Here is a 230,686-nt window from a genome sequence, read left to right as displayed (position 1 = left end):
GATCAGGTTGAAGCCCGAGGCATCGAACGAGTCTTGAATATCCAGCCAGTTGAGGATGATTGGCCCTTGCTGCCAGCTCTGCCCGGACTGCACCATACGCTGGTTGTGCACCAGCCCGATGTCATCCTCCCACTCATCATCGACGATGAACGGCGCCGGGTAGATCAGCACTTCGTGGAAGCCATCCAGCCATTCGATACCCAGCTCCAGCACCGGCAAGCAGAAGAGCAGGGCGATGCGCGAATTTTTAAGCGGATCCAGTTCGAAGCCCTGTAGCGGTACCAGCCGTTTTTGCTGTAAAAAACGCTCGGCCAGCTGAATCAGCTTTGATTGCTCTTCAGGCAAGAGATTCGCCAGCACGGGGATCGCCAGAGCCTCATCCCAGGGGAGCGCCATATTTCGACCAGCGTCGTTCGTTTTCCAGGGCCACTTAATCATCGCTTTGCTCGTTACTCGCACGTGAACAAAATGGAAAGGTCAGGGGCTGTTAGCATGCCAACATACTCTTTTAAGCAGTATGACACTCCTCATCGGCTGCATGCAGAGTGGCGGCCTGTTTAAGAGGAATCCAGCCCGCATAAACTATCACTATGTGCCGTCAGGTTGATAGCGCTTTAGGGGTATCCCCTTCATTTTGTGAAGTATGTCGTGCGCGGCTATGATAAATCTCTTCTTACCCTACCGTGCTTAAGGATCCCGTCAGTATGCCCGTCAATTTTGACCTCAACGATCTCTATGCCTTCCGCGCTTTACTGGAATACGGCAATTTCCGTCTTGCGGCAGAATCTATCTGCCTTTCCCAGTCGGCGTTGAGTCGCAGAATTGAAAAGCTGGAGGCGGCACTGGGGACAAAACTGTTCGACAGAACCACCCGGCGCGTCACGCTGACCCTGTATGGACAGACCTTTGCCGACCGGTGCGGGCAACTGCTTGCTGACGTGGAGTCCATGCTTTCGGATATCGATAAGGCCAGCGAAGAGCGCACGGGGCTGATCACCGTGGCGACGGTGCCGTCAGCCGCCTGTTACTTTATGCCGGATGTGATCCGCCGCTTTCAGTCCCGTTACCCCCGCGTGCGCATAAAACTGATCGACAGCAGCGCCGGAAATGTTATCGAGGCCGTCACCCGCGGACAGGCGGATTTTGGTATCTGCTTTGCCCGGAGTTTGCAGCCCGACATCGAGTTTGTCCCGCTGGTGGAGGATGTCTACGTGGCCGCCTGCCGACGCGACAGCCCGCTTGCAAAAAGAAAAAGCCTGACGTGGCAGGCTTTTTATCAGCAGGATTATATCGGTCTGGATAAGACCTCCGGCAACCGCAATCTTCTCGACCAGCGGGTCGGGCATATTCGGCCTGAGCGCCCCAGCATCTGCGAAACGCGGCACGTGACGACCATGCTGGGGATGGTTGAAGCCGGGATCGGCATTGCGGCCGTTCCCGCCATGTCAATGCCCCGCGCAGAGCATTCGCTGCTGACGTCGGTACCTTTAACCGAGCCTGAAGTCAGGCGAACCGTGGGGCTGATCCGCCGCCGCGGTCGGATCCAGTCCTATATTGCTGCCGAACTCGAAACGCTGATTACCGAGCAGTATCGCGAGGTGCACTGACGGGCGTTAAGCCCGTTGCCGTAATGACGCTGGCGGCCTGTGGCGAGGCGAGAAAAGTCAGCAGCGCTTTTCCCTGTTCAGGATGGTCGGCCTTCTGCGTTACGGCTCCGGCGAAACGGGTAATGTACTGCATGTCGTCAGGCAACTTACCGACAAACGTCACCCCCGGGACCGGCAGAAGCTCGCTCACCTGCTGAAAGCCGAGGTCGTATTTCCCTTTTGCCACTTCAGACGCCACCGGGATACGCTCAACCCGGTGCGCTTTATCGTGGACCTGGCCGTCTATGCCCAGCTTACGGAACAGCTGGCTCTCAACATACCGGCCGCTGGCGCTGTCGGAATAAGCCATGGAATGCGCCTTCAGCAGCGTTTGCCGCAGGGCAGGCACCGTACTGATATCCGGCACCGGCGCGCCCGCTTTGACGACCATCCCGACGGGCGAATCCGCCAGCTCAACGCGGGAGCCCGCCGCCGTCCTGCAATTCTGTTCCAGTTTCGCCAGCGCATCGCCCACCATAATCACCACGTCCGCTTTTTCGCCCCGGGCGAGCCGGGCCGGAATGGCCTGCGGCGTTTTGCCCATCGACGGGCCGGAGATCACAATGATCCTGTCGCCGCTTTGCGCTTCGTACTGCGGCGTCAGCTTCTCCAGCGCCGCTTTGAAGCCGCCAGAAATCATCACCGTCACATCCTGCGCAAGCGCGCCCGCGCTGAGGGTGGCGAAGGTCAGGGCGGCAATCACCGTTCTGAATGTAAGCATGAGGGATCACTCCTTAACGGCAGTTTGCAGGAATAACGTGCGACGACGATAGAGATAGAACGTTGCCAGCAGGGCGCAAACGGCGGCAAAGCTCATCCAGTAGCCCGGGGAAGCTTTGTCGCCGGTGTACTCAATTAAGGCGGTCGAAATCACCGGCGTGAAACCGCCAAAGACCGCCGTTGCCAGGCTGTAAGCCAGCGAGAAGCCCGCCACGCGCACCTCTGCTGGCATGATCTCAGTCAGGGCCGGGATCATCGCGCCGTTATACAGACCGTAGAGGAAAGAGAGCCACAGCAGCACGGTCAGCATCATTGAGAAGCTCGGAGCTGCCGCCAGCATCGTCAGCGCCGGATAGCTGGTTGCCAGCGCCAGCAGCGTCATGGCGATCAGCACCGGTTTACGCCCGAAGCGATCCGACAGCGCGCCGCCCACCGGCAGCCAGATGAAGTTGGACACCGCCACCAGCAGCGTGACCAGAAGACTGTCCGACGCGCTGAGCATCAGGACTTTTTTACCGAAGGTCGGCGCGTAAACGGTGATCAGGTAAAACGCGGTGGTGGTCATCGCCACCATCAGCATGCCCGCGACGACGACCGGCCAGTTGGCGAGCAGCGTTGTGAAGACCTGACGCATCGCCAGATGGTGGCGACGGGCGCTGAATTCCTCGGTCTCTTCGAGCTTGCGGCGCAGGAAAAAGATGAACGGCACAATCAGACAGCCAAACAGGAACGGAATACGCCACCCCCATTCGCGAATGGCACTCTCTTCCAGCACCACATTCAGCGCGAAGCCCATCGCCGCCGCGATCATTATGGCGACCTGCTGGCTACCTGACTGCCAGCTGGTGTAGAAACCCTTGCGGCCCGGCGTGGCGATCTCCGCCAGATAAACCGAAACCCCGCCCAGCTCGGCGCCTGCCGAAAAACCCTGCAACAGGCGGCCGGTCAGCACCAGCAGCGGTGCCCACAGGCCAATGCTCTGATAAGAAGGGATCAGCACAATAAGAAAGGTTCCGGCGGCCATAATCGACAGGGTGACGATCAGCCCTTTACGGCGGCCCACTTTATCAATGTAAGCCCCCAGCACAATGGCCCCGATCGGACGCATCAGGAAGCCCGCGCCAAAGACGGCGAAGGTCATCATCAGTGACGCAAATTCACTGCTTGCCGGGAAAAAAGTATGGGCGATGTAGGTGGCATAAAAGCCGAACAGAAAGAAGTCGAATTGCTCAAGAAAGTTGCCCGACGTGACGCGGAAAATCGCGCCCGCTTTCGCACGAACCGTTGCAGGTGAGGTTGAGGAAACCATGATTATCTCCAGTTTTATAGCGACGTTATGCTCGTCTGTTTCTGAAAACTGGATCAGGAAGTGGAAATTAATAAGCGCAAATAGCGCATAAACCGATGCGTGTGGTGCATTAATGACAATGCGTTGACCAGTATTTACATATTCAACAATAACTTAACATTTCGATGATCTTTTATTTACCACGTTTCGCTAAGTCGCTGATATATCAGTTTTGTGACACCGCGCAGATGAGAAGCCAGGCGGGGCCTGGCTTGGGATTATCAGCGCAGCGCGTTCGCAATCGCGCTAAACATCAGCGACGCTTCCAGCGGCTGGGAGCTGAATGACGGCTCTGCCTGCGGCCAGGTGGACCACTGGACGATAACCAGATTTTCTTTCTGATTAACCATGATCATCTGCCCAAAAATACCCAGCGCCCACAGGGAATCCTTCAGCGAATTTTCGACTTTCGGCTCCACATTTGTGGCGATGGCTGGCACTTCGTTGTTCCACCACTGGTAGCCGTACAACCCCTTCGGATGCGCCTCGGACACCGATCCTTTGGCCTGTGTCCAGGCTGAGGACTGTTTCACCCAGCCCTCGGGGAGGATCTGCTTTTCGTCCGGCAGGGTACCGTTATGCAGGATAAACTCCCCGAAACGCCCCCAGTCTTCCAGCGTGGCGTTGAACCCATGCGCACCCACGTCGTGCTGGCCTTTGCTGTAGGCATGCCACACGCCGTCGCTCGCCATACCGTACGGCTGCCAGATGCTTTTCTCAAGATACGCCGCGAGCGTCATGCCGGTGGCGCGCTCAAGCACATCGCCTAACAGCCAGGCACCACCCGAGGAATAGGACCAGTTTTCGCCCGCCGGGTGTTCACGGTGTAACCCCTTCACCAGGGTGCGCACACAGTCGTAGGTGCCCGGTTTCGCTTCGCATTCGGTAAGCCGGGCGAAGTCAGACTGCCCGTTGGTGTAATCTTCAGTCCACGCCACGCCCGAGGTGTGGGTGATGAGCTGTTTCAGCGTTACGCCCTCCCAGGCGGTGCCTTTTAAATCCGGTTCGTATTGGGTGACAAGGTCGTCCAGGGAGCGGATTTTCCCTTCTTTAATCGCAACACCCACCAGCGCGGAGACCACGGATTTGCCCACGGAACGCGACGTCCAGAGCGTAGAGTCGGTATTGCCTTCTCCCAGATATTTATAGGCCACTTTGCCATTTTTCAGCACCAGCATGCCGCTGACGTTCTGGCGTTTCAGGTAATCCTGAAGATTGTAAATCTTACCCTTCACCTGATAGCGGGCATCGGTGAGCGGTTTTTCTGCGGGCAGCAGTGGCGTAGCGTTGCCGTGGCGGAACACATCGCCCGCGTAGTTGCGGTAGTCATTGCGAAAGCCCACCACGCGATCGGCCTGGCTCCAGGTGAGCATGGTATGTGCGTCCGGGAGTCTGGCATCGAAAGGCGCCGGACAGGTCGTGAGTTCGGTACCGTTGCAGGCCGCCATGACGGCGGGCGAGAGCAGGCTGCTGATAACCAGCGCCGCGAGCAGTGTGCGGTTTGTTTTGATTTTCATATTTATCTCGTTTGGCTCAGGAAGGACTTCAGTTTAAGAACCTGAGGCCTATAATAAAAAACGCGTTATGGGGGAAAATCCCCCGGAAAATCGCGTGGAGAATGACGTGGCATCACTGATCTATTCTTTTGCCCAGCTTGAGGCGTTCACCGCCGTCGCTGAGCATGGCAGCCTGATGAAGGCGGCCAGTAAACTCGGCAAAGATCGTACAACCCTGCGGGATCTGATCGATTTCCTTGAGGATGGGCTGGGCTACGCGCTGTTCCTGCGGGAGGGGCGTAGCCTGCGCCTGACGCCGGAGGGGGAGCAGCTTCAGCGGCAGGCGCACCTGCTGATGCGGCAGGTCAAAGCGTTTGAGGCGTTTGCCCGTACGGTGCCGGACAGCGCGACGCAGGACATTGCCCTCGTTTACGATCCGTTCACCCCCAGAGCCTTTTTGCAGGCGCTGATCGCTACGCTGGCGACGAAAAAGATCCGCCTGAGCCTGACCAGCGCATCGCGCGATGAGGCGGAAGCCATGCTGGCGAACGGTCAGGCCGATCTGGGCATCTGCCAGGCGCGCAACCGCAGCGTGGGCAATGAGATGGAGTGGCGGGCGCTGGGGGCGATCGAAATGGATTTTTACGCCGCAACGGCGCTTTTTGCGGAGGTTGCGTCGCCGGTGTCGCTGCTCGATCTCTCTCTGGTTCCACAGGTGGTTATGCATGCCGCGTCAGACGAGCCGGTTGCCCGTCGCCTGCAAATTTCAGGGCACACGCTTTTCACTAACGAACTGGAGATGCTGCGCGGCCTGCTGGAGCAGGGCTGCGGCTGGGGATTTTTGCCGACCCATCTTCACGCAACGCAGTGGAAAAACGTAAAAAGGCTGCCCACCGAAGTGGGCAGCCAGGGGATAAGCCAGACGATGGTCACCATCTGGAAGCCGGGCAGCGACAAGCGCGGGTTGATCAACGATACGCTCTCGCAGCTTCCGGCGTTATGGAAACGCTCAGCGCTGTGAGCACCCTTTGCACTGTTTATTCTGGATCTGCTGAAAGAAGTCGTTGCCTTTGTCATCCACCAGGATAAACGCCGGGAAGTTCTCCACTTCAATTTTCCAGATGGCTTCCATTCCCAGTTCAGGATAGGCCACGCACTCCAGACTCTTGATGCTGTTTTGCGCCAGTACCGCCGCCGGGCCGCCAATGCTGCCGAGGTAGAAGCCGCCGTGCTTATGGCAGGCGTCGGTGACCTGCTGGCTGCGGTTACCTTTGGCCAGCATGATCATGCTCGCACCGTTGGATTGCAGTAAGTCTACATAGGAGTCCATACGCCCGGCGGTGGTCGGGCCTAAGGAGCCAGACGCGTAACCTTCTGGCGTTTTCGCCGGGCCAGCATAGTAAATCGGGTGATCTTTAACGTACTGCGGCAGTTCTTCCCCGTTGTCGAGCAGCTCTTTCAGCTTCGCATGGGCGATGTCGCGCGCCACAATAATGGTGCCGTTCAGCGACAGGCGGGTGGAGACAGGGTGCGCGGAAAGCTGCGCCAGAATGTCGGGCATCGGCTTGTTCAGATCAATGCTTACCACGTCGCCTTCTCCCTGCTGGCGCAGGGATTCAGGAATATACTGGCCCGGATTGTGCTCCAGCTTCTCAATCCAGATCCCCTCGCGGTTAATCTTCGCCTTGATGTTGCGGTCAGCGGAGCAGGAGACGCCCATGCCGATCGGGCAGGAGGCGCCGTGGCGCGGCAGACGGATTACGCGAATATCGTGCGCGAAGTATTTCCCGCCAAACTGCGCGCCCAGGCCGAGGTTTTGCGCTTCCTGAAGCAGTTCCTGCTCGAGCTGGACGTCGCGGAACGCCTGGCCGTGCGCGTTGCCTTCGGTTGGCAGGCCATCGTAGTAGCGCGCAGAGGCGAGCTTGACGGTTTTCAGCGTGGCTTCCGCAGAGGTGCCGCCGATAACGAAGGCGATATGGTAAGGCGGGCAGGCCGCGGTGCCCAGGGTCCACATCTTCTCAACCAGATAATTTTTCAGCTTCGCCGGGGTGATCAGCGCTTTGGTTTCCTGATACAGATAAGTTTTGTTGGCGGAACCGCCGCCTTTCGCCATGCACAGGAATTTATACTCGTCACCATCAACGCTGTAGAGGTCGATCTGCGCGGGCAGGTTGGTGCCGGTATTCACCTCTTTATACATATCCAGCGCCGCGTTCTGCGAGTAGCGCAGGTTGTCTTCAATATAGGTGTTATACACGCCCTGACTCAGCGCCGCTTCGTCGCCGCCGCCGGTCCAGACGCGCTGGCCTTTCTTACCCATAATGATTGCCGTACCGGTATCCTGACAGGTGGGCAGCACGCCTTTCGCCGCAATTTCGGAGTTGCGCAGGAATTGCAGGGCAACGTACTTATCGTTCTGGCTGGCTTCCGGATCGTTAAGAATGGCGGCAACCTGCTTCTGATGAGACGGACGCAGCATAAACGCGGCGTCGTGGAAAGCCTGCTGCGCCAGCAGGGTCAGGGCTTCCGGCTCCACTTTCAGCACTTCCTGACCGTCGAACTCGGCAACGGAGACATGCTCTTTGGTCAGCAGATAGTATTCGGTGTCGTCATGCGCGAGAGGGAAGGGGTTCTGGTAAATAAAGGGTTTGTTTGACATAGCTTGCTCCACAAAAATAAAACCGCCGGAGGATATGTCCGGCGGTCAGGAATCAGAACATCATGGACATCCACGGGTAACCAATCAGCAGCAGGGCCGCCAGGAAGATGGCACCGAAGATGGTGCCGAGGCGCCAGTAGTCTTTGGTTGGCAGGTAACCGCTACCGTAGTAAATCGGGCTTGGACCCGTACCGTAGGGGGTGATGATCCCCATCACGCCCAGTGAGGTCACCATCAGCAGGACGAACACTTCCATATTCATGCCCGGAATGGTGGAGGCGATAGTCAGCATCGCAGGCAGCAGCGCCGTGGTGTGCGCGGTGGTGCTGGCAAACAGATAGTGCAGCAGGTAGAACGCCAGCAGCAGCACAATGGTGGCGACACCCGGAGAAATACCGCTCATCAGCAGGCCGCCTTCTTTACCCAGCCAGCTGATAAAACCGGTGGAGGAGAGGCCATCCGCCAGCGCCACCAGGGTGGCGAACCAGACGAAGGTGTTCCAGGCGGCTTTGTTGCCGGTGATGTCGTTCCACTCCAGCACGCCGGTCCACAGCATCAGGCCGACGATGAGCAGGGCAGCCATCGCGGGCTCAATCCATGCGGCGGCGAAGATCCACATCAGCAGCGCACAGCACACGAACACCAGCAGCAGGATCTCATTGCGCGACAGTTTGCCCAGTTTTTCCAGTTCACGGGTCGCCCATAACGGTACTTCGTTGTTTACCTTCACTTCCGGCGGGTAGAACCAGTAAGCCAGCAGCGGCATGGTCAGGATCAGCAGAATACCCAGCGGCAGGAAGGCGAGGAACCAGGTCCCCCATGAGATATCAATTCCGACCGTGCTTTTTACCAGCGCCAGCGCCAGCAGGTTAGGCGCCAGAGCGGAAAGGAACATCGAGCTGGTGATACAGGCCGCGGTAATTGCCACCCACATCAGATACGAACCGATTTTGCGCGCGCTTGGGTCGTTGGGTTTTGAACCGTACAGCGGCGGCAGGTTGGCGATGATCGGGTAGATGGTCCCACCGCTGCGCGCGGTATTGGACGGGGTAAACGGGGCCAGCAGCAGGTCTGCGAAGGTAATGGCGTAACCGAGCGTCAGGCTGCGACGGCCCAGATATTTCACCAGTATCAGCGCCAGGCGGCGGCCGAAGCGGGTTTTGTCGTAGCCCGCAGCAAACATAAAGGCACCGAAGATCAGCCACACGGTGGAGTTACCAAACCCGCTGACCGCCCATTTAAAGGAGGCGCCCGCCAGCTTGAATTTTGGGTCAGCCAGCTGTTCCGGGCTAAAGAGCACCCACTGGCTGCACAGCGCAATCGCCACCACGCCGGTAAGACCGATCACGGCGCCCGGCAGCGGTTCGAAAATTAACCCGACGATGACGCCAACAAAGATGGCGAAGTAGTGCCACGCATAAGGCGGCAGCCCGTCCGGAACGGGAACAAACAACAGCAGGACGGCAACAATGACGGGCAAAGCCATCATCAGCAGTCGTTTTGCTGTTCCATTTGATGCCAGATTCGCCGCAGGAGGCGTTACAGCAGTTTTTGTTTTCATAGTTTCACGTCTTAAGTTGTCAAAAATTCGTCGTACAGCGAAAACACAAATTCGATTGCTTTATTCGTTTTGCTTTTTTTAGTTATTTAAGGTGCGTTTTTGTGTTTTCAGTAATAGCGATTTAACGCATTTTTGTTTGCGCTAAATAAAAAATGATGATGTTTTTATATTGCTCTTTTGAATGCCATAACTATTGATCACGATCAAAAAAACGGAACTGAATGGCTATTTTTATATTTTTTATAATAACCACTCTGAGTAGTGTGGTTATTCGCTGATTTTACGCATTTTATGTATCAAAACTATAACATTTAAATTTTGGTGCTTTTTCTTGTTGTTGTTTTATTTGGTTTTTTGGTAGTTGTGGTGTATTGGTTTGACCTTTTGTGATTTAACTTTTTTTAAATTATTGTGAACGAGTGAAACATTCGCGCTAACACCAATGTGTTATTAATGTTATCGAAGGGATTAAATAGTTTATTAACTAAAGTAATGGCTTTATAAACTAAAAAAAGCTTTATATTACTATCATGACATCGGCAAAAAACACGAAATAAAAAAATCATCCCGATAACGAATTCTTAATTTTTAAAGTTTGGAGTTTCTATTATGAGCACTAACGAACGTATTTTAAGCCCCTTCACATTACCGAATGGTACTGAACTGAAAAACCGTTTGTTAATGGCCCCGATGACAACCTGTACCGGTTATTACGATGGCACCGTGACCAGCGAGCTGGTGGAGTACTACCGCGCCCGCGCGGGCAGCATCGGCACCATCATCGTTGAGTGCTGTTTTGTTGACGATCTCGGCCTGGCGTTCCCGGGCGCAATTGGCATTGATAACGACGAGAAAATCGCCGGGCTGGCAAAAATCGCTGACGCCATCAAGTCAAAAGGCTCCAAAGCCCTGCTGCAAATCTACCACGGCGGCCGTATGGTCGACCCAAAACTGATCGGCGGTCGCACGCCGGTTGGCCCAAGCGCCGTTGCCGCGCCGCGTGACGGTGCCGCCACGCCGGTTGCCCTGACCGCGGAAGAGGTGGAAGGCATGATCGGCAAGTTTGGCGAAGCCGTGCGCCGCGCAATTCAGGCCGGGTTCGACGGCGTCGAAATCCACGGGGCGAATACCTATCTGATCCAGCAGTTCTTCTCCCCGAACTCCAACCAGCGCGACGACGAGTGGGGCGGCAGCCGCGAAAACCGCGCGAAATTCCCGCTGGCGGTGCTGGACATTACCCACAAGATGGTGCGCCAGTACGCGGACGACGCGTTTATCATTGGCTACCGTTTCTCTCCGGAAGAGCTGGAAGTCCCGGGCATTCGCTTCGAAGATACCCTGTATCTGCTGGAAAAACTGGCCGCGCGCGGGGTGGATTATCTCCACTTTTCCCTTGGCGCCGCCCTGCGTCCTTCTATCGTCGATACTCAGGACCCGACGCCACTTATCGAAAAATACTGCGCCATGCGCTCAGACACGCTGGCTCAGGTACCGGTGATGGGCGTTGGCGGCGTGGTGAATGCCACGGATGTGAATGAAGCGCTGGATCACGGTTACGACCTGATTGCCGTTGGTCGTGCCACCATCGCCTATCCGGACTGGACCGATCGCATCGCGGCGGGCGAAAGCCTGGAGCTGTTTATGGACAGTACCCGACGCGAAGAACTTAGCATCCCGGAACCGCTGTGGCGCTTCTCGCTGGTGGAAGCGATGATCCGCGACATGAGCATGGGCGAATCTAAATTCAAACCGGGCACCTTTATTGAAAAAGTGCAGGACGATGCTAACGAACTGGTAATTAACGTCAGCCTCGAAACCGACCGCATCGCCGATATCGAACTGGCCTCCGGCCCGAGTGAAGACGTCGAATTTGTCACCAGCTTCGAAGAGATCCGCTCCCGTATTCTGGATGCCAACACCCCGCACGTGGATGCTATCACCGGCGCAACCAGCCAGAGCGAGGCGGTGAAAAAAGCGGTCTCGAAGGCGATGCTGAAATCCAGCAAAGCGCTGGCGGCAGAAGAGGGCGCTGACCCGAATGAGACTAAAAGCGTGGACGTGGTGGTGGTCGGCAGCGGCGGCGCCGGTCTGGCGGCGGCGATTCAGGCTCACGACGAAGGCGCGAGCGTGCTGATCGTTGAGAAAATGCCGACTATTGGCGGGAACACCATTAAAGCCTCTGCCGGGATGAACGCGGCGGAGACCCGCTTCCAGCGCGTGAAGGGCATTCAGGACAGCAAAGAGCTGTTCTACCAGGAAAGCCTGAAAGGCGGTGGCAATAAGAACAACCCTGAACTGTTGCGTCGCTTTGTCGAGAACGCGCCGCAGGCCATCGAATGGCTGGCAACGCGCGGCATTATGCTGAACGACATCACCACCACCGGCGGGATGAGCATCGACCGTACGCACCGTCCGAAAGACGGTTCCGCAGTGGGCGGGTATCTGATCAGCGGCCTGGTGCGTAACGTCAACAAGCGCAACATCGAGGTGATGCTGGATACCTCCGTGAGCGACATCATCTTCGAAAACGGCGAAGTGACCGGCGTGCGTCTGACCACCGAAGAGAACGAAACCCTCACCGTGGCAACCAAAAGCGTGATTGTCGCAACGGGCGGCTTCAGCGCCAACAGCCAGATGGTGGTGAAATACCGTCCGGATCTGGCAGGGTTCGTTACCACTAACCACAAAGGGGCGACCGGGGGCGGTATCGCGCTGCTGGAGCGTATCGGTGCGGGCACAGTGGATATGGGCGAAATTCAGATCCACCCAACCGTTGAGCAGAAAACGTCGTATCTGATTTCCGAATCCATCCGCGGCGGCGGGGCGATTCTGGTAAACCAGCAGGGCAACCGATTCTTTAACGAAATGGAGACCCGCGATAAAGTCTCGGCGTCAATCATCGCGCTGCCGGAGAAATACGCTTACATCGTCTTTGACGAGCATGTTCGCGTCAAAAATAAAGCCGCGGATGAGTACATCGCGAAAGGGTTTGTTACCAGCGCCAGTTCGCCAAAAGCCCTGGCGGAAGCGCTGGGGATGGATCACCACCAGTTCCTGGCAACGCTGGAACGCTACAACGGCTTTGTGGAGAAACAGCACGATGACGACTTTGGACGTACCACCGCGCTGCGTGCGCCAATCAACGAAGGGCCGTTCTACGCCATTCAGATTGCACCAGGGGTTCACCACACCATGGGCGGCGTGACCATCAATACCGATACCTGCGTGCTGGACAGCAACCATAACGTATTGCCGGGAGCGTTTGCTGCGGGTGAGGTTGTTGGTGGCATCCACGGCGGTAACCGCATCGGCGGTAATGCGGTGGCAGATATCATTATTTTTGGTACGCTTGCAGGACATCAGGCGGCTATGCGTTCGAAAACACGGTAAGGCTCCTGTTTCCCCGGCGGCGCGGTGCCTGCCGGGGCTACACCTGAGGACTCATGCAATGCCTGATAGCCATCGCGTTTACAGCTACTCCGCCGTTCTGATGGGCTCGCCCATACTCCTGAAACTCTTTTCCCATGACGAAGCGCTTGCCTCCCGCGTGTTTCGCCTGATCAAACAGTACGAAGATCTGCTCACCGTTAACCGTGCGCACTCCCAGGTAATGGACATCAACCATGCGGCTGGTCAGCATCCGGTTGCCGTCAGTCGTCCGGTGTTTGAGCTGATCCGCTGCGCGAAAGCGGCAAGCCTGCTTAAAGACAGCGCCTTTAACCTGGCGATCGGCCCGCTGGTGAAATGCTGGAAAATTGGCTTTAAGGGGGACGCTGTACCGCCCGCGGACGAGATCGCCGCCTTGATGGGCATCACGGATCCTGCGGACGTGGTGCTGGATGAAGCCAATAGCAGCGTGTTTCTTACTCGCCAGGGAATGGAGATCGATCTGGGTGCTATTGCTAAAGGCTATATCGCCGACAGGGTGCGGGATCACCTGCATAAAGAGGGCGTTGAACTTGGGCTGATCAACCTTGGCGGCAACGTCCAGACGTTAGGTTCGCCGGAGGGCGGCTGGCGCGTCGGCCTGAAAAAACCGTTCGCCGGTGACGCGCTGATTGGCGCTATGACGGTAGAGAACCGGTCGGTGGTGACGTCAGGCACCTATGAGCGCTATTTCGAGCAGAACGGCAAACGTTATCACCACATACTTGACCCGCGCACCGGCTACCCGCTGGATAACGAACTGGACAGCGTGACGATTATTTCGCAAGACTCCCTCGACGGCGATATCTGGACCACGCTGATCTACGGCATGGGTGTGGAAAAGGGCTGCGCCGCGCTGCGTTCGCGCCCCGATATTGAAGCCATTTTTGTCACCAAAACAAAAGAAGTGGTGATCTCCTCGATGCACCACTTCCGTTTTACCCTTCTGGACGACAGCTACCGAATTACTGGCAGTACTGTTTGAGCAGTCCGACCTGTTCCGGCTGCAAACGGTATCGATATACCGGTCGGCCGGTAGCGCCGTAATGAATGCTGGTGAACAGGATATTAATTTGCGCCAGCCAGATCAGGTATTTGCGGCAGGAGACGCGGGAAATGTTGACCGCATTCGCCAGATCGTCGGTGGAAAATTCTATCTCCGGATGGCTGTCGATCCACTGGCAAATGGTGCGCAGCGTCTGCGGCGTTAGGCCTTTCGGTAATTTTTTGCTGTCAGCCAGCTCCGGCGCGCCGCCGTGGATCAGCCTGTCGACGTCGGCCTGTTCATAATACTGATGCGATCCCATCAGGCTGCGCTTTGCCTTCCAGCCGTTCAGCGCCTCTTCAAAACGCGGGAACTGGAACGGTTTAATCAGGTAATCCACCACGCCATAGTGCATGGACGTCTGGATTGTTGCGGCGTCGGAGGCCGACGAGATCATGATGACGTCAATCGGGCGGCCCGACGCGCGAATGATGGGCAGCAGATCCAGCCCGTTATCCTGCTGCATATAGACATCCAGCAGCACCAGATCGATCGGCTGGCCTGGGTTGGCGATCAACGCCTCGGCCTGGTTGAGCGTGGAAGCGACGCCGCAGCAGCTAAAACCCTCAACGCGGTTAACATACAGACGGTTGAGGTCGGCTACCATGGCGTCATCATCGACAATTAACACATTTATCACGCGATATTCCTCTCGCTATCCCAGGGGATCTGAACAAAAAATTGGGTAAATACGCCAGGTTCAGACTCGACGGTAATATCTCCGCCCAGATTCTGGATCTGCTGACGCGCAAGGAACAGCCCAACGCCGCGGTTTTCACCTTTTGTTGAGTAGCCCTTTGTAAAAATAGCCTCCAGCCGCTCGGGATCAATACCGGGACCGTCATCGCTGACCTCACCGCTCAGCCAGCCGTTCTGATAATGCAGCAGCAGGCCGATCTCGCCTTCCGGCTGGCCTTCCATCGCATCCAGGGCATTTTCGATTAAATTGCCCAGCACGGTGATCAGCACCGCAACCTGCTCTTCATTGGCGGTGTCAGGAAGCTGACTCTCCTCCGCCAGCGTCAGGGTCACTCCGGCCTCTTTGGCGCGGTTAATTTTACCCAGCAGGAAACCCGCAATGACCGGCGATTTAACTTTGCGCTGTATCGCGCCGATATCCGTCTGATAATTCTGCGCGGTCTGGATGATGTACTCCTCCAGCTTATCGTAGCGCTTCATGTGCAGCAGGCCGAGGATCACGTGCAGCTTGTTCATAAACTCATGCGTATGGGAGCGCAGGGCATCAACATAGTTGACCATGCCATCGATACGCTGCATTAACTGGCTGATTTCGGTCTTATCGCGGAAGGTGCTGATTGCCCCGATCACCTGATTCTGGCTTTTCACGGGGACCATGTTGCACAGCAGTAGCCGTCCGTTACAGCCGATCTCCTGATCTTGGCGAGCAATGCCGGTTTTCGCCACTTCCCGCAGGCTGGCCAGCAGTGGTTCGCCGCTGCTCTCGGAGTGCTCACCCGAGCTCAGGAGCAAAATCTCTCTGGCGGTGTGGTTAATCATCGTCACGCGCCCGTGCATATCCACGGCCATCACGCCTTCGCGCAGGGACTGCAACATGGCCTGGCGCTGCTCAAAGAGGGCTGAGATCTCGTAAGGCTCCAGCCCAAAGAGGATACGTTTCAGAACCCGGACCAGACCCCAGATCGCCACCGAGCTCATCAGAACGCTGAATAAGATGGTCCACACGGCGTTGAGCCGCCCGCGGGCAATCTGATCTTCAACTTTATTCAGCGAAATACCCACCACCACCACGCCGATCTGGTCGTGCTGGTCGTCATACACGGGCGTAAAGACGCGCAGCGCTTCCGCGAGCGCACCGCGGTTAACGGAGACGTTCTCTTTCCCTTCCAGGGCGGGCGTCAGATCGTCGCCAATAAAATGCAAACCTAACAGCGCTTCGTTTGGATGGGAATAGCGGATCCCACGCAGGTCGGTGACCACTGTAAACAGCAAGTCGTTGCGCTTCGTCACCGCCTCGGCTATCGGCTGGATGATGCCAGCCTGCGGCGATTCCATCAGGCCACGCTTGATCTCCGGGCTGTCGGCCAGCGTCCGGGCGATACCCAGCGCGGTATCTTTCACGTCATCGCGCGTGGCGCGGGTGATCTGCACAGAGTAGAGCGCGAAGACCACCAGCAGCACCGAGCCGATAATCGCGCACACCATCAGCGTAACCAGCGTATTCAGCTTCATAGGGCGCTTGCGCGTCGGGGGGAAGGGCTGCAAATCGCTCATTAACACTCCGCGATGAAAAAGAAAGGGCTAATTATCGCTGATGACGGGCGTTTCATAAAGCCATGTAAAGAGAGGCGTTTCGTGAGCCTCCTCTCAGGTGACCTATATAAAACACTTTATAGTGTGTGGGTACTCATAATAAGGAGGCAGTTTATGAGCATTATGCTTACCGGTACGGCCAGGGAAAGACGGCACGCCAGCACGATGAACATCGACAGATTATCGACGCTGGATATGCTTAACGTCATACACCAGGATGACGCGCAAATCTCTTCTGCACTTACCCCACACTTAAGTATGCTGGCCCGCGTGGTGGATAACGCGGCGGCGACGCTTAGCCACGGCGGACGTCTGGTGCTGACCGGCGCGGGCGCGTCCGGACGCATGGCTGAGCAGGCGGCAGAAGCGTTTGCGCCGGGCAAACACCCCGTCATTGCGTTAACAGCAGGTGATAACGCCGGAAGCTACGCGCGCGGCGTTGCCGACCTTCAGACGATAGAATTTGGCGAGCATGACATGATGCTGGCGCTGTCCGTCAGCGGCAAAACGCCATGGGTTTGGGGCGCGATGCGTCATGCGTGGTCTCTGGGCTCAACGGTTGCGCTCATTACGGAGGATGCGCAAAGTGAAGCGGCGCAGCTGGCGAGTATGGTCATTGCTCCCGATCTGGGCGCGGATGTGGTGGCCGGGTATACCAACGCTAAAGCAGGCATTGCGCAAAGCATGATCCTGCATATGATCACCACCGGTCTGGCGGTACGGACAGGACGGGTGTACAGCAACCTGCGCGTTGATCTGGAGGCAAGCAACACCAGATGGGCCGAACGACAAATTGCCATTGTGATGGAAGCGGGGGGATGTAGCCGGGCGCAGGCGAAGGCCGCGCTGGAAAGCTGTAACCACCAGTGCAAAACGGCGGTACTGATGGTGCTGACGGGTCTGAATGCCTGGAAAGCGCATGAATTGCTGGCGCAGAATAACGGGTTTGTTCGCCTGGCCTTGCAGGAAGCGCCATAACATTTCAGCGTCAAATAAAAAAGCCCGCGTTGCGGGCTTTGCTATTTATGGGGATCAGAACTGGTAGATCATACCGATGCCAACGATGTCATCGGTAGCAATACCGTTGTCATTGTAGAAGGCATCATCTTCGTCCAGCAGGTTGATTTTATAATCAACGTAGGTGGAGAAGTTCTTGTTGAAGCTGTAGGTCATGCCCACGTCGATATAGTTAACCAGATCCTGGTCTACATAGTCATAACCATTGCCTGGATGATAATCGTTACCACCCAAATCGATGCCTTTAGAATAGACCCACGCCAGGGATGGACGCAGACCGAAGTCAAACTGGTACTGTGCTACGGCTTCAAAGTTCTGGGTTTTGTTGGCGATGCCATCGTTGCCGTACGGAGTCATGTTACGGGTTTCCGCATACATCATGGCCAGGTAGACATCATTAGCATCGTATTTAGCGCCGATTGTCCACGCTTCCGCACGTTCACCGCCAGCATATTTGCTGAAGCGGTTATAGGTGCCAGCGCCGTAAGCGACCTGGTCGTTAGTACGGTCAGAGGAAGAATAAGCCGCACCCAGCGTCAGGCCGAAATCGAAGTCATAGGTGGTAGACATACCGAAGCCGTCGCCGTTCTGGAAACGAACATCATCATGACCGTTTTTGGTGCCTTCCTGATTTTCGTTTGCGTTAGCACCTTCGTTAGCACCCTGGTATTGCAGCGCAAAGTTCAGGCCGTCGACCAGACCGAAGAAGTCATTATTACGGTAGGTCGCCACACCGTTAGTACGGCCAACCATATAGTTGTCGGTCCAGGTATAGGAGTCGCCACCAAATACCGGCAGCATATCTGTCCAGGCTTCAACGTCATACACGACGCCGTAATTACGGCCATAATCGAATGAGCCATATTCGCCGTATTTCAGGCCAGCAAAGGCCAGACGGTTAAAAGAGGTGTCGCCTGCGCCTTCGGTATCGTTAGCGTAGGTTTTATATTCCCACTGGCCGTAACCTGTCAGGTCGTTCGTGATCTGCGTTTCGCCTTTGAAACCCACCTGTACATAGGTTTCATCGCCGTCGTCGCCTGGGTTGTCGGAGAAGGTATGACGCGCATCAACCTTACCGTACAGGTCAACTTTGTTGCCGTTTTTGTTATACATTTCCGCTGCATTTGCTGCGCCAGCCATTAATAACGCGGGTACAAGAATTGCCAGAACTTTTCTTTTCATTATATATTCCCTTTAAATATAAATTGTCTGAATATATGTAATTACCCTCCGTAACTACATGGCTGATACTATTCTATGGATTATTATTTAGGTTCAAAAATAAATGTAATTAAACTGGTAAAAATATTACAAAATATTTCTTTTTATCTCTTTATTTTTCATGTGAATTAATTAATTGAAAATATAGCGGGTAATTATTATTAAGTATTTCGTAATTCTATTTATTAAAGATTTTGATTCGGATGTATTATAATTCACTCTCTTTTGAGCAACAGGATGGGATGATGGAACTTGCGCAGTGGCAGCACCGTTATGAGCGCTGGCTAGACGAAAATCATTTTACTGATGATGCGGCGCACGATATCGCCCATTTTCGCCGCGTCTGGATGACGGCGCAGGGTATTATGGCTGACGAGGATAGCGATCCGCTGGTTGTGTTGACCGCATGCTACTTCCATGACATTGTCAGCCTGCCGAAAAATCACCCGGAACGTAGCCACTCCTCGCGGCTGGCAGCGCGAAAAACGCGCGAGATCCTCAGTCGCGACTTTCCTGATTTTCCGCCGGATCGTTATGCAGCCGTTGAGCATGCTATTGAAGCGCACAGCTTCAGTGCCGGTATCGCGCCGCAAAGCCTGGAGGCCAAAATTGTGCAGGATGCCGACCGGCTGGAGGCGTTAGGCGCTATCGGCCTGGCGCGCGTCTTTGCCGTCTCCGGTGCGCTGGGCGCCGCGCTGTTTGATGCCGACGACCCGTTCGCCGGAACACGAGCGCTGGATGATAAAGCCTTCGCGCTCGACCACTTTCAGACCAAACTCCTGCGTCTGCCGGACACTATGCAAACCGCGCGGGGGCGCAAACTTGCGCGTCACAATGCCGATTTTCTGATCCAGTTTATGGCGAAGCTGAGTGCCGAATTACAGGGCGATTACCTCGGAACCGACAGCCAGATATTGACCCATTTCCGTCGCAGTGTGCGATCCTGAACTGTGGTACTCTGTTTTCTGTCTTTATTGTCCGGTTAAGAGAATGCAGGAAAATCGATCAGTGACTGTGCCCGCGCCTGAGCGGGTTGAGAAATCAACGGCAGCCGTGCAGGCACTCCTGCGTCAGCTGCTGGAAATGTATGATGCTAAAACGCTGGCAAACCAGCTGGTGGCCCATGGCGAGAGTCACTGGAGCCCGGCGATACTCAAGCGGTTGCTGATAAGCGACAGGGCAGGGCACCGCCTGAGCGACGGCGAGTTCCTTTATCTGCGCAACCTGCTGCCGCGTCCTCCTGCTGCGCATCCGAATTATGCCTTTCGATTTATCGATCTCTTTGCCGGTATCGGCGGCATTCGCCATGGCTTTGAAGCTATTGGCGGGCAGTGTGTGTTCACCAGTGAATGGAATAAACATGCCGTCCGTACCTATAAAGCCAACTGGTATTGCGACCCCGACGCGCACCAGTTCAACGCGGATATTCGTGATGTCACGCTGAGCCACAAAACTGGCGTCAGCGATGAAGAGGCCGCCGAACACATTCGCAATACCATTCCGGCGCACGATGTGCTGCTGGCAGGCTTTCCGTGTCAGCCGTTCTCGCTGGCTGGCGTGTCGAAAAAGAACGCGCTGGGACGCGCACACGGCTTTGCCTGTGATACGCAGGGCACACTGTTTTTTGACGTTGCCCGGATTATTGATGCCCGCCGCCCGGCAATTTTTGTTCTGGAGAACGTCAAGAATTTAAAGAGTCATGACGGCGGCAAAACCTTCCGCATTATCATGCAAACGCTGGATGAACTGGGTTACGACGTGGCGGATGCAGAGGATATGGGGCCGGACGATCCGAAAATTATCGACGGCAAACACTTCCTGCCACAGCACCGCGAACGTATTGTGCTGGTGGGCTTCCGCCGCGATCTCAACCTGAAAGGCGATTTTACGCTGCGTGATTTGCCTTCGCTGTATCCGGCGCGCCGCCCGACGGTGGCCGATCTGCTGGAGCCGGCCGTCGATGCGAAATTCATTCTGACCCCGGTGCTGTGGAAATACCTCTATCGCTATGCCAAAAAGCATCAGGCCAAAGGCAATGGCTTTGGGTTTGGCATGGTCAATCCGCTTAATCCTGACAGCGTGACGCGTACGCTGTCGGCGCGCTATTACAAAGATGGCGCGGAAATTCTTATCGATCGGGGCTGGGATAAGGCGCTGGGCGAAAAAGATTTCGACGATCCACAGAACCAACAGCACCGACCGCGGCGCTTAACGCCGCGCGAGTGCGCTCGCTTAATGGGCTTTGAGACGCCGCAGGGCTACAGTTTTCGCATCCCCGTGTCGGACACCCAGGCCTATCGTCAGTTTGGCAACTCGGTGGTAGTGCCCGCCTTTGCCGCCGTAGCTAAACTGCTGGCCTCACGTATCAGCAAGGCCGTTCAGCTTCGTCAGAGTGAGGCCGTCAATGGCGGACGTTCACAATAAGGCCACGCGCAGTAAAAACATGCGTGCCATCGGCACGCGTGATACCGCGATCGAAAAACGGATCGCGGGCCTCCTGACCGCCGTCGGGTTTGAATTCAGGGTTCAGGATGCCACGCTTGCCGGGCGTCCTGATTTCGTCATCGACGCGTACCAGTGCATCATCTTTACCCACGGCTGTTTCTGGCATCATCATGACTGCTATCTGTTTAAAGTCCCGGCGACACGCACCGACTTCTGGCTGGACAAAATTGGCAGGAACGTCGAGCGTGATAAACGCGATGTTTCGCAGCTTTACGCTCAGGGCTGGCGGGTGCTGATTGTCTGGGAGTGCGCGCTGCGCGGAAGAATGAAGCTGAATGACGTGGAACTGACGGAGCGGCTGGAAGAGTGGATCTGCGGCGGCGGTCAGGCCGCGCAGATCGATACCCAGGGCATTCACCCGATCACGGTTTCTCCACCTCACACGCCTTGACAAGGGGTTTCGCGGGCAGCAAATATTTACCCAGCGTGACCAGCACCACGGCAAAGACAATCACGCCCAGCGCCAGCCATTCAATCGTCGACAGCACTTCGCCCGCAAAACCGGTACCCAGCAGCACGGCCACCACCGGGTTAACGTAGGCGTAGCTGGTGGCAACCGCCGGTGAGACGTTGCGGATCAGGTACATATAGGCGTTAATGGCGATAATGGAGCCAAACAGCGCCAGATACCCGACGGCCAGGAAACCTGAAAGGTCTGGCATCGCCGTCAGTTTTTCACCCGTCAACGCGGAGGCCATCAGCAGCACAATGCCTGCCGCGAGCATCTCAATGGCACCCGCCATCATCCCGGAAGGCAGCTCGATGCGGGAACCGTATACCGAGCCGAAGGCCCAGCTCATGGAGCCGATCATGATCAGAACGGCAGCCCAGGGGTTCCCGCTCAGGTTACCGCCGCTGTTCAGCAGGATGATACCCACAAGCCCAATCGCGATGCCCAGCCATTCGAGCTTACGGGTGCGGATCCCGAAGAGACGACTAAAGCAGAGCGTAAACAGCGGCACGGTCGCGACGACCACGGCGGCGATGCCCGACGGTACGTTCTGGTGCTCGGCGACGGTTACCGCGCCATTGCCCACCGCCAGCAGCAGCAGGCCAATCAGGGCGGCGTTAAGCAAGGGACGCAGCGGCGGTAGCCTGTGGCCGCGCAGCAATAAAAATGCCATCAGCAGCACGCCGGCCGTAAGGAAACGAATACCGGCCATCATCAGCGGGGGCCAGCTTTCCACGCCTATACGAATGACAAAATAGGTGGATCCCCAGATGATATAAAGAGAAAAGAGTGCTCCAATGAGCGGTAATAAATGCCGAAAACGCATAGTCCCTCACGACGAAATAAAAAGTTCGCTCATAGTTAACGCCAAAACTATCGGGCTGGCGAGTGCTTTAATTGTGTAGTTAATGTGAAATTTTTGTTGACGTGAGGTGCCTGTTTCCGGGCGGTGAGTTTTGTTCCATACTATTCACTTAATTAGCAAAAAAAGAAGGATAGAGATTTTGGCAGGAAGTAGCTTATTAACATTGCTGGATGATATCGCCACCTTGCTGGATGACATTTCGGTTATGGGAAAACTGGCGGCGAAAAAAACCGCCGGGGTACTGGGAGATGATTTGTCGTTGAACGCGCAGCAGGTCAGCGGCGTGCGGGCGAACCGTGAGTTGCCGGTGGTGTGGGGCGTAGCGAAAGGATCCTTTATTAACAAGGTGATCCTCGTTCCGCTGGCGTTGCTGATTAGCGCCTTTATACCCTGGGCCATTACGCCCCTGCTGATGATTGGCGGGGCGTTCCTGTGCTTCGAGGGTGCCGAAAAAGTGTTGCATATGTTCGCTGCACGCAAAGAGAAAGACACCCCGGAAATGCGCCAGCAGCGTCTGGAAGCGCTGGCCGCGCAGGATCCAAAAACGTTCGAGCGCGATAAGGTCAAAGGCGCGATCCGTACTGACTTCATCCTCTCGGCCGAAATTGTGGCGATTACGCTGGGGATCGTCTCAGAAGCCCCTCTGATGAACCAGGTGCTGATCCTGTCCGGCATTGCGATCCTCGTGACGATAGGGGTTTATGGTCTGGTCGGGCTGATCGTCAAGCTGGACGATATCGGATTCTGGCTGGAAAAAAAATCCAGCGCAATTGCGCGCGGCATCGGGAAAAGCCTGCTGGTGGTAGCGCCGTGGCTGATGAAAACCTTATCCGTGGTGGGAACCCTGGCAATGTTCCTGGTCGGCGGCGGAATTATCGTGCACGGTGTTGCTTCGCTGCATCACATGATTGAACATTTTGCGTCAGGCCAGGGAGCGGTAGTCGCTGCGATCCTGCCCACACTGCTTAACCTCGTGCTGGGCTTTATCGTCGGTCTGATTGTGGTAGCCGTTGTTAAGCTGGTTGAAAAAGTACGCGGGAAATCGCATTAATTATTGCTGACCCCGGGTGCAAAAAGACTATTCCTCGTCTAAATTGAAAACGTTTCACCCTGATACAGGAGGCAGGTATGGTCTTTTTGATCAGTGATGAAGTTAAGCCTAAAAATGGTGGTCCAGGCATGATCGTCACCGGGTATTCCAGCGGAATGGTGGAGTGTCGGTGGCATGATGGATACGGCATTAAGCGGGAGGCTTTTCGTGAAGACGAGCTTCAGCCTGCTAATAAAAGGCAAAAACGCGACAAGGCTTAATCACACAACGCCCGGCCTTGCCGGGCGTTTTTACTGGCAGAAGACTTATCATATCGGATGGTGAGCGACAATCAGGGAGTGTGTGTGCAGCACGATACCTTTGTTGTAAAACAATCTTTTTTGCAGTGGCTGCATAAGCGTAGCAATCCCAGTTTGATTGTTAACCTCTGTTTTATCGTTGTCCTGATTTTTTCCACTCTCCTGACCTGGCGCGAAGTTGTGGTACTGGAAGATGCTTATATCTCCAGCCAGCGTAACCATCTGGAAACGGTTGCCAGTGCGCTGGACAGACAGCTTCAGTTCAGCGTCGATAAAATGCTGTTTTTTCGCCACAGCATGCATGATGCGCTGGAAACGCCGCTGGCGTTTGGCGCGCTGCATGATGCGGTAAAGCGTTTTGCGCAGTTGCGCACGTCTCCCACCTGGCAAATTGCGGTTGATAAACGGCGCACATTACCGATCAACGGTGTTTCGGATGCCTTCGTTGAAAAGACCACTCTTCTGAACCGTGATGATGAGTACCTTGATAATGAATTGTCCGCGGCGCTTGAAGTGGGGTATTTACTGCGTCTGGCATCCAGCCCTTCCCGCAACGAAGAGCGCGTGATTTATGTCTCTCGCGCCGGATTCTTTCTGGAAACGGATACGCCGGGAAATTCCAGCGATATCGTGCAGCGCTATTATCATCTGGTCACTCAGCCCTGGTTTACCCAACAGTCCGAGCGTGAAAACCGTGCGCGTGCCGTGCGCTGGTTTATCTCGCCGCCTTCCTCTTTTGTGGGCAAAAAGCCGCTGATTACCGCCAGCGTGCCGGTTTATTACCATCACGTCTGGTATGGCGTGGTGGCGATGGATTTCACCTTTGCCACCCTGCGTCGCCTGCTGGTGGAAGCCGTGGGCGATAACCCGGAAGGGGAATACCAGCTGTATGACAGCCGGCTTACCCTGCTTGCGACATCTGAGTCACCTGCTGTGGACGTTAATCATTTTGACGCGCGCGAATTAGCCCAGTTAGCGCACGCGATAGAATCGGATTCCGAAGGCGGCATTCGTCTGGGGAGTCGTTTTGTCAGCTGGGAGCGTCTTGACCATTTTGATGGCGTCATCCTGCGCGTGCACACCCTGGATGAAGGGGTGCGCGGCGATTTCGGTAGCATCAGCATTGTGCTGGCATTGCTTTGGGCGCTGTTCACCGCGATGCTGCTCATCTCATGGCTGGTGATCCGGCGCATGGTCAGTAATATGTATTCGATGCAGAACTCGCTGCAATGGCAGGCCTGGCATGACCCTCTGACCCGGCTGAATAATCGTGGATCGCTGTTTGATCAGGCGAAAATACTGGCGAAGCAGTGTGAACAGCAGTCGCTGCCTTTCTCGGTCATTCAGATCGATCTTGACTGTTTCAAGAGTATCAATGATCGGTTCGGGCATCAGGCGGGTGATAAGGTGTTGTCCCATGCCGCGGGGCTGATTGCCAGCACCCTCCGTGATAAAGATATTGCCGGACGTGTCGGGGGGGAAGAGTTCTGTGTGGTGCTGCCCGGCATGACGCTTGAAGAGGCGGCGGAAGTCGCAGAGCAGATCCGCGAGCGTATCGACAGCAAAGAGATCCTGATTAAGAAAAGTACCACCCTGCGCGTGAGTGCGTCGTTTGGCGTCTCTGGTGCGCAGGAGAAGGGCAATTATCACTTCGAAAATCTGCAATCCACCGCCGATGCGCGTCTGTATGAGGCGAAACAGCGCGGGCGTAACCGGGTCATCTGGCAAGATCACCTCAAAAAGTAATCAAGTCCCTCGCACCAGCCGGTCGGCCCGGTGTGCTGAGTGTGATAAACCCGGGCTGGATCGTTGTTTATAAGGCTGATACCCTCCCGGTTGAAGCCTTTCACCACCACGGCGAAGCCTACGCTGTCCAGCAGCGGGGCATCATTGGGGCCGTCGCCCAGGCCCAGCGTCGTCGGTTCGTAGCCCTCGTGCAGGCGATACTGGTCCACAAGCCAGTGAACCGCCACGTCTTTGCCGCAGCAGGTGTCCAGAATATGCCAGAAGCGTGCACCCTGGACGATCTTCAGCCGCTGCCGGGCGAGTTCGGCGGCAAAGTATCTCATTTGTTCATCACTGTCACGCCAGATCAGCGTCACGGAAGCCTCGTGCTTGCGCGCAAGCACCGAACGGGGACGGCTCAGCCCGGTCCATTCGGCGACTACGTGCTCGTCCACATCATCGAAGGTGGTGAATTTCAGATGCATCTCCTGGCGTACCCGGGCAATACACTGCCGGATATCGTCATGCTTCTTTTCTGAGATGAACCGTGCGGCCTTTTCCCACCGTACGTCAGGCTGGATCACCGCGCCGTTTTCCGCAATGTAGGGCAGCCCGCCAAGCCCCAGTTCCTGCTGGATGTCATCCATCTCGGACGCGGTTTTGCTGCTGCACAGAATGACCGGTATCTGTTCATCCATTAATTTTTCCAGCCACGGGGCCGCAGGCTGCCAGTCAAGGGTGTGAAAATCCAACAGCGTGCCGTCGAGGTCGGTAAAGACAAGAAGAGTCTCCTCAAGCGAAGGCATAATGTCTCCCGGATGATGATTTTCCCTAAGAAAAATCTTAAAAAAAATAGGCATTGAAGCGCCGTTTAAGTGGAAACGATCCCGACAAACCCACACGCGGCGCAGGTTTATACTCATAACCAAAATTCACATGTATAAAATATAATATTCGCTAAGAGAATATATGCTTGTAAGACAATTCTGTTGGGGATAATGTCTTACCTGCATCAGATTTCCTGGTGTAACGAATTTACAAGTGCTTCTTGCATAAGCAAGTTTGATCCCGGTCATCCCCTTGACCGTGTTTTTTTTCGTCTTAGCGGTTCGTCTCCGAGACGCTAAAGTCATGGATATCCAGCTCGAATGCTTCAGCCAGTTCACGGTAGGTATGGTAATCCCGACCATTGACCACGACACGGTCTGAATTATCCTCCGCGCGATGAACTTCGGACTCACTAATTTCATTGATGGCGGCAAGCAGGGCATCGACATCCACTTCAACCTCACGCTTAATGGTGTCGCTGTACTCTTTGTCAGTCTTCATGGCGGGCTCCTCATTTAACCGTCTCAACAGCTAAGTATAGACCGCACACAAAAACGCCATTCGCGCCAGGCGGCGATGCCAGGCAATGTAATTTGTTCTACACTGGCTCAAAACCACAGGAGGAATGTATGAAGGTCAACGATCGGGTAACCGTCAAAACGGACGGTGGGCCGCGCCGCCCGGGCGTGGTTCTGGCAATAGAAGAGTTTAATGAAGGCACAATGTATCTGGTGTCGCTGGAAGATTACCCGCTCGGCATCTGGTTCTTCAACGAACTGGGGCACCCGGATGGGATCTTTGTGGAAACGGCGGAATAGGGCGGCGTCGGGGGCGTCTTCTCCCCGGCTCCGGCTGCTTAAAAGCAAAATCTCTGGCCAGGCCAGAGATCAAGGTAGGGTACAACATGGCCGTGCAAATTAGCGCATATTAACGAAAATCCCATTCGTCACATTATCTGTCAGGCGTACGACATGGTATATCACTTGCTTATTATGCGTTTTAATTTTCCTTTTAATATTTCCTTTGTGTGACGATACTGTTTTTGCCTTGATATTCATCTGGTCTGAGATCTGAATTGTCCCTTGTCCAGCCATCCACATTCTTAGCATACTTGATTCAGTTCTGCTTAATGATAGGGTGGGTAAGTTAATCGCCCCTACATTCTTAACTTCTTTATTCAAATAATCGCCCAGAATGTCATCAAGTGACTCTGGTTTAATCGATTTCGAGCTGATTAATAAGTTTTTACGCACCAACAAATACTCATCGAAATGAATATTGGCGATCGCCATAAAAACAATGAACAGGGTCTTAGGATGCTGATTAATGATCTGCTTAATGTGCTGACTGTTAGCGGGGTCGTGAATGAAACAGTCCTCATTAATAAACACCACGCCGGGCTTGTGGGCGTCACAAGCGGCTGCGAGTTCTTCAACGGTGTGTGCATCGTTGATGTCTCTCTTTCTAACCCCTCTGCTTGCTAAGTACCCGGTTAACCCTAGCCGGGTGTAGCTGCATAAATCCATAATGATCGTTGACATGGCATACCCTCACTCAATGCGTAACGATAATTCACCACCTGCCTGAGAGCTCATAAACAGCCATACGGGATGGAAAAAAATCTAATAAAACCTGTGAGCATGACAAAGACTTTCAGGCGAACTCACTATCCCGTAAAGTTACGTATAATTTGCCAGGAATCATCTTAAAGTAAAGTAAATATTAAGTATTGTGAGGTGGTTAGAAACATTTAAACCGCGTCAGATATATCCTGGTAGATGTTTTTCGAGATTATTTTTAGGAATATCCTCAGGAAGACATTGCAAACACTGCGGGTTATTATTTGCGTGGAAGTTCGCTAACAATATCCGCTAACAGATTGAATATCTCACTGAATAAATGTTCGCAGAAGGGGGCGATAAGTGGCATCAATAATGACATTAATAAAAGGCCAACCGTCAACGTCACCGGAAAGCCGATGACGAATACCGACAGCTGCGGAGCCATTCGGTTGAGTAAACCTAATGCGAGGTTAACGGTGAGCAGCAGGGTAATGATCGGCAGCGCCAGCATCAGCCCGTTGAGGAAGATCAGCCCGGCAGCCCTCACCAGCGCCAGAAACGCGTTGCTGTTTACCGGGTTGTCGCCAATCGGCAGCGTGTGGAAGGTGTCCACCAGCATCGAGATGAGCCACAGGTGGCCGTTGAACGAGAGAAACAACAGCATCGCCAGCAGGTCGATAATACGCGCCAGCACGGGCATATTCAGGTGGCTGCCCGGGTCAACGAACGTCGCGAAAGACAGGCCCATTTGCAAACCGATAAGTTCACCCGCCGTTCGTACCGCGGCGAAGGCGAGCTGCATCGTGAACCCGACCGCCACGCCAATCATCACCTGTTGCAGGGCAATCCAGACGGCGTTCGGGGAAAAAATCGGAATATCCACCGCCGGCAGGGAAGGGGCAACGATAATCGTGATAACCATGCCCAGCCCAATTTTGACGCGTTTAGGCACCGACTTTTCACTGAGTATGGGGGCGGTGGAGATCAGCGCCATGATGCGCAGCATCGGCCAGAAATAGATCCCGAGCCACTGAACAAACTGATCGCTGGTGAAATGCAGCATCGTCCGTCAGCCGATGATGTAAGGCAGATTGGTGAACAGGTTGCGCATATAGTCCAGCAGCAAATTGAGCATCCATGGCCCGGCAACGATAATCGCCACGAAGACGGCAATGATCTTCGGGATGAACGACAGGGTCATTTCGTTAATCTGCGTGGCGGCCTGGAGAATACTGATAATCAGACCGGTGACTAGCGCAACCAGCAGCAGGGGCGCGGCGACGGCAATCGCGACTTTCATCGCCTCCGTGCCCATCATCATGACCGACTCAGGCGTCATTGCGCGCTCCTCAACTGTAGAAACTCTGCGCCAGCGAGCTGACCAGCAGCTGCCAGCCGTCGACCAGCACGAACAGCATGATCTTAAAGGGCAGGGCAATGGTCGCGGGCGGAACCATCATCATCCCGAGCGCCATCAGGACGCTGGCGATCACCAGGTCAATAATCAGGAACGGAATGAAAATGGTGAAGCCAATCTGGAACGCGGTTTTCAGCTCGCTGGTGACATACGCTGGCAGCAGGATGCGCATCGGCACCGCTTCCGGTCCCTGTAACTCGCCCGTGTTAGCGAGACGGGCAAACAGGGCCAAATCCGCTTCGCGCGTCTGGCGAAGCATAAATTCACGTAATGGCTGAGCCCCCTTTTCCAGGGCAACCTGCATGGAAATTTTATCTTCGCTGAACGGCTGGTACGCCTCGGTGTAAATCTTGTCGATAACCGGCGACATAATGAAAAAGGTCAGGAACAGGGCTAAACCCAGCAGCACCTGATTGGGCGGTGCGGACGGTGTGCCGAGCGCATTTCGCAGCAGACCAAACACAATGATGATGCGGGTGAAGCTGGTCATCATCAGCAGGATCGCCGGGATAAAGGTCAGCGAGGTGATGAACACCAGCGTCTGCACGGACAGGGACCAGCTTTGTCCCCCGTTCGCCAGCGGCGTGGAAACCAGCCCCGGCAGTTGCGCATACACAGAGGGCGCGAACAGGCCCAGGCCTGCCAGCGTAAGGAATAACAAACGGCGCATCAGGATCTCCCGGGACGCTTGAGCAAACTCTTCATAACGGACTGGAAATCCGCAGGGGCCTGGGCGTTAGCCTCCACCGTGGCAGGCGCAGGGGGCAGCGTGTGAAGAACGTTAATGCTGGAGGCGGTCACGCCCAGCACCAGTCGCGCATCTTCCACCTCCACAATGACCACGCGTTCGCGCGGTCCTAGCGGGGTGCTGGCGCTGACCTTCAACCCGCGGGTACCGGCCGTTTTCCCCGCCAGACCGAAACGCTTTGCCAGCCAGGCGGCGATAAGGATAAAGGCAATAATACCGAACAGCGCGCCGCTCACCTGGAGCAGCGGTGAGCCGGGTACGGCGGAAGGCGCGGACAGTGTTGCCTGGGTTTTCATACTTAACGGCTCAGACGACGCATACGTTCGGAAGGGGTAATGATGTCGGTGATACGTACGCCGTATTTATCGGCCACCACCACCACTTCGCCTTGTGCAATCAGGTAGCCGTTGATCAGAATATCCAGCGGCTCACCCGCTAAACCGTCAAGCGCCACCACGGAACCCTGCGTCAGGCGCAGCAGCTCTTTAATGGTCATGCGGGTGCGACCCAGCTCAACGGTGAGCTTGACCGGAATGTCCATAATCAGGTCGATGTCCTGCAACGTGCCGCTGACGTCGCCGCCGCCTAACTGCTGAAAGACCGCGTCTGCCGCGCTTTTCGTCGGCGTCGTTTTCTGCTCGTTTAACGCGTCAGCCCACAGATCGTCCAGTGCTCCGCTGTTTTCATCGGACGGATTGTTCATGTCACTCATTTGGGCTGTTCCTCATTCAGCGAATTCAAAATCGGGTTGATCAAGTGCTCAACGCGTAACGCATACTGGCCGTTAATCGTGCCGTACTGGCTTGTCAGCACGGGTACGCCATCCACATGGGCAATAATGCGGTCGGGTTTATCTATCGGCAAAACGTCGCCGGGTTGTAATTTCAGGATCTGCGATAACCGCATGGAGATGTCGGCAAAGTTGGCTACCAGCTCCAGCTGCGAGTGCTGCACCTGACGCACCAGGTTCTCACGCCAGTTCTGATCTTCGTGACGTGAGTTCTCCAGCGGCGGGTTCACCAGCAGTTCGCGCAGCGGTTCAATCATGCTGAACGGCAGGCAGATGTTGAACTCGCCCGTCAGGTTGCCGATCTCGACGTGGAACGGGGTATTCACGACGATGTCATTCGGGGAGGTGGTGATGTTGGTAAATTTCACCTGCATCTCGGAACGCACGTACTCCACTTCCAGCGGGTTAATCGCTTTCCACGCGTCGCTGTAGGATTCCAGCGCCAGCTTCAGCATGCGGTTAATCACGCGCTGTTCGGTATGGGTAAACTCGCGGCCTTCCACTTTGGTCGGGAAACGACCATCGCCACCGAACAGGTTGTCCACTGCGATGAACACCAGGCTTGGCGAGAACACCACCAGGCCGGTACCGCGCAGCGGTTTCAGATGGATCAGGTTAAGGTTGGTTGGCACCGGCAGGTTGCGGGCAAACTCATGATACGGCTGAATGCGGATGGCACCGACGGTGATATCCGGGCTACGACGCAGCAGGTTAAACAGCCCCATACGGAACTGACGTGCGAAACGTTCGTTGATGATCTCCAGCGCCTGTAAACGCTCGCGCACCACGCGACGCTGGGTATTGGGATCGTAGGGACGAATATTATCGTCGCCGGTCAGACCCGGTTTCGGTTCGTCACTCTTATCGCTGTCGCCGTTGAGCAGCGCATCGATTTCTGCCTGAGAAAGAATACTGTCGCCCATGTCGTTACCGCAGAATGAAGGCTGTATACAGAACGTCAGTGACTTCCTGCTTAGGTTGGCCGTTTACCAGCGGGGTCGCCAGCGTCTGTTTGATGGCATCGACCAGCTTTTGCTTGCCCACATCGGTGGCGAGCGCGGAGGCATCCTGACGAGAAAACAGCAGCAGCAGACGGCTACGCACTTCTGGCAGGTAGTCGTTCAGACGTGCACGGGTCGCTTCATCTTTCAGACGCAGCGTAATACCCACGTAAAGCACGCGATCCGCATCGCCCAGGTTCACGGTGAACGTATCCAGCGGGTAGAAGACCGGCGCCGGTGGAGGCGGCGCTTCAGCTTTGGCGGCCGCGCTGGAGGGTTCCTGCTGCATACGCCAGTAACTGTAGCCTGCGGTGGCGCAGGCCGCGAGGGTAATCAACACCAGCAGCGGGATCCAGATGGAACGCTTGCTTTTTTTGGTGATAGCGGAGTCTGTCATCTGATACGAGCTTCCTGTTTCGGTACAGCTTAATACGGTGATTATCCCGTGTCCGGCTTAGGTCAAAGCGTGGAAAAGACGGGGATAATCACGTTACCTCTGGCGTTTAGGCAAAGATGTCTACGGCACGGCTGCCGCGCGCGGCGGATTGCAGGGCGGCAGGGGCAGGCAATAACTCTTCACTCTCATCGTTAAACCCGCCATGCTGGCCGGAACGCGAAGCGTGCTGTTGCTGCCCGGATGAGGACTGCTGCTGCCCGGCAAAGCCCTCGCTGCTGACGCTGCTTTGGGAAAGCTGAATGCCGTTTTCCGCAAGCTGCGTGCGCAAGATAGGCAGGGCCGCTTCCAGCGCCGCGCGGACGTGGCTGTGGGGCGAAACCATCTGCAACTGCGCCTGGTTGTCGTCCAGCTTAAGCGAAATTTGCACCTGACCCAGATCCTCCGGGTGCAGACGCAGCTCTGCGGTCTGCTGTCCCTGTCTGGTGAACAGGGTGATGTGCTGGCTCAGATTCTGCTGCCATTCGTGCGTGCCCAGCGGCTGGCTTAACACCGGCGCTGTCGCAACGGTAGCGGCAGGCTGTGAAGGCGCCAGGTGACTGACGATCGGGGCAAGCGTCGCGGTTGGGCTGGCGGCAGGCGACGCCGCGCTCGCTACGTCCTGCTTCTCCGCGACGGCGGCGACGGCTGGCGTAACGGCTGCCGTGGCGGGCAGCGAGGTGTCGCTGTCCTGAACCGGCATTTTTTCCTGACCCGTTAACGCATGGCTAAGCGGCTGATGCTGGCCGTTATCCGTCTGGGCTAGCGCAGAGGGGAGGGCGGCACGGGGGGCGATCTCCCCGGTGCTCGCAGGCTGCGTCGCTACCGGGGTGGTGGTCTGCTGGTGCGGTAACATCGCCATCAGCGCGCTTAACCCGGCCAGCTCCTCTTCTTCAGTCGTGGTCTCGCCGTTTGTTTTCGCCTCCGGCTGGGTTAGCACCTTCAGCGCATCCGTATTCGCGGCGGGTTTTAGGCCGGAGACGAGGCTTTGCAGGGAGACGGCGGTATCTTCATCAGTTAGAGTCTCCTGACGGGAGAGCAGTTCGGCGATTTTGGCCTGGAGCGTGGTTTCACCGTTTTTTTCCTGTGCCGCTGTCGACAGCTTGCTGCCCGCCGCTTTCAGATCCGCCAGCGTCAGCGGGGCATCTTTGCCTTTGCCAGTGGTCTCGGTCAGCGCGCCCGCCAGCAGAGAGAGAAAATCTTGCGCGCCCTCAGCGCCTTTCCCGGCAAGCGTGCCGCCGGACGGGTCGCTGTCGGTCATCAGCAGTTGTTGCAGTGTGATCATTCAGGTTTCCTCATTGATGCGCGCTGGGCAAACTCATCCATTTTTTTCTGATCCAGACGGTTTTCCGCCAGGGTCGAGGCTGCAATCTGCCGGTCCTGTAGGGTTTGCCAGGCCTGCAACCGCTGTTTTTTCTCGCGCCAGAAATTCAGCGCGGTATCGACTTTTTGCGTCCACTGGTTAAGCTGCTGGCGATGCTGCTCAATCGCCTTTTCCAGCGTCTGGATAAACTGCTGATAGTTAATCCAGCGCTGGCTACCAATGCCCTGCGTCATGTCGGTGTTAAGGTTGGTGCGATATTCATGCTGATAGTCGATTAACATCTTCAACTGTTCTTCAGCCTGCTGGCACCCGCGTCGCATTGCGCCAAGCTGCAATGCGGCATCATCAACTTCTTTTTCAGCCAGATCTTTCAGCGTTGATAACGCGCTGTTCTGCGCCATGACCTTCGCCCTCCACCTGTGTTACACCTGCGGGAAAATCAGCTCCAGTGCCTGGAGGGAATCTTCCCAGTCGGCGCGTTCAAAAATACCCTGTTGCAGAAATGCCTCCAGCTGCGGCCAGAGGGCAATCGCTTTATCGAGCATCGGGTCGCTGCCTTTGGCGTACGCCCCGACGCTTACCAGATCGCGGTTGCGCTGGAAGCTGGAGAGCAGTTGTTTGAAGTTACGCACGCGGGCGTAGTGTTGCTCGGTGATCAGGGCCGTCATCGCACGGCTGATCGACGCTTCAATATCAATCGCCGGGTAGTGCCCGGCTTCGGCCAGACGGCGCGACAGCACGATATGGCCGTCGAGGATCGCGCGCGCGGAGTCGGCAATCGGGTCCTGCTGGTCATCACCTTCGGTCAGTACCGTATAGAACGCGGTGATGGAGCCGCCGCCGCTGATGCCGTTCCCCGCGCGCTCAACCAACGCCGGGAGCTTGGCGAAGACCGACGGCGGGTAGCCTTTGGTCGCGGGCGGCTCGCCGATGGCCAGCGCAATCTCACGCTGCGCCATCGCGTAGCGGGTCAGGGAGTCCATAATCAGCAGAACGTGCTGGCCCCGGTCGCGGAAATCTTCCGCAATACGCGTGGCGTAGGCGGCACCCTGCATACGCAGCAGCGGCGACACGTCCGCAGGCGCGGCGATCACCACCGAGCGGGCGCGGCCCTCCGTACCCAGAATGTTTTCGATGAAATCTTTGACTTCGCGACCACGCTCACCAATCAGCCCCACGACGATCACGTCCGCCTGGGTATAACGCGCCATCATGCCGAGCAGGACCGATTTACCCACGCCGGAGCCGGCAAACAGTCCCATACGCTGGCCGCGTCCCACCGTGAGCAGGGCGTTAATCGGCCGCACGCCGGTATCCAGTACGTGCTCGATTGGCGTGCGTTGCAGCGGGTTGAAGGGTTGGGTGATCAGCGCGCCGGTTTCGGTGGTATCAGGGGAGGGCAGGCCATCAAGCGGTTTGCCGCTTCCGTCCAGGACGCGGCCCAGCAGCGCCGGACCGAGCGGCAGCTGTTTGCTGCTTTGCAGGCCGTCACCGCTAATGTTTTTCGCGTAGACGCGGGCGCCGGGCAAAATCCCTTCCACTTCTTCAAGGGGCATCAGAAACAGGCGCTGACCGTTGAACCCGACCACTTCGCTTTCCACTTCACGCGTCTCCCCCCCGTCCTGCCGCTCAATCACGCAGGTGGCGCCGAGCGGAAGTTGCAGCCCCGTGGCTTCCAGAACCAGACCGGTGGCGCGCGTCAGGCGTCCATAACGACGAACGGATGGCAGCTGCGCCATCTTCGTTTCAAAATTATCAAGCGTGTTAAGCCAGCGCGTAAGGCGAGCGGTCATCAGACGACTCCCGGTGCCGCCAGGCGGCACAGTTCCTGCCAGCGGGTCGCGACGCTGGCATCCAGATCGCCCTCATCCGCCGAGACCTTACAGCCTCCATGATGAAGTGACGGATCGCCGCGCAGCCGCCAGCCGTGCAGGCTCAGCGTCGCGCCGAGGCTCTCTTCCACGCGCTGCAAATCATCAGGATGAACGCGCAGCTGCGGTTTGCCGCTGAACAGCGGCTCCTGCTGGAGCAGCCCCTGGATCTGCTTAATCAGCGCGGCGTTATCCACTACCGGCGTCTGGCCGATTACCTGACGGGCCGCCTCCAGCGCCATCTGCATCAGGCGCGAGGCAATCACGCTGTCGAGCGCATCCAGCGTGTGCTGAAACTCGCTCACCAGCTGCTGCATGCGGGCATGTAGCGGCGCCTGCTGCTGGCGCGCCTGCTCGATGCCCTGCTCTAAACCTTTCGCCAGCCCTTCCTGATAACCCTGTGCGTGCCCGGTCTGACGGCCTTCGTTCATCCCTGCATTGAAGCCCTGTTCGTGCGCCTGCATTTGCATCTGGGCCAGCAACTGGGCGCGCTGTTCCTCTTCACTCAGCTCGGGTTCGCCCGCCCCGGCGTCGCCCTCGTCGGACGACACAACGGCAGGGGTGAACTCTGCGCTGGGAGGGGAGAGGTCGTCAGGCGTCCAGCGCTTCCACGACAGTTCATCAGACATAGGTGTCGTCTCCGCTGCCAATCACCATCTCGCCGGTTTCGGCCAGTCGACGAACAATAAGCAGGATCGCTTTCTGTTCGTTTTCCACCTGAGACAGACGCACCGGGCCACGGTTGGCCAGGTCGTCGCGCAGGATATCGGCCGCACGCTGGGACATGTTGCGCAGGAACTTCTCGCGCAGCGGCTGCTCGGCGCCTTTGAGGGCGATAAGCAGCGATTCGGAGTCCACCTCCTGGAGCAGGCGCTGGATGCTGCGGTCGTCCACTTCGACCAGGTTTTCGAACAGGAACATCTCGTCGATAATTTTCTGCGCCAGCTCGCCGTCGAACTCGCGTACCGCCGTAATAACCGCCTCTTCCTGCTGCGTTTTCATCAGGTTGATGATTTCCGCTGCCGTTCTCACGCCGCCCATTTTGCTGCGCTTGAGGTTCTGGCCGTCGAGCAGGTTGTTCAGCACTTCGGTCAGCTCCGCCAGCGCGGCTGGCTGGACGCCGCCGAAGGTGGCGATACGCAGCATCACGTCGTGGCGCAGGCGCTCGTCGAACAGCGCCAGAATATCGGCCGCCTGGCCCCGTTTGAGGTGGACCAGAATGGTGGCGATAATCTGCGGGTGCTCGTCGCGAATAAGATCGGCGGCGCTTTGCGGCTCCATAAAGTTGAGCGTTTCGATCCCACTGGCGGTGTCGCGCGTTTCGAGAATATCTTCCAGCAGGCTGGCGGCGCGCTCTTCGCCCAACGCCTTAACCAGCACGGAGCGCAGGTATTCGTTGGCGTTGACGTTGAGTGCCGCAAACTGTTCTGCTTCCTGCTCAAACTCCGCCAGCACTTCGGTCAGCTGCTTGTTAGAGATCTGGCGCACGTTGGCCATCGCCGCACTGAGGATCTGCACTTCTCTCTGGGAGAGATGTTTAAACACCTCCGCCGCGCGGTCTTCGCCAATGGTCATCAGCAGGATGACGCTCTTATCGGTGCCTGTAAGCGTATTACTCATGTTCGTTACCCATCCAACCGCGGATGACCAGCGCGACGACGCGCGGATCGTTATCTGACATTTCGCGAATGCGCTGGCTCATCACCTCTGCGCCCATGCGCTGGTTAGCACGACGCTGCTGCATCTGTTCATCTTTGCTGAGACGAACTTCAACCGCTTCTTCCTCGTCCGGACGCGCGTTCTTCTGTTCCAGCGCGGCTTTCTCGGCTTCAGCACGACGCTGTAGCTGAGGACGAACGCCCTTACGCCACAGCAGCCACGCGACAATCAGCACCAGCAGCCAGCGGCCTGCGGACATCAGCTGATCGAAGAACGCCTGCTGTTGCCAGAACGGCAGTTCGCCACCGGTCTCATCCACCGGGTTGAACGGTGAGTTCACAACGTTGAGGGTATCGCCACGTTTTTCAGAGAAGCCCATCGCTTCGCGGGTCAAATCTTCGATCTGCTTCATCTGCTCCGCCGTGAGCGGCAGCGGTTTACCATCCGGCAGCGTTTTGTAGTTCACCACCACGGCAACAGAGAGACGCTGAATATCGCCCGTGTTCAGTTTGGTATGGCGGATGGTCCGGTCGACTTCGTAGTTGGTCGTTTCGTTACGGCTGCTGTTACGCGGGCCGGTACTGTTCGCGGTCGAGGTCGTCTGCTGATTCGTTTGCTGACCGTTCTGCGGGTTTGCCGGCGGGGTGGAGATTGGCGCGGCGTTGGCAGGTGCAGGCTGGTTAGAGAGCGCACCCGGCACACCGCCAGGATATTGGCCGCCGACCTGTTCCGTCTCATTGATCTGACGCGAGCGTAACACGGCGCGGGAGGCATCCCCGTTCGGAGCGTACTGCTCTTCGGTCTGTTCTTTATTCGAGAAATCAATCTGCGCGGTGACCTGCGCGTGCACATTGCTGCTGCCGACCACCGGGCCCAGAATCGCTTCAATGCGACGCTGAAGACGGCCTTCCACGTCGGCGGCGTATTTCAGCTGGGCGTCGTTGAGATCGCGCCCGGCGGTGTTGGACTGCGTCAGCAGATGACCACTCTGATCCACCAGCGTGACGTTACCTGGCGGCAGACCGGCCACCGCGCTGGAGACCAGGTGCGTGACGGCGCTGATCTGCCCTTCATCCAGCGCACGGCCAGGTTCGAGGTTAACGGTCACAGAGGCAGAAGGGGACTTTTGTTCGCGGACAAACAGGGACGGCTTAGGCATCGCCAGGTGCACACGGGCACTTTTCACCGGGCCTAAGGTTTCAATCGTACGGGCCAGCTCACCTTCCAGCGCGCGCTGGTAGTTAACCTGCTCGCTGAACTGGCTGATGCCGAATTTTTCCTGATCCAGCAGCTCAAACCCAACCGCGCCGCCTTTCGGCAGCCCCTGCTGGGCGAGACGCAGGCGAAGCTCGTGCACTTTATCTGCCGGTACTTCAAGCGCACCACCGTTATCGGCAAAGCGATACGGGATGTTCATCTGGGTTAACTGGGTGACGATGGCACCGCCATCCTGGTCGGAAAGGTTGCTGTAGAGCGTGCGGTAATCCGGGCTTTTTGCCCATAAGACCATCGCGACAACGATCGCAATGGCGGCAGCGCCTGCCACAATCAACGGGATCTTAGGGTTGGCGCGAAGGCGGTTCATCCACTCGAGTGATTTATTCTGTGGCGCTGTCGATGCTGCTGTCGCACTCATTGCGCACCTCTTAAATCCTGGTGGTTTACGTTATTCGTGTAGAGAAACAAAACTGACTCCCGGGTCGGCAAACACGACAAAAGTTCCATACTGATGGCCCTGCCATTATTTGATGATTCGGGATTTTCTATGCGTCAAATAACCTGGTTTTTTAACGCTATTTACCGCCATTATCTTATTGACAAGCTGTTAGTCTTGACCTCGTAAAAAACCATCCAGGGGAGAGTCATGGCTATACAGGGCATTGAAGGGGTACTCAGTCAGTTACAGGCAACGGCGATGACCGCCCGTAATCAGAGCGTGGCTGACCAGCCGCCGGGCGTCAGTTTCGCCGGTCAACTGCATGCGGCGCTGGACCGGATCAGCGACAAGCAAAACGCGGCCCGTACCCAGGCTGAGAGATTTACCCTTGGCGAATCCGGCGTGGCGCTCAACGATGTGATGGCCGATCTGCAAAAAGCGTCGGTGTCATTGCAGATGGGGTTGCAGGTGCGTAACAAGCTGGTGTCGGCATACCAGGAAGTGATGGGCATGCAAGTTTAGGTTATCTAACCTAATGATATTTATAATTAATATCCATCCAATATTAACGCCAAGATTATAGAGGACGGGATTATCCAGGCAGCTAGGGTCATTCAGGTGCCGGGCATCTAAGATAGCAATCAGCAACAGGGTTGCATTACCGGTAGAGCAGGGAATGATGTTGATACCAGCGAGCCGATCGCGTTTACCGGTTCGATGCATGTACTGGTGACCTACAGCCTGGGTTATCCGACACTACTCTATCTGGTGAAGGCTCGAACCGATACGCAAATACGACTTCACCGCAGCAATTCTTATCACAATTAAATGCCACGTTGGATAAAGTATTGAACATTCTGGTTCATTACCTGATTATGCCAAGGTTGTGTTTAATGACATGAGGTTGCTTTCAAACTTTCCGAAGGAAGCGTTTTCTGACCAACCACATCGCTTGGTATAACTAGCTGTTATTATCAAAGCAAAAGTCTTTTGGATATGTTTAAGTCAGGTGTAAGCACACTTATTTCAGGCAAGTATTTTTAGGAATACACTATAAGAAAATTTATTACGTAATAGAAATTATTACCTAGCAAACCAGACCACATCCGCTACCAGTTTAAGGTTGGAGAGTCATGCTTTTGCAACCAGCGGCACAATCAATTCAGCAGGTCGCTGTCTTATACAGTAGAATTTACCGATTGGCTCAAACAGCCATGTAGCGGGTTGTAAGATGTGCGGTACACTCCTCGATTCCGGAGAAGGCGTAATCGACTATTTACGCCTCGTCCTTGCTCAATATAAGAATATTCATCAATGACATTTTCCATCAAGATTAGAAAAGGATTTGGTTGTTATTTTTTTTTGAAGTTACTTATTTAACGATTTTAACATGTTATGGAAGCTCGTAGGATGCCAGGTGAATATTTTAATTATTAGATGGTTGCGTATTTATTTCATCGGTTTTTTCGATGTTAATACAGATATTACAGGAGGCAATACCACTCAAGAGTAACTTCAAGAGCCATAACCATATTCCGGGGGACTATGGTTATGGACGCAGAAAATGACCACTTGGACCTGTTCTTCAAAAATTAGGATGGGCCAGTGTATCTGGCCCATAAATATTACAGAAATAATTCAGGATGTGCACTCTTTAGCATTGAACCAAAGTTTATCGACCCGTTAAGAGTGAAGTGTCCTGCGTCAAAGTAATAAAATGATTTATTATGTTCACTTAGAAGTTTGCAATCATAGTTATTACCGCACTGAATATCCATTGCAGAGATATACGTCACTCTACTTGCATACTCCTTATGTTCAGAGAAAAATGTTTTTAAGTCTTTGTCAATTTTAATTTTTGGTTTGGAATAATAGTTTTTAGAGTATTCGTTCACCATTTCAACTGTGGTTTTTTTCTCATCCATTGAGTTAGCTACTATATCAATGGCGCTTTTAGTATATGTCATTTTTGGTCCAATAACATATATGTGAGCTTTAGTTTTTGAAAGATATTCATTCAGTGATTTACTCAGATTGAGCAGATCTTCTTTAGCCCAATCGTCGTGCATAAATACAACATCAGCATCATTTAATGCTTTATTATTGACTGCTTTATGGAAAACTGGAGGGCATTTATCTTTATATTGCGGATAATTTGGAGTAAATCCAAAGTTTGAGCAATAAGACGTTGTTCTAAGATAAGTGATATCACCCTTCAGCCCATTTTCGGTTAGCGCATAAGTTAGATCAACACCGTGCGAGTTTCCGATAATGACTATTTTTCTTGGTCCGTTCGCGGGCACTGGTTTTTCCTTATCACCGTCAACCCAATATCTAGCTCTCTCTTTAGCAATATCCTCAGACGTAAGAAGTGCGTAAGGGAATCTTGATGCAAATCCACCATTTTGACTTGAAAATGCGGAAACGCCGAAAGGAATCAATAAGATTAATATAATAGCTATGATTTCTTTATATGTTTGCTGACGGTATTGATTTAATACTCTCTTTGTCTGATTTTCAATTAGATTATAAGAAATAGCGCCAAGGATAAATGATAATATAATTCCAGCGAATCTCATTGATGAATCCGTTAAACCGAAATAATTCAACGCTACTACCACAGGCCAGTGGAATAGATAAACAGAGTAGGATATTTTTCCAATGAATTGCGCAACTGGATTACTTGATATCCATGAATCATGTCCTGAAGCGATAAAAACGGCCGCAGCAGAAACAGGTATCAATGCGAGCAACCCAGGCCACTGATCGTTTTTATCAAGACAGACTATAGCTGCAACCATAGTAAAGATAGATATATAATGTAATATAGCCAGGTAACGCCTGTTGATTTTTATCTGATTCAAATACACCAACCCGCCAATAACCATCTCCCAAGCTCTAGCTGGTAAAAGATAAAAAGCTTCAGATGCTTTATTTGATTCAACGAAATAAACTGATAGTGTTAGGCTTACTATAAAAACAAATTGTAGAACACTATTTATTGCCTTCCTATTAATTTTGTACACAATGAACATTAACAGTGGTAATAACATATAAAATTGCCACTCTACTGATAATGACCATGTATGCAGGAGCCACTTTTGACTAGCCGAAGCATCAAAATAGTTTATCTCTTTGAAGTATATTATATTCGATATAAACAATAAGCTTGAATAAATGTGTCGACCAAGCGTCTCGAAATCTGTTGGCGTTAAGAAGAACCAACATGATATAAATACTAGCAAACAGGTGCAAGATAACGCTGGTATGATTCTTTTAGCGCGATCTAGATAAAATTTAATGAATGAAAAGTTATTTGCTTCTAGCCTTGATTGGATTATACCAGTCATCAAGAATCCAGAAATCACGAAGAATATATCTACGCCAGAGAATCCTCCCGAGAAAAAAGGGGTGTCAAAATGATAAAGTACAACTGATATTACTGCTAGCGCTCTCAATCCGTTAATATCTTTTCTAAAAGTAATCATTGTTATGTCTTGTTGTTAAGTTAGTAAAAATCAGTATTTTCTTATTATAACATCAAAGAAAGTCTGGATCGACAGGCTAGTTTTGACGTGCTGTTTTAATACACAGTGGTTTTTTTGAGGGTTATGGTGCGCGCAGTAGACGTACAAGCCGTCTTCATCGACCTCACAGAACCATACCGCCCTTCCTGTGCAAACGCAGGAGGCTTTCATGTTTTCAATACTGAAGCGCTAAATGAGTGTGGTGACAAATTGCTCATTTGGTTTGTTGGGCGTCAATAGTCTGAAGATTTGGCCGATAACGCATCAATCCTTGAATGATGGCGAGGCTACATAAGGAGAGAAATTTGATGACGTGCGTTTTGTTGCGGTCGCTACACATTGCATTCTCCAGGTCTGGGTGGCCATTCTTTAAGCAAAATGAACTTTTCCGGCGCGCTGATGTTGTTTGCTTCAGTAGTATCTTCGAGCTATCCACTTCTATGTCGAGCCGGATAATGACCATCCTGGAAGAAATGAGCTGTTGTGAAAAATTTACAGTATAGACGAAGCTTCTTTTGCCCAGACTGGCTTAAGCAACTGCCCTGACCTGACTAATATTTGGGAAAGAGATACGCACGCTGGTGTTAAAGCGGACGTATATTACAGTTGGTATTGGCATAGCACAGACAAAGACTCTGGCGAATCTTGTAAACCATGCAGTGAGCAAAGGGCTAGCTGCTTGACCTCATAAACGTCGTCCGTCAGCGAAGCCTGGTGACGCTTATGCATGTAGAAGATGGATTGCATGTTGGACTTCTATTAGTTAGAAGCTAAGCGCGATGGATAGTTAAACTGCGTTGGATATATCAGAACAGAGCACATGGATAATCCGCAAGTACTTTAATTTAGTGCTCGAGCGAACCTTTCGCGAGCGGCCTGGCAATTCATGTGTCGACCTGGAAGAATTCGCGTCAGTGAAGCAGGAACAGCATTCAGCCGATCGTTTGGTGAACGTATTAACGAATACGAACAGATGCGGCAGGCCATTTGCAATAAAGCGGTCCGTGGCGCTAAGAAAATTCGCGGAGGGCACCAGTACTGCCGGTTTATCTCGACCTCAGTAAAGACATCCTCTTTTGTTCTTCAGGAGTGATATTACAGCGACAGCGCATCTCAACAGGTAGCGAAAAGTTAAAGAAGATTATGGCTAAGGACGGGAAGGGCACGCTTTATTTTGCAGGAAAGGGAATACAACATTCTTTGCAGACGAAGCGTGAAATACTTTCGACGCGCTACACTATCGGCTTTTCTGACCTGCCAAAGGTCCGATAATGAACTGGTGCACAGCTGTTAAATCCTACGAACATATTGGTGGTAATTATGATGAGAGGATCAACAGGAGTGGATGTGACATAAAACAGCACTCGTTCTAAGGCGAACTTAGACGACTGATGTTTTCGACGACTATAACCATCTGTTATTTGGTGCGCTCTTGGACGATCTTTGTCGATTATGAAAAATGTATGCTCATATGATGGGGATGCAGGTGTAAACCTTCCAATCTTACGCTGGCAGCCTGATGGCTTTAATGCCACAATATTTTTTTCTTCGCATGCAGGAAAGATGATGAAAAAAGTAGCAATTGTGGCTGCGATGCTGACGTTAGCGGGATGTGTTCAGGTTGATAACTATCAGGAAGTGATTAAGCACCCGGTACCTTCGCAACTGGCAGGTTACTGGCAGTCGAAAGGGCCGCAGAGCGCGATGGTGAGCCCGGAAGCGATCGCCACGCTGGTGGTGACGCCAGAGGGGGATACGCTGGATTGCCGTCAGTGGCAGCGCGTTATCGCGGTGCCGGGTAAGATCATGCTGCGTTCAGATGATTATTATAACGTGACGCGTAAGCTGGATGTCTATCCGCTGGAGCGTGATGGGGCGGCGCTGGAGTATGACGGTATGGAACTGTACAAGGTTGACCGTCCAACGGTGGAATGCGCAGATTACCTGAGCAAGAATCCGCTGGAGAGTAAGCTTCCGTAACCGTTTTGGAGTTTGCGCCCTCTACCCGTGGTCTGAGAGATCTCCACAAAATAATGCCTTCACCGTCGGCCCCCTCTCCCTGGAGGGAGAGGGCTGGAGTGAGGGGGAACATACGGCTCTGGTGGTCATTCCGTTCACTTTATGTTCCTTGCTACTCTGTAGCGACATGTGCGGTGAACGTGCCAGGGTGGCTCAGTCGCCACCACCCTGGCGACCCGGGCTCCCGGCGGAAACTCGCCGCTTCGCGGTACCCTCAGCTTTTTCCTTCAGGCTATCGGGTCGGGCATGAGCCTGCATCCATGCAGGCCACGCCCTCTCGGCGCTTCCCTGCGCCTCGCCCCGGCCTTACGGAAACGCTTCGGCGATTTACAGCCGGACCAGGGCATCGCTGAAAGTCCTCAGTTATTATGAAGGCAACGTTATTGCTTCTGCTTTCAAATTACTGGGGATATCTCTCCCTGTGGGAAAGGGTCGGGGTGAGGGCATCAGACCACACTGTTCCAGCACTACAGCGCGTCCTCAATCACCCAGACGCTGACGCTTCCCCCGTTACAGAAGAACGTCCCTTCGCCATCCGCCGCCGTGGTCACGGTTTCCTCGCGGTTGCCTAAAAAATCACGCCAGGTCTTATTGCCGTAATTTTCCCCGAGGCAGATCGTCTTCTCGCCGTCATCCCCATTCGACAGCACCACCACACAGCCCGGGTGCTCCTCAGTCCCGCTGCGGCTGAACGCAATACAGTTTGGATGATCGAAAAACAGCGTCTGCACGCCGTGGGCAAAACGCTGCCGGGCGAGGATCAGCTCGTGGAGCTGTTCAATCACCGGCATATCGATGTGATACGTCTCGCCATCCCCGCCGGTGTCGTCATAGCTGGCGCCAAAAAGATCCGGGTAGAACACGCTCGGCACGCCGTTTTCACGCAGCAGGATGAGCGCGTAGGCCAGCGGTTTGAACCAGGCTTCAACCGGGGCTTCCAGCGCCTGCAAGGGTTGGGTATCGTGGTTGGCTACCAGGGTCACGGCATGGAACGGATCGGCTTCCACTAGCGTACCGGTGAAAATCTGGCTCATATCGTAGTCGCGTCCCTGGCGTGACGCTTCGTGAAATTTCATTTGCAGCGGCGCATCAAACAGCATCGTTTTGCCGTCCACCTGATTGATGTAGTGCTGCAATTTATCCACTTCGTGAGACCAGTATTCCGCCACAATAAACAGCGGCTGCGGGGCCACCTCCTGGACGTGCTCAATCCACTCTTTATAGAACCAGGCTGGAATGTGTTTTACCGCGTCCAGGCGGAAGCCGTCGCAGTGGGTTTGCTCCATCACCCAGCGCGCCCAGTATTTGATCTCCTCCGTCACCGCATGGTTGCGAAAATCAATATTTTCACCCATCAGGTAATCGAAATTGCCCATCTCGTCGTCGACCTGATCGTTCCAGCCTTCGCCGGTGTAGTCGTTCACGATTTTGAAGATACCGTCCTCATTGGGGTTTTCAATGTGGTCGATACCGCTAAAGCATTTGTAATCCCAGATGAACTGCGAATACTGGCCGGCCCGAACGGGAAAGGTGTAGCGCGTCCAGGCTTCGCATTCGATGATCTCATCGCTGATTTGGGTGCGATCCTGCGCATCCACGCGCTGCACGCGGACGGGTTCCTTCTCATCGGCCCCCATTTTGTGGTTGACCACCACGTCCAGAAGCACCGCAATCTGGTTACTTTTTAAGGCGTTGATGGCCTCCAGCAACTGGGCTTTATCGCCGTATTTGGTGGCGACGCTGCCTTTCTGGTCAAACTCACCGAGGTCGAAAAGGTCATAAGAGTCATACCCGACGGAATAGCCGCCGGATGCCCCTTTGTAGGCCGGCGGTAACCAGACCATATTGATGCCGATTTCGTTCAGATTGGGGGCTAATGCCGTGACTTCTCGCCACAGTTCACCGCCGGTGGGGTAGTACCAGTGAAAACATTGTAAAAGTGTTGGGTTGCGCATGCACCATCTCCATGAGGTCGCGAAACTCAAGTATGGAGCAGGTTTGGCAGAAATGCCTGGCGAACGAAACGGTTAACGTTTGCCCGCCAGTTAAATGGCTAATTGATATCGCTATTACTTTGCGGAACCAGGACATGACCGCCCTGGTTACCGTAGGTGGAGAGAACGGTTTTCTGGATGGAAGATTGCCCGACCAGCTTCGCCAGCTCATCCATTCTGGCTTGCAGCAACGTTTTTACCTGGCCTTCGTTGTCCAGGATCACCCGCAGCGTCGGGCGAAGCTGCTCCTGAATCTGCGTCGAAGGTTCACTTTCCTGAGTGAGACGAGCCAGTGAGTGCACCGCATTAACATAGTCGGTTTCACAGATGATCAGATCATCCCATAGTCCCTGCCGGGCCAGTCGCAACATCAACTGGCTCTGCTCAAGGAGTTGCTGATAAAGGGCATAAAGTTGCGGTGCGTTACTCATTAGACGGCGTCCTGGACAAGAGTTGGTATACCTGCTGCCTCCTTCCAGCCATCCGCAATATTGCGCAGTAAATTTTCCACCTCTTCGATGGCACTGGCATCATTGCGAAGGTTGGCCTGAAGCAGGCGACGAACCATATAGGCATAGAGAGCGATCAGGTTTTGTGTTAACTCGTCTTTACTCTCTTCATCCAATCCGACCTTCAGGCCATTTTCGATGATATTAATCGCTTTGGAGAGCGCCAGCCCTTTTGCCTGGATATTACCGTCTGCAAGGAACAGACGTGCCCGTACCAGTGCGCTGAGGGCTCCATCAAATAGCATGATAACCAGCTGCTGCTGGCTGGCGCTCATCACCGCGCTTTCAACTTCTATCTTTGCGTAGGCTTGCGTGCCTTTTGCGCCGTACATGTTATCCCCCTAGGGTCTGATTAGCGTTTACTACTTGTTGCTGGACGTATTTTCGAACTGCTGCGTCAGGTAACTGCTGGTAGAGTTCAGCGAGTTCATCATGACGTCTAATTGCGTAAACTGTTCTTTATAACGCGCTACCATGGTGTCGATACGCTCGCTGGCCGCGTTATATTGCTTAGTTAAATTGTTCAGGGTTTTACTGACGCCATCTTTGGCAGCCTGAATGATGCCGGTGCTGGAGAGCCAACCTGTAAGGTTTGTTCCAACGGTGGTGGTGATACCGGATGTTTTCCCGTCACCGATCAGCAGGTCTTTGATACCAGCCGCGCTGTTTTTCATTGCCGCGCTAAGCTTGTCATCATCCACTTCCAGTTTACCGGTGCTTGGGTCGGTAGTGATGCCAGCTTGAGCAAGGGTCTTGATATTGGAACTGGTGTGAGGGTTATTCAGCACGCTTCTCAACTGAGTCTGAATAGTGCGTAGCGTACTGTCGCCTAATAACGCGCCGTTGCTGGTATTCTGAGCGTCTGAACCCGCGTCCACAGCAGTATATTTTGTGAGGCTGCTGAAAGTATCTTGCAGGGAGTTATACGCCGTCACCCAGTCGTTTATCGCTTTGGTCGCTTTAGTGTTATCGGTAGTGATCGTTAAGGTCTGATTACCGGTTGTCACGTCGTTCAGGTTGAGAGTGATATCTTCCAGCGCATCACTGATTGTATTGCTGCTGTTTTCAATATCAACGTTATTAACTTTCAATAGCGCATTTTGGGCCGTAACGCTTTCCATCATGCCGTTAGCGGTATCTGCGCTATTACCGTTGTAGCCCATGAAGGACTGAAGTGCCGTATCGCCGCTGACACTAATAGTCATGGCATTGTCTTTACCGGTATCTTTCGACGTAATGGACAGACGATACTCACCATTACCGACGTTAATAATACTGGCACTTACGCCAGCATCCGCTTTGTTGATCGCATCTCGGATACCACTCAGAGATGAGTTTTCCGCACTGATATTAATAGTGACAGGTTTCTTGTCACCACCTTGCTGAATGGTGATGGTGCTGTCCGCTGTCGCAATCGCCGTTTTATTATCACTTTGCGTTTTAGCTGTTGTCAGGGTTTGCGCCTGCGCAAGCTGCGATACGTTAATGGTGTATTTACCCGCAATCGCGCTGCCGCTGGTTGTGGCACTGAAGGCTGTGCTGCTGCTGGCGGTGGTAGTCGCTGTAAACAGATCGGCTTTGCTAAGTGCAGTATTTGCCGTCTGGAAGGATTCCAATGCACTTTTCAGCGTGCCGTAGGCACTAAGTTTTGCTGTATAGGAAGTTTGCTGCTTAGAGATCGGCGTCAGCTGTGCTTTTTGTGCAGCGGTCAGACTGTCCAGAATGTCGCCTAACTGCAAACCTGATCCGACTCCCAACGTAGAAATACTTGCCATATTTATTCCTTAATGTAACGACACGTAGAACGAATAGTGGGGTTATCGGCCTCAACTCAGGAAAGTTTACGGTTAGATTCTTTTTTTTAATGGCGAGAATAGCGCTAATAGAGAAGAGTATTTCTGTGGCTAAAAAAATGATGCGATCCTGAAAAAAAATCTAAAGGTTGTTTTGGACCAGACGATAACACCTTTGACGGCGATGAAGCCGAAGGGTGGAAACCCAAATCTAATCCACAGATTTGATGAACAACAGGAAACGAAATCATGGCACAAGTCATTAATACCAACAGCCTCTCGCTGATCACTCAGAACAACATCAACAAGAACCAGTCTTCAATGTCTACTGCCATTGAGCGTCTGTCATCCGGTCTGCGTATCAACAGCGCAAAAGATGACGCAGCAGGCCAGGCGATTGCTAACCGCTTCACCTCCAACATCAAAGGTCTGACTCAGGCTGCACGTAACGCTAACGACGGCATCTCTGTTGCACAGACTACTGAAGGCGCACTGTCTGAAATCAACAACAACTTACAGCGTATTCGTGAGCTGACCGTTCAGTCTTCTACTGGTACTAACTCTAAGTCTGATCTGGACTCAATTCAGGATGAAATCAAATCCCGTCTGGACGAAATTGACCGCGTGTCTGGTCAGACTCAGTTTAACGGTGTTAATGTGCTGGCTAAAGACGGTTCCATGAAAATTCAGGTTGGAGCGAACGATGGCCAGACCATCACTATCGACCTGAAACAAATCGACTCTAAAACTCTTGGTCTGACCGGTTTTAACGTTAATGGTCAGGGCTCTGTGGCAAACACTGCTGCTACCAAGGATGAACTGGCAGCGGCAGCAGCTACAGCAGGTACAACACCATCCACCGATGCTGCCGGTGTAACCAAATACACTGTAGACGCAGGTCTGAATAAAGCCACTGCTGCAAACGTATTTGCAAATCTGTCTGATGGTGCAATTGTCGATGCCACAATTTCTAATGGTTTTGGGACAGCGACAGCGACTAACTATACCTACAACAAAGCAACAAATGATTTCAGCTTCGGGGCGACCATCGCTGCTGGTGCGGCAGCTGGTGACAGCAATAGCGCTGCACTGCAATCCTTCCTGACGCCGAAAGCAGGGGATACTGCTAACCTGAGCGTTAAGATTGGTGGTACTTCTGTTGATGTTGTGCTGGCGAGTGATGGTAAAATTACTGCTAAAGATGGTTCAGCACTGTTTATCGATTCAACAGGTAACTTGACTCAAAACAGCGCCGGTACAGTTGCCGCGGCAACGCTTGATGGTCTGACTAAAAACCATGACGCTACAGGTGCAGTGGGTGTTTCAATTACTACGGCTGATGGCGCAACTATCGCTCTGGCGGGTTCTGCTGACGCAGCAACAGGTTCTCAATCAGGTACAATTACACTGAGCAACGTTCGTATCAGCGCTGATGCTCTGCAATCCGCTGCTAAAGGTACTGCTCTCAATGTAGATAATGACGCTGATGGTACTGACGATATTTCTATTAGCGCAACTGGCGTTGTTACCACTGGGGGCGCGGCTACTTATACAGCGACTGATGGTACTCTGACTACTACCAATACCGTTGATTACTTCCTGCAAACTGATGGCAGCGTGACCAATGGTTCTGGAAAAGCTGTTTACACTGACGCAGCAGGTAAATTCACTACCGACGCAGCGACTAAAGCTGCTACTACTACCGATCCACTGAAAGCATTGGACGATGCTATCAGCTCCATCGATAAGTTCCGTTCTTCTTTAGGTGCCATCCAAAACCGCCTGGGTTCTGCTGTCACCAACCTGAACAACACCACCACCAACCTGTCTGAAGCGCAGTCCCGTATTCAGGACGCCGACTATGCGACCGAAGTGTCAAATATGTCTAAAGCGCAGATCATCCAGCAGGCCGGTAACTCCGTGTTGGCCAAGGCTAACCAGGTTCCTCAGCAGGTTCTGTCTCTGCTGCAAGGTTAATCGCCTGATTACGCTTAAACCCCGCTTCGGCGGGGTTTTTTCTATCCACGCACAAGCGTAACCCCCCAAATAACCCCTCATTTCACCCACTATTCACCCGATTAAAACCCCTCCAGAATCGGATAATCATGCCGATAACTCAACTAACGCAGGGCTGTTTATCGTGAATTCACTCTATACCGCTGAAGGTGTAATGGATAAACACTCGCTGTGGCAGCGTTATGTTCCGCTGGTGCGTCACGAAGCATTGCGCCTCCAGGTGCGTTTGCCGGCGAGCGTGGAACTGGACGATCTGCTACAGGCGGGCGGTATCGGGTTATTGAATGCAGTTGACCGGTACGACGCTCTGCAAGGAACGGCATTTACGACTTACGCAGTGCAGCGTATTCGTGGTGCGATGCTGGACGAGCTGCGCAGCCGCGACTGGGTGCCGCGCAGCGTTCGCCGCAACGCGCGCGAAGTGGCGCATGCGATGGGGCAGCTGGAACAGGAGCTGGGGCGCAACGCGACGGAAACCGAAGTAGCGGAGCGTCTGGGCATTCCTGTTGAAGAGTATCGCCAGATGTTGCTCGATACCAATAACAGCCAACTCTTCTCTTATGATGAGTGGCGCGAAGAGCATGGCGATAGCATCGAGCTGGTGACCGATGAACACCAGCAAGAGAACCCGTTACACCATTTACTGGAAGGGAATTTACGCCAGCGCGTGATGGAAGCGATTGAAGCTTTACCGGAACGTGAGCAACTGGTGTTAACCCTCTATTACCAGGAAGAGCTCAATCTCAAAGAGATTGGCGCCGTGCTGGAGGTGGGCGAGTCACGGGTGAGCCAGCTGCACAGCCAGGCCATTAAACGCCTGCGCACAAAACTGGGTAAGTTATAGGTGAGTCATTCGCCTTGGAAATGCCGCACAACGTATTGACAACCAGGAGTTATCATGACGGTGCAGCAATCTAAAAGACGGCCTTTAAGCCGCTACCTGAAAGACTTTAAACACAGCCAGACGCATTGCGCCCACTGTAAAAAATTACTCGACCGCATCACGCTGGTTCGTCGCGGTGAAATCGTGAATAAGATTGCGATTTCCCGCCTCGATACGCTGATGGATGAAGCCGCCTGGCTTGAAGAGCAAAAAGAGTGGGTAGCGCTTTGCCGTTTCTGTGGCGATCTCCATTGCAAAGAGCAAAGCGACTTCTTCGATATTATCGGCTTCAAGCAATTCCTGTTTGAACAAACGGAGATGAGTCACGGCACCGTGCGTGAATACGTGGTTCGCCTGCGCCGCCTGGGTCAGCATTTGACCATGCAAAATATCTCCCGCGATCTGCTGACAACCGGATACCTGGATGAAAATCTGGAGCCCTGGCTGCCCGCCACCAGTACCAACAATTACCGCATCGCGCTGCGAAAGTACGCACAATATAAAGTCCAGATGCCGGGCGTCATAAAGCAGAAAGTCCGCGCCGGAACAACTTCTGATATATATTAAAAAAGAATAAGATGTAGCGCAGCCGCCTTTGACGTTGCAGGCGATTTCTCTACACTACTCAAAAATTCCACTGTATCGGAGTACTTATGAAATTAGCACTTCTGGGTCGTCAGGCGCTGATGGGGATGATGGCCGTTGCGCTGGTCGCGGGGATGAGCGTGAAAACGTTCGCGGCAGAGAATCTGCTCAACAAAGTTAAAGAGCGCGGCACGCTGCTGGTTGGGCTGGAAGGAACCTATCCTCCGTTCAGCTTCCAGGGTGACGACGGTAAACTGACCGGTTTTGAAGTGGAGTTTGCGCAGGAGCTGGCAAAACACCTCGGCGTTAAAGCCTCCCTGAAACCCACCAAATGGGATGGGATGCTGGCGTCACTGGATTCCAAACGTATTGACGTGGTGATTAACCAGGTAACCATTTCTGACGAACGTAAGAAGAAGTATGACTTCTCCACGCCGTACACCGTGTCCGGTATTCAGGCGCTGGTGAAGAAAGGTAACGAAGGCAGCATCAAGTCCGCAGCGGATCTGAAAGGTAAGAAAGTCGGCGTCGGTCTGGGCACCAACTACGAAGAGTGGCTGCGCCAGAACGTGCAGGGCGTGGACATCCGTACCTACGATGATGACCCGACGAAATACCAGGATCTGCGCGTAGGCCGTATTGACGCCATTCTGGTTGACCGCCTGGCAGCGCTGGATCTGGTGAAGAAAACCAACAATACCCTGGCTGTCGCGGGTGATGCGTTCTCCCGTCAGGAGTCCGGCGTGGCGGTGCGTAAGGGTAACGAGGATCTGCTGAAAGCCATCGATGGCGCCATTGCTGAGATGCAGAAAGACGGTAGCCTGAAGGCGCTTTCTGAGAAGTGGTTCGGCGCAGACGTGACGAAATAAGTCTCAGACTGACAAAAAAAGGCGCTTTTAAAAGCGCCTTTTTTATTTCTCGCGCGTCTGCGTGCATAATGAAATAACAATTGTTTGCGTGACCGGAGGAACCATGTCACTACAGAATTTAACGCGCTTTCCCCGTCTGGAATTTATCGGCGCACCCACGCCGCTGGAGTATCTGCCGCGATTTTCTGACTATCTGGGGCGCGATATATTCATTAAGCGTGACGATGTGACGCCCATGGCGATGGGCGGAAATAAGCTGCGCAAGCTGGAATTTCTCGCCGCCGATGCCCTGCGCGAGGGGGCGGATACGCTGATCACCGCCGGGGCAATTCAGTCTAACCACGTTCGCCAGACGGCGGCAGTGGCGGCGAAGCTGGGACTCCACTGCGTAGCCCTGCTGGAGAACCCGATCGGGACGCAGGCAGAGAATTACCTGACTAACGGTAACCGTCTGCTGCTGGATCTGTTCAACGTGCAGGTTGAAATGGTCGACGCGTTGACCGACCCGACAGCACAGCTCGACGAGCTGGCGACGCGTCTGGAAGCGCAGGGTTTTCGTCCGTACGTGATCCCGGTTGGCGGCTCGAATGCGTTGGGTGCCCTCGGCTATGTTGAGAGCGCGCTGGAAATCGCTCAGCAGTGCGAAGGCGCGGTAAGTTTATCCTCGGTGGTGGTGGCGTCCGGCAGTGCGGGGACCCATGCCGGTTTAGCGGTCGGGCTTGAGCAGCTGATGCCGGAGGTCGAGCTGATTGGCGTGACGGTTTCCAGAAGCGTTGCGGACCAAAAGCCGAAAGTCGTCACCCTGCAACAGGCGGTGGCTGAACAGCTTGCGCTTCAGGCGAAGGCGGAAATATTGCTGTGGGATGACTATTTCGCGCCGGGCTATGGCACCCCCAATGATGAAGGGATGGAGGCCGTTAAGCTGCTGGCCCGTCTCGAAGGTATTCTGCTTGACCCGGTCTATACCGGTAAGGCAATGGCGGGCCTGATCGACGGCATCGCCCGGAAGCGCTTTAAGGATGAAGGACCTATTTTGTTTGTTCATACTGGCGGAGCGCCTGCGCTGTTTGCCTATCATCCTCATGTCTAAAAATCAGGTAGAAAAATAATAATGCAAGAAAGTATTCAACTGGTTATTGATTCGCTGCCGTTCTTGCTTAAAGGCGCGGTGTTTACTTTACAGCTAAGTATCGGCGGGATGTTCTTCGGGCTGGTGCTCGGGTTTGTGCTGGCACTGATGCGCATGTCCAACATCTGGCCGGTGCGATGGCTGGCGCGGTTTTACATCTCCGTGTTCCGCGGAACGCCGCTTATCGCCCAGCTGTTTATGATTTACTACGGGCTGCCACAGTTCGGTATCGAGCTGGATCCGATCCCGGCGGCGATGATTGGCCTGTCGCTGAATACAGCGGCGTACACCTCTGAAACGCTGCGTGCGGCGATCTCCTCCATCGATAAAGGGCAGTGGGAAGCGGCGGCCAGTATCGGGATGACCCCGTGGCAGACGCTGCGCCGGGCGATCCTGCCCCAGGCGGCGCGCGTGGCGCTGCCGCCGCTGAGCAACAGCTTTATCAGCCTGGTGAAAGACACCTCCCTTGCGGCGACCATTCAGGTGCCGGAGCTGTTCCGTCAGGCGCAGCTGATCACCTCGCGTACGCTGGAAGTGTTTACTATGTATCTGGCGGCCTCGCTGATTTACTGGGTGATGGCGACGGTGCTGTCCGCTCTGCAAAACTATTTTGAAAACCAGCTTAACCGCCAGGAGCGTGATCCAAAATGAGTGCAATTGACGTCAAAAACCTGGTGAAAAAATTCCACGGGCAAACGGTGCTGCATGGCATTGATCTTGAGGTTGAGCAGGGCGAAGTGGTGGCAATTATCGGCCCGAGCGGGTCAGGCAAAACCACGCTGCTGCGCAGCATCAATTTACTGGAGCAGCCCGAAGGCGGGACGATCCGCGTGGGTGATATCACCATTGATACCGGGAAACCCATCAGCCAGCAAAAAGGGCTGATTCGCCGCCTGCGCCAGCATGTCGGCTTCGTGTTCCAGAGCTTTAATCTCTTCCCGCACCGCACGGTGCTGGAAAACATTATTGAAGGGCCGGTCATCGTCAAGGGGGAACCTAAGGAAGACGCCACGGTCCGCGCCCGCGAGCTGCTTGCGAAGGTTGGCCTGGCAGGGAAGGAGACGAGCTATCCGCGTCGCTTATCTGGCGGGCAGCAGCAGCGTGTCGCTATTGCACGCGCGCTGGCGATGCGCCCGGATGTGATCCTGTTTGACGAACCCACATCCGCGCTCGATCCTGAGCTGGTCGGGGAAGTGCTGAACACCATCCGACAGCTGGCGCAGGAGAAACGCACGATGGTGATTGTGACGCATGAAATGAGCTTCGCCCGCGACGTTGCCGATCGGGCTATTTTCATGGATCAGGGGAGAATAGTTGAGCAGGGGCCAGCTAAAGCGCTGTTTGCCAATCCGCAGCAGCCCCGTACCCGTCAGTTCCTTGAAAAATTCTTAATGCAGTAGCATTTTAGCGTTCAATTTGCTCCAGATGCCGCTTCTGGAGCAAATAATCCTCCCTTAAACTCCGTTCTGTTGCTTTTTTATTCCGCCTGAAGTGGATAAGCCATCGCCAAATTAAAGATAATCTGCCTGTGGCCGATATTTTATATAAATAATCATGCTAAATGTGTTAGGTTATATTCACCATAATAATGATTATCTTTATCAGAGGCTTCATTCGGCAAGTATGAGGGATATAGACTTTTTCACCTGGCGACGGGAATGCGTCCTCCGGTTTCAGCAAATGACCTGTGCTGACGAGGTATATCAGGAACTTCAGCGACAAACGCAGGCGCTTGAATTCGATTATTATGCGCTTTGTGTTCGACACCCTGTGCCATTTACCCGCCCGCGAACATCCGTCCATTCCAGTTATCCGCAACAATGGATGGCGCAATATCAATCCGAAAATTATTTCGCCATTGACCCGGTACTGAAGCCGGAGAATTTCATTCAGGGACATTTGCCCTGGACGGATGAATTATTCACGGATGCCCAGCAATTATGGGACGGCGCGCGGGATCACGGTTTACGCAAGGGAATAACGCAGTGTCTGATGATGCCAAATCATGCGCTCGGTTTCCTTTCCGTGTCATGTACCAGCTTACAGGCACACTCGATATCCAGTGAAGAAGTTGAGCTGCGTTTACAAATGCTGGTCCAGATGGCGCTCACTACGCTGTTGCGCTTTGAACATGAGACGGTGATGCCGCCTGAAATGAAATTCAGCAAGCGTGAACGGGAAATTCTGAAGTGGACCGCAGAAGGGAAGACGTCGGCAGAAATCGCCATCATTCTTTCCATCTCGGAAAATACCGTCAATTTCCACCAGAAGAATATGCAGAAGAAATTCAACGCACCGAATAAGATCCAGATAGCGTGTTATGCCGCGGCGACGGGGCTTATCTGACTGATATCACGTTCTGCGTGTCAGACGAGAAAACGGCTGAATGCTTTGCATCCAGCCGTTTTTGTTACTGGCGGTAGGCTTGTTTAATTTGCTTAACCGTATTGGCAAAAACAGCGGATTCCGCCTGGTCTTCCATCTGCGCGATCTGTTTTTCCATTTTAATGATCACACGACCAGCATCAGCCTGGCCCATCGCCTGTAGCATAAGCGTCAGCAGCGACTTCAGGCAGTTTACTTCCTGTGCCAGTTCCTGGTTATTCTCGGCAGTGGCAAATTCAGGTGTGCTCATTTATTTTCCTCATTATAAAACAGCGCATGAGCGCGACGATGAAAGTTAAGGCGGCGGAGTATACCACAAGCTATGGCAAAAAATGCAGTGGTTGTTTTTTATACTTGTCGCGCCGCGATTATTGGTCGACGCGGATTATGAAGGTACTCTGTCCAATATGTTAGCGGCAATTAAATGTTTATCCCCGGTTCGTCATTCGTTAATTGTTGTTACAAAAAATCGCGCGCACTTTTTCGTTTGAGTTAACAACTGTTTTAGTAACTTTTTGAATATCGATGCTAGAAAATAGCGGTAAAAGCCCAGCGGACAAGGGTTTTCTTTCCACTTGCTGTACAGCCTAATTTCCAAAAACGAGACCAGAATCGTATAGCCGATTTTTTAGCGTTTTAATCTTGCATGGAAAACCGTTAATATAAACCCAATTAGCAGTCAGTAGCGTTATCCCTATTCTGGAGACATTTCCTTTGATCAACGTCCTTCTTGTTGATGACCACGAACTGGTGCGCGCAGGGATACGACGCATTCTTGAAGATATAAAGGGTATTAAAGTTGCCGGCGAGGCGTGCTGTGGCGAAGATGCCGTCAAATGGTGTCGCGCTAACTCCGCAGACGTGGTGCTGATGGATATGAACATGCCCGGTATTGGCGGGCTTGAAGCCACGCGCAAAATCGCGCGCATGTTCGTTGATACCAAAGTTATCATGCTGACCGTCCATACCGAAAATCCGCTGCCTGCCAGGGTTATGCAGGCGGGTGCTGCCGGGTATCTCAGTAAAGGCGCCGCGCCGCAGGAAGTTGTCAATGCGATTCGCACCGTATACGCCGGGCAGCGTTACATCGCTTCTGATATTGCTCAACAGATGGCTCTGAGTCAGATTGAACCGGAAAAAACGGAATCTCCGTTTGCCAGTTTGTCTGAGCGCGAATTGCAGATTATGCTGATGATCACTAAAGGTCAGAAGGTGAATGAGATCTCAGAGCAGTTGAATCTCAGCCCGAAAACGGTCAACAGCTATCGCTATCGGATGTTCAGTAAATTGAACATTCACGGTGATGTCGAACTGACTCACCTGGCCATTCGCCATGGTTTGTGCAATGCGGAGTCGTTAATAAGTCAGTGAGTGAAGCGTTCGATTCAAAAGCATTTCTGAAAACCGTCACCAGCCAGCCGGGCGTCTACCGAATGTACGACGCTGGCGGTACGGTTATCTATGTCGGTAAGGCAAAAGATCTGAAAAAACGCCTTTCCAGCTATTTCCGCAGCAATCTTGCCTCTCGTAAAACCGAAGCACTGGTCGCACTTATACACAACATTGATGTCACCGTAACGCATACGGAAACGGAAGCGCTGCTGCTTGAGCACAACTATATCAAGCTGTATCAGCCGCGCTACAACGTCCTGCTGCGCGATGATAAGTCCTACCCGTTTATCTTCCTGAGCGGTGATACCCATCCTCGCCTGGCGATGCATCGTGGGGCTAAGCATGCGAAAGGTGAATACTTTGGCCCTTTCCCGAACGGTTATGCCGTACGCGAAACGCTGGCGCTGTTGCAAAAAATCTTCCCCGTTCGCCAGTGTGAAAACAGCGTCTACCGCAACCGTTCCCGGCCGTGCCTGCAATATCAGATTGGCCGCTGCCTGGGGCCGTGCGTTGAAGGGCTGGTAAGCGAAGAAGAGTACGCGCAGCAGGTGGAATATGTCCGCCTGTTTTTAGCCGGGAAAGACGATCAGGTGCTGACGCAACTGATTACTCGTATGGAAAAAGCCAGCGCGGCGCTGGAATTTGAAGAGGCCGCACGCATCCGCGACCAGATCCAGGCGGTGCGCAGGGTGACCGAGAAGCAGTTTGTTTCTAATACGGGCGACGACCTCGATGTTATCGGCGTAGCCTTTGACGCCGGTCTGGCCTGTGTTCACGTGCTGTTTATTCGTCAGGGCAAAGTGCTCGGCAGCCGCAGCTACTTCCCGAAAGTGCCGGGCGGCACTGAGCTGGGTGAAGTGGTGGAGACTTTTGTCGGCCAGTTTTATTTGCAGGGCAGCCAGATGCGTACGCTGCCCTCGGAGATCCTTCTAGACTTCACGCTCGACGATAAAACCCTGCTGGCGGAGTCGCTTTCAGAGCTGGCAGGCCGCCGGGTGAATGTCCAGACGAAACCGCGGGGCGATCGCGCGCGTTATCTGAAACTGGCGCGAACCAATGCCGCCACGGCGCTGACCACCAAACTGTCCCAGCAGTCGACCGTCAGCCAGCGTTTAACCGCCCTTGCTACGCTGCTTAAGCTGCCGGAAGTGAAACGCATGGAATGCTTCGACATCAGCCATACGATGGGTGAGCAGACCGTGGCGTCGTGTGTGGTCTTTGATGCGAATGGCCCCCTGCGGGCAGAGTATCGTCGCTATAACATCACCGGCATTACGCCCGGTGACGATTATGCCGCCATGAACCAGGTGCTGCGCCGTCGCTATGGTAAAGCGATTGAAGAGAGCAAAATCCCGGACGTTATCCTTATCGACGGCGGGAAAGGGCAGTTGGGGCAGGCGAAGGCGGTATTCGAATCGCTCGACGTAGAGTGGGACAAGAACCATCCGCTGCTGCTAGGGGTAGCGAAGGGGGCAGATCGTAAGGCTGGCCTGGAAACGCTGTTCTTTGAACCGGAAGGCGAGGGCTTTAGCCTGCCGCCGGATTCCCCTGCGCTGCACGTGATCCAGCATATCCGCGATGAGTCGCACGATCATGCCATCAGCGGGCACCGTAAAAAACGGGCGAAAGTGAAAAATACCAGTACCCTTGAGACGATTGAAGGCGTCGGGCCAAAACGTCGCCAGATGCTGTTGAAGTATATGGGCGGATTGCAAGGATTACTCAACGCCAGTATGGAAGAAATTGCAAAAGTGCCGGGTATTTCGCAAGGGCTGGCAGAAAAGATCTACTACTCGTTGAAACATTGAGGGCTCTGTAGCAACATAGAGCTAAATTTTACTGACAACAGACAGTTACCGTCATCATGCGATTTAATATCCCTACGTTGCTCACTATCTTTCGCGTTGTGCTCATTCCGTTCTTCGTCCTGGCATTTTACCTGCCGGTCGTCTGGGCGCCTTTTGCCTGTGCGCTTATTTTCCTGATCGCTGCCGTGACGGACTGGTTTGACGGTTATCTGGCGCGTCGCTGGAACCAGAGCACCCGCTTTGGCGCGTTCCTCGATCCGGTTGCGGATAAGGTGATGGTAGCAATCGCGATGGTGCTGGTGGCGGAACATTATCATACCTGGTGGGTGACGCTGCCTGCCGCGACCATGATTGGACGTGAGATTATTATCTCTGCCCTGCGCGAGTGGATGGCGGAGCTGGGTAAACGCAGCAGCGTGGCGGTGTCCTGGATCGGTAAAGTTAAAACCACTGCGCAGATGGCGGCGCTGGTGTGGATGCTGTGGCGTCCGAATGCCTGGGTAGAGTGGGCTGGCATTGGTCTGCTGTGGGTTGCGGCGGTGCTGACGCTGTGGTCAATGCTGCAATATTTGAACGCTGCGCGCGGTGATTTGCTTGAACAGTGATCGTTTCGGCTTAATTTTCAGCAAACGATCCTGAGATGCAAAAAATAACGTTGACTCATAACGTCATATCAGTAGAATGCAACGCATCGAACGGCGGCACAGTTAGCCGGACGATAATGAAATCAAGTGGTTAGGAAGTCGTTAAATAGTTACTTGATGACATGCGGGAATAGCTCAGTTGGTAGAGCACGACCTTGCCAAGGTCGGGGTCGCGAGTTCGAGTCTCGTTTCCCGCTCCAGATTAAAGCATCGGCAGTTTGCGGGTGCAGGTCGAAAGACAACAGATTTAAGGCGCGTTAGCAAAGCGGTTATGTAGCGGATTGCAAATCCGTCTAGTCCGGTTCGACTCCGGAACGCGCCTCCACTTTCTTCCCTGGCCGGATGGTGGAATCGGTAGACACAAGGGATTTAAAATCCCTCGGCGTTCGCGCTGTGTGGGTTCAAGTCCCACTCCGGCTACCATGGGAAAACGCAGAATAATCAAAGCAATAAGCAGTGTCGTGAAACCACCGAAAGGTGGTTTTTTTGTGCCTGCAATTCCCCCTTCCTGACAACAAATCTTATTTTTCGTGCCTGACCCATGCACAACCATAATTTTTCGATCATTATGCGTCGAGGGCGTTTCCTTATCGCGTAAATTCTTATATCTCCGTTTCATCGATTGCCCTGCGGCAGCTTCGCAGATAACTTCATTTGGATTTTCCTTAGTAAAAGTGGAAGAGCTTGCAAATAGGCTGGGCAAGGGTATCAACAAATGATCAAAACATTGTTCTCCGGCGACAAGCTCTCGAACGTACAGGATATGAACTACGGCTGGCAAGAGGCATCTAAAACCGCAATGGCGCTGGATTTGACCACTGGGAGCATTACGGGATGGCAGATGTACCAGATATCTAATGAGAATTGATTATGTCACAAGAATTAGAATTTTCGCTTCATCCACCCGTTTGGCCTGCCATCGTCTATTTTGTTGTATCTGTTGCAATTTTTTTCTTGCTTTATCTCGGGAAACTAAAAGTTAACAGGCTGCATAAATACCCGCTATTTATCGCATATCTGGTGTTTGTAATTGCTGTTGCAGCCGTTCAGATAAACATCTTTGCTAATGGCTACGAGTTTGTCCGCAGCTTTTTGCATATCGATTTTGACCCCTATCGATATGACTCGGTATATTGGGGATCATTGTTTTTCTCCATAATTTACTTGCTGGCGTTGCCCCGGAACAAGTTTTAGCATAATGAAATTTTCATTTAAGGGACGTTATGTCTTTACCGCCATTGTATGCACTGCGTGCGTTTGAAGTTGCTGCGCGGTTGAACTCCTTCAGTAAAGCCGCTGAAACGCTCAATATTACGCCGGGTGCGGTCAGCAGACATGTTCGTACCCTTGAACTGTGGTTCGACTGCGAGCTTTTCAAAAGGCAAGGTCCTCGCGTGGAGGTCACTGAAGCCGGGCGAGTGCTTGCCGGACAGCTGAACGAGAGCTTCACGAGCATTGAATGGGCCTGCCGGGCATTTCGCAGTGAAAACCACCTGCTGCGGTTAAAAGCACCCAGCACCCTGACCATGAGATGGCTTCTCGACGTGCTGCGATCTTTTCGCAACAACCATGCAAAACCACAGGTTGAGATTGCCAGCGTCTGGATGGACATTGATACCGTTGATTTCAATCTTGAGCCCTACGACTGCGCCATCCTTCTTGGTAATGGCCGTTTTGGTGACACAACGGAAAGTCAGCTGCTTTTTCATGAATGGCTTATCCCGGTTTGTACTCCATCACTTATCGAACCGGCCCGGCAACGGCTTCCGCAATGTGATTTGATCCATCCTTCACCCGACAGACGTGACTGGCGGCGCTGGCTGCGAAGAACAGGATTGTTCCCGGGGCTCGATATGAGCAGCGGTATGGTGTTCGATACCCTTGAACAGGGAAGTATTGCCGCGATGAACGGGCACGGCATCGCTATCGCCGACCTGCATCTCACGCTTGATGCCCTGAAAAGCGGCCTGCTGGGCCTGCCGTTCAGGGAAGCTATTGCGACAGGGGATGGCTACTACCTCGTCTGGCCAAAAAATTCACTCAAAAGAGAGAGCATTCAGCATCTTCTGGCCTGGCTGCAAAACCATACCCCGGTCGTTCCGGCGCTGGATATCGATTATCTGGAATACGATGACAGTCGGGTTTATTAATACCGTTATGAATAAGATATGTTTGCCATCTTTTTATAACGTTCTGGCAAAGCGCTGTTCAGGCTGAGTACCTTATCCAGAATATAAAATGCTGGCGTGTTTTTCTGTTGCTCAGCGTCAATGATTGCCGCGCGTAATAGCGTGGCGGCAGACGAAATTCTGTGAAAATATTCTTCAGTCTCGGGCGTCTGTAATTCACCCGACGTGGCGTAACGCACGTCCGGCCAGCCGGAGAAGTCGAGCAGCGGAAGGGGCTTTCCTGCTTCAGGATGACAGGCTGAAATCAGCGCAGCCGCTTGCTTAGGGTCGCGATGGGCAACGGATAGCATGTATACGCGCTGCGCAAACGGTGACAGAGCCTCAGAGTGATGTTTCGTCGCCATAAGCATGGCCATAAAATCCTGTAAATCATCGGCTGAATCGGTGTCAGGTGGTAATACAGTTTTCAATAACTGATATAACGCATCAAGTGTCATATTTGCCCCGGATCCTCTTATCATTATTATTCAGTTTGCGGCTGAACGTTTTATCGACCCGCGCAAAGGCGGGTCGTGAAGATGATATTTGAATGCGGTCGCATCAGAAAAACGATTAATAATGGCAATCACTGTGAGTTTTTCTCACTATAGCCTTTTCGTTTCACACTCCACCCAGGTACGCCTTCCTCACCTCCGGATCCTTCAGCAACGCCTCGCCGCTGCCGCTTAACCGAATCTGGCCGTTAACCATCACATAGCCGCGGTCGGACAACTTCAGCGCGTGGTGCGCATTCTGCTCGACCAGAAAAATCGTCATTCCGTTACGGGCCAGTTCGCGCAGCGTCTGGAAGATCTGTTTAACCACGATTGGCGCGAGGCCGAGGCTGGGTTCATCCAGCAGCAGAAGTTTAGGACGGCTCATCAGCGCGCGGGCGATAGCCAGCATTTGCTGTTCACCGCCTGAAAGCGTCATCGCCCGCTGGTTACGTCGCTCTTTGAGGCGAGGGAAGAGGTCGAACATGCTTTGCATATCTTCCGCTGCATGCTGATTGCCGACGGGGATTGTCCCCATCAGCAGGTTCTCTTCTACAGACATATCCGGGAAAATGCGTCGTCCCTCAGGTGCCTGCGCGATGCCGCCGGTGGCAACATAGTGGGTAGATTTGTGGCTGATATCCTCGCCGCAGAAGAGGATCTGCCCGTTGCGGATCCGGGGCTGACCAAAGACAGACATCAGTAATGTTGACTTCCCCGCGCCGTTAGCGCCAATCAGGGCCACGGTTTCCCCTTTGTTAACCTCAAGCGAAACCTGCTTCAACGCCTGGATCACCCCGTAGAAAACATCCACATCCTGAAACTGAAGCATCGGTTCGCTCACAGATTTACCTCGCTTTCGTCGGTGCCCAGATACGCGGCAATCACTTTTTCATTGTGCTGGATCTCAGCCGGTTTACCTCTGGCAATCACATCGCCATGATCGAGCACAATGATGTCATCTGAAATGCCCATCACCATCCCCATATCATGCTCGATCAGCAAAACCGTGATGTCATGGTGGTCGCGCAGGAACCGGATGATCTCACTCAGCTTGTGCGTCTCCACCGGGTTCAGGCCGGCAGCAGGTTCATCGAGACAAATCATCTCCGGGCCGGTACACATGGCGCGGGCGATTTCGAGGCGTCGTTGCTGACCATAGGACATTTCCCCGGCCAGACGGTTCGCGCAATCCACCAGATCCACCACCTCCAGCCAGTAAAACGCCCGGTCCAGCGCATCGTTTTCTGCCCGACGATACGCAGGGGTGTTCAGCACCCCCGCCAGCAGATTGCGGTTGACGCGCATGTGCTGTGCCACCAGCAGGTTTTCCACAACGGACATCTCGCGGAACAGGCGGATGTTCTGAAACGTGCGCGCAAGACCCGCGCGGTTCACCAGATGCGTGCCGCCAAACATTTTATAGAACAGGCGTTGACCAAGCTGCGCCGGGTTGAGCCAGTCGCCCGGCTGGAATTTCTGGCCGAGCACCTGAATGACATTGGTGGTTTTATTTCGTGCATTGAACAGAATGTTGCCGCCGGAGGCCCTGTAGAAACCGGTCAGGCAGTTAAAGACGGTCGTTTTTCCTGCGCCGTTAGGCCCAATGAGTGCGGTAATGGAGCCGCGCAGCACCTCAAGATTGACGTCGTTTAAGGCCTTGATCCCGCCGAAGTGCATCATCAGATGTTCTACACGTAAAATCGTTGCGTTCATGGCGCCACTCCTTTACGCACGGTAAATCCGCTGCGGTTGATGCGGATCAGACCGCGAGGACGCCAGATCATCATCACCACCATCAGCATGCCAAACAGCAGCACCCGGTATTCCGCAAAGCTGCGCAGCAGTTCCGGCGTGACGGTCAGCACAAAGGCGGCCAGTACGACGCCGACGGTGGAGCCCATCCCGCCCAGGACCACAATGGCGAGGATCAGGGCCGATTCAAAAAAGGTGAAAGAGGTCGGGTTAACAAACCCCTGGTAGGTGGCAAAAAACACTCCGGCGATACCTGCCGTCGATGCGCCCAGGGTGAAGGCCGAGAGTTTGACCAGAACGTGATTCAGCCCCATGGAACGGCAGGCAATCTCATCCTCACGGAGCGCTTCCCACGCCCGTCCAATGGGCATTCGGGTCAGCCGGTGTTTAATGTACAGCACCAGCATGACTACCAGGAACAGCACCGCATAGATGAAGATAAACTTCAAGTTGGGGTTATAGGTCAGGCCGAAGAACTCGTGGAAGGGGACGCCGCCTTCTTTGGCGCGTCGGCCAAACTCAAGGCCAAAAAAGGTCGGGGCAGGGGCTGAAACGCCGTTAGGCCCGCCGGTGAAGGTGAGCCAGTTGTTCAGCACCAGGCGGATGATCTCGCCAAACCCGAGCGTGACGATGGCGAGATAATCCCCGTGCATGCGCAACACCGGAAAGCCAAGCAGGGCGCCTGCGCCCGCGGCCATTAGCGCCGCCAGCGGCAGCATGCTCCAGAACCCAAGCCCCAGATACTGATACCCGAGCGCCAGCCCGTAAGCGCCGATGGCATAGAAGGCGACATAACCCAGATCCAGCAGCCCTGCCAGGCCAACAACAATGTTCAGCCCAAGACCGAGCAGGACGTAGATCAGTCCGAGAATGGCAACCGTCAGAAGGTATTTCGTTGCTACAAACGGGAAGCAGATCGCCAGCGTGACAATCAGCGGAATGATCCAGCGCATGCGGCTTTTATACGCCGGCGGCCGGACATACACGCCCGCATTGTCGGATTCAAACCGCGTCTGTAAACGTCTTCCGGCCGCCGTAGCTGAAAAGGCGCTCAGCAAAAAACGTCCCACCATCACCGTGCCAACAATCCATGCCAGCCGCTGGCCGTCAAAGGTAAAGCTGTAACCATCCAGTATCACACCCGCAATCGGGCCGAAAATAATCAGGGCGATCATTCCGGAAAAAATTGCGTCCAGAATGCAGCGCTTCAGGGAAAAACCGTCAGAGGTCATCGCGTTGTTCCTTACACTTTAGCCACGACAGGGCGGCCCAGCAGCCCCTGAGGACGGAAGATCAGAATTAAGACCAGCAATCCAAACGAGAACACGTCTTTATAATCCGAGTTCACCATCCCGGAGAATTGCGCTTCTGCAACGCCCAGAATCAGCCCGCCAAGCATCGCACCGGGCAAAGAGCCGATGCCGCCCAGCACCGCCGCCGTAAAGGCCTTGATGCCGATAACAAACCCGACGTAAAAATCAAAGGTGCCGTAATTCATGGTGATCAGCACGCCCGCCAGCCCGGCCATGGCTGCGCCGATAACAAACACCAGCGAAATTATTCTGTCGGTGTTGATACCCAGGATGGAGGCCATCTTACGATCCTGCTGTACCGCACGGCACATGCGTCCTAAGCGGGTACGGTTGATAATCCAGGTCAGCACCAGCATGCCCGCGAACGAGGCGATGAGGATAAAGACTTTGGTATAGGTTATCTGGACAAACCCTTCGCCAAGGTGAAAACGCAGCACGCCATCAAGCATGGTGGGCACGCCCTGCTGGCGCGGGCCCTGGCTGAGCTGGACGTAGTTTTGCAGTATCAACGACATCCCGATGGCCGAAATCAGCGGCGCCAGACGCGTCGAGTTGCGTAGCGGCTTATAGGCGATGCGCTCAATCGTCCAGCCATAAACGCCAGTGACCACGATGGTGAAAACCAGCGTCCCCAGGATCAGCAGCGGAAAGGAGTGGAGTCCAAAAAACGCCAGCAGGGCCAGGCCAATGGCCGAGAGATAGGCGGAGATCATATACACTTCGCCGTGGGCGAAATTGATCATACCGATGATGCCGTACACCATGGTGTAGCCGATGGCGATAAGACCGTAGACCGACCCCAGCGTTAAGCCATTAATTAATTGTTGCAGAAAGAATGTACTCATGGTCGCGCACCTGAATAAGGGTTACGCCGACAGTCAGACCTGCCGGCGCTGAGCAGATTCCGTCCCGTTATGGCACTTCTTTATATTTGCCTTTGTCATCCCACTGGTAGACCACGTAGTCAGAGACTTTGAGGTCACCTTTGCTGTCCCAGGCTTTTTTACCCATCACCGTGTCGACAGGGTTGGTCTTCAGCCACTCGCTGGCTTTTGCGGAATCCGTCCCTTTCGTGGCCTTGAATGCCGCCGCGATAGCCTGCACAGACGCGTAGGCGTAGAGGGTGTACCCTTCAGGTTCAAATTTACCGGTGCGGAATTTCTCGATGACGGCTTTTCCGTCCGGGATCAGGCGCGGATCTTTACCGAAGGTCATGTAAATACCGTTGGTGTACTGTGCCCCACCGGCGGCGGTGACCATCTCTTCATTGACGATACAGTCTCCCGAGAAGAACTTCGCCTGCACGCCCTGTTCACGCATCTGGCGAACCAGCGGGCCCGCTTCCGGGTGACAGCCCCCGAAGAACACCACGTCCGGTTTTTGTGCGCCGATTTTGGTCACCAGCGCGTTAAAGTCTTTCTCCCCGCGGGACAACCCTTCGTACATCACCTCCTTAACGCCGCGTTTCGCAAGCGCCGCTTTAGTGGCATCCGCCAGCCCCTGACCGTAGGTGTCTTTATCGTGGATGATGACCACCCGTTTGGCTTTCAGCTTATCAAGAATAAAATCGCTGGCGACCTGGCCCTGCTGGTCGTCACGTCCGCACATGCGAAATATGTCGCTCATGCCACGTTCGGTAATCAGTGGGTTCGTTGAGCCGGGAGTGATGGAGAGGATCCCGGCATCGCTATAGACCTCGGAGGCGGGCATGGTCGACGAAGAGCAGAAGTGGCCGACGACCGCTTTCACCTTATCCTGATCGACTAAGCGGTTGGCAACGGCGACGGCCTGTTTGGGCTCGCAGGCGTCGTCGCCCTGAACCAGTTTGATTTTCTCAACGTTGATCCCGCCGGCGGCGTTAATGTCTTCCGCCGCCTGCGTAGCGCCATGCCAGTATTGATCGCCGTAGGTTGCGTTCGGGCCTGTGAACGGCCCGGCCACGCCGATGACGATATCGGCCTGCGCGGAAAAGGCCGTCACCAGACAACCGGCCAGCACCAGGGAGAGGGGAGTTTTGGTAAATTTCAGCGACATTATTATGTTCCTTAGCAAAGAGGTTTTTGCACCAGGTATAAACCCGAACGCCTGATGGCATCGTAAATCCAAAAACAAGAGCGAGAACAAAATGCACTTTAGAAGCAATCTCATGCTTAATACGGCGAGGATCCCACGCACCGCGAAGCGCGCAGAACATTAAGCAAAAAGGTTGCCAGAATGGTTAATCCCTTGACCGGGTCACAACACGTTGAGTATAGAGCGCCGTTTTATGCGCCTTTGCGGGATGATATGAATTTACAGCGGAGATCACATCTCCTTAACAACAAAGCCCATAAGTTGTGCAACGGTCACGATTTGCACGTTTTTGCAGCAATAAAGACCTAAACTTCAGATAGGCACGCGCGGCGATATATGTCAGGATCGTTTTTTTTATCAGGAGTATCAGCAATGGCTGAAGGCCCATTAAATGAAAGCGAGATGGCGTGGCTGGAAGAGACATTAATCTCTTACGGTCACGACGATGCATCCGTGATTGACGTGTCCGAACTGGACGGCATGCTTACCGCAGTACTTTCCGGTCCCGTTGTGGTGGAGCCCGACACCTGGCTGGTGGCGGTCTGGGGTGGTGAGAAATATATTCCTCGCTGGAAAAACGATCGTGAGATGAACCGTTTTATCGATCTCTGCTTTAAGCACATGAACGATATTGCCGAGCGTTTGAGCGAATACCCGGATCAGTTTGAACCGCTGTTTGGCTATAACGACGTTGACGGTCAGAGCTATACCGTGGTGGAAGAGTGGTGCTATGGCTACATGCGCGGCGTGGCGCTGACGGACTGGTCATCCCTGCCGGAAGCGCTGGAAGCGGACCTGGCGGTGATTGCCCTGCACGGGACGGAAGAGAACAGCGAGAAGCTGGATGCGCTGACCGAAGAGGAGTATATGGCCAGCATCGAGAGCATTCAGCCTGCGGCGCTGCGCTTGTATAACTACTGGGTGGCTAACCCGCAGCAGCCGGAAGCGAAAAAGCCGATCGTGAACGGGTCGAAGGTGGGGCGTAACGACCCGTGCCCGTGCGGGAGTGGGAAGAAGTTTAAAAGCTGCTGCCTTCACTGAAAAAAGGGGCTATTCATAGCCCCTTTTTTTACCCCACTTCCGGCAGCATCCCCGCTGCAATCAAAATCTGCACCAGAATAATCGCCACGCCGCACCCAAACACCACGCACAGCATTGGCGTACCGCCCGCCACGCGATACCCCTGCTGCGGATGTTGCTGGCGGCTCTTCCACGCCAGCAGGGAAGGCAGCAGCAGGGCCAGTACCGATAACGCCACGCCGGCATACCCCAGCGCCATCACAAACCCGCGCGGGTAAAAGAGCGCGAAGGCCAGCGGCGGCAGGAAGGTCATCGCCCCCGTCTGTAAGCGTCCCGCAACGGTATTGCGCCGCTGGAACAGATCCGCCATATAGTCAAACAGGCCAAGCGCCACGCCGAGGAAGGAGGTTGCCAGCGCCAGGTCTGCAAACAGATGTACCGCCAGCTCCACGTGTGAAGAGGCCACCACGTTACGCAGGGCAACCAGGAATCCATTCAGACCAGAATGCTCTGCCATCAGGCCGATAAAAGTATTGGAATCAATACTGCCCAGCGTTACCAGCTGCCAGAACAGGTAAGCAATCAACGGAATGGCGCTGCCGATAACAAAGACGCGGCGTAGCTTGCGAATATCACCGTTCATATAGCTCACGATGCTCGGTACGCTGCCGTGAAAACCGAAGGAGGTGAAAATAACCGGGATGGCCGAAAGCGCCAGACCTTTCTCCAGCGGGAGGGAGAGCAGGTTAATCTTGTGAACATGCGGTGCCAGCAGCACCAGCATCACAACAAGGAAAAGAATTTTGGCGCTGAACAAAAAACGGTTAAACAGATCGACCAGCGATGTGCCCGCGCAAACCACGCCGCCACCGATCAGCGTAAAGACAATGGCGCCTGTTTCCGGTGAAAGCGACGTACCGAAGCCGTCATTGATACTTGACGCAATCAGCTCCCCGGCGCCGCTGATGTAAGCGGCAGTCAGGGCGTACATCAGGAACATCATGCTGAAACCGGTGATCCACTGCCCGTAGCGTCCAAGATAGCGTGCAGCCAGGGAGCCTAAGCCAGTATCGGCAGGGACATGCTGATAAACCTCCAGCAATAATAGCGCGGTGTAACACATCAGGGCCCACAGACCGCCCAGCAGCACTACGGTAACCCCAAACCCGACGCCAGCGGCAGCCAACGGCATGGCCAACATTCCTGCGCCAATTGTCGTTCCGGCGACGATAAAAATACTTCCCAGAGTTCTGTTCTTCACGCTTTCCTCTACAACGCTTCCATACCGCGACTCATTCTGCGGCGCAGAGTAAGGGAAAAGCCCGGTCTCGTCAAATCACCGTTACATAGGGTGTAAAAATTAATTTACAAAAAGAAAAGGGTAACCTGAGCCAGCGCAAAGCGTGCCGTGGAGGGAGCGTTTAGTCTGCTTTTTATTTACGAGAGGTAACCATGTCAATTCACGGACACGACGTGCTGAATATGATGATTGAGTCAGGTGAGCGGTATACGGAGGAGAGTCTGGTTGAGGCGATACATGCCCGCTTTGGCGAAGCGGCGCGTTTCCATACCTGTTCAGCTTCAGAGATGACGGCCGCGGAGCTGGTGGCGTTTCTGGCGGCGCGCGGAAAATTCATTCCGGCAGCAGACGGATTTTCCACTCACGAAAGTAAAATTTGTCGTCATTAAATAAAGCGGTGCTGAAAACTCAGCACCGCTTTTCTGTTAATTCTGCGTGTCGAGCGTCGACAGCTCTTTATCAATGAAGTACAGACCTTCCCCGGATTTACCTGCCAGAGATAATTTATCCAGCACGGATTTAAACAGCTTCTCTTCTTCGTGCTGTTCAGCCACATACCACTGAAGAAAATTAAAGGTTGGATAATCCTGGCTGGTCATGGCGGCATGAGCCAGTTCATTAATTTTCTGGGTGATCAGCTGTTCGTGCTCATAGGTGGCGCGGAACAGTTCATCAAGAGAGCCGTATTCGGCAAAAGGGGATGCCACGTTATCAATACGCGGCAGGCTGCCGGTGTCCGTCAGGTAATCAAACAGACGCTGCATGTGCGTCATCTCTTCCTGGGCATGACGACGCAGGAAGGCGGCCGCTCCTTCAAAGCTGTGATAGCTGCACCAGGCGCTCATCTGCTGATAAAGCAGGGAAGAAAAAAGCTCAAGATTCATTTGCGCATTGAGCTTGTCGATCATTTCAGTTTTTAACATGGTGCAGCTCCGGTTTATTAATTCTGGTTCACGATGAGCGACACTATAATTTGTTATTTAATTATTTGCAAAAAGTAAAATAAATATTTCTTTATTAAAAATACGAATGGGAATAAAACGCATTGCCGATATTTATATTTATTAATGAGAATTGTTTTAGTTCTTATTAAATAAACTGCCAGCGTGACTGGCAGTAGCGGTTAATACCACGGATTCTGGCTGGAAGAGGTAACAGCATATCCCTGACATTTATACTGAATGGTCACACTTTCGTTCAGACAGAGTGAACCGCTGATCAGGGTGCAGGTTTTAATTGGCTGCCCGTAGGCTGACGCGGTGGCGTAGCCCATATGTTGACAGGCTTTGGTTGCCGTACCGTTATTAACATACTCATCAGACCAGGCGTTTTGCAGCATGGCCTGGCCATAGTCGAGGCGCACAATTCCGTTTGGGGCATCCGTACTGCTGATTTCTGCCTGACGGTTGATACTGCACCCAGCGAGCAACAGGATCGTTCCGGCTATGATTATACGTTTCATGGTTCACTCTGCGTGACGGGAAATACGCCATTGTAACCAACGCGATGTGACGCAATGGCCGGAATAGCCGGAGGATCTGCCCTCTCACTGTGCAACGAGCCGGGCCACCGCGCGAAATTGTGAGCGCATCTTTGTTTTTTAAAACAAGTTTTCACTTAATTTGAAAGTGTGTTTGTTTGATAGTAAGGTTAAGTGGAAAAAGTATCCACAGCGGGATCGCCCGCCATGCATTCAGGAGAGACAAGATGAAAATTGCACTGATGATGGAAAACAGCCAGGCCGCTAAAAATCCCATCATCTTAATGAGCTGAAAGCCGTTGCTGATGAGAAAGGTTTCCCGGTCTATAACGTCGGTATGAGTGATGAGAACGATCATCATCTCACCTATATTCACCTGGGCATCATGGCGAGCATTCTGCTTAACGCTAAAGCTGTCGATTTTGTTGTCACCGGCTGCGGTACCGGGCAGGGCGCGTTGATGTCCCTGAACATCCATCCGGGTGTGATTTGCGGTTACTGCATCGATCCTGCGGATGCCTTCCTGTTTGCGCAAATCAACAACGGTAACGCGCTTTCTCTGCCTTTTGCAAAGGGCTTCGGCTGGGGGGCAGAACTGAACGTACGCTTTATCTTTGAGAAAGCGTTTACCGGACGCAATGGCGAAGGTTATCCACCAGAGCGTAAAGAGCCGCAGGTGCGTAACGCCGGGATCCTGAACCAGGTGAAAGCGGCGGTGGTGAAAGAAAACTATCTGGATACCCTGCGAGCAATCGATCCTGAGCTGGTTAAAACCGCCGTCTCAGGCCAGCGCTTCCAGCAGTGCTTCTTCGAGAACTGCCAGGACAAAGAGATCGAAGCCTTCGTGCGCGGTATTGTTGGCTGATTCCGTTTTGCCGGGCGGTGCGTTGCCTGCCCGGCAGATAGCGTTACTTTTTCGATGAGACCGCGCTGCCTGCATCTTTGGTCAGACGCAGCGTGTCAACCATTCCCACCAGGCAGATTAGTGCGATCGCCACAAATGCCAGCCGGAAGCTCATTCCCGGCATGCCGGCAATCCCCATCGCCTCACTGACTTTTTCCCCGATACGAATACCAATCGCCCCGAGCGTGATCCCAAGCCCCACGGCAAGCTGCGTTGCGGTTGAAAACAGAGTATTGGCATAGCTCATCTGCACCGATGGCACATCCGCAAAAGCCAGCGTACTGATGGCTGTAAACTGAATCGAACGGAAAACGCCGCCCAGATAGAGGATCAGCATGACGAGCCACGCGGGCGTCTGCGGCGTCAGAAACGCGCAGGCCAGCAACGCCAGGACATTCAACGCACCGTTAATCAGCAACAGCCGCTTAAACCCCAGGCTGCGGATAAGCGGCGTCGTCGCCGGTTTAATGGTGAGATTGCCAACGAAAACCGCCAGCACCAGCAGGCCCGAATGGAACGCGTCCATGCCAAAGCCGACCTGGAACATCAGCGGTAACAGGAACGGAACCGCGCTGATGGAGGCGCGAAACAGCGATCCGCCATACAGGGTGACGCGAAACGTCGGCACCTGCATCGCATCGAGTCTGATCATCGGCCAGGTTGTCCGCTTAAAGTGACGCAGTGCCAGACTTAACGCGACGATACCGACGATAAACAGCGTGGCGGTTAATCCTGTTCGCAGAGGCTCTGCGCCCATCAACTCCATCGCATAAACCAGGCTCACCATGGCAAGGGTGGTGACAACAAAACCCGGTAAATCAAACGGTCGGCGCGTATCTTCATGCAGGTCTGGAATGATGCGCAGTGCCAGCAAAATGGCGATTATCCCCAGCGGCACGTTAATAAAGAAGATCCAGCGCCAGTCGGCATAGCTGGTAATGAACCCACCCAGCGGCGGGCCGATGATCGGCGCGACCAGCGCAGGCCACGTCAGGGTGGCGATTGCCGTGATGAGCTGATGTTTTGGCGTGGTGCGTAGCACGGCCAGGCGACCCACGGGCACCATCAGCGCGCCACCCATGCCCTGAAGGACGCGCATCGCGACGAACTGATCGAGCGTGGTGGACAGGCCGCACAATACCGAGGCCAGCGTGAAGATCGCCAGCGCGAGGGCAAACACTTTTCGCGCGCCGAAGCGGTCGGCGATCCAGCCGCTGGCGGGGATCAGCACGGCCAGGGTGATCAGGTAGGCGCTGATGCCGATATTCAGATCCACGGCCTGTACACCGAAGCTTTTTGCCATGTCCGGCAGCGCGGTGGCAATCACCGTCCCGTCCAGAAATTCCATAAAGAAAGCACCGGCTACCAGCAGCGCCGCAGGCGATAATCCACGGCTCTCTTTGCCGGATACGTTTTCACTCATTCTCTTCCTGCCAGCTCAAAAAATTTTATAAACATTTACTGGAATTTATAAGACTGTAACGTGCAGATTTATCATGGCTTTTTTTAACAAACCAGCAGCACTGAGGGTTTAATAACCGTGATGTAGATCACAAAATGGTTGATTTTTGTGATGGTGGTCATATTATAAGCGTATTGACAATAACACCTGCATAACACGTTACTGGAGCAACATAATGAAACTGCGCAAAATCCTGAAAAGCATGTGGGCAAACTACTGCACAACGTTTAAAGACGTCCCACCGGGTGCGATGTTCTGATAAAAAAACCTGCTTCGGCAGGTTTTTTTATGTCTGCGGACGACGAGAGGGAGATGGAAGGGCGTCTGTTTTGCTACTATGGCGGCCTTTGAATAAGGAGAACCCCATGTCACAAAACCTGAGCGCCGATCAGGAACTGGTATCTGACGTCGTCGCCTGCCAGCTGGTTATCAAACAAATCCTTGATGTGATTGACGTTATCGCGCCGGTTGAGGTACGCGAAAAGATGTCGACCCAACTGAAAAACATCGATTTCACCAACCATCCTGCTGCGGCGGACCCGGTTACGCTCCGCGCGATCCAGAAAGCGATTGCGCTGATTGAACTCCGCTTCACACCGCAGGGTGAGTCACACTAAAATAAACCGATGTTTTAAAATTAGAAACCCTTTTCTGCTTTTACGTCGAAGGGCGACAAAGCCTGTCGCCCGCAGAAGGATCAGAAGAACGTCTGCACCAGCAGATAGCTCACCACGCAGGCACAGCTGACGCCAATCAGCCCCGGCAGAATAAAGCTGTGGTTGATGATGAATTTACCGATGCGGGTGGTACCGGAGCGATCGAATCCGATACAGGCCAGATCGCTCGGATAGGTCGGCAGCACAAAGTAGCCGTAGGATGCCGGGAAGAAGGCCACCAGCATTTTCGGCTCGATGCCCAGCATCAACCCCATCGGGGCGACCGCGGTCAAGGCCGCAGCCTGGCTGTTGACCAGTTTTGATACCAGGAACAGCACGATGGCATACGTCCAGGGATGACTCTTCACCACCCCCTCCAGCGCCATTTTTAGCTCGTCGAGATGCGCCTGAAAAAAGGTATCGCTCATCCACGCCACGCCAAACACCGAGAAAATCGCGACCATCCCCGCCTTAAATACCGCCCCGTTTGAAATGGCCGACGCATTTACCTTGCAGGTCATCAGCATGATGGCCCCGGCGATCAGCATCATCATTTGAATGACAAGGTTCATCGACAGGGCTGTCATTTTGCCTTTGATCTCAAACGCCGGACGCAGCTCGGGCAGCGCACCCAGCAGGACCACAACGGCAATCCCGGCGAAGAAGATCCACGTTGACCAGTAGGCCTGTTTCGGGAAACGCTGATCCATCAACGTCTCCGTTCCTCCATAGATAAACTCCCGCTGTTTCGGATCTTTCAGCTTTTCCTGAAATTCAGTATCGTCTGCGAGGTTTTTCCCCCGGCGCAGGCTCCACAGTGCCGCAATGGCAACGCCAGACAGTGAGGCCGGTACGGAAACGGCGAGGATTTCGAGGATCCCCCACGCGTGACCGATGCCGTGCTGCGCACCCAGAATCGAGACCAGCGAAACGACGGCCACGGAAACGGGGGAGGCGGTGATCGCCATCTGAGAGGCCACCGAGGCCACCGCCATCGGCCGTTCCGGGCGAATGCCTTTTTTCAGGGCGATATCCGCGATAATGGGAAACATGGTGTAGACGACGTGACCGGTCCCGCAGAGGAAGGTCAACATCCAGGTGGTAAACGGTGCGAGAAGGGTGATGTGCTGGGGATGTTTACGCAGCAGGCGCTCTGCGAATTGCATCATTACATTCAGGCCACCGGCCGTCTGTAGCGTGGCCGCACAGCCGATGACGGCGAGGATTGTGAGCATCACGTCAACCGGTGGTTTACCGGGTTGCAGACCAAAGACAAAACTTAAAATAAACAGGCCGATACCGCTTATCAGCCCCAGGCCCATCCCGCCGAAGCGGGTGCCTATCAGCAGGCAGAGGATAATGACAATAAACTCAATGGTGATCATGATGCTCCCTCGTCAATGAATGTAATTAAACAAATCATTACACGATGTGTGGTTATTCATTGGGAGCAAGATCTGATTTGTTAAATGTCAGCAAAAGCAGGGAGTTGGTATCCACCCCCTGACGGGAGCGGGTGAAGGGACTTAGTGGTGTTGCACGGTAGCTATGTCGAGAAGATGGCGGTCCGTCTGCTCCAGACAAATCCCCGCACGTTTCGCGTTGCGGATTTCATCTGCGAGCGTCTTCAGCAGCATGCCATCCTGCTGCTGCTCTCTGTCTATATCGCGTAAAAACGTGAGGGTAATGATGTCCCGTTGCGCTTTGGCTTCATCAGCCAGTTTGCTCAGCTTCGCACAGCGTTGCTCGTACTCTTCGAGCGTTTTCTGGAACAGTTCTTCCAGAGAAGTGTAATTATCTTCAATCGTTTCAAGCTCTTTGACGGTAGGGTTTGCCCCGACAGCTTTCAAAAAGTTAAAGACACGCATCATGTGCGTGACGTTACTTTGCGCCTGAGTACGAAAGAAGGTGGCAGTGCCGTTGAGGCTTTTTCTGGAACACCACGCGCTCAAATGCAGATGCAGATTTGAAGCATAAAACTCCAGGTTCATCTGGGCATTCAGTTTTTGCATCATCGTTTGGGTAGTCATTCTCATATCCTTATTGACTGTGGGACTTGATGTCCGCTACTTAACCTGACCCGGCAGGTATTGACGATTGAATGGCAGAAATAGATTTCTGCAAGGTAAAAACTCGAAAATTCACTTCCTGTGTTCGATTTAAATAAGCATACGCTTCTCTTCGACTTAAGAAAACTCTTAATTAGGCTGTGTTTACCATAGATTACAAATTTAAATATAGCCCAGAATAGAAAGAAGGTTACGAGATTGATAATTATATAACATGTTGATTTAAAAGGGTGTGAAATCAATTTTGCTCATTTTTATCGTTTCAGGAAACGTTCTTTGGCGGGAAATTCTGTAAAAGTGATAAATCAGAAATAATATTTGCAAATATATCCTGTCGTAGCAAATTTGAGCTAAATCAATTTTCACTCAATATACGGTTCTGTGATCGCGGCGCAAGATTGTGATCTGATAACGCGAGAAAATGAAACGATGTTTTACATTGTTTCATTATTTGAGGTTTATGATGGCTAACGTTGCGGTGCTGCTGGCACCTGGTTTTGAAGAAGCAGAAGCAATTATCACTATTGATATTCTGCGGCGTTTACAGATTGAGGTGGAGACGCTGGCCTGCGCGGAGTCCCGTGCGGTAGTGAGTTACCATAATATCCCCATGGTGGCTGACAGTACGTTAACGGAGCGCATTAATAGGCTGTATGACGCGGTCGTGTTGCCCGGTGGGCCGCAGGGGAGCGTCAATCTTGCTGCTAACCAGGAGGTGATCCGCTTTGTTTCCGCGCATGACGAGCACGGCAAACTTATCTGCCCGATCTGCTCTGCGGCCGCGCGGGTGCTGGGCGGTAACGGGCTACTGAAGGGGCGCCGCTACGTCTGTTCCGGCGATCTGTGGCAGAGCGTTGATGATGGAGTATATGTAGATGCGCCGGTCGTGGAGGATAATAACCTCATCAGCGGCAAGGGGCTGGGGCACGCTTTTGACTTTGCGCTGACGCTCTCTGCTCGTTTGTTGGGTGTCGACGCCCCCGTGCGCGATCATGCTGAACACATCTATTACCGCTGGTAAATTTTCTGCCGGACGCTAAGGCGTCCGGCTTACAGGGATTTCTTAGCTGATCTTATGGATAATCCTGCTTAACTCCTTTCCATTTGTAGGACAATTACGTCCTTTTTTATGTCATTTTTCGCTGAATTTATGTACGCAATTACTGTAATTCTGCGGTGTGATGTCGCTCTCTTATGGATGATTAATTTCCCGCTAAAACTATCTCCAGCAATAACGCTTATAACAAGGTAAGCGCTAATGCCTTGTTTTAAGTCTGATTAAATAAGTTGTTCGCCATTATTCCCTACAGATAAGAATGCTTAAGCTGGAGTTTACCATGCACAAATTTACTAAAGCGCTGGCGGCCATCGGCCTGGCTGCCGTTATGTCACAATCCGCTATCGCTGAAAATTTAAAGCTCGGTTTTCTGGTTAAACAGCCTGAAGAACCGTGGTTCCAGACCGAATGGAAATTTGCTGATAAAGCCGGAAAAGATTTGGGATTTGAGGTAATTAAAATCGCCGTACCTGACGGTGAGAAAACGTTGAACGCCATTGATAGCCTGGCGGCCAGCGGTGCGAAAGGTTTCGTTATCTGTACGCCGGATCCAAAACTGGGGTCAGCGATTGCCGCGAAAGCGCGCGGTTACGACATGAAAGTGATTGCGGTGGACGATCAGTTCGTGAATGCCAAAGGCAAACCGATGGATACCGTTCCGCTGGTAATGATGGCGGCCACTAAAATCGGTGAGCGTCAGGGCCAGGAGCTCTATAAAGAGATGCAAAAACGCGGCTGGGATGTCAAAGAGACTGCCGTGATGGCGATTACCGCAGACGAGCTGGACACCGCCCGTCGTCGTACCACCGGGTCCATGGACGCCCTGAAAGCGGCTGGCTTCCCGGAAAAACAGATCTACAAAGTCCCGACCAAATCCAACGATATTCCGGGCGCCTTTGATGCGGCAAACTCCATGCTCGTCCAGCATCCGGAAGTGAAGCACTGGCTGGTGGTGGGGATGAACGACAACACCGTACTGGGCGGCGTGCGTGCAACGGAAGGCCAGGGCTTTAAAGCACCGGACGTGATCGGGATCGGCATTAACGGCGTTGACGCCGTGAGCGAACTGTCTAAAGCGCAGGCGACCGGCTTCTATGGCTCACTGCTGCCAAGCCCGGATGTCCACGGCTATAAATCCAGCGAAATGCTCTACAACTGGGTGACCAAAGGGGCTGAACCGCCGAAATTCACTGAAGTGACCGATGTGGTGCTGATCACCCGCGATAACTTCAAAGAGGAGCTGGCGAAAAAAGGACTGGGCGGTAAGTAATACGCTGTGATTGCGCCCCTCCCTCACCGTGAGGGGCCAGACGTACACACTACAGGAATCACGGAGTCGTTATGCAACAGTCTGATCCGTATCTCTCTTTCCGCGGCATCGGTAAAACGTTCCCCGGTGTAAACGCGCTGACCGATATCAGCTTCGACTGCTATGCCGGCCAGGTTCACGCCCTGATGGGGGAGAATGGCGCGGGAAAATCCACGCTGCTAAAAATTCTCAGCGGCAACTACACGCCCACCACCGGCACGCTGGCTATTCGCGGCGAAGAGGTGGCCTTTGCCGACACCACGGCAGCGTTAAATGCGGGCGTCGCCATCATCTATCAGGAGCTGCATCTCATTCCTGAAATGACCGTGGCGGAGAACATCTATCTGGGCCAGCTTCCGCATAAAAGCGGCGTGGTCAACCGCTCGCTGCTCAATTATGAAGCGGGCTTGCAGCTCAAGCACCTTGGGCTGGATGTCGATCCGCAAACGCCCCTTAAGTATCTCTCCATCGGCCAGTGGCAGATGGTGGAAATTGCCAAAGCGCTGGCGCGTAACGCCAAAATTATCGCCTTCGATGAGCCAACCAGCTCGCTCTCGGCGCGTGAAATAGAAAATCTCTTTCGCGTGATCCGCGAGCTGCGCAAAGAGGGCCGCATCATTCTGTACGTTTCTCACCGTATGGAAGAGATTTTTGCCTTAAGCGATGCCATCACCGTGTTTAAAGATGGACGCTACGTGCGCACCTTCACCGATATGCAGCAGGTTAATCACGATCAGCTGGTGCAGGCGATGGTCGGACGCGATCTGGGGGACATTTACCACTGGAAACCGCGCGAGTATGGCCCGGAGCGTCTGCGTCTGGATAACGTCAAAGCCCCAGGCGTGCGCACGCCCATTTCACTCTCGGTGCGCAGCGGCGAAATCGTCGGGCTGTTTGGCCTTGTGGGGGCAGGGCGCAGCGAGCTGATGAAAGGGCTGTTTGGCGGGACGCGCATAACCCAGGGCCAGGTTTTCGTCGACGGGAAAAAGGTCGATATTCAGAAGCCTGCGCAGGCGATTAACGCGGGGATTATGCTCTGCCCGGAGGATCGAAAGGCAGAGGGCATTATTCCGGTGCACTCGGTGCGCGACAACATCAACATCTCTGCCCGGCGCAAGTTTATCCGCGCGGGATGTCTGATTAACGACGGCTGGGAGGCGAGCAACGCGGATCACCATATCCGTTCGCTGAACATTAAAACCCCCGGCGCTGAACAGCTGATCATGAACCTGTCCGGCGGTAACCAGCAAAAAGCCATTCTGGGGCGCTGGCTATCGGAAGATATGAAGGTCATTTTGCTGGATGAACCAACGCGCGGTATTGACGTGGGGGCGAAACACGAAATCTATAACGTCATCTATGAACTGGCAAAACGTGGTGTGGCGGTCCTGTTCGCCTCCAGCGATCTGCCCGAGGTGCTGGGCGTCGCCGACCGCATTGTAGTGATGCGTGAAGGCGAAATTGCCGGTGAATTGCTGCATGAACAGGCGAATGAACAACAGGCGTTGAGTCTCGCCATGCCTAAAGTTAGCCAGGCTGTCGCCTGAGTAAGGAGTCAATGATGTCCTCTGTTACTACATCCGGAGCGCCGAAGTCGGCTTTCAGTTTTGGCCGCATCTGGGACCAGTACGGCATGCTGGTGGTCTTTGCTGCCCTCTTCGTCGCCTGCGCGATTTTTGTGCCGAACTTCGCCACGTTCATCAATATGAAGGGGCTGGGGCTGGCTATCTCCATGTCCGGCATGGTGGCCTGCGGAATGCTGTTCTGCCTGGCCTCCGGTGATTTTGACCTGTCGGTCGCCTCGGTGATTGCCTGTGCAGGCGTCACCACTGCCGTGGTGATCAACATGACCGAAAGCCTGTGGATCGGCGTGCTGGCCGGGCTGCTGCTCGGCGTGTTGAGCGGCCTGGTGAACGGGTTTGTCATTGCGCGCCTGAAGATTAACGCCCTGATTACGACGCTGGCGACCATGCAAATCGTGCGCGGTCTGGCCTATATCATCTCCGACGGCAAAGCGGTCGGGATCGAAGACGAGCGTTTCTTCACTCTGGGCTATGCCAACTGGCTGGGGCTGCCTGCGCCAATCTGGCTGACGGTAGGCTGTTTGATCCTGTTCGGTTTCCTGCTCAACCGCACCACCTTTGGCCGAAATACCCTGGCGATTGGCGGCAATGAAGAGGCGGCGCGTCTGGCGGGTGTCCCGGTCGTACGGACCAAGATCATTATCTTCGTGCTTTCCGGGCTGGTATCGGCGGCGGCGGGGATTATTCTGGCGTCGCGCATGACCAGCGGCCAGCCTATGACCTCCATTGGTTATGAGCTGATCGTTATCTCAGCCTGCGTTTTGGGGGGCGTTTCCCTCAAGGGCGGCATCGGAAAAATCTCATATGTGGTGGCGGGGATCCTGATTCTGGGGACCGTAGAGAACGCCATGAACCTGCTCAATATTTCTCCGTTCTCTCAGTACGTCGTACGCGGCCTGATCCTGCTGGCAGCGGTGATCTTCGACCGTTACAAGCAAAAAGCGAAGCGTACCGTCTGATTTATTTTTAGCCACTAACCTGCTCAACTATTAACCATAGTTGACCCCCTGACCGGCCCGCCAGTTTTGTTGACGGGCCGGTTGCTAAATGGCGAGCACCGTCACACTGTCTATACTTACATGGCTGTTTTGTTCACTGTAAGGAGGATTAGGGTGGCTGACTTGTTAACCGCACCGCCTGTATTGCCCGGAAAATTTGCTTTCTTTTTTGACCTCGACGGGACGCTCGCCGGGATTGAACCGCATCCGGATGACGTTGTTGTACCGGACACGGTGTTAGAGAATTTGCAGCAGCTCTCCCGACAGAACGAGGGGGCACTGGCATTGATTTCAGGGCGCTCAATGGCCGAGCTGGACGTGCTCGCCAGTCCTTATCACTTTCCGCTGGCCGGTGTGCACGGAGCGGAGCGCCGCGATATCCATGATCAACTGCATATAGTTTCACTCCCCGACACGCTGATTCAGACGCTGCATGCGCAACTCTCTTCGGCTCTGGAAATGCTTCCCGGTACGGAACTGGAAGCCAAAGGCATGGCTTTTGCGCTGCACTACCGTCAGGCGCCCCATCATGAGGCGGCGATATTTTCGATAGCAAGAAGCGTGGCCGAAGCCCATCCGGAGCTGGCGTTACAGCCGGGTAAATGTGTGGTCGAGATTAAACCGGCAGGAATTAACAAAGGCGCTGCCATTGCAGCGTTTATGGCGGAAGCGCCGTTCAAAGGGCGTACGCCAGTCTTTTTTGGGGATGACCTGACCGACGAGGCCGGGTTCAGGGTGGTAAACCAGGCCCAGGGCATGTCTGTCAAGGTTGGATCTGGTGAAACCATTGCCGGATGGCGGCTGGAAAATGTCGCCAGCGTCTGGCAGTGGATATCTGACGTCGCTAACCAGCAACAACAACAAATAGCGCAAAACAACGGGAGAAATCATTATGGGTCGCTTAGTCGTCGTCTCTAATCGCATCGCACCGCCGGATGATAAAAAAGCCAGTGCCGGTGGCCTGGCGGTCGGGGTATTAGGTGCCCTCAAAGCCGCGGGGGGTCTCTGGTTTGGCTGGAGCGGGGAAATCAGTAATGAAGAGAAACCGCTAAAAAAGGTGTCACGGGGCAATATCACGTGGGCCTCCTTCGCCCTTAGCGAGAAGGACTATGATGAATATTATTCCGAGTTCTCAAACGCCGTGCTGTGGCCAGCGTTTCACTATCGTCTGGATCTGGTGAAATTCCAGCGTGAATCCTATGAAGGCTACATGCGCGTCAACGCGCTGCTGGCAGATAAACTACTGCCGCTGATCGAAGAAGACGATATCTTATGGATCCACGATTATCATCTGCTGCCCTTCGCCAGGGAGTTGCGGAAACGGGGTGTGAATAACCGAATCGGTTTCTTCCTGCATATACCGTTCCCGACCCCGGAGATCTTTACGGCGCTGCCGCAGCACGAGGAGATCCTGGAGGCGCTGTCAGATTACGACCTGCTCGGTTTCCAGACGGAAAATGACAAGCTGGCCTTCCTCGACAGCGTGTCGGGCAAAACCCGGCTGGTCACTCACGGCGGTAAATCTCATACCGCGTGGGGACGAAATTTCCATACCGAAGTCTACCCGATCGGTATTGAGCCAGACGAAATTGCCGAGCAGGCCTCCGGTCCGCTGCCGCCGAAGCTTGCCCAGCTCAAGGACGAACTCAAGCACGTTAAGAATATCTTTTCGGTTGAACGACTGGATTATTCCAAAGGGTTGCCGGAGCGATTCCTCGCCTATGAAACCCTGCTGGATAAATTCCCGCAGCATCATGGCAAGATCCGCTACACCCAGATAGCGCCGACCTCGCGCGGTGAGGTTCAGGCCTACCAGGATATTCGTCACCAGCTTGAGACCGAAGCAGGGCGCATCAACGGGCGCTATGGCCAGCTCGGCTGGACTCCACTTTTCTATCTGAATCAGCATTTTGAGCGCAAAATCCTGATGAAAGTGTTCCGCTATGCGGACGTCGGGCTGGTCACGCCGCTGCGCGACGGGATGAATCTGGTGGCAAAAGAGTATGTCGCAGCACAAGATCCTGCTGACCCGGGCGTGCTGGTGCTGTCCCAATTTGCCGGTGCGGCAAACGAGTTAACCTCAGCGCTGGTTGTGAACCCTTACGATCGCGATGACGTGGCAAATGCCCTGAATCGCGCGTTAACAATGCCGCTTGCGGAACGCATTTCACGTCATTCGGAAATGATGGAGACCATCGTCAAGAATGATATCAACCGCTGGCAGGCGCGTTTTATTGACGATTTACGCGCGATCCAGCCGCAAAGTCAGGAAGGTGATCTGCAAAAAAAGATCGCGACCTTCCCTAAACTCGCCTGATTTCCTTCGGGGGCATTAATTGCCCCCGAGAGGCACCAGCAGGACATCCACCTGGCTTGACGAAACGATGGATTTTGCCGAGCATGCCGCCCGGGAAAAAAAGCTCTGGTTATGATTTCCGCAAATGACCAAATCAATATTCTGTTTCCGACAAATGTCGAGAATATGTTCACTTAATTCCCCGGTGGCAATCACCGTCTGATGGACAGGATAGTTTGCCCGCTCAACCAGCTCGCGCAGAAATTGCTGCGTTTCTTCCTGAAGAACCTCACGAATATCTTCCAGCATAGGCGCTGCCAGTTGGTTATACATTTCGGGTTCAGCTGCCAAGGTGATCAGACTTATGCGGGCGTTGTTCGGGCGGGCAATGGAAACGGCACGGGCGACGAGTTGATGACTTTCTGGGGAAACCGCAACAGAAACAAGAAGATGGGAGTAACTCATCACACACTCCTTTTATGTCAGAATGACACGTTTCTCAAGCTTTACCGCGAATCTGCCGCTTCTGCAAGAGGTACATGCGACAATAGTGTGAACCTTATCATAATTATTCATTAATTATTCTTATAAGAAGAATAACGAAATGGCGGCGCTAAATGAAAGTAATTAACAACTTAACGTAAATCACACATTTAGCCTTCCGTGCTGTTAAATCGCGTTAACCGATCGTCAACGCAAGCGTGATGCTGACCCCTGGAAGCTCCTGTCTCGAATTGAAAGCTTAACCTGCTGTTTTTACTTAATTAACTCTGGCTGTTCCCTGACGTTCGCGCCCGTTCAGACGCGGCAGGGCAGCGCTTCTCCGACATAGCAATTTTCATATCCGATCCACTCATCCCTCTGCATGAGTATTCGTTCCATAAGAATATAACCAAGCTTCGGTTGCTCAATAAATAGTCAAATTACAAGTCACGCTGATGGATTTATGGGTTACATTCGCGTAAATTATGTGACGAAGATCACATTTTTTTTAAATTCCAGGGGGGGCTGCATTGTATGTGTCAAAACTGACGAGTAGAGTTTGCGTCGAATTAGGAAAAATCTTAGTTATTTGTAAGAAAAGATAAAATGTGTAACCGACATTTTGGCCATGTTAACCGGTCACGCGCTTTACGACGTACAAACCTAAATTCAACTATGCATTTGGCCTTTTCTTTTTATACCGGGTGATTTCCCGGCGACATCACGGGGTGCGGTCTTTCCGCATAAAAATAATAGTTGGTTATTCGGGATGGGAAAAATGCATACATCCGAGTTGCTAAAACATATTTATGACATCAATTTGTCGTATTTATTGCTCGCGCAGCGTTTGATTAGTCAGGACAAACCGTCAGCGATGTTTCGTCTGGGTGTTAACGAAGAGATGGCAACCATGCTGGGTGGATTAACCCTCCCGCAAATGGTCAAGCTGGCTGAAACCAATCAACTTGTCTGCCAGTTCCGTTTTGATAACCCGCAGACCATTACGCGTCTGACTCAGGAATCTCGCGTGGACGATCTGCAACAAATCCACACCGGTATTCTTCTCTCCACCCGTCTGCTCAACGAAATCAGCCAGCCTGATGACGTAGCCCGGAAGAAAAGGGCTTAACAATGAGCGAAAAAAGCATTGTTCAGGAAGCCCGTGATATCCAGCTGGCAATGGAACTCATCACGCTGGGCGCGCGTTTACAAATGCTGGAAAGCGAGACGCAGTTGAGCCGTGGTCGTCTGATCAAGCTGTACAAAGAACTGCGTGGTAGCCCGCCGCCAAAAGGCATGCTGCCGTTTTCCACTGACTGGTTCATGACCTGGGAGCAGAACATTCATGCTTCCATGTTCTGTAACGCCTGGCAGTACCTGCTTAAAACGGGTTTATGCAGCGGCGTTGATGCCGTGATCAAAGCCTACAAACTTTACCTTGAGCAATGCCCGCAGCAGGAAGAGGGACCTCTGCTGGCGCTGACCCGCGCCTGGACGCTGGTGCGTTTTGTTGAAAGCGGCATGCTTGAATTGTCGCGCTGCAACTGCTGTGACGGCAATTTTATTACCCACGCGCATCAGCCTGCGGGCAGCTTCGCCTGTAGTTTGTGCCAGCCTCCATCCCGAGCCGTAAAAAGACGTAAACTTTCCCGGGATGCTGCCGATATTATTCCACAACTGCTGGATGAACAGATCGAACACGCTGTTTAACCCGAACCTGTGGGCAAGATTCCAGCAGCGGTAAGCGATTACCGCTGCTTTTTTTTACCCTGCGTTCAGGTCTCGCGCTCGAAATGAACGTCCTGCCATAGTCACTAGCGGAAGGATGATGTCGTGCTTATCTTATTAGGTTACCTGGTAGTTCTCGGTACAGTTTTCGGCGGTTACATGATGACCGGCGGGCACCTTGGAGCACTCTATCAACCGGCTGAACTTGTCATCATCGGCGGTGCAGGGGTAGGGGCTTTTATCGTTGGTAACAACGGTAAATCGATCAAGGGCACGCTGAAGGCGATTCCGCTGCTGTTTCGTCGCTCGAAATACACCAAAAGCATGTATATGGATCTGCTGGCGCTGCTCTATCGCCTGATGGCGAAGTCACGTCAGCAGGGGATGTTCTCGCTGGAGCGGGACATCGAAAACCCGAAAGAGAGCGAAATTTTCGCCAGCTACCCGCGTATTCTGGCCGACGCGATGATGCTCGATTTTATCGTCGATTACCTGCGCCTGATCATCAGCGGCAACATGAACACCTTCGAAATTGAAGCCCTGATGGACGAAGAGATTGAAACCCATGAGAGCGAATCCGAAGTGCCGGCCAACAGCCTGGCGCTGGTGGGCGACTCGCTTCCGGCGTTTGGCATCGTGGCGGCGGTAATGGGCGTGGTACATGCCCTGGCCTCGGCGGATCGCCCGGCGGCTGAACTGGGCGCGCTGATTGCCCACGCGATGGTGGGGACGTTCCTCGGTATTTTACTGGCCTACGGCTTTATCTCCCCGCTGGCGAGCGTGCTGCGCCAGAAGAGCGCCGAAACCACCAAAATGATGCAGTGCGTGAAAATTACGCTGCTCTCAAACCTCAATGGTTATGCCCCGCCGATCGCCGTCGAATTTGGTCGTAAGACGCTCTACTCCAGCGAACGTCCGTCGTTTATCGAACTGGAAGAGCACGTGCGCGCGGTGAAAAACCCCAACCAACAGACGACAACTGAGGACGCATGAAAAACCAGTCCCATCCGATCGTCATCGTAAAAAAGCGCAAGCATAAGGCGCACGGGCACGGTTCTCACGGCTCCTGGAAGATCGCGTACGCCGACTTTATGACCGCCATGATGGCGTTCTTCCTGGTGATGTGGCTGATCTCCATCTCCAGCCCGAAAGAGCTTATCCAGATTGCGGAATATTTCAGGACGCCGCTGGCGACGGCGGTCACCGGCGGGCCGCGCATTTCGAACAGCGACAGCCCGATCCCCGGCGGCGGTGACGATTACACCCAGCAGCAGGGCGAAGTGAAAAAACAGCCTAACATCGACGAGCTGAAAAAACGGATGGAGCAGGCGCGCCTGAAAAAACTGCGCGGTGACCTGGATCAGCTGATTGAAGCGGACCCCAAGCTGCGTGCGCTGCGTCCGCATCTGAAAATTGACCTGGTACAGGAAGGGCTGCGTATTCAGATCATCGACAGCCAGAACCGGCCGATGTTTAAAACCGGCAGCGCCGATGTCGAGCCCTACATGCGCGATATTCTGCGTGCGATTGCACCGGTACTGAACGGTATTCCTAACCGCATTAGCCTGTCCGGACACACGGATGATTTCCCGTACGCCACGGGAGAGAAAGGATACAGCAACTGGGAGCTTTCTGCCGATCGCGCCAACGCCTCGCGTCGCGAGCTGGTGGCGGGTGGGCTTGATGATGGCAAGGTCCTGCGCGTGGTCGGCATGGCTGCAACCATGCGCCTTACCGACCGCGGACCGGATGACGCCATCAACCGTCGTATCAGTCTTTTAGTGCTGAACCAGCAGGCGGAGCAGGCCATCCTGCATGAAAACGCCGAAAGTCAGAATGAGTCACTGGACGATTTAAAACAGCCTGGGGCCGTCCCTTCGGCTGCCGTTCCAACATCGCCACCAGCCAATCCGAGGTGATAGCGTGAGCATGGATATTACCGATTTTTACCAGACATTTTTTGATGAAGCCGACGAATTGTTGGCCGATATGGAGCAACATTTGCTGGATCTGGTGCCCGAGGCGCCGGACTCAGAACAGCTCAATGCCATCTTCCGTGCGGCGCATTCCATTAAAGGCGGAGCCGGAACGTTTGGATTTACCATTTTGCAGGAAACCACCCATTTAATGGAAAACCTGCTGGATGAAGCACGACGCGGTGAGATGCAGCTCAATACCGACATTATCAACCTGTTTTTGGAAACGAAAGATATTATGCAGGAACAGCTCGACGCCTATAAAAGTTCGGCAGAGCCTGATGCCGCCAGCTTTGAATACATCTGCAACGCGCTGCGTCAGTTAGCGCTGGAAGCCAAAGGTGAGGCGTCTGCGCCCGCTGTCCCTGCGGCAAAACTGAGCGTTGTTGACGCCGTGGCCGAACCCGCTACGGCGCCTGACGCGCCCGCAGGAAAACTGCGCGTGGTGCTGTCACGTCTGAAGGAGAACGAGGTCAACCTGCTGGAAGAGGAGCTGGGGAACCTGGCGACGCTCAGCAACGTGGTGAAGGGCAAAGACAGCCTGGCCGCGACGCTTGACGGCGGGATCGGTCAGGATGACATCGTGGCAGTGCTCTGCTTCGTCATTGAAGCGGATCAGATTGCGTTTGAAACCGAGGCGGGGGCCGTTGAAGCGCCAGCTCCGGCAGAGAATACCCCTGCGGTAGTTGCCGCTGCCCCGGCACTGAAAGCCGTGCCAAAAGAGACGGCTGCCCCGGCCCGCGGTGAAAAACCGGCGGCGCGTTCCAGCGAGTCCACGAGCATTCGCGTGGCGGTGGAGAAAGTGGATCAGCTAATCAACCTGGTGGGTGAACTGGTGATCACCCAGTCGATGCTGGCCCAGCGTTCCAACGAGCTGGACCCGGTGACTCACGGCGATCTCATCACCAGCATGGGCCAGTTACAACGTAACGCCCGCGATTTGCAGGAATCAGTGATGTCCATCCGCATGATGCCGATGGAATATGTCTTCAGCCGCTTCCCGCGCCTGGTGCGCGACCTGGCCGGCAAGCTCAACAAACAGATCGAACTCACGCTGATGGGCAGCTCCACCGAGCTGGACAAGAGCCTGATCGAACGCATTATCGACCCGTTAACGCACCTGGTGCGTAACAGCCTCGACCACGGCATCGAGCTGCCGGAAAATCGCGTGGCAGCCGGAAAATCGCCCGTGGGCAACCTGATCCTGTCAGCGGAACATCAGGGCGGCAACATCTGCATCGAAGTGACCGATGACGGCGCGGGCCTGAATCGCGAGCGCATTCTGGCGAAGGCGATCTCGCAGGGAATGGCGGTCAACGAAAACATGACGGACGAAGAAGTGGGCATGCTGATTTTTGCCCCGGGCTTCTCAACCGCAGAGCAGGTCACCGACGTTTCCGGCCGTGGCGTGGGCATGGACGTGGTGAAACGTAACATTCAGGAGATGGGCGGTCACGTTGAGATCCAGTCTAAGCAGGGTGCAGGCACCACGATTCGTATCCTGCTGCCGCTGACGCTGGCCATTCTTGACGGCATGTCCGTTAAAGTGGCGGACGAAGTCTTTATTCTGCCGCTGAACGCGGTGATGGAGTCCCTCCAGCCGCGTGAAGAAGATCTGCATCCGCTGGCGGGCGGGGAGCGCGTGCTCGAAGTACGCGGCGAGTATCTGCCGCTGGTGGAACTGTGGAAAGTGTTCGAAGTGGACGGGGCAAAAACCGAGGCCACGCAGGGTATCGTTGTGATCCTGCAAAGCGCCGGACGCCGCTACGCGCTGCTGGTTGATCAGCTGATTGGTCAGCATCAGGTGGTGGTTAAGAACCTGGAAAGCAACTACCGCAAAGTGCCGGGGATCTCTGCTGCCACCATCCTGGGTGATGGTAGCGTCGCGCTGATCGTCGATGTATCGGCACTTCAGGGATTAAATCGTGAACAACGTGTGGCGAACACAGCCGCCTGATTAAGTAAAAGGTAATAACATGACCGGTATGAGTAACGTAACGAAACTGGCGGGCGAGCCATCGGGGCAGGAATTCCTGGTTTTCACTTTAGGTGATGAAGAGTACGGTATCGACATCCTGAAAGTGCAGGAAATTCGTGGTTACGACCAGGTAACGCGCATTGCGAACACGCCAGCGTTTATCAAGGGTGTGACCAACCTGCGCGGTGTGATTGTGCCTATCGTGGACCTGCGCGTGAAATTCAGCCAGGGCGATGTGGAGTACAACGATAACACGGTGGTGATCGTCCTGAATCTGGGGCAGCGCGTGGTGGGGATCGTGGTGGATGGCGTGTCTGATGTACTGTCGCTGACCGCAGATCAAATCCGTCCTGCGCCGGAGTTTGCGGTCACGCTGTCGACGGAATACCTGACGGGGTTGGGTGCGCTCGGCGAGCGTATGCTAATTCTGGTGAATATTGAGAAGCTGCTGAACAGTGAAGAGATGTCGCTGCTGGATATTGCGGCGAATCATGTAGCATAAAATGAAGCCGGGTAAGCGTCAGCGCCACCCGGCTCTTTTGTATCCTTACGCCTCCTGCTCCACCAGCTCTGCCTCCGCTTCCCGCGCCCCTTCATTCTGCGACAGCATCGCCGTCGCAATCCCGTTCCCCAGCACGTTAATGGCGGACCGTCCCATATCCAGGAAATGATCAATCCCCATCAGCAGCAGGATCCCGGCCACCGGAATGTTAAAGCTCGGAATGGTTGCCGCCAGCACCACCAGCGACGAGCGCGGTACACCCGCAATGCCTTTCGAGGCCAGCATCAGCGTTAACATCAGCACCGTCACCTCGGTGAAACTCAGGTGAATGTTGTACGCCTGGGCGATAAACATTGAGGCGAACGAGCAGTAAACCATGGAGCCGACCAGGTTAAACGAGTAGCCGATCGGCAGGACGAAAGAGGCGATATTCCGTGAACAGCCGAAGCGCGCTAACTGCTCCAGCGTTTTCGGGTATGCCGCTTCAGAGCTGCTGGTGGTAAACGCGACCAGCACCGGATCTTTCAGCATCGCCACCAGACGAAAAATCTCTTTTTTCAGCACCATGTAACCTACCGCCAGCAATACCAGACAGGTCAGAAGGATCGCCACATAGTAACCGCCAATAAACGAGGCATAGTTCAGCAAAATGCCCAGCCCCTGGGTGGCAATGACGGACGAAATTGCGGCAAAAATGGCCAGCGGCGCAACGTACATCACGTAGCCCGTCACCTTCAGCATAATGTGGGAGACCACATCCAGCGCCGCGACCAGCGGGGCGTTGAATTTTTGGCCCAGTGACGCGCCGCCAATGCCGAAGAACATCGAGAAGACCACAATTTGCAGGATCTCATTGTTCGCCATCGCGCCGGCAATGCTGGTTGGAATGGTGTGTGACAGGAAGGCTTTCAGCGACATCCCACTAACGGCCAGGCCGGTATCAACTGTCTCTGTGGGTATGCTCAGGTTCAGACCGCTGCCGGGTTGTTCAAGGGTAACAATAAACAGCCCCACCAGAATGGAAAGCACGGATGAGCTGATAAACCACACCATCGCTTTACCCCCGACGCGCCCAATCGTCGACGTTTCACCCAGCTTCATAATGCCCACCGTCAGGGTGCTGAACACCAGCGGGGCAATCACCATCTTAATCAGCCGCAGGAAAATATCGGTCAGTAGCGTAATGTTCTCCGACCAGGCCTGTATCGCGTCGGACGAAGCATACTCATGGATCGCCGCACCTGAAAGAATACCCGCCAGCATGAAAATCACGATGAAGAGCGTGAGTTTGTTTGCACTTGCCACAAAAAGATCCTCTATGCGCTAAAAGAGTTTCCTGCGTCGATGCATACAAAATTTTTATTTAAGCGCAGGAAAATATTCGAGGCATAAATTGAAGTAAAGCTGCGTGAGTTACAACTTGTTTTTAATTTTTATGAAATTCGTTGTTTTTATCATAACGATATATTGTGATGCAGATCACATTATACGCGATATATCCTCAGATTAAGCAAGAATAATGCCCGTTTTATTTTGCTAACTCTTTGTAATGTTTGTTAATAGTCTGTTAATTGGGGGCGGGTGTCTCACCTTCGTTGAAAGTGGTTGAAGCGTGAACCATAAACTAAATTCTCAGTAACCGCGCCGGGGAATGTTTAAGCGGGGCTAACATACTGAACAGTATGAATAAAATATGGCAAGCGGACCATTATTTCTTCTGGAGGGTGGTAAATGAAAAGAAAACTTCTTTTTATCTGCGCGGGTACACTGCTGACGGCGGCGACTGTCGGTCAGGCGCTGGCAGTCACCAGTAGCGGTACTATCGGGGCGACGCTGACGTTGACGAACGGTTGTTTGATCAACGGCTCGCCAACGCAAAACGGCATTAACTTCGGGACACTCGATTTCGGGACCCATCCTGCGACATTCTCCACCCTGACAACCCAGTTAACCGGGGCCAGCGGCGGAAATACCTTTACCATTCAATGTACCACTGCCAGTTACACGGTGGCGATCACCGGCAACACCAACGCGACCGCACCCGGAACCGTTGTCGGCACCCCCGGCACACCCGCCCGATATCTGGTGAACACCGCCAATGCGGCACAGGGCGTGGCATACAGCCTCTATAGCGACAGCGGGTACAACAACGTGATTGCTAACAACGCCGCGTTGCCCGTAGCTTCCACAGCGGGCGGGGTGAACAGCTATACCCTCTACGGGCGCATAACGGGCGGCGGCAATAGCGTAACGGTTGTACCGGGAACCTATACCGACACGATTAACGTCAGCGTCACCTACTGATTCAGCCATGAAGGCATTGTGTTTATGTCTGCGCGAAAGCGCAGAGGGCGTCGTGCACCCTTTTTTGGCCCTGATCGTCGGGCTGATGATGATCTGCGACGCCAGGGCGGTGACATCCCAGTCCTTCAGGGTGAGCGCGACGGTAGTACCAGGATGCTCGGTGAGTACCGGCACGGGCGGGCGCTTTGGGACGCTGGATTTTGGAACCCGCAATGGCGTGGACAACACGCCGGTCAGCACCAGCTTTGTCGCCGACGGCGCGTTGTCCATCGCCTGCACACCGGGTGTGGCGCTAAGTATGAGCATTAACGGCGGTCAGAATTATAGCTCTGTGAGGCGGATGACGCGTTCAGGCGGGACAGAGGTGGTCGGTTACCGGCTCTACAGCAGCAGCTCACTGGCCGCGAACAGTGAAATTGGCGTTAACCAGGCCATACCGATTACCTATACCAACAGCAATAACATCGCGCTGCCTCTTTTTGGCGTCGCGCTCCTGACGGGGTTTAGCCTGCCGGGAACATATTCAGATCAACTCACCGTGACCTTGTCATGGTAGGAAAGGGAGAACATCGATGAAGCCATTTTTCAGGCGATCAGGCCTGGTGGGTCTGTTGGGGGCAACGGCTCTGGCAGCGGGCCAGGCGCAGGCAGCGGCAACCATTCTTTTGTGGCCCATCGATCCGTGGCTTTCGGCAGAGGCCAGAGCAACTGAATTGTGGATCCAGAATCAGGGCAACAGCGCCACGACAATGCAGATACGCATTGTGCGCTGGAAACAGGAGGGCGGATATGAGCGTTACACCGCCCAGCAGGATGTGGTCGCCAGCCCGCCGATCGTGACTATCGCTAAAGGCAGTAAACAGCTTATTCGCCTGATCAAGCAGGGGACGATCCCGTCGGGGGTTGAGCAGGCCTACCGCATTATTGTGGATGAAATTCCCCAGCCGGATGCCAAAGCGGAACCGTCCATGGGCCTCAAACTGCAAATGCGCTATTCGATTCCTTTATTTGTTTATGGGCAGGGGATCCCCACCCTCAACGAAGGGGCACACCACGCGCTGGCGAACACCCAACAGCTGAGCTGGCGGGTCATTCAGGAGGGGGGGAAACCCGCGCTTCAGGTCCGTAATCAGGGGGATGTTCACGTCCGGCTCAGCCAGGTTGCGGTTGAGCAGGGCGGGCAAAAACGCACGGTTGCCGAGGGGCTGCTGGGTTATGTGCTGCCAGGCAGCACCCGAAGCTGGCCGCTTCCGGCAGGGATTTATCAGCCGAACCGGATGAGCGCGCAAATTAATGCCAGGGATACGCAATGGCAATCGACGCCCGTCAACTGAAACCGGCGATGATGATCCTGCTTTGCGTCAGTACCAGCGCCTTTGCCGAAACCGGTGACGACAGTTTACCGCCGCCGCCGGATGCACGGACGATGAACGGCGAAGCAGTATTCCAGCTCGCCCTGGTGCTGAACCACTATGACACGGGTCTGGTGGTGCCGGTGACGCAGCGCGAGGGCGCCTGGTTTATTTCGGGCGCGGATTTGCTCCGCGCCGGGCTGCCGCCCGCGCATGTGCCTGCCGGAGAGGTGAATCTCTCGACGCTTACGTCGGTACGCGCAGAGTATGACAGCACGGCCCAGCGTCTGTTGCTGACGGTCCCCCGGGACTGGGTCGCCGCGCGGATCACGCCGTTCAGCGAACAGAACACGCATAGCAAGCCGCACTATGGCCGCGGCGCGCTGCTCAATTACGACGTTTATACCAACCATTCCGAGCACACGGGCGGCCAGGCGTCGGTCTGGCACGAGTTCCGCTATTTCAATGAGGATTATTCGTTTTCATCGACGGGTTACGCCCGGCAGAATTTCACCGGTAACAGCGGGCAGCAGGAAGGGTACGTGCGCTACGACTCAACGTTTCTGATCACCAACGAGGAAGATGCCACCACCTGGACCGTCGGGGACGTCATCAGCGATGCGCTGAGCTGGAGCACCAGCGTGCGCATGGGCGGGATCAGCTACGGGCGCGACTTCTCCCTGCGTCCTGATCTGGTGACCTGGCCGCTGCCGGCGTTTTCCGGCGAGGCGGCTGTCCCGACCTCGGTCGATCTCTTTATTAATGGCTACCGTTCCGGCTCCACCCGCCTTCAGCCGGGGCCGTTTACCCTCACCAATCTGCCGTATATCAACGGTGCCGGGGATGCGGTGCTGGTTACCACTGATGCGCTGGGTCGTCAGGTGAGTACCACGCTGCCGTTTTATGTCAGCAGCGATCTGCTTAAGCAGGGGTTAAGCGACGGCGCCGTGACGCTGGGCAGCCTGCGGCGTAACTACGGTATTGAGAATTTTGACTATGGCCCGGCGGCGGGCAGCGGATCGTATCGCTACGGGGTGACCGACTGGCTGACGCTGGAGGGGCATGCGGAAGGGGCGGAGTCGCTGGCGCTCGGCGGAGCGGGCACGGTGCTGAAGCTCGGGCGTTTTGGCGTGGTAAATACCTCGTGGACCCAAAGCCGCATGCGCGGCGATAGCGGCGGCCAGATAAACTGGGGCTATCAGTACAACACCAGCGAGTTTAGCGTAGCGACCCAGCATACCCGGCGCGACCGTGGCTTCGGCAACCTCGCCCTGTACGATCAGCCCACCGTTTATGATGAAAATGATAACCCCGTTGCCAGCCTGAGCCGCAATACCGACCAGTATTCCTTAACCTTTAACCTCGGCGGTTACGGCAATATCGGCGCGGCGTGGATCGGGGTTGAAAGTTTTGACAGCAAAAAAACTGAGCTGCTCAACCTCTCCTGGAGCCGTAATTTGTGGGGCTCAAGCAGTATTTATCTGGCTGCCAGCCGTGACCAGCAGCGGGGCGACTGGACGGTTGCGCTGTCGTTGCAGGTTCCCCTCGGCGAACGTGACAGCGCCGCCGTCACTTTTGAAAACACCCCTGACGCAGGCAGCACTCAACGCATTAACTACAACCACTCGATGCCTTCAGACGGCGGCTTTAGCTGGAACATGGCCTGGGCCAACCAGTCGCGGTCGAGTAACTATCAGCAGGCCACGCTCGGCTGGCGGAATAACAACGTGGAGCTACAGGGCGGCGGCTATGGTGAGAAGGGCATGATGACCTGGTGGGGCGAGGCGATGGGTTCTGTCGTGCTGATGGACGGTGAGCTGTTTGCGGCGAACAAAATCAACGATGCGTTTGTGGTGATCAGCACCGATGGACATCCGGATGTTCCCGTCAGCTACGAAAACCAGCCGGTCGGAAAAACCAATAACAAAGGCTATCTGCTGGTGAGCGGCGTTTCCGCCTATTACCCGGCAAGCTACCGCATTGATACCCTGAACTTACCTGCGGATACCCGGCTGAAAGAGACCGAGCGTCGGGTGGCGATTCGTCGGCATAACGGTTATCTGGTGGATTTCCCGATGGAGCAGGAGCGGGTTGCCAGCGTCATTCTGCACGATGCGCAGGGCAATGCGATCCCGGTGGGAAGCCAGGTCAGACGCGCATCCCGCAGCAGCGCGGTTGTCGGCTATGACGGCCTCGCCTGGCTGGAAAACCTCAACGATGTGAATCCGCTTGAGGTCATCACCCCGGAGGGTAAACGCTGTACGGCAACGCTGACCGTTGGTGCAAACCCTGAGCATAAGCTGCAAACCTACGGTCCGCTGACCTGTCGGGAGGCGCCGTGAGACGCCTGTTAATCGCGCTTCTCCTGCTGTGCTCCGGCGGCAGCTGGGCGGCCTGTACCGTCAGTACGGTGAATGCCTCGTTTGGCAGCGTCACCTCGTTCGCACTCAGCGGCACCGGGGAAGTGGAAACGACGGGCACGCTGGTGGTGACCTGCGATACCGTTCTCAACCTGTTAACCAACGACTCGGTGACGCTGAATTACACTTCGGCATCCGTCTTTGCGAATAGCCGGGCGACCATGAAGCGTACGGACAACGCGGCTATTACCGATGTCATTCCTACGCGCCTGTGCGGGGCGTCCGGCTGCGGCGGAAACAGTGAAATACAAATCAGCAAAGCCTATACCTGGAGCGGAAACACGCTGCTCGGGCTGCTGGGTTCAAGGCGCTACAACATTCCCCTTTATTTCCGGACCGTAATGGGGCAGAACGTCACCGCCGGGCCGTATCAGGTGTTGTTAACGTTCAGCATTAACTACAACGTGTGCGCCGTTGGCGCGGTCGGAGCGTGCCTGACCCCGCAAACCGGCACGGCAACCACCTCGATCCTCCTCAACATGACCGTCACCAACGATTGCAGCACCATGACCACGCCGGACGTGAATTTTAACAGCGCGCCGCTGGTGCAAAATTTTCCCACCGTTTCACAGTCGGTTGCCGTCACCTGTACCAAAGGCAGCACCTACACCATAGGCATTAATAATGGGGCAAATGCCCTGAACAACGTGCGTCGTATGGTCAGCGGCAGCAACTTCATGAGTTACGACATCTACAAAGAGGCGACCAGCAACCGCTGGGGTAGCAGCGGCAGCGAGCGCTGGGCCAGCGCCAGCTCATCGCAGGTCAGTACGGACGGGCTTTTACGTACCTACAACTACACCGCCAAAGTTCTGACCAGCCAGGCCACGCCGCCTGCCGGAACCTACACCGACACGCTGATTGTCGACGTCGCATTCTGACTCCCGCGCTTTTCCCTTTCGCAAATGTAAAGTTCCTGTGGCCTGTGCCGATAACACCGTTAATAAATCTATGAGAAGGTGTTGTATGTTGAACCGTATCCGCGTTGTCACAATGCTTATGATGGTGCTGGTCATTTTCGCACTTCTTCAGCTTACTTCTGGCGGCCTCTTTTTCTCGTCGTTAAAACAGAACCAGGACAGCTTCGCGGCCTCGAACGATTTGCGAATGCAGCAAAGCGAACTGACCACGACCTGGGATCTGATGTTGCAGACGCGTATCAACCTGAGCCGCTCGTCTGCCCGCATGATGATGGACCCAAATAACCAGCAGAGCAGCGCAAAAACGGAACTGCTGAAGAATGCGCGCGCCACGCTGGCAGACGCGGCGAAACATTACGACGCCTTCAAAAAAATCGCCCCTCAGCCGGCAATGGCGCAGGCGAGCGCGAACATAGATGAAAAATATCAGGCCTACTTCGCCGGCCTCACGGAGCTGGTGCAGTTCCTGGAGAAGGGCAATATGGACGCCTATTTCGCGCAGCCGACCCAGGGAATGCAGAACGCCCTCGGCGCGGCGCTCGGCGAGTACGCTAAAGCCAGCGGCGAGCTTTATCACTCCGCGTTCACGCAAAGCCAGAACGACTACCGTTTCGCGAAATGGCAGATGGCGGTTCTCGCCCTCGCGCTGGTCATAGTGCTGGTGGCCGTGTGGTACGGCATTCGTCATATCCTTCTTAACCCGCTTGGCCGCGTCATTGCCCATATCCGTGATATTGGCCGGGGCGATCTCACGAAAACGCTGTCCGTTTCTGGCCGCAATGAGATCACCGAGCTGGCAACCAGCGTCGACCATATGCAGCGTTCGCTGATTGATACCGTCGCCAACGTGCGCGAGGGGGCGGATGCCATCTATACCGGCACGAGTGAAATCGCGATGGGCAACAACGATCTTTCGTCCCGTACCGAACAGCAGGCGTCCGCTCTGGAAGAGACGGCGGCCAGCATGGAGCAGCTCACCGCGACCGTGAAGCAGAATGCCGACAACGCCCGTCAGGCGTCGCAGCTTGCAGAAAGCGCGTCCGACACCGCCCAACGCGGCGGTCGGGTGGTCGACGGCGTGGTGAAAACCATGCATGACATTGCCGACAGCTCGAAGAAAATCGCCGACATCATCAGCGTTATCGACGGCATCGCCTTCCAGACCAACATCCTGGCGCTGAACGCGGCCGTTGAAGCGGCGCGTGCGGGCGAGCAGGGCCGCGGGTTTGCCGTAGTCGCCGGCGAAGTGCGTAACCTCGCCAGCCGCAGCGCCAATGCGGCGAAAGAGATCAAAGCTCTGATTGAAGACTCTGTTTCACGCGTGGATACCGGCTCGGTGCTGGTGGAAAGTGCGGGTGAAACCATGAATGACATCGTGAATGCCGTGACGCGCGTGACGGACATCATGGGTGAAATCGCCTCTGCATCGGATGAGCAGAGTCGTGGTATTGACCAGGTCGCCCTGGCGGTATCGGAAATGGATCGTGTGACGCAGCAAAACGCCGCCCTGGTGCAGGAGTCCGCTGCCGCGGCCGCTGCGCTGGAGGACCAGGCGAGCCGCCTGAAAATGGCCGTCTCGGCGTTCCGTCTTACTTCAAAAACAACAAATACGGTCAGCTCGCGGTCGGTGTACGGCGAAGCAGCCCCGGCGCCCGTGACAGCACGTACGCGCGCAGCGGTGACCGGACAAGATGAAAACTGGGAAACATTTTGACTGACAATTAAACCGCGGCTGCTTGCCGCTTGATGGGAGCGTGGATGTTAAATCGTATTCGTATCTCGACCACACTGTTTTTGATTCTGATCCTGTGTGGGGTTTTGCAGGTTGGCAGTAACGGGTTGTCTTTCTGGGCGTTTCGCGATGGCTATCAGAATTTGCAGGAAGTTGAGACGAGTAATCAGCAGCGCTCCGCACTGGCACAAACGCGTGCCGTGCTGTTGCAGGCAAGCACTGCGCTGAACAAAGCAGGGACGTTAACCGCGCTGAGCTATCCGCCGGAGGATATTAAGGCGCTGATGGTTGTGGCCCGCAGCAGCCTGAAGCAGGCCGACGCGCAGTTTAAGGCTTTTACGGCGCAGGAGGCGGTCAGTGAGAAAGAGAAAGCGCTCAAAGTCGCCATGAAAAAGACCTTTGATGTGTGGTACGGCGATCTCGACCATCAGGCGACGTGGCTGGAGAACAACCAGCTTTCTGACTTCCTGACCGCGCCGGTGCAGGCGTCTCAGGCGGCGTTTGACGACAGCTTTAACGCATGGCAGCAGGATATTAACCAGTTTGTGGCGCGTGCCGGTGCGGACAGCCGTACCAGTTACCGCATGTCAGGGGTGATATTCCTGACTATGGTAATCCTGGCGGCCCTGCTGACCGGCGGCTCGCTGTGGTGGTCGCGCAAAATGATCGTCCAGCCGCTGGCCATCGTCAGCAGTCACTTCGACAGTATTGCGAAGGGCGACCTGGCGCGTCCGGTGGCCGTGTATGGCAGGAATGAAATATCAGCGATTTTCGCCAGCCTGAAGGCGATGCAGAGTTCGCTGCGGGAAACGGTAAGCAACGTTCGCCAGGGCAGTTACGCCATGCATACCGGGATCTCCGAGATTGCGGCAGGCAATAACGACCTCTCTTCCCGCACTGAACAGCAGGCGGCATCGCTGGCGCAGACGGCGGCCAGCATGGAGCAGCTGACCGCGACGGTAAGCCAGAACGCCGATAACGCGCGTCAGGCGTCCGACTTGTCAAAACAGGCAGCGATGACGGCGAAACGTGGGGGCGATCAGGCTTCTCACGTTGCCAGCACGATGCAGGAGATTGCCGCCAGCTCGCAGAAAATTGGCGACATTATCAGCGTTATCGACGGTATCGCGTTCCAGACCAATATTCTGGCGCTGAACGCGGCGGTGGAAGCGGCGCGTGCCGGCGAGCAGGGGCGCGGGTTCGCGGTGGTTGCCGGTGAAGTCCGAAACCTCGCCAGCCGCAGCGCCAATGCGGCGAAAGAGATCAAAGGGCTGATAGAAGAGTCGGTCTCCCGCGTTCAGCAGGGCTCCGCGCTGGTGGATACCGCCGCGCAGACCATGCACGAGATAGTCACCTCCGTGACGCGGGTTAACGACATTATGGGCGAGATTGCCTCGGCGTCTGATGAACAACGCCGTGGTATTGAGCAGGTGGCGCAGGCCGTTACACAGATGGATCAGGTTACACAGCAGAACGCCTCACTGGTGGAAGAGGCGGCGGCTGCGACCGATCAGCTGGCAAACCAGGCGGATCACCTTACCGGGTTAGTCGCCGTATTTAATGTAAAAGAGCACGTTGAAGCAGTAACAGAAGTCGGACGGTCACAGGCCGTGCCCGTTGTATCCTGAATGTGATTGAGAAGGCGCTATGACATCACCCATGCCCTCAGGGCAAACGTCATTATTGTTGCAGATGACACAGCGCCTCGCGCTGTCCGACGCGCATTTTCGTCGGATATGTCAGTTAATCTACCAGCGTGCGGGGATCGTGCTTGCGGACCATAAGCGAGACATGGTCTACAACCGGCTGGTGCGGCGCTTGCGCACGCTGGGGCTGGACGATTTTGGCCGCTATCTGAGCATGCTCGAAGCGAACCAGAACAGCGCCGAATGGCAGGCATTTATCAACTCATTAACCACCAACCTGACCGCGTTTTTCCGCGAGGCGCATCACTTCCCGGTGCTGGCGGAACACGCCCGCCGCCGTGGCGGAGAGTATCGCGTCTGGAGCGCGGCGGCCTCTACCGGGGAAGAGCCGTACTCGCTGGCCATCACCCTGGCGGACACCCTGGGCATGGCGCCGGGTCGCTGGAAAGTATACGCCAGCGACATCGACACGGAAGTGCTGGAAAAAGCCCGTAACGGCGTTTATCGCCAGGATGAGCTGAAAACGCTGTCTCCCCAGCAGCTACAGCGTTACTTCATGCGCGGTACCGGCCCGCATGAAGGACTGGTGCGCGTACGCCAGGAGCTGGCGAACTGCGTGGAATTTGCCCCCGTTAATTTACTGGATAAGCAGTACAACGTGCCGGGGCCATTCGACGCCATTTTTTGCCGTAACGTGATGATCTATTTTGATAAAACGACGCAGCAGGACATTTTGCGTCGCTTTGTTCCGTTGCTCAAGCCTGACGGTTTACTGTTTGCCGGGCACTCGGAAAACTTCAGCAACCTCGTGCGTGAGTTTAGCCTGCGTGGGCAAACGGTATATGCGCTGAGTAAGGAAAAAGCATGAGTAAAATCAGGGTATTGTCTGTCGATGATTCGGCGCTGATGCGTCAGATCATGACCGAAATCATCAATAGCCACAGCGATATGGAGATGGTGGCGACAGCGCCCGATCCGCTGGTCGCGCGGGATTTAATCAAAAAATATAACCCCGACGTGCTGACGCTGGATGTTGAAATGCCGCGCATGGATGGCATCGATTTCCTGGAAAAATTAATGCGCCTGCGCCCGATGCCGGTGGTGATGGTGTCATCTCTGACCGGTAAGGGTTCAGAAATCACCCTGCGCGCGCTGGAGCTGGGGGCGGTGGATTTTGTCACCAAGCCGCAGCTCGGCATTCGCGAGGGGATGCTGGCGTACAGCGAGATGATCGCCGAGAAGATCCGCACCGCGTCCCGGGCGAAGCTTGCCGCGCATAAACCGACGGCAGCCCCGGCAACCCTGAAGGCGGGGCCGTTACTCAGCTCGGAAAAGTTGCTGGTGATTGGCGCGTCAACCGGAGGAACAGAGGCAATTCGCCATGTACTCCAGCCATTGCCGCTCTCAAGCCCGGGTATTCTGATTACGCAACATATGCCGCCGGGCTTTACCCGCTCGTTCGCGGAGCGCCTGAATAAGCTGTGCCAGATCAGCGTGAAAGAGGCGGAAGACGGCGAGCGCGTGCTGCCGGGTCACGCCTATATCGCCCCGGGTGACAAGCACATGGAGCTGGCGCGCAGCGGGGCGAACTATCAAATCAAAATTCATGACGGGCCGCCGGTTAACCGGCACCGTCCGTCGGTGGATGTGCTGTTTCATTCGGTGGCGAAACATGCGGGGCGCAACGCCGTTGGGGTGATCCTGACGGGGATGGGTAACGACGGCGCCGCCGGAATGCTTGCGATGCACCAGGCTGGCGCCTGGACGATTGCGCAGAATGAAGCAAGTTGTGTGGTGTTCGGCATGCCGCGCGAGGCCATCAATATGAGTGGCGTAAGCGAAGTGGTCGATCTTAGCCAGGTAAGCCAGCAGATGCTGGCGAAAATCAGTGCCGGACAGGCAATACGTATTTGACTCAGGAGTATTATTTTATGGCGGATAAAGAGCTTAAGTTTTTGGTTGTGGATGACTTTTCCACCATGCGTCGCATTGTGCGCAACCTGCTGAAAGAGCTGGGCTTCAACAATGTTGAAGAAGCAGAAGACGGGGTGGATGCGCTGAACAAGCTCCAGGCTGGCGGGTTTGGTTTTGTGATTTCCGACTGGAACATGCCGAACATGGACGGTCTCGAACTGCTGAAAACCATCCGCGCGGATGCAGGCATGGCCTCTCTGCCGGTGCTGATGGTGACCGCAGAAGCGAAGAAAGAGAACATTATTGCCGCTGCACAGGCGGGCGCAAGCGGCTACGTGGTGAAGCCATTCACCGCGGCGACTCTGGAAGAGAAGCTCGGGAAGATCTTCGAGAAACTCGGCATGTGAGGTGATGGATATGTTGCAACCTGCTATGAAACCCGTTGAAGAACATTCGCCGAGCGACATTATTGCCCGCATTGGTAGCCTGACCCGCATGCTGCGCGACAGCCTGCGTGAGCTGGGGCTGGACCAGGCGATCGCCGAAGCGGCGGAAGCCATCCCTGACGCGCGCGACCGTCTGGACTACGTCGTGCAGATGACCGCGCAGGCGGCCGAGCGTGCGTTGAACAGCGTTGAAGCCTCGCAGCCGCACCAGGATGCCATGGAGAAGGGTGCGAAAGCGCTGAGCAAACGCTGGGATGAGTGGTTTGAGAACCCTATTGAGCTGGCGGATGCCCGCGAACTGGTAACGGATACCCGTCAGTACCTGGGTGACGTGCCGGGCCACACCAGCTTCACTAACGCCCAGCTGCTGGACATCATGATGGCGCAGGATTTCCAGGACCTTACCGGCCAGGTGATCAAGCGCATGATGGATGTGATTCAGGAGATTGAACGTCAGCTGCTGATGGTGCTGCTGGAGAACATTCCGGAACCGGCTGCCCGTCCGAAACGCGAGAACGAAAGCCTGCTCAATGGTCCACAGCTTGACACCAGCAAAGCGGGCGTGGTGGCAAGCCAGGATCAGGTGGACGATCTGCTGGATAGCCTTGGTTTCTGATTGCCCGTTCTGCCTCAGGTCGTTAACGCGGCCTGAGGCAGCTCAGAACAAAAACAGCGAAAAGAGCCCGAATAAACGGGCTTTTCCCGCCATTGGATTTTCTCTGCGCTGGCATGATACCCGTGAATTAATGGGCTGCGAGCAGGCACAGTGGCAGAAGAGAACGACGACAAAACAGAAGCCCCCACACCCCACCGACTTGAAAAAGCCCGTGAGGATGGGCAGATCCCCCGATCCCGAGAGCTGACATCCCTGCTGATCCTGGTGGTGGGCGTCTGCATAATCTGGTGGGGCGGGGAGATGCTCGCCCGCAGACTGGCGGGAATGCTCTCTGCTGGCTTACGTTTTGATCACAGCATGGTCAATGACCCCAATCTGATCCTCATTCAAATCATCAACCTTGTGAAAAGCGCGATGATCGCCTTGCTGCCGCTGATCGCGGGCGTGGTCATCGTGGCCCTTGTTTCACCGGTCATGCTCGGTGGCCTGGTGTTCAGCGGTAAATCGCTGCAACCGAAATTCTCCAAGCTCAACCCGCTACCCGGTATTGCGAAAATGTTCTCCGCGCAAACCGGGGCTGAGCTTCTTAAAGCGATCCTGAAATCGCTTCTTATGGGCAGTACAGCCGGTTTTTTTCTGTGGCACCACTGGCCGGAGATGATGCGCCTGATCAGCGAGTCCCCGATGACGGCGATGAAAAATGCCCTGAACCTGGTCGGGTTATGCTCGCTGCTGGTGGTACTGAGCATTATTCCGATGGTGGCGTTCGACGTTATCTTCCAGATCTATTCCCATATCAAAAAGCTGCGAATGTCGCGTCAGGACATCCGCGATGAATATAAACAGATGGAAGGCGACCCCCACGTTAAGGGCCGTATCCGGCAGATGCAGCGTGCCGCCGCGCGTCGGCGCATGATGGAAGATGTGCCGAAAGCCGACGTCATCGTCACCAACCCGACCCACTACTCCGTGGCGCTTCAGTACGACGAAAACAAAATGAGCGCGCCGAAAGTGGTGGCGAAAGGGGCCGGGCTGATTGCGCTGCGCATTCGTGAAATCGCGACGGAAAACCGCGTACCGATCCTGGAAGCACCGCCGCTGGCCCGTGCGCTGTATCGCCACGCGGAAATTGGACAACAGATCCCGGGCCAGCTCTACGCCGCTGTCGCAGAGGTGCTGGCCTGGGTGTGGCAACTGAAACGCTGGCGTTTAGCGGGCGGTCAACGACCTGTAAAACCTGAGAACCTTCCGGTGCCTGAAGCACTGGATTTTTTGAACGAGAAGGACACTGATGGCTAATCTGGTGGCAATGTTGCGCCTGCCCGGCAACCTGAAATCGACGCAATGGCAGATCCTTGCCGGACCGATTCTGATCCTGCTAATTCTGTCGATGATGGTGCTGCCGTTACCGGCATTTATTCTCGACCTGCTTTTCACCTTCAACATTGCGTTGTCCATCATGGTGTTGCTGGTGGCGATGTTCACCCAGCGCACGCTGGAGTTCGCCGCGTTTCCAACGATCCTGCTGTTCACCACGCTGCTGCGTCTGGCGCTGAACGTTGCCTCCACGCGTATCATCCTGATGGAAGGGCACACCGGCGCGGCGGCGGCGGGCAAGGTGGTCGAAGCCTTCGGTCACTTCCTGGTGGGCGGCAACTTCGCCATCGGTATCGTGGTGTTCGTCATTCTGGTGATTATCAACTTCATGGTTATCACTAAAGGTGCGGGGCGTATCGCAGAAGTAGGCGCGCGCTTCGTGCTCGACGGGATGCCGGGTAAGCAGATGGCCATCGACGCCGACCTGAATGCCGGGCTGATCGCGGAAGATGAAGCGAAAAAACGCCGTGCCGAAGTGACCCAAGAGGCAGATTTCTACGGCTCCATGGACGGTGCGAGTAAGTTTGTGCGCGGTGACGCCATCGCGGGCATTCTGATCATGGTGATTAACGTCGTCGGCGGCCTGCTCGTCGGCGTGCTGCAACACGGCATGGACATGGGCCACGCAGCGGAAAGCTATACGCTGCTGACCATTGGTGATGGTCTGGTGGCGCAGATCCCGGCGCTGGTGATCTCCACCGCGGCGGGTGTGATTGTGACCCGCGTCAGCACCGATCAGGGTGTAGGCGAGCAGATGGTGGGGCAGTTGTTCAGCAACCCGCGCGTTATGCTGCTCTCCGCGGCGGTACTGGGCCTGCTCGGTATGGTGCCTGGCATGCCAAACCTGGTATTCCTGCTGTTTACTGCCGCGCTGCTGGGCCTTGCCTGGTGGATGCGTGGCCGTGAAACGCAGCCTAAGGCAGAGCCAGCGCCGGTCAAAATGCCTGAGAACACCCAGGCGGTGGAGGCCACCTGGAACGACGTTCAGCTCGAAGATTCGCTGGGGATGGAAGTGGGGTACCGCCTGATCCCGATGGTGGATTTCCAGCAGGATGGTGAACTGCTTGGCCGTATCCGCAGCATTCGTAAAAAATTCGCCCAGGATATGGGCTTCCTGCCGCCGGTGGTCCACATCCGGGACAACATGGATCTCCCGCCCGCGCGCTATCGCATCCTGATGAAAGGGGTAGAAATCGGCAGCGGTGATGCGTACCCCGGCCGCTGGCTGGCAATTAACCCGGGCACGGCCGCAGGCACGTTGCCGGGTGAGCAGACGACCGACCCGGCCTTTGGTCTGGCGGCAATCTGGATTGAGAGCGCTCTGAAAGAGCAGGCGCAGATCCAGGGTTACACGGTTGTTGAGGCCAGTACCGTGGTGGCGACGCACCTCAACCATCTGATTGGCCAGTTCTCTGCGGAACTGTTTGGTCGTCAGGAGGCGCAGCAGCTGCTCGACCGCGTAACGCAGGAGATGCCGAAGCTGACCGAAGATTTAGTGCCGGGCGTGCTGACCTTAACCACCCTGCATAAAGTGCTGCAAAACCTGCTCGACGAGAAGGTGCCCATTCGCGATATGCGTACCATCCTTGAGACGCTGGCCGAACATGCGCCGCTGCAAAGCGATCCGCACGAACTGACGGCGGTGGTACGCGTGGCGCTCGGACGCGCCATTACCCAGCAATGGTTCCCGGGAACCGGCGAAGTGCAGGTCATTGGCCTGGATACACCGCTGGAACGGCTGCTGCTTCAGGCGTTGCAGGGCGGTGGCGGGCTGGAGCCGGGTCTGGCGGACAGATTACTGGCGCAAACCCAGGAGGCGCTGGCGCGTCAGGAGATGCTGGGCGCGCCGCCGGTGCTGCTGGTGAATCATGCGCTGCGTCCGCTGCTGTCGCGCTTCCTGCGCCGGAGCCTGAACCAGCTGGTGGTGCTGTCGAATATGGAGCTGTCCGATAACCGCAATATTCGCATGACGGCGACCATAGGAGGGAAATAATGCGGAAGTGGCTGGGGATCTTACTTTTCCCGCTGGCGGCGCAGGCCGCAGGCGAGGGGGCATGGCAGGCCAGCAGTATAGGCTTAACGCTCAACCATCGCGGGGAGTCGATCTCCTCCCGTCCGTTGTCCGCCTCTGAGCCCGTGTCCGGGCAGATGACGCTGGTGGCCTGGAATTACACCCTGACGGGACCCACACCAGCCGGGTTGCGGGTGCGTCTGTGCTCGCTGACCCGCTGCGCGGAAATCGAGGGACAAAGTGGCACCACCCAGGCCTTCAACGGGGTGTCTGCTCAGGAGCCTTTACGCTTTATCTGGGAAGTGCCAGGCGGTGGACGTCTGATCCCGGCGCTGAAAGTTCAGCGCAACGAGGTGCTCGTCAACTACCGCTAACTGCCTGCCTTTTCACCAGTCTTCAGGCATTTCTGAAGGCTGGCTCGCAAAATTGACCTTCCCTTTTGATACAAAAGAAACGCTGTTTTATAAATCAGTGACACGCGTATTGACACTCTTTGCATTTTTGCCATTCACCCCTTTGTGATGGCAGAAACAGAAATGTATCAACAGGTCGATACTTTTACTGTAGCCGTGTAAAAACTCCCGGACGAGGTTTGCTTACAGGGAGTCTCCCAAAACTGATTAGGGTTGACGGCAATGAAAACACGTAAAATTGGACTCGCAAATTATCTTGCTTACGGGTCAGGGGACTTCCTCGGGGCGGGAACCACCGCCCTGACGGCCGCCTGGCTTTTGTATTTTTATACCACCTTCTGTGGACTCACACCGATTGAAGCAACCTTTATCTTCGCCGCCGCAAGGGTGCTGGATGCGGTTGTCAGCCCGTTAATGGGCTTTTTAACCGATAACTTTGGCACCACCTGGCTGGGCAAGCGTTTTGGCCGTCGTAAGTTCTTCATCCTGCTCGGTATTCCCTGCGTTTTCAGCTACTCGCTGATGTGGGTAGGGGACATGAGTTTCTGGTACTACCTGCTGACCTATCTGATCTTTGATATCGTCTACACCATGATCCTGGTGCCATACGAAACGCTGGTGCCGGAGATGACGGACGATTTCAAACAGAAAACCAAATTCTCCGGGGCGCGTATCTCTATGGCGCAGATGTCCGCTATTCTGGCTTCCTTCCTCCCGGGGATCCTGCTCACGCATTTCGGCAAAGACAACGCGATCTCCTTCTTCTATGCAAGCCTGGTCTTCTCCGTACTCTGCGCACTGATGCTTACGTTCGTCTGGTTCTTTACCTGGGAGCGCCCGCGGGAAGAGTGGTCTGAAGCGGCCCTGCGTGCTGAAGAAGAGAAGAAAAAGCTGACCCTTGGGCAGAGCCTGAATCGCCTTTTTGTTGAATTAAGTTCGACGCTGCGTATCAAGATTTTCCGCCAGCATCTGGGGATGTACCTTGGCGGCTACATCGCACAGGACGTCTTTAATGCCGTGTTTACCTATTACGTGGTATTTGTGCTGATGCAGGAGGCGTCAATGGCTTCCAACCTGCTGGGCACGATGGCCATCTTCCAGTTCCTCGCCGTGATCGGCATGATCCCGCTGTGCATTCGCTTCGGGCCTGCGCCGTCTTACCGCATGGTGGTCGTGCTGTTTGGCCTGGCCTCGCTCTCTTACGCGGTACTTTATTACGCGGGCCTGAGCGACGTTTACGCTCTGCTGCTGCTGATCTCTGCGGTTGCCGGTCTTGGTCGCGGGGGGATCAACTACGTACCGTGGAATACCTACACCTACATTGCTGACGTGGACGAAGTGATCACCGGTCAGCGTCGCGAAGGGATCTTCGCGGGCATCATGACGCTGACCCGTAAAGCGTCCCAGGCCGGTGCGGTAATGCTGGTGGGGATCGTGATGCAGATGTCTGGCTTTGTCAGCGGGCAAAAAGTGCAGCCTGCGGAAGTGAGCCACACTATCCTGATGATCCTGAGCGTCGGCACCATTCTGGTACTGTTCTGCGGCTTCCTGGTCTCTCTGCGCTTCAAACTCAATTTGCAGACCCACAGCACCCTGCGTGAAGAGACCGCGAAAATGCGCGAGTCCGGCCATGCGATGCCGGAGGCGGCGACCCCGCAGGCCCGCGCCACCGTGGAGATGCTGGCCGGTATGCCGTATGAATCCCTGTGGGGCAACAACAATATCGGTTATCTGAATCGCAATAAGCCGGCGGCCCCTTCGCTGAAGGATCGCGCGGTACTGAATTCGACATACAACAGAGGTTAAGATGATGAAAGTTTGGCCTGTCAAACATAGCCCGTTACTGCGTCAGCCTGAGCGCTTTATCGCCAGGGATGAGCTGAAATCGCTGATTCAAAAGGTGACGCATAACCTGGTCAATATCCACGACAAAACGGGTGAGTTTTTGCTGCGGCTGGACGACGGGCGCGTGATCGACACCAAAGGCTGGGCCGGATGGGAATGGACCCACGGCGTCGGTTTATACGGTATCTGGCAGTATTACTGCCAGACCGGTGACGAAGGCATGCGCGAGATTATCGACAGCTGGTTTACTGACCGTTTCGCTGAAGGCGCAACCACCAAAAACGTGAATACCATGTCGCCGTTCCTGACGCTGGCGTATCGCTACGAAGAGACCAAAAACCCGGCCTGGCTGCCGTGGCTGGAAAGCTGGGCGGAATGGGCGATGAATGAGATGCCGCGCACCGAACATGGTGGCATGCAGCACATCACCCTGGCGGAAGAGAACCATCAGCAAATGTGGGATGACACGCTGATGATGACGGTGCTGCCGCTGGCGAAAATCGGCAAGCTGCTGAACAAGCCGGAGTACGTCGAGGAGGCGATCTATCAGTTCCTGCTCCACGTACAGAACCTGATGGATCGGGAGACGGGGCTGTGGTTCCACTGCTGGAATTACGACGGCAATCACAACTTTGCCCGGGCCCGCTGGGCGCGTGGCAACAGCTGGCTGACCATCGTGATCCCGGATTTCCTCGATCTGGTGGATCTGCCGGAAAACAACGCCGTTCGTCGCTATCTGGTGCAGGTACTGAACGCGCAGATCGCCGCACTGGCAAAATGTCAGGACGAGAGTGGCTTGTGGCATACGCTGCTGGACGATCCTGAATCTTATCTGGAGGCGTCGGCCACGGCAGGGTTTGCCTACGGCATTCTGAAAGCCGTGCGCAAGCGTTATGTCGGCGCAGAGTACGCAGAGGTGGCGGAGAAAGCGATTCGCGGTATCGTGAAAAACATCTCGCCGGAAGGGGAGCTGCTGCAAACCTCGTTCGGGACCGGGATGGGAAGCGATCTTGAGTTTTATCGCCAGATACCGCTCACGTCGATGCCGTACGGGCAGGCGATGGCGATACTGTGCCTGACGGAGTATTTGCGGAAGTATTTCTGATAATAAAAAACCCGGCGCTTGCCGGGTTTATTTTTTACATACGCTCTACGGTTTCGATACCCAGAGTATCCAGACCGAGCTTCAGGGTCTTCGCCGTCAGCTGCGCGAGCTTCAGGCGGCTGTGGCGCACCGCTTCGCTCTCGGCAGAGAGGATAGGGCAGTGTTCGTAGAAGCCAGAGAACAGACCGGCCAGATCGTACAGGTAAGCACACATAACGTGCGGCGTACCGTCACGCGCGACCACGGAGAGCGTCTCTTCGAACTGAAGCAGGCGGGCAGCCAGCTGTGCTTCACGGTCTTCGGTAATAGACACCGTAGCATTCGCCAGCACGCTTTCGTCGATATTGGCTTTACGGAAGACGGAGAGTACGCGGGTATAAGCGTACTGCATGTATGGCGCCGTGTTGCCTTCAAACGCCAGCATGTTGTCCCAGTCGAAGATATAGTCGGTGGTACGGTTCTTGGAGAGATCCGCGTATTTCACCGCGCCAATTCCCACCGCGTTAGCAAGTTTCTCCAGCTCGTGAGCAGGCATGTCCGGGTTCTTCTCGGCCACCAGGCGACGCGCGCGTTCCAGCGCTTCATCCAGCAGATCGGAAAGCTTCACGGTGCCGCCCGCACGGGTTTTGAACGGCTTACCGTCTTTACCCAGCATCATGCCGAACATGTGATGTTCCAGCGGCACGGAATCCGGCACATAACCCGCTTTACGCACGATAGTCCACGCCTGCATCAGGTGCTGGTGCTGACGGGAGTCGATGTAATACAGCACGCGGTCCGCATGCAGGGTTTCGTAACGGTATTTCGCACAGGCGATGTCGGTGGTGGTGTAAAGATAGCCGCCATCCTTTTTCTGGACGATCACGCCCATCGGTTCGCCTTCCTTGTTTTTATACTCATCAAGGAACACCACCGTTGCGCCTTCGCTTTCCACCGCCAGATTTTTAGCTTTCAGGTCCGCCACAATGCCTGGCAGCATCGGGTTATACAGGCTTTCACCCATCACGTCGTCACGGGTCAGGGTCACGTTCAGACGATTATAGGTAAGCTGGTTCTGGGACATGGTAATGTCCACCAGCTTGCGCCACATCTCGAGGAAGTACGGGTCGCCACCTTGAAGTTTCACCACGTAGCTGCGCGCGCGCTCGGCGAAGGCTTCGTCTTCGTCATAGTGCTTTTTGGCTTCACGGTAGAAACCTTCCAGGTCTGCCAGCGCCATTTCGCCTGCGTTTTCCTGCTGCTGTTTTTCCAGATACGCGATCAGCATGCCGAACTGCGTGCCCCAGTCGCCTACGTGGTTAGCGCGGATCACCTTGTGACCAAGGAACTCCAGGGTACGCACTGCCGCGTCACCGATGATGGTGGAGCGCAGGTGACCGACGTGCATCTCTTTCGCCACGTTTGGCGCGGAGTAGTCAACCACCACGGTCTGCGCTTCTGGCTGAGCCACGCCCAGACGGTCAGATTTCAGCGCCGCGTCAACGTGGCTTGCCAGGAATGCAGGCTCAAGGAAAATGTTGATAAAGCCCGGACCGGCGATTTCGGTTTTGCTGGCGATGCCGGTGAGATCCAGATGCGTCAGTACCTGCTCAGCGAGCTGTCGCGGCGGAATGCCCAGTTTTTTAGCCACTGCCATCACGCCATTAGCCTGATAGTCGCCAAACTGTACTTTCGCTGACTGACGAACCTGTGGTTCGCAATCCGCAGGCGCACCTGCGGCAATCAGTGCCTGACTGACTTTTTCTGAGAGAAGAGCCTGAATATTCACCTGGATACCTTACGTTTTTGATGCGGGTAAAAAAACACCCACGCCAGTTTAAGAATTTAGGGCGGGAGTATACTGCAAATGCCTTCGGGCGTCAGCCCTGCGGGGGGCGAAGATCGCTCAGAATCCAGGCGAAGACGGTATGCATAATCATGCAGTCGAAAAAACCGTGATTCTGCGGTTGGTCGACAGGGGGCAACAGAGTAAATTAGCGGCTTTGCGACACGAAACGAGACTGACCTATGGCGAACTGGCACACCATTGACGAACTGCATGATATTTCCGCAGATTTACCGCGCTTCACCCAGGCGTTCACAGAACTTGCCACCCGTCTCGGGCTGGATATCGCGCCGCTTGAGGCCGATCACATCTCTTTGCGCTGCCACCAGAATGCCACCGCCGAACGCTGGCGGCGTGGCTTTGAGCAGTGCGGAGAACTGCTGTCAGAGAATATCATTAACGGTCGCCCGATTTGCCTGTTCAAACTTCATGCGCCGGTAACGGTGGCGCACTGGCAATTCACCGTTGTGGAACTGCCCTGGCCAGGAGAGAAGCGTTATCCGCACGAAGGCTGGGAGCATATCGAAATTGTTCTGCCTGGGGAGCCCGAGACGCTGAACGCCCGTGCGCTGGCGCTGCTTTCCGACGAGGGGTTAAGCCAGCCGGGTATTTTCGTCAAAACCAGCTCGCCAAAAGGGGAGCGCGAACGCTTACCGAACCCTACGCTTGCCGTAACGGACGGCAACGTGACGGTGAAATTCCATCCCTGGACTATCGAGCAGATCGTCGCCAGCGAAGCGTAAGCATTGTGAGCGTCGATCCAGACACCAATCGGGCAACGTGACACGATGGTACGTTGAGTGAAATTTAAGGAGGATGACATGGCGCTGCTGGAAATTTGTTGTTACAGCGTGGAGTGTGCCGTCACTGCGCAACGGCACGGGGCCGATCGCATCGAGCTTTGCGCGGCACCGAAAGAAGGAGGATTAACCCCGTCCTTTGGCGTGCTGAAATCAGCCCGTCAGGCCATCACTATTCCGGTGCACCCGATTATTCGCCCGCGCGGCGGTGATTTTTGTTATACGGCGGGTGAGTTCAGTGCCATGCTTGAGGATATCGCCCTCGTCCGTGATTTAGGTTTTCCGGGGCTGGTGATCGGTGTACTGGACGAAGACGGCAACATCGATCTTCCGCGCATGCGCCAGGTTATACGCGTTGCCCGGGGAATGGCGGTCACTTTTCATCGTGCGTTCGATATGTGTCAGGATCCGATACAAGCCTTTGATACGCTGGCAGAACTGGGCGTGGCGCGCGTTCTGACATCGGGCCAGCAGTCCTCGGCTGAAAAAGGACTGAAATTAATTACGGAACTAAAAGCACATTCCGGTGTTCCAATAATCATGGCGGGCGCAGGAGTACGCGCCAGCAATCTGGAACTGTTTTTAAACGCAGGGGTGGAAGAGCTGCACAGCTCAGCGGGTAAATGGATACCTTCACCCATGCGTTATCGCAATACAGGGTTGTCAATGTCGACGGATGCTGAAGCGGATGAGTACTCGCGCTACGGTGTGGATGGAGAGTCGGTTGCGGTAATGAAATCGTTGATTGAACGTCATCACGTGTAGCAACGTACCGATTTTTACCGCGCATCATGTCGCCCAATATGATGCTTGCTTGTACCAGGCCCCTGCAATTTCAACAGGGGCCTTTTTTTCTCCTTCATATTTCAAGCCGCAGCCGCGTTGGCCGCCTCGCTCACCCCGGTCACTTACTGATGTAAGCTCCCGGGGATTCGCTGCGTTGCCGCCTTGCTGCAACTTGAACTATTTTGGAGATAACGTGCGACGCGTAGGCCGGGTAAGGCGCAGCCGCCACCCGGCTAAAGGCTACGGCTTCGTCGCAATCAATACCGCACGCATCGGGGCCGGATAGCCTTCGATGGTTTTACTGTGATCGTCCGGGTCGAGGAATTGCTCCAGCGATTCGGTGATCATCCAGTCTGTGCGACGCTGTTCTTCAATCGACGTCACGCACACATCGGCGATGCGTACATCGACAAACCCACATTTTTCCAGCCAGTTCTTCAGCGCCAGCGCGGAAGGGATGAAGTAAACGTTGCGCATCTGCGCATAGCGATCGCCCGGCACCAGAACGGCATGTTCATCGCCTTCGATAACCAACGTTTCGAGCACCAGTTCGCCGCCGCTGACCAGCTGATCTTTCAATTGCCAGAGATGCTCCAGCGGGGAACGACGGTGGTACAGCACGCCCATCGAGAAAACGGTATCAAAGGCTTTCAGGGCAGGGAGTTGCTCGATACCCAGCGGCAACAGGTGCGCACGCTGGTCGTTACCCAACAGCTTACGCACCGCTTCAAACTGGCACAGGAACAGCTGCATCGGATCGATACCGACGACCAGATGCGCGCCTGCGCCGATCATGCGCCACATGTGATAGCCGCTACCGCAGCCCACGTCCAGAATGGTGCGCCCGGTCAGGTCGGATAAATGCGGCAGAACGCGATCCCACTTCCAGTCAGAGCGCCACTCGGTGTTGATGTTTACGCCGTAAAGTGAAAACGGCCCTTTGCGCCACGGCATCAGGTTACGCATCAGCGTTTCGATGCGGTTGATCTGCCCGGCCGGGAGCGGCTCTTCGCTCTCCGCCGTCACGCTGTGCAGTAAATCCAGACGATGAGGCGTCAGTTCAGGCAGAAACTCCACGGCGTTGGACCACTGCTTCAACAGACCATGCTGCTGATCGCGCTGCCAGGTGGCAATTTGCGCAGGCAGGGTTTCCAGCCAGTGGGAAAGATGGTTTTTGGCAATCAGCTGATAGAAATTACCGAACTCGATCATGCTGCGTCTCCGGCTTTCAGCGCCACCAGAGAACCAAAGTTAAAGCACTGGAACCACAGTTCGCTGTGTTCAAATCCGGCTTTGCGCAGGCGCGCTTTGTGGGTTTCTACGGAATCCGTCAGCATGACGTTTTCAAGCATGCTGCGCTTCTGGCTGATCTCCAGCTCGCTGTAGCCATTTGCACGCTTGAAATCATGGTGCATGTTGAACAGCAGTTCGCCCACGCTGGCGTCTTCAAAGCTGAATTTCTCAGACAACACCAGCGCGCCGCCCGGGTTAAGGCCTTGATAAATTTTATCCAGCAACCGCTGACGATCGTCCGGCACCAGGAACTGAAGGGTAAAGTTCAGAACCACCATCGAGGCGTTCTGGATGTCGATATCGCGGATATCGCCTTCTACCACCTCCACAGGCGTAGGGGCTTTATACGCGTCAATGTGGCGACGGCAGCGTTCGACCATGGCCGGTGAGTTATCGACAGCCACAATCTTGCAGCCTTCGTGATGAACGTTACGACGAATGGACAGCGTTGCCGCTCCCAGCGAACAGCCCAGGTCATAGACCTGCGTGCCGGGTTGAACAAAACGCTCCGCCAGCATGCCGATCATGGAGATAATATTGGAATAACCGGGAACAGAGCGCTGGATCATATCCGGGAAGACTTCGGCTACCCGTTCATCAAAGGTCCAGTCGCCCAGGCTGGCGATAGGCGCGGAAAAAAGCGTGTCGCGATCTGACATAACGTAAAAATCCGGGAAAAATAAAGGGGCATATTGTGCGCTAATGGAAGGAGAAAACCAACTCCCACGGCATATACCAAAGGTTAGCCAGCACCATCAGCAAAAGCGAGCACCAGGTCGCGCTCATGCCGGAACGACGCCAGCGGATCAGGCGGTGGTGAAAACCATAATAATGCATCAAACGCCCTGCTATCAGCAGCAGCCCGCAGACGTGCACCATCCAGGTTTCAGCGCCATCCATCTCCATTAACAGCAGTAAAATTAACGCGACGGGAATGTACTCGACCGCGTTGCCGTGGATCCGGATTGCGCTTTGCAGCTCAGAAAAGCCCCCGTCACCGTACGAGACGCGGTACTGCATTCTCAGGCGCACAACATCAAATGAAAACTTAATCAGCAGTAATGCACCTAACACCGCATACAGCGCGCTGACCATACTAACTCCCTGTTTTTGGCAGATGGCACGTCTCTATGATAGGGGGTGATTTCAGAAAAGAGAAGATTGTTGTGGGATGGACGGCGCGGGGCCAACCGACGGAACCGCCTGCTGCAAGGCCTGCCAGAGAGCATCGACCAGTTCAGGCGCCTGTGCGATATCCGGCGTATGTAAAAAAAGGTACGGCGTGGTGGTGTGCTCCCATTTCGCCAGCGTTTGCAGCCAGACGGCGAACATCTCCTCATTTTGCTGCATGTTATCGCTGCCGATAAACCGGACCATCGGGTTCTGCGCCGTTACGATCGCATGGACGGGCACTTTCGGTTTTTTGCGCTGGGCATCAACAACGGCTTCGCTGTGCGGGATTGCGCTGTGCACGGGGCGGCTGTCGAGGATCACGCGGTTGACCGATCGTTCATGCAGGCCGCGATTGAGCGCTTTCTCCGCGTCGCCTTTGGCAAAGAATTCCGGATGCCTCACTTCTACGCCGTAGGTGAAATCAAGTGGCAGGGCCTCGAGAAACTGCCAGAGGGCGGGCAGGTCGCGTGGGCCAAACGTGGCGGGAAGCTGGAGCCAGTACTGGCCAATACGGTTGGCCAGAGGCGACATCCGGGTGAAAAACTCGTGGGTTAAATCATCGCAGTTGCGCAGCGCGGCGTTGTGGGAGATGGTCGCCGGGAATTTAAAGCAAAAGCGGAAGTCGTCGGTGGTTTGCTCGCGCCAGCGTTCGACGATCTCCGCGCGGGGCAGAGCGTACAGCGTGGTATTGCCCTCCACGCAGTTAAAGTGTCGGGCATACTCTTCAAGGTTGGTAATACCCAGGCGCACCCATTTCGGGTGCGACCACTGGGGCAGGCCCACGTACATCATAGCGCGCTGAGGATCTCATCCGTGCTGCGCACGCGACCGATACGCGGGAAGATATGGGTCATGCTGCCCTGGTGCTGATCCGCAGAGGCTGCGCTGCACGCATCTTCCGCGATCACCAGGTTAAAGCCCAGCTCCCAGGCGTTACGGGCGGTGGATTCCACACCAATGTTGGTGGAGATCCCGCACAGAATAATCGTGTCGATCCCGCGACGGCGCAGCTGGAGCTCCAGGTCGGTGCCGTAGAATGCGCCCCACTGGCGTTTGGTGACTTCTATATCGCTGTCGCGTTTACCGAGCGAGACAGGATATGTCCACCAGTTGTCCGGCAGCGCCTGCGCCGGGGCCTGAGCATCAACCGGCTGTTTTAACGCTTCGGCGAAATCAGCGGACCAGCCGACGCGCACCATAACAACAGGCGAGCCGCTGGCGCGGCATTTTTCTGCCAGGCGCGCAGCGCGGCTGACCACATCGTCAGCGGTGTGCGGACCACCGGCAAAAGGCAGAATGCCTTCCTGTAAATCAATGACCACAAGGGCGGTTTTGGTGGCATCAAGTGTAAACATCGTCGCTCCCGTCAAATGATTGCTTTTCTACACCTTACGACGTGATGGCCTGTTATCGGTCGGATAATTTTGTTAATTTTTGTGAGAATAGGCAATAAGAGTTCAGCAAACGCGCGTCAGGCCGTGCTTCGCTCTTATCGTGCGGCAGAATTTCCAGTATAATAGCCGCCTTTTTTCATCCAGTTGTGACATACAGAAAGCTGCGACATCGTAGCCTGCGAGACAGGCGACAATCAGCCTGCGGCTAATTAAGGGATATCTCATGCGTACAGAATATTGCGGGCAGCTGCGTCAGTCCCACGTCGGGCAGCAGGTCACCCTGTGTGGTTGGGTCAATCGTCGTCGCGATCTTGGTAGCCTTATCTTTATTGATATGCGTGACCGCGAAGGTATCGTTCAGGTGTTCTTCGATCCGGATCGCGCTGATGCGTTGAAGCTGGCTTCTGAGCTGCGCAATGAGTTCTGCATTCAGGTGACGGGCACCGTGCGTGCGCGTGACGAGAAAAACGTCAACGCCGACATGGCGACCGGCGCTATCGAAGTGCTGGCGTCCGATCTGACGATCATCAACCGCGCGGAAGCGTTGCCGCTGGACTCCAACCACGTCAACACCGAAGAAGCGCGTCTGAAATACCGCTACCTGGATCTGCGTCGTCCGGAAATGGCTCAGCGCCTGAAAACCCGTGCGAAAATCACCAGCCTGGTGCGCCGTTTTATGGATGACCACGGTTTCCTTGATATCGAAACCCCGATGCTGACCAAAGCCACGCCGGAAGGCGCGCGCGATTACCTGGTGCCATCCCGCGTCCATAAAGGCAAATTCTATGCGCTGCCGCAGTCTCCACAGCTGTTCAAACAGCTGCTGATGATGTCTGGCTTCGATCGCTACTATCAGATCGTGAAATGCTTCCGCGACGAAGACCTGCGCGCTGACCGTCAGCCAGAATTTACCCAGATCGATGTGGAAACCTCCTTCATGACCGCTGAGCAGGTGCGTGAAGTGATGGAAGCCCTGGTGCGTAGCCTGTGGAACGACGTGAAAGGCGTCGAGCTGGGCGATTTCCCAATCATGACCTTCGCGGAAGCCGAGCGTCGCTACGGCTCCGACAAACCAGACCTGCGTAACCCGATGGAGCTGGTGGACGTGGCAGACCTGGTGAAAGCCGTTGAGTTCGCGGTCTTTGCTGGCCCGGCTAACGATCCGAAAGGCCGCGTGGCGGCACTGCGCGTGCCGGGCGGAGCGGCTCTGAGCCGTAAGCAGATCGACGACTACGGCAACTTCATCAAGATCTACGGCGCGAAAGGTCTGGCCTATATTAAAGTGACCGAGCGTGCGAAAGGTCTGGAAGGTATCACCAGCCCGGTGGCGAAATTCCTGAACGCGGACATCGTGGAAGCGATCCTGGAGCGCACCGGCGCGCAGGACGGCGACATGATCTTCTTCGGTGCAGATAACAAGAAAGTGGTTGCGGATGCGATGGGCGCGCTGCGTCTGAAGCTCGGCAAAGACCTGAACCTGACCGACGAAAGTAAATGGGCGCCGCTGTGGGTGATCGACTTCCCGATGTTTGAAGACGACGGTGAAGGCGGCCTGACCGCGATGCACCACCCGTTCACCTCGCCAAAAGACATGACGCCGGCAGAGCTGAAGGCAGCACCGGAAGACGCAGTGGCAAACGCCTACGATATGGTCATCAACGGCTACGAAGTGGGCGGTGGTTCCGTGCGTATTCACAGCGGCGAAATGCAGCAGACCGTGTTTGGCATCCTGGGCATCAACGAACAGGAGCAGCGCGAGAAGTTTGGCTTCCTGCTGGACGCCCTGAAGTACGGTACCCCTCCGCACGCGGGTCTGGCTTTCGGTCTTGACCGTTTGACCATGCTGCTGACCGGCACCGATAACATCCGTGATGTGATCGCCTTCCCGAAAACCACCGCAGCGGCGTGTCTGATGACTGAAGCGCCAAGCTTTGCCAACCCGGCCGCGCTGGCTGAGCTGGGCATTGAGGTGGTGAAGAAGGAAGAGAAAAACTGATATGGCATATAAGCGTCCCGTTTCGGTTCTGGTGGTCATTTATGCAGAAGACACGAAGCGGGTGCTGATGTTGCAGCGGCGCGACGATCCGGATTTCTGGCAGTCGGTTACCGGCAGCCTGGAAGAGGGGGAGACCGCACCGCAGGCCGCCGCGCGTGAAGTAAAGGAAGAGGTCGCCATTGATGTTGCTTACGAGCAACTGACTCTGAAGGACTGTCAGCGCACGGTGGAGTTTGAAATTTTTAGCCATTTACGTCATCGCTATGCACCGGGAATTGAGCGCAATACGGAATCATGGTTCTGCCTTGCGCTTCCCCATGAGCGGGAGATCGTGTTCACGGAACACCTGACCTACCGCTGGGTGGATGCGGCGGATGCCGCCGCACTGACCAAGTCGTGGAGCAACCGGCAGGCGATTGAAGAATTTGTAATTAACGCTGCCTGAGAAGGCGCGATTTTTGGAGAACTTTTTATGGCAGGTCATAGTAAGTGGGCCAACACCAAACACCGCAAAGCGGCACAGGATGCCAAACGCGGTAAAATCTTTACCAAAATCATTCGTGAGCTGGTGACAGCGGCGCGTCTGGGCGGCGGCGATCCGGCCTCTAACCCACGTCTGCGCGCAGCGGTGGATAAAGCCCTGTCCAACAACATGACGCGTGACACCCTGAACCGTGCAATCGCACGTGGCGTGGGCGGTGATGAAGACGCGAACATGGAAACCATCATTTATGAAGGTTACGGTCCTGGCGGTACGGCGGTGATGGTTGAGTGCCTGTCCGACAACCGTAACCGTACCGTTGCGGAAGTGCGCCACGCGTTCACCAAAACCGGCGGCAACCTGGGCACTGACGGTTCTGTAGCGTACCTGTTCAGCAAAAAAGGCGTCATCTCCTTTGAGAAAGGCGACGAAGATGCGATCATGGAAGCGGCGCTGGAAGCCGGTGCGGAAGACGTGGTGACCTACGACGACGGCGCTATTGATGTTTACACCGCATGGGAAGAGATGGGGGCCGTGCGTGATGCGCTGGAAGCGGCTGGCCTGAAGGCGGATAACGCTGAAGTCTCCATGATCCCGTCTACCAAAGCGGACATGGATGCGGAAACCGCACCGAAACTGCTGCGTCTGATCGACATGCTCGAAGACTGCGACGACGTACAGGAAGTGTACCACAACGGTGAAATCTCTGATGAGGTTGCAGCGACTCTCTGATGAGAGCGTGTAGATCCGTTACAGGAGACGCGTGATGTCGATTATTCTCGGGATTGACCCAGGCTCACGCGTCACCGGGTATGGCGTTATCCGTCAGGTGGGACGCCAGTTAACCTACCTCGGCAGTGGGTGTATTCGCACCAAAGTGGACGATCTGCCGTCGCGCCTGAAGCTCATCTATGCGGGCGTGTCGGAGATCATCACTCAGTTTCAGCCGGACTATTTCGCCATCGAGCAGGTCTTTATGGCGAAAAACGCTGACTCGGCGTTAAAGCTCGGTCAGGCGCGCGGCGTGGCGATTGTTGCCGCCGTGAACCAGGATCTGCCGGTGTTCGAGTATGCGGCCCGTCAGGTTAAGCAGACGGTGGTGGGCATTGGTAGCGCGGAGAAAAGCCAGGTGCAGCACATGGTGCGTACCCTGCTGAAGCTCCCTGCGAACCCGCAGGCCGACGCCGCGGATGCGCTGGCCATTGCGATTACCCACTGTCACGTCAGCCAGAATGCGATGCAAATGAGCGAGTCGCGGCTCAATCTGGCGCGAGGCAGGTTACGATAATGACAAATCAGGCTGGATGTTTATCCAGCCTTTTTTTATTATGTCGGCAGATAATTTCTTCCAGAACGCAGGAGCGTCACGTGATAGGCAGACTCAGAGGCATCATCATTGAAAAACAACCCCCGTTAGTGCTGCTGGAAGTGGGTGGCGTGGGCTATGAAGTCCATATGCCGATGACCTGCTTCTACGAGCTTCCGGAGGCGGGCAAAGAGGCGGTTGTCTTTACCCAGTTTGTGGTGCGTGAAGACGCTCAGCTGCTGTACGGATTCAATAACAAACAGGAACGCACCCTGTTCCGCGAATTGATCAAAACCAACGGCGTCGGGCCGAAGCTGGCGCTTGCGATTCTGTCCGGTATGTCAGCGCCACAGTTTGTGAACGCCGTTGAGCGTGAAGATCCGGCTGCGTTAATTAAACTTCCGGGCATCGGGAAGAAAACTGCCGAGCGTTTAATTGTCGAGATGAAGGACCGCTTTAAAGGTCTGCATGGCGATCTGTTCACGCCGGCAGCCGATCTGGTGCTGACTTCCCCGGGCGCGCCTGCATCGGATGATGATGCCGAGCAGGAAGCGGTTGCCGCGCTGGTGGCGCTGGGCTATAAACCTCAGGAGGCCAGCCGGATGGTGAGCAAAATTGCTAAACCGGATGCCAGCAGTGAAACCCTGATTCGTGAAGCGCTGCGCGCTGCATTGTGAGGTAAAGGATGATTGAAGCAGACCGCCTGGTATCGGCAGGCACCATTCAGCCAGATGACGTGGTGGATCGCGCGATCCGTCCCAAACTGCTGGATGAGTATATCGGCCAGCCGCAGGTTCGTTCTCAGATGGAGATTTTCATCCAGGCGGCAAAGCTGCGCGGCGATGCGCTCGATCACCTGCTGATTTTTGGTCCGCCGGGGTTAGGTAAAACCACCCTGGCGAATATCGTCGCCAACGAAATGGGCGTTAACCTGCGTACCACTTCCGGCCCGGTACTGGAGAAAGCAGGGGACCTGGCGGCGATGCTGACCAACCTCGAACCGCATGACGTGCTGTTTATCGACGAGATCCATCGCCTGTCGCCGGTGGTGGAGGAAGTGCTCTATCCGGCAATGGAGGATTACCAGCTGGATATCATGATCGGTGAAGGTCCGGCCGCGCGCTCGATCAAAATCGATCTGCCACCGTTTACCCTGATTGGCGCCACGACCCGCGCCGGCTCGCTGACCTCTCCACTGCGTGACCGTTTTGGTATCGTGCAGCGTCTGGAGTTTTATCAGGTGCCCGACCTTCAGCATATTGTGGGGCGCAGCGCGCGCTACATGGGGCTGGATATGAGCGAAGAGGGGGCGTTTGAAGTGGCGAAGCGCTCCCGCGGTACGCCGCGTATCGCCAACCGCCTGCTGCGCCGGGTGCGTGACTTTGCCGAGGTGAAGCACGACGGCACTATATCGGCCGAGATCGCCGCCCAGGCGCTGGATATGCTGAACGTCGATGCTGAAGGTTTTGACTATATGGACCGTAAGCTGCTGCTGGCGGTGCTGGATAAGTTCTTTGGCGGGCCAGTAGGGCTGGATAACCTGGCGGCGGCAATTGGCGAAGAGCGTGAGACTATCGAAGATGTGCTGGAGCCGTATCTGATCCAGCAAGGCTTCTTGCAGCGTACCCCGCGCGGTCGTATGGCGACGGTGCGGGCGTGGAATCATTTCGGCATTACGCCGCCCGCGATGCCGTAAGTAGCGATAAATTCTAGCCCCGGTAAGCGAAGCGCCACCGGGGACATGCTGACTACTGCGCGGTCTTTTTCATCATACTGAAAATAAACAACACCGCCGCGCACAATACCACCGACGGCCCCGCTGGCGTGTCATAAAACGCCGAGAAGGTTAACCCGCCCGTCACCGCAATCATTCCGATAATCACCGCGATACCGGCCATTTGCTCCGGCGTACGCGCAAAACGGCGCGCCGTGGCGGCAGGGATTATCAGCAGCGACGTGATGATCAGCGCGCCGACAAACTTCATCGCCACACCGATGGTTAACGCCGTCACCAGCATCAACAGCAGCTTCACGCGCTGAAGCTTCACGCCGTCGACAAAGGCCAGATCCGGGCTGACGGTCATCGCCAGTAAACTCCGCCACTGCCACAGCAGGATCCCGAGCACCACCGCCACGCCAATGGCAATGGAAATGAGATCTTCGGGCGTGACGGCCAGCAGATCGCCAAACAGGTAGGCCATCAGATCTACGCGGATGTTTGACATCAGGCTCACTACCACCAGGCCCAGCGACAGGGCGCTGTGCGCCATAATGCCGAGCAGGGTATCAATTGCCAGGTGAGGGCGTTTTTCCAGCCAGACCAGACCGGCAGCCAGCAGCAGCGTGACGACAATCACCGCATAAAACGGGTTCACGTCCAGTAATAAACCAAACGCGACACCCAGCAATGAAGCATGGGCCAGCGTATCGCCGAAATAGGACATTCTGCGCCAGACGACAAACGAGCCGAGTGGACCCGCGGCGCAGGCAAGCATAATCCCGGCCAGCCAGCCGGGCAGTAACAGTTCAATCATGAGTGTCCATTTCCCCGACGCAGGACAATTCGTCCCTGTAAATCATGGCGGTGATTGTGATTATGGCGATAGATGCCCAGCTGTTCGGCGCCACGATGGCCAAACATGGAGATAAATTCGGGATGCATTGACACCACTTCCGGCGTGCCGGAACAACAAATGTGATGGTTCAGGCACAGTACTTCGTCGGTTTTGGCCATCACCAGATGCAGATCATGGGAGACCATCAGCACCGCGCAGTTAAGCTCCCGACGGAGCTGGTCAATCAGATCGTACAGCGCAACCTGACCGTTGACGTCAACACCCTGCGTCGGCTCGTCCAGGACCAGCAGCTGAGGGCTGCTGAGCAGGGCACGGGCAAGCAATACGCGCTGGGTTTCACCGCCCGACAGCTTTTGCAAGGGCGCCTCAACAAGATGTCCCGCCTGAACGCGTTTCAGCGCCGGGAGGATATCCGCTTTACGCGTACCGGGACGGAGGCGCAGGAAGCGGCTCACCGTCAGGGGCAGGGTGGCATCAAGATGTAATTTTTGCGGCACATAGCCGATACGCAATTTGTCTTCGCGGACGATAACACCTGCGTCAGGGGCTACCAGGCCTAATACGACGCGCACCAGCGTCGATTTGCCTGCACCGTTAGGGCCGAGCAGCGTGAGTATTTTGCCGGGCTTCAGATTCAGCGACACGTCAGAAAGGACGCGGCGCTGGCCGAATGAGACCGAAACATTTTCAAGAGAAACTAAAGTCGTCATGTCAATTTAAGCTTGCAGAAGTCATCGAATGTTATAATATCACATCCCACGCATTCATTACGATGATTAGTCGCATTATGTTACAGAAAAATACGCTTCTTTTCGCAGCTTTATCCGCTGCTCTTTGGGGTACAACAGCACAAGATGTTAACGCCGCTGTTGTCGCTTCGCTTAAACCGCTTGGATTTATCGCCTCTGCCATCGCGGACGGGGTCACTGAGACACAGGTTCTGCTGCCTGACGGGGCTTCCGAGCATGATTATTCTCTGCGTCCATCTGATGTAAAACGCTTACAGAACGCGGACTTAGTCGTCTGGATTGGTCCTGAGATGGAAGCGTTCATGCAGAAGTCAGCCAGACAGCTTCCCGCTGAGAAACAGGTGACGATTGCCGGGCTGTCCGGCGTGAAACCGTTACTCATGAAAGGAGCTGAGGACGAGGGTGATGAGCATGACCACGACCATGCTCATGGTGAAAAAGGTGACGACCATCACCATCACGGTGAATACAACATGCATCTCTGGCTCTCCCCAGAGATAGCGCGGCTTACAGCGGTTGCAATCCACGACAAATTAGTGGAACTTATGCCGCAAAGTCGAATCAAACTCGACGCCAACCTGAAGGATTTTGAGGCTCAATTAGCCGCAACCGACAAACAGGTGGGTAACGAGCTCGCACCGCTTAAAGGAAAAGGGTACTTCGTTTTTCATGATGCCTACGGGTATTACGAGAAACATTACGGTCTGACCCCGCTGGGGCATTTTACCGTCAACCCTGAAATTCAGCCTGGTGCGCAGCGTTTACATGAAATCAGAACACAGCTGGTTGAGCAAAAAGCGACATGCGTTTTTGCTGAGCCACAGTTCAGGCCAGCGGTCGTAGAAGCCGTGGCCAGGGGAACATCCGTGCGCATGGGAACCCTTGACCCGCTAGGTACGAACATCCAGTTGAGCAAAGCGAGCTATTCGCAGTTCCTCAGCCAACTGGCGAATCAGTATGCGAGCTGCCTGAAAGGAGATTAACGAGGAAGTGAATACGTGCAACAGATAGCCCGCTCTGTCGCCCTGGCATTTAACAATCTGCCTCGACCCCACCGCGTTATGCTGGGGTCGCTTACAGTTCTCACATTAGCGGTCGCCGTCTGGCGGCCCTATGTTTACCACCCGAGTTCCGCCCCAATCATCAAAACCATCGAACTGGAGAAGAGCGAGATCCGCTCTCTGCTGCCCGAGGCCAGCGAGCCTATCGATCAGGCCGCTCAGGAAGATGAAGCGATTCCCCAGGATGAGCTGGATGACAAGATCCAGAATGAAGCTGGCATTCATGAATATGTTGTATCCACTGGCGATACGCTGAGCAGCGTCCTGAACCAGTACGGTATCGACATGGGCAACATCAGCCAGCTCGCCGCATCCGATAAAGAGCTGCGTAACCTGAAAATTGGTCAGCAACTTTCCTGGACCTTAACGCCCGACGGCGATCTGCAACGTCTGACCTGGGAGATGTCCCGTCGCGAAACCCGCACCTACGATCGCACTGCAAACGGTTTCAAAATGACCAGTGAATTGCAGCAGGGCGACTGGGTTAACAGCGTCATGAAAGGGACCGTCGGCGGCAGCTTTGTTTCCAGCGCACGCGATGCCGGCCTGACCAGCGCTGAAATCAGCTCGGTGATCAAAGCCATGCAGTGGCAGATGGATTTCCGCAAACTGAAAAAAGGCGATCAGTTCTCTGTCCTGATGTCCCGCGAAATGCTGGACGGTAAGCGCGAGCAGAGCCAGCTGGTGGGCGTTCGTCTGCGTTCAGACGGCAAAGACTACTACGCTATTCGCGCGGAAGACGGTAAGTTCTATGACCGCAGCGGTACGGGTCTGGCAAAAGGCTTCCTGCGTTTCCCAACGGCGAAACAGTTCCGCGTCTCCTCCAACTTTAACCCGCGTCGTCTGAACCCGGTAACGGGCCGCGTAGCGCCGCACCGTGGCGTTGACTTCGCTATGCCGCAGGGCACGCCAGTGCTGGCGGTAGGAGATGGTGAAGTGGTCATGGCGAAACGCAGCGGTGCTGCTGGCTATTACGTTGCTATTCGTCACGGTCGTACGTACACCACCCGCTACATGCACCTGCGTAAACTGCTGGTCAAACCGGGCCAGAAGGTGAAACGTGGCGATCGCATCGCGCTGTCCGGTAACACCGGCCGGTCGACGGGGCCGCACCTGCACTATGAAGTGTGGATCAACCAGCAGGCGGTTAACCCGCTGACGGCGAAACTGCCGCGCACCGAAGGGCTGACCGGAAAAGATCGCAAAGATTACCTGGCGCAGGTGAAAGAGGTGATGCCGCAGCTGCGCTTCGACTAAGCTCTCCTGATTTAAAAAGCCGGCGTCAGTATGCGCCGGCTTTTTCTTTTGTGCGCGGGCGGCAGCCTCGCTACACTATCCGCATATATTTTTGCGTCACCAGACCCTGGAACCCGCATGGAAACCAAAAAAAACAATATTGAGTACATTCCTGAGTTTGAAAAATCTTTTCGCCACCCGCGTAACTGGGGCGCCTGGATTGGCGTATACGCGTTTGCTGGCATGGCGTTGCTACCTGCTTCCCTCCGCGATCCGGTGCTCGGTAAAGTGGGGCGCCTGGCAGGGCGCTTGGGTAAAAGCGCGCGCCGACGCGCGCAAATAAACCTGTTGTACTGTTTCCCGGATAAAAGCGACGCCGAACGCGAAGCAATCATTGATGACATGTATACCACTGCGCCGCAGGCGATGGCGATGATGGCGGAACTGGCACTGAAAGGGCCGGAGAAGATCGTCGAACGCGTTGACTGGAAAGGGCTGGAGATCATCGACGAGATGCGTCGCAATGATGAAAAGGTGATTTTCCTGGTGCCGCACGGCTGGGGGGTCGACATTCCGGCGATGTTAATGGCGTCGCAGGGCCAGAAAATGGCGGCGATGTTCCATAATCAGGGAAACAAAATCTACGATTTCGTCTGGAATACCGTGCGCCGTCGCTTTGGCGGACGCTTGCACGCCCGAAACGATGGCATTAAGCCTTTCATTCAGTCGGTACGTCAGGGTTACTGGGGCTACTATCTGCCCGATCAGGACCATGGTCCTGAGCACAGCGAGTTTGTCGATTTCTTCGCAACCTATAAAGCCACGCTACCAGCGATTGGTCGCCTGATGAAAGTCTGCCGCGCCCGCGTGATCCCACTGTTCCCGGCTTATGACGGTAAAACGCATCGCCTGAGCATTGAGGTACGTCCGCCGATGGACGATCTGCTGACCGCAGACGATCACACCATCGCACGCCGCATGAATGAAGAGGTGGAAGTGCTGGTGGGGCCGCATAAGGAGCAATATACGTGGATCCTGAAGCTGCTCAAAACGCGCAAACCTGGCGAAACAGAGCCGTACAAGCGTAAAGAGCTTTTCCCGAAGAAATAGGAAACCTTCACCCCTCTCCCCTTAGGGGAGAGGGGAGCGGAGCTTACTCTACGGTCAGTACGCGGGTGGTATTGGTTGAGCCGATGGTGCTCATCACGTCACCCTGCGTCACGATAACGATATCACCGGATACCAGATAACCTTTGTCGCGCAGCAGGTTCACGGCATCGTGCGCGGCGGCCACGCCGTCGTTGGTGCTGTCGAAGTATACTGGCGTCACGCCGCGATACAGCGCCGTCAGGTTCAGCGTACGCTCGTGACGGGACATGGCGAAGATCGGCAGACCGGAGCTGATACGGGACGTCATTAGCGCGGTACGGCCAGATTCGGTCATGGTGATGATCGCCGTGACCCCTTTCAGGTGGTTGGCTGCGTACATCGCGGACATCGCAATCGCTTCTTCCACATTGTCGAACTGGATATCCAGGCGGTGCTTGGAGACGTTAATGCTTGGGATCTTCTCTGCACCCAGGCAGACGCGCGCCATGGCGGCCACGGTTTCCGCCGGATACTGGCCCGCCGCGGTTTCCGCTGACAGCATCACCGCGTCAGTACCATCCAGCACGGCGTTCGCCACGTCCATGACTTCTGCACGGGTCGGCATTGGGTTGGTGATCATGGATTCCATCATCTGGGTGGCGGTGATCACCGCGCGGTTCAGCTGACGCGCGCGACGGATCAGCGCTTTCTGGATACCGACCAGTTCAGGGTCGCCAATTTCCACGCCCAGGTCACCACGGGCAACCATCACCACGTCAGACGCCAGGATCACGTCGTCCATCGCGTCCTGATCGCAGACCGCTTCAGCGCGTTCCACTTTTGCAACGATTTTCGCATCGCAGCCTGCATCGCGCGCCAGGCGGCGAGCATAGTTCAGATCTTCACCGCAGCGCGGGAAGGAGACGGCCAGATAATCTACGCCGATCTGCGCTGCGGTCACGATATCCGCTTTGTCTTTATCGGTCAGCGCTTCGGCAGACAGGCCACCGCCGAGTTTGTTGATGCCTTTGTTGTTGGAGAGCGGGCCGCCGACGGTCACTTCGGTGAACACCTTCATACCCTGAACTTCCAGCACTTTCAGCTGTACGCGTCCGTCGTCCAGCAGCAGGATGTCGCCAGGCACAACGTCAGCAGGCAGACCTTTGTAGTCGATACCCACTTTTTCCTTATCGCCTTCACCTTTGCTCAGGTTGGCGTCCAGCAGGAATTTATCGCCGATGTTGAGGAAGACTTTGCCTTCTTTAAAGGTCGATACGCGGATTTTTGGACCTTGCAGGTCACCGAGGATAGCAACGTGGCGGCCCAGTTTAGCTGCGATTTCACGCACTTTGTCGGCACGTAATTTATGGTCTTCTGGCGTACCGTGAGAGAAGTTCATACGCACCACGTTAGCACCCGCGGCGATAATCTTTTCGAGGTTATTATCGCGGTCGGTGGCCGGGCCTAAGGTGGTGACGATCTTGGTTCTGCGAAGCCTTCTGGACATGTAATACTCCGTTGACTGAAACAACTTTGGTGTTGCGTGAACATAGAATCGGCCTTCATCTATCGCAAGGCAGTAGCGAGGGGACCGAATGCCGTAAATCGTACTTCGTCGTTATTAGGGAACATCGCTCTTTATAAGCAATTCTTTATCAAAACGCGATTCTTTCAGGGCTTCCTTGACCCGCTTCAAGTTATCCCGGAATTTTGCGCCCCGGCGTAAGGTAAAACCTGTCGCCAGTACGTCGATGACCGTCAACTGCGCCAGGCGGGAGACCATCGGCATGTACATGTCGGTATCCTCCGGTACGTCCAGGGTAATGGCGAGCGTCGCTTCCCGGGCGAGCGGCGTACCTGCCGTCGTCAGGGCGATGACCATCGCATCGTTGTCACGCGCGAGCTGCGCCAGCTCCACCTGGCTCTTGGTGCGGCCCGTATGGGAGATGAGTACCACGACATCTTCTTCGCTACAATTCATACAGCTCATGCGTTGCAGCACAATGTCATCGGAGTAAATCACCGGCACGTTAAAGCGAAAGAATTTATTCATGGCGTCATGCGCCACGGCGGCGGACGAGCCAAGGCCAAAGAAGGCAATCCGTTTGGCCTGCGTGAGAAGATCGACCGCGCGATTTACTGAACTCATGTCCAGAGACTGGCGAACGTGGTCGAGCGTGGCCATAGCCGATTCAAATATTTTTGCGGTGTAAGCATCAACGCTGTCGTCTTCATCGACATTGCGATTAACATACGGGGTGCCGTTTGCCAGACTTTGGGCCAGATGCAGTTTAAAATCAGGAAAGCCGCGCGTGTCCAGACTACGACAGAATCGATTGACCGTCGGTTCGCTGACGCCCGATTCCTGTGCCAGAGCGGCGATGCTTGAATGAATCGCCTGAGCGGGCGCGGCGAGAATAACTTCAGCCACTTTGCGCTCGGATTTGCTAAGGTGTTCCAGTTGAAACTGGATTTTTTCCAGCATGTTCATTGTTAACAAGACGCTCATGAGGGCATAAACGATTTCATAAAGAGATGAAACCTTGATTCGATTTAGCCGATATTACCCCCAGGACTCCCGAAAGGGTAATCGTCGACAAGAAATGTTGTTGTTTTTTTTCATTACTTGATCGACGTCGGGTTTTGCTCTGACCCCGTTGCGCAAAGAATCGACGTTTGTTGCGTCATCAGACGGGCGTAATGGCCCAGGCGACGAAAAATCACCGTATCGCACGCGACGTTAAGCGCTAATGGTTTCAGGAAACGAGTAAAAGCAGTACAGTGCATTGTAATAAAATTACAACGATACCTGGCAGAGTACCAGGCGATCTAACTGAGGAGAATGACATGGCGGTAACGCAAACAGCCCAGGCATGTGACCTGGTCATTTTCGGCGCGAAAGGCGATCTTGCACGCCGAAAATTGCTGCCTTCCCTGTATCAGCTCGAAAAAGCGGGCCAGATCCATCCCGACACCCGGATCCTTGGGGTAGGGCGCGCAGACTGGGATAAGGAGGCTTATACCAAAGTCGTGCGTGAGGCGCTCGAAACGTTCATGAAAGAGAAAATCGATGAAAGCCTTTGGGATAAGCTGAGCGGGCGTCTCGATTTCTGCAACCTGGACGTCAACGATGTAGGCGCCTTTACCCGTCTGGGTGAAATGCTTGACCAGGAAAATCGTGTCACTATTAACTATTTCGCCATGCCGCCAAGCACCTTCGGCGCCATCTGCAAAGGTCTGGGCGAGGCGAAGCTGAACGCCAAACCGGCGCGCGTAGTGATGGAGAAACCGCTGGGTACGTCGCTGGCGACCTCGCGTGAAATCAACGACCAGGTAGGCGAGTTCTTTGAGGAGTGTCAGGTTTACCGTATTGACCACTATCTGGGCAAAGAGACGGTACTGAACCTGCTGGCGCTGCGTTTTGCCAACTCCCTGTTTGTGAACAACTGGGACAACCGCACTATCGACCACGTGGAAATTACCGTGGCGGAAGAGGTGGGCATCGAAGGCCGTTGGGGCTACTTCGACCAGGCCGGCCAGATGCGTGACATGATCCAGAACCACCTGCTGCAAATTCTGTGCATGATTGCCATGTCTCCACCGTCAGATCTGACGGCCGACAGCATTCGTGACGCCAAAGTGAAAGTGCTGAAATCACTGCGCCGTATTGACCGCTCCAACGTGCGTGAGAAAACCGTGCGCGGCCAGTACACCGCAGGTTTTGCCCAGGGGAAAAAAGTTCCTGGCTATCTGGAAGAAGAGGGCGCGAACAAGTCCAGCAACACCGAGACGTTTGTGGCGATCCGCGTGGATATCGACGACTGGCGCTGGGCCGGTGTGCCGTTCTACCTGCGTACCGGGAAACGTCTGCCGGCAAAATGCTCCGAAGTGGTGGTCTACTTCAAAAATCCGGAACTGAACCTGTTCAAAGAATCCTGGCAGGAACTGCCGCAGAATAAACTGACCATCCGTCTGCAACCGGACGAGGGTGTGGATATTCAGATCCTGAACAAAGTGCCGGGTCTTGATCACAAACACAACCTGCAAACCACCAAGCTCGACCTGAGCTACTCTGAAACCTTCAACCAGACGCATCTGGCCGACGCTTACGAGCGTCTGCTGCTGGAAACCATGCGTGGTATCCAGGCGCTGTTCGTCCGCCGCGATGAAGTGGAAGAGGCGTGGAAGTGGGTCGACTCCATCACTGAAGCGTGGGCAGCCGATCAGGACGCGCCAAAACCGTATCAGGCGGGAACATGGGGACCTGTCGCCTCCGTTGCGATGATCACCCGTGATGGCCGCTCCTGGAACGAGTTTGAATAACCACCTTCTCTAGCCCAAAGGTGTTATTTTACCGGTAACATGATCTAACACAGCAAGTGGCATAATTTTTATCTTTTAAGCTCCGCGTGGATTCACCCGCGGAGCTTTTTTTATTACACTCCCTTCAGACATTTTGCCCCTGTGCTCCGGATATCAGGCGTTTCAGCGTTGTTAACAACCGTCAGAAACTGTGTAAACTCCCGAGCCTGGACAGATAAATTAGAGGAGCTTTTATGAATCCGACATTGTTACGCGTAACACAACGCATTGTTGAACGCTCGAAAGAGACCCGTGCTGCCTACCTTGCCCGCATCGAACAGGCGAAGAGTGAAACGGTCCATCGCTCACAGCTGGCCTGCGGGAATCTGGCCCACGGCTTTGCGGCCTGCCAGCCTGGTGATAAAGACGCGCTGAAAAGCATGTTGCGTAACAATATCGCCATCATTACCTCCTATAATGACATGCTTTCAGCCCACCAGCCGTATGAGGTCTACCCGTCTATCATCCGCAATGCGCTGCACAGCGTGAACGCGGTGGGCCAGGTTGCAGGCGGCGTGCCGGCCATGTGTGATGGCGTAACCCAGGGCCAGGACGGTATGGAGCTGTCCCTGCTGAGCCGCGAAGTGATCGCCATGTCAGCGGCAGTGGGCCTGTCTCACAATATGTTTGATGGCGCGCTCTATCTGGGCGTGTGCGACAAAATCGTCCCGGGGCTGGTGATGGCCGCGCTGTCGTTTGGCCACCTGCCAGCGATTTTTGTGCCGTCAGGCCCGATGGCAAGCGGTCTGCCAAACAAGGAAAAAGTCCGTATCCGTCAGCTGTATGCCGAAGGAAAAGCGGACCGTCAGGCACTGCTGGAAGCGGAAGCCGCGTCTTATCACGCGCCGGGCACCTGTACGTTCTACGGTACGGCCAACACCAACCAGATGGTGGTGGAGTTTATGGGGATGCAGCTACCGGGCTCGTCGTTCATCCAGCCGGATGCGCCACTGCGTAAAGCGCTGACCGAAGCCGCAGCCCGTCAGGTGACGCGCCTGACCGGTAACGGCAACGAGTGGATGCCAATGGGCAAAATGGTGGATGAAAAAGTTATCGTAAACGGGATTGTCGCCCTGCTGGCGACCGGCGGTTCAACCAACCATACCATGCACCTTGTCGCGATGGCGCGCGCGGCGGGCATTCTGATTAACTGGGATGACTTCTCCGATATCTCCTCCGTGGTACCGCTGATGGCGCGTCTGTACCCGAACGGTCCGGCGGACATCAACCACTTCCAGGCCGCGGGCGGCGTGCCGGTGCTGATGCGCGAGCTGCTGAAAGGCGGCCTGCTGCATGAGGATGTCAACACGGTGGCGGGCTTTGGCCTGCATCGCTATACCCTTGAACCCTGGCTGAACAACGGTGAGCTGGACTGGCGCGAAGGGGCGAGCGACTCGCTCGATCCTCAGGTTATCGCAACCTTCGAACAGCCATTCTCTCCTCACGGCGGCACCAAAGTGCTGAGCGGTAACCTTGGACGTGCCGTGATGAAAACCTCTGCCGTGCCGGAAGAGAATCAGGTGATTGAAGCCCCGGCGGTGGTGTTTGAAAGCCAGCACGACGTTTTACCTGCTTTTGACGCGGGTCTGCTTGATAAAGACTGTGTGGTCGTGGTGCGTCATCAGGGACCAAAAGCGAACGGGATGCCAGAATTACATAAACTTATGCCGCCGCTTGGTGTATTATTGGACCGCCGTTTCAAAATTGCACTGGTGACCGATGGACGCCTCTCGGGGGCATCCGGTAAAGTGCCTTCAGCGATTCATGTCACCCCGGAAGCCTACGACGGCGGCCTGCTGGCGAAAGTGCGTGATGGTGACATGATCCGCGTTAACGGTCAGACAGGCGAGTTAACCCTGCTGGTGGACGAAGCAGAGCTGGCGGCGCGTCAGCCACATATTCCTGACCTGAGCGCATCCCGCGTGGGTACCGGACGCGAAATGTTTGGTGCGTTGCGTGAGAAACTCTCCGGTGCGGAGCAGGGCGCAACCTGTATTACGTTTTAAGACGACTTGATTTTAACGATCTGGCGAGAGAAAACTCTGATGAAAAACTGGAAAACAAGTGCAGAAGCAATCCTGACTACTGGCCCTGTCGTGCCGGTTATTGTGGTAAACAAACTGGAGCACGCTGTCCCAATGGCGAAGGCGCTGGTTGCGGGTGGCGTTCGTGTTCTGGAAGTGACCCTGCGTACGGCCTGTGCGATAGATGCGATCCGTGCTATCGCCAAAGAAGTGCCGGAAGCGATCATCGGTGCAGGTACGGTTCTGAATGCGCAGCAGCTGGCGGAAGTGACCGAAGCGGGCGCACAGTTTGCCATCAGCCCGGGGCTGACCGAGCCCCTGCTGAAAGCCGCAACCGAAGGTTCTATTCCGCTGATCCCGGGTATCAGCACCGTTTCTGAACTGATGCTGGGCATGGACTACGGCCTGAAAGAATTCAAATTCTTCCCGGCTGAAGCGAACGGCGGCACCAAAGCGTTGCAGGCGATTGCGGGCCCATTCTCCCAGGTGCGTTTCTGCCCAACGGGCGGTATCTCTCCGGCAAACTACCGTGACTACCTGGCGCTGAAAAGCGTGCTGTGCATCGGTGGCTCCTGGCTGGTTCCGGCGGATGCGCTGGAAGCAGGCGACTGGGATCGCATCACTAAACTGGCTCGCGAAGCGGTAGAAGGCGCGAAAGAGTAAGTTTGTTTGCCGGGTAGCGGCTGCGCCTTACCCGGCCTGCCAGACAGTTATAACGGGCCTTTCGGTCCGTTTTTTTATCCTGCTACGCTGACGTTCGCAGCCGCTATTTTCGCTCTCGCGACGGCTTCGTCCACGTTTTCCCCGGTTGCTAATGCCACGCCCAGACGACGGCTTCCGTCGATCTCCGGTTTGCCGAACAGTCTGACCTGTAAGCCTGCACCAACCGCACCTTCGACGTTATCAAAGGTGACATTCTGGCTGGTCAGCTGCGGCAGGATCACCGCGGAGGCTGCCGGGCCGTATTGACGGATGCCGCCAACCGGCAGGCCGAGGAAAGCGCGCACGTGCAGCGCGAACTCGGAGAGATCCTGTGAAATCAGCGTAACCATCCCGGTATCGTGCGGGCGAGGGGAGACTTCGCTGAAGATCACCTCGTCGCCGCAAACAAACAATTCCACGCCGAACAGGCCGTAGCCGCCCAGCGCCAGCACCGTCTTGCGGGCGATCTCCTGCGCGCGTGCCAGCGCCAGCGCGCTCATCTGCTGCGGCTGCCAGGATTCTCGATAATCGCCGTCTTCCTGACGATGACCAATCGGGTCGCAGAAATAAACGCCGTCCACGGCACTGACGGTAAGCAGGGTAATTTCGAAATCAAACTTCACCACGCCTTCCACGATGACGCGCCCGGCACCGGCACGACCGCCCTGCTGGGCATAGTCCCAGGCCTGGTCCAGCGTGCTGCTGTCGCGGATAAAGCTCTGCCCTTTGCCGGAGGAGCTCATTACCGGCTTAATGATGCACGGGTAGCCAATCTCTTCGACGGCCTGGAGAAACGCAGCTTTATCCCCGGCAAAACGGTAGCTGGAGGTCGGGAGCTGTAATTCTTCTGCCGCCAGGCGACGAATGCCTTCCCGGTTCATGGTCAGTTTTGCCGCAGTGGCGCAGGGCACCACGCGCTGGCCTTCCTGCTCAAGGGCAACCAGCATCTCAGTGGCAATGGCCTCAATTTCAGGTACCACGAAATCCGGTTTTTCGTCGGCAATTAACCCCCGCAGGGCATTACCATCAAGCATATCGATGACGTGCGAGCGATGCGCGACGTGCATGGCAGGGGCGTTCGCGTAACGGTCCACCGCAATCACTTCCACACCCAAACGCTGGCATTCAATGGCCACTTCTTTACCCAGTTCACCCGATCCCAACAGCATGACGCGCGTCGCGGCGGGACGCAGCGCGGTTCCTAAACGAGTCATAAAAATCCCCCTGAAAAAGATGCGGGCAGTATAAACGAAAACGTTTGCGTCTGTCTTGTATGGGGATATCCGGACAGCGGTGAAATTTGCGCTTCTTTAGCACTGACAGACATTTCCTGACACCCGCTCGCTTAGGCTGTGAAGGTTACGCACTGTTACGTGAGGAAAAATATGTCAGGCTGGATGAATCAACTGCAATCCCTGTTGGGACAAAAAGGCTCGTCGTCGGGCGAGCAGGGTCTGAGCAAGCTGCTGGTGCCGGGTGCGCTCGGCGGGCTGGCCGGTTTGCTGGTTGCCAATAAATCATCGCGGAAACTGCTTACCAAATACGGTACCGGCGCGCTGCTGGCGGGCGGAGGGGCTATTGCAGGTTCCGTCTTATGGAGCAAATACAAAGATAAGGTGCGCAGCGCGCATCAGGATGAACCGCAGTACGGGAAGCAGGTATCGCCGTTAGATTTACGCACCGAGCGCCTGATCCTCGCCCTGGTCTTTGCAGCCAAGAGCGACGGGCATATTGATGCCAGTGAACGTGCCGCAATTGAACAGCAGATGCGGGAAGCGGGCGTTGAGGAGCAGGGCAGGGCGCTGGTGGCGCAGGCCATTGAACAGCCGCTCGATCCGCAGCGTCTGGCGCAAGGCGTGAAAAACGAAGAAGAGGCGCTGGAACTCTATTTTCTGAGCTGTGCCGCCATCGATATCGATCACTTTATGGAGCGCAGCTACCTGAACGCCCTGGGCGATGCGCTGAAGATCCCCCAGGACGTTCGCGAGGGAATTGAGCAGGATATTCAGCAGCAGAAGCAGACCCTCGCGGGCTAGAAGGCCATGTTTCGCTTGCATCATACGCGTGTTTTGCCAACCTTATAGGATGTAAAACGAAAAAGTAAGAATGCCATGCCTCCAAAAGCCCGACGTACTCCTTATGCGATCACCACGCATGGCGATACGCGTATCGATAACTACTACTGGCTGCGGGACGATTCTCGTTCCCGGCCAGAGGTGCTCGACTATCTGCACGAGGAAAACGACTATGGCCGCCAGGTCATGGCCAGCCAGCAGGCGCTTCAGGATCAGCTCCTGAACGAAATGGTGCAGCGTATCCCCCAGCGTGATGTCTCTGCCCCGTGGTGCAAAAACGGTTATCGCTATCGCCATATTTATGAGCCGGGAAACGAATATCCCATCTACCAGCGCCAGTCTGTGCTGAGCGCCGAGTGGGACGAATGGGAGATCTTGCTGGATGCCAACAAACGTGCTGCCCACAGTGAGTTTTATACGCTGGGCGGCATGTCCATTTCCCCCGATAACGCCATTATGGCGCTGGCTGAGGATTACCTCTCCCGCCGCCAGTACGGTTTGCGTTTCCGCAATCTTGAAACGGGAAACTGGTATCCCGAAATGCTGGATAATGTCTCCCCCGATTTCGTCTGGGGTAACGATTCAGAAACGGTCTACTACGTTAAAAAGCATGCCTCAACGCTGCTGCCTTATCAGGTCTGGCGTCATACGGTGGGGACCGATTCCGCCGACGATGAATTAGTCTACGAGGAAAAAGACGAGACGTTCTATGTCAGCCTGCACAAAACGTCGTCTCGCCACTACGTGATCATTTTCCTCTCCAGCGCCACCACTTCAGAAGTGCTGCTGCTGGATGCAGAGCTGCCGGATGCGCAGCCGCTGTGCTTCCTGCCGCGCCGTAAAGATCATGAGTACAGCCTGGATCACTTCCAGCACAGCTTTTACCTGCGTTCGAACCGCGAGGGCAAAAACTTTGGCCTTTATAAAACCAAAGTGCGCGATGAACGCAAATGGGAAGTGTTAATTCCCGCGCGCGATCAGGTGATGCTGGAGGGGTTCACCCTGTTTACCGACTGGCTGGTGGTGGAAGAGCGTCAGCGCGGACTGACCAGTATCCGCCAAATCAACCGCAAAACCCGCGAAGTGGTGGGCATTGCGTTCGATGACCCGGCTTACGTAACGTGGATCGGCTTTAACCCGGAACCGGAATCGTCCCGCCTGCGGTACGGCTATTCGTCGATGACCACCCCGGATACGTTGTTTGAACTGGATATGGACACCGGGCAGCGTCAGGTGATTAAACAGGCTGAGGTCCGGGGTTTTGAGTCGGAAAATTATCGCAGTGAGCACCTGTGGGTGACCGCACGCGACGGCGTTGAAGTCCCTGTATCGCTCGTCTATCACAAGGCGCACTTCAACAAAGGTAAAAACCCCATCCTCGTCTATGGCTATGGCTCCTATGGATCAAGCATGGACGCCGATTTCAGCAGCAGCAGGCTGAGCCTGCTCGACCGCGGTTTTGTTTATGCGATTGCCCATATTCGCGGGGGCGGCGAACTGGGTCAGCACTGGTATGAAGACGGAAAATTTCTCAAAAAGAAAAATACCTTTAACGACTACCTTGATGTCTGCGATGCGCTGATCGCGCAGGGTTATGGCGATCCGCAGCTCTGCTTTGGCATGGGGGGCAGCGCCGGGGGCATGCTAATGGGCGCCGTCATCAACCAGCGGCCTGAACTGTTTAAAGGCGTTATCGCCCAGGTGCCGTTTGTGGACGTGGTGACGACCATGCTGGATGAGTCCATTCCACTGACCACCGGGGAGTTTGAAGAGTGGGGGAATCCGCAGGATGAAACCTATTATCGCTACATGAAAGAGTACAGCCCGTACGATAACGTCGAGGCGAAAGCCTATCCGCATATGCTGGTGACCACCGGCCTGCACGATTCCCAGGTGCAGTACTGGGAGCCCGCGAAATGGGTGGCGAAGCTGCGTGAGCTGAAAACTGACGATAATCTGCTGCTGCTGTGTACCGATATGGACTCAGGGCACGGAGGGAAATCAGGGCGATTTAAATCCTATGAAGGGGTGGCGCTGGAGTACGCCTTTTTGATTGGCCTGGCGCAGGATACGCTGCCAGGCCGGGCGGGGACTCAGGCTTCGCCTAAATAATGCTTCAGCGTCAGGCGCAGTTCCGGGCTCATTCTGTCGAGGTTGTTGTACAGCCAGCGCAGATAGCCCGGATCTTTGTCCGCCACTTCCGATACTGGCTTCCCGCGATATTTACCGAACGTAAAGGTAGTCAGTAGCGCGGGGCGCCCGGTAATGGTCGCCATATCGTCTGGCGTCCAGCCGGAAGTATTCATGATATCAATCAGGAGCGCTGCGGTGATGTAGCAGTCATAGAGGGCACGGTGATGATGCAGCCCTTCCGGCGTCCGCACGCTGAGTTTGCGCGACTTATACAGCGCCATATTGCTGTATTTGATCCCTGGCCACAGACGGCGCGCCAGCTTCATGGTGCAAATCCATTCGCCGGGCATCTCCGGCAGCACGCGGCGGTCAAAGCTGGCGTTATGGGCGACATACCACTGGCTACCGTGGTAAAGAGGGATGATCTCTTCAATCCACGGCTTATCCGCCACCATCGATTCCGTAATGCGATGTATAGCCATCGCCTGCGCACTGATGGGACGATCCGGGCGCACCAGATGGCTCATTGGGTTGACTATCTTTCCGTCAATCACGTCGACAGAAGCGACTTCCACAATTCCACCCTGTAAATCACAGGTTTCGGTATCGATAACGCGCAGCATTGATCGCTCCTGATCCTAAAATGCCTAGCCTAATGGAATGATATCGCCTTGCCAACCCTGTTGGCCTAAAGAACCGGTTAGCAGCAGTTCTCCCTTATCGGCACGTACAATCAGCTGACCTTTTTCATCCCATAACGCGCTACCGCCGCGCGCGTTCGCCATTAATACCGCGATGGCGTACTTGTGCGCGAAGCGTTGTAACGAACCGATCGATTGTCGCCAGCGGTGCTCGCCCACGGCCAGGCTGCTGGTGAACAGCGTTGCCTCCGGGTCCAGTTCCGGGGCGTCAGCCTGGTTATCCACGATGGTTAACCTTTTATCACCAGGAATAACACCCGCACCGTTGCCCTGCGGATAACGCCGGATGGTCGACAGGTTAGGGGTGAAAAGCGCGAGTCCTTTCTGGCGCTGGCCGTGTTGCTGGAGCGTAATACCAGCAATCACCGTGATGAAACGTGACTGGGCGGCGTGAAGGAGGGGGGCAAGCTGCAAATCGTCAGGAGGTGGGGGTAAGGATGTTCCGCCTGGGCCGGTAAGCGAAAGCTCCGGAAAGACGATCAAATCGCACCCATGCCAGGCAGCTTCGGCAATAAAGTGCAGGTGATGTTTTACGTGCTCATCAACACAGTTGTGCCGCGGGGCATACTGAGCCGCGGCAATATTCCATCGTGACATCGTGACTTCCTTATACACTAAGTCGCTGGGATTTTAAGATTACACCTAAATTTATCAGGGTTTTCTTATCCTGCCACATAACGCGTAAGGAAGTGTAACGAGACGTTAAGCTTATTTAACTTTAGGTTCGTACGGCAGGCGCGAGAGATTGACGGAGGCGAGGCGATGCGCAATGAGACGTTCGCGAAACCAGTCGCGCAGATGTGCGGGTTGTTCACGCTCTACCACTTCAGCTACGACGGGCATGTTGTAACGCTCTTTGAATGCGACACCCGCGGCGGCGAGATCGACATTCACTTTGTCCATCTCGTCCTGAGGAAGGGCGGCCAGGTTAACGTTCATTTCCTTCTCCTTTTTCTGCGGCGGCAACGTTACCGCGATTGTTCAACGATGACAAGGGAGCAAAGGATGTTCCTCGACTCGTTAATTATACAGAGTTATTCTTTAGCATTCAGGCATAACGAAAAGGAATGATTGTGATGCACTTTACCCCTTCCCGCGTCGCGTGCGCGCTGGCATTTCTGCTCTCTTCAGCAACCGCGACCTCAGCTCTGGCCCATGCGCATCTTAAGCAGCAATCCCCGCAGGAAAATACCGTTGCGGTGGCACCAGAGGTCATTACCCTGAACTTCTCGGAAGGCATTGAGCCTGCCTTCAGCGGCGTGGTGGTGACGGACGCGCAGCAGCACAAGATCCAGACCGGCGCGGTGAAGCGTGACGAGAAGGATAACGCAAAGCTGATTGTTCCTCTTGAGAAACCGTTGCCGACCGGCACCTACACGGTGGACTGGCACGTGGTCTCCGTGGACGGCCACAAAACCAAGGGCAGCTATCACTTTAGTGTGAAATAGTATGCTGGCCCTGAGCTACGTCGCGTTACGCTTTATCCATTTTGCTGCGCTGATGCTGCTTTTCGGCAACGCGCTTTACAGCGTCTGGTTTGCACCGTCTTCGTTGCAGCGCCTCATGACCCGGCGTTTCCAGCGGCAGCAGAAACTCGCGGCCTTAATCAGCCTGATGGCGGCTCTGCTGATGTTTGGCCTGCAAAGTGGGTTGATGGGCAACGGCTGGGGCGATGTCATTCGTCCGGCGGTCTGGCGCAGCGTGCTGGGAACGCAATTTGGCGGCGTCTGGTTGTGGCAAATGGTGCTGGCCGCTGCGACGGCGGGCGCTGCATGGCTTACCCCGCAAAAAGGCTCACGGCTGTTACTGCTCGTGATGGGGCAGCTGGTGCTGTTGGCGGGCGTGGGACATGCCGCGATGAACGGTGGCGCACCGGGAGCATTGCATCGTCTCAACCATGCGCTTCATCTGCTCTGCGCCGCGACCTGGGTGGGTGGTTTACTGCCGCTGCTGTTTTGTATGCGTCTGGCGAAAGGCCGCTGGCAGCCAGCCGCTATCTTTACCATGATGCGCTTCTCCCGCGTGGGGCATTACGCCGTGGCAGGCGTGCTGCTGACCGGGATAATCAATACGCTCTTTATTGTTGGCATAAACGTGCCGTGGCATGCGCCTTATGTCCAGCTGTTGTTGTTCAAATGTGCGCTGGTCATGATGATGGTGGCAATTGCGCTGGCGAATCGGTATTTTCTTGTGCCACGCTTTCGCCCGGAGGCCGGGCGGGAACAACAGATTTTTATCAGGATGACACAGGCAGAGGTGGTGCTGGGCGCGCTGGTACTGGCGGCCGTCAGCCTGTTCGCGACCTGGGAACCCTTCTGACAAGGTTAAATAACATATGAAAAAGACACTGCTTTCTCTTTTACTTCTCACCTGTGCCAGCAGTGCGCTGGCCGCGCCGCAGGTCATCACCGTCAGCCGGTTTGAAGTGGGCAAGGACAACTGGGCATTTAATCGTGAAGAGGTCATGCTCACCTGCCGTCCCGGTAACGCGCTGTATGTCATCAATCCCAGTACGCTCGTGCAGTATCCGTTAAATGACGTAGCGGAGCAGCAGGTGGCCAGCGGGAAAAGTAACGGACAGCCTGTCAGCGTGATCCAGGTGGATGACCCGGCAAACCCCGGGCAGAAGAAAAGTCTGGCACCGTTTATTGAGCGCGCTGAAAAGCTCTGCTAGCCGTCAGGTTTCCAGTAAAAAAAAACCGCAGGTGCTTGTAAAAGCTCTGCGGTTTTTCACATTTAGTGATGTTCTGACGCTTTTTTTCAGACCACTTTTACTGTGGACTGGAAAACCTGACGTCGTCATCTATTCTTAAAGGGCAAGGCGATTGAGCCTGCATTAATGCCAACTTTTAGCGCACGGCTCTCTCCCAAGAGCCATTTCCCTGGACCGAATACAGGAATCGTATTCGGTCTCTTTTTATCCGCATGAAAATAAACGATAAAATCCGGTTTTCGTCTCAGCAGAAGGTTCACTTCCTGTGCGCCTGCCTCAAACATACCACAACCCGGCAGGCGTAAGTCCAGTCCTTTTTGGCTGTTTTGTTAAATTTTTGTTTGTATTTTGCCTGAGACGACTGCGGGATCAATGCGCGCCTGTACGGAAGCCGCAATATCATCAAGTAACGCAAAGCGGCGACGGTATTCGGCGCGTTTTTTGCTGGCAATCTCCTCCAGTGCTTTACGCTCCATCTGGAGCGGCAACTGCCAGCAGAAGGGGGAGAGTTTCTTTCCGTTCAGGCCTTCCCAGAACTCGTCGTAGCTGGCGTGAAAATGACGGCCTTTGCTCAGACGGTAGCGCAGCGCGCGGAAAACATGGCCTTCATCGCTGACGGCAAAAATCGCGCTGATGTTCGAGCGTGAGGCAAGCTGGAAGATCACCTCCATCAGCACGCGTTTCGGGAAAAGACCATGGCAGGCACGGGTAGCCTGTTTAATCACCTCCCGTGAAACATGACGACGTGGACCCTGAAGGCCGCCGATCACCAGCACCGTACGGCCGTTACTGCGTGCGACACAGAACGTCAGGCTGGCAAGCAGCGTATTGTCATTGTCGTGCAGCCAAAGCGTGCTTTCGCCTTCGCGTTCGGCCTTACCTGCGGACGAGGCGTGGACGGTATAGATTTCGCCGTTTTTTGCCTCGAACCGGACAACTGGCGCCTCTTGCGGGCTGGTCAGCGCGTGGGCGAGGGCGATGTTTTTCAGACTATCAATCCACTGATAGTGGCTGACGATAGCATCGGCCCGGTCGTTTGAGTTCAGGCCGCGCATCAGATACTGGCGGTGAGTTTTGCTCGGCAAGGTAATTTGAGAGGTGAGCAGCCTGTCGAAATCATCGCGCCCGGACAGGGCCTCCAGCATGCGATGGGTGGAGGACCAGAATAAAAGCGAGCGCAGAAGGAACTTTAACCGGTAATCACGTTTGTGCCAGATTGGGCCGGGAACGCGTTTTCCTCTCACCAGTTCAGAAATAATATTTGTACGATGCGGATAAAAAACATCGTTTTGCAGGTGTATGTTTGACACGTGAAAATCCCTCTTTTTATTCCGCTCTATTTTAAAGGCCAGGGAATAAGGGATTAATAGCGCAGCGATCTTTATTTCCGGCTGGTTTATGGTTTGTTTGGATTCGCGAAATCCGACGCCAGTTCATGACATTTTCTGTGGCAGCTATACTTCTTACAGGAGGCGTTATGTATCAGAAAATAGAGGGAGAACACTGGCGTCATATCTGGGTTGCCAGCGATATTCATGGTTGCTATCAGTGGCTTATGGATGAGCTGAAACGACGACATTTTAATCCTGATACGGATCTGCTGATCTCGGTGGGGGATATTATCGACCGCGGGCCTGACAGCGTAAAATGTTTACAGCTGATGCAGGAAAACTGGTTTTATGCGGTACGCGGTCATCACGAGCAAATGGCGTTAGATGCGCTTAAAAATAATGATTTTAGTCTCTGGTCGATAAATGGTGGTAACTGGTTTACCGGTCTTAAGGACGCTCAACAAAAACAGGCGAAGGGTTTACTCGACGCGTGTCGGGACTTACCGCACATTATTGAAATAACCTGCAAAAACGGTCTCAACGTGATTGCTCATGCGGATTATCCCTCCGCCGAATATGGCTGGCATAAGCCGGTGGATGCCCAGCGCGTGCTGTGGGATCGCGACCGGTTAATGGGCTTTATGGTGGGCAAAGGGCAGGGCATTAGCGGCGCGGATCACTTCTGGTTTGGACATACGCCTGTGGACAAACGCTACGATTTTAACAATCTGCACTACATTGATACGGGGGCAGTATTCGGGGGCTTTCTGACGCTGGCGCAGCTTCAGTAATAAATAACCCGCCTTCGGGCGGGTTCTCTTTGGATCAGGCAAGACGCAAGACCCAGGCATCGGTTTTACTGTCGTAATGCTCACGGTACAGAACGGAATGTTCCCCATCAAGGATTGCCGGGACGCTGGTATCTGCATCCCAGGCGTCCAGCTGCATGCACAAATCCGGATCGGATTTGCAGGGAATACTTAACGTTCGTTCGCCTTGTGATTCGCCGCGCAATTCAGCGTCGTCGATTTCAAAAGCGCCAATGCGTACGCTGGTTTTCGTCATAATGCTCTCCGGTTTGTTGCCCAAAATCTGGTATGACCAGTGCAGTCACCCATTTTTGATCCTAGACAAGGAGAGCGAAATCGCCAGTAAAAAAATGCGCTTTTTTTCAGGCGCTGCGGTTGTTACCGGTAAACAGGCGGCCATCGCGTACCAGTTCGCGCGGATAGCTGTTTTTCAGCCGCGAGCCGACTTTTTTCGCCAGCCCCAGCGGATAGCCCTGATACGTCACGATGACTTCATCCTGTGACGGGCCGTCTTCCGGGTAAACGTCACGACCGCGATACCACTCTTCCGCTTCCTGATGCGTCAGGGCAAAGGTGTTCTCACTGCCGGCCAGCGCAATGACCGCTTCGTGCTGCCAGCGATAGCCTTTGTTGTGGATCTCCGCCAGGCGAATACCGAGGCGGGAGAAACGCACCTTACCAATCAGCGGTTCGATGTTGACCGGGAACAGCCACAGCTCTTTGTCACGCATCCAGAGGCGCAGGCTCTCATCCCAGTGCAGGCCGACTTTGCTCGCAGCCGCTTGCGCCTGTGCCGCCTCACGGCCTTTGACCGGCGCGAACGGGAAGTTGCCGACCTTAAACTTAGGGGCAGGCAAGGGATCGACGGCGCGGGTTTTACGCAGACGGGCAACAAAGAAGCCTTCGCAATCGTAAATCTGCGGGAAGACATGCAGGAAGCCTTCAGGCGTGGCCGCATGGCTGGCCGAGTCGAAGAGGGTGTCCAGCGGCATAAACTCGACGGCATCCACATAGCGTTGCTTGAGCCACAGGCAGACGTCCTCGTTTTCATCGCGATTCAGCGTGCAGGTAGAGTAAACCAGCGTCCCGCCTGGGCGCAGGGCATGAAACGCGCTGTCGATCAGTTCGCGCTGCGTGGCGGCGATCTGCAGGTTGCTTTCAACGGACCAGTTTTTTAACGCATCAGGATCTTTTCGCACCACGCCTTCGCCGGAGCAGGGCGCGTCGAGCAGGATGGCATCAAAGGCTTCCGGCAGGGCAGCGCCAAACACGCGACCGTCGAAGTGCGTTAACGCGACGTTGTGGATCCCGCAGCGGCTGATATTGGCATGCAGGACTTTAACGCGGCTGGCGGAAAATTCGTTGGCGAGGATCGCGCCGCGGTTGTTCATCCGGGCGGCAATCTGCGTGGTTTTAGAGCCCGGCGCCGCCGCGACATCCATAACCCGCTCAGGCTGGTTCCCGTCGGCAAACAGCGCAGCAACCGGCAGCATGGAGCTGGCTTCCTGAATATAAAACAGCCCGCTCAGGTGCTCGGCGGTGCTGCCGAGCGGCAGGCTCTCCTCGTCATCCCGTTCGATCCAGAAACCCTCTTCACACCACGGCACTGGCGTTAATTGCCAGCCGTAGGGGGAGACGAGATCCAGAAACGCCCCGACGCTGATTTTCAGCGTATTGACGCGAATACTCCGGCGCAAAGGGCGCTGGCATGCGGCGACGAAATCGTCGAAAGAGAGATGAGCTGGAAGCGCCTCGCGCATCTGTGCGAGGAATTGTTCGGGAAGAAATACGGAGTTTTGAGCCACGGGCACACCACAGGGAAACATTCAGGTGCGCAGTGTAACATAAAGGCTCCGGCGCGTTGACACCGGAGCCTGCGAGATTAACGCGGCAGCGCCGTTCCCCATTCGCGCCACTCTTTCGGTTCACTTTCCAGCAGCAGGAAGTGTTTACCTGCCTGCGCCTTAGGCGCCAGAGGCGTGCCAGGCGGCGTCGCGAAGGCAATGCCGCCGCGAATGAACTGATTAAAGGTCCCCGTTTTGACCACGCCACCGGTCAGGCCGAAGTCCAGCGAGTAGCCTGAAGCGAGCCAGAACACCGAGTTGTTGCGAACCAGATGCTGATAACGCTGGCTGATGCGCAGGCCGACCATCACGCGATCGGACAGATTACCCAGCGTCAGGCTTGTTACTGTCCCCACTTCAATGCCGCGGAACAGGACCGGCGTACCGATGCCCAGCGAACCGGCTTCCGGCACTTCAACCACAATGCTCAGACCGTCCAGATAACGGGAGTCGGTGATGGTTGCCTCCTGCAACTCAAATTCACGACGCGCGTTGCCGCGACCCGGTTCAACGTTTATGTACGGCTGAAGTATGGTGTCGAGATGCTCAACCCCTGCGGCAGAAATTTGCGGCGTAACCACCGAGAAGCGCGAGCCTGCCCGGGCGAACGTCTGCACATATTCCGGATAAAGCACGGCGGTCGCCTGAACTTCGTTGCGCGCGGTGATCAGCGTCAGCTTCTGGACCTGCCCGATATCAATGCCGAGATAGCGGATGGGCATGCCTTCAGCCAGTTTACCGGCATCAAAGGTGTGCAGGGTAATCTGCCCCCCGACCGCGCGCGCCGCGGTTTCGGACGGGAAGAGGATCCGCTTGTCACCTTTACGCATGTTGCCGCCCGCGCCGCTCAGGTTATCGAAGCTGATCGCACCGCGCAGGGCACGGGAGAGGGGAGACGCCTGTACGGTCAGCCCGCTGCCGTTGAGCTGCACTTTCGCGCCGCCTTCAGCCCAGAACACGCTGTTTGGCGTGAGCAGCTTGCGGTACTCCGGCTTGATATGCAGTTCGATATCAAACGCGTCCGCACGAGGACGAACGGTGATCACTTCCCCGACTTCAAACTTACGATAAAGCACGACGGAGCCTGCCTGGACGTCCGGCAGCGTTTCAGCGCTTAAGGTCAGCGTGGTGGTCGGCAGGTCGCCAAGGCTGTTTTCAATGGCTTTGTCCAGATTGGCGAACAGCGGATAACTCTCGCGCAGCGCACCTTTGCTGCCCGGCAGAATGCGGATCCCGCCGTTAACCCACTCGCTGGCGCTGGCGCCGAGGAACTCAACGCCGTCCAGACCCACCTTCACGTCGACCCGGCTGTTAACCACAAATTTACTGTCGCCGTGAACCAGATTGCTGTACTGCGGATCGATGGCGGCGGAGAAGGAGACCCCTTTTTCTGTCAGCTTACGTTCGAGGACCTGGCCCACCTGCACACCGTGCAGGATCAGCGGTTGCCCGGCTTCGATACCGTAGCTTTCCGGCGCATTCAGCGTAACCGTCAACACGCCCGGTTTTTGCAGCAGGGCTTTATCCGCCGGGGCGATAACAAAGTTTTTGTTCGGCGCGCCTTCACCGGGGATCAGCTCAAAGGTGCTTCCCGTCAGCAGGGAACTGATGCTGGCGTCACTGAGGGAGAGCTTCGGATTACGCAGTTCAATGCGCGTTTTTTCCCGCAGGAGATCCACCACGCTCGGATCCACCGTCATTTCGCCGGTAACGGAGCCGCCCGCATTGAGGGTTAATTTTGTCAGTTGCCCGACCTCTAAACCCTGGTACATCAACGGGGTCGAACCGGCTTTCAGGCCTTTGGCATCCGGCAGGGTCAGCTTGACGATGACACCGCGCTGGCTGTGCGCCAGGTCGGCGTACAGGCCAAAGGTATCTTCTGCGGCGGCAGGGCTGGAGTCAGCAGGTGAGTCGAAGGCGATAGCGCCATTCACCAGCGCCGCCAGGCTCTCAAGCTTCACTTTCGCACCGCTTAAGCTCAGGTCGGCATCGACGCCGGAGACGTTCCAGAAGCGGCTGCCTTTTTTCACCAGGTTGGTAAAACGGCGCTCGATGAGTACATCAATGGTCACGCCATCTTTGTTCGGGTTAATGGCGTAGTCGTAAACGCGACCAACCGGAATTTTGCGGAAATAGACCAGAGAACCACTGTTCAGCGAGCCCAAATCCGGCGCGCGGAGGTGGATCATCAGATCGCCGTTATTCAGCCGATATTTCGGCTGGGTATCCAGCGCAACAAAGTGATCCTGTGGCTCGCCTTTGCCGGGCATCATGCCGATATAGTTACCGCCCACAAGCGCATCCAGCCCGGAAACGCCGGCCAGGGAGGCTTTAGGCGTGACCAGCCAGAACTGCGTTTCGGCGCGCAGGGCATCCTGCATATCAGACTTAATGCTTGCCCGGACCTGAATTTTGTTCAGCCCTTTGCCGAGGGAAATATCCTGCACGGTACCCACTTCCACCCCCTGGAAGCGAACGGGGGTACGTCCGGCGACAATGCCGTCCGCAGACTGGAAATCAATCGTGATGGTACTTCCGCGATCTTCATAGCTCGTCCAGATCAGCCAGCCTGCGATCATCAGCGCGATGACAGGTAGCAACCAGAATGGCGAAATGCGGCGTTTTGTTTTAATTCTCGCTTCAGTCGGCGAAGCGGGCGTTTCCTGACTCATGTGCGTCCCAAAGTAAGCGGCTGTCCAGCCATTCCACTGCAAGAATAGTCAATATCACCGCAGAGCCGAAATAAAAAGCTGCGGGTCCCATGGTAAAAGCAAGTAACTGATCGCGATTGATGAGCGACATCATCAGCGAAATCACGAACAGATCCAACATCGACCAGCGACCAATCCAGGTCACGAATCGCAGAAGCAGGATGCGGGTGCGTAGTCCTTGTTCGCATTTAAAGTGAATGCTGATAAGCAGCGTAAACATCACCACCACTTTGGTAAAGGGCACCAGAATACTGGCGATGAAAACAATGGCGGCGACCCCCACGTTACTGTGCGCCAGAGAGATAATCCCTGAAAGGATAGTATCTTCCTGACGGGCGCCGTTCACATAAATTACGGAGATCGGCAGCATGTTGGCCGGGAACAAAAATACCAGGGAGGCGATAAGCGCCGCCCAGCATTTTTGCAGGCTGTTGTTGCGTCGCAATCTTAACGGAATGTGGCAGCGCGGACATCTCCCGCGTTTATCCGGAAAACCGGTGTAATGGCACCCCAGGCAGACGCGCAGGTTGTCATCAGGCCGGGTCGCGGGACGCTGCGGATAAAATCGCTCCCAAAGCTGTTCAACATTGAGATGAATCAGGGTCAGAATACTCAGCAGGACCAGTGAAATAAACGCAAAAAGGCCAATGCCAGGTTGTAAAAATGCATAATCCTGCACCTTGATAGACGCCACGCCGACGCCCACCAGATAGATGTCCAGCATCACCCACTCCTTGAGCTTTTCCAGCATGAGCAGGACGGGGCGCAGGTTCATCCCCAGTATGTTGCCAAACCACAGGTAGGCAATTGCCGCGACCAGCACCAACGGCGCGCCGACGACGCAGAACAGCACCATGGCGGCCGTAAGCGGATCGCCCTGGCGCGTCATCTGCCAGATCCCCTGCAACACGTTAGCGTCAATACGCACGCCAAGCAGGTATAGCTTTAACAGCGGCTCGGTCCAGGCGAAGGGCATCAGCAGCAGCATGGTTACCGCCATTGCCGCCAGACGCGTCAATGACCAGTCCCGGCCATCGCGAATTTTGGCATCGCAGCATGGACAAAAAGCACTTTGGTGCGATTTCATCTTCGGCAACATAAAAAGCGTATCGCACTGGGGACAACGCTGATAATGTGCACGGGGCAGAGCCTGGCTTACCGTACGGACAACGATCTTTCGTGTCGGCGTAATTTGGGGTGTTTTTAGGGCCATCAGTCGCACACAGATTAGTATTGTTGAAAGTTATAATAACTCATGAACGGATTCATCTTGAGCATGAGCGCATTTAATGCTTATTTTAATAGGCTATGCGGTAACTATGTAAGATAACTAAGTGATTGAATAATGAACAAAACAGAATTCTACGCGGATCTGAATCGCGATTTTAAGGCATTAATGGCAGGGGAAACCAGTTTCTTAGCCACTCTGGCAAATACCAGTGCGTTACTGTTCGAACGCCTTTCTGACGTGAACTGGGCGGGCTTTTATCTGCTGGAAGGCGACACGCTGGTACTGGGGCCTTTCCAGGGGAAACTCGCCTGCGTGCGTATCCCGGTAGGTCGCGGCGTGTGCGGTACCGCAGTGGCGACCCGTCAGGTTCAGCGTGTCGAAGATGTTCATGCGTTTGACGGCCACATCGCCTGCGATGCCAGCAGCAATTCTGAAATCGTACTGCCGCTGGTGGTTAAAAATCAGATTATTGGCGTTCTGGATATCGACAGCACGGTCTTCAGTCGCTTTACTGCCGAGGATGAGCAGGGGCTGCGCGCGCTGGCCGCAAACCTGGAAAATGTTCTGGCAGAGACCGATTATCATAAATTCTTTGCGAGCGTCGCAGGATAATCAACGGATAACGTAGCATTTACTGATAGCGTCATTATAATGTCGCCTGTTCATGCCTGCGCTTGTTGGCAACGTCCGTTGTAATCAGGAAATTTCATGGAAAATCAACCTAAGTTGAATAGCAGTAAAGAAGTTATCGCATTTCTGGCCGAGCGTTTCCCGCAGTGCTTCAGCGCTGAAGGTGAAGCGCGTCCTCTGAAAGTCGGTATCTTTCAGGATTTGGTCGCGCGCGTTGAGGGGGAGATGAACCTCAGCAAAACGCAGCTTCGTTCTGCCTTGCGCCTTTATACCTCGAGCTGGCGTTACCTGTACGGTATCAAGCCGGGTGCGACCCGTGTCGACCTTGACGGCAACCCGTGCGGTGAGCTGGACGAGCAGCACGTAGAACATGCGCGTAAGCAGCTTGAAGAAGCCAAAGCTCGCGTGCAGGCACAGCGTGCGGAACAGCAGGCGAAAAAACGCGAAGCCGCAGCGGCAAACGGTCAGGAAGACGCCCCTCGTCGCGAGCGTAAACCGCGCCCGGCACCGCGTCGTACTGAAAATAACGATCGCAAACCGCGTGCTGACAAACCAGCAGCTAAAGCCCCACGTGCGCCGCGCGAAGAGCCGCGCCACACCCCGGTTTCTGACATCAATGCGCTGAGCGTAGGTCAGTCTCTGAAGGTGAAAGCGGGTAACAACGCGATGGACGCCACCGTACTGGAAATCACCAAAGATGGCGTTCGTGTACAGCTGACTTCTGGTATGTCAATGATTGTACGCGCAGAACACTTGTTGTTCTGAAACGGAGGCCGAGCCTGGCATGAACACTTTTTTTAAGCTCACCGCGCTGGCTGGCCTGTTTGCTATAACAGGCCACGCTTTCGCTGTGGACGATATTACGCGTGTTGATCAAATTCCGGTTCTCAAGGAAGAGACTCAGCACGCGACGGTGAGTGAGCGCGTGACGTCGCGCTTTACTCGTTCGCACTATCGTCAGTTCGATCTCGATCAGGCCTTTTCGGCCAAAATATTTGACCGTTATCTGAACTTGCTGGATTACAGCCATAACGTACTGCTGGCCAGCGATGTCGAACAGTTCGCTAAACGCAAATCCGAAGTGGGTGATGAGCTGCGCTCCGGAAAACTCGATCTGTTCTACGATCTGTACAACTTATCGCAAAAGCGCCGTTTTGAGCGTTATCAATACGCGCTGAAAGTGCTGGAACGTCCTATGGACTTCACCGGCAACGACACCTTTAATCTGGACCGCAGCAAAGCGCCATGGCCGAAAGACGAGGCTGAACTGAATGCGCTGTGGGATGGAAAAGTCAAATATGACGAACTGAGCCTCAAGCTCACAGGCAAAGACGAGAAAGAGATCCGTGAGACGTTAAACCGTCGCTACAAGTTCGCTATTCGCCGTCTGGCGCAGACCAACAGTGAAGATGTTTTCTCGCTGGCGATGACCGCGTTTGCGCACGAAATTGATCCGCACACTAATTATCTCTCTCCACGTAACACCGAACAGTTCAATACCGAAATGAGCCTGTCTCTGGAAGGTATCGGTGCTGTGCTTCAGATGGACGATGACTACACCGTAATCAACTCCATGGTGGCCGGTGGCCCTGCATCGAAAAGCAAAGCGATCAGCGTAGGCGACCGTATTGTCGGTGTGGGCCAAACCGGAAAGAGCATGGTGGACGTGATTGGCTGGCGTCTTGATGACGTAGTTGCGCTGATCAAAGGGCCGAAGGGCAGCAAAGTTCGCCTGGAGATCCTGCCAGCCGGTAAGGGGACCAAAACCCGTATCGTTACTCTGACCCGTGAGCGTATCCGTCTGGAAGATCGCGCGGTGAAAATGTCGGTGAAAACCGTGGGTAAAGAGAAGGTTGGCGTTCTGGATATCCCAGGTTTCTACGTCGGCCTGACCGATGATGTGAAAGTGCAGCTTCAGAAGCTTGAAAAGCAGAATGTCAGCAGCGTGATCATTGACCTGCGCAGCAACGGCGGCGGGGCATTGACCGAGGCCGTCTCGCTGTCCGGGCTGTTTATCCCGTCTGGCCCGGTGGTACAGGTGCGCGATAACAACGGTAAAGTGCGTGAAGATGCGGATACCGATGGTGTGGTCTACTATAAGGGGCCGCTGGTGGTGCTTGTCGATCGCTTCAGCGCCTCTGCATCGGAAATCTTCGCTGCTGCCATGCAGGATTACGGCCGGGCGTTAATCGTCGGCGAACCGACGTTTGGCAAGGGCACCGTTCAGCAGTACCGCTCTCTGAACCGTATTTACGACCAGATGCTGCGCCCTGAATGGCCGGCGCTGGGCTCAGTACAGTACACCATTCAGAAGTTTTACCGCGTCAACGGCGGCAGCACGCAGCGCAAAGGCGTGACGCCGGATATTATGATGCCGACAGGTACCGAAGAGACGGAAACGGGCGAGAAGTTTGAAGATAACGCGCTGCCGTGGGATAGCATTGATGCCGCGACATTCGTGAAATCGGGTGATATGAAACAGTTCGGACCGGAACTGCTGAAAAATCACAACGATCGCATCGGGAAGGATCCGGAATTCCAGTACATCATGAAGGACATCGCGCGTTTCAACGCCCTGAAAGCAAAACGGAACATTGTGTCTCTGAACTACGCTCAGCGTGAGAAAGAGAACAATGAAGATGACGCGACACGTCTGGCGCGTATCAACGATCGCTTCAAACGTGAAGGCAAGCCTCTGCTCAAAAAACTGGACGATCTGCCTAAGGATTACCAGGAGCCCGATCCGTATCTGGACGAGACGGTGCATATCGCGCTTGATCTCGCGAAGCTGGAAAAAGAGAAACCTGCTGTGCAACCTGCTCCGACAAAATAATCCCCCAACAGGCACAAGAAATTGTGCCTGTTTCTTTTTGTTCCTCATCCTTCCGTCAGGCAGATTTCCAATTGTGTAAAGTTGTGTCTTTCTGGTGACTTACGCCGTCTGGATGCTTGAAAATAGCCGTAATACCCATACGATGTGGGTAATCGCATAGTGCGTTTTGTTAAACTGAGGTTAAAAGAATATTATGATGCGAATCGCGCTCTTCCTGCTCACCAACCTGGCGGTGATGGTGGTATTCGGGCTGGTGCTAAGCCTGACGGGAATTCAGTCGAGCAGCGTTCAGGGTCTGTTGATTATGGCGCTGCTGTTTGGTTTCGGTGGCTCTTTCATTTCACTGCTAATGTCGAAGTGGATGGCACTGAAATCCGTGGGCGGTGAAGTTATTGAGCAACCGCGTAACGATATGGAGCAGTGGCTGATGAGCACGGTTGCTCAGCAGTCAAAGCAGGCAGGCATTGCCATGCCACAGGTAGCCATCTACCACGCGCCGGATATCAACGCGTTTGCTACCGGTGCGCGTCGTGACGCGTCCCTGGTGGCCGTCAGCACCGGTCTGCTGCAAAACATGAGCCGTGACGAAGCGGAAGCGGTTATTGCTCACGAGATCAGCCACATCGCCAACGGCGATATGGTCACCATGACCCTGATCCAGGGCGTGGTGAACACCTTCGTTATCTTTATTTCCCGTATTCTGGCGCAGATTGCTGCCGGGTTTATGGGTGGCAACCGTGATGAGGGTGAAGAGAGCAACGGCAACCCGCTGATCTATTTTGCTGTTTCAATGGTGCTGGAGCTGGTGTTCGGTATCCTGGCAAGCATTATTACCATGTGGTTCTCCCGTCATCGTGAGTTCCATGCGGATGCCGGTTCCGCGAAACTGGTGGGTCGTGAAAAGATGATTGCTGCGCTGCAACGTCTTAAAACCAGCTACGAGCCGCAGGAAGCAAACAGCATGATGGCCTTCTGCATCAACGGCAAGTCAAAGTCGCTGAGCGAGCTGTTTATGTCTCACCCGCCGCTGGATAAACGTATTGAAGCGCTGCGTAGCGGCGAATATCTGAAGTAACGTAATCGGGTTGAAAACAACCGGGCAGGAGTCCTTCTCCGCCCGGTTTTTTTATGCCTGCGCCTTTGGCTGGGTGACACGAAGACCGCTAATGACAGCCGCGAGGGTCGCCAGTGTCCCTGCGGTAATCAGCGCAACGTGTGTCGCATTCTGCCCGGCCAGGTTAAACATCAAGGCTACCAGTGCGGCCCCGGTGCTTTGCCCTAACAGTCTTGCCGTGCCCAGCATCCCGCTGGCGCCACCGCTGCGATGACGTGGGGCAGAGGTGATAATCGTGTGGTTATTAGGGGACTGGAACAGACCAAAACCGGCCCCGCACAGGATCATGCGCCAGATAATATCCAGATCCCCTGGCGAGGCGGGCAGGAGCGCCAGTGCAAACAGTCCCACCGCCATGACAACCAGCCCAATCGCCCCCAGAAGCCCGGCATGAACGCGCTCAATAAGGTAACCGGCCAGCGGGGCCATCACCATGGTTGCCAGAGGCCAGGGCGTGAGCAGCAAGCCTGTTTCCACTTCCGAACGGCCAATCACGCTCTGCAAAAAGAACGGCAGCGCAACCAGCGCCAGCATCTGGGCGCAGAACGAGCAAATGGAGGTACAAATGGATAGCGAAAACAGCGGAATACGCAGCAAATCCACCGGCAGTAACGGCACGGGCAGCGCCAGCTGACGTCGTACGAAGAAAAATCCGATGATAAGCATGGCAACGATTTCTGCGGCAATGAGCGACAGAGACTGCCCCTGAGCAAATCCGCTCAGCGCGGTAATCAGCAGGCCAAAGGTCAGCGCGTTCATCACGGCGCTGGGCAGGTCAAAACGCGGCATGGTGTTTTTCGGACCATTTTCCGGAAGATAGCGCAGGGCGAAGAAGATCGCCACAATACCCAGCGGCACATTAATGGCAAACAGCCACTGCCACGAGGCAACGGACAGAATGGCGGCGGCAATCGTCGGCCCGGCAGCGGACGACACGGCCACAATAAAGGAATTAATGCCCATGCCGCGCCCCAGGTGGCGGTGAGGATAGATAAGCCGTATGAGGGCCGTGTTCACGCTCATTAGCGCCGCGCCGCCAAAGCCCTGCGCGATACGCGCCAGGGTGAGGGTGTGCAGTGAATCGGAAAGGGCACAGAAGAGCGAGGTGAGGGTAAAGACCACCAGCCCGCACTGGTAAACACGGCGATAGCCAAACATATCGCCCAGGAAAGAGAGTGACAGGAGGGAAATCACAATTGCTATCTGGTACGCGTTCACAATCCAGATGGAGCTTGCGGGAGAAGCATTAAGGTCTTTTGCAATGGTAGGAAGAGCAACGTTGGCAATCGCACCGTCAAGGACAGCCATCGAAATACCGATGACAATAGTGGCAATTGCCCCGTACCTCTGCGGTAAGGGCAGGCCATCAGAAACGTTTTTTTGCATGGGAAAAGAATGACTCAGCGTGAAATTATTTTCAGAGTAACTATTTTAGCATCGTTATTTCGGTTTTATGTCGCAGATTTGTAACGAAGTAAACCCAGATAGATTGCAGCACGCATCACACGAATTTATAATAAAAACCGGTTCTGATTTTTATAAAACACTCTCCATGAGGTGATAAATGGCAATCGCAGATTTGGATAAGCAGCCAGATTCTGTTTCTTCCGTGCTGAAGGTGTTTGGCATCTTGCAGGCGCTCGGAGAAGAGCGTGAAATTGGTATTACAGAGTTGTCGCAGCGTGTGATGATGTCGAAAAGCACCGTTTATCGCTTTTTGCAGACGATGAAATCATTGGGTTATGTCGCGCAGGAAGGAGAATCAGAAAAATATTCTCTGACGCTGAAACTGTTTGAACTGGGCGCCCGCGCTTTGCAAAACGTGGATCTGATCCGCAGCGCTGACATTCAGATGCGTGAACTTTCACGACTGACGAAAGAGACAATTCACCTCGGTGCGCTGGATGAAGACAGCATTGTTTACATCCACAAAATTGACTCCATGTACAACCTGCGCATGTATTCACGCATCGGTCGTCGTAACCCGCTCTACAGCACCGCAATTGGTAAAGTACTGCTGGCCTGGCGCGATCGCGAAGAGGTGAAGCAGATCCTTGACGGGGTGGAGTACAAACGCAGCACCGACCGCACCATTACCAGTACGGATGAACTGCTGAGCGTGCTGGATAACGTGCGTGAGCAGGGTTACGGGGAAGATAACGAAGAGCAGGAAGAGGGGCTGCGTTGCATCGGTGTGCCGGTATTTGACCGCTTCGGCGTTGTCATTGCGGGCCTCAGCATTTCGTTCCCAACGCTGCGTTTCTCTGAAGAGCGTCTACATGAATATGTGGCGATCCTGCATACCGCAGCGCGCAAAATTTCAGAGCAGATGGGCTATAACGATTATCCGTTCTGATCGACGCTTTCAATAAAAACGCCGCAACAGTGCGGCGTTCTAGTAAGCGAAATTCAACGCTGATTAACCGTTATCAATCACATCAGATGATTTACGCAGCACAGGACAGTTGGTTAACCCGATGATCCCGCTGTCGGAATGAATGTACTGCGCCGTACTTACCCCCCGGGCGGTAAGATATTTACACTGGATACCCAGACCCGCGGCATTTTCTTTGCTTCCCATTAATACGCCGTACCCACTTAATAACAGGCCGATCCACACAATGGCCAGTACAATTACTGTACGAATAAGTAAACGCATCGTTGCCTCTTTTTTCTTTGTTGTCATGGAGTAAGCGTAACGGGTTTACGCAGTGAAACAAGTGCACGATTCCGAAAAGCGTCTGTTGAAGGTACAGTTAGCCCCTGTTTAAGATAACCGTGATAACCTGGCTGCATCAGGTCTTAAGACGGAGTGTGGAGTGAAAAAAATACGCTGGGTAATTCTGATTATAGTGTTGATAGCTTGTGTGGTGCTGTGGACGCAGACTATCAATGTGATGTGCGATCAGGATGTACAATTCTTTAGCGGCATTTGTTCAATCAATAAGTTTATCCCCTGGTAGAGGCCATTTTTACGCTGAGTGATGTCCTTACGTGGCGGCAGTGGTAAAATGACTGTTTTTACTGAGGTGGTGAAATGGGTGAGTTACTGAATTCGGGGCTGCTGAGCATTGCATCCCTGGTAATGTCTTTGGTGGTGCTGGTCGTTGGGCTGGTACTGTGGTTCTTCGTTAACCGCGCCAGCTCCCGCACAAACGAGCAGATTGAACTGCTGGAAGCATTGCTCGATCAGCAGAAACGGCAGAATGCGTTGCTGCGTCGTCTGTGCGAAGCCAACGAGCCGGAGGAGAAAGCGGTACCTAAGGACGCTGTTGCTCAACAACAGGACGAGGAAGACTTCATTCGCCTGGTAGCCGAACGATAGTTTGCCCGGAAAGGGAGGTGGCCTGACGTACGGCGTAAATCCCCTCCCTTATCAAATGTGATCCACAACATCCCAACATATAATTAAGCAGCAGTTAACTATTGTTTCAGCATACTGAAAACTGGTGAATATTTATCCTTATTCGATAATTACCGTTTCGTTGAATAAATTGTGTGTTTTATCTTTCCCGAAGTGTTTTATTTTTATCGAAACGTTTTGCTTGCCTTGTTTTGAGGCAGAGTCATAAAAATTTCATTATTTTGGTGCAGAATAACGCTAATTAAATGGTGGATTTTAATACAATTAGCAAAATGTAATTAACATCGTATATTCCCTGACACATGTCGGTGCGTTGCAATGTTTTCAGCATAACTTTTCACAAAATGTTCTAACTCAGTCATTCTTTTAAAGAAAATCAGGGATTGGGATGGACGCTTTGAAATGATTGAGCTATGTTTAAAAAGTCTTTGATTACAGGGCGCGTCAACGCACCCTGCGGGCAGTGAGGTCAGGTAGCGCTTCATTTGACAATTCGCATAACTGTGCAGATTGTTATGGAGTAACACCTGAATTTGTGCGGCGGATCGAGACATGTTTAAAAATGGCTTGCCATATTAAACGTTGTGTGTGATAACACGTTTTGGGTCAAACGAGGTACAGTTCTGTTTATGTGTGGCATTTTCAGTAAAGAAGTCCTGAGTAAACACGTTGTCGTTGAATACCGCTTCTCTGCCGAACCTTATATTAGTGCCTCAAGCAGTAATGTCTCAGTTTTATCTAAGTCAAAGCCTGCGGGCTAAGAAAACACTCTAAGGAATTTTGCAAATGGCAAAGATTAAAGGTCAAGTTAAGTGGTTCAACGAGTCTAAAGGTTTTGGTTTCATTACTCCTGCTGACGGCAGCAAAGATGTGTTCGTACACTTCTCTGCAATCCAGGGTAACGGCTTCAAAACTCTGGCTGAAGGCCAGAACGTTGAGTTCGAAATTCAGGATGGCCAGAAAGGCCCAGCTGCGGTTAACGTAACTGCTATCTGATCGAATCACTGCTGACTGAAGCGCTCAGCGCTTCGATCCCAGACATAAGCCTCGCCGATGCGGGGCTTTTTTATTCGCTTATTTTTCAAAATATTACGTAATCCTCCGCTGTTATTATCTTGTTGCAAACCCGCGAGAATATTAGCATTGTTTTCCCGCCTTCTTATCCGCTTTTCCCGTTAAATCAGGGCGTTGATCAACAGCCCTGGGGTTAAGGTGAAAAAAAAGACAATAACGACCACCGGAAACTTTACTCCGGCACGTTTTGCACTTCTGTGTCTCGCTATCTTTTGTAGTCTTGCGTTTTTGCTGGGCCGCGTGGCGTGGCTGCAAATTATCAAACCGGATAATCTGGTTAAGCAGGAGGATATGCGCTCCCTGCGCGAAGTGGCGATAGACGCCCCGCGGGGGATGATTGTGGACCGTGAAGGACGACCCCTTGCGGTGAGCGTACCTGTCCAGGCCGTCTGGGCCGATCCCAAAACAGTGCTTGAAAAAGGGGGGATCGGTTATGATTCGCGCTGGCAGGCCCTGGCAAATGCCTTACACCTTTCTCTGAGCACGCTCGCATCGCGAATCAACAGTAACCCGCACGGGCGATTTATTTACCTTGCCCGTCAGGTTGATCCCTCCCAGGCAAAGTGGATCGATAAGCTGCGTCTTCCGGGTATCAACCTTCGCGATGAGTCCCGCCGCTTTTATCCTGCCGGGCACGTGGCGGCGAACCTGATTGGCTTCACCAATATTGATGGTCAGGGCATTGAGGGTGTCGAGAAAAGCTTCAACACGCAGCTTACCGGGAAGGCAGGCGTGCGGCTGGTCAGGAAAGATCGCTACGGACATGTGGTGGAGAACCTCACGGAGGTGGCTCCCGTACCTGCACATAATATCCAGCTTAGTATCGATGAACGCCTGCAAACTATCACCGAAGACGCGCTGGATAATGCCGTGGCGTGGAACAAAGCTGAGTCAGGCGCGTCGGTGCTAATTAATATCCAGACGGGCGAAATTCTGGCAATGGCGAGCTTCCCCGACTTCAACCCCAACAACCGGGAAGGGGCAACGCTGGATGATTTTCGCAATCGCGCGATCAGCGACACCTTTGAACCTGGCTCTACCGTTAAGCCTCTGGTGCTGATGACGGCGCTACAGCAGGGGCTGGTACAGCCTGACAGCGTCATAGACACGCATCCCTACACCATTGATGGCCATCGTATCCGCGATGTGGGCTACTATCCCGAGCTGACGATGACCGGCATCCTGCAAAAATCCAGTGACACGGGCGTGTCCCGTCTTTCGCTGGCGATGCCTGTGCAACGGTTACTGGATACCTATAAACACTTTGGCTTTGGCGAGAGTACCGGGCTTGGCTTAACGGGAGAAAGCGCAGGTTTACTGCCGCAGCGGAAATTCTGGAGCCAGTTAGACCGGGCGACCTTTGCCTTTGGATATGGCCTGATGGTAACCCCCCTCCAGCTGGCGCATGTGTATGCCACCATCGGCAGCTATGGCATTGAACGGCCTCTGTCCATCACCCGAATCGATCCGCCGGTGATTGGCAAGCGGGTGATGCCCGAGGAAATTGTTCACGAGGTGGAGCACATGATGGAGAGCGTCGCATTACCCGGCGGTGGTGGAATCAAAGCGGCGGTGCGTAACTATCGCGTGGCGATAAAAACCGGGACGGCCAAAAAAATCGATGAACACGGTAAGTATGTGGATAAATACGTCGCCTATACCGCAGGCGTTGCGCCTGCCAGCGATCCCCGTTTTGCGCTGGTGGTGGTGATTAACGATCCGCAAAACGGTGCCTATTACGGCGGGGCCGTTTCCGCGCCCGTTTTCAGCGAAATTATGGGGAACGTTCTGCGTCTGGAAAACGTAAAGCCTGACGGGCTGCCGGCAGATTCTGACCATCTGATCGTGATGCATCACCCAGCCGTTTATAACCCTGGCGAATAGCGGTACACTTCGCCTTTTGGTTTACGCCCTGGAGCTGTCATGTCTTTCAGTTGTCCCCTTTGCCACGCGCCGCTGACGCGCGCGGAGAAAACGTTTATCTGTCCACAGGGACATCAGTTTGACCGGGCGAAAGAGGGCTATGTAAATCTTCTGCCGGTACAGCACAAGCGCTCCCGGGACCCGGGTGACAGCGCGGAGATGATGCAGGCGCGCCGGGCGTTTCTCGATGCCGGGCATTATCAACCGCTCAGGGATGCCGTTGTCGCCATACTCCGTGAATATCTGACAGAAGGCGCATCCGCCATGCTGGATATCGGCTGCGGCGAAGGCTACTACACCGCCACGTTTGCTGACGTAGCGGCTGAGAAGGGCGCCGAAACTTACGGGCTGGACGTGTCGAAAGTGGCAATCCGTGCGGCAGCCAAACGCTACTCAGCGGTAACGTTCTGCGTGGCCTCCAGCCACCGCCTGCCGTTTGAAAAAGCGAGTATGGACGCCGTGGTGCGTATCTATGCGCCGTGCAAGGCAGAGGAGCTGGCGCGCGTCGTTAAGCCCGGCGGCTGGGTTATCACCGTTACGCCAGGGCCGCGTCATCTGTTGGAGCTAAAAGGGCTGATCTATGATGAAGTTCACCTGCATGCGCCGCACTCTGAACAGCTGGCGGGCTTTGCGTTAAAGCAGGCGCAGTCGGTAGCGTATGAAATGACGTTGCAGGGAAGTGAAGCGGTGGCGTTACTGCAAATGACGCCGTTTGCGTGGCGGGCAAAACCAGAGGTGTGGGAAACGCTGGCAGCGCAGACAGAATTTCGCTGCCAGACGGATTTCAGCATCCATTGCTGGCAGCGCGAAGGTTAACCCGCGAAGTGTGCCCAAAGGATTTGGGCACCAATCCCGATCAACACGATACCGCCCAGAATTTCGGCGCGTTTGCCTAACAGCGGGCCAATGAACCGACCCACCATCATCCCCAGCGTTGACATGATCAGCGTGGCGCAGCCAATCGCCAGCGCGGTGGCGATAATATTGACCTGCAAAAACGCCAGACCGACACCCACGGCCATTGCATCCAGGCTGGTTGCGATGGCGGTTGTCACCAGAAGCCAGAAGCCGTGGCGTTGCAGCGGCGCATCATCTTCATCGCCGTTGCCACGAAAACCTTCAATCACCATACGTCCGCCGAGGAACACCAGCAGCACGAAAGCAATCCAGTGATTCCACTCCAGCACAAACTGGCTGGCGAGCATCCCCAGTCCCCAGCCGATAAGCGGCGTCAGCGTTTCGATAGCGCCAAAGATGAGACCGGTACGCAGGGCTTCGGAAAATTTAGGTTTATGGAGAGTGGCACCTTTGCCGATAGAGGCGGCAAATGCGTCCATGGACATGCCAAAAGCCAGAAGGATCGTAGCGGAGATATTCATAAGAGCGTCCAGACCGGGGATATCCATATGACACATCACTGCCCCCAGTAAACAGCAGTTGATGTATCTATGGTCTCGCCTGATCGCTTCTGGCACAGTAATTGTGCTTAAAAACGATCCGTACGCGCCACGTTTTTCAACGAGTATGTTGACACGTACATTTCCCGCAGGCAGGAAATCGGCTACTCCCCAACGACGGGCGCAACCTTAACATATTTTGAGAATATAAAACAACAACGAAGATGGCTTTATATAGCCACTATGTTGATAACGATTTTCATTTAGATTTATGCGTGAAAATATCGTTAATAAATATAAGTCAATTAACAGTGGAGATATAGCACCGGCTATATTGCTGGTTCAAGAATAATGCAATATATAGCCGATGCTATAATGATAAATCATTGAGTTTTAACAAGTAATTTGTATATCTTTTCCAGGTCATCAATATTTCTGACCCGGATGAGCAGGCGGCGTTGTTCTAATTGCATCACCAGAACCCCGTCTTCGGATAAATTCATCTCTTTAATACGGTTATATTCTATCCAGACATTGGCGAAGAAGAATCCGTGTTTTTTAAAAATGAGTTTTGGCGAGCGGATCCAGAACAGGTAAATCGCCATTAATGCCAGCGCACATAATAACCATGTGGTTAATATTGCGCCGTGGCTGGTCACATTATTGTAAATGAGGATGACTACCAGACCGGCGAAGATAAACGCATCAATGCGTCCACGGCGTAAGAGGGGAAGGGTCAGCAGCGTCTCGCCGTGGCGGCGAGGCATAATAAACTCGTCATAGATCGCGTAAGCCAGAAGGGCAACAATAAATAAAACCAGTACGGTGTCCGTGACAGTCATTCATCCTCCAGATAAAAAGACCGGGGGCAAGCCCCCGATCAGTAACGCATTTTATTACAGACCCAGCAGGCCGACAGCGTAGCCCGCGATACCGATGACGAAGAAGCCAACGATGATCCAAAGCGGGTTCACTTTCTTACGCAGCAGCCACATACAGGCGAAGGTTAACAGCAGCGGTACCAGGCCCGGCATCAGCTGGTCCAGAATGGTCTGCACGGTGGTAACGCGCGTCTGACCATCCTGACCGGTGATCGTTGATACCACCAGCGGGATGTTTACGTGCGTCCACTTGTTAACCAGCGCCCCCATTACAAACAGGCCGAGAATTGACGCCCCCTCAGTCAGTTTTTGCAGGAAGCCGCCGCCCATATCCTTAACGATATCCACACCTTTACGATAGCCGTACGCCACGCCGTAGTAACGGGTCAGCAGACGCACCGCGTTGAACAGGATGAAGAACAGCAGAGGACCGAGCAGGCTGCCGCTCATGGCGATCCCGGCGCCCAGCGCCGCAAAGACCGGACGCACGGTACCCCAGAAAATCGGGTCGCCCACGCCTGCCAGCGGCCCCATCAGACCAACTTTGATACCGTTGATGGCACCATCGTCGATTTCAGCCCCGTTCGCACGCTGCTCTTCCATCGCCAGCGTCACGCCCAGAACCGGCGCCGCAACATAAGGATGGGTGTTGAAGAATTCCAGATGACGCTTAATTGCCTGACGGCGTGCTTCGTTGTTTTCCGGATACAGGCGTTTGATGGCCGGCACCATGGAGAAGCAGAAGCCGAGCGCCTGCATACGTTCGAAGTTCCATGAACCCTGAAACAGGTTAGAACGGATGAACACGCCACGAATATCACCCGGAGTGAGTTTTTTCTCAGTGGTAGTTTTTGTCATATCAACCATTTCGCTCACCTGTTAGTCCAGTTCGTTATCGAGATCGTTGTTACCAGCAGCCTGCGCAGGGGCACCCGCGACACGGTTGTATTTCGGGCTGAGCTGGATATAAAGAATCGCCATCACCGCACCAATCACACCCAGCGCAACCAGGTTGAAGTTGGTGAACGCAGCGGTAACGAAGCCGAGGTAGAAGAATGGCATCAGGTAGCCCGCGCGCATCATGTTGATGACCATCGCATAACCGACCACCACGATCATACCCCCGGCGATATTCAGACCGCTGGTGACCACTTCAGGGATCGCATTCAGCATGCCCTGAACTTCGCTGGTACCGACAGAAATCGCCACGATAACTGCAGGGATCGCGATACGCATCGCTTGCAGGAACAGGGAAGAAACGTGGATCCAGGAGAGCGCGGTGAGGTTGCCGTTTTCGGCCGCCTTATCCGCCGCGTGCTGGAAGGCCACGGTAATAGTACGGACAATAATGGTCAGCACCTGACCCGCTGCGGCCAGCGGGATGGCCAGCGCGATACCGGCACCAATACTCTGATGACCGGCGATAACCAGAACGGTCGAAATAATGGACGCCAGCGCGGCATCTGGCGCAACTGCCGCACCGATGTTCATCCAGCCGAGGGCGATCATTTCCAGGGTACCACCGATGATGATACCGGTTTTCATGTCACCGAGAACGGCGCCAATCAACGTACAGGCCACCAGAGGGCGGTGGAACTGAAATTCATCAAGTACGGACTCCATACCCGCAATACACGCGACGATGAACACCAGCACAATCTGAAGAGTAGTAATCTCCATTGCACTTCTCCTATTACATAAGCTCTATATGAAAAACCGGCCCGGGCTTATTTCCCCACTTTGCCGATCAAATCCATCATTTTCAGTTTCTGATCCGTGGAAACCTTACGGGCTTCCAGCTCGATACCGCGTGCATTCAGCTTGTTGAAGGCCTCGATATCTTTCGCATCCACTGAAATCGCGTTGTTGACCTGCGTTTTGCCCTGACGGAAAGCCATACCGCCAATGTTAACGGAGGTGATTTTCACGCCGCCTTCAACAATGCGTTCAACGTCTGTCGGGTTGGTGAACAGAAGCATCACGCGTTCGCCCGCGTATTTCGGGTTGTTGTAAACGCGGATCATTTTGGCGACATCCACGACGTGCGCGGTGACGCCCGGCGGTGCAACCTGGGTAAGAAGGGTTTTACGGACAGTGTCGGCGGCCACTTCGTCACTGACCACGATGATGCGTTGTACGTTGGTCTCTTTGGTCCAGCGCGTCGCCACCTGGCCGTGGATCAGACGGTCATCAATACGCGCAAGGCCGATAACCATGTAATCGTTCGGACCCATTGGCTTCGCCGGTGCAGCGGCTTTTGGTGCAGCAGGGGCAGGGGCAGGTTTTTCAACCGGCTGCGCTTTCAGCGCCTTCACGCCTTCGCGACCGGTTTCCACCGCCAGCGCCACCAGCTCGTCAAAGCCTGGGTTGTCGTCACGCGCCATGAAGGTTTCCACCAACATCGGGATATTCACCCCGGCGACGACTTCATAATGCTCTTTATCGACGACAATGCGGCTGGCAGCGTTGAACGGGCTGCCGCCCCATGTATCCACGAGAAACAGCACGCCTTTGCTGGTATCCAGCTTCTCAAGCTGAGCAGTGTATTTTTCAATCAGCGTCTCGGCATTTTCACCGGGAACGAAATCGATCCAGCCGACGTTTTCCTGCTCGCCCAACAGCATTTCTGCCGTTTTGAGTAACTGCTCCGCAGCCCAACCATGTGTGCCTATGACAATAGCAATGGTCACTTGCTACCTCCTTTTATTATCATTTATACGTCTGCCAGGCAGGCGTACTGAGAATCGTATTGGCGAACCGAATCGATTCAGATAAGGGTTAGAGTTCAAAAAAACTAAGACTTCCGCGAATTATTTTAGATAGTGAAAAAATAATTTATGTGATGAAGATCCGTAATTTAGCTACGCCTTACAGATTTTTCTCTAAGATAATCCGCGTGTGTTACAGAAGTTTGCAAAGGAACGTAAATCTTTGCTAAAAACCAATTGTCTCTGATATGTTTAGCGTCCGTTTAATTATTCAGGAGTATAGGGCTACAGCCCACTATATGGACCGTCACCGACGTCAGTCATCTTCCAGGCCATTCCGCGCCTTAATCACCGGCGATCTTCGCCACGCATCGACTCTCATTCCCTTTGAAATGCCCGACATTAGCGGGGCACCGTTTTGTCATTCCTTTAGCAGGAGCGTGTCATGGAATTCTTAATGGACCCGTCAATCTGGGTAGGCTTGCTTACGCTGGTCGTGCTGGAGATCGTTCTCGGTATTGATAACCTGGTGTTTATCGCCATCCTCGCAGATAAACTGCCGCCGAAACAGCGTGATAAAGCCCGTCTGATCGGCCTCTCGCTGGCGCTGATCATGCGTCTGGGCTTACTGTCTGTTATCTCGTGGATGGTCACCCTGACGAAGCCCCTGTTCACCGTCATGGATTTCACCTTCTCCGGCCGCGATTTAATTATGCTGGTAGGGGGACTGTTCCTGCTGTTCAAAGCCACAACAGAGCTGCATGAACGGCTGGAGAACCGGCAGCACGATGATGGCCACGGTAAGGGTTATGCCAGCTTCTGGGTGGTTGTTCTACAGATTGTGGTGCTTGATGCGGTCTTCTCACTGGATGCGGTGATTACGGCGGTCGGCATGGTGAACCATCTGCCGGTGATGATGGCGGCGGTGGTGATTGCGATGGCGGTAATGCTGCTGGCGTCGAAACCGCTGACGCGTTTCGTCAACCAGCATCCGACGGTCGTTGTGCTGTGTCTGAGCTTCCTGCTGATGATTGGTCTGAGCCTGGTGGCAGAAGGGTTTGGCTTCCATATTCCGAAAGGCTACCTGTACGCCGCGATTGGCTTCTCGATTCTGATCGAGCTGTTTAACCAGATTGCGCGCCGTAACTTTATTAAGCAGCAGTCGAATCAGCCGCTGCGAGCCCGTACCGCAGATGCGATTCTGCGACTGATGGGCGGGCGTCGTCAGGTGAACGTGCAGGCTGATAACGAGAACCGCAACCCGGTTCCGGTGCCGGAAGGCGCGTTTGTGGAAGAAGAACGCTACATGATCAATGGCGTGCTTTCGCTGGCTTCCCGCTCCCTGCGCGGTATTATGACGCCGCGCGGCGAAATCAGCTGGGTGGACGCCAACCTGAGCGTCGACGAAATTCGTCAGCAGCTGCTCTCCTCGCCGCACAGCCTGTTCCCGGTCTGCCGGGGTGAGCTGGATGAGATCATCGGTGTGGTACGCGCGAAAGAGATGCTGGTGGCGCTGGAAGAGGGCGTTAACGTCGAGGCCGTAGCGGCCGCGTCGCCCGCTATCGTGGTGCCTGAAACGCTGGATCCGATCAACCTGCTGGGCGTATTGCGCCGTGCTCGCGGGAGCTTTGTTATCGTCACCAACGAATTTGGTGTGGTACAGGGCCTGGTGACGCCGCTGGATGTGCTGGAAGCCATTGCCGGTGAATTCCCTGATGCGGATGAAACCCCGGAAATCGTTGCCGACGGTGACGGCTGGCTGGTGAAAGGCACCACCGACCTGCACGCGCTCTCGCACACGCTGGGCGTCGAAAACGTGGTCAATGATGATGAAGATATTGCCACCGTGGCGGGGCTGGTGATCTCCGTTAACGGGCAGATCCCGCGTATCGGTGATGTGCTGGAGCTGCCGCCGCTGCAAATTACCATCGTCGAAGCCAACGACTATCGCGTTGATATGGTGCGTATTGTTAAAGAGCACTCTGCGCACGACGAAGAAGAGTAACGTTATCTAGCGTAACGGCAGTAAGGGCACGATGTGTCCGTTGTGACGGGCTGGCGGAGAGTGACTTTCCGCCAGCCATTTCGGAAACTCGCGCAGCGGCATTGGCCGCGCATACAAGTACCCCTGCAAAATATGTACGCTGTGACGGCGCAGGTAGCGTGACTGCTCCTCGGTTTCCACCCCTTCCGCAACCAGTTCAATATTCAGCCGCTGGCCAAGCGCAATAATAATATCTGTTACCGTTGAGTTCACGGCGTCGGTGCCGATCGCGGTGGTGAAGGATTTATCAATTTTCAGCACATCCGGATGCAGTTTTTCTAGCCATGAAAGTGAGCTGTTGCCGGTACCAAAATCATCAATCGCAAGTTTCACCCCTTTGCGGTGCAGCTCCCGCACGATGCGGTAATCCACATCCAGCAACGCATCGCGTTCGGTTAACTCCACGATCAACTGTTGAACAGGGCTGGCGTTAAACCAGATGCGGTTGAGATCCTGGATAAGCGCAGCGCGGCGAAAATGGCTGGCGGCCACGTTAATGCCGATATGGAAATCGCGCGAGGCAGGGAAATAGCCTATCTGCCGCACCGTTTCGCTGATGACGTAGCGGGTAAGCGGAACAATCAGGTTATGTTCTTCGGCCAGAGGGATAAAGACATCGGGCGAAATCCATCCCTGACGCGGGTTGTTCCAGCGCAGGAGGATCTCGACGCCGGCGCATTCCCGGGTGCGGGCATTCACCAGCGGCTGGCAGAAGAGTTCAAACTCCCTGGCCGCAATTCCCATATTGATTTCCCAGGTGAAACTTATGCGCCGCGCCGTGGCGAGCCAGGCGATATAGCCCATCAGTAAGCTGAGCATCAACGCCAGCGGCAGCTGGGTGGGCAGATTTTTTAACGCCATTTCGCCAGGCCCGGGGCCGCTCACCGTGACGCTGAAAGGGTAATGTTGTGACGACTGTTCCAGCAGGGAGGCGTTTTCATCGAAGGTCGGCGTAGTCGTCACCTGTTGCCCGTCGCGGAGGAAGTTATCTCCTACTCTCAGGACAACGTCGGTGATCTGCGGCCGCTGCGGCTCGAGAATCATTTTAGTGATGAGATCGATATTCACCACCTCCATCACCCCGTCGTTGCCGTCGCCCGCAACGGGAGACCACTGAATCAGTACCGGGCTGCCTTTTACCAGCCACCGGTCAGTCGACAGCAGCAGCCTGGATTCACTGACTGGAAGCTCCGGCACAAACTCACTGACGGGCACATTACGGCTGCCAAAGACGCTTGAGCAATACAGTATTCCGTCTTGAATGAGGGCGATGGAGCGTACGGTCTGGAGGATCGCCGCCTGTTTTCGCAGGATCAGATTTGCTTCGGAACAGGGTATGCCAACCAGTGAAAGTAGCGTTTCACGCTGGACCTCTAACGAGAGAAGCACCTTATCAAGCGCACGCACGGTGTGGTGGGTAAAGTCGTGGATCCGATCCTGATTTATGTTGCGCTGTGAAATAAAGCGAATGCCCAGCGTCAGGACGAGCGTAACGAGCGCAACCGTGACACAGACGATAACGCGTTTTCGGCGATAGTCTTTAATGATCGTTTGTGCAGTTTGCATGAACGGTCGCCTGTTAAGCACCGGCCAGAAAAGCCAGACGCAACAGTGACAGTGTAGTGGGGAATACGTGAAGCGACGAGACGAGAGGGGAAAATTCGCCCATCCGTTGCAGATGGGCGAAAGGAAGGCTTAGTCGCACTGCACCTTAATGGCCAGACCGCCGCGTGAGGTCTCACGGTACTTCGCGTTCATGTCCTTGCCGGTTTCGTACATGGTTTCAATAACCTTATCCAGCGACACGCGTGGCTCGCTGGTACGGCGCATCGCCATACGCGAGGCGTTGATCGCTTTGACGGAGGCGATGGCGTTACGCTCAATGCACGGCACCTGCACCTGACCGGCAACCGGGTCACAGGTCAGACCGAGGTTGTGCTCCATACCGATTTCCGCCGCCACGCACACCTGCTCAGGGCTGGCGCCCAACAGTTCCGCCAGACCCGCTGCCGCCATAGAGCAGGCCACGCCCACTTCACCCTGACAGCCTACTTCGGCACCAGAGATGGACGCATTCATTTTGTACAGCGCGCCGATAGCGCCTGCCGCGAGGAAATAACGGATATAGATATCCGGTGTCACGGGCTCAATAAAGTGATCGTAATAGGCCAGCACCGCCGGAACGATACCGCACGCGCCGTTGGTCGGCGCCGTCACCACGCGACCACCCGCTGCGTTCTCTTCGTTAACCGCGAGCGCAAACATGTTCACCCAGTCGACCACGTTCATTGGGTCATTGGAGAACTTGTCGGTGGTGACCAGCATGCGGCGCAGCGCAGAGGCACGACGCGGTACGCGCAGAGGCCCAGGCAGAACACCCTCGGTGTTCATCCCGCGGTCAATACAGGCGCGCATGGTTTGCCACACGTTAGCAAAATAGTCTTCGATCTCTTTCTTGCTGTGCAGCGCCAGTTCGTTCTGCATCACCATGCCGGACAGGGACAGACCGGTCTCTTTGCAGTAGCCCAGCATCTCGGTGGCCGATTTAAACGGATAGGGCACATTGACGTCGCCCGCGCTCTCTTTACCAAAGTGTTCTTCGTCAACGATAAAGCCGCCGCCGATGGAGTAGTAGGTTTTACTGTAGATCTCTTTTTCGCCGCTCCAGGCGTGGATGGTCATGCCGTTTTCATGCAGCGGCAGGTTGTCGCTACGAAAACGCATCCCGTCATCCTGCGGGAAGTCCACTTCGTGCTGACCGTTAGCCAGCAGTAAGCGTCCGCGCGTTTCCACGTCGCGGATAAATGCCGGAATGGCATCAATATCAACAGTGTCCGGCATATTGCCTGCCAGACCCATAATAATGGCGATATCGGTGTGGTGGCCTTTACCCGTTAATGACAGTGAACCGTAAACGTCTACGGCGACACGGGTAACGCTTTCCAGTAATCCTTTTTCGACCAGATCATCGACGAACTGTTTACCGGCCTTCATCGGCCCTACAGTGTGGGAAGAGGAAGGACCAATCCCCACTTTGAACATGTCGAATATACTAATCACTTTCACACTCCTGACAGGGTTACTGGGGTTCCAGTAACGATGTTATAACTGCGCATAGTGTAAGAGGGAACACCAACCTCGGCTTAACTATTCACATGAATTAAACTAATGGTTAACGATGGTTTTGCTAATAGCGCGACGCCGATCGCAAACCTGCCAGAAAAGGGTGGAATGTAAAGTATAGTCAAGGCTTCAGGCCGATTTGCAGGGCCAGCTCACGAATGATGCCTGCCGTCATGCCCCAGACAAAATAATGCTGATACCACGACAGCCAGACCCGATGATCGTGTCCGCGGCGGTGAATATCCAGTGGGTGATAGCGGCCCAGACGAAGGGCCTCTTCCAGCGGCATTTCGAACACCGCTGAAACTTCATCGACGCTGGCGTGATACTGAAGATCGGGCGGAATAATGCCAACGACCGGCGTGACCTGAAAACCGGTTACGCTGTCCACTGGCGGCAGCACGCCGATCACCTCGACTGTCTCCGGGGGGATCGCCACTTCCTCATGCGCTTCACGCAGTGCGGCGGCAATCAGGGATGCATCGGTGCTGTCCACCGCGCCGCCCGGAAACGCAACCTGACCGGCGTGTTTTCGCATATGCGGTGAGCGCTGGGTAAGCAACAGACCCGGCTGCTCACGGCGCACGACCGGGATCAGCACCGCCGCCTGACGTTGATTCAGCGTGGCGCGGCTAACCTGGGGCCGCAGAAGCTGAAAGCGTGACAGAAAATCATCCAGCGTCAGGTTGTCTTTCTTCACCGTGAGTTCTCCAGTTGTTTCAGGATACGATTCACTTTATCAAAGGTTTCCTGATATTCCGCCTCGACCTGGCTATCGGCCACAATGCCACCGCCTGCGGAACAGTACAGGTTACCGTCGCACGCCGTCAGGGTGCGAATAGTGATGCTGGTATCCATGGTGCCGCACAGACTCACATAGCCGATGCTGCCGCACCAGGCATTGCGGCGATGTGGTTCCAGTTCGTCGATGATCTCCATCGCCCGGACCTTCGGCGCGCCGGTGATGGAGCCGCCCGGAAACGCGGCGCGGAGCAGATCGCAGGCGGTTCGCGAGGCCGGCAGGCGTGCGGTGATGGTGCTGACCAGATGATGCACCGCCGGGAAAGGCTCCACGACGAACAGCTCCGGCACGCGCACGCTGCCCGGCTCGGCGACGCGACCAATATCATTGCGCATCAGATCGACAATCATCAGGTTTTCGGCACGATCTTTGGGAGAGGCCGCCAGCGTCTCCGCCTGCTGGCGGTCGGCGTCGGCGTTGGCAAGGCGCGGCAGTGTGCCCTTTATTGGGCGGGTCTGAATCATACCGTCAGCCTGGTGGATAAAACGCTCAGGCGAAAGGCTGAGTATGGCGCCGTGTTCAAAGCGTAAAAATGCACTGAACGGGGCCTTATTGCTGGCATTGAGGCGGGTAAACGCCTGCCATTCGTCTCCCTTGTACGCCGCCTGGAAACGCTGGGCAAGGTTGACCTGATAACAGTCGCCACTGTGAAGATACGCCTGCACACGGGAGAATTTTTCCGCGTATTCCTCCGCGCTCATGTTCGAGCGCCAGCCGGAGGTCAGCATAAAGTGTTCCGGGGCGGCGGGCCGTTGCGCCTCAAGCCAGGCCAGACGCGCCTGTACGTCCCGGTGGCTCAGCAGAGAAACCGTCTGCTTACGGTGATCCACGATCAGCGCCCAGTCATACAGCCCCACCGCCATATCCGGCAGGGAAATATCCGCCTGCGCATGCTCGGGCAGCTTTTCGAAACGGCGACCCAGATCGTAACCAAACAGGCCCAGCGCGCCCCCCTGGAAAGGCAGATCCGGATCCGGTGTGGCAGTTAAGCCCAGAGCATCGATCTCGTTCTGAAGCCGCATCAGCGGATCGTCCGTTGGCGACAGCGCATCGGTCGTCAGCGTTTTAACCGGGTCGGCCACCAGAATATCAAAGCGGCTGTAGGGGTGATCCGCATGGCCGGAGTGCAGCAGCATGGCAAAAGGAAGGTGGCTCAGACGGGCAAACCAGAACTCCGCGGTGTCAGCACGCCAGGGCAAGGTCATAACAGTGGGGAAGCGCATGTTCATGTATGGCATACTACCGGGCAGCGTGAAATAATTAGCGCGAATAATTTAGCAGGAGTTAACGATGTTTGCAGGTTTACCTTCTCTCAGCCATGACCAACAGCAGAAAGCCGTTGAACGTATTCAGGAGCTGATGTCCCAGGGGATGAGCAGCGGACAGGCAATTTCCCAGGTCGCGGAAGAACTTCGCGCCACCCATACCGGCGAGCGGATCGTGGCGCGCTTTGAGGATGAAGATGAAGAATAACCGGCTTACACTGCCGCGATAATCTTGATCTCAACCTTATATTCCGGTTTCATCAGCGTGGCCTGTACGGTGCAGCGTACAGGCGCGTGACCCGCCACCACCCACGCATCCCATGCTTTATTCATCGCCGCGAAATCGTCTTTATTCGCCAGAAAAATCGTCGCATCCAGAATGCGGGATTTGTCGCTGCCCTGTTTTTCCAGTACGGCGTCGATCTGCGCCAGGGTGTTGGCGGTCTGCTCGAAGGCGTCGGCGTCCAGATTGGCAGGGACGCCGGTGTAGTACAGCGTCTGGTTGTGGATCACCACATCAGACCAGCGGGCTTCGGCATCAATGCGCGTAATTGTCATAAACGTATCCTCGTTATCTTTCGTCGTCAGGCGGCAAGACTGCCATAATGTTCCGCCGTCGTCACTATTTGGGGTGGCACCGGAGAGAAGGGGCTGACATAATCCCTGTGCAAAAATACAGTGAGAGAACACCGTGGCAGACGATTTTTCCCCAGAGGGTCAGTTAGCACAGGCTATTCCCGGCTTTAAACCGCGCGAACCCCAACGTCAGATGGCGCATGCCGTTGCGCACGCTATCGACAAGGCGCAGCCGCTGGTCGTGGAGGCCGGTACCGGTACGGGGAAAACGTATGCTTACCTCGCTCCTGCGCTGCGGGCGAAAAAGAAGGTGATCATCTCTACGGGATCAAAAGCGCTCCAGGATCAGCTCTACAGCCGCGATTTACCCACGGTGGCGAAAGCGCTGAAATACAAAGGGCGTCTGGCCTTGCTGAAAGGGCGTTCTAACTACCTGTGTCTGGAGCGTCTTGAACAGCAGGCGCTGGCGGGCGGCGACCTGCCGGTACAAACCCTGAGCGATGTGATCGTCCTGCGCGCCTGGGCCAACCAGACGGAGGAGGGGGACATCAGCACCTGCGCGAGCGTGCCGGAAGACTCCCCGGCCTGGCCGCTGGTGACCAGCACCAATGACAACTGCCTCGGCAGCGACTGCCCGCTGTATAAAGACTGTTTTGTGGTGAAAGCGCGTAAAACCGCGATGGACGCGGACGTGGTGGTGGTGAACCATCACCTGTTTCTTGCGGATATGGTGGTCAAGGACAGTGGTTTCGGCGAGCTGATCCCGGAGGCGGAGGTGATGATCTTCGATGAAGCCCATCAGCTACCGGACATCGCCAGCCAGTATTTTGGTCAGTCGCTCTCCAGCCGTCAGCTTCAGGATCTGGCGAAAGATATTACCATTGCCTATCGCACCGAACTCAAAGATACCCAGCAGTTGCAGAAGTGCGCGGACCGCCTGGCGCAATGCGCACAGGATTTCCGCTTACAGCTTGGCGAGCCGGGCTATCGCGGCAACCTGCGCGAACTGCTCGCAGACAAAAATATCCAGCGCGCGCTGCTGCTGCTCGATGATGCCCTTGAACTCTGTTACGACGTGGCGAAACTGTCCCTCGGACGTTCAGCGCTGCTGGACGCCGCCTTCGAGCGCGCCACGCTTTACCGTGGGCGGCTGAAGCGGCTGAAAGAGATCAACCAGCCGGGCTACAGCTACTGGTACGAATGTACCTCGCGCCACTTCACCCTGGCGCTCACGCCGCTGACCGTTGCTGATAAATTTAAAGAGGTGATGGCGCAAAAGCCCGGCACCTGGGTCTTTACCTCGGCCACGCTGTCGGTCAATGACGATCTGCACCACTTTACCGAGCGCCTCGGCATTGAGCAGGCGGAATCCCTGCTTCTGCCGAGCCCGTTCGACTATGAGAGACAGGCGCTGCTGTGCGTGCCGCGCAATCTGCCGCTGCCTAACCAGCCGGGCGCGGCGCGCCATCTGGCGGCCATGCTGAAGCCGATGATCGAGGCCAACAACGGGCGCTGCTTTATGCTCTGCACCTCACACGCCATGATGCGCGATCTGGCCGAGCAGTTCCGCGCCACCATGACGCTACCGGTGCTGTTGCAGGGAGAAACCAGTAAAGGCCAGCTGCTCCAGCAGTTTGTCAGCGCCGGTAATGCCCTGCTGGTGGCGACCAGCAGCTTCTGGGAAGGGGTGGACGTGCGCGGCGACACGCTCTCGCTGGTGATTATCGATAAGCTGCCGTTTACATCGCCGGACGATCCGCTTCTGAAAGCGCGCATGGAGGACTGCCGTCTGCGCGGGGGCGATCCGTTCGACGACGTCCAGCTGCCGGACGCGGTCATCACGCTTAAACAGGGGGTAGGGCGACTGATCCGCGACGTCACCGATCGCGGGGTGCTGGTGATCTGCGACAACCGCCTGGTGATGCGTCCCTACGGCGCGACCTTCCTCGCCAGCCTGCCGCCCGCGCCGCGCACGCGGGATATTAAACGCGCGGTCCGCTTCCTGGCGAACCCGACGGCGGAGTAATTCTTCCCGGAGTGTGTTAAGATGCGCGCCATTTTGTGACTGACCATTGCGAGAGCGCGACGACTGATGCGAATTCTGGCTATTGATACCGCGACAGAGGCCTGTTCCGTTGCCCTGTGGAACGACGGTACGATTTTTGCTCATTTCGAAGAGTGCCCACGGGAACACACCCAACGTATTCTGCCCCTGGTAAAAACCATTTTAACCGAGGGCAACACCGCCCTGACTGACCTCGACGCGCTGGCCTACGGCCGTGGTCCGGGCAGCTTTACGGGCGTACGTATCGGGATTGGCATTGCGCAGGGGCTGGCGCTGGGCGCTGACCTGCCGATGATCGGCGTCTCCACGCTTGCGACCATGGCCCAGGGAGCATGGCGCATGACCGGCGCCACCCGCGTGCTGGCTGCGATTGATGCCCGCATGGGGGAAGTCTACTGGGCGGAGTACACCCGTGACGAAAACGGCGTCTGGCACGGCGAAGAGACGGAAGCGGTGCTTAAACCTGAAGCCGTCACCGGGCGCCTGAAACAGCTCTCCGGTGAGTGGGCGACGGTCGGAACCGGCTGGGCGGCGTGGCCGGAGATGGCGAAGGACACCGGCCTTACGCTGGTGGACGGTAACATGCTCCTGCCCGCCGCCGAAGATATGCTGCCGATTGCCTGTCAGCTGTTTGCCGCAGGAAAAACCGTGGCGGTTGAACACGCTGAACCGGTTTATTTACGAAACACCGTCGCGTGGAAGAAACTTCCTGGCCGCGAGTGAATCTCAGTAACAGGAACTGAGAAAAAGGAGTCGCATCATGGCGGTTCAGACTAAAGTTGTACGCTTTTTTATGGCAGGCGCGGTTGCCATAGCACTGAGCGGGTGCGTCACCGTTCCTGATGCGATCAAGGGCACCAGCCCGACGCCACAGCAGGATCTGGTACGCGTGATGAATGCCCCGGAGCTGTATGTCGGGCAGGAAGCGCGGTTTGGCGGCAAGGTGGTTGAAGTGCTAAACCAGCAGGGGAAAACCCGGCTGGAGATTGCCACCGTTCCACTGGACGACGGCGCGCGGCCTGTTCTGGGTGAAGCCTCGCGCGGGCGGATCTACGCTGACGTCAGCGGCTTCCTCGATCCGGTAGATTTCCGCGGGCAGCTGGTGACCGTCGTCGGGCCGATTACCGGTTCGGTGGCGGGGAAAATCGGCAATACGCCATACAAATTTATGACCATGCAGGTGAACGGCTACAAACGCTGGCGTATCGCCCAGCAGGTGGTGATGCCGCCACAGCCAATCGATCCGTGGATGTGGGGACCGCATCCGTATCGTTACGGCTACGGTGGCTGGGGGTGGTACAATCCAGGCCCTGCACAGGTTCAAACAATAGTAACTGAGTAAGTTACTGTTATTGCTAGGAAAGAGACAGCGGCTCAGCCGCTGTCTCTGTTTTTTTACGGATAAAACGAAAAAAAAGAGTGACGCGCTTCGCAACCTGCAATCTGAACAATTAATAAACTGGTACGCTGAGTTAATATAATGTTAACAAACTGTTTATTATCGGGGCTGTGATGACGACGAACACTCATTTCAGAGGTGATGCATTGAAAAAGGTTTGGCTTAACCGTTATCCCGCGGATGTCCCTGCGGAGATCAATCCTGACCGTTATCAATCCCTGATTGAACTATTTGAACACTCGGTACGGCGCTACGCTGACCAGCCCGCGTTTGTGAATATGGGCGAAGTGATGACCTTCCGTAAGCTGGAAGAACGCAGCCGGGCGTTTGCGGCCTATTTACAGGAAGGGTTGGGCTTGCAGAAAGGGGATCGCGTCGCGCTGATGATGCCAAACCTTCTGCAATACCCGGTGGCGCTGTTCGGCATCCTCAGGGCAGGGATGATCGTGGTTAACGTTAACCCGCTCTATACCCCGCGCGAGCTGGAACATCAGTTGAATGACAGCGGCGCGGCGGCGATTGTGATTGTCTCCAACTTTGCCCACACGCTGGAAAAAGTCGTTGAAAAAACTCAGGTTAAGCACGTCATCCTGACGCGCATGGGTGACCAGCTCTCTACCGCGAAAGGTACGCTGGTCAACTTTGTCGTTAAATACGTTAAGCGGCTGGTGCCGAAATACCACCTGCCGGATGCCATCTCCTTCCGCCGCGCCCTGCATGCGGGCTACCGGATGCAATACGTAAAGCCGGAGATCGTGTCCGAGGATCTGGCCTTCCTGCAATACACGGGCGGCACCACCGGCGTGGCGAAAGGGGCGATGCTGACCCACCGTAACATGCTGGCGAACCTTGAGCAGGTTAACGCCACCTACGGGCCGCTGCTGCACCCGGGCAAGGAGCTGGTGATCACCGCGCTTCCGCTGTATCACATTTTTGCGCTGACCATGAACTGCCTGCTGTTTATCGAGCTTGGCGGTCAAAACGTATTGATCACCAACCCGCGCGATATCCCGGGGCTGGTCAAAGAGCTGGCGAAATACCCGTTCACCGCCATGACCGGCGTGAACACCCTGTTTAACGCGCTGCTTAACAATAAAGAGTTCCAGCAGCTCGATTTCTCCACGCTGCACCTCTCCGCGGGCGGCGGGATGCCGGTTCAGCAGGCTGTTGCCGAGCGCTGGGTGAAACTCACCGGGCAGTATCTGCTGGAGGGCTATGGCCTGACGGAGTGCGCCCCGCTGGTCAGCGTTAACCCGCATGACATCGACTACCACAGCGGCAGTATCGGTCTGCCGGTCCCGTCGACGGAAGCAAAACTGGTGGATGATGAGGATAACGAAGTGCCTCACGGTGAGCCAGGGGAGCTATGCGTCAGAGGGCCGCAGGTGATGCTGGGCTACTGGCAACGTCCGGATGCCACGGATGAGATCATCAAAGACGGCTGGCTGCACACGGGCGACATCGCGGTGATGGATGACGAAGGCTTCCTGCGCATCGTCGATCGCAAGAAAGACATGATCCTGGTGTCAGGGTTCAACGTCTATCCGAACGAAATCGAAGACGTGGTGATGCAGCACAGCGGCGTGCTGGAAGTGGCGGCGGTGGGCGTTCCTTCAGGCAGCAGCGGTGAAGCGGTGAAGATATTTGTGGTCAAGAAAGATCCTTCTCTGACCGAGGATGCGCTGATAACGTTCTGTCGCCGTCAGCTGACGGGCTATAAAGTGCCGAAGCTGGTGGAATTCCGGGATGAGCTGCCGAAATCCAACGTCGGGAAGATATTACGACGAGAATTACGTGACGAAGCCCGTGCCAAAGTGGACAATAAGGCCTGAGCTTCACGTTAATCGCCCAGACGCCGGTTAAGCCGGCGTTTTTTATGGGCGCAAACAAAAGAGAGTCCGATTTGAATTACCAGATGATCACTACCAACGACGAGCTGGCTTCGCTGTGCGAGGTGACGCGTGAATTTCCTGCTATCGCCCTGGATACGGAATTTGTCCGCACCCGAACGTACTATCCGCAGCTGGGTCTGATTCAGATGTATGACGGCAAACACGTGTCATTGATTGACCCCCTCGGCATTACCGACTGGGCGCCAATGCGCGAGCTGTTGCTGGATACCGCCGTGACCAAATATCTGCACGCGGGCAGTGAAGATCTGGAAGTCTTTCTCAACACTTTTGGCATCATGCCGCAGCCGCTGATTGATACCCAGATCCTCGCGGCGTTCAGCGGTCGTCCGCTCTCCTGGGGCTTCGCCGCGATGGTGGAAGAGTACACCGGTCTGACGCTGGATAAGAGCGAATCGCGTACCGACTGGCTCGCGCGTCCCCTAACGGCGCGTCAGCTTGAATACGCCGCGGCAGACGTCTTTTACCTTCTTCCAATTGCCGGCCAGCTTATGAAAGAGGCTGAGGCGTCCGGTTGGCTGTCTGCCGCACTGGACGAGTGCCGCATGACGCAGCAGCGTCGTCAGGAAGTGGTTGATCCGAAAGAGGCCTGGCGTGACATCACCAACGCCTGGCAGCTGCGCACCCGCCAGCTGGCCTGTCTGCAACTGCTGGCTGACTGGCGTCTGCGTAAAGCACGTGAGCGCGATCTGGCGGTTAACTTCGTGGTGCGTGAAGAACACCTGTGGGCGGTGGCGCGCTATATGCCGGGTAGCCTTGGCGAACTGGACAGCATTGGCCTTTCCGGGAGTGAGATCCGTTTCCACGGTAAAACGCTGCTCGCGCTGGTAGAGAAAGCTCAGCAGCTGCCGGAGGACGCACTGCCAGAACCACTGCTTAACCTGATGGATATGCCGGGCTACCGCAAGGCATTCAAAGATATCAAAGCGCTGGTGCAGACGGTGGCGGGGGAAAGTAAACTGAGTGCCGAACTGCTGGCTTCACGTCGTCAGATTAACCAGCTGCTGAACTGGCACTGGAAGTTGAAACCGCAAAATGGTTTACCGGAGCTGGTCGCCGGATGGCGGGGGGAACTGATGGCCGAACGCCTGAATACCCTGCTGGAAGGGTATCCGCGCTAAAGAATTGTAGCCCCGGTAAGCGCAGCGCCACCGGGGAAATTGCCGGGTGGCGCGTTGCTTGCCCGGCCTACAAAACCACAACCGGATTAACGCGACTCTTCCGCTTCCGGAAGCGTGACGTTCAGCTCCAGAATCGAAATATCCCCGTCTTTTTGCTCCAGCTGAACGGTGACCATTTCCGGGTCAATCTGCACGTATTTGCAGATCACTTCCAGAATGTCTTTGCGCAGCTGCGGCAGGTAGTGCGGTTCGGCGTCGCTACGACGACGTTCCGCCACAATGATTTGCAGACGTTCTTTTGCGATGTTGGCGGTGCTTTTTTTCCGCGAGAGAAAAAAGTCCAGTAATGCCATAACTTATCCTCCGAACAGGCGTTTGAGGAAACCTTTCTTCTCTTCTTCAATGAAGCGGAAAGGACGTTCTTCTCCCAGCAGACGGTCAACGGTATCCGCATACGCTTTACCCGCGTCTGCCTGTGTATCCAGGATCACGGGCTCGCCCTGGTTAGAGGCGCGCAACACGGACTGATCTTCCGGGATCACGCCAACCAGTTTGATGCGCAGGATCTCCAGCACGTCTTCCATGCTCAGCATGTCACCTTTGTTCACCCGGCCCGGGTTGTAGCGGGTCAGCAGCAGGTGCTCTTTGATTGGCTCCTGGCCATTTTCCGCGCGACGGGATTTCGAGGCCAGAATGCCGAGAATACGATCGGAATCACGTACTGACGAGACCTCCGGGTTGGTGGTGATGATGGCTTCATCCGCGAAGTAGAGCGCCATCAGCGCGCCGGTTTCGATACCGGCCGGGGAGTCGCAGACCACGAAGTCGAACTCCATCTTTTTCAGATCGTCGAGCACCTTTTCCACGCCTTCGCGGGTCAGGGCGTCTTTATCACGGGTCTGGGACGCCGGAAGAATGTAGAGGTTCTCGGTACGCTTATCTTTAATCAGCGCCTGGTTAAGGGTGGCATCGCCCTGAATGACGTTCACGAAGTCATACACCACGCGACGCTCGCAACCCATGATCAGGTCCAGGTTACGCAGACCGATATCGAAGTCGATTACGACGGTTTTCTTTCCCTTCTGGGCCAAACCAGTAGCGATGGCCGCGCTGGAGGTGGTCTTGCCAACGCCTCCTTTACCCGAAGTCACAACAATAATGCGTGCCATAGAAATTCCTTGTTAAAAGGGATCAATTTAACGGTTGAACGGTCAAAGCGTTATCTGCCAGTTGCAGACGGGCCGCTTTGCCATAAAATTCGGCTGGGATTTTATCGCTCAGCCAATATTCACCTGCGATAGACACCAGTTCTGCCGTCAGGTGAGTACAAAAAATTTGTGCTTCTCGATCGCCGCTGGCGCCCGCAAGCGCACGTCCACGCATCATACCGTAAACGTGAATATTGCCATCTGCAATCAGTTCAGCGCCCGCACTGACGTGGCTTGTAACAATCAGATCACAGTTTGGCGCATAAATGCGCTGACCGGAACGAACCGGCAGATCAATCAATCGCGTTTTTGTGACTGGGGCTACATTTTGCGCCGGAGGCGGGGGAGCGGGAACGGTTGCAGGCGTTGCACGTGGGGCTTTTTCTTTGCCCTCGTTTAACAAGGGCAAACCCGCGCGTTCAATTTCGGCTTTTAACTCTGCGTCTTTGCAGCCGCTAATGCCCACGATGCGCAACCCCGTGGAGGCGACGGCCTGCTGGAGCCGCTTCCAGTTAACCGGCCCCTCAAGGTCGCTTACATTGACGACGACAGGAGCATGCTTAAGAAAAGCGGGAGCCTGCGCGATTTTGTCTTCTAACGCCTGACGAATAACCTCGGGTTTTGCATCATGCAAATGAACCACTGATAAGGTGAAGCTACTGCCTTTAAGCTCGATGGGCGTATTTGACATCCTGGCCTTACTCAATTTGCTATTAACCGCAACACATCGCCGCGATATTCCGAAGAGTATCAGGCATGTTATAGTCAGGAGTATATTGAGGCAAGCAACCACCCGTTAATTCAGAGTAAAAACATGTTTTGTGTGATCTACAGAAGTACCAGCCGCGACCAGAGCTACCTTTATGTCGAAAAGAAAGACGATTTTTCCCGCGTGCCTGAAGAATTAATGAAAAGCTTTGGCCGACCGCAGCTGGCGATGCTGTTGCCGCTGGACGGCCGTAAGAAGCTGGTGAACGCCGATCTGGAGAAAGTCAAAAAGGCGTTAACCGAGCAGGGCTATTATTTACAGCTTCCGCCGCCACCGGAGAATTTATTAAAACAGCATCTTGAGGTGAGCGGAAAGAAATAAGCCCGGGTCCTTCCGGGAACAACTCATCAACCGATTAGGGGTCGACCATGTATCAACATCATAACTGGCAAGGTGCATTACTGGATTATCCCGTCAGCAAAGTGGTCTGCGTGGGCAGCAACTATGCAAAACATATTCAGGAGATGGGCAGCGCCGTGCCGGAAGAGCCGGTTCTGTTTATTAAGCCAGAAACCGCACTGTGCGATATTCGCCAGCCGCTGGTTCTGCCGCAGGGACTGGGCTCGGTGCATCATGAAGTGGAGCTGGCGGTGCTGATCGGCGCGACGCTGCGCCAGGCGACCGAAGAGCATGTAGAGAAAGCGATTGCGGGTTACGGTGTCGCGCTTGACCTGACGCTGCGTGATGTTCAGGGCAAAATGAAGAAAGCGGGGCAGCCGTGGGAAAAAGCGAAGGGTTTTGATAATTCATGCCCGATTTCCGGTTTCATTCCGGTGAGTGAATTTACCGACGATCCGCAGAACACGCCGCTCAGCCTGAAGGTCAACGGCGAGATCCGCCAGCAGGGAACGACCGCTGACATGATCCATAAGATCGTTCCGCTGATTGCCTACATGAGCCGCTTCTTCACCCTGAAACCTGGCGACGTGATCCTCACCGGCACTCCGGAAGGTGTGGGGCCGCTGCTTAGCGGCGACGAACTGGATGTCAGTTTTAACGGCCTGTCGCTGAAAACCCGCGTGCTGTAAAAGCACCTTGCCGCCTGAAAAGGGCGGCAAAACTTGCATCAACGTGCCAGACTCGTTATAAGGTGTGCTCTATTTTGACGTGTGGACATCCCGATGAACGACATTCCTTTCTGGCAAAGCAAAACTCTCGACGACATGACCGACGCGGAGTGGGAATCGTTGTGTGACGGCTGCGGGCAGTGCTGCCTGCATAAGCTGATGGATGAAGATTCGGACGAGATCTATTTCACCAACGTAGCCTGCAAGCAGTTAAACATCAAAACCTGCCAGTGCCGCAACTATGAGCGCCGTTTCGAATATGAGCCGGACTGCATCAAGTTAACCCGTGAAAATCTACCGACCTTTGAGTGGCTGCCGCATACCTGCGCGTATCGCCTGCTGGCGGAAGGGAAAGATCTGCCCACATGGCATCCGCTGTTGACGGGGTCGAAAGCGGCGATGCACGGTGAACGTATTTCCGTGCGCCACATAGCGGTGAAAGAGTCCGAGGTGCGGGACTGGGAAGACCACATTATGAATCACCCTAATCGGTGACAATAAAAAACCCGCCGAGGCGGGTTTTTTATTGTGCGCAATTTTGTCGAGTGGCGCTGCGCTTACCCGACCTGCAAAACTGACGTTGCCGTTTTGCTTTTACCGTCCAAAAAGATCGCGTTTCTTTGGTTTGAACGGCTGGGCAATCAGCACCAGCAGCGCCACCACAAAGTAGGCGACAAAAATGCCCACCAGCCACTGCGGCATCTCCAGCGTCAGGAATTCCCACTGGCGTACAGAGCAGTCACCGGAGGCCACAAACACCTGCGGCAGCCATTTATCCAGCGGCAGCCAGCTCGGGAAGCGGGCGGCAAAATCGCAGGTCATAAACGGCGACGGGTGAAGCTGCATTTGGGTGTGCTCCCAGGCAAGCGCAATGCCTTTCCCGGCGCTGTACAGCCAGATGGCAATTGCCGCATAGCGTAACGGTGATTTGGGTGCAATCGCACCTACCAGACCCGCGCCCATAATGCCGAACAGCGCACAACGCTCATAAATACACAGTACGCAAGGTTTCAGCCCCATCACATGCTGAAACCACAGCGCGACCATTTCCAGCGCAAAGGCGGTCAGGGCCATCAACAACCACGCTCCGCGACCGCGTGAGCACTGGTTCAAAAATCGCAACATAATCATTTCCCTGGAACATGCTTAGACAGCGCAGTGTAAACGAATTTTAATGCGCCGCAAGTATACCTGCTTGCAATAACCATTGCGTACAGGGAACGAGAGTAATTTTGATGCACAGTAAACCAACCAGGGTAAGCACCAGCGTATACGGCAGCGCCATCCAGACCATTCTTCCATAAGAAAGTCGTATGAGTGGCGCCAGTGCCGAGGTCAGAAGGAAGAGGAATGCCGCCTGACCGTTCGGGGTTGCCACGGAGGGGAGGTTGGTTCCGGTGTTGATCGCCACCGCCAGCAGCTCGAACTGTTCACTGCTGACAATCCCTTGCTCCATCGCGGCTTTGGCCTCATTGATGTATACCGTCCCGACAAAGACGTTATCGGATATAGAGGACAACAGACCGTTAAACAAATAGAACAGCGTTAGCTGCGAATCTGGCGTAGCCTGAAGCACAAACGCGATGATCGGCGCGAACAGATGTTGGTCAATAATCACCGCCACGACGGCAAAAAACACCGCCAGCAGGGCGGTAAACGGCAGCGCTTCGGTAAAGGCTTTTCCAATAGCATGTTCGTCCGTAACGCCGCCCAGGCTGGTTGCAAGGATAATTACCGACAGGCCAATCAGCCCCACCTCGGCAAGGTGGAAGGCCAGCGCAGCGATAAGCCACACGCCGATGAAGCCCTGTGCAATCAGGCGCAGCGTCTCCTGGCGCGTGCGTTGTTTGCGGCTCTGCTCGTCAAACTTATGCAGCTCCTGGCGGACCTGATCGGGCAACGTCGCGCCATACCCAAAGAGGTTGAATTTTTCAACCAGCACACAGGTGGCTAACCCGCAGACCAGCACGGGTACGCTGACCGGCGCCATGCGCAGGAAAAATTCGCCAAAATGCCACTCAGCTGCTTTGGCGATAATCAGGTTTTGCGGCTCCCCGACCATGGTCATCACGCCGCCCAGCGCCGTCCCCACGCCTGCATGCATCATCAGGCTGCGCAGAAATGCGCGGAACTGTTCCAGCACATCGCGGTTGTGCGCCTCAACGTGGCTGTCGTCCTGCAAGTTATCGCCAGGACGAGACGAGGCCACCCGGTGGTAAATCCCGTAAAAGCCGACGGCGACGCTGATCACTACCGCCACGACCGTCAGCGCATCCAGGAAGGCAGAGAGGAAGGCTGCGGCGAGGCAAAACGCCAGCGAGAGCAGCGTTTTCGACGGAATGCTCAGCAGCAAACGGGTGAAGATAAACAGCAGAAGCTGCTTCATAAAGTAGATCCCCGCCACCATGAAGATCAGCAGCAGCAGGACTTCAAGATTCGACGCTATCTCGTTTTTAACATGCTCCGCGCTGGTCATTCCAATGACCACGGCTTCCAGCGCCAGCAGCCCGCCGGGCAACAGCGGATAGCACTTCAGCGCCATCGCCAGGGTAAAGATAAACTCGGCGACCAACATCCACCCGGCAACGAAGGGATCCAGCAAAAAGATAACGGGATTAACGACCAGGAATACCAGTAAAGTGAGTTTGTACCAGTCAGGTGACTGACCTAAAAAGTTGCGCCACAGCGCGCGCCCAAATGAAATTTCCACGACAGACGTCCTTTCCCCGTCAAATAAGACAAGACATCAGTATACGCAAAAATGGCGGCAAAGCGGGGGATTAAGCCATTTGTAAATTTCATAAAAATGAAACGGCGATCCCTCTTTTCTGTCTCTGCTGCGCTATCTGCCTCTGCACGCCTCTGGTATGATGAGTGCAATTTGCTAAAGCTGTGTAATGGAAATCTCACTATGGTCATTAAGGCGCAGAGCCCGGCGGGTTTCGCGGAAGAGTACATCATTGAAAGCATCTGGAATAATCGTTTCCCTGCGGGATCAATTCTACCTGCTGAACGCGAACTCTCTGAACTGATTGGCGTCACCCGTACCACGCTGCGAGAAGTGCTCCAGCGTCTGGCGCGCGATGGCTGGTTGACGATACAGCATGGCAAACCCACTAAAGTGAATAACTTCTGGGAAACGTCCGGGCTGAACATTCTGGAAACGCTGGCGCGTCTCGATCACGAAAGCGTACCGCAGCTGATTGATAATCTGCTTTCCGTGCGCACCAACATCGCCACCATTTTCATCCGCACCGCGTTTCGCCAGCACCCTGAAGATGCGCTGAAGGTACTTGCTACCGCCAATGAGGTGGAAGACCACGCGGATGCCTTTGCGACCCTGGATTACAACGTGTTCCGTGGTCTGGCGTTTGCTTCCGGCAATCCGGTTTACGGTCTGATCCTGAATGGAATGAAAGGGTTATATACGCGCATTGGTCGTCACTACTTTGCTAACCCTGAAGCCCGCAGTCTGGCGCTTGGCTTCTATCATAAACTGAGCAAACTCTGCACCGAAGGGCTGCACGATCAGGTCTATGAAACCGTGCGTCGTTACGGCCACGACTCCGGTGAAATCTGGCACCGGATGCAGAAAACGCTGCCGGGTGATTTAGCGATTCAGGGCCGGTAAAAGAAAAAACCTCTCGATTGAGAGGTTTTTTTTCGCCGGGTGGCGGCTTCGCCTGAGCCGGCCTACAGGTCCCGTAGGCCCGGTAAGCGTAGCGCCACCGGGCAAAAAATCCCACTACAGCGTATTCAACCGCGCCGGACACCGCTCCAGCAGCTCCACGCTGCCATCTTCGTTCTGCTGTTCCAGCAAGACGTCAAATCCCCACAGGCGATGCACATGCTTCAGCACTTCCTTACGCCCCTTATCCAGCGGCGCGCGGTTGTGCGGAATATAGCGCAACGTCAGAGAGCGATCGCCGCGCAGATCCACGTTCCACACCTGAATGTTCGGCTCAAGATTACTCAGGTTGTACTGGGACGACAGGCGCGAGCGGATCTCGCGATAGCCCTCTTCGTTGTGGATCGCGGAGATCTCCAGGAAGTTGTTGCGGTCATCATCCAGTACGGTGAAGAAGCGGAAATCACGCATGATCTTCGGCGACATGAACTGGCTGATAAAGCTCTCATCCTTAAAATCACGCATCGCGAAGTGCAGCGTTTCCAGCCAGTCGGAACCGGCAATATCCGGGAACCAGTATTTGTCCTCTTCGGTGGGCGACTGACAAATACGCTTGATATCCTGGAACATGGCAAAGCCGAGCGCGTACGGGTTAATACCGCTGTACCACGGGCTGTTATATGCCGGCTGGAACACCACGTTGGTGTGGCTGTGCAGGAACTCCATCATAAACCGTTCAGAGACTTTTCCCTCGTCATACAGGTGGTTCAGAATGGTGTAGTGCCAGAAGGTCGCCCAGCCTTCGTTCATGACCTGGGTCTGCTTCTGCGGATAGAAATACTGGCTCACCTTGCGCACGATGCGCAGGATCTCACGCTGCCACGGCTCCAGCAGCGGGGCGTTTTTCTCCATAAAGTAGAGCAGGTTTTCCTGCGGCTCGGAAGGGTAGCGACGCGCCTCGGCGACGGTTTTCTCCTCTTCACGTTTTGGCAGGGTGCGCCACAGCATATTCACCTGGCTTTGCAGATACTCCTCGCGGCTTTTCTGCCGGGCTTTCTCCTCCTGCAAGGAGATCTTCTGCGGACGCTTATAGCGGTCAACGCCGTAGTTCATCAGCGCGTGGCAGGAGTCCAGCAGTTTCTCAACCTCGTCCACGCCGTAGCGCTCTTCGCAGTCGGTAATGTAGTTACGGGCGAAGATGAGGTAATCAACGATTGAGCTGGCGTCCGTCCAGCTGCGGAACAGATAGTTATTTTTGAAGAACGAGTTATGTCCATAGCAGGCGTGCGCCATCACCAGCGCCTGCATGGTAATGGTGTTCTCCTCCATCAGATAGGCAATACATGGGTTAGAGTTAATGACGATTTCATACGCCAATCCCTGCTGCCCGTGCTTATACAGCCGCTCTGTCTCAATGAATTTTTTACCAAACGACCAGTGCGGATAGTTAATCGGCATCCCGACGCTGGAGTAAGCGTCCATCATCTGTTCCGAGGTGATGACTTCAATCTGATGGGGGTAGGTATCCAGACGATAGAGTTTGGCCACCCGGTCGATCTCCGCCAGGTAGACATCCAGCAACTCGAAGGTCCAGTCGGGTCCATCGCTCAGACGGGTGCTGTCCCTGGACATGGAATCTAGTGTAGCCATTAGCGCGCCCTCGTTGTTGGTCGCTCTCTCTGACTGGAGAGCCTCCTTTCAAGCATAGATCACCCCATTCAAATACGCGGGGCGCAGAAATTTTTTCTTTGCGATTTCACGTTTTCGATACGGCAAAAAAAGCGGTGCTCACAGAATTTTCTACTGGTTAAAAATAACGCGCAGCAGGAGATCCCAAATAAGCGCTATCCCCTGATACAGCGGGATATGTGAGTTGAGTCACCATAAAAAAGTCATATGTTGAATAATATTTTCAACTAGGTTATCAATCTGTAATTAGATGATTGTTCTTTTGCTCATAATGGAGTGGCTATGCGTGTTGTCATACTGGGAAGTGGTGTCGTTGGCGTAACCAGCGCCTGGTATTTAAGTCAGGCGGGACATGAGGTTACCGTTATCGATCGCGAATCCGGTCCGGCGCTGGAAACCAGTGCGGCGAATGCGGGGCAAATCTCCCCGGGCTACGCTGCGCCGTGGGCGGCCCCGGGCGTTCCGCTGAAGGCGATCAAATGGATGTTTCAGCGACATGCGCCGCTGGCGATCAGCCTCGACGGCACGCAGTTCCAGCTTAAGTGGATGTGGCAGATGCTGCGCAACTGCGACACCCGCCACTATATGGAAAACAAAGGGCGCATGGTGCGTCTGGCGGAATACAGCCGCGACTGCCTGAAGGCGCTGCGTGCCTCAACGGGCATTGAATATGAAGGACGCCAGGGCGGCACGCTTCAGCTGTTCCGTACCGCGCAACAGTACGAAAACGCGACCCGCGATATCGCCGTGCTTGAAGATGCAGGCGTACCGTATCAGCTGCTGGAAGCCAGCCAGCTGGCGCAGGTGGAGCCAGCGCTTGCCGAGGTCGCGCACAAGCTGACGGGCGGTCTGCGTTTACCGAACGATGAAACCGGCGACTGCCAGCTTTTCACCCAGCGTCTGGCGCGCATGTGTGAGCAGGCCGGGGTGAAATTCCGCTTCAATACTTCTGTCGACAAACTGCTGTCGGAAGGGGAGAAGATTTACGGCGTGAAGTGTGGGGAAGAGGTAATCAAAGCCGATGCCTACGTGATGGCGTTTGGCTCCTACTCAACCGCGATGCTGAAAGGGATCCTGGATATCCCGGTCTATCCGCTGAAAGGCTACTCCCTGACCATTCCTGTGAAAGAGGACAGCGGTGCGCCGGTCTCGACCATCCTTGATGAAACCTACAAAATCGCCATCACCCGCTTCGATAACCGGATCCGCGTCGGCGGCATGGCGGAAATCGTGGGCTTTAATACTGAGCTGCTTAAACCGCGTCGTGAAACGCTGGAGATGGTCGTGGGCGATCTCTTCCCGCGCGGCGGCTTCATTGAGCAGGCGACGTTCTGGACCGGCCTGCGCCCAATGACCCCGGACGGCACGCCGATTGTGGGCCGTACGCCATACAAAAATCTGTGGACCAACACCGGCCACGGCACGCTTGGCTGGACCATGGCCTGCGGTTCGGGCCAGCTGCTGAGCGACCTGATCTCCGGGCGGACGCCGGCAATTCCGTTTGACGATTTGAGCGCCGCACGCTATCAATCAGGGTTTACCCCATCGCGTCCACAACACCTGCACGGCGCGCATAATTAAGGAGTCGCAATGTCCCGTCCTATTCTGGCCCAGCTGGATTTGCAGGCGCTGAAGGATAACCTGCAAATTGTTCGCCGTGCTGCGCCGGGTTCTCGTGTCTGGTCGGTGGTGAAAGCCAACGCCTACGGTCATGGTATCGACCGTATCTGGAGTGCGCTCGGCGCCACCGATGGTTTTGCCCTGCTGAATCTGGAAGAGGCCATCCTGCTGCGCGAGCGCGGCTGGAAAGGACCGATCCTGCTGCTGGAAGGATTCTTCCATGCGCAGGATCTGCCTCTGCTGGATAAGTACCGCCTGACGACCAGCGTTCATAGTAACTGGCAGATCAAGGCGATTCAGGACGCGAAGCTGCATGCCCCGCTGGATATCTATCTCAAAGTGAACAGCGGGATGAACCGTCTGGGCTTTCAGCCTGAACGGGTGCACACGGTCTGGCAGCAGCTTCGTGCGCTGAAAAACGTCGGTGAGATGACGCTGATGGCGCATTTCGCCGATGCGGAAAAGCCGGACGGAATTGCCGATGCCATGGTCCGCATTGAGCAGGCGGCAGAAGGGCTGGACTGTCCACGTTCGCTGTCGAACTCAGCGGCAACGCTCTGGCATCCTGAAGCGCACTACAACTGGGTGCGTCCGGGGATCGTTCTGTACGGCGCGTCACCCTCAGGTCAGTGGCAGGATATCGCCAACAGCGGCCTGAAGCCGGTGATGACGTTACGAAGCGAGATTATCGGCGTGCAGACGTTAAAAGCGGGCGATACGGTGGGCTATGGCAGCCGTTATCGGGCAGCGGGCGAACAGCGTATCGGTATCGTGGCGGGGGGCTATGCAGATGGTTATCCGCGCATCGCCCCGAGCGGCACGCCGGTGTGGGTCGATGGCGTGCGCACCGGCACGGTAGGCACCGTCTCAATGGACATGCTGGCCATTGATTTAACGCCGTGTCCCCAGGCGGGGATCGGGTCACCGGTTGAGCTGTGGGGCAACGAAGTTAAAATTGATGATGTGGCCGCTGCGGCGGGCACCGTTGGGTATGAGCTGATGTGCGCGCTGGCACCCAGAGTGCCTGTTGTGACGGTGTAACTTGTGTATGTGCCGGGTGGCGGCTTCGCCTTACCCGGCCTACAAAAGCCCGAAAGTAGGTCGGGTAAGCGTTATCGCCACCCGGCAAAAAAGCAGCTACTCCGCCTCTTCCTCCATCGGCCTTACGCCGACTTTGCGCACCGCATTATCTTCTTTCTCGGCTACCGTCCAGACCATCCCGGCAAACTCCACCTGGTCACCGACGACCGGCGCAGCCCCTAATAATTGCTGAATAATTTCACCCAGTGTTTGCTGGTTATCGCGATTCTCCAGTCCACCTTCCAGGCCATAAATCAGCGCCACATCCGCAAAGCGGGCGCTGGCTTCGAGGATAAAATCGCCGAAGAAACGCTGATCCAGCGCCACCGGGGGCGACTGGCTGAACAGCTTGCCGAGGGCAGGCAGGTCGCGCTCGCGGCCAATCACGCAGAGAATATCGTTCTCACGCAGCCGCGTGCTGCCGGTCGGGTGAAGCAGGGCGTTATCCCGGAACAGGGCGGCAATGCGCGTTTCAGCGGGCATATGCAGATCGCGCAGGGACGCGCCCACGCACCACTTATCGGAGCTTAGCTGGTAGACAAACTGTTCCCAGGGATTCTCAGGGTGAATATCTAGCCCCACGCGGGAGACCGGCCAGCCAATGGGCGGTACCACCACTTTGGCTTTTTTCGCCGCCCAGCCCAGCGACGTCCCCTGGAACAGCAGCGACACCAGCACCACGAAGAAGGCGACGTTAAAGAACAGGCGGGCGTTGTCCAGCCCGGCCATCATCGGGAACACTGCCAGAATAATCGGCACCGCGCCGCGCAGACCCACCCAACTGATAAATATCCGCTCACGCAGGTTAAACCCGCGGAACGGTAGCAGCCCGGCAAACACCGACAGCGGACGGGCGAAGAAGATCATCCAGGCCGACAAAAGCAGCGCCGGTACGGCGATAGGCAGCAGGTCCGACGGCGTCACCAGCAGGCCCAGCACCAGGAACATGGCAATCTGCGCCAGCCAGGCCAGACCGTCGAAGTTCTGCAAAATGGCGTGACGGTTGCGAATCGGTCGGTTGCCCAACAGGAAACCGCAAAGGTAAACCGCCAGAATACCGCTGCCGTCCAGCGCGGTGGTGACGGCAAAGATCAGGATCCCGCCGCTCAGGGCCAGCAGCGGGTAAAGGCCGGAAGGCAGCGTAATACGGTTGATCGTCTGCTGTAACAGGTAACCGCCGCCGAGACCAATGATAATCCCCAGGCCAAACTGCTGGAGGATGTGCCAGGCGAACATCCAGCTCAGGCCGGTTTCGTGCTGCTGGATCATCTCAATCAGAGTGATGGTCAGGAACACCGCCATCGGATCGTTACTGCCGGATTCAATCTCCAGCGTGGAGCCAACGCGTTCGTTCAGCCCCTTGCCGCCGAGCAGCGAGAAAACCGCTGCCGCATCGGTCGAGCCGACAATCGCGCCAATCAGCAGGCCTTCCATAATATCGAGGTTAAAACAGCCAGGCCGCCATCATACCGGTCAGGCCAGAGGTGATCAGCACCCCGACGGTCGCCAGAGACAGCGCCGGGCCTAAGGCCACGCGGAACGAACTTGCCTGGGTGCGCATACCGCCGTCCAGCAGGATGACCGCCAGCGCGAGGTTACTCACCATATAGGCGAAAGGGTAATTATCGAAGGGGATACCGCCGATTCCGTCGACTCCCGCCAGCATGCCGATAGCCAGGAAAATGACAAGAATAGGTATGCCAAGGCGCGATGAAAATGAACTTAATAAAATGCTGAAGGTTACCAGGATGGAACCCAGAATGAAAAGACTGATTATCGCTGTGGCACCCAATGTCGTCTTACTCCCACCTCAATGTGAACGCTGTTATTAAAACCCTAACATATTAACAACGGTAACAGCGTTTTATTGAGGGGGAATAACGGCTTTTTTATGCCTTTAAGACCGGATGACCGCTGATTGTTAACCGACTGCCTGAATTATCGTGTACAAGGTGCGCCCGGGCACCCAGCGGCAGCGTAACGGTTTGCTGCTCATGGCCGAAATCCAGGCCGGCGATCACCGGGATATCCAGGCGGGAACGAATGAAATCAATCATCGTTTCCAGGGAATAGCCTGCATCGTAATCGTTGGGGGCTGAACCGCTAAAACTGCCCAGCACAATGGCCGACTGCCGATCCAGGATCCCGGCGTGATACAGCTGCAACAGCATGCGTTCGACACGGAACGGGTGTTCATTGATATCTTCCAGCACCAGTATGCCATCCGTGATCTGCGGCAGCCACGGCGTACCAATTAGCGACACCAGCATCGCGAGGTTGCCGCCCCACAGCTGTCCTTCACATTCCCAGTGCGGTCCATTGCCTTGCCACTCGATGGTGAACGTCGGGTTTTGCAGGGCGCGCCAGAAATGGTCCTGCGTAAACGCATCCAGCTCCGGCGCGCCAAAGTTACCGGCCAGCATCGGGCCGCTAAAGGTAATGACGTTATGCAACGCCAGCAGGCCGAGCTGGATCGCCGTGAAATCGCTGTGTCCGCAGATTAACAGCGGATCCTGCTGCTGGCGCGCGGCCAGCCCGGCCCAGTCGATGCTCTCCAGCAGCCGGCTTGCGCCATAGCCGCCGCGCACGGCCAGCACAATGGTGTTTTCACCTTCCAGCGTCGCCAGGCTGTTGATATCGCTCAGTCTCTGCGCCTCCGTACCGGCAAAACGCTGCATGCGGCGGGGGATAATTGTCTGATTTTCTACCTGATGGCCCATTTCCAGCAGGCGTTGAACGCCCCGCTGTGCCGCCTCCTGATTGATGCAGTAGCCTGACGGTGCGATGAGATGAAACTGAGGCATGGCAATTCCTTGCTGAATGAGAATCTAATTGTCTATATCATGCCGCTTATACGCCGCCTGCTTCAAGGGGCGACGTACCGCGATGACCGGCTATAAGGATAGATGACGTGAAATTGAGATGGTTTGCTTTTTTGATTGTGCTGCTCGCTGGCTGTAGTTCAAAACATGATTATCAAAATCCCCCCTGGAACCCTGAAGTGCCGGTAAAGCGGGCCATGCAGTGGATGCCGATCAGCGAACAAGCCGGGAAGGCCTGGGGCGTGAGCCCGCGTCTGATCACGGCGATCATTGCCGTGGAGTCCGGCGGCAACCCGACGCTGGTGAGTAAATCGAATGCGGTGGGGCTGATGCAGTTAAAAGCCTCGACGGCGGGAAGAGAGGTCTATCGCTACATGGGCTGGAAGGGACAGCCATCCACCAGCGAGCTGAAAAACCCGGAGCGTAATATCTCTATGGGAACCGCTTACCTGAGCATTCTCGAGCATGGCATTCTGAAGGGGATTGACGATCCGGAAGTGATGCAATATGCACTGGTGGTGTCGTACGTTAACGGAGCCGGCGCGCTGCTCCGAACCTTCTCATCCGATCGCAAAGAGGCGATAGAAGAGATTAACGATATGGATAAAGATGAATTCTTCGAGCACGTTGTGAAGAATCATCCGTCAGCACAGGCTCCACGTTATATCTGGAAAGTCCAGAAAGCGATGGACGCTATGTAACGCCTTTGTCGGGCGGCAGCACGCTGCCCGACGCCTTTCAGCGCACTTTATTCGCGCGTTCCCGCGCTTCACGCTCCAGTGAAAAAATGATGCGCTGTAGTTCGCGCTCGGCGCCTGGCCCGACATTCAGAAAGCGAAAGCTCAGTCGCGGCGTGGTAATGGTTTCGTTTTTGCCGTCCACCACCTTGCGCTCGCTGATGGCAATCAGCTGGGCGTCAAACCAGAAGCGTCCCCATCCGCCCATATCCAGCTCGATCTGACTAAAACGCATACCTTCCACCAGCCCTTCCGGCTTCGGCGTATCCATTAACGCGCCCATGCCGCCCAGCGACAGGTCGAAGAGACGAAAGCGGATCTCTTTTTTGTCCGGCATTTTTGCCTTACAGAAATAGGCCGGGTGAAGCGGAGCGCTGATGCGAAAAAACTCCCGGCGTTGCACGAACCAGAGGTTAGCGGGCAGGGGAGCGATAAACGCAGGCAAACCCTGGTACGCGATCGTGGTCAGACGAGGCAGCACAAACTCGACTTTCGCCCCCTGCGTTTCGGCCATCACCGAGAGATTCTCTGCCTGTAGCGCGGCACGGTTTTCATCGCTCTGGCTACCCAGATCGACGATCAGGTGCTCTGCCGTCACGTCCAGGATCTTGCTGATAAACTGGCTGGTTGACCAGTTGATGCGCAGCGGCACCTCGCCTTTTTTCAGGTCGCGTAACACCCCTAATACAGCCAGCGGATTTTGTTTCAGGAACTGCTCACTGTAGCTACTCACGCCAGATGGCTCCTCGATAGATGACAGACTGTCTCTGGGTTATCGGCACGCGGGCATGAAACTTAATACAAACGATCTGTTTTTCTCCGCCGATATTGATTTGCTAATGGAAATGATAATAATTGCCATTCCCAATACCATCTAATAACAAGACGACACTATGAGCACTTCACGTTTTGCGTTATGCGCGTTGGCAGGCGCCGTCACGCTGGCATTGCAAACACAGGCTTTCGCAGAAGAATCCACCATCGTGGTGACAGGCACAGAGCAGGGCAGCGCGCTTCCTGCCTGGACCAACAGCGCCACGAAATCAGCCGTCGCGGAAAGTAAAACGCCGCAGGTGATCAACACCATTGCCGCTAAAGAGATTGAGCAGCGGCACGCCAGTTCGGTAAACGAGATCCTGCGCTATGCGCCGGGCGTTTCCACGGAGGTGCGCGGGAGCACCTCTTACATGAGCGAGTACAAAATCCGCGGGTTCAACGTCGATCAGGAGTTCTACAACGGCCTGCAACTTCCCTATAACGTCACCGGGAACACCAAAGCGCGAATCGATCCGCTGCTGATTGAGAGCGTCGATATCCTGAAGGGGCCGTCATCCGTGCTGTATGGCGGCGGCTCACCGGGCGGGCTGGTCAATATTCAGAGTAAAAAGCCGCAGAAAGAGGCGAAAACGGAACTGGGCTTTAATACCGGAAACCGCAATCTGAAAGAGGGATACCTGGACTCCACGGGGCAGATCGCGAACAGCGACTGGAACTATCGCCTGCTGGGCAAAGCGACGGAAAGTGACGAACAGGCGCACACCACGCGCTATGAAAACTATCTGGTGGCCCCCTCCGTGACCTGGCAGCCTGATGACAAAACGCGCCTGACCATTGACGCGCTGGCGCAAAATACGCCGAGCCTGACGCCGTCTGATCCGATGCCGCTAAGCTATCTGCGGTCTAAATACGCCGATCGTCGTGACTATGCCGGGGATGAGTGGAGCGGCTTTAAGCAGCGCCAGTGGATGCTGGGATACAGCTTTGAGCATGAGTTTGACAGTGGCTGGGGCTTTAACCAGAAAGCGCGCTACTTTGACGTGGACACCCACCAGCGCAGCGCCTATTCCACCGGGACGGGCAGCGAGGTCTACCAGCTTAACCGCTTCGCCTATACCACGGATGAAGATTTGCAGAGCTTCAATATTGATAACCAGGTCACCCGAACCGTCGCGCTGGGGGACTGGAAACATCATCTGCTGGCGGGCTTTGACTACCAGAAGCTGAACTCTCACTTCCATTATCGTTACGCCTCATCCACCCCGGGTATCGATATGCGTCATCCGGATCACTCGCAGATCGATAACGATGCGCTGGGGCTTGAAACCGCGCAGAAAAACCGACTCAGCTATCAGCAGAATGGCTATTACCTCCAGGATCAGATTGCGTTTGGCGGGCTGAACGTGCTGGCCAGCCTGCGCTATGACGACTACCGTTCCGTCACCACTAACTATCTGCAAAACGGTGACAAAGCCTGGGTATCGCAGGATCGCCTCACCAAACGACTGGGCGCGCTTTATGCCTTCGACAATGGACTCTCGCCGTTTATCAGCTATTCAGAAGGGTTCGCCCCAGTATCGCCGCAGGGCACGCTGACCGCGAAAGACGTTAAGCCCACCACCAGCAAGCAGGTGGAGGGTGGGGTGAAATACCTGCTGGCGGAATACGCAACCACCTTCACCGCCTCGGTGTTTAACATTCGTCAGAAAAATGTGGTGACCAGCGATCCGGGCTTCCTCAACTATCGCCAGACCGGGGAAGTGGAATCGAAAGGCGCGGAGCTTTCCGCTATGAGTCGTCCAACGGATAACCTGACGCTGATTGCCAACTATGCCTACACCCACGCCATCAATACCGAAGATGACAAGTACCAGGGCAAACGACCGACGCAGGTCCCTGAGAACGCCTTTAATCTGTGGGGCGATTACACCTTCGACAGCACGCCGCTGAGAGGGGTAACGCTGGGGGGAGGCGCACGCTACACCGGGCCGATGGAGATCTCGCCAGCCAACGACGCAGGCAAGCTGGGCGGTACGACGCAGTACGATCTGGCGGCATCTTACCGCATGGGTGAACTGGCGCCATCGCTGGAGGGGCTGACGCTGAAAGCGAGCGCGCAGAACGTCACCAACAAAGAGACGCTCACCTGCTATGACGCGACCAACTGCTGGATAGGCCGCGACCGCACCTTCCAGGTCGGGGCGAGTTACAGCTTCTGAAAAAAGCCCGGTGGCGCTAGCGGGTCACTTTATTGCACGGAACCTGACCCTCGCCCCTTTGGGGAGAGGGTCAGGGTGAGGGGCGCTACTGCGCCGCCTGTTTCGCAGGTGCAACATCATCGTTTGCCGCAGGCTGATTCTCCGGTACGGTGTCGCATGGCTTCTCTTTCGGGCAGACCATGTCCAGCATCCTGAGCGTCACGCCGTTACTCCAGCCGAAACCGTCCTGCAACGGATACTCACCGCCGCCACCGCCGGTACCGGTCGAAGAGACATCGTACTTCTCAACCAGTTTCTTCTCGCGATCGTAGGTATGCTGAACGTTTTTCAGGAAACGCCAGGTCACGTCCATCGCCACTTTCTGCTGACCATAGTTCTGCAACCCTTCCACCGCTACCCACTGCAACGGCGCCCAGCCGTTCGGCGCATCCCACTGCTGCCCGCTGTTGATGGTGGTGGTAGAAATACCGCCCGGTTTCAGCAGGCGCGACGATGCGGCTGCGGCCACTTTATCGGCGCGATCCTGTGATGCGGCCTTCACATACAGCGGGAAGAGGGCCGCGGCAGTCAGCTGATTACGCACCTTCCTGGTTTTCAGATCGTAATCCGCATACCAGCCCTCTTTATCGTTCCACAGGTGGCTCTCCATGGCTTTCTGACGCGCGGAGGCCAGCGCGTCATATTTACTTGCGCTGGCGGTATCCCCGTCTTCCTGGCTGGCACGGGCCAGCAGTTTTTCCATCTTAAACATCAGCGCATTCAGATCCACCGGCACGATGCTGGTGGTGCGGATGGTATCCAGCTTCTGAGGATCGTCCATCCAGCGGGAGCTGAAATCCCAGCCCGAGGCCGCGGCAGAGCGCAGATCGCGATAGATCTCGGTGGCCGGACGGTTAGGGTTATTTTTGGCGGTGGTGACGTCATCCAGCCACGACTCAGGGCGCGGCGTGTCCCGATCGTCCCAGTAGCGGTTGAGGATCGAGCCGTCATCCAGCTTCACCACGCGTTTGTTCGCCTGACCAGGCTGGAGCCCATCAGCCCCCTCCATCCAGTAGGCATACTCTTTTTCCATCTGCGGACGGTATTTCTTTAACGCGTCGCTGTCATGCGTGGCCAGCAATTCCACCATCAGCGAGAAGAACGGCGGCTGAGAGCGGCTCAGGTAGTAGGTGCGGTTACCGTTAGGGATATGGCCCCAGGTATCAAGCTCGTAAGCGAAGTTGTCCACCATGTCGCCGATCTTATCCCAGTGGCCGCTCTCGGCCAGCCCCAGCATGGTGAAATAGCTGTCCCAGTAATAGACTTCGCGGAAGCGTCCTCCCGGCACGACATAGGGTTTTGGCAGAGGCAGGAGGGAGTCCCATTTGTTCGCTTTGTCGGTGGTGCGGGTCAGAACAGGCCACAGATCGTCTATGTGTTCGCGCAGGCTCTGGCCCTCAGGGGGAACATATTTCTCACCCTCCTTCGGCAGGATAAAGTTCATCTCCACGAAGTGGCGCAGGTCAAAACCGGACTGGGTATGCTGCATCCGGTAATCCGCCAGGATCATTAGCGGGTCGCTTTTGGGAACGGCATCCGCGAAGGTTTTCTGATCCGGGAACAGTTTGGCGCTCTGTACGTCATTAAAGAGGGGGCCAAGAAGAATATCAGGTGAGCTTTGCTGGCTCGTTGGCTGGTCTTCAGCATAACCAAATGCGGTAACACCGAGTAGTGCGCCTGCCAACGCAAGGGGTAAAAAAGCGGGGCGTCGTGCGCGAGGTCTTATCATCGGTTCGTCTCCTGTCTTCACTGAGCAGCGTGACCGCTGTTGTCAATTACCTGAAAACCTTAGACGAATATCGTTAACTTCGCGTGTTGAATATCCCATTTTTCACATAACCAGATAATTCGGGTGCGCTTTCACAACACCGGGGGTGGATTACTTAATTTTTAACCACATCACAGAAAGGCCGGGTAAGCTTCAAGCCACCCGGCTTAAGCCCTACAACCCTTTTTTATCCATAAGCACCGCCAGATCCACCAGACGGTTCGAGAAGCCCCATTCGTTGTCATACCACGACAGGATCTTCACCATATTCCCGCCGATCACCAGCGTTGAAAGCCCGTCGATGATGGATGAGCGCGGGTCGCCCTGATAATCACGGGAGACCAGCGGTTCATCGCTGTAGCCCAGGATGCCTTTCAGCGGCCCGCTGACGGCGGCCTGACGGAACGCGTCATTCACCTCTTCGGCGGTCACGTTGCGGCTCAGCGTCACCGTCAGATCGACAATCGACACCACCGGAACCGGTACGCGCAGGGAATATCCGGTGAGTTTACCGTCAAGTTCGGGGATCACTTTCCCGAGCGCTTTTGCCGCGCCGCTGGAATAAGGCACAATCGATAATGCTGCCGCGCGCGCGCCGCGCAGATCTTTTTCCGGCTGGTCATGCAGCGCCTGGCTGTTGGTGTAGGCATGCGTGGTGTTCATCAGCCCGTGTTCAATGCCAAACTGCTGGTGCAGCACCTGCGCCGCTGGCGCCAGACCATTAGTGGTGCAACTCCCGTTGCTGACCACAAAATGCTGGGCCGGATCGTACAGCGTGTGGTTCACGCCCATTACCACCGTCAGATCATCATTTTTAGCCGGGGCGGAAATAATGACGCGTTTTGCGCCGCCGCTCGTGATATGCACCGCTGCTTTTTCACGTTCGGTGAAGAAGCCGGTCGCTTCGATTACCACCTCAACGCCAGCGTCTTTCCACGCAATGTTTCCCGGGTCGCGTTCACTGAACACGGTGATGCGTTGCCCGTCAACCTGTAGCGCGCCGTCCGCCGCTTCAACGGGCACCGGCAGCGTGCCGAGCAGAGAGTCATATTTCAGCAGATGGGCGAGGGTTCTACTGTCCGTCAGATCGTTAATGGCCACAATCTGGAGATCCGGGTTGCCCAGCGCCGCGCGAAGAACATTACGTCCGATACGGCCGAAACCGTTAATACCGACCTTAACCATGATGCACTCCTTATCTGTATTGTCTGGAGTGACTTTAGGCGTCAGGTCGGATGGCGTAAATGACAAAAAAGGATCAGATTACGCCATTCTGCGGCAGTGGAAGCGCTGGCGATATTCGCCCGGCGTGAGATGAAGCTGCTTTTCAAAAACGCGGCGCAGGTTGATGCTGGTCCCAAACCCGCTTTTTTCGGCAATGACCTCAAGCGGATACGAGGTCTGCTCCAGAAGCTGTCGTGCGGCGGCCAGGCGCGCTTCGGTGACATAACGGGCCGGAGGTACACCGACGTCACGCGTGAACACGCGGGTGAAATTGCGCGGACTCATGGCGACCCGTTCGGCCAGCCTTTCGACGCACAAATCTGCGGTGAGGTTTTGCAGGATCCAGCTTTGCAGTTCGCTAACCGGTCCGGTCGCGCCGGACTGCTCCAGTTTATAGCGGCTGAACTGTAGCTGGCCGCCAGGCCGACGCAGGTACATCACCATATCCTGCGCCACGTTGCGGGCGAGGGTGAAGCCGTAATCATCCTCCACCAGCGCCAGCGTCAGATCAAACCCGGAACTGACGCCGCCGGACGTCCAGACGGGGCCATCCTGAACATAGAGCGGGCCGCCCTCAACGTTGACCGCAGGATAGCGGGTTTTCAGGGTTTCCAGCAGCCGCCAGTGGGTCGTCGCCCGGCGCCCATCGAGCAGTCCGGCCTGTGCCAGCAGCAGGGCCCCGCCGCAGACAGAGGCGACGCGGCGCGCATGCGGCGCGGCCAGGTGCAGCCAGTCCACCACCGCGGTGCTTTCCTGTTCATTCATGCCACGACCGGTAATGATGATCGTATCCAGCGGCTCGCGCGGATCCAGCTCCGGCAGGCGATAGTCCGCCAGCAGGTTTAAGCCGGACTGGCCGTGGATCACCAGGTGAGGCTGGGTGGTGGCGATAATGATGCAGTAGCGGGGCTGCGCCAGGCCGTCCGGGTGCAGCCGGTTGGCCTGCATCAGAATGTCGGCGATACCGGCAGCCTCAAACAACATGCCACCGTCAGGTACGATAATCAGGATCTTCTTCATGTCCTGAAAAGTACCTTTATCACAAAATAAGTCAAGCGGCAGACAAACACCGTCGCAGAGACAAATGAGGCGTGCCGGGTGAAAGCGTGGAACGGCAGATGTTGGAAAGAAGTAAAAGAAATATGTAGTAACGGTAAAACTTTTTGCGTTAGGTTTACTGTTACTGCCGCTGAAACCCCCAGTTTATGGGCTGCAATGAAGTGTTCTGAACAATAAGAGAACAAAAAGATGTAGCCATGCTTAATTATTAAGGCTCAAAAAATAACCTCGGAGGATAATTTCGAGTAGGTTATTTCGGATCGCAAAATTAAATCCCTGCCATTTTCTTCACCGTCATTTGTTAATGCGGGATGCACGCACCCAATAAAAGTTATCTTCCAGATGCAACAATGAAAATATCCCAGATATATCCCACAGCGCACAGAAAAAATGAAATTCTACTAATTATGGTAGTGGCGATAATAAGGGGTTACGTTAATGATAGTGGTTCTCTTTTGCCTTTTTAGCCATTAATTTTCATACAGTTACGCTAGAAATTCGTCTAAGAAAAAGACGATTTCAGCTAAGTGCGCATTTTTTATGAGATTAATCCTATAATGCATTGGGCGTATCATTAAACGCCATTAAGCAGGCAAGAAATATTGAATTGATGACAAGCTCATGTAAACTTGTCTACCGTTTGTCAAAATATGTCAGGAGCATGCTGGGCCCATTTCTGTTGGGTTCGTGCGGTAGCTATGCCTTAAAATAGTTACCTGCTGAAAATATCCCGACTATTTTAACAATAGCACCTAAGTCAAATTTTATCCCCCTCTCTTCATCCTCTAAATATCGCTACGGAAAAGCATATGAAACTGCGTGTATTGTTATCACTTCTGTTTGTTATGGCGGTGGCGGGCTGTAAGGCGCCGCAAAAACCAGCGATCACCGATGATACGATTGTGACCAGCCAGGTGAATGGCATCACGCTGACGCACCGTCACGCTGTTACCCCTCCGGCGGAGTTCACTCAAGTGAATGAACCGTATCGTGCCATGTACCCGGCATCCCTGATGAGCCGTCCTGACTACGGTGGAAAAGTGATCCGTACGCTTGAGACCGGCAAAACTTACGTCGTGCTGGGGCAGGTTGAACATTTCTGGATGGCGCTGGCCGATGAAGGGAGTGAACAGCTGATTGGTTATGTGCCGATGCGTGCCGTGATCAAGGCTGACCAGTACGAAGCCACCGTGCGTAAACAGGCACTGCGCCCGAAAGCGCGTAAGAAAACCACCTGTGTTGATGTCGATGGCAACAGCAAAGCCTGCAAAGACAGCGCGAACGGTACCTGGATCCTGAACTAAACGGGTTTCACGAGCATATTTTTATGAATAATAAAAATTTTCATCGGATGTGGTTCCCTTTTTTTGCGTTGATTTTCGCGCTGATCGGTGGTTGTACGTCGTCTTCACACAGCGACCCCTCCCGCTACAATCTTCAGTTTCAGGCTCATCCTCAAATCAATGATTCTGCGCCGCTTAAGGTCAGAGTGTTGCTGCTGAAATCCGATGCGGATTTCATGTCCAGTGACTTCTACTCCTTACAGAACAACGCGTCAGCCACGCTTGGCGCGAATCTGCTGAACAGCGATGTGTTCTTCCTGATGCCGGGCCAGCTTTCGAAAACCCTGAGCGGGCAAAGCTCACCGGAAGCGCGTTATATCGGCGTGATGGCGGAATACCAGGCGCTGGACGGCAAAAAATGGCGCGTCTCACTTCCTTTGCCTGTTCCCGGCGAAAACGCGATTTACCAGTTCTGGAAATGGTCCGCAGATGAACTCCAGGCCAGCGTCTTCCTTGACGTAAATGGTATCCGGGTCATCAGCCAGTAACGCCCTTCATAACAGGAAAGAGATCATCATGACGAAAGCAGAAAAGGTCGTCTGGACCGAGGGCATGTTCCTGCGTCCCCACCATTTTCAGCGGACAGAAAGTTACCTCCTCAACCACGTTCGTGAGTGGGGGGCCTTGCAGCGTTCGTATCTCTGGGGCTTTCTCGACCTTGAGCTGGATGAAGCGATGCTTCGCCAGGGCTGTATTGCCCTCAGCTACTGTAGCGGTTTGCTGCCTGACGGCACCTTTTTCCAGGTGCGCAGCGACCGCAACGGTCCGGCTACGCTAAAAATCCCCGATAATCTCACCAATGAAAAGGTGGTGCTTGCGCTGCCGGTTCGTCGCGGTGGCCGTGAAGAGGTGATTTTCAGCGAGGAGCAGTCTTCTCTGGCGCGTTTTATTACCTTTGAACAAGAGGTGGAAGACGACAACGCGATGTCGGTCGGGGAGGCGACGGTTCAGTTTGGCCGCCTGCGTCTGACCCTGATGCTGGAGAAAGATCTGACGGCAGAATGGACCGCCATCGGCGTGGCGTACGTCGCTGAAAAGCGCAACGACAACCACGTGCGGCTGGATAACAGCTACATCCCGCCAATGCTGAACGCCAATAACAGCCCGCAGCTGTACGGCATGATCAATGACCTGCACGGCTTGCTGGTGCAGCGTAGCCAGCAGATCGGCGGCCGCCTGCGCCAGCCGGGGCGTTTCAATACGTCTGAGATGGTTGAGTTCACGCTTCTCTCGCTGATCAACCGCCACCTTGGCGATGTCTCACATTTAAAAACGCTGCCGCTGCTTCATCCGGAAGCGCTCTGGCGCAGCTGGCTGCCGTTTGCCACGGAGCTCGCCACCTGGACGCCGCAGCGTACCGCAGAGAGCATACTGCCGGTATACGACCATGACGATCTCGCCGTTTGCTTCAGCAAACTGATGCTGATGCTGCGTCAGGGACTGTCGCTGGTGATGGAAGATCATGCCATCCAGCTGCCGCTGCACGAACGCTCCCACGGTCTGAACATCGCCACCGTGCCGGAGACCAGCATGGTCCGCGAATTTGGCTTCGTGCTGGCGGTAAAAGCCAATGTCCCCGGCGAACACCTGCAAACCCATTTTCCTGCCCAGATGAAGGTTGCGCCAGTCTCGAAAATCCGCGATCTGGTTCAGCTTCAGCTGCCGGGCATCATGCTTCGGGCAATGCCCGTCGCGCCGCCGCAGATCCCGTGGCATGCAGGCTACAGCTATTTCGAACTCGAGAGGGGCAGCGAACTGTGGCACGAGATGGACAAGTCCGGGGCATTCGCGCTGCATCTCGCAGGGGAATTCCCGGGTCTCGATATGGAGTTCTGGGCCATCCGTAGCCCGACAGAATAATAAAGCGAGCGCTTAATATGCAGGAACGACAGGATACCGGCAGTGATGCCGTGTTTACCGGAGCCAGTGGGAACAATCAGCTGGTGGCGGCCGCCAATCCGCTGCTCAATGCGATTCCGCAAATCCGTCATTCGGTTTCCCACGACGATCAGGTCGGGCTGCGCCAGCGCCTGATTGACGAAATTCGCCGTTTCGAGGTGCGATGCCAGCAGGCGGGCTTACCGTATGAAGTGATTGTCGGCGCGCGCTACTGCCTCTGCACGGCGCTGGACGAAGCCGCCGCGCTGACTCCCTGGGGAAGCAGCGGCGTCTGGTCAAGCAATGGTCTGCTGGTGACGTTTCATAACGAAACCTGGGGCGGCGAGAAGTTTTTCCAGCTGCTGGCGCGTCTGTCGCAGAATCCGCGCGAACACATTCTGCTGCTGGAGATGATCAACTACTGTCTGCTGCTCGGCTTTGAAGGCCGCTACCGCGTGCTGGACAATGGCCGGACCCAGCTTGAAACCATCAAACAGCGCCTGTGGCAGATGATCCGTGGCGTGCGCGGCAGCTACCCGCCGCCGCTCTCGCCGCACCCGGAAGATCGCCCCGTTCTGCGCAAGCTCTGGCGGCCGATGATCCCACTCTGGGCGTGCGTGGCGCTGGTCGGCTTTATCGCCTGCCTGTTTTATATCGTGCTGAACTGGCGTCTGGGTGATAACACCAGCCCGGTACTGGCGAAAATTTACCAGTCCCAACTGCCGGAAACCACGATCCAGCAGCCTGCGCGTCAGCTGCCGGCAGTGCTGAACCTGCGCGGCTTCCTGAAACCGGAAATTGATGCCGGTCTGGTGGCCGTTAAGGATGAGGCGGATCGCAGCGTGGTGATCCTGAAAGGGGACGGACTCTTTGCCTCGGCCTCAACGGTGGTGCGCGATCGCTATGAGCCGGTCATCGACCGCATCGCCCAGGCGATGAATAACGTCAGCGGCAAAATTCTGGTGGTGGGGTACAGCGACAACGTGCCGATCCGCAGCGCACGCTTCGCCTCCAACTATGAACTCTCGCTTGAGCGCGCCCGTTCGGTACAAAAACAGCTCCAGGGTAGCCTCTCGCAGCCTGAGCGCGTCAAAGCCGAAGGGCGGGGCGAGATCAACCCGGTAGCGCCTAACACCACGCCTGAAAATCGCGCCCGTAACCGCCGCGTGGAGATTACGCTGCTGGTGTCGCCTGACAATACCCAGGCCGAGCTGAACGGATTGCCGCAAGGAAACTAAGGATGCTGACTACTCTACTTTCTATACTGACCAATCGCATTCTGTGGAGCTTCCTGGGCGTAACGGCGCTCGCGGCGGTCATCTGGATGATTGGCCCGCTGTTGTCCATCGTAGATACCCGCCCGCTTGAATCAGAGCAGAACCGCGTCATCAGCATTGCGGTGGTCTACCTGATTTGGGCCCAGAGCCACATTCTGCCGCGGCTGTATAACGCCTGGCTGAACCGTAAGCTGATGGACAAGCTCAACGAAAATACCACCAGCCCGGAGGCGGCCGATCCGCAGAAACGTCTGAACAGCGAGGAGCAGATCCTTGCCGGGCGTTTCGATGAAGCCGCCCAGATGCTGAAAAAAGCCCACTTCAGCAAAGCGGGACATGGCGCACAGTGGACGCAGCGCTTCAGCACGCAATACCTCTATCAGCTGCCGTGGTACGTCATTATTGGCGCGCCGGGTTCCGGTAAAACCACCGCGCTGGCCAACTCCGGGCTGCAATTCCCGCTGGCGGATCGCTTCGGTAAAACCGCGCTGCGCGGCATTGGCGGCACGCGCAACTGTGACTGGTGGTTTACCAACGAGGCGGTTCTGCTGGATACCGCGGGGCGCTACACCACTCAGGAGAGCGAGCAGGTTCAGGACGCCGGGGAGTGGCTGGAATTTATCAACCTGCTGCGTAAATACCGCCGTCGCCAGCCCATCAACGGCGTGATTATTACTATCAGTATTTCCGACCTGCTTTCGCAGTCCGCTGAGGCCTCCCGACAGCAGGCGGTCAACCTGCGCCAGCGTCTCTCCGAGCTGCATGAACAGCTGGGTATTCGCTTCCCGGTTTATGTGATGGTGACCAAAGCGGACCTGCTTAAAGGCTTCCGCGCCTGGTTTGCGGATTACGACAAAGCCCAGCGCGACCAGATCTGGGGCTTTACGCTGCCGTGGGAGCAGACCAAACACGCCGATTACGATCTTATGGGCAACTTCCAGCAGGAATTTTCCCTGCTGCAACAGCGTCTGGATGCGGGCCTTCCGGAAACCATGCTCAAAGAGCATGACGCCAAAACCCGTGCGGAAGCCTATCTCTTCCCGCAGGAGTTCGCCGCGCTGCGTCCGCTGCTGGCAGACTACCTGAGCACGGTCTTTGCCCGCTCAAACTTCGAAACCGAATTTTCGCCGCGCGGCATCTACTTCGCCAGCGGCACCCAGGAAGGGATGCCGTTTGACCGCGTGATGGGCGAGCTGAACCGCGCGCTCTCCTTACCTGAAGGGGAGGAAAGCACGCGCTGGGATTCGGTGAGCAAAGAGGCGCCGATACCGGGCGCGAAGGGTCAAAGCTTCTTCATTAAGAACCTGCTGCAAAACGTGATTTTCCAGGAAGCGGGTATCGCCGGGGAAAACCGCTGGTGGGAGCTTCGCAACCGCGCCGTGATGTGGTCCGGCTACGCGGCGCTGCTGGCTCTGCTGGTGATCCTGGGTGGCCTGTGGCTGACCAGCTACGCTAAAAATAAAGCCTATCTGGAAGAAGTGGACGCAAAAGTGCCGATGCTGGAGCAGCAGAGCAAGGCGCTGCAAAACCAGCCCCAGCGCGATCTGTTTGCGCTTCTGCCGCTGCTTAACAGCCTGGTGGATCTGCCGAAAAGCGATGCCTTCGACGTTAACGACCCGCCGGTTTCCCGCCGCATGGGGCTTTATCGCGGGGATGACGTCAGCGATGCCTCGCAGTCTCTGTATCAGAAGGCGCTGGATCAGATGCTGCTGCCTGCCGTGGCGATGCACATTACCACCTGGCTGCGCAACGACAACGGCAGCGACGTGGAATACAGCTATGAGGCGCTGAAAGCCTATCAGATGCTCTACCAGCCGAAGCACTATGACGGCAAATTCCTGCACTCGTGGGTAATGCTCAACCTGCAACGCAACCTGCCGCAGAACGTGACGCAGGCGCAGCTTCAGGAGCTGGAATGGCACCTGACCCAGCTGCTGGAGCCAAAAATTCAGGCTTCACCGTATGCGCAGGATGAGGATCTGGTGGCCCGTGAAAGGGCGCTCATCAACCAGCAGCCGCTCTCCACCCGCGTATATGGCCGCCTGAAACGTCTGCTGGAGCATGATGAGAACCTGAAGCCGGTTTCGCTTTCAGATCTCGGCGGCCCGCAGAGCGAGCTGGTGTTTTCCCGTAAGAGCGGCAAGCCGGTGAGTGAGGGCGTGCCGGGGCTCTATACGCCGGACGGCTACTGGAAAAGTTTTAACGACCAGATCGACAGCGTGACCACCGCCCTGCACGAAGATGATGCCTGGGTGCTGGGAGCAGCCACCGCCCAGGAAGATAAACAGCAGATCGATAACGCCGTGCGCCAGCTCTACATGCGCGACTTTATCGTCAACTGGGATCGCTTTCTCGCGGACATACAGCTCAACAACAGCGCCGATCTTTCCCAGCGCATCAACACCGCGCGCCTGCTTTCAGGCACCAACTCGCCGCTGCGCCGTCTGGTACTTAACCTGAGCAAGGTGCTGACCCTGTCGCGCACTGCGCCTGCCCCGGAAGATGCGCAGAAAGCGGAAGACCAAAGCAACCGCGCCACCCGTACGCTGGAAGCGCTGTTCAGCAACGGTGACAATGCCCCGACGCAGGGCGCGGTTGTGACGCAGGCGCCTGAGCAACTGGTGACCGACCACTATGCGCCGATGATTGAGCTGGCGCAGCCGCTGGAGAAGGGCGGTAAGACCATCGTCTTTGATGATTTTCTCAAGCAGGTTGACGAGCTTTATCGCTACCTGACAGCCGTTCAGGATGCAGCAAACAGCGGTATGCCCGCGCCGGGCGGCGATGCCATCAGCCGCCTGCAAGCCAGCGCGGGCCGTCTGCCGGGCGGGCTGCAAACCATGTTCAGTAATATGGCCGTGGGCGCCAGCAGCGATACCCAGCGTCGCGATCTGGAGAACGTGCGTAAGCGCATCAACGTGGAAGTGGGCGGGTTCTGCCGTCAGGCGATTGCCGGGCGTTACCCGCTGGTGCGTAGCGCCAGCACCGAAGTGACGCCGGACGATCTCGCCCGCATGTTCGCGCCGGGCACCGGACTGATGGACACCTTTTTCCGCGACAACCTGACCAACAAGGTGGACACCACCCAGGCGAACTGGCGCTTTATGCCGGGCATCGACGGTAAAACGCTGCCGGGCAGTGAAGGGCTGCTGCGTCCGTTCCAGCAGGCGCAGTCTGTCCGCGATGCCTTTTTCGCCAATGGCGCGACCACGCCATCCTTTAAGGTGACGGTGCGCACCGTGCGGATGGACAACACCATTCTGAACCTGACGCTGGACGTGGACGGCCAACTGCTGCGCTACAGCCACGGTCCGCAGGCGGTGCAGATCATGACCTGGCCGGGGCCGGGCGGGACGAACCAGGTGCGTATGCAGCTCGGTCTGGCCAATGGCAGCACCGCAACGCTGGTGACCAACGGTTCCTGGGCGCTCAACCGCTTTTTCGACAAGGCGCGCACCAGCCCTGGCGCGGGTAGCCTGAGCCGTCAGGCCACGTTCAACGTCGACGGACATCAGGTCACGCTGGAGTTTGCCCCGAACAGCATCCGCAACCCGTTCCAGCTTCCCCGTTTCTCATGCCCATAACCGCAAGGACAGCCGTATGACGAATACCCCTGCGATGAACCGTTATAGCTGGTATGGCAAATTACCCAGCGCCGGAGATTTTTTGCAGCGTCGCTTTCCGGATACCCTGCAACGCCAGTGGTCGCACTGGTTCCAGGTCGGCCTGCTGGCCTGGCAACAGGAAGAGCAGCGCAGCGGCGAGCGCCCGTTTTCTAAAGCCCCGGTGTGGAACTTTGTCGTCCCGCCGATGCTCGGTAGCCAGATGATTCAGATGGGCTGCCTGCTGCCGGGCCGTGACAGCGTAGGCCGCCACTATCCGGTATGCCTGCAACTGAGCTTCACCCCCGCCGAGTGGTCATCCCGCCTGCTCGGGCAGGCTGAGAGCTGGTACCAGCAGCTTGGTCGTCTGGGGCTGCACGCGGTGCGTAACAGCTATTCTGCCTCCCAGCTGGATGAAATGCTGATGACCATCCCAGCGCCCCAGCCGGTTGAGCCGCAAAAGCGCTCCGACATTCTCGACGTGATTGGCTATGACGACGAGGGGCAGAGCACGCTGGGCTGGCCGCAGGCGGCGGAGTGTTTTGATCCGCTGCGCCAGACCAGCTACTGGTGGACAAACCGCTGCGACGGCTATCCGCTGTACACCCACGTCCACAGCGGAAACTTCACCGGGCAGCTCTTTACGCTGCTGTTCGATCCGGCAGGCGGCGCCCGTCCGGGCCGCCACGGTCTTTACCCGCCTATGTTTGAATAAGCAGGGATCTTATGAATATCGATGAATTTCTCGCGCCGATAAGCCCCGACAACCCCTGCGGTGAAAACCTGGAGTACGACGCTGATTTCCAGGCCATGGGGCAGGCCAGTCAGGGCAAAGCCGAGCAGCAGTTTGGCGACACCATCATTCCGGCAGAGCCTGCCGACTGGAACACGGTGGAAAAACTCGCCACCAGCCTACTGGGACGCACCAAAGATCTTCGCGTCATGCTGGCGTTAACCCATGCCTGGACACGTCGTCGCGGGCTGGCAGGTTACGCCGACGGGCTACTGCTGGTGCAGGAAGCCCTGTCCCGTTACTGGGAGCAGCTTTACCCGCTGCTGGAAGAGTATGGCGAAACCGATCCGTTCTACCGCATCAACGCCCTCGCCGGGCTGAGTGATAAATCTGACCTGACGGTCGCGGTACGTAACGCCTCACTGCTCCGCTCAAACGGCGATGAGATTTCGCTCCGTGACGCCCAGGCGCTGCTTGACGGCAGTAAAACCGAGTGTCCGGATTATCCGGGCGGGCGTCCACGACTGATCGATGAGCTGGCCCGGGGCGATCAGCCCGGCACCGAAGCGGTAATCGTGATCAACGAACGCCTGCTGGCCATCCGCGAACTGCTTACCGGCTATCTCGGGGAAAGTGGCGTACCGGAGATGGAACAGCTGCTGAAAACCGTCGGGCTGGTCGCCAGCGCGTGTCAGGTGACCGACATCAGTAAGCTGCTGCCGAACCGTGACGCGCAGGCTGAACAGCACGCTGAGCCGCAGCCTGCGGCAGCGCAGCCCGTTCAGCCGGTCACCGACTGGCGCAGCGTGCAGGTGACCAGCCGCGCCGACGCGCAGCTAATGCTGGAAAAAGCGAAACAGTACTTTGCGCAGTACGAACCCAGCCATCCCGCACCGCTGATGATTGAACGGGTGCAGCGGCTGTCTGAACTCAACTTTATGGACATTATTCGCGACCTGGCGCCAGACGGCGTTAACCAACTGGAAAACATCTTTGGACGCCGCGAATGACGCGTCCTGGCATTATGGCGACAGGCATGGAGTCTGCCGTTTCACCTTCACCGCGCATCTTTGATGGAGAACATCATGGCAATGAGTAACAGTGGACAGAAATTCATCGCACGCAACCGTGCTCCCCGCGTGCAGATCGAATACGACGTAGAGATCTACGGTGCAGAACGCAAAATTCAGCTGCCGTTTGTGATGGGCGTTATGGCCGATCTGGTTGGCAAGCCGGTGGAAAACCTGCCAGCCGTCGACGAGCGTAAATTCCTGGAAATCGACATCGACAACTTCGACGAACGCATGAAGGCGCTGAAGCCGCGTGTGGCGTTCCAGGTGGATAACACCCTGACCGGCGAAGGTAAGCTCAACGTCGATCTGACCTTTGACAGCATGGACGACTTCCTGCCGGACGCGGTGGCCCGTAAAGTAGAGCCGCTGAACAAGCTGCTGGAAGCCCGTACCCAGCTCTCCAACCTGCTGACCTACATGGACGGCAAAAACGGCGCGGAAGAGCTGATTGCAAAAATCCTTCAGGATCCGACGCTGCTCAAATCCCTGAGCCAGTTGCCGAAAAATGACGAAAGTGCGAAAGGTAGCGAGGAATAATCGATGAGCAACCAGACTCAACAACACGATCAGCAGGCGGGCCAGGCGTTCAGCCAGGACGAGTTCAGCGCGCTGCTGAATAAAGAGTTCCGCCCGAAAACCGATCAGGCGCGCTCTGCCGTAGAAAGCGCGGTTAAAACCCTGGCGCAGCAGGCGCTGGAAAACACCGTGACCTTCTCAAACGATACCTACCGCACCATTCAGAACCTGATTGCCGGTATTGACGAGCAGCTTTCGCAGCAGGTGAACCAGATCATTCACCACGAGGAGTTCCAGAAGCTGGAGAGCGCCTGGCGCGGCCTGAGCTACCTGGTGAACAATACCGAAACCGACGAGATGCTGAAGATCCGCTTTATGAGCATCTCCAAGCAGGAGCTGGGCCGCACCCTGAAGCGCTACAAGGGCGTGGGCTGGGACCAGAGCCCGATCTTCAAAAAAATCTACGAGCAGGAGTACGGCCAGTTCGGTGGCGAGCCGTTTGGCTGCATCGTAGGCGACTACTACTTCGACCACAGCCCGCAGGACGTTGAGCTGCTGGGCGAGATGGCGCGCATTGGCTCCGCGGCCCACTGTCCGTTCATCACCGGTACCGCACCGGGCGTGATGCAGATGGAGTCCTGGCAGGAACTGGCTAACCCGCGCGATCTGACCAAAATCTTCCAGAACACCGAATACGCCGCCTGGCGTTCACTGCGTGAATCGGAAGATGCCCGCTATCTGGGCCTGGTGATGCCGCGCTTCCTGTCGCGCCTGCCGTACGGCATTCGCACCAACCCGGTCGACAGCTTTGATTTTGAAGAGCAGACCGACGGCGCGAACCACAACAGCTACTCCTGGGCGAACGCGGCCTATGCGATGGCGGCCAACATCAACCGCTCCTTTAAAGAGTACGGCTGGTGCACCTCGATTCGCGGCGTCGAATCCGGCGGGGCGGTGGAAAACCTGCCGTGCCACACCTTCCCGAGCGATGACGGCGGCGTGGACATGAAGTGCCCGACCGAGATCGCCATCAGCGATCGCCGTGAAGCGGAACTGGCGAAAAACGGCTTTATGCCGCTGGTTCACCGCAAAAACTCCGACTTCGCCGCCTTCATCGGCGCGCAGTCCCTGCAAAAACCGGCCGAGTACCACGACCCGGATGCCACCGCTAACGCGCGCCTGGCCTCCCGTCTGCCTTACCTGTTCGCCTGCTGTCGTTTTGCTCACTACCTGAAGTGCATCGTGCGCGACAAAATCGGCTCCTTCCGCGAGCGCGAAGAGATGGAACGCTGGCTGAACGACTGGGTGATGAACTACGTCGACGGTGACCCGGCGAACTCCTCCCAGGAAACCAAGTCCCGTAAACCGCTGGCGGCGGCGGAAGTGCAGGTGCAGGAGATTGAGGACAACCCGGGCTACTACGCCGCGAAGTTCTTCCTGCGTCCACACTACCAGCTGGAAGGTCTGACCGTTTCCCTGCGCCTGGTTTCTAAACTGCCGTCGCTGAAGACGAAAGACGCGTGATAATAATTGCCGGCCCGCAGGGGCCGGCCATTTGTGCGTAAAAGCTTAACTTATTTCTGTCAGTGAATAAGGATATACGGTGAAACATATACTTGTGATCGCGACCAGTTTGCTGGCAGTTTCTACTCTCGCAAGCGCGGACGCCGGAAATTATAAATACCCTCAAGCGGAAGCATTGCCTCAGGATGACACATCAAACTTCCAACGCGATCCGACGCTGTTAACAGGGTACGATTTAAATCTGAGTGCAGAGCGTTTTGCTAAAGCCTGGCTGTCGAAAACGAATGAACGTGAACGCATTAAGGCAAATATGTATCTTCTCGGCGTAGTCGACGCGTCTGAGGGCACTGCATGGTGCAAGGGCAGGCCTTTTTTGCCAAATACAATACATGAGTTTCTCTATTCTCGTTTTGCGAACTTATCGAAACAGCAAGGCGAGGAGCGCGCTTCAAAAATCATCATTGACGGCATGAAAGAATTACGCCCGTGCAAAAAAGGAGAGTGACAAATGAGACCATTATACGAACAACTTAAACGTCAGCATTACTCTTCAAATCACACACGCGCGGGTTTTGCCTCGGGTGAACAGGTTTTTTCAGAAATTGGCTACGATTATTCGACGATTATCAAGCAACAACCGGCATACGAAAATACCTGTGCGGTAAGAATGAGCCTGGCATTGTTAAAATGTAATGTTGAATTTACAGGGCGTTTACCCATAAAGACCGGTCCCTATAAGGGAAAAACAATCGAGCCTGGCGCAAAATTACTTGCCGATCAGCTTTATAAATCCCATGTGTTTGGCAAGGCAGAAATCTTTAAAGACCGCGAGGCTGGTGCACGCTCAATGTTGGGCCGAAAAGGTGTTGTTTTCTTCAATAAAATTGATGGGTATGGCGGTGGTCATATCGACCTTATCGAGCCTCTGAGTAATAATTCGTTTATATGTAACTCCGATTGCTTTCCGTACTGTCAGGAAATCTGGTTTTGGGAATTAAAATAATTATATTCAGGTGTTTAAAGACCGTATTTCTTTTGCTCACTTGCTTATCTTTTTCTGCTCGCGGTGACAACCCTTACGTTGATTTTTATCAGCAGCAAACATACCGGCAGGTGGTTAAAGATTTTGTCCTGGCGCGCTGCCTTGCGCAGGTAGCAGATAAAGGCAGTCAATTTTCTGCTGATGCGGCCCGCAGTGCGAGCGCATTTATTGAATGGATACCGTTTGATGCTGAAAACGGTACTGACAAAGTTAACGCCATTATTGGGAAGTATAAAAACCAAATTAATGGTTTCCACTCGGAGCGCAAACCTGATGTAAAAGGCGTAACCTTAAATTGTCTACGTCTTTATCATAGTGACGAACTGAATAAACTGGTTCCGCAGCTCATCATTGGCGATCCTGATCGTACCTGGATTCAGGATAATCCGCAGTAGTAAAAGACTTCACATTCTTTCCTTTCATTCAGGGGGAATGTAAGACTGTCAAATGACACGGGTCGTTTGATATGAGGCAGAGGTAAAATATGGACGGTTTTATTCAGCCCCATGCTTTCCTGTTTGCCATATAAGGGCTTTTTCGAAAGCAATATTGTTCATCCACGAAGAGTAGATATTATGGCTATTGATATGTTTCTGAAGGTCGAGGGTGTTACGGGCGAATCTAAAGATTCTAACCACACCGGCTGGACTGATATTACCTCCTTCTCCTGGGGCGCGTCCCAGCCAGGTAATATGAGCGTTGGCGGTGGCGGCGGTGCCGGTAAAGTGAACTTTAACGATCTGCACGTTAACGCTCTGATCGACAAATCCACTACAGCAATCCTGAAACACTGCGCAAGCGGTAAACACCTGACCAAAGTTGAACTGTCCGTCTGCAAGGCGGGTGGTCAGCAGGTTGAATATACCCGCATCACCCTGGAAGACGTTCTCGTGACTTCCGTTCAGTACACCGGTGCCGACAACGGCGATACCGTTGGCGTGACCTATGCATTCCAGGCTGCGAAAGTGAAACAGCAGTACTGGGAGCAGACCACTGCCGGTGGTAAAGGTGCTGAAAGCAGCGCTGGCTGGAACATCAAAGAGAACAAAGAAGCGTAATTGTTCATCCATGACCGGGGAACCTCCCCGGTCATGATGATTGATTCCAAATATGTTGCAGATGAATGATGATTAGAGAGTTAAGCGTAATATTAATCGCATTAGCCTGTAGTGCTTGCATTTCACCACCTGCACAGTATAAGAAACTTTCTGTTACGTTAAAAAAACAAAATCCCTTGTTTTGATATCAGACTGGATGCAAATTTTAATGGGCCTGTATCAGTTTTCGCACCATCTGTAATGAAACGCGTTGGTAATCAATGGAAAACTATTAATTCTCATGACCAACTTCCAGCAATGCATATCTGATTACAGAGGAGTGTATTCGTCTGAATGAGGTTGACTGGCGCAAAAGTGAGTATGATGTTGTATTGAAGATTGTCAATGAAAAAACTGCTATTCAATATGCTGCACGGTTAATATTAAAGAAAGGTATAAGTTGCGAGTTACTTTTAACGGCAAGTGAATGATATAATTTTCAAACCTCGGTGTTTTCGAGAGTGCATCGGCGTTTGAATGTTTATTTAATTATAAAATAATTAACCAATTCACCACTGCAAACTCTGGACAACTATGTGTGTTGATTAAAGGGTTTAAATATGACACATCGTTCAACCGTTAGCCCGGGCTACTGTGTGGTCCAACATCCTGGAACTTTAGATTATCAAGCTCGATTATTGTTTAATAATGTAAATAGCGAAGCCGCTAGATACTTTATGCAAATAAACAATGACACACCTTGGTTAAAACCAGGGCGGTTACTCATCGTGGCTGACCCAGACAACACGAATCAGTCATCGCAACTGAATATTCTTTCCAGGGCAAAACAGAAAATTAACCATGCGCTGGCATCATTAAACACATCGGTTGCAGAGTATCTCCACGCTAATTATGACAATATTTCCGCATTGACTTCCTTAGGTGATAAACTAGCTGGGAATGCTGGTGATTTAGGTGAGAAATATTTCAGGCAAATTGAAAATATACTCATTAAAATTGAGAGGACTTATCAGAATCAGTTTATATCCCAAGGTTCTTTAATTGGTCAGCAGTTTTATATGGAAAGAAGGGTGTTATTCTCTCAGCTAAAACCTTTATTAAATAACCTAAGCAAGCTAACACTTAAGATTCAAACCTACGAAAATATTAAAAAAGCATTGAACTTATCAAGCCGCTCTATCGTCCATGAATGGAGTACGGTTGGTGTCGGCGCGATCCCTGGATATTCAGATTATATTGTACGCTCTTCTCGCGCGGCTAGTATTATGAAAGCAGGGGGCTGGATCTCACTAGGTTTCTCTTTTTTGAATACTTCTAATGATGTTTATAAAGCCTGTACTGTCGATCGTGAAGATGAATGTGGAAAAGTTGCTGTTACTGAATATAGTAAGTTTGGTGGAGGTACGCTTGGTGCTGCGGGAGGAGCCTGGGCTGCGTCTTTAGGTACTGGCGCTCTTTGCGGTGCAATGGGAATACCTACGATGGGTACTGGTGCCCTTGTGTGTGGAATTGTTGTAGGACTAGGCGCTACTTCTGCGGGAGCCTGGATGGGTACTAAAGGAGGGGCTGAATTGGGTGAAGGGATTAGTAACTTGATTTTTTCTGGGGACGAATAAATGTATGGAGATTTGCGTTTAATATTGCTTTTATTGGTTTTTTTAGGACTGTTTGCTTCTTTGTGTTTTTATTTTTATTTTTATCGTAAATATTCCCTGGAGCTATCAAAATCATTTCATATTTTGAGTGATAAGCAATATTTAGATGTAAACGATTATCTTTTTTATGAACAACTTGGTCTTCCCGGATTTGCGCATCGTGTGTTCCTTATGAAAAGGATTTTGGCTGGAAAAGCCACAAAGCAAAATAGCAAAAAAAATCTCCCTCCGGAGGCAGAGGCATTAGTATCATCGATATACGATTTCTCATGGATAAAAATGTTTTACAGGATGACACTTTTTGTTGTCTTTTTGATGCTTCTATTGTTCTTATTGATTGCTACAGGACCCTAAAAGCATGTCATCTTTATGCCTGGCAAATATAACGTTATTGTTTCTTGTGCTTTTATTTATTAACGTTGTAATCATGGATGTTTACAGTTCTCGGTTTTTTAAAAAACACGAGTCAGATTATAAGTGGCTCCTCTCTGAATATCGCCAAAAAGGCTATGATATCGACCTGATAACAAATTATGCATCGTTTTTTAGTTCACTGGCGAATTATCATAAAATAATCTGGTTTGTTCGTCTTCGCAAAGGCGTGAGGATGAAATTTACCAAAGACAGAAATGTTCAGGATGATGCCTATAAATTCGTTCAGGCTTTACCGGAAGAGAGAATCGGCTGGATATTAAAACTACATCGACGCTATAAAGTTCAGGCCTTACTTTTTACGCTATGGCTGCTTATCGGCATTATTTTCCTGAATGTAGTCAAATAGCTTTAATCAGCCCTTAATCCCCAAACCCCGCCGTTTTCACCCCCGAGAGCGGCAGCGTTTGAGCGCTAATCATACCAGCAGGAATACGCCATGCGATTCACGATTATTTCTACGAAACCCGGTCATCAGCCGCCGCAAAGCAGCTGTGATTTTTATGCCCCGGGCGGCACCATTGGGCGCGGTACGGATAACAATCTGGTGCTGCCGGACAATGACCGCACTATCTCGCGTTTGCAGGCCATCGTTCACGTCGACGCCAGTGGCGAATGCCGCGTCACGAACCGCGGCAGCGTTACCCGCGTGGTACTGAATGATATCCCGCTGGAGCGTGGGCGTCAGGTTGAGCTTCAGGATGGGGATATTCTCGGTATTGATGATTATCGCATTGAAGTCAGCGAACTCATTCATGACACCCAGCCCGTAAGCCGCATGGCGGCCAGCATGCAGCAGGCGCGCCCAGCGGCGACACCTGCTCCGGCGCCACAACCGAAACCGGCCAGCGCCGCGCCTCGCGGAAAAGCTGAACCTACGGCCGTGCCGTCGGAAATCTGGGACAGCCTGATGCAGGAGTTTTCCATCTCCGACAGCATCTCCAGCAACCGGGCAAAACCACAGCCCGCGGCATCCCACGATCCGTTCTCTCAGCCTGCGGCCCCGGAGCGGAATGCCGAAGATCCGCTGGCAATGTTTAACGACGCCGAACCGTCGCTTGAACGTAAAAACGTTGACCCGGACACGCTGTTCAGCGATGAAGCGTTGTTTAAAAAAGAGAGCATCTTTGACGATGTCACCCCTTCAACGCTGGTACAGCCGGACGAAAGCAAACCTGCCCAGCCAAAGGAAGAGGCGTCGGACGAACTCGATCCGTTAGCCCTGTTTGGCGGGTCGGCGAGCGCACCTGCCGCGCGTCACGATGACCCTCTCGGCCTGATGGGCGGCGCGCCGTTAACCCATCCGGATGAAATCGTGGCCGATAAGCCGGAGCCAAAGCCTGAAGCGCAAGCCGCACAGGAAGAGGATGCGCTGGCCAGCTCACCGCTGTTCGATCCGGAACCGACTGAACCACAGGATGCGCCGCGCGCGGAAGAAGAGCCCGCGCGTCCCGATTACGCTGGCTTCACCATGCCAACGCCGCAGGCCGTGGCGCGCAGCAACGCGCAGGCGCCTAAAGGCCGCCTGCGTATCGACCCGGTTAAAAACGCTGCTTCGCCTGCTGCCTCCGCGCAGACCGGCGAGCGGGGCGAGGTGCTTCAGGGCGAACTGCTGGAGGCGCTGCTGGAGGGCATGGGCCTGAGCGAAATGCAGCCGGTACCGCAATTCGACCGGGAAAATATGCGTCAGCTGGGGCAGATCCTGGGCATGTTCTCGCAGGGGACCGTGGCGCTGCTCTCCTCGCGCTCCATCCTCAAGCGTGGGGTGAAAGCCGATATGACCATGGTGCTCGACGATGCGAACAACCCGTTCAAACTGTTGCCGACCGGGAAAACGGTGCTGATCCAGATGTTCGGCACGCCGATGCCGGGCTTTATGCCGCCGACCAAATCGGTGCGTGATGCGCTAATCGATCTCCAGGCGCACCAGCTGGGGATGATCTCCGGTATCCGCGCCATTATCGCCGCCATGCTGCAATCCTTTAATCCGGAACAGCTGGAAGAGCAGGCGAAGCAGAACGGGATGACGTCACGCCTGGCGCTGCCGGGCAGCCGTAAAGCCGCGCTGTGGGATTATTTCGTTCGCAGCTATGGCGAGACGGCGGGCGAGATCGAGGACGACTTCCATACCCTGTTTGGCGAAGCCTTCCTCCATGCCTATGACATGGAGGTCAATCAGTACAAAGACTCACAAAGCGGATCGGAAGAAAAATGAATATCGCAACGGCTTCTCTCTCCCGCCAGGGGACGCGCGCCAGCAACCAGGATCAGACGGGAGAAACCATCGGGGAACGTTCAGCCTGCTTTGTCGTCTGTGACGGCATCGCGGGCCTGCCGGGCGGCGAGGTGGCCGCTGAGCTGGCCCGCAACAGCATTATTTCCCGCTTTGACGGCGACAAGCACCTTAATGCGCAGCATATTCGTGACTACGTCCAAACGGCGAACCGCACCATCCTCAGCGAACAACAGGCCGTGCAGGACTATCGCCGGATGGGCACCACGCTGGTCAGCCTGTTTATCGACAGGGATTACCGTCTGGCTTACTGGGCGCACGCCGGAGACAGCCGCCTGTACCTGTTTCGCCGCGGCTGGCTGTGGCATGTCACCACCGATCACAGCCTCGTCCAGCAGATGAAAGATGCCGGGCATCAGACCGACGATCTCAACAGCAACCTGCTGTATCTGGCGCTGGGTATTGAGAATGGCGGACCGGAAGCGAGCTACAGCGATGTCGTGCAGGTCGAGGACGGTGATGCCTTCCTGCTCTGCACCGACGGTTTCTGGCACGGCGTTAGCGAAGAGCAGATGAAGCAGTCGCTGCACATGGTCAATACGCCACAGGAGTGGCTGACCTTAATGAACCAAATCATTCAAAAGAATGCCGAACAGGAGGGCAATGCTCAGGATAACTATACCGCCGTGGCGGTGTGGATGGGCAACCCTCAGGACACCACTTTGCTGCATACGCTCTCTGACGCAGCACAATTTCTTCCCTGCGGAACTGATTAGACACACAAGGATTGATATGAAACTTTGGCTATCGGGTTTGGCTCTTCTGACGGTGGCGACCACCGCACAGGCTGAAAACTTCCGCATCGTGCAGTCTCCTGCGCAGAAGCTGGATATCTGGATCGACAACATTAAAGACAATACGCCGCAAAGCTGGTGTAAGGCGGACGTGGCGCTGCGTATCGTGGCGAACAGCAAGAAAGAGGTTTCGGTGCTGGAAAACTTCGTGCCGCGCCTTGGCTCGCTGCTGGAGCACCAGTGCAGCAAGCTGAATACCCTGAACTGGACGCTTAACGATCCGGAAGGCACGACGCTTGCCCGGGGCACAGCGGCTAAAGCACAGGACTGGGCGCTGGTGGTGAAACAGCAGGAAACGACGGCGGCAACGACCACCACCTCAGGCGCGCTGCTGCCGCCTGACCAGAATCCGGAGACGCACACCGTGGCGGCAGATCGTACGCCATGGCAGGAGTTCACCCTTCAGGACGGTTGCCACCTGCGCACCTTCTGGGAGGGCGGTTCCTCCGCGCCGGCGCTGTTTATTCCGGATTCCGACACCACCCGCTGCGGCAACGGTAGCTGGCTCAGCGGCCACACCGTGGTGACGCAAAATCGTAACGGGGCGCAGAAAGCGATTCCGGTCACCTACATTCACGGCTTCCCGGTGATGGGACTGAACAACGCGGTCGATCCTGAAAAGGCGCTGATCACCTCCGTCAACAAAGAGCGCATGGTCTTCAGCACCCCGAACAGCGACCAGAGCTGGATGATCCTGCCGTACGACAGCACTCTGAACGGCTGGAAGAGCAACGGCACGGTGGCGGTGGAAATCACCCGTGAGATCGCCAGCGACGACGCCAGACTCCAGGCGCGTATCGCAGAGGTGAAGAAGATCTGGAGCGCATGGGTTGCACCGGGCGCGGAGCTGAACGTTGTTCTGATTGACACGCTGCGTCCGCAGCTGCGCGATCCGGCAGTGGGCGCCTGGCGCGCGGCGAATTAAGGGGGGGGGCTATGAATACGCTTTATCAACGTCTGGCGGGTGAGTCGATTAGCGACGCGCTGCTTCGCCTGGAAGCCGAAATCAAAGCTCGTCCGGCGGATGCCGATCTGCGCGCCGCGTTTGTGCAGTTTCTGATCCTCAGCGGCAACTGGGCGCGCGCCCTGACCCAGCTGAAGAGCTGGCTGGCGCTGATGCCGCAGGCAAAACCAACCGTAACGCTGCTGGAGCAGGCCATTCAGGGTGAACAGCAGCGGGCGCGCGTGTTCGCGGGAGAGGCGCGACCGGCAATGCCCGAGGCGCAGTGGCCGTGGCTGTCGACGTTAGCCCAGGCGCTGACCGAACGCGCCGGGCAAGCGCAAACGCTGCGCCTGGCGGCACTCGAACAGGCCCCGGCAAGCCGCGGGCAGGTCACGCTGGAGAATGAAGAGAGCCACACCTTTGAATGGCTGATGGACGGCGATGCCCGTCTTGGGCCGGTGTGTGAAACCCTGGTCAATGGCCGCTATTTCTGGGTGCCGTTCTGCGCCATCGATGCGATCCGTTTTCAGGCTCCGGCCAGCGTGACCGATCTGGTGTGGCGTCATGCGCTGGTCCGCCTCACGGACGGCACCGAGCAGGTGTGTCAGATCCCGGCGCGTTATCCGTTTGCTGACGGCGCTTCCGATAGCGTTAGACTGGGGCGCACCACCGAGTGGCTCCCGCTCGACGACGACGGTGTCCTGTATGAAGGCATGGGGCAGAAAGCCTGGCTGAGCGAGCAAAGCGAAAGCCCGCTGCTCACCCTGAGCCTGGTGACATTTACCTCGGATGGTGCGAATGAGTAATCCCGCTGGCGAAGGCGATCTGCTGCGCAGCGGCTGGCAGGCCCGCAGCAGGCAGGAGAAAGTGGGGGCGCGGGACAAAATGCAGCCCTCACTGCTGGATCGCCTGACGGATAACGATCCGGAAAAAAAACGCGAGTCCGCCAACAGCAATCTGATTACCCACGCCGCGCTGCGTCGTAACGTCCTGCGGGATTTACAGTGGTTGTTTAATACCATCAACCACGATGCCTCCAGCGATCTGAGCGGGCTGACGCAGGTGAGCCGTTCCGTCGTTAACTTCGGCGTCGCGCCGCTGGCGGGGAAAAGAATGTCTGATATCGAATGGCACGACATTCAGCGCAAGCTCACCGAAGCGATTATTAACTTTGAACCGCGGATCCTGCCCCAGGGGCTTCAGGTTCGCTGCGTGTCCGATACCTCCTCGTTAGATCTGCACAACGTTCTGTCTATCGAAATCAAAGGCCGCCTGTGGTGCGTGCCGTATCCGCTGGAGTTTCTCTTTCGCACCGACGTCGATCTGGAAAACGGCCATTTTGAACTGAAAGATGCGGGGTAATGATGGAAAGCAAACTGCTCGAATATTACAACCGTGAACTGGCCTATCTGCGCGAGATGGGCGCGGAGTTTGCCGAACGCTACCCGAAAGTGGCGGGGCGGCTCGGCATGCGCGGCATCGAAGTGGCGGACCCGTACATTGAGCGCCTGATGGAAGGTTTCGCTTTCCTGACCTCCCGCGTGCAGATGAAAATGGACGCCGAATTCCCGCGCTTTTCACAGCGTATGCTGGAGATGATTGCGCCAAATTATCTGGCGCCTACGCCGTCGATGGCGATCGCTGAAATTCAGCCCGACAGCAGCCGGGGCGACCTGAGCAAAGGCTTTATTGTGCCGCGCGGTACCATGATGGACAGCCTGGCGCTGAAAAAAACCGGCGTTACGTGCAGCTATACCACGGCGCACGAGGTGAACCTGCTGCCTTTAAAAATTGAGCGGATCGAGCTGGGCGGCGTTCCCGCCGATCTGCCGCTGGCCCAGCTCGGCCTGAGTCAGCGGGGGATCAGCAGCGCCTTACGGGTCCGCATTGCCTGCGATGGCCCGCAGCATCTCGGGCACCTGGATTTTGACCGCCTGGAGTTCTTCTTAAGCGGCCCGGACATCGAGGCGCTGAAGCTGCTGGAGCTGGTGATGGAGCACCACGCGGGCATCGTCTGCCAGACGGTCAGCAAGCAGCCCCAGCGCCAGCTGCTGTCGTCTGACGCCCTGCGTCAGGAAGGCTTTGATGCGGACCAGGCCCTGCTCCCGGACGATCTGCGTAACTTTGACGGCTATCGCCTGTTGCAGGAGTACTTCGCGTTCCCGGCGCGTTTTCGTTTCATCAGCCTGAGCGGGCTGGGCAAGTTGATCCAGCGCTGCGAAGACGAAAAAGCGTTTGATATCTTCATTCTGCTCGACAAGAGCGACGATCAGCTGGAGCGCGTGGTGGATGCCAGCCACCTGGCGCTGCACTGCACGCCGGTGATCAACCTGTTCCCGAAAGTGGCGGCCCGGCAGAAGCTGAGCGAAAGCCAGCATGAATACCACCTGGTGGTGGATAACATCCGCCCGCTGGATTATGAAATTTATGCCGTGAAAAAAATCTATGCCAGCGCGGATGGTCAGCGGGACGACCAGACGTTTCGTCCGTTCTGGAGTACCTGGAGCGGAGACGCGGGCAACTACGGCGCCTATTTTTCCCTGCGCCGTGAGCAGCGCGTTCTCTCCGAACACGCGCTGCGCTATGGCACCCGCACGGGCTATATCGGCTCGGAGGTCTTCGTCTCGCTGGTGGATGCGCAGCACGCGCCGTGGCAGGAAAACCTGCGCTATATCTCCGCCGAGGTGCTGTGCACCAGCCGTGACCTGCCGCTGATGCTCCAGCAGGAGCTTGGGCAGTTTATTATGGCCGACTCCATGCCGGTGAAGGCGTTAACCCTGCGTAAAGGCCCGACGCCGCCGCGTCCGGCACTGGCCGAAGGGTTCAGCACCTGGCGGCTCATCAGCCAGCTGCAAATGAACTACCTTAGCCTGATGGACAGCGAAAACGAAGAGGGCGCTGCCGCGCTGCGTCAGCTGTTAGGGCTGTACGCCAACCTCGCCGAGACGCCGGTTGCCCGTCAGGTGGATGGCGTTCGTCACTGCGTGCTGGAGCCGGTGCACCGCCGCGTGCCGGAACCCGGCCCGGTGGTGTTCGCCCGCGGGATCGGCATCACCCTGACGGTGGACGAACGTGCCTTTTCCGGCGCCAGCCCGTGGCTTTTCGGCAGCGTGCTGGAGCGCCTTTTTGCCCGCCTGGTCTCCATCAACAGCTTTACGGAGTTCACGCTCAAGAGCCAGCAGCGCGGCGAAATCGGCTACTGGGCGCCGCGTATGGGTAAAAGGGCGCTGGTATGAGTGAAGTTGCCCCTGCAACGCTGCGCGTGCATCGCCTGACGCCGCTGCCCGATGCGTTCTGGCGCGGAGTGCGCGAGACGCCGTGGCGCTACGATCTGTTCCAGCTGTTAAGACGCATTGATGCCCAGGGCGGCGAGCGTTACCCGCTGGGGCGCGCACCGCTGCCTAAATTTGAGCCGCTGCGTATTGGTCAGAAGCCTTCAATGGGCTTTGCGCCGTCAACGGTTGCTGAGGTCCGGCAGCGGGAAGAGAACGGACTGCATGAGGTTTCCATTCTGAGCTTCGGCCTGTTTGGTCCTAACGGCCCACTGCCGGTGCACATGACTGAGTATGCCCGCGAGCGTATTCATCATCATCAGGATCACAGCCTCAGCGCGTTTGCCGACCTCTTTCACCACCGCCTGACGCTGCTGTTCTACCGCGCCTGGGCGGACGCGCAGCCTGCCGTTTCACTGGATCGCGACGACAACAGGCGCTTCGAAGGGTATCTGGCATCGCTGATTGGCATGGGGCAGCCTGCCCAGATGTCGAAAGGCAGCCTGAGCGCGCATGCCCGCTTTACTCACGCCGGGCACCTGACCCGCCACGGGCGGGACCCGGAAGGGCTGGAGAAAATCCTGCGCAACTATTTCAACGTGCCGGTCAGGCTGGTGGCCAACGTCCCGCAGTGGATGCCGCTCTCAACGCGGGAGCAGGCACAGCTGGGTGAGGGGCGTCGCCTGCCGCGCATGGGAGAGTCCGCTTTTCTCGGCATTGCGGTACGCGACGTGCAGCATAAATTCCGGCTCGAGATTGGCCCGTTGAGCGCAGACGACTACAACCGTTTTCTGCCGGGCGAAGGATGGGTCACCGAGCTGCGCGACTGGGTGCGACAGTACGCCGGGGTGGAATTTGAATGGGAAACACGGGTGATCCTGCGCGCCGATGCGGTGCAGGGCGCCACGCTCGGTAGCGCCGGGCGATTAGGGTACAACACCTGGCTCGGCCTTCAGCCTCAGCCTGTTCCGCGTGGCGATCTGGTGTATCGCGCAGAGCGATAATCCTTCCGTATACCGAATCATTGTTAATGGAAACTAACATGTCAGAAATTAGCCGTGCCGTGCTTTTCGGCAAACTGGATACGCTGTTATTTACCTCTCTGGAAAGCGCGACTGCCTTCTGTAAGCTGCGCGGCAACCCGTACGTTGAGCTGGTGCACTGGCTGCATCAGCTGATGCAGCAGCAGGATGGCGATCTGCAACAGGTCATCCGTCACTTCGCCCTTGATGAACAGCAGCTGACGCGCGATATCGTGGCGGCGCTGGATGCCCTGCCGCGTGGCGCGAGTTCCGTGTCTGATCTTTCCGAGCATATCGACAGCGCCGTCGAGCGCGCCTGGGTCTACGGCTCGCTGAAATTTGGCGTCAGCCGCATCCGCGGCGGCCATTTGCTGATCGGCATATTGAAAACGTGGAATCTGGCTAACGTGCTGAAAAGTATTTCGGCGCAGTTCACCCGTCTTAACGTTGAGGTGCTGGTCGAGCAGTTCGACGCCATTTGCGCCAGCAGCAAAGAGAGCCAGCAGGCCGCCGCCGCTGCGGACGCGCCTGCCGGGGCAGTACCGGCTGCGCAGGGCACGCTGGCGCAGTATGGTCAGGATCTGACGGCGCGCGCCCGGGAAGGCAAGATTGACCCGGTGGTGGGGCGCGATGAAGAGATCCGCCAGATGGTCGATATCCTGATGCGTCGTCGCCAGAACAACCCCTTGCTGACCGGGGAAGCCGGCGTCGGGAAAACCGCAGTGGTGGAAGGGCTGGCGCTGCGTATCGCCGACGGCGACGTGCCGGAGCCGCTGCAAAACGTTCAGCTGTGGCTGCTGGATATCGGCATGCTTCAGGCCGGAGCGGGCATGAAAGGGGAATTTGAGGCGCGCCTCCAGGCGCTGATTAACGAGGTGCAGTCCAGCGCCACGCCAATTATTCTGTTTATCGATGAGATCCACACCCTGATTGGCGCAGGCGGACAGCAGGGCACCGGCGATGCCGCTAACCTGCTCAAGCCAGCCCTGGCGCGCGGGCAACTGCGCACCATCGGCGCGACCACCTGGGCGGAATACAAAAAATACATTGAGAAAGATCCTGCGCTGACCCGCCGCTTCCAGACGGTGCAGGTTCACGAGCCGGATGAAGCGAAAGCCGTACTGATGCTGCGTAGCACCGTGTCGCCGCTGGAAACCCATCATCAGGTTTTACTCCTCGACGAAGCGGTCAGCGCGGCGGTGAAACTGTCGCATCGCTATATCCCTGCGCGTCAGCTACCGGATAAAGCGGTGGCGCTGCTGGATACCGCCTGCGCGCGCGTGGCCGTCAGCCAGAGCGCGCCGCCTGCTCAGCTGGAAGACTGTCTGCGTCACCTGGCGGCCCTGGACGTGGAGCTGGAGATTGCTGAACGCGAAGCGCGCGTGGGGGCGGGCGATCCGGCGCGTGTGGCGACCTTAACCGCCGAACGTGACGCATTCGAAACCCAACGCGAAGCTCTGGCCCGTCGCTGGGAAGAAGAGCGCACGCGGGTGCAGGAGATTATCCGTCTGCGTGCCGCGCTGTTTGCGGCGGGAGATGAGGATACGGCTGAACTGCGCGGCCAGCTGGCAGAACAGCAGCAGGCGCTTAAGATCTTACAGGGTGACGAACCGCTGCTGTTTGCCGCGGTGGATGAAAACGTGGTTGCCGCGGTGGTCTCTGACTGGACCGGGATCCCGCTGGGCCGGATGGTGAAAAACGAGATCGACGCGGTTCTGAACCTTGCCGACACGCTGAACCAGCGTGTTATTGGCCAGCGTCACGGTCTGGATCTGATTGCCCGCCGCGTGAAAACCTCGCGGGCGAAGCTTGATGATCCGAACAAGCCGGTGGGCGTCTTTATGCTGTGCGGTCCGTCCGGCGTCGGTAAAACCGAAACCGCGCTGGCGCTCGCCGAATCCCTGTACGGCGGCGAGCAGAACGTCATCACCATCAACATGAGCGAGTTCCAGGAAGCGCACACCGTCTCCACCTTAAAAGGTGCGCCTCCGGGGTACGTAGGGTATGGTGAAGGCGGGGTATTAACCGAGGCCGTCCGCCGCCGTCCATACAGCGTCGTGCTGCTGGACGAAATTGAGAAAGCGCACCCGGACGTCCACGAGATCTTCTTCCAGGTCTTCGACAAAGGCTGGATGGAAGACGGCGAGGGGCGCCATATTGATTTCCGCAACACCATTATTATTCTGACCTCCAACGTCGGCACCGAGCTGATTAGCGCCATGTGCGCCGATCCGGACCTCATGCCGGAGCCTGAGGCCTTAAGCGGCGCGCTGCGCCAGCCGCTGCTGGAGGTGTTCCCACCGGCGCTGCTGGGCCGTCTGCTGGTGGTGCCGTACTACCCGCTCAGCGACGAGATGCTGGGGCAGATTGTGCGTCTTCAGCTCAGGCGCATTCAGCGTCGTCTGGAAGAGAATCACAACATTATTTCTGAATTTGACGACAGCGTGGTCGAACAGATTGTTCAGCGCTGTACCGAGGTTGAGTCGGGCGGGCGTATGGTGGATGCGATTCTGACCAATACGTTGCTGCCTCAGATGAGCCAGATTTTACTTACCGCCAGCCGCAGCGACCAGCAGTACCGACGTCTGCATGTCACCTGCGAGCAGGGCGAGTTCCACTGTCAGTTTGCCGCGTAATAATCATCAAGAGAACTGTAAAAGATGACGGATAATGATAACAATCGGACTGTCCCAAACGCGCTCCCGGTCGGGTACCGTTTCAATGAGTTTGAGATAAAAGAGGTGATTGGCGGCGGCGGATTCGGCATCGTCTATCGCGCCTGGGATCACCAGCTCGAACGCACTATCGCTATCAAAGAATTTATGCCTTCCTCCCTCGCCGTGCGCGGCGAGGATATGACGCTGGTGCTGCGCAGCGAGCGCTTCGGCAAAGCGTTTTCTGCCGGTCTGAACAGCTTCATCCAGGAAGCCCGCCTGCTGGCGCGCTTTAACCACCCGAACCTGCTGCACGTACTGCGTTTCTGGGTGCAAAACGACACGGCCTATATGGGGACGCTGT

The 230,686-nt window shown here is 55.3% G+C and carries 220 protein-coding genes, 3 tRNA genes and 6 pseudogenes (2 of these 229 only partly in view); 137 read left to right on the top strand and 92 right to left on the bottom strand.

Features of this window, described 5'->3' with window-relative positions:
- A protein-coding gene (gene mtfA, locus RY075_RS14715) for a DgsA anti-repressor MtfA (protein ID WP_003859539.1) crosses the window boundary here: on the bottom strand, positions 1–438 show its 5' portion. Its footprint begins 360 nt before the window's first position; 438 of the gene's 798 nt are visible here — the first part of the coding sequence; the start codon lies at positions 436–438; the stop codon falls past the left edge of the window.
- A 266-nt stretch (positions 439–704) separates the two neighbouring features.
- Between mtfA and RY075_RS14710 the strand changes: the two genes are divergently transcribed.
- Positions 705–1,607, top strand: coding sequence for a LysR family transcriptional regulator (locus tag RY075_RS14710; protein ID WP_003859540.1), 903 nt, complete (start codon positions 705–707; stop codon positions 1,605–1,607).
- Here RY075_RS14710 and RY075_RS14705 read toward each other — a convergent pair.
- From RY075_RS14705 to RY075_RS14695, 3 genes are all read right to left on the bottom strand, one after another.
- A complete protein-coding gene (locus tag RY075_RS14705; protein WP_302378090.1) occupies positions 1,579–2,367 on the bottom strand; it encodes a substrate-binding domain-containing protein in 789 nt (262 codons plus the stop codon). The two genes, RY075_RS14710 and RY075_RS14705, sit on opposite strands and share 29 nt — an antisense overlap.
- Before the next feature lie 6 nt (positions 2,368–2,373).
- On the bottom strand, positions 2,374–3,675 hold the full coding sequence (locus RY075_RS14700; protein ID WP_302378088.1) for an MFS transporter: 1,302 nt from the start codon (positions 3,673–3,675) through the stop codon (positions 2,374–2,376).
- A 260-nt stretch (positions 3,676–3,935) separates the two neighbouring features.
- On the bottom strand, positions 3,936–5,231 hold the full coding sequence (locus RY075_RS14695; protein WP_338627808.1) for a serine hydrolase: 1,296 nt from the start codon (positions 5,229–5,231) through the stop codon (positions 3,936–3,938).
- 94 nt (positions 5,232–5,325) lie between these two features.
- Here RY075_RS14695 and RY075_RS14690 point away from each other — a divergent pair, with 94 nt between their 5' ends.
- Positions 5,326–6,231: a LysR family transcriptional regulator gene (locus RY075_RS14690; RefSeq protein ID WP_032609605.1), complete on the top strand. Its 906-nt coding sequence runs from the start codon at positions 5,326–5,328 to the stop codon at positions 6,229–6,231.
- On the opposite strand, the gene fumA is transcribed toward RY075_RS14690, so the two are convergent.
- Positions 6,220–7,869, bottom strand: coding sequence for a class I fumarate hydratase FumA (fumA, locus tag RY075_RS14685; protein WP_338627807.1), 1,650 nt, complete (start codon positions 7,867–7,869; stop codon positions 6,220–6,222). The genes RY075_RS14690 and fumA overlap by 12 nt on opposite strands.
- Before the next feature lie 52 nt (positions 7,870–7,921).
- Positions 7,922–9,430, bottom strand: a complete 1,509-nt coding sequence (locus RY075_RS14680; protein WP_003859551.1) for an anion permease — start codon at positions 9,428–9,430, stop codon at positions 7,922–7,924.
- Between the two features lie 609 nt (positions 9,431–10,039).
- Between RY075_RS14680 and RY075_RS14675 the strand changes: the two genes are divergently transcribed.
- Positions 10,040–12,820 carry a flavocytochrome c gene (locus RY075_RS14675; protein ID WP_045896107.1) on the top strand — a complete coding sequence of 927 codons (2,781 nt, stop codon included), beginning with the start codon at positions 10,040–10,042 and terminating at the stop codon, positions 12,818–12,820.
- Between the two features lie 58 nt (positions 12,821–12,878).
- Entirely contained in the window at positions 12,879–13,841 is a 963-nt protein-coding gene (locus tag RY075_RS14670) for an FAD:protein FMN transferase (RefSeq protein WP_045897119.1), read from the top strand.
- On the opposite strand, the gene dcuR is transcribed toward RY075_RS14670, so the two are convergent.
- Positions 13,822–14,541, bottom strand: a complete 720-nt coding sequence (gene dcuR / locus RY075_RS14665; RefSeq protein ID WP_003859556.1) for a two-component system response regulator DcuR — start codon at positions 14,539–14,541, stop codon at positions 13,822–13,824. The genes RY075_RS14670 and dcuR overlap by 20 nt on opposite strands.
- The gene (locus tag RY075_RS14660; RefSeq protein ID WP_032659246.1) at positions 14,538–16,154 is read right to left on the bottom strand and encodes a sensor histidine kinase; all 1,617 of its coding nucleotides are present in this window, start codon (positions 16,152–16,154) and stop codon (positions 14,538–14,540) included. The genes dcuR and RY075_RS14660 overlap by 4 nt, the downstream gene beginning before the upstream one ends.
- Positions 16,155–16,307: 153 nt before the next feature.
- Between RY075_RS14660 and RY075_RS14655 the strand changes: the two genes are divergently transcribed.
- Positions 16,308–17,171, top strand: a complete 864-nt coding sequence (locus RY075_RS14655) for an N-acetylmuramic acid 6-phosphate etherase (RefSeq protein WP_045330355.1) — start codon at positions 16,308–16,310, stop codon at positions 17,169–17,171.
- A gap of 54 nt (positions 17,172–17,225) precedes the next feature.
- On the opposite strand, the gene ompC is transcribed toward RY075_RS14655, so the two are convergent.
- On the bottom strand, positions 17,226–18,392 hold the full coding sequence (gene ompC / locus RY075_RS14650; RefSeq protein ID WP_032659241.1) for a porin OmpC: 1,167 nt from the start codon (positions 18,390–18,392) through the stop codon (positions 17,226–17,228).
- Positions 18,393–18,676: 284 nt separating this feature from the next.
- Between ompC and RY075_RS14645 the strand changes: the two genes are divergently transcribed.
- The 3 genes from RY075_RS14645 to RY075_RS14635 are packed head-to-tail and all read left to right on the top strand — an operon-like array spanning position 18,677 to position 21,327.
- Entirely contained in the window at positions 18,677–19,378 is a 702-nt protein-coding gene (locus RY075_RS14645) for a phosphohydrolase (protein ID WP_023324909.1), read from the top strand.
- 43 nt (positions 19,379–19,421) lie between these two features.
- On the top strand, positions 19,422–20,855 hold the full coding sequence (locus RY075_RS14640; protein WP_086531994.1) for a DNA cytosine methyltransferase: 1,434 nt from the start codon (positions 19,422–19,424) through the stop codon (positions 20,853–20,855).
- The gene (locus RY075_RS14635) at positions 20,836–21,327 is read left to right on the top strand and encodes a very short patch repair endonuclease (RefSeq protein WP_047653411.1); all 492 of its coding nucleotides are present in this window, start codon (positions 20,836–20,838) and stop codon (positions 21,325–21,327) included. The genes RY075_RS14640 and RY075_RS14635 overlap by 20 nt, the downstream gene beginning before the upstream one ends.
- On the opposite strand, the gene yedA is transcribed toward RY075_RS14635, so the two are convergent.
- Positions 21,299–22,213 carry a drug/metabolite exporter YedA gene (gene yedA, locus RY075_RS14630; RefSeq protein ID WP_047653410.1) on the bottom strand — a complete coding sequence of 305 codons (915 nt, stop codon included), beginning with the start codon at positions 22,211–22,213 and terminating at the stop codon, positions 21,299–21,301. The genes RY075_RS14635 and yedA overlap by 29 nt on opposite strands.
- Before the next feature lie 175 nt (positions 22,214–22,388).
- On the opposite strand from yedA, the gene RY075_RS14625 reads away from it, so the two are divergent.
- The 3 genes from RY075_RS14625 (at position 22,389) to dgcQ (ending at position 25,348) form a co-directional block, all read left to right on the top strand.
- On the top strand, positions 22,389–23,303 hold the full coding sequence (locus tag RY075_RS14625; RefSeq protein ID WP_169803262.1) for a DUF808 domain-containing protein: 915 nt from the start codon (positions 22,389–22,391) through the stop codon (positions 23,301–23,303).
- A gap of 77 nt (positions 23,304–23,380) precedes the next feature.
- Positions 23,381–23,563 (top strand): DUF2158 domain-containing protein, encoded by a 183-nt coding sequence (locus RY075_RS14620; RefSeq protein WP_003859574.1) that lies wholly within the window; start codon positions 23,381–23,383, stop codon positions 23,561–23,563.
- Between the two features lie 84 nt (positions 23,564–23,647).
- Entirely contained in the window at positions 23,648–25,348 is a 1,701-nt protein-coding gene (gene dgcQ, locus RY075_RS14615; protein WP_058658084.1) for a cellulose biosynthesis regulator diguanylate cyclase DgcQ, read from the top strand.
- On the opposite strand, the gene RY075_RS14610 is transcribed toward dgcQ, so the two are convergent.
- Together RY075_RS14610 and yodD are read right to left on the bottom strand one after the other, a co-directional pair.
- Positions 25,333–26,133 carry a mannosyl-3-phosphoglycerate phosphatase-related protein gene (locus RY075_RS14610; RefSeq protein WP_302378085.1) on the bottom strand — a complete coding sequence of 267 codons (801 nt, stop codon included), beginning with the start codon at positions 26,131–26,133 and terminating at the stop codon, positions 25,333–25,335. The genes dgcQ and RY075_RS14610 overlap by 16 nt on opposite strands.
- Before the next feature lie 295 nt (positions 26,134–26,428).
- Positions 26,429–26,656 carry a YodD family peroxide/acid resistance protein gene (gene yodD, locus RY075_RS14605; protein ID WP_017383339.1) on the bottom strand — a complete coding sequence of 76 codons (228 nt, stop codon included), beginning with the start codon at positions 26,654–26,656 and terminating at the stop codon, positions 26,429–26,431.
- Positions 26,657–26,784: 128 nt separating this feature from the next.
- Here yodD and dsrB point away from each other — a divergent pair, with 128 nt between their 5' ends.
- Entirely contained in the window at positions 26,785–26,973 is a 189-nt protein-coding gene (gene dsrB / locus RY075_RS14600) for a protein DsrB (protein ID WP_003859583.1), read from the top strand.
- Positions 26,974–27,072: 99 nt separating this feature from the next.
- On the opposite strand, the gene rcsA is transcribed toward dsrB, so the two are convergent.
- From rcsA to fliF, 14 genes are all read right to left on the bottom strand, one after another.
- A complete protein-coding gene (gene rcsA, locus RY075_RS14595; protein WP_003859584.1) occupies positions 27,073–27,696 on the bottom strand; it encodes a transcriptional regulator RcsA in 624 nt (207 codons plus the stop codon).
- Positions 27,697–27,994: 298 nt separating this feature from the next.
- Positions 27,995–28,780: a flagellar biosynthetic protein FliR gene (fliR, locus tag RY075_RS14590; RefSeq protein WP_022651466.1), complete on the bottom strand. Its 786-nt coding sequence runs from the start codon at positions 28,778–28,780 to the stop codon at positions 27,995–27,997.
- Between the two features lie 6 nt (positions 28,781–28,786).
- Positions 28,787–29,056 (bottom strand): flagellar biosynthesis protein FliQ, encoded by a 270-nt coding sequence (gene fliQ / locus RY075_RS14585; protein WP_003859587.1) that lies wholly within the window; start codon positions 29,054–29,056, stop codon positions 28,787–28,789.
- 10 nt (positions 29,057–29,066) lie between these two features.
- Positions 29,067–29,804, bottom strand: a complete 738-nt coding sequence (gene fliP, locus RY075_RS14580) for a flagellar type III secretion system pore protein FliP (protein WP_003859589.1) — start codon at positions 29,802–29,804, stop codon at positions 29,067–29,069.
- Entirely contained in the window at positions 29,804–30,178 is a 375-nt protein-coding gene (gene fliO / locus RY075_RS14575; protein ID WP_003859591.1) for a flagellar biosynthetic protein FliO, read from the bottom strand. Before fliO ends, fliP begins: the two co-directional genes overlap by 1 nt.
- 2 nt (positions 30,179–30,180) lie before the next feature.
- The gene (gene fliN / locus RY075_RS14570) at positions 30,181–30,594 is read right to left on the bottom strand and encodes a flagellar motor switch protein FliN (RefSeq protein WP_003859592.1); all 414 of its coding nucleotides are present in this window, start codon (positions 30,592–30,594) and stop codon (positions 30,181–30,183) included.
- Complete coding sequence (fliM, locus tag RY075_RS14565) at positions 30,591–31,595, bottom strand: flagellar motor switch protein FliM (protein WP_003859594.1); 1,005 nt, start codon at positions 31,593–31,595, stop codon at positions 30,591–30,593. Before fliM ends, fliN begins: the two co-directional genes overlap by 4 nt.
- Before the next feature lie 4 nt (positions 31,596–31,599).
- Positions 31,600–32,070: a flagellar basal body-associated protein FliL gene (fliL, locus tag RY075_RS14560; RefSeq protein WP_003859598.1), complete on the bottom strand. Its 471-nt coding sequence runs from the start codon at positions 32,068–32,070 to the stop codon at positions 31,600–31,602.
- A gap of 106 nt (positions 32,071–32,176) precedes the next feature.
- Positions 32,177–33,391, bottom strand: a complete 1,215-nt coding sequence (fliK, locus tag RY075_RS14555; protein WP_325773834.1) for a flagellar hook length control protein FliK — start codon at positions 33,389–33,391, stop codon at positions 32,177–32,179.
- Positions 33,388–33,831, bottom strand: a complete 444-nt coding sequence (gene fliJ, locus RY075_RS14550; protein WP_006811155.1) for a flagellar export protein FliJ — start codon at positions 33,829–33,831, stop codon at positions 33,388–33,390. Before fliJ ends, fliK begins: the two co-directional genes overlap by 4 nt.
- 21 nt (positions 33,832–33,852) lie before the next feature.
- Positions 33,853–35,223, bottom strand: coding sequence for a flagellar protein export ATPase FliI (fliI, locus tag RY075_RS14545; RefSeq protein WP_032609583.1), 1,371 nt, complete (start codon positions 35,221–35,223; stop codon positions 33,853–33,855).
- Positions 35,223–35,930, bottom strand: coding sequence for a flagellar assembly protein FliH (fliH, locus tag RY075_RS14540; RefSeq protein WP_045330338.1), 708 nt, complete (start codon positions 35,928–35,930; stop codon positions 35,223–35,225). Before fliH ends, fliI begins: the two co-directional genes overlap by 1 nt.
- Positions 35,923–36,921 (bottom strand): flagellar motor switch protein FliG, encoded by a 999-nt coding sequence (gene fliG, locus RY075_RS14535; protein ID WP_003859608.1) that lies wholly within the window; start codon positions 36,919–36,921, stop codon positions 35,923–35,925. The genes fliH and fliG overlap by 8 nt, the downstream gene beginning before the upstream one ends.
- Positions 36,914–38,596: a flagellar basal-body MS-ring/collar protein FliF gene (gene fliF, locus RY075_RS14530; RefSeq protein ID WP_017383346.1), complete on the bottom strand. Its 1,683-nt coding sequence runs from the start codon at positions 38,594–38,596 to the stop codon at positions 36,914–36,916. Before fliF ends, fliG begins: the two co-directional genes overlap by 8 nt.
- A gap of 228 nt (positions 38,597–38,824) precedes the next feature.
- Between fliF and fliE the strand changes: the two genes are divergently transcribed.
- The gene (gene fliE, locus RY075_RS14525; protein WP_338627806.1) at positions 38,825–39,139 is read left to right on the top strand and encodes a flagellar hook-basal body complex protein FliE; all 315 of its coding nucleotides are present in this window, start codon (positions 38,825–38,827) and stop codon (positions 39,137–39,139) included.
- A 1,103-nt stretch (positions 39,140–40,242) separates the two neighbouring features.
- On the opposite strand, the gene RY075_RS14520 is transcribed toward fliE, so the two are convergent.
- A complete protein-coding gene (locus tag RY075_RS14520; protein WP_053070159.1) occupies positions 40,243–42,105 on the bottom strand; it encodes an acyltransferase family protein in 1,863 nt (620 codons plus the stop codon).
- Positions 42,106–42,500: 395 nt separating this feature from the next.
- On the opposite strand from RY075_RS14520, the pseudogene RY075_RS14515 reads away from it, so the two are divergent.
- Positions 42,501–43,416, top strand: a pseudogene (locus RY075_RS14515) (DUF4113 domain-containing protein); the annotation flags it as partial.
- A 294-nt stretch (positions 43,417–43,710) separates the two neighbouring features.
- Positions 43,711–44,124: a lipoprotein YedD gene (gene yedD / locus RY075_RS14510; RefSeq protein WP_003859613.1), complete on the top strand. Its 414-nt coding sequence runs from the start codon at positions 43,711–43,713 to the stop codon at positions 44,122–44,124.
- 506 nt (positions 44,125–44,630) lie between these two features.
- On the opposite strand, the gene amyA is transcribed toward yedD, so the two are convergent.
- The 4 genes from amyA to fliD all read right to left on the bottom strand — a co-directional run bounded on the left by amyA (position 44,631) and on the right by fliD (position 48,441).
- The gene (gene amyA, locus RY075_RS14505) at positions 44,631–46,118 is read right to left on the bottom strand and encodes an alpha-amylase (RefSeq protein ID WP_003859614.1); all 1,488 of its coding nucleotides are present in this window, start codon (positions 46,116–46,118) and stop codon (positions 44,631–44,633) included.
- A gap of 98 nt (positions 46,119–46,216) precedes the next feature.
- Positions 46,217–46,588: a flagella biosynthesis regulatory protein FliT gene (fliT, locus tag RY075_RS14500; protein ID WP_003859615.1), complete on the bottom strand. Its 372-nt coding sequence runs from the start codon at positions 46,586–46,588 to the stop codon at positions 46,217–46,219.
- A complete protein-coding gene (fliS, locus tag RY075_RS14495) occupies positions 46,588–46,998 on the bottom strand; it encodes a flagellar export chaperone FliS (protein ID WP_006811147.1) in 411 nt (136 codons plus the stop codon). Before fliS ends, fliT begins: the two co-directional genes overlap by 1 nt.
- Before the next feature lie 30 nt (positions 46,999–47,028).
- Entirely contained in the window at positions 47,029–48,441 is a 1,413-nt protein-coding gene (gene fliD, locus RY075_RS14490) for a flagellar filament capping protein FliD (protein WP_032659217.1), read from the bottom strand.
- A 267-nt stretch (positions 48,442–48,708) separates the two neighbouring features.
- Between fliD and RY075_RS14485 the strand changes: the two genes are divergently transcribed.
- The 8 genes from RY075_RS14485 to sdiA all read left to right on the top strand — a co-directional run bounded on the left by RY075_RS14485 (position 48,709) and on the right by sdiA (position 56,287).
- Positions 48,709–50,436: a FliC/FljB family flagellin gene (locus RY075_RS14485; protein ID WP_032659212.1), complete on the top strand. Its 1,728-nt coding sequence runs from the start codon at positions 48,709–48,711 to the stop codon at positions 50,434–50,436.
- 163 nt (positions 50,437–50,599) lie between these two features.
- A complete protein-coding gene (locus RY075_RS14480; protein ID WP_003859623.1) occupies positions 50,600–51,319 on the top strand; it encodes an RNA polymerase sigma factor FliA in 720 nt (239 codons plus the stop codon).
- Positions 51,320–51,373: 54 nt separating this feature from the next.
- The gene (gene fliZ / locus RY075_RS14475) at positions 51,374–51,925 is read left to right on the top strand and encodes a flagella biosynthesis regulatory protein FliZ (protein WP_015570235.1); all 552 of its coding nucleotides are present in this window, start codon (positions 51,374–51,376) and stop codon (positions 51,923–51,925) included.
- A gap of 86 nt (positions 51,926–52,011) precedes the next feature.
- Complete coding sequence (gene tcyJ / locus RY075_RS14470) at positions 52,012–52,812, top strand: cystine ABC transporter substrate-binding protein (RefSeq protein WP_003859627.1); 801 nt, start codon at positions 52,012–52,014, stop codon at positions 52,810–52,812.
- 103 nt (positions 52,813–52,915) lie between these two features.
- Entirely contained in the window at positions 52,916–53,902 is a 987-nt protein-coding gene (gene dcyD / locus RY075_RS14465; protein WP_048208438.1) for a D-cysteine desulfhydrase, read from the top strand.
- Between the two features lie 21 nt (positions 53,903–53,923).
- Positions 53,924–54,592 (top strand): cystine ABC transporter permease, encoded by a 669-nt coding sequence (tcyL, locus tag RY075_RS14460; RefSeq protein WP_003859632.1) that lies wholly within the window; start codon positions 53,924–53,926, stop codon positions 54,590–54,592.
- A complete protein-coding gene (gene tcyN / locus RY075_RS14455) occupies positions 54,589–55,341 on the top strand; it encodes an L-cystine ABC transporter ATP-binding protein TcyN (protein WP_003859634.1) in 753 nt (250 codons plus the stop codon). Before tcyL ends, tcyN begins: the two co-directional genes overlap by 4 nt.
- 223 nt (positions 55,342–55,564) lie before the next feature.
- A complete protein-coding gene (sdiA, locus tag RY075_RS14450) occupies positions 55,565–56,287 on the top strand; it encodes a transcriptional regulator SdiA (protein WP_003859639.1) in 723 nt (240 codons plus the stop codon).
- Between the two features lie 64 nt (positions 56,288–56,351).
- Here the strand turns inward: sdiA and RY075_RS14445 are convergent, their stop codons facing one another.
- Both RY075_RS14445 and RY075_RS14440 read right to left on the bottom strand, forming a co-directional pair.
- Entirely contained in the window at positions 56,352–56,576 is a 225-nt protein-coding gene (locus tag RY075_RS14445) for a DUF2594 family protein (protein ID WP_003859644.1), read from the bottom strand.
- A pseudogene (locus RY075_RS14440) lies at positions 56,573–56,674 on the bottom strand (hypothetical protein); the annotation flags it as partial. The pseudogene RY075_RS14440 and the gene RY075_RS14445, both read right to left, overlap by 4 nt.
- Positions 56,675–57,040: 366 nt before the next feature.
- Between RY075_RS14440 and uvrY the strand changes: the two are divergent.
- From uvrY to RY075_RS14395, 9 genes are all read left to right on the top strand, one after another.
- Positions 57,041–57,697 carry a UvrY/SirA/GacA family response regulator transcription factor gene (gene uvrY, locus RY075_RS14435; protein ID WP_003859647.1) on the top strand — a complete coding sequence of 219 codons (657 nt, stop codon included), beginning with the start codon at positions 57,041–57,043 and terminating at the stop codon, positions 57,695–57,697.
- The gene (uvrC, locus tag RY075_RS14430) at positions 57,694–59,526 is read left to right on the top strand and encodes an excinuclease ABC subunit UvrC (protein WP_003859650.1); all 1,833 of its coding nucleotides are present in this window, start codon (positions 57,694–57,696) and stop codon (positions 59,524–59,526) included. Before uvrY ends, uvrC begins: the two co-directional genes overlap by 4 nt.
- Positions 59,527–59,582: 56 nt before the next feature.
- Positions 59,583–60,131: a CDP-diacylglycerol--glycerol-3-phosphate 3-phosphatidyltransferase gene (gene pgsA / locus RY075_RS14425; RefSeq protein WP_058648038.1), complete on the top strand. Its 549-nt coding sequence runs from the start codon at positions 59,583–59,585 to the stop codon at positions 60,129–60,131.
- Between the two features lie 163 nt (positions 60,132–60,294).
- A tRNA-Gly gene (locus RY075_RS14420) sits at positions 60,295–60,370 on the top strand.
- Positions 60,371–60,421: 51 nt separating this feature from the next.
- Positions 60,422–60,495 (top strand) — tRNA-Cys (locus tag RY075_RS14415).
- An 11-nt stretch (positions 60,496–60,506) separates the two neighbouring features.
- Positions 60,507–60,593 (top strand) — tRNA-Leu (locus tag RY075_RS14410).
- A 292-nt stretch (positions 60,594–60,885) separates the two neighbouring features.
- Positions 60,886–61,038 (top strand): hypothetical protein, encoded by a 153-nt coding sequence (locus RY075_RS14405; protein ID WP_156172560.1) that lies wholly within the window; start codon positions 60,886–60,888, stop codon positions 61,036–61,038.
- 2 nt (positions 61,039–61,040) lie between these two features.
- The gene (locus RY075_RS14400; RefSeq protein WP_045337573.1) at positions 61,041–61,364 is read left to right on the top strand and encodes a hypothetical protein; all 324 of its coding nucleotides are present in this window, start codon (positions 61,041–61,043) and stop codon (positions 61,362–61,364) included.
- Between the two features lie 29 nt (positions 61,365–61,393).
- Entirely contained in the window at positions 61,394–62,320 is a 927-nt protein-coding gene (locus RY075_RS14395) for a LysR substrate-binding domain-containing protein (RefSeq protein WP_022651459.1), read from the top strand.
- A 5-nt stretch (positions 62,321–62,325) separates the two neighbouring features.
- Here the strand turns inward: RY075_RS14395 and RY075_RS14390 are convergent, their stop codons facing one another.
- The 6 genes from RY075_RS14390 to RY075_RS14365 form a co-directional block, all read right to left on the bottom strand.
- The gene (locus tag RY075_RS14390) at positions 62,326–62,796 is read right to left on the bottom strand and encodes a hypothetical protein (protein WP_023314369.1); all 471 of its coding nucleotides are present in this window, start codon (positions 62,794–62,796) and stop codon (positions 62,326–62,328) included.
- Between the two features lie 163 nt (positions 62,797–62,959).
- The gene (locus RY075_RS14385; RefSeq protein WP_017384431.1) at positions 62,960–63,676 is read right to left on the bottom strand and encodes an ABC transporter ATP-binding protein; all 717 of its coding nucleotides are present in this window, start codon (positions 63,674–63,676) and stop codon (positions 62,960–62,962) included.
- Positions 63,673–64,548, bottom strand: coding sequence for an ATP-binding cassette domain-containing protein (locus RY075_RS14380; RefSeq protein WP_023324897.1), 876 nt, complete (start codon positions 64,546–64,548; stop codon positions 63,673–63,675). Before RY075_RS14380 ends, RY075_RS14385 begins: the two co-directional genes overlap by 4 nt.
- Entirely contained in the window at positions 64,545–65,819 is a 1,275-nt protein-coding gene (gene livM, locus RY075_RS14375) for a high-affinity branched-chain amino acid ABC transporter permease LivM (RefSeq protein ID WP_252063055.1), read from the bottom strand. Before livM ends, RY075_RS14380 begins: the two co-directional genes overlap by 4 nt.
- 11 nt (positions 65,820–65,830) lie before the next feature.
- Complete coding sequence (locus RY075_RS14370; protein ID WP_003859667.1) at positions 65,831–66,745, bottom strand: branched-chain amino acid ABC transporter permease; 915 nt, start codon at positions 66,743–66,745, stop codon at positions 65,831–65,833.
- A 67-nt stretch (positions 66,746–66,812) separates the two neighbouring features.
- Entirely contained in the window at positions 66,813–67,934 is a 1,122-nt protein-coding gene (locus RY075_RS14365) for a branched-chain amino acid ABC transporter substrate-binding protein (RefSeq protein ID WP_338627804.1), read from the bottom strand.
- A 411-nt stretch (positions 67,935–68,345) separates the two neighbouring features.
- Between RY075_RS14365 and RY075_RS14360 the strand changes: the two genes are divergently transcribed.
- The gene (locus RY075_RS14360) at positions 68,346–69,014 is read left to right on the top strand and encodes a YecA family protein (protein WP_003859671.1); all 669 of its coding nucleotides are present in this window, start codon (positions 68,346–68,348) and stop codon (positions 69,012–69,014) included.
- Positions 69,015–69,042: 28 nt separating this feature from the next.
- Here the strand turns inward: RY075_RS14360 and tyrP are convergent, their stop codons facing one another.
- Positions 69,043–70,254 (bottom strand): tyrosine transporter TyrP, encoded by a 1,212-nt coding sequence (gene tyrP, locus RY075_RS14355; protein WP_302378079.1) that lies wholly within the window; start codon positions 70,252–70,254, stop codon positions 69,043–69,045.
- Positions 70,255–70,445: 191 nt separating this feature from the next.
- Between tyrP and RY075_RS14350 the strand changes: the two genes are divergently transcribed.
- Entirely contained in the window at positions 70,446–70,682 is a 237-nt protein-coding gene (locus RY075_RS14350) for a YecH family metal-binding protein (protein ID WP_003859673.1), read from the top strand.
- 36 nt (positions 70,683–70,718) lie between these two features.
- On the opposite strand, the gene ftnA is transcribed toward RY075_RS14350, so the two are convergent.
- Entirely contained in the window at positions 70,719–71,216 is a 498-nt protein-coding gene (gene ftnA, locus RY075_RS14345; RefSeq protein WP_003859676.1) for a non-heme ferritin, read from the bottom strand.
- Positions 71,217–71,416: 200 nt separating this feature from the next.
- Positions 71,417–71,755 carry a YecR family lipoprotein gene (yecR, locus tag RY075_RS14340; RefSeq protein WP_003859678.1) on the bottom strand — a complete coding sequence of 113 codons (339 nt, stop codon included), beginning with the start codon at positions 71,753–71,755 and terminating at the stop codon, positions 71,417–71,419.
- 245 nt (positions 71,756–72,000) lie between these two features.
- On the opposite strand from yecR, the pseudogene RY075_RS14335 reads away from it, so the two are divergent.
- Positions 72,001–72,638 (top strand): annotated as a pseudogene (locus RY075_RS14335) (RpiB/LacA/LacB family sugar-phosphate isomerase).
- 43 nt (positions 72,639–72,681) lie between these two features.
- Here RY075_RS14335 and RY075_RS14330 read toward each other — a convergent pair.
- Complete coding sequence (locus RY075_RS14330; RefSeq protein WP_109948689.1) at positions 72,682–74,100, bottom strand: MFS transporter; 1,419 nt, start codon at positions 74,098–74,100, stop codon at positions 72,682–72,684.
- 214 nt (positions 74,101–74,314) lie between these two features.
- Between RY075_RS14330 and azuC the strand changes: the two genes are divergently transcribed.
- Both azuC and RY075_RS14320 read left to right on the top strand, forming a co-directional pair.
- The gene (gene azuC, locus RY075_RS14325; RefSeq protein WP_003859682.1) at positions 74,315–74,398 is read left to right on the top strand and encodes a stress response protein AzuC; all 84 of its coding nucleotides are present in this window, start codon (positions 74,315–74,317) and stop codon (positions 74,396–74,398) included.
- Positions 74,399–74,504: 106 nt separating this feature from the next.
- Positions 74,505–74,756 carry a DUF2766 family protein gene (locus RY075_RS14320; protein WP_003859683.1) on the top strand — a complete coding sequence of 84 codons (252 nt, stop codon included), beginning with the start codon at positions 74,505–74,507 and terminating at the stop codon, positions 74,754–74,756.
- Between the two features lie 80 nt (positions 74,757–74,836).
- Here the strand turns inward: RY075_RS14320 and RY075_RS14315 are convergent, their stop codons facing one another.
- Together RY075_RS14315 and RY075_RS14310 are read right to left on the bottom strand one after the other, a co-directional pair.
- Positions 74,837–76,180: an anaerobic C4-dicarboxylate transporter gene (locus RY075_RS14315; RefSeq protein WP_045896088.1), complete on the bottom strand. Its 1,344-nt coding sequence runs from the start codon at positions 76,178–76,180 to the stop codon at positions 74,837–74,839.
- A gap of 141 nt (positions 76,181–76,321) precedes the next feature.
- Positions 76,322–76,825 (bottom strand): non-heme ferritin-like protein, encoded by a 504-nt coding sequence (locus tag RY075_RS14310; protein WP_302378078.1) that lies wholly within the window; start codon positions 76,823–76,825, stop codon positions 76,322–76,324.
- Between the two features lie 502 nt (positions 76,826–77,327).
- Here RY075_RS14310 and RY075_RS14305 point away from each other — a divergent pair.
- The 6 genes from RY075_RS14305 to otsA all read left to right on the top strand — a co-directional run bounded on the left by RY075_RS14305 (position 77,328) and on the right by otsA (position 84,128).
- Positions 77,328–77,885: a DJ-1/PfpI family protein gene (locus RY075_RS14305; protein WP_023314363.1), complete on the top strand. Its 558-nt coding sequence runs from the start codon at positions 77,328–77,330 to the stop codon at positions 77,883–77,885.
- A 316-nt stretch (positions 77,886–78,201) separates the two neighbouring features.
- Positions 78,202–79,191, top strand: a complete 990-nt coding sequence (gene araF, locus RY075_RS14300) for an arabinose ABC transporter substrate-binding protein AraF (protein ID WP_003859687.1) — start codon at positions 78,202–78,204, stop codon at positions 79,189–79,191.
- 71 nt (positions 79,192–79,262) lie between these two features.
- Positions 79,263–80,777: an L-arabinose ABC transporter ATP-binding protein AraG gene (gene araG, locus RY075_RS14295; protein WP_003859688.1), complete on the top strand. Its 1,515-nt coding sequence runs from the start codon at positions 79,263–79,265 to the stop codon at positions 80,775–80,777.
- A 14-nt stretch (positions 80,778–80,791) separates the two neighbouring features.
- Positions 80,792–81,772: an arabinose ABC transporter permease AraH gene (araH, locus tag RY075_RS14290; protein WP_003859689.1), complete on the top strand. Its 981-nt coding sequence runs from the start codon at positions 80,792–80,794 to the stop codon at positions 81,770–81,772.
- A 153-nt stretch (positions 81,773–81,925) separates the two neighbouring features.
- Positions 81,926–82,729 (top strand): trehalose-phosphatase, encoded by an 804-nt coding sequence (otsB, locus tag RY075_RS14285; protein ID WP_045347106.1) that lies wholly within the window; start codon positions 81,926–81,928, stop codon positions 82,727–82,729.
- Positions 82,704–84,128 carry an alpha,alpha-trehalose-phosphate synthase gene (gene otsA, locus RY075_RS14280; protein ID WP_338627803.1) on the top strand — a complete coding sequence of 475 codons (1,425 nt, stop codon included), beginning with the start codon at positions 82,704–82,706 and terminating at the stop codon, positions 84,126–84,128. Before otsB ends, otsA begins: the two co-directional genes overlap by 26 nt.
- Positions 84,129–84,143: 15 nt before the next feature.
- On the opposite strand, the gene uspC is transcribed toward otsA, so the two are convergent.
- On the bottom strand, positions 84,144–84,572 hold the full coding sequence (gene uspC / locus RY075_RS14275; protein ID WP_003859692.1) for a universal stress protein UspC: 429 nt from the start codon (positions 84,570–84,572) through the stop codon (positions 84,144–84,146).
- A 796-nt stretch (positions 84,573–85,368) separates the two neighbouring features.
- Here uspC and flhD point away from each other — a divergent pair.
- From flhD to cheW, 6 genes are all read left to right on the top strand, one after another.
- A complete protein-coding gene (gene flhD, locus RY075_RS14270) occupies positions 85,369–85,719 on the top strand; it encodes a flagellar transcriptional regulator FlhD (RefSeq protein WP_003859693.1) in 351 nt (116 codons plus the stop codon).
- Between the two features lie 2 nt (positions 85,720–85,721).
- Positions 85,722–86,300 carry a flagellar transcriptional regulator FlhC gene (gene flhC, locus RY075_RS14265; RefSeq protein WP_003859695.1) on the top strand — a complete coding sequence of 193 codons (579 nt, stop codon included), beginning with the start codon at positions 85,722–85,724 and terminating at the stop codon, positions 86,298–86,300.
- A 123-nt stretch (positions 86,301–86,423) separates the two neighbouring features.
- A complete protein-coding gene (gene motA / locus RY075_RS14260; RefSeq protein WP_003859696.1) occupies positions 86,424–87,311 on the top strand; it encodes a flagellar motor stator protein MotA in 888 nt (295 codons plus the stop codon).
- The gene (gene motB, locus RY075_RS14255; RefSeq protein ID WP_045337563.1) at positions 87,308–88,237 is read left to right on the top strand and encodes a flagellar motor protein MotB; all 930 of its coding nucleotides are present in this window, start codon (positions 87,308–87,310) and stop codon (positions 88,235–88,237) included. The genes motA and motB overlap by 4 nt, the downstream gene beginning before the upstream one ends.
- A gap of 4 nt (positions 88,238–88,241) precedes the next feature.
- A complete protein-coding gene (cheA, locus tag RY075_RS14250; RefSeq protein WP_048208496.1) occupies positions 88,242–90,251 on the top strand; it encodes a chemotaxis protein CheA in 2,010 nt (669 codons plus the stop codon).
- Between the two features lie 19 nt (positions 90,252–90,270).
- The gene (cheW, locus tag RY075_RS14245; protein WP_232967231.1) at positions 90,271–90,774 is read left to right on the top strand and encodes a chemotaxis protein CheW; all 504 of its coding nucleotides are present in this window, start codon (positions 90,271–90,273) and stop codon (positions 90,772–90,774) included.
- A 45-nt stretch (positions 90,775–90,819) separates the two neighbouring features.
- Here cheW and RY075_RS14240 read toward each other — a convergent pair whose 3' ends face one another.
- Positions 90,820–92,079 carry a dicarboxylate/amino acid:cation symporter gene (locus RY075_RS14240; RefSeq protein ID WP_003859700.1) on the bottom strand — a complete coding sequence of 420 codons (1,260 nt, stop codon included), beginning with the start codon at positions 92,077–92,079 and terminating at the stop codon, positions 90,820–90,822.
- 426 nt (positions 92,080–92,505) lie between these two features.
- On the opposite strand from RY075_RS14240, the gene RY075_RS14235 reads away from it, so the two are divergent.
- From RY075_RS14235 to RY075_RS14160, 16 genes are all read left to right on the top strand, one after another.
- Entirely contained in the window at positions 92,506–93,078 is a 573-nt protein-coding gene (locus tag RY075_RS14235; protein ID WP_003859701.1) for a spore coat protein U domain-containing protein, read from the top strand.
- 7 nt (positions 93,079–93,085) lie between these two features.
- Complete coding sequence (locus tag RY075_RS14230; RefSeq protein ID WP_032609535.1) at positions 93,086–93,634, top strand: spore coat U domain-containing protein; 549 nt, start codon at positions 93,086–93,088, stop codon at positions 93,632–93,634.
- A gap of 16 nt (positions 93,635–93,650) precedes the next feature.
- Positions 93,651–94,412: a molecular chaperone gene (locus tag RY075_RS14225; RefSeq protein ID WP_045329898.1), complete on the top strand. Its 762-nt coding sequence runs from the start codon at positions 93,651–93,653 to the stop codon at positions 94,410–94,412.
- Positions 94,388–96,772: a fimbria/pilus outer membrane usher protein gene (locus tag RY075_RS14220; protein ID WP_022651453.1), complete on the top strand. Its 2,385-nt coding sequence runs from the start codon at positions 94,388–94,390 to the stop codon at positions 96,770–96,772. Before RY075_RS14225 ends, RY075_RS14220 begins: the two co-directional genes overlap by 25 nt.
- Positions 96,769–97,731, top strand: a complete 963-nt coding sequence (locus tag RY075_RS14215; RefSeq protein WP_022651452.1) for a spore coat U domain-containing protein — start codon at positions 96,769–96,771, stop codon at positions 97,729–97,731. The genes RY075_RS14220 and RY075_RS14215 overlap by 4 nt, the downstream gene beginning before the upstream one ends.
- 85 nt (positions 97,732–97,816) lie before the next feature.
- The gene (gene tar / locus RY075_RS14210) at positions 97,817–99,484 is read left to right on the top strand and encodes a methyl-accepting chemotaxis protein II (RefSeq protein ID WP_022651451.1); all 1,668 of its coding nucleotides are present in this window, start codon (positions 97,817–97,819) and stop codon (positions 99,482–99,484) included.
- 44 nt (positions 99,485–99,528) lie between these two features.
- The gene (gene tap, locus RY075_RS14205) at positions 99,529–101,130 is read left to right on the top strand and encodes a methyl-accepting chemotaxis protein IV (protein ID WP_022651450.1); all 1,602 of its coding nucleotides are present in this window, start codon (positions 99,529–99,531) and stop codon (positions 101,128–101,130) included.
- A 19-nt stretch (positions 101,131–101,149) separates the two neighbouring features.
- Positions 101,150–102,016 carry a protein-glutamate O-methyltransferase CheR gene (cheR, locus tag RY075_RS14200; RefSeq protein ID WP_003859714.1) on the top strand — a complete coding sequence of 289 codons (867 nt, stop codon included), beginning with the start codon at positions 101,150–101,152 and terminating at the stop codon, positions 102,014–102,016.
- Positions 102,013–103,062, top strand: a complete 1,050-nt coding sequence (locus RY075_RS14195; protein ID WP_058659450.1) for a chemotaxis response regulator protein-glutamate methylesterase — start codon at positions 102,013–102,015, stop codon at positions 103,060–103,062. Before cheR ends, RY075_RS14195 begins: the two co-directional genes overlap by 4 nt.
- A gap of 17 nt (positions 103,063–103,079) precedes the next feature.
- Positions 103,080–103,469: a chemotaxis response regulator CheY gene (gene cheY, locus RY075_RS14190; protein ID WP_000763862.1), complete on the top strand. Its 390-nt coding sequence runs from the start codon at positions 103,080–103,082 to the stop codon at positions 103,467–103,469.
- Between the two features lie 10 nt (positions 103,470–103,479).
- Positions 103,480–104,124, top strand: coding sequence for a protein phosphatase CheZ (gene cheZ / locus RY075_RS14185; RefSeq protein WP_003859718.1), 645 nt, complete (start codon positions 103,480–103,482; stop codon positions 104,122–104,124).
- 150 nt (positions 104,125–104,274) lie between these two features.
- Entirely contained in the window at positions 104,275–105,423 is a 1,149-nt protein-coding gene (gene flhB, locus RY075_RS14180) for a flagellar biosynthesis protein FlhB (RefSeq protein WP_003859720.1), read from the top strand.
- Complete coding sequence (gene flhA, locus RY075_RS14175) at positions 105,416–107,494, top strand: flagellar biosynthesis protein FlhA (RefSeq protein WP_338627802.1); 2,079 nt, start codon at positions 105,416–105,418, stop codon at positions 107,492–107,494. Before flhB ends, flhA begins: the two co-directional genes overlap by 8 nt.
- The gene (locus tag RY075_RS14170; RefSeq protein ID WP_048240552.1) at positions 107,494–107,886 is read left to right on the top strand and encodes a flagellar protein FlhE; all 393 of its coding nucleotides are present in this window, start codon (positions 107,494–107,496) and stop codon (positions 107,884–107,886) included. Before flhA ends, RY075_RS14170 begins: the two co-directional genes overlap by 1 nt.
- A 261-nt stretch (positions 107,887–108,147) precedes the next feature.
- The gene (locus RY075_RS14165; protein WP_022648498.1) at positions 108,148–109,731 is read left to right on the top strand and encodes an MFS transporter; all 1,584 of its coding nucleotides are present in this window, start codon (positions 108,148–108,150) and stop codon (positions 109,729–109,731) included.
- A gap of 4 nt (positions 109,732–109,735) precedes the next feature.
- Positions 109,736–110,875 carry a glycoside hydrolase family 105 protein gene (locus RY075_RS14160; protein WP_338628659.1) on the top strand — a complete coding sequence of 380 codons (1,140 nt, stop codon included), beginning with the start codon at positions 109,736–109,738 and terminating at the stop codon, positions 110,873–110,875.
- Between the two features lie 34 nt (positions 110,876–110,909).
- On the opposite strand, the gene argS is transcribed toward RY075_RS14160, so the two are convergent.
- Entirely contained in the window at positions 110,910–112,643 is a 1,734-nt protein-coding gene (argS, locus tag RY075_RS14155) for an arginine--tRNA ligase (RefSeq protein ID WP_232967227.1), read from the bottom strand.
- A 239-nt stretch (positions 112,644–112,882) separates the two neighbouring features.
- Here argS and RY075_RS14150 point away from each other — a divergent pair, with 239 nt between their 5' ends.
- Together RY075_RS14150 and cutC are read left to right on the top strand one after the other, a co-directional pair.
- Complete coding sequence (locus RY075_RS14150) at positions 112,883–113,443, top strand: VOC family protein (RefSeq protein WP_015570274.1); 561 nt, start codon at positions 112,883–112,885, stop codon at positions 113,441–113,443.
- Between the two features lie 78 nt (positions 113,444–113,521).
- Positions 113,522–114,265, top strand: a complete 744-nt coding sequence (gene cutC / locus RY075_RS14145; RefSeq protein ID WP_032659162.1) for a copper homeostasis protein CutC — start codon at positions 113,522–113,524, stop codon at positions 114,263–114,265.
- A 261-nt stretch (positions 114,266–114,526) separates the two neighbouring features.
- On the opposite strand, the gene cmoB is transcribed toward cutC, so the two are convergent.
- The 5 genes from cmoB to RY075_RS14120 are packed head-to-tail and all read right to left on the bottom strand — an operon-like array spanning position 114,527 to position 118,107.
- Positions 114,527–115,498, bottom strand: a complete 972-nt coding sequence (gene cmoB, locus RY075_RS14140) for a tRNA 5-methoxyuridine(34)/uridine 5-oxyacetic acid(34) synthase CmoB (protein WP_003859733.1) — start codon at positions 115,496–115,498, stop codon at positions 114,527–114,529.
- Entirely contained in the window at positions 115,495–116,238 is a 744-nt protein-coding gene (cmoA, locus tag RY075_RS14135; protein ID WP_003859735.1) for a carboxy-S-adenosyl-L-methionine synthase CmoA, read from the bottom strand. The genes cmoB and cmoA overlap by 4 nt, the downstream gene beginning before the upstream one ends.
- Before the next feature lie 40 nt (positions 116,239–116,278).
- Positions 116,279–116,674: an MAPEG family protein gene (locus RY075_RS14130; protein WP_003859737.1), complete on the bottom strand. Its 396-nt coding sequence runs from the start codon at positions 116,672–116,674 to the stop codon at positions 116,279–116,281.
- 51 nt (positions 116,675–116,725) lie between these two features.
- Complete coding sequence (locus RY075_RS14125; RefSeq protein WP_023314350.1) at positions 116,726–117,544, bottom strand: DUF72 domain-containing protein; 819 nt, start codon at positions 117,542–117,544, stop codon at positions 116,726–116,728.
- Positions 117,541–118,107, bottom strand: a complete 567-nt coding sequence (locus tag RY075_RS14120) for a hydrolase (protein WP_017384353.1) — start codon at positions 118,105–118,107, stop codon at positions 117,541–117,543. Before RY075_RS14120 ends, RY075_RS14125 begins: the two co-directional genes overlap by 4 nt.
- 262 nt (positions 118,108–118,369) lie before the next feature.
- Here RY075_RS14120 and aspS point away from each other — a divergent pair, with 262 nt between their 5' ends.
- The 6 genes from aspS to ruvB all read left to right on the top strand — a co-directional run bounded on the left by aspS (position 118,370) and on the right by ruvB (position 123,625).
- Positions 118,370–120,142, top strand: coding sequence for an aspartate--tRNA ligase (aspS, locus tag RY075_RS14115; protein WP_003859743.1), 1,773 nt, complete (start codon positions 118,370–118,372; stop codon positions 120,140–120,142).
- Position 120,143: 1 nt separating this feature from the next.
- The gene (gene nudB, locus RY075_RS14110; RefSeq protein WP_003859745.1) at positions 120,144–120,587 is read left to right on the top strand and encodes a dihydroneopterin triphosphate diphosphatase; all 444 of its coding nucleotides are present in this window, start codon (positions 120,144–120,146) and stop codon (positions 120,585–120,587) included.
- A 27-nt stretch (positions 120,588–120,614) separates the two neighbouring features.
- On the top strand, positions 120,615–121,355 hold the full coding sequence (locus RY075_RS14105; RefSeq protein ID WP_003859747.1) for a YebC/PmpR family DNA-binding transcriptional regulator: 741 nt from the start codon (positions 120,615–120,617) through the stop codon (positions 121,353–121,355).
- Between the two features lie 34 nt (positions 121,356–121,389).
- Positions 121,390–121,911 (top strand): crossover junction endodeoxyribonuclease RuvC, encoded by a 522-nt coding sequence (gene ruvC, locus RY075_RS14100; RefSeq protein ID WP_003859749.1) that lies wholly within the window; start codon positions 121,390–121,392, stop codon positions 121,909–121,911.
- 80 nt (positions 121,912–121,991) lie between these two features.
- Complete coding sequence (ruvA, locus tag RY075_RS14095; protein ID WP_003859751.1) at positions 121,992–122,606, top strand: Holliday junction branch migration protein RuvA; 615 nt, start codon at positions 121,992–121,994, stop codon at positions 122,604–122,606.
- Positions 122,607–122,614: 8 nt separating this feature from the next.
- Positions 122,615–123,625 (top strand): Holliday junction branch migration DNA helicase RuvB, encoded by a 1,011-nt coding sequence (gene ruvB, locus RY075_RS14090; protein WP_003859753.1) that lies wholly within the window; start codon positions 122,615–122,617, stop codon positions 123,623–123,625.
- Positions 123,626–123,677: 52 nt separating this feature from the next.
- On the opposite strand, the gene znuB is transcribed toward ruvB, so the two are convergent.
- Positions 123,678–124,463 carry a zinc ABC transporter permease subunit ZnuB gene (gene znuB / locus RY075_RS14085; protein ID WP_003859755.1) on the bottom strand — a complete coding sequence of 262 codons (786 nt, stop codon included), beginning with the start codon at positions 124,461–124,463 and terminating at the stop codon, positions 123,678–123,680.
- Positions 124,460–125,215, bottom strand: coding sequence for a zinc ABC transporter ATP-binding protein ZnuC (znuC, locus tag RY075_RS14080; protein ID WP_003859757.1), 756 nt, complete (start codon positions 125,213–125,215; stop codon positions 124,460–124,462). Before znuC ends, znuB begins: the two co-directional genes overlap by 4 nt.
- Before the next feature lie 77 nt (positions 125,216–125,292).
- Here znuC and znuA point away from each other — a divergent pair, with 77 nt between their 5' ends.
- The 3 genes from znuA (at position 125,293) to lpxM (ending at position 128,661) form a co-directional block, all read left to right on the top strand.
- Entirely contained in the window at positions 125,293–126,237 is a 945-nt protein-coding gene (gene znuA, locus RY075_RS14075; RefSeq protein ID WP_003859760.1) for a zinc ABC transporter substrate-binding protein ZnuA, read from the top strand.
- 15 nt (positions 126,238–126,252) lie between these two features.
- A complete protein-coding gene (mepM, locus tag RY075_RS14070) occupies positions 126,253–127,572 on the top strand; it encodes a murein DD-endopeptidase MepM (protein ID WP_003859762.1) in 1,320 nt (439 codons plus the stop codon).
- Between the two features lie 117 nt (positions 127,573–127,689).
- Positions 127,690–128,661 carry a lauroyl-Kdo(2)-lipid IV(A) myristoyltransferase gene (gene lpxM, locus RY075_RS14065; RefSeq protein WP_022651444.1) on the top strand — a complete coding sequence of 324 codons (972 nt, stop codon included), beginning with the start codon at positions 127,690–127,692 and terminating at the stop codon, positions 128,659–128,661.
- Between the two features lie 43 nt (positions 128,662–128,704).
- Here lpxM and pyk read toward each other — a convergent pair whose 3' ends face one another.
- A complete protein-coding gene (pyk, locus tag RY075_RS14060) occupies positions 128,705–130,147 on the bottom strand; it encodes a pyruvate kinase (RefSeq protein ID WP_003859767.1) in 1,443 nt (480 codons plus the stop codon).
- A gap of 114 nt (positions 130,148–130,261) precedes the next feature.
- A complete protein-coding gene (locus RY075_RS14055; RefSeq protein ID WP_032659044.1) occupies positions 130,262–131,131 on the bottom strand; it encodes a MurR/RpiR family transcriptional regulator in 870 nt (289 codons plus the stop codon).
- A 356-nt stretch (positions 131,132–131,487) separates the two neighbouring features.
- Between RY075_RS14055 and zwf the strand changes: the two genes are divergently transcribed.
- From zwf to kdgA, 3 genes are all read left to right on the top strand, one after another.
- A complete protein-coding gene (zwf, locus tag RY075_RS14050) occupies positions 131,488–132,963 on the top strand; it encodes a glucose-6-phosphate dehydrogenase (RefSeq protein ID WP_003859771.1) in 1,476 nt (491 codons plus the stop codon).
- Between the two features lie 233 nt (positions 132,964–133,196).
- Positions 133,197–135,008 carry a phosphogluconate dehydratase gene (gene edd / locus RY075_RS14045; protein ID WP_015570284.1) on the top strand — a complete coding sequence of 604 codons (1,812 nt, stop codon included), beginning with the start codon at positions 133,197–133,199 and terminating at the stop codon, positions 135,006–135,008.
- Between the two features lie 39 nt (positions 135,009–135,047).
- Positions 135,048–135,689 carry a bifunctional 4-hydroxy-2-oxoglutarate aldolase/2-dehydro-3-deoxy-phosphogluconate aldolase gene (gene kdgA, locus RY075_RS14040; protein WP_109948694.1) on the top strand — a complete coding sequence of 214 codons (642 nt, stop codon included), beginning with the start codon at positions 135,048–135,050 and terminating at the stop codon, positions 135,687–135,689.
- A 74-nt stretch (positions 135,690–135,763) separates the two neighbouring features.
- Here kdgA and purT read toward each other — a convergent pair whose 3' ends face one another.
- Complete coding sequence (purT, locus tag RY075_RS14035) at positions 135,764–136,942, bottom strand: formate-dependent phosphoribosylglycinamide formyltransferase (RefSeq protein ID WP_109948695.1); 1,179 nt, start codon at positions 136,940–136,942, stop codon at positions 135,764–135,766.
- A gap of 171 nt (positions 136,943–137,113) precedes the next feature.
- Here purT and RY075_RS14030 point away from each other — a divergent pair, with 171 nt between their 5' ends.
- Both RY075_RS14030 and ptrB read left to right on the top strand, forming a co-directional pair.
- Positions 137,114–137,764 (top strand): tellurite resistance TerB family protein, encoded by a 651-nt coding sequence (locus RY075_RS14030; RefSeq protein ID WP_072139425.1) that lies wholly within the window; start codon positions 137,114–137,116, stop codon positions 137,762–137,764.
- Positions 137,765–137,839: 75 nt separating this feature from the next.
- Positions 137,840–139,915: an oligopeptidase B gene (gene ptrB, locus RY075_RS14025; protein WP_045343596.1), complete on the top strand. Its 2,076-nt coding sequence runs from the start codon at positions 137,840–137,842 to the stop codon at positions 139,913–139,915.
- Here ptrB and exoX read toward each other — a convergent pair.
- The 3 genes from exoX to RY075_RS14010 all read right to left on the bottom strand — a co-directional run bounded on the left by exoX (position 139,897) and on the right by RY075_RS14010 (position 141,576).
- Positions 139,897–140,559 (bottom strand): exodeoxyribonuclease X, encoded by a 663-nt coding sequence (gene exoX / locus RY075_RS14020; RefSeq protein WP_015570288.1) that lies wholly within the window; start codon positions 140,557–140,559, stop codon positions 139,897–139,899. The two genes, ptrB and exoX, sit on opposite strands and share 19 nt — an antisense overlap.
- A 24-nt stretch (positions 140,560–140,583) precedes the next feature.
- Positions 140,584–141,234: a carbon-nitrogen hydrolase family protein gene (locus RY075_RS14015; protein WP_003859783.1), complete on the bottom strand. Its 651-nt coding sequence runs from the start codon at positions 141,232–141,234 to the stop codon at positions 140,584–140,586.
- Positions 141,235–141,345: 111 nt separating this feature from the next.
- A complete protein-coding gene (locus RY075_RS14010) occupies positions 141,346–141,576 on the bottom strand; it encodes a DNA polymerase III subunit theta (protein ID WP_003859784.1) in 231 nt (76 codons plus the stop codon).
- Positions 141,577–141,713: 137 nt separating this feature from the next.
- On the opposite strand from RY075_RS14010, the gene yobA reads away from it, so the two are divergent.
- Genes yobA through RY075_RS13995 form a run of 3 tightly spaced genes read left to right on the top strand, consistent with a single transcriptional unit; the run spans position 141,714 to position 143,311 of the window.
- The gene (yobA, locus tag RY075_RS14005) at positions 141,714–142,085 is read left to right on the top strand and encodes a CopC domain-containing protein YobA (protein WP_045329847.1); all 372 of its coding nucleotides are present in this window, start codon (positions 141,714–141,716) and stop codon (positions 142,083–142,085) included.
- 1 nt (position 142,086) lies between these two features.
- Positions 142,087–142,956 (top strand): copper homeostasis membrane protein CopD, encoded by an 870-nt coding sequence (gene copD, locus RY075_RS14000; RefSeq protein WP_045341063.1) that lies wholly within the window; start codon positions 142,087–142,089, stop codon positions 142,954–142,956.
- A gap of 16 nt (positions 142,957–142,972) precedes the next feature.
- Positions 142,973–143,311 carry a YebY family protein gene (locus tag RY075_RS13995; protein WP_003859787.1) on the top strand — a complete coding sequence of 113 codons (339 nt, stop codon included), beginning with the start codon at positions 142,973–142,975 and terminating at the stop codon, positions 143,309–143,311.
- 125 nt (positions 143,312–143,436) lie between these two features.
- On the opposite strand, the gene RY075_RS13990 is transcribed toward RY075_RS13995, so the two are convergent.
- Positions 143,437–143,634 (bottom strand): hypothetical protein, encoded by a 198-nt coding sequence (locus RY075_RS13990; RefSeq protein WP_032609507.1) that lies wholly within the window; start codon positions 143,632–143,634, stop codon positions 143,437–143,439.
- Positions 143,635–143,679: 45 nt separating this feature from the next.
- Entirely contained in the window at positions 143,680–144,660 is a 981-nt protein-coding gene (locus RY075_RS13985) for a VirK/YbjX family protein (protein ID WP_109948696.1), read from the bottom strand.
- A gap of 167 nt (positions 144,661–144,827) precedes the next feature.
- Between RY075_RS13985 and pphA the strand changes: the two genes are divergently transcribed.
- A complete protein-coding gene (gene pphA / locus RY075_RS13980) occupies positions 144,828–145,472 on the top strand; it encodes a protein-serine/threonine phosphatase (RefSeq protein ID WP_338627800.1) in 645 nt (214 codons plus the stop codon).
- A 34-nt stretch (positions 145,473–145,506) separates the two neighbouring features.
- Here the strand turns inward: pphA and RY075_RS13975 are convergent, their stop codons facing one another.
- The 4 genes from RY075_RS13975 to yebS form a co-directional block, all read right to left on the bottom strand.
- Positions 145,507–145,746, bottom strand: a complete 240-nt coding sequence (locus tag RY075_RS13975) for a YebV family protein (protein WP_003859885.1) — start codon at positions 145,744–145,746, stop codon at positions 145,507–145,509.
- 106 nt (positions 145,747–145,852) lie between these two features.
- Positions 145,853–147,301, bottom strand: coding sequence for a 16S rRNA (cytosine(1407)-C(5))-methyltransferase RsmF (gene rsmF, locus RY075_RS13970; protein ID WP_205733417.1), 1,449 nt, complete (start codon positions 147,299–147,301; stop codon positions 145,853–145,855).
- 71 nt (positions 147,302–147,372) lie between these two features.
- Complete coding sequence (locus tag RY075_RS13965) at positions 147,373–150,006, bottom strand: PqiB family protein (protein WP_003859888.1); 2,634 nt, start codon at positions 150,004–150,006, stop codon at positions 147,373–147,375.
- On the bottom strand, positions 149,975–151,258 hold the full coding sequence (gene yebS, locus RY075_RS13960) for a membrane integrity lipid transport subunit YebS (RefSeq protein WP_003859890.1): 1,284 nt from the start codon (positions 151,256–151,258) through the stop codon (positions 149,975–149,977). Before yebS ends, RY075_RS13965 begins: the two co-directional genes overlap by 32 nt.
- A gap of 132 nt (positions 151,259–151,390) precedes the next feature.
- Between yebS and RY075_RS13955 the strand changes: the two genes are divergently transcribed.
- From RY075_RS13955 to htpX, 4 genes are all read left to right on the top strand, one after another.
- Positions 151,391–151,888 (top strand): GAF domain-containing protein, encoded by a 498-nt coding sequence (locus RY075_RS13955; protein ID WP_006811006.1) that lies wholly within the window; start codon positions 151,391–151,393, stop codon positions 151,886–151,888.
- A 96-nt stretch (positions 151,889–151,984) separates the two neighbouring features.
- Positions 151,985–152,671, top strand: coding sequence for an RNA chaperone ProQ (proQ, locus tag RY075_RS13950; RefSeq protein ID WP_003859895.1), 687 nt, complete (start codon positions 151,985–151,987; stop codon positions 152,669–152,671).
- Between the two features lie 19 nt (positions 152,672–152,690).
- Positions 152,691–154,739 carry a carboxy terminal-processing peptidase gene (prc, locus tag RY075_RS13945; RefSeq protein ID WP_003859896.1) on the top strand — a complete coding sequence of 683 codons (2,049 nt, stop codon included), beginning with the start codon at positions 152,691–152,693 and terminating at the stop codon, positions 154,737–154,739.
- Between the two features lie 193 nt (positions 154,740–154,932).
- Positions 154,933–155,814, top strand: a complete 882-nt coding sequence (gene htpX, locus RY075_RS13940; RefSeq protein ID WP_003859899.1) for a protease HtpX — start codon at positions 154,933–154,935, stop codon at positions 155,812–155,814.
- 51 nt (positions 155,815–155,865) lie between these two features.
- On the opposite strand, the gene RY075_RS13935 is transcribed toward htpX, so the two are convergent.
- Positions 155,866–157,239 (bottom strand): MFS transporter, encoded by a 1,374-nt coding sequence (locus RY075_RS13935; RefSeq protein ID WP_023314330.1) that lies wholly within the window; start codon positions 157,237–157,239, stop codon positions 155,866–155,868.
- Between the two features lie 178 nt (positions 157,240–157,417).
- Between RY075_RS13935 and kdgR the strand changes: the two genes are divergently transcribed.
- Complete coding sequence (gene kdgR / locus RY075_RS13930; RefSeq protein ID WP_003859903.1) at positions 157,418–158,209, top strand: DNA-binding transcriptional regulator KdgR; 792 nt, start codon at positions 157,418–157,420, stop codon at positions 158,207–158,209.
- A 63-nt stretch (positions 158,210–158,272) separates the two neighbouring features.
- Here the strand turns inward: kdgR and RY075_RS13925 are convergent, their stop codons facing one another.
- Positions 158,273–158,512 carry a YobH family protein gene (locus RY075_RS13925; protein WP_003859905.1) on the bottom strand — a complete coding sequence of 80 codons (240 nt, stop codon included), beginning with the start codon at positions 158,510–158,512 and terminating at the stop codon, positions 158,273–158,275.
- Between the two features lie 160 nt (positions 158,513–158,672).
- On the opposite strand from RY075_RS13925, the gene mgrB reads away from it, so the two are divergent.
- The 6 genes and pseudogenes from mgrB to rlmA all read left to right on the top strand — a co-directional run bounded on the left by mgrB (position 158,673) and on the right by rlmA (position 163,030).
- On the top strand, positions 158,673–158,816 hold the full coding sequence (gene mgrB / locus RY075_RS13920) for a PhoP/PhoQ regulator MgrB (RefSeq protein ID WP_003859906.1): 144 nt from the start codon (positions 158,673–158,675) through the stop codon (positions 158,814–158,816).
- A 74-nt stretch (positions 158,817–158,890) separates the two neighbouring features.
- Positions 158,891–159,178: a YebO family protein gene (locus RY075_RS13915; protein WP_003859907.1), complete on the top strand. Its 288-nt coding sequence runs from the start codon at positions 158,891–158,893 to the stop codon at positions 159,176–159,178.
- Positions 159,179–159,846: 668 nt separating this feature from the next.
- Positions 159,847–159,991, top strand: a pseudogene (locus RY075_RS13910) (DUF2627 domain-containing protein).
- Positions 159,992–160,003: 12 nt separating this feature from the next.
- On the top strand, positions 160,004–160,213 hold the full coding sequence (cspE, locus tag RY075_RS13905; RefSeq protein WP_001062678.1) for a transcription antiterminator/RNA stability regulator CspE: 210 nt from the start codon (positions 160,004–160,006) through the stop codon (positions 160,211–160,213).
- A 216-nt stretch (positions 160,214–160,429) separates the two neighbouring features.
- Positions 160,430–162,175: a peptidoglycan glycosyltransferase FtsI gene (ftsI, locus tag RY075_RS13900; protein WP_003859909.1), complete on the top strand. Its 1,746-nt coding sequence runs from the start codon at positions 160,430–160,432 to the stop codon at positions 162,173–162,175.
- A 39-nt stretch (positions 162,176–162,214) separates the two neighbouring features.
- The gene (gene rlmA, locus RY075_RS13895) at positions 162,215–163,030 is read left to right on the top strand and encodes a 23S rRNA (guanine(745)-N(1))-methyltransferase (protein WP_023314329.1); all 816 of its coding nucleotides are present in this window, start codon (positions 162,215–162,217) and stop codon (positions 163,028–163,030) included.
- Here the strand turns inward: rlmA and mntP are convergent.
- The 5 genes from mntP to manX all read right to left on the bottom strand — a co-directional run bounded on the left by mntP (position 163,027) and on the right by manX (position 167,182).
- Complete coding sequence (gene mntP / locus RY075_RS13890) at positions 163,027–163,593, bottom strand: manganese efflux pump MntP (RefSeq protein WP_003859911.1); 567 nt, start codon at positions 163,591–163,593, stop codon at positions 163,027–163,029. The two genes, rlmA and mntP, sit on opposite strands and share 4 nt — an antisense overlap.
- A 401-nt stretch (positions 163,594–163,994) precedes the next feature.
- Positions 163,995–164,453, bottom strand: a complete 459-nt coding sequence (locus RY075_RS13885) for a DUF986 family protein (RefSeq protein ID WP_003859912.1) — start codon at positions 164,451–164,453, stop codon at positions 163,995–163,997.
- A gap of 54 nt (positions 164,454–164,507) precedes the next feature.
- Positions 164,508–165,359, bottom strand: a complete 852-nt coding sequence (locus RY075_RS13880) for a PTS mannose transporter subunit IID (RefSeq protein ID WP_006810994.1) — start codon at positions 165,357–165,359, stop codon at positions 164,508–164,510.
- 12 nt (positions 165,360–165,371) lie between these two features.
- Positions 165,372–166,172 (bottom strand): PTS mannose transporter subunit IIC, encoded by an 801-nt coding sequence (gene manY, locus RY075_RS13875; protein ID WP_003859914.1) that lies wholly within the window; start codon positions 166,170–166,172, stop codon positions 165,372–165,374.
- Positions 166,173–166,219: 47 nt separating this feature from the next.
- Positions 166,220–167,182, bottom strand: a complete 963-nt coding sequence (gene manX / locus RY075_RS13870; protein WP_022651434.1) for a PTS mannose transporter subunit IIAB — start codon at positions 167,180–167,182, stop codon at positions 166,220–166,222.
- A gap of 463 nt (positions 167,183–167,645) precedes the next feature.
- Here manX and yoaE point away from each other — a divergent pair, with 463 nt between their 5' ends.
- Complete coding sequence (gene yoaE / locus RY075_RS13865; protein ID WP_003859916.1) at positions 167,646–169,205, top strand: CNNM family cation transport protein YoaE; 1,560 nt, start codon at positions 167,646–167,648, stop codon at positions 169,203–169,205.
- 6 nt (positions 169,206–169,211) lie between these two features.
- On the opposite strand, the gene RY075_RS13860 is transcribed toward yoaE, so the two are convergent.
- The 4 genes from RY075_RS13860 to pabB form a co-directional block, all read right to left on the bottom strand.
- Entirely contained in the window at positions 169,212–170,810 is a 1,599-nt protein-coding gene (locus RY075_RS13860) for a cyclic diguanylate phosphodiesterase (RefSeq protein ID WP_045329810.1), read from the bottom strand.
- 129 nt (positions 170,811–170,939) lie between these two features.
- The gene (sdaA, locus tag RY075_RS13855) at positions 170,940–172,304 is read right to left on the bottom strand and encodes an L-serine ammonia-lyase (protein ID WP_003859920.1); all 1,365 of its coding nucleotides are present in this window, start codon (positions 172,302–172,304) and stop codon (positions 170,940–170,942) included.
- A 184-nt stretch (positions 172,305–172,488) separates the two neighbouring features.
- Positions 172,489–173,067: a CoA pyrophosphatase gene (locus RY075_RS13850; protein ID WP_003859921.1), complete on the bottom strand. Its 579-nt coding sequence runs from the start codon at positions 173,065–173,067 to the stop codon at positions 172,489–172,491.
- Positions 173,064–174,398: an aminodeoxychorismate synthase component 1 gene (gene pabB, locus RY075_RS13845; protein ID WP_338628658.1), complete on the bottom strand. Its 1,335-nt coding sequence runs from the start codon at positions 174,396–174,398 to the stop codon at positions 173,064–173,066. Before pabB ends, RY075_RS13850 begins: the two co-directional genes overlap by 4 nt.
- A gap of 61 nt (positions 174,399–174,459) precedes the next feature.
- Here pabB and RY075_RS13840 point away from each other — a divergent pair, with 61 nt between their 5' ends.
- Complete coding sequence (locus RY075_RS13840) at positions 174,460–174,642, top strand: YoaH family protein (protein WP_003859925.1); 183 nt, start codon at positions 174,460–174,462, stop codon at positions 174,640–174,642.
- A 5-nt stretch (positions 174,643–174,647) separates the two neighbouring features.
- On the opposite strand, the gene RY075_RS13835 is transcribed toward RY075_RS13840, so the two are convergent.
- Positions 174,648–174,992 carry a RidA family protein gene (locus RY075_RS13835; RefSeq protein ID WP_003859927.1) on the bottom strand — a complete coding sequence of 115 codons (345 nt, stop codon included), beginning with the start codon at positions 174,990–174,992 and terminating at the stop codon, positions 174,648–174,650.
- A 133-nt stretch (positions 174,993–175,125) separates the two neighbouring features.
- On the opposite strand from RY075_RS13835, the gene RY075_RS13830 reads away from it, so the two are divergent.
- From RY075_RS13830 to rnd, 5 genes are all read left to right on the top strand, one after another.
- Positions 175,126–177,036: an ATP-dependent DNA helicase gene (locus RY075_RS13830; RefSeq protein ID WP_003859928.1), complete on the top strand. Its 1,911-nt coding sequence runs from the start codon at positions 175,126–175,128 to the stop codon at positions 177,034–177,036.
- Between the two features lie 66 nt (positions 177,037–177,102).
- The gene (gene tsaB / locus RY075_RS13825) at positions 177,103–177,798 is read left to right on the top strand and encodes a tRNA (adenosine(37)-N6)-threonylcarbamoyltransferase complex dimerization subunit type 1 TsaB (protein ID WP_032658967.1); all 696 of its coding nucleotides are present in this window, start codon (positions 177,103–177,105) and stop codon (positions 177,796–177,798) included.
- A 37-nt stretch (positions 177,799–177,835) separates the two neighbouring features.
- On the top strand, positions 177,836–178,417 hold the full coding sequence (locus RY075_RS13820; protein ID WP_003859931.1) for a Slp family lipoprotein: 582 nt from the start codon (positions 177,836–177,838) through the stop codon (positions 178,415–178,417).
- Positions 178,418–178,620: 203 nt separating this feature from the next.
- Positions 178,621–180,306, top strand: coding sequence for a long-chain-fatty-acid--CoA ligase FadD (gene fadD / locus RY075_RS13815; RefSeq protein WP_003859933.1), 1,686 nt, complete (start codon positions 178,621–178,623; stop codon positions 180,304–180,306).
- Between the two features lie 83 nt (positions 180,307–180,389).
- On the top strand, positions 180,390–181,505 hold the full coding sequence (gene rnd / locus RY075_RS13810; protein ID WP_122959317.1) for a ribonuclease D: 1,116 nt from the start codon (positions 180,390–180,392) through the stop codon (positions 181,503–181,505).
- 86 nt (positions 181,506–181,591) lie between these two features.
- Here rnd and minE read toward each other — a convergent pair whose 3' ends face one another.
- Genes minE through minC form a run of 3 tightly spaced genes read right to left on the bottom strand, consistent with a single transcriptional unit; the run spans position 181,592 to position 183,404 of the window.
- Complete coding sequence (gene minE, locus RY075_RS13805; protein ID WP_003859937.1) at positions 181,592–181,858, bottom strand: cell division topological specificity factor MinE; 267 nt, start codon at positions 181,856–181,858, stop codon at positions 181,592–181,594.
- A gap of 3 nt (positions 181,859–181,861) precedes the next feature.
- The gene (gene minD, locus RY075_RS13800) at positions 181,862–182,674 is read right to left on the bottom strand and encodes a septum site-determining protein MinD (RefSeq protein ID WP_003859938.1); all 813 of its coding nucleotides are present in this window, start codon (positions 182,672–182,674) and stop codon (positions 181,862–181,864) included.
- A gap of 22 nt (positions 182,675–182,696) precedes the next feature.
- Positions 182,697–183,404: a septum site-determining protein MinC gene (gene minC, locus RY075_RS13795; protein ID WP_017384318.1), complete on the bottom strand. Its 708-nt coding sequence runs from the start codon at positions 183,402–183,404 to the stop codon at positions 182,697–182,699.
- 123 nt (positions 183,405–183,527) lie between these two features.
- On the opposite strand from minC, the gene RY075_RS13790 reads away from it, so the two are divergent.
- The 3 genes from RY075_RS13790 (at position 183,528) to RY075_RS13780 (ending at position 185,044) form a co-directional block, all read left to right on the top strand.
- Positions 183,528–183,803 (top strand): YcgL domain-containing protein, encoded by a 276-nt coding sequence (locus tag RY075_RS13790; protein ID WP_109948700.1) that lies wholly within the window; start codon positions 183,528–183,530, stop codon positions 183,801–183,803.
- Between the two features lie 47 nt (positions 183,804–183,850).
- The gene (locus tag RY075_RS13785) at positions 183,851–184,510 is read left to right on the top strand and encodes a fumarylacetoacetate hydrolase family protein (protein ID WP_003859945.1); all 660 of its coding nucleotides are present in this window, start codon (positions 183,851–183,853) and stop codon (positions 184,508–184,510) included.
- Between the two features lie 93 nt (positions 184,511–184,603).
- A complete protein-coding gene (locus tag RY075_RS13780; protein WP_015570314.1) occupies positions 184,604–185,044 on the top strand; it encodes a YcgN family cysteine cluster protein in 441 nt (146 codons plus the stop codon).
- Positions 185,045–185,143: 99 nt separating this feature from the next.
- On the opposite strand, the gene dsbB is transcribed toward RY075_RS13780, so the two are convergent.
- Both dsbB and nhaB read right to left on the bottom strand, forming a co-directional pair.
- The gene (dsbB, locus tag RY075_RS13775) at positions 185,144–185,674 is read right to left on the bottom strand and encodes a disulfide bond formation protein DsbB (RefSeq protein ID WP_017693268.1); all 531 of its coding nucleotides are present in this window, start codon (positions 185,672–185,674) and stop codon (positions 185,144–185,146) included.
- 46 nt (positions 185,675–185,720) lie between these two features.
- Entirely contained in the window at positions 185,721–187,259 is a 1,539-nt protein-coding gene (nhaB, locus tag RY075_RS13770) for a Na(+)/H(+) antiporter NhaB (protein WP_023314322.1), read from the bottom strand.
- Between the two features lie 201 nt (positions 187,260–187,460).
- Here nhaB and fadR point away from each other — a divergent pair, with 201 nt between their 5' ends.
- Positions 187,461–188,180, top strand: a complete 720-nt coding sequence (fadR, locus tag RY075_RS13765) for a fatty acid metabolism transcriptional regulator FadR (protein WP_003859951.1) — start codon at positions 187,461–187,463, stop codon at positions 188,178–188,180.
- A gap of 114 nt (positions 188,181–188,294) precedes the next feature.
- Here the strand turns inward: fadR and RY075_RS13760 are convergent, their stop codons facing one another.
- On the bottom strand, positions 188,295–189,827 hold the full coding sequence (locus RY075_RS13760) for a SpoVR family protein (protein WP_022651425.1): 1,533 nt from the start codon (positions 189,825–189,827) through the stop codon (positions 188,295–188,297).
- Positions 189,828–190,148: 321 nt separating this feature from the next.
- Between RY075_RS13760 and RY075_RS13755 the strand changes: the two genes are divergently transcribed.
- The 3 genes and pseudogenes from RY075_RS13755 to RY075_RS13745 form a co-directional block, all read left to right on the top strand.
- Positions 190,149–191,447, top strand: a complete 1,299-nt coding sequence (locus tag RY075_RS13755) for a D-amino acid dehydrogenase (protein WP_015570317.1) — start codon at positions 190,149–190,151, stop codon at positions 191,445–191,447.
- Positions 191,448–191,456: 9 nt separating this feature from the next.
- Positions 191,457–192,527, top strand: coding sequence for a catabolic alanine racemase DadX (gene dadX / locus RY075_RS13750; protein ID WP_003859954.1), 1,071 nt, complete (start codon positions 191,457–191,459; stop codon positions 192,525–192,527).
- Between the two features lie 105 nt (positions 192,528–192,632).
- Positions 192,633–192,737, top strand: a pseudogene (locus RY075_RS13745) (hypothetical protein); the annotation flags it as partial.
- On the opposite strand, the pseudogene RY075_RS13740 reads toward RY075_RS13745, so the two are convergent.
- From RY075_RS13740 to ldcA, 3 genes and pseudogenes are all read right to left on the bottom strand, one after another.
- A pseudogene (locus RY075_RS13740) lies at positions 192,690–194,000 on the bottom strand (potassium/proton antiporter); the annotation flags it as partial. The pseudogenes RY075_RS13745 and RY075_RS13740 overlap by 48 nt on opposite strands.
- A 10-nt stretch (positions 194,001–194,010) precedes the next feature.
- Positions 194,011–194,358, bottom strand: coding sequence for a cation:proton antiporter (locus RY075_RS13735; RefSeq protein WP_338627798.1), 348 nt, complete (start codon positions 194,356–194,358; stop codon positions 194,011–194,013).
- Positions 194,359–194,455: 97 nt separating this feature from the next.
- The gene (gene ldcA, locus RY075_RS13730) at positions 194,456–195,370 is read right to left on the bottom strand and encodes a muramoyltetrapeptide carboxypeptidase (protein WP_023324854.1); all 915 of its coding nucleotides are present in this window, start codon (positions 195,368–195,370) and stop codon (positions 194,456–194,458) included.
- Positions 195,371–195,477: 107 nt separating this feature from the next.
- On the opposite strand from ldcA, the gene emtA reads away from it, so the two are divergent.
- On the top strand, positions 195,478–196,089 hold the full coding sequence (gene emtA, locus RY075_RS13725; protein WP_017384310.1) for a membrane-bound lytic murein transglycosylase EmtA: 612 nt from the start codon (positions 195,478–195,480) through the stop codon (positions 196,087–196,089).
- 37 nt (positions 196,090–196,126) lie between these two features.
- On the opposite strand, the gene RY075_RS13720 is transcribed toward emtA, so the two are convergent.
- The gene (locus RY075_RS13720) at positions 196,127–196,858 is read right to left on the bottom strand and encodes a flagellar brake protein (protein WP_023314318.1); all 732 of its coding nucleotides are present in this window, start codon (positions 196,856–196,858) and stop codon (positions 196,127–196,129) included.
- A 160-nt stretch (positions 196,859–197,018) separates the two neighbouring features.
- Between RY075_RS13720 and RY075_RS13715 the strand changes: the two genes are divergently transcribed.
- Positions 197,019–199,121 carry a TonB-dependent siderophore receptor gene (locus RY075_RS13715; protein WP_023324852.1) on the top strand — a complete coding sequence of 701 codons (2,103 nt, stop codon included), beginning with the start codon at positions 197,019–197,021 and terminating at the stop codon, positions 199,119–199,121.
- Positions 199,122–199,206: 85 nt separating this feature from the next.
- On the opposite strand, the gene RY075_RS13710 is transcribed toward RY075_RS13715, so the two are convergent.
- From RY075_RS13710 to RY075_RS13700, 3 genes are all read right to left on the bottom strand, one after another.
- Positions 199,207–200,889, bottom strand: coding sequence for an alpha,alpha-trehalase (locus tag RY075_RS13710; RefSeq protein ID WP_045337528.1), 1,683 nt, complete (start codon positions 200,887–200,889; stop codon positions 199,207–199,209).
- Positions 200,890–201,102: 213 nt separating this feature from the next.
- Positions 201,103–202,113, bottom strand: coding sequence for a type I glyceraldehyde-3-phosphate dehydrogenase (gap, locus tag RY075_RS13705; protein WP_045332133.1), 1,011 nt, complete (start codon positions 202,111–202,113; stop codon positions 201,103–201,105).
- Between the two features lie 78 nt (positions 202,114–202,191).
- Positions 202,192–203,172 (bottom strand): helix-turn-helix domain-containing protein, encoded by a 981-nt coding sequence (locus RY075_RS13700; RefSeq protein ID WP_023314314.1) that lies wholly within the window; start codon positions 203,170–203,172, stop codon positions 202,192–202,194.
- Positions 203,173–204,020: 848 nt separating this feature from the next.
- Between RY075_RS13700 and RY075_RS13695 the strand changes: the two genes are divergently transcribed.
- From RY075_RS13695 to RY075_RS13575, 25 genes are all read left to right on the top strand, one after another.
- Positions 204,021–204,515, top strand: a complete 495-nt coding sequence (locus RY075_RS13695; protein WP_006810964.1) for a hypothetical protein — start codon at positions 204,021–204,023, stop codon at positions 204,513–204,515.
- Between the two features lie 23 nt (positions 204,516–204,538).
- A complete protein-coding gene (gene tssJ / locus RY075_RS13690; protein WP_015570327.1) occupies positions 204,539–205,042 on the top strand; it encodes a type VI secretion system lipoprotein TssJ in 504 nt (167 codons plus the stop codon).
- A gap of 28 nt (positions 205,043–205,070) precedes the next feature.
- Entirely contained in the window at positions 205,071–206,414 is a 1,344-nt protein-coding gene (tssK, locus tag RY075_RS13685) for a type VI secretion system baseplate subunit TssK (RefSeq protein ID WP_109948702.1), read from the top strand.
- Positions 206,415–206,431: 17 nt separating this feature from the next.
- Positions 206,432–207,670: a DotU family type VI secretion system protein gene (locus RY075_RS13680; protein ID WP_003859963.1), complete on the top strand. Its 1,239-nt coding sequence runs from the start codon at positions 206,432–206,434 to the stop codon at positions 207,668–207,670.
- A gap of 2 nt (positions 207,671–207,672) precedes the next feature.
- Complete coding sequence (gene tssM, locus RY075_RS13675; protein WP_045332129.1) at positions 207,673–211,293, top strand: type VI secretion system membrane subunit TssM; 3,621 nt, start codon at positions 207,673–207,675, stop codon at positions 211,291–211,293.
- A 16-nt stretch (positions 211,294–211,309) separates the two neighbouring features.
- Positions 211,310–212,026 carry a type VI secretion system-associated protein TagF gene (gene tagF / locus RY075_RS13670; protein WP_006810959.1) on the top strand — a complete coding sequence of 239 codons (717 nt, stop codon included), beginning with the start codon at positions 211,310–211,312 and terminating at the stop codon, positions 212,024–212,026.
- Between the two features lie 11 nt (positions 212,027–212,037).
- The gene (gene tssA / locus RY075_RS13665; protein ID WP_003859964.1) at positions 212,038–213,054 is read left to right on the top strand and encodes a type VI secretion system protein TssA; all 1,017 of its coding nucleotides are present in this window, start codon (positions 212,038–212,040) and stop codon (positions 213,052–213,054) included.
- A 75-nt stretch (positions 213,055–213,129) separates the two neighbouring features.
- Positions 213,130–213,654 (top strand): type VI secretion system contractile sheath small subunit, encoded by a 525-nt coding sequence (tssB, locus tag RY075_RS13660; protein ID WP_008502644.1) that lies wholly within the window; start codon positions 213,130–213,132, stop codon positions 213,652–213,654.
- Between the two features lie 3 nt (positions 213,655–213,657).
- On the top strand, positions 213,658–215,157 hold the full coding sequence (tssC, locus tag RY075_RS13655; protein ID WP_006810956.1) for a type VI secretion system contractile sheath large subunit: 1,500 nt from the start codon (positions 213,658–213,660) through the stop codon (positions 215,155–215,157).
- Between the two features lie 79 nt (positions 215,158–215,236).
- A complete protein-coding gene (locus tag RY075_RS13650) occupies positions 215,237–215,662 on the top strand; it encodes a Rap1a/Tai family immunity protein (RefSeq protein WP_022651414.1) in 426 nt (141 codons plus the stop codon).
- 3 nt (positions 215,663–215,665) lie between these two features.
- Positions 215,666–216,160, top strand: a complete 495-nt coding sequence (locus tag RY075_RS13645) for a T6SS effector amidase Tae4 family protein (protein WP_022648411.1) — start codon at positions 215,666–215,668, stop codon at positions 216,158–216,160.
- A 32-nt stretch (positions 216,161–216,192) separates the two neighbouring features.
- Complete coding sequence (locus RY075_RS13640) at positions 216,193–216,594, top strand: T6SS amidase immunity protein Tai4 family protein (RefSeq protein ID WP_044596270.1); 402 nt, start codon at positions 216,193–216,195, stop codon at positions 216,592–216,594.
- A gap of 180 nt (positions 216,595–216,774) precedes the next feature.
- On the top strand, positions 216,775–217,257 hold the full coding sequence (locus RY075_RS13635) for a type VI secretion system tube protein Hcp (RefSeq protein WP_014884229.1): 483 nt from the start codon (positions 216,775–216,777) through the stop codon (positions 217,255–217,257).
- Positions 217,258–217,856: 599 nt separating this feature from the next.
- Positions 217,857–218,873, top strand: coding sequence for a hypothetical protein (locus RY075_RS13630; protein ID WP_338627796.1), 1,017 nt, complete (start codon positions 217,857–217,859; stop codon positions 218,871–218,873).
- A complete protein-coding gene (locus tag RY075_RS13625) occupies positions 218,874–219,266 on the top strand; it encodes a hypothetical protein (RefSeq protein WP_032628301.1) in 393 nt (130 codons plus the stop codon).
- Between the two features lie 253 nt (positions 219,267–219,519).
- Positions 219,520–219,693, top strand: coding sequence for a hypothetical protein (locus tag RY075_RS13620; RefSeq protein ID WP_225648634.1), 174 nt, complete (start codon positions 219,520–219,522; stop codon positions 219,691–219,693).
- A 90-nt stretch (positions 219,694–219,783) separates the two neighbouring features.
- Positions 219,784–221,559: a type VI secretion system-associated FHA domain protein TagH gene (gene tagH, locus RY075_RS13615; RefSeq protein ID WP_045338158.1), complete on the top strand. Its 1,776-nt coding sequence runs from the start codon at positions 219,784–219,786 to the stop codon at positions 221,557–221,559.
- The gene (locus RY075_RS13610; protein ID WP_003859969.1) at positions 221,556–222,353 is read left to right on the top strand and encodes a protein phosphatase 2C domain-containing protein; all 798 of its coding nucleotides are present in this window, start codon (positions 221,556–221,558) and stop codon (positions 222,351–222,353) included. Before tagH ends, RY075_RS13610 begins: the two co-directional genes overlap by 4 nt.
- 16 nt (positions 222,354–222,369) lie before the next feature.
- Entirely contained in the window at positions 222,370–223,356 is a 987-nt protein-coding gene (locus RY075_RS13605; protein ID WP_325773827.1) for a hypothetical protein, read from the top strand.
- An 11-nt stretch (positions 223,357–223,367) separates the two neighbouring features.
- Complete coding sequence (locus tag RY075_RS13600) at positions 223,368–224,180, top strand: type VI secretion system accessory protein TagJ (protein ID WP_045337518.1); 813 nt, start codon at positions 223,368–223,370, stop codon at positions 224,178–224,180.
- On the top strand, positions 224,173–224,736 hold the full coding sequence (gene tssE, locus RY075_RS13595) for a type VI secretion system baseplate subunit TssE (RefSeq protein WP_015570336.1): 564 nt from the start codon (positions 224,173–224,175) through the stop codon (positions 224,734–224,736). The genes RY075_RS13600 and tssE overlap by 8 nt, the downstream gene beginning before the upstream one ends.
- A gap of 2 nt (positions 224,737–224,738) precedes the next feature.
- Complete coding sequence (tssF, locus tag RY075_RS13590) at positions 224,739–226,610, top strand: type VI secretion system baseplate subunit TssF (protein WP_032628408.1); 1,872 nt, start codon at positions 224,739–224,741, stop codon at positions 226,608–226,610.
- On the top strand, positions 226,607–227,650 hold the full coding sequence (gene tssG / locus RY075_RS13585) for a type VI secretion system baseplate subunit TssG (RefSeq protein WP_058659576.1): 1,044 nt from the start codon (positions 226,607–226,609) through the stop codon (positions 227,648–227,650). The genes tssF and tssG overlap by 4 nt, the downstream gene beginning before the upstream one ends.
- Positions 227,651–227,688: 38 nt before the next feature.
- On the top strand, positions 227,689–230,304 hold the full coding sequence (gene tssH / locus RY075_RS13580) for a type VI secretion system ATPase TssH (RefSeq protein ID WP_048208544.1): 2,616 nt from the start codon (positions 227,689–227,691) through the stop codon (positions 230,302–230,304).
- A gap of 24 nt (positions 230,305–230,328) precedes the next feature.
- Positions 230,329–230,686, top strand: the 5' portion of a protein-coding gene (locus tag RY075_RS13575) for a serine/threonine-protein kinase (RefSeq protein ID WP_022651404.1). Its footprint extends 1,076 nt past the window's final position; only the first 358 of its 1,434 coding nucleotides appear in the window; its start codon is at positions 230,329–230,331; the stop codon falls past the right edge of the window.

Source organism: Enterobacter sp. JJBC (assembly GCF_036936505.1).
GTDB lineage: Bacteria > Pseudomonadota > Gammaproteobacteria > Enterobacterales > Enterobacteriaceae > Enterobacter > Enterobacter hormaechei_C.
Note: the sequence above shows the minus strand (reverse complement) of the source record. Positions and strands in the feature narration are given on the sequence as shown.

Bases quoted from the DNA above. Each gene is read 5' to 3' on its own strand.
- fliO (WP_003859591.1), bottom strand. From the start codon at position 30,178: ATGAAAACCCAGGCAACACTGTCCGCGCCTTCCGCCGTACCCGGCTCA.
- RY075_RS14235 (WP_003859701.1), top strand. From the start codon at position 92,506: ATGAAAAGAAAACTTCTTTTTATCTGCGCGGGTACACTGCTGACGGCG.
- RY075_RS14125 (WP_023314350.1), bottom strand. From the start codon at position 117,544: ATGATGTACGTGGGCCTGCCCCAGTGGTCGCACCCGAAATGGGTGCGC.
- RY075_RS14710 (WP_003859540.1), top strand. From the start codon at position 705: ATGCCCGTCAATTTTGACCTCAACGATCTCTATGCCTTCCGCGCTTTA.
- RY075_RS13790 (WP_109948700.1), top strand. From the start codon at position 183,528: ATGTTTTGTGTGATCTACAGAAGTACCAGCCGCGACCAGAGCTACCTT.
- fliZ (WP_015570235.1), top strand. From the start codon at position 51,374: ATGACGGTGCAGCAATCTAAAAGACGGCCTTTAAGCCGCTACCTGAAA.
- proQ (WP_003859895.1), top strand. From the start codon at position 151,985: ATGGAAAATCAACCTAAGTTGAATAGCAGTAAAGAAGTTATCGCATTT.
- fliN (WP_003859592.1), bottom strand. From the start codon at position 30,594: ATGAGTGACATGAACAATCCGTCCGATGAAAACAGCGGAGCACTGGAC.
- RY075_RS14370 (WP_003859667.1), bottom strand. From the start codon at position 66,745: ATGAGTACATTCTTTCTGCAACAATTAATTAATGGCTTAACGCTGGGG.
- RY075_RS13645 (WP_022648411.1), top strand. From the start codon at position 215,666: ATGAGACCATTATACGAACAACTTAAACGTCAGCATTACTCTTCAAAT.
- znuB (WP_003859755.1), bottom strand. From the start codon at position 124,463: ATGATTGAACTGTTACTGCCCGGCTGGCTGGCCGGGATTATGCTTGCC.
- minC (WP_017384318.1), bottom strand. From the start codon at position 183,404: ATGTCAAATACGCCCATCGAGCTTAAAGGCAGTAGCTTCACCTTATCA.
- pgsA (WP_058648038.1), top strand. From the start codon at position 59,583: ATGCGATTTAATATCCCTACGTTGCTCACTATCTTTCGCGTTGTGCTC.
- fliP (WP_003859589.1), bottom strand. From the start codon at position 29,804: ATGCGCCGTTTGTTATTCCTTACGCTGGCAGGCCTGGGCCTGTTCGCG.
- kdgA (WP_109948694.1), top strand. From the start codon at position 135,048: ATGAAAAACTGGAAAACAAGTGCAGAAGCAATCCTGACTACTGGCCCT.
- uspC (WP_003859692.1), bottom strand. From the start codon at position 84,572: ATGAGTTACTCCCATCTTCTTGTTTCTGTTGCGGTTTCCCCAGAAAGT.
- RY075_RS14320 (WP_003859683.1), top strand. From the start codon at position 74,505: ATGTCACAAAACCTGAGCGCCGATCAGGAACTGGTATCTGACGTCGTC.
- RY075_RS14350 (WP_003859673.1), top strand. From the start codon at position 70,446: ATGTCAATTCACGGACACGACGTGCTGAATATGATGATTGAGTCAGGT.
- RY075_RS14365 (WP_338627804.1), bottom strand. From the start codon at position 67,934: ATGTCGCTGAAATTTACCAAAACTCCCCTCTCCCTGGTGCTGGCCGGT.
- fliM (WP_003859594.1), bottom strand. From the start codon at position 31,595: ATGGGCGACAGTATTCTTTCTCAGGCAGAAATCGATGCGCTGCTCAAC.
- RY075_RS14165 (WP_022648498.1), top strand. From the start codon at position 108,148: ATGAAAACACGTAAAATTGGACTCGCAAATTATCTTGCTTACGGGTCA.
- tar (WP_022651451.1), top strand. From the start codon at position 97,817: ATGTTGAACCGTATCCGCGTTGTCACAATGCTTATGATGGTGCTGGTC.
- dsrB (WP_003859583.1), top strand. From the start codon at position 26,785: ATGAAGGTCAACGATCGGGTAACCGTCAAAACGGACGGTGGGCCGCGC.
- aspS (WP_003859743.1), top strand. From the start codon at position 118,370: ATGCGTACAGAATATTGCGGGCAGCTGCGTCAGTCCCACGTCGGGCAG.
- motB (WP_045337563.1), top strand. From the start codon at position 87,308: ATGAAAAACCAGTCCCATCCGATCGTCATCGTAAAAAAGCGCAAGCAT.
- prc (WP_003859896.1), top strand. From the start codon at position 152,691: ATGAACACTTTTTTTAAGCTCACCGCGCTGGCTGGCCTGTTTGCTATA.
- cheZ (WP_003859718.1), top strand. From the start codon at position 103,480: ATGTTGCAACCTGCTATGAAACCCGTTGAAGAACATTCGCCGAGCGAC.
- kdgR (WP_003859903.1), top strand. From the start codon at position 157,418: ATGGCAATCGCAGATTTGGATAAGCAGCCAGATTCTGTTTCTTCCGTG.
- RY075_RS14675 (WP_045896107.1), top strand. From the start codon at position 10,040: ATGAGCACTAACGAACGTATTTTAAGCCCCTTCACATTACCGAATGGT.
- RY075_RS13925 (WP_003859905.1), bottom strand. From the start codon at position 158,512: ATGCGTTTACTTATTCGTACAGTAATTGTACTGGCCATTGTGTGGATC.
- araF (WP_003859687.1), top strand. From the start codon at position 78,202: ATGCACAAATTTACTAAAGCGCTGGCGGCCATCGGCCTGGCTGCCGTT.
- rcsA (WP_003859584.1), bottom strand. From the start codon at position 27,696: ATGTCAACGATCATTATGGATTTATGCAGCTACACCCGGCTAGGGTTA.
- RY075_RS14705 (WP_302378090.1), bottom strand. From the start codon at position 2,367: ATGCTTACATTCAGAACGGTGATTGCCGCCCTGACCTTCGCCACCCTC.
- RY075_RS13935 (WP_023314330.1), bottom strand. From the start codon at position 157,239: ATGCAAAAAAACGTTTCTGATGGCCTGCCCTTACCGCAGAGGTACGGG.
- tssG (WP_058659576.1), top strand. From the start codon at position 226,607: ATGAGTGAAGTTGCCCCTGCAACGCTGCGCGTGCATCGCCTGACGCCG.
- RY075_RS13840 (WP_003859925.1), top strand. From the start codon at position 174,460: ATGTTTGCAGGTTTACCTTCTCTCAGCCATGACCAACAGCAGAAAGCC.
- RY075_RS13625 (WP_032628301.1), top strand. From the start codon at position 218,874: ATGTATGGAGATTTGCGTTTAATATTGCTTTTATTGGTTTTTTTAGGA.
- RY075_RS14150 (WP_015570274.1), top strand. From the start codon at position 112,883: ATGGCGAACTGGCACACCATTGACGAACTGCATGATATTTCCGCAGAT.
- RY075_RS14645 (WP_023324909.1), top strand. From the start codon at position 18,677: ATGGAACTTGCGCAGTGGCAGCACCGTTATGAGCGCTGGCTAGACGAA.
- yodD (WP_017383339.1), bottom strand. From the start codon at position 26,656: ATGAAGACTGACAAAGAGTACAGCGACACCATTAAGCGTGAGGTTGAA.
- yedA (WP_047653410.1), bottom strand. From the start codon at position 22,213: ATGCGTTTTCGGCATTTATTACCGCTCATTGGAGCACTCTTTTCTCTT.
- gap (WP_045332133.1), bottom strand. From the start codon at position 202,113: ATGGTTAAGGTCGGTATTAACGGTTTCGGCCGTATCGGACGTAATGTT.
- ftnA (WP_003859676.1), bottom strand. From the start codon at position 71,216: ATGTTAAAAACTGAAATGATCGACAAGCTCAATGCGCAAATGAATCTT.
- RY075_RS14170 (WP_048240552.1), top strand. From the start codon at position 107,494: ATGCGGAAGTGGCTGGGGATCTTACTTTTCCCGCTGGCGGCGCAGGCC.
- RY075_RS13630 (WP_338627796.1), top strand. From the start codon at position 217,857: ATGACACATCGTTCAACCGTTAGCCCGGGCTACTGTGTGGTCCAACAT.
- RY075_RS13965 (WP_003859888.1), bottom strand. From the start codon at position 150,006: ATGAGTCAGGAAACGCCCGCTTCGCCGACTGAAGCGAGAATTAAAACA.
- fliD (WP_032659217.1), bottom strand. From the start codon at position 48,441: ATGGCAAGTATTTCTACGTTGGGAGTCGGATCAGGTTTGCAGTTAGGC.
- purT (WP_109948695.1), bottom strand. From the start codon at position 136,942: ATGACTCGTTTAGGAACCGCGCTGCGTCCCGCCGCGACGCGCGTCATG.
- yebS (WP_003859890.1), bottom strand. From the start codon at position 151,258: ATGGCCCTAAAAACACCCCAAATTACGCCGACACGAAAGATCGTTGTC.
- RY075_RS14640 (WP_086531994.1), top strand. From the start codon at position 19,422: ATGCAGGAAAATCGATCAGTGACTGTGCCCGCGCCTGAGCGGGTTGAG.
- RY075_RS14670 (WP_045897119.1), top strand. From the start codon at position 12,879: ATGCCTGATAGCCATCGCGTTTACAGCTACTCCGCCGTTCTGATGGGC.
- pphA (WP_338627800.1), top strand. From the start codon at position 144,828: ATGTATCAGAAAATAGAGGGAGAACACTGGCGTCATATCTGGGTTGCC.
- RY075_RS13995 (WP_003859787.1), top strand. From the start codon at position 142,973: ATGAAAAAGACACTGCTTTCTCTTTTACTTCTCACCTGTGCCAGCAGT.
- RY075_RS13755 (WP_015570317.1), top strand. From the start codon at position 190,149: ATGCGTGTTGTCATACTGGGAAGTGGTGTCGTTGGCGTAACCAGCGCC.
- RY075_RS13605 (WP_325773827.1), top strand. From the start codon at position 222,370: ATGAAACTTTGGCTATCGGGTTTGGCTCTTCTGACGGTGGCGACCACC.
- tssH (WP_048208544.1), top strand. From the start codon at position 227,689: ATGTCAGAAATTAGCCGTGCCGTGCTTTTCGGCAAACTGGATACGCTG.
- araG (WP_003859688.1), top strand. From the start codon at position 79,263: ATGCAACAGTCTGATCCGTATCTCTCTTTCCGCGGCATCGGTAAAACG.
- RY075_RS14055 (WP_032659044.1), bottom strand. From the start codon at position 131,131: ATGAACATGCTGGAAAAAATCCAGTTTCAACTGGAACACCTTAGCAAA.
- RY075_RS13680 (WP_003859963.1), top strand. From the start codon at position 206,432: ATGCAGGAACGACAGGATACCGGCAGTGATGCCGTGTTTACCGGAGCC.
- RY075_RS13885 (WP_003859912.1), bottom strand. From the start codon at position 164,453: ATGACTGTCACGGACACCGTACTGGTTTTATTTATTGTTGCCCTTCTG.
- yobA (WP_045329847.1), top strand. From the start codon at position 141,714: ATGCACTTTACCCCTTCCCGCGTCGCGTGCGCGCTGGCATTTCTGCTC.
- RY075_RS14195 (WP_058659450.1), top strand. From the start codon at position 102,013: ATGAGTAAAATCAGGGTATTGTCTGTCGATGATTCGGCGCTGATGCGT.
- dsbB (WP_017693268.1), bottom strand. From the start codon at position 185,674: ATGTTGCGATTTTTGAACCAGTGCTCACGCGGTCGCGGAGCGTGGTTG.
- RY075_RS14390 (WP_023314369.1), bottom strand. From the start codon at position 62,796: ATGACACTTGATGCGTTATATCAGTTATTGAAAACTGTATTACCACCT.
- flhD (WP_003859693.1), top strand. From the start codon at position 85,369: ATGCATACATCCGAGTTGCTAAAACATATTTATGACATCAATTTGTCG.
- RY075_RS14610 (WP_302378085.1), bottom strand. From the start codon at position 26,133: ATGCCTTCGCTTGAGGAGACTCTTCTTGTCTTTACCGACCTCGACGGC.
- fliI (WP_032609583.1), bottom strand. From the start codon at position 35,223: ATGACCGCTCGCCTTACGCGCTGGCTTAACACGCTTGATAATTTTGAA.
- RY075_RS14305 (WP_023314363.1), top strand. From the start codon at position 77,328: ATGGCTAACGTTGCGGTGCTGCTGGCACCTGGTTTTGAAGAAGCAGAA.
- dadX (WP_003859954.1), top strand. From the start codon at position 191,457: ATGTCCCGTCCTATTCTGGCCCAGCTGGATTTGCAGGCGCTGAAGGAT.
- RY075_RS14310 (WP_302378078.1), bottom strand. From the start codon at position 76,825: ATGACTACCCAAACGATGATGCAAAAACTGAATGCCCAGATGAACCTG.
- tssK (WP_109948702.1), top strand. From the start codon at position 205,071: ATGACGAAAGCAGAAAAGGTCGTCTGGACCGAGGGCATGTTCCTGCGT.
- livM (WP_252063055.1), bottom strand. From the start codon at position 65,819: ATGACCTCTGACGGTTTTTCCCTGAAGCGCTGCATTCTGGACGCAATT.
- tssE (WP_015570336.1), top strand. From the start codon at position 224,173: ATGAGTAATCCCGCTGGCGAAGGCGATCTGCTGCGCAGCGGCTGGCAG.
- RY075_RS14120 (WP_017384353.1), bottom strand. From the start codon at position 118,107: ATGTTTACACTTGATGCCACCAAAACCGCCCTTGTGGTCATTGATTTA.
- tcyN (WP_003859634.1), top strand. From the start codon at position 54,589: ATGAGTGCAATTGACGTCAAAAACCTGGTGAAAAAATTCCACGGGCAA.
- fliL (WP_003859598.1), bottom strand. From the start codon at position 32,070: ATGACAGACTCCGCTATCACCAAAAAAAGCAAGCGTTCCATCTGGATC.
- fliH (WP_045330338.1), bottom strand. From the start codon at position 35,930: ATGTCTGATGAACTGTCGTGGAAGCGCTGGACGCCTGACGACCTCTCC.
- fliG (WP_003859608.1), bottom strand. From the start codon at position 36,921: ATGAGTAATACGCTTACAGGCACCGATAAGAGCGTCATCCTGCTGATG.
- copD (WP_045341063.1), top strand. From the start codon at position 142,087: ATGCTGGCCCTGAGCTACGTCGCGTTACGCTTTATCCATTTTGCTGCG.
- fliQ (WP_003859587.1), bottom strand. From the start codon at position 29,056: ATGACGCCTGAGTCGGTCATGATGATGGGCACGGAGGCGATGAAAGTC.
- RY075_RS14620 (WP_003859574.1), top strand. From the start codon at position 23,381: ATGGTCTTTTTGATCAGTGATGAAGTTAAGCCTAAAAATGGTGGTCCA.
- RY075_RS14015 (WP_003859783.1), bottom strand. From the start codon at position 141,234: ATGTCACGATGGAATATTGCCGCGGCTCAGTATGCCCCGCGGCACAAC.
- znuA (WP_003859760.1), top strand. From the start codon at position 125,293: ATGTTACAGAAAAATACGCTTCTTTTCGCAGCTTTATCCGCTGCTCTT.
- tssJ (WP_015570327.1), top strand. From the start codon at position 204,539: ATGAATAATAAAAATTTTCATCGGATGTGGTTCCCTTTTTTTGCGTTG.
- znuC (WP_003859757.1), bottom strand. From the start codon at position 125,215: ATGACGACTTTAGTTTCTCTTGAAAATGTTTCGGTCTCATTCGGCCAG.
- amyA (WP_003859614.1), bottom strand. From the start codon at position 46,118: ATGCGCAACCCAACACTTTTACAATGTTTTCACTGGTACTACCCCACC.
- fliJ (WP_006811155.1), bottom strand. From the start codon at position 33,831: ATGGCGCAGAACAGCGCGTTATCAACGCTGAAAGATCTGGCTGAAAAA.
- RY075_RS14485 (WP_032659212.1), top strand. From the start codon at position 48,709: ATGGCACAAGTCATTAATACCAACAGCCTCTCGCTGATCACTCAGAAC.
- RY075_RS13715 (WP_023324852.1), top strand. From the start codon at position 197,019: ATGAGCACTTCACGTTTTGCGTTATGCGCGTTGGCAGGCGCCGTCACG.
- RY075_RS14520 (WP_053070159.1), bottom strand. From the start codon at position 42,105: ATGATTACTTTTAGAAAAGATATTAACGGATTGAGAGCGCTAGCAGTA.
- ruvC (WP_003859749.1), top strand. From the start codon at position 121,390: ATGTCGATTATTCTCGGGATTGACCCAGGCTCACGCGTCACCGGGTAT.
- manY (WP_003859914.1), bottom strand. From the start codon at position 166,172: ATGGAGATTACTACTCTTCAGATTGTGCTGGTGTTCATCGTCGCGTGT.
- cmoA (WP_003859735.1), bottom strand. From the start codon at position 116,238: ATGTCAGATCGCGACACGCTTTTTTCCGCGCCTATCGCCAGCCTGGGC.
- RY075_RS14360 (WP_003859671.1), top strand. From the start codon at position 68,346: ATGGCTGAAGGCCCATTAAATGAAAGCGAGATGGCGTGGCTGGAAGAG.
- RY075_RS13990 (WP_032609507.1), bottom strand. From the start codon at position 143,634: ATGTTTGAGGCAGGCGCACAGGAAGTGAACCTTCTGCTGAGACGAAAA.
- RY075_RS13955 (WP_006811006.1), top strand. From the start codon at position 151,391: ATGAACAAAACAGAATTCTACGCGGATCTGAATCGCGATTTTAAGGCA.
- tssM (WP_045332129.1), top strand. From the start codon at position 207,673: ATGCTGACTACTCTACTTTCTATACTGACCAATCGCATTCTGTGGAGC.
- fliF (WP_017383346.1), bottom strand. From the start codon at position 38,596: ATGAGTGCGACAGCAGCATCGACAGCGCCACAGAATAAATCACTCGAG.
- tsaB (WP_032658967.1), top strand. From the start codon at position 177,103: ATGCGAATTCTGGCTATTGATACCGCGACAGAGGCCTGTTCCGTTGCC.
- lpxM (WP_022651444.1), top strand. From the start codon at position 127,690: ATGGAAACCAAAAAAAACAATATTGAGTACATTCCTGAGTTTGAAAAA.
- fliT (WP_003859615.1), bottom strand. From the start codon at position 46,588: ATGAGTAACGCACCGCAACTTTATGCCCTTTATCAGCAACTCCTTGAG.
- pabB (WP_338628658.1), bottom strand. From the start codon at position 174,398: ATGAACATGCGCTTCCCCACTGTTATGACCTTGCCCTGGCGTGCTGAC.
- cheW (WP_232967231.1), top strand. From the start codon at position 90,271: ATGACCGGTATGAGTAACGTAACGAAACTGGCGGGCGAGCCATCGGGG.
- RY075_RS13760 (WP_022651425.1), bottom strand. From the start codon at position 189,827: ATGGCTACACTAGATTCCATGTCCAGGGACAGCACCCGTCTGAGCGAT.
- cutC (WP_032659162.1), top strand. From the start codon at position 113,522: ATGGCGCTGCTGGAAATTTGTTGTTACAGCGTGGAGTGTGCCGTCACT.
- RY075_RS14635 (WP_047653411.1), top strand. From the start codon at position 20,836: ATGGCGGACGTTCACAATAAGGCCACGCGCAGTAAAAACATGCGTGCC.
- exoX (WP_015570288.1), bottom strand. From the start codon at position 140,559: ATGCTGCGCGTTATCGATACCGAAACCTGTGATTTACAGGGTGGAATT.
- RY075_RS13785 (WP_003859945.1), top strand. From the start codon at position 183,851: ATGTATCAACATCATAACTGGCAAGGTGCATTACTGGATTATCCCGTC.
- yedD (WP_003859613.1), top strand. From the start codon at position 43,711: ATGAAAAAAGTAGCAATTGTGGCTGCGATGCTGACGTTAGCGGGATGT.
- fumA (WP_338627807.1), bottom strand. From the start codon at position 7,869: ATGTCAAACAAACCCTTTATTTACCAGAACCCCTTCCCTCTCGCGCAT.
- dcyD (WP_048208438.1), top strand. From the start codon at position 52,916: ATGTCACTACAGAATTTAACGCGCTTTCCCCGTCTGGAATTTATCGGC.
- araH (WP_003859689.1), top strand. From the start codon at position 80,792: ATGTCCTCTGTTACTACATCCGGAGCGCCGAAGTCGGCTTTCAGTTTT.
- RY075_RS14160 (WP_338628659.1), top strand. From the start codon at position 109,736: ATGAAAGTTTGGCCTGTCAAACATAGCCCGTTACTGCGTCAGCCTGAG.
- edd (WP_015570284.1), top strand. From the start codon at position 133,197: ATGAATCCGACATTGTTACGCGTAACACAACGCATTGTTGAACGCTCG.
- tssB (WP_008502644.1), top strand. From the start codon at position 213,130: ATGGCAATGAGTAACAGTGGACAGAAATTCATCGCACGCAACCGTGCT.
- minE (WP_003859937.1), bottom strand. From the start codon at position 181,858: ATGGCATTACTGGACTTTTTTCTCTCGCGGAAAAAAAGCACCGCCAAC.
- RY075_RS13820 (WP_003859931.1), top strand. From the start codon at position 177,836: ATGGCGGTTCAGACTAAAGTTGTACGCTTTTTTATGGCAGGCGCGGTT.
- RY075_RS14225 (WP_045329898.1), top strand. From the start codon at position 93,651: ATGAAGCCATTTTTCAGGCGATCAGGCCTGGTGGGTCTGTTGGGGGCA.
- tcyJ (WP_003859627.1), top strand. From the start codon at position 52,012: ATGAAATTAGCACTTCTGGGTCGTCAGGCGCTGATGGGGATGATGGCC.
- tssF (WP_032628408.1), top strand. From the start codon at position 224,739: ATGGAAAGCAAACTGCTCGAATATTACAACCGTGAACTGGCCTATCTG.
- RY075_RS14395 (WP_022651459.1), top strand. From the start codon at position 61,394: ATGTCTTTACCGCCATTGTATGCACTGCGTGCGTTTGAAGTTGCTGCG.
- RY075_RS13975 (WP_003859885.1), bottom strand. From the start codon at position 145,746: ATGACGAAAACCAGCGTACGCATTGGCGCTTTTGAAATCGACGACGCT.
- minD (WP_003859938.1), bottom strand. From the start codon at position 182,674: ATGGCACGCATTATTGTTGTGACTTCGGGTAAAGGAGGCGTTGGCAAG.
- tagH (WP_045338158.1), top strand. From the start codon at position 219,784: ATGCGATTCACGATTATTTCTACGAAACCCGGTCATCAGCCGCCGCAA.
- flhC (WP_003859695.1), top strand. From the start codon at position 85,722: ATGAGCGAAAAAAGCATTGTTCAGGAAGCCCGTGATATCCAGCTGGCA.
- RY075_RS13860 (WP_045329810.1), bottom strand. From the start codon at position 170,810: ATGCAAACTGCACAAACGATCATTAAAGACTATCGCCGAAAACGCGTT.
- cheR (WP_003859714.1), top strand. From the start codon at position 101,150: ATGACATCACCCATGCCCTCAGGGCAAACGTCATTATTGTTGCAGATG.
- yecR (WP_003859678.1), bottom strand. From the start codon at position 71,755: ATGAAACGTATAATCATAGCCGGAACGATCCTGTTGCTCGCTGGGTGC.
- cheY (WP_000763862.1), top strand. From the start codon at position 103,080: ATGGCGGATAAAGAGCTTAAGTTTTTGGTTGTGGATGACTTTTCCACC.
- RY075_RS13620 (WP_225648634.1), top strand. From the start codon at position 219,520: ATGAAATTTACCAAAGACAGAAATGTTCAGGATGATGCCTATAAATTC.
- RY075_RS14660 (WP_032659246.1), bottom strand. From the start codon at position 16,154: ATGAGCGATTTGCAGCCCTTCCCCCCGACGCGCAAGCGCCCTATGAAG.
- rlmA (WP_023314329.1), top strand. From the start codon at position 162,215: ATGTCTTTCAGTTGTCCCCTTTGCCACGCGCCGCTGACGCGCGCGGAG.
- fliR (WP_022651466.1), bottom strand. From the start codon at position 28,780: ATGCTGCATTTCACCAGCGATCAGTTTGTTCAGTGGCTCGGGATCTAT.
- sdiA (WP_003859639.1), top strand. From the start codon at position 55,565: ATGAGGGATATAGACTTTTTCACCTGGCGACGGGAATGCGTCCTCCGG.
- RY075_RS14330 (WP_109948689.1), bottom strand. From the start codon at position 74,100: ATGAGTGAAAACGTATCCGGCAAAGAGAGCCGTGGATTATCGCCTGCG.
- RY075_RS14380 (WP_023324897.1), bottom strand. From the start codon at position 64,548: ATGAACGCAACGATTTTACGTGTAGAACATCTGATGATGCACTTCGGC.
- RY075_RS13710 (WP_045337528.1), bottom strand. From the start codon at position 200,889: ATGATAAGACCTCGCGCACGACGCCCCGCTTTTTTACCCCTTGCGTTG.
- htpX (WP_003859899.1), top strand. From the start codon at position 154,933: ATGATGCGAATCGCGCTCTTCCTGCTCACCAACCTGGCGGTGATGGTG.
- RY075_RS14655 (WP_045330355.1), top strand. From the start codon at position 16,308: ATGAGCATTATGCTTACCGGTACGGCCAGGGAAAGACGGCACGCCAGC.
- flhA (WP_338627802.1), top strand. From the start codon at position 105,416: ATGGCTAATCTGGTGGCAATGTTGCGCCTGCCCGGCAACCTGAAATCG.
- zwf (WP_003859771.1), top strand. From the start codon at position 131,488: ATGGCGGTAACGCAAACAGCCCAGGCATGTGACCTGGTCATTTTCGGC.
- RY075_RS13610 (WP_003859969.1), top strand. From the start codon at position 221,556: ATGAATATCGCAACGGCTTCTCTCTCCCGCCAGGGGACGCGCGCCAGC.
- RY075_RS14230 (WP_032609535.1), top strand. From the start codon at position 93,086: ATGAAGGCATTGTGTTTATGTCTGCGCGAAAGCGCAGAGGGCGTCGTG.
- RY075_RS14030 (WP_072139425.1), top strand. From the start codon at position 137,114: ATGTCAGGCTGGATGAATCAACTGCAATCCCTGTTGGGACAAAAAGGC.
- RY075_RS14680 (WP_003859551.1), bottom strand. From the start codon at position 9,430: ATGAAAACAAAAACTGCTGTAACGCCTCCTGCGGCGAATCTGGCATCA.
- tagF (WP_006810959.1), top strand. From the start codon at position 211,310: ATGACGAATACCCCTGCGATGAACCGTTATAGCTGGTATGGCAAATTA.
- ruvB (WP_003859753.1), top strand. From the start codon at position 122,615: ATGATTGAAGCAGACCGCCTGGTATCGGCAGGCACCATTCAGCCAGAT.
- fliS (WP_006811147.1), bottom strand. From the start codon at position 46,998: ATGTACGGCGCAAAAGGCACGCAAGCCTACGCAAAGATAGAAGTTGAA.
- RY075_RS13880 (WP_006810994.1), bottom strand. From the start codon at position 165,359: ATGGTTGATATGACAAAAACTACCACTGAGAAAAAACTCACTCCGGGT.
- fadR (WP_003859951.1), top strand. From the start codon at position 187,461: ATGGTCATTAAGGCGCAGAGCCCGGCGGGTTTCGCGGAAGAGTACATC.
- RY075_RS14315 (WP_045896088.1), bottom strand. From the start codon at position 76,180: ATGATCACCATTGAGTTTATTGTCATTATCCTCTGCCTGCTGATAGGC.
- ptrB (WP_045343596.1), top strand. From the start codon at position 137,840: ATGCCTCCAAAAGCCCGACGTACTCCTTATGCGATCACCACGCATGGC.
- RY075_RS14700 (WP_302378088.1), bottom strand. From the start codon at position 3,675: ATGGTTTCCTCAACCTCACCTGCAACGGTTCGTGCGAAAGCGGGCGCG.
- RY075_RS13700 (WP_023314314.1), bottom strand. From the start codon at position 203,172: ATGAAGAAGATCCTGATTATCGTACCTGACGGTGGCATGTTGTTTGAG.
- RY075_RS13780 (WP_015570314.1), top strand. From the start codon at position 184,604: ATGAACGACATTCCTTTCTGGCAAAGCAAAACTCTCGACGACATGACC.
- cspE (WP_001062678.1), top strand. From the start codon at position 160,004: ATGGCAAAGATTAAAGGTCAAGTTAAGTGGTTCAACGAGTCTAAAGGT.
- RY075_RS14445 (WP_003859644.1), bottom strand. From the start codon at position 56,576: ATGAGCACACCTGAATTTGCCACTGCCGAGAATAACCAGGAACTGGCA.
- nudB (WP_003859745.1), top strand. From the start codon at position 120,144: ATGGCATATAAGCGTCCCGTTTCGGTTCTGGTGGTCATTTATGCAGAA.
- azuC (WP_003859682.1), top strand. From the start codon at position 74,315: ATGAAACTGCGCAAAATCCTGAAAAGCATGTGGGCAAACTACTGCACA.
- RY075_RS13600 (WP_045337518.1), top strand. From the start codon at position 223,368: ATGAATACGCTTTATCAACGTCTGGCGGGTGAGTCGATTAGCGACGCG.
- pyk (WP_003859767.1), bottom strand. From the start codon at position 130,147: ATGTCCAGAAGGCTTCGCAGAACCAAGATCGTCACCACCTTAGGCCCG.
- RY075_RS13695 (WP_006810964.1), top strand. From the start codon at position 204,021: ATGAAACTGCGTGTATTGTTATCACTTCTGTTTGTTATGGCGGTGGCG.
- RY075_RS14105 (WP_003859747.1), top strand. From the start codon at position 120,615: ATGGCAGGTCATAGTAAGTGGGCCAACACCAAACACCGCAAAGCGGCA.
- tap (WP_022651450.1), top strand. From the start codon at position 99,529: ATGTTAAATCGTATTCGTATCTCGACCACACTGTTTTTGATTCTGATC.
- ompC (WP_032659241.1), bottom strand. From the start codon at position 18,392: ATGAAAAGAAAAGTTCTGGCAATTCTTGTACCCGCGTTATTAATGGCT.
- fliK (WP_325773834.1), bottom strand. From the start codon at position 33,391: ATGATCACACTGCAACAACTGCTGATGACCGACAGCGACCCGTCCGGC.
- RY075_RS13915 (WP_003859907.1), top strand. From the start codon at position 158,891: ATGGGTGAGTTACTGAATTCGGGGCTGCTGAGCATTGCATCCCTGGTA.
- RY075_RS14130 (WP_003859737.1), bottom strand. From the start codon at position 116,674: ATGGTCAGCGCGCTGTATGCGGTGTTAGGTGCATTACTGCTGATTAAG.
- yoaE (WP_003859916.1), top strand. From the start codon at position 167,646: ATGGAATTCTTAATGGACCCGTCAATCTGGGTAGGCTTGCTTACGCTG.
- RY075_RS14400 (WP_045337573.1), top strand. From the start codon at position 61,041: ATGTCACAAGAATTAGAATTTTCGCTTCATCCACCCGTTTGGCCTGCC.
- mntP (WP_003859911.1), bottom strand. From the start codon at position 163,593: ATGAATATCTCCGCTACGATCCTTCTGGCTTTTGGCATGTCCATGGAC.
- ldcA (WP_023324854.1), bottom strand. From the start codon at position 195,370: ATGCCTCAGTTTCATCTCATCGCACCGTCAGGCTACTGCATCAATCAG.
- otsA (WP_338627803.1), top strand. From the start codon at position 82,704: ATGGGTCGCTTAGTCGTCGTCTCTAATCGCATCGCACCGCCGGATGAT.
- cmoB (WP_003859733.1), bottom strand. From the start codon at position 115,498: ATGATCGAGTTCGGTAATTTCTATCAGCTGATTGCCAAAAACCATCTT.
- tssC (WP_006810956.1), top strand. From the start codon at position 213,658: ATGAGCAACCAGACTCAACAACACGATCAGCAGGCGGGCCAGGCGTTC.
- tcyL (WP_003859632.1), top strand. From the start codon at position 53,924: ATGCAAGAAAGTATTCAACTGGTTATTGATTCGCTGCCGTTCTTGCTT.
- rnd (WP_122959317.1), top strand. From the start codon at position 180,390: ATGATCACTACCAACGACGAGCTGGCTTCGCTGTGCGAGGTGACGCGT.
- RY075_RS13835 (WP_003859927.1), bottom strand. From the start codon at position 174,992: ATGACAATTACGCGCATTGATGCCGAAGCCCGCTGGTCTGATGTGGTG.
- RY075_RS14695 (WP_338627808.1), bottom strand. From the start codon at position 5,231: ATGAAAATCAAAACAAACCGCACACTGCTCGCGGCGCTGGTTATCAGC.
- RY075_RS14405 (WP_156172560.1), top strand. From the start codon at position 60,886: ATGATCAAAACATTGTTCTCCGGCGACAAGCTCTCGAACGTACAGGAT.
- tssA (WP_003859964.1), top strand. From the start codon at position 212,038: ATGAATATCGATGAATTTCTCGCGCCGATAAGCCCCGACAACCCCTGC.
- RY075_RS14010 (WP_003859784.1), bottom strand. From the start codon at position 141,576: ATGAACGTTAACCTGGCCGCCCTTCCTCAGGACGAGATGGACAAAGTG.
- fliE (WP_338627806.1), top strand. From the start codon at position 38,825: ATGGCTATACAGGGCATTGAAGGGGTACTCAGTCAGTTACAGGCAACG.
- RY075_RS14220 (WP_022651453.1), top strand. From the start codon at position 94,388: ATGGCAATCGACGCCCGTCAACTGAAACCGGCGATGATGATCCTGCTT.
- RY075_RS13635 (WP_014884229.1), top strand. From the start codon at position 216,775: ATGGCTATTGATATGTTTCTGAAGGTCGAGGGTGTTACGGGCGAATCT.